Source organism: Micromonospora sp. DT47 (assembly GCF_049844475.1).
Taxonomy (GTDB): Bacteria; Actinomycetota; Actinomycetes; order Mycobacteriales; family Micromonosporaceae; genus Micromonospora.
In genome coordinates this window covers 247431-478116 of record NZ_JBNCLC010000002.1, presented here as the reverse complement: position 1 = coordinate 478116, position 230686 = coordinate 247431, and the positions used below count along the sequence as shown (strand labels likewise).

202 protein-coding genes, 4 pseudogenes and 1 riboswitch (2 of these 207 only partly in view) are annotated in these 230686 nt (G+C 73.7%); of the genes and pseudogenes, 142 read left to right on the top strand and 64 right to left on the bottom strand.

Features of this window, described 5'->3' with window-relative positions; genetic code table 11:
• From ACLQ2U_RS04790 to ACLQ2U_RS04755, 8 genes and pseudogenes are all read left to right on the top strand, one after another.
• Positions 1-2 (top strand): annotated as a pseudogene (locus ACLQ2U_RS04790) (hypothetical protein); it begins 947 nt to the left of the window's first position.
• Positions 3-236: 234 nt separating this feature from the next.
• Positions 237-1166, top strand: coding sequence for a 30S ribosomal protein S2 (gene rpsB / locus ACLQ2U_RS04785; RefSeq protein WP_425749287.1), 930 nt, complete (start codon positions 237-239; stop codon positions 1164-1166).
• 134 nt (positions 1167-1300) lie between these two features.
• On the top strand, positions 1301-2128 hold the full coding sequence (gene tsf, locus ACLQ2U_RS04780) for a translation elongation factor Ts (RefSeq protein WP_425749286.1): 828 nt from the start codon (positions 1301-1303) through the stop codon (positions 2126-2128).
• A 160-nt stretch (positions 2129-2288) separates the two neighbouring features.
• Positions 2289-3056 carry a UMP kinase gene (gene pyrH / locus ACLQ2U_RS04775; RefSeq protein ID WP_425749285.1) on the top strand — a complete coding sequence of 256 codons (768 nt, stop codon included), beginning with the start codon at positions 2289-2291 and terminating at the stop codon, positions 3054-3056.
• A 78-nt stretch (positions 3057-3134) separates the two neighbouring features.
• Positions 3135-3692, top strand: a complete 558-nt coding sequence (gene frr / locus ACLQ2U_RS04770; RefSeq protein WP_425749284.1) for a ribosome recycling factor — start codon at positions 3135-3137, stop codon at positions 3690-3692.
• A gap of 382 nt (positions 3693-4074) precedes the next feature.
• Positions 4075-5385 (top strand): phosphatidate cytidylyltransferase, encoded by a 1311-nt coding sequence (locus ACLQ2U_RS04765; protein WP_425749345.1) that lies wholly within the window; start codon positions 4075-4077, stop codon positions 5383-5385.
• Between the two features lie 104 nt (positions 5386-5489).
• Positions 5490-6641: a 23S rRNA (adenine(2503)-C(2))-methyltransferase RlmN gene (gene rlmN / locus ACLQ2U_RS04760; RefSeq protein WP_425749283.1), complete on the top strand. Its 1152-nt coding sequence runs from the start codon at positions 5490-5492 to the stop codon at positions 6639-6641.
• Positions 6642-6662: 21 nt separating this feature from the next.
• Positions 6663-7724, top strand: coding sequence for a DivIVA domain-containing protein (locus tag ACLQ2U_RS04755; protein WP_425749282.1), 1062 nt, complete (start codon positions 6663-6665; stop codon positions 7722-7724).
• 69 nt (positions 7725-7793) lie between these two features.
• Here the strand turns inward: ACLQ2U_RS04755 and ACLQ2U_RS04750 are convergent, their stop codons facing one another.
• A complete protein-coding gene (locus ACLQ2U_RS04750) occupies positions 7794-8015 on the bottom strand; it encodes a DUF2631 domain-containing protein (protein ID WP_130332955.1) in 222 nt (73 codons plus the stop codon).
• Positions 8016-8104: 89 nt separating this feature from the next.
• On the opposite strand from ACLQ2U_RS04750, the gene ACLQ2U_RS04745 reads away from it, so the two are divergent.
• The 3 genes from ACLQ2U_RS04745 (at position 8105) to ACLQ2U_RS04735 (ending at position 11509) form a co-directional block, all read left to right on the top strand.
• Positions 8105-8971: a tetratricopeptide repeat protein gene (locus ACLQ2U_RS04745; RefSeq protein WP_425749281.1), complete on the top strand. Its 867-nt coding sequence runs from the start codon at positions 8105-8107 to the stop codon at positions 8969-8971.
• A 128-nt stretch (positions 8972-9099) separates the two neighbouring features.
• Positions 9100-10680, top strand: coding sequence for a Rieske 2Fe-2S domain-containing protein (locus ACLQ2U_RS04740; protein ID WP_425749280.1), 1581 nt, complete (start codon positions 9100-9102; stop codon positions 10678-10680).
• Between the two features lie 202 nt (positions 10681-10882).
• A complete protein-coding gene (locus ACLQ2U_RS04735) occupies positions 10883-11509 on the top strand; it encodes a TMEM175 family protein (protein WP_425749344.1) in 627 nt (208 codons plus the stop codon).
• A gap of 90 nt (positions 11510-11599) precedes the next feature.
• Here the strand turns inward: ACLQ2U_RS04735 and ACLQ2U_RS04730 are convergent, their stop codons facing one another.
• The gene (locus ACLQ2U_RS04730) at positions 11600-13201 is read right to left on the bottom strand and encodes a phytoene desaturase family protein (protein ID WP_425749279.1); all 1602 of its coding nucleotides are present in this window, start codon (positions 13199-13201) and stop codon (positions 11600-11602) included.
• 199 nt (positions 13202-13400) lie between these two features.
• Between ACLQ2U_RS04730 and ACLQ2U_RS04725 the strand changes: the two genes are divergently transcribed.
• The 12 genes from ACLQ2U_RS04725 (at position 13401) to ACLQ2U_RS04670 (ending at position 29804) form a co-directional block, all read left to right on the top strand.
• Positions 13401-13946 (top strand): GNAT family N-acetyltransferase, encoded by a 546-nt coding sequence (locus tag ACLQ2U_RS04725; protein WP_425749278.1) that lies wholly within the window; start codon positions 13401-13403, stop codon positions 13944-13946.
• A gap of 630 nt (positions 13947-14576) precedes the next feature.
• Positions 14577-15335 carry a DeoR/GlpR family DNA-binding transcription regulator gene (locus ACLQ2U_RS04720; RefSeq protein WP_425749277.1) on the top strand — a complete coding sequence of 253 codons (759 nt, stop codon included), beginning with the start codon at positions 14577-14579 and terminating at the stop codon, positions 15333-15335.
• The gene (locus ACLQ2U_RS04715) at positions 15332-16390 is read left to right on the top strand and encodes a hypothetical protein (RefSeq protein WP_425749276.1); all 1059 of its coding nucleotides are present in this window, start codon (positions 15332-15334) and stop codon (positions 16388-16390) included. Before ACLQ2U_RS04720 ends, ACLQ2U_RS04715 begins: the two co-directional genes overlap by 4 nt.
• A gap of 80 nt (positions 16391-16470) precedes the next feature.
• Entirely contained in the window at positions 16471-17682 is a 1212-nt protein-coding gene (gene dxr, locus ACLQ2U_RS04710; protein ID WP_425749275.1) for a 1-deoxy-D-xylulose-5-phosphate reductoisomerase, read from the top strand.
• Positions 17682-18923: a M50 family metallopeptidase gene (locus tag ACLQ2U_RS04705; RefSeq protein ID WP_425749274.1), complete on the top strand. Its 1242-nt coding sequence runs from the start codon at positions 17682-17684 to the stop codon at positions 18921-18923. The genes dxr and ACLQ2U_RS04705 overlap by 1 nt, the downstream gene beginning before the upstream one ends.
• Positions 18924-18932: 9 nt before the next feature.
• Positions 18933-20105: a flavodoxin-dependent (E)-4-hydroxy-3-methylbut-2-enyl-diphosphate synthase gene (gene ispG, locus ACLQ2U_RS04700; protein WP_425749273.1), complete on the top strand. Its 1173-nt coding sequence runs from the start codon at positions 18933-18935 to the stop codon at positions 20103-20105.
• A gap of 209 nt (positions 20106-20314) precedes the next feature.
• The gene (locus ACLQ2U_RS04695) at positions 20315-21538 is read left to right on the top strand and encodes an MFS transporter (protein ID WP_425749272.1); all 1224 of its coding nucleotides are present in this window, start codon (positions 20315-20317) and stop codon (positions 21536-21538) included.
• 47 nt (positions 21539-21585) lie between these two features.
• Positions 21586-22425, top strand: coding sequence for a GNAT family N-acetyltransferase (locus tag ACLQ2U_RS04690; protein WP_425749271.1), 840 nt, complete (start codon positions 21586-21588; stop codon positions 22423-22425).
• A 122-nt stretch (positions 22426-22547) separates the two neighbouring features.
• Complete coding sequence (locus ACLQ2U_RS04685; RefSeq protein WP_425749270.1) at positions 22548-23321, top strand: ATP-binding cassette domain-containing protein; 774 nt, start codon at positions 22548-22550, stop codon at positions 23319-23321.
• Positions 23321-25471, top strand: coding sequence for a YhgE/Pip family protein (locus ACLQ2U_RS04680; RefSeq protein ID WP_425749269.1), 2151 nt, complete (start codon positions 23321-23323; stop codon positions 25469-25471). Before ACLQ2U_RS04685 ends, ACLQ2U_RS04680 begins: the two co-directional genes overlap by 1 nt.
• Positions 25472-25563: 92 nt before the next feature.
• A complete protein-coding gene (locus ACLQ2U_RS04675; protein ID WP_425749268.1) occupies positions 25564-26157 on the top strand; it encodes a TetR/AcrR family transcriptional regulator in 594 nt (197 codons plus the stop codon).
• A 146-nt stretch (positions 26158-26303) separates the two neighbouring features.
• Positions 26304-29804 carry an ATP-binding cassette domain-containing protein gene (locus ACLQ2U_RS04670; protein ID WP_425749267.1) on the top strand — a complete coding sequence of 1167 codons (3501 nt, stop codon included), beginning with the start codon at positions 26304-26306 and terminating at the stop codon, positions 29802-29804.
• 54 nt (positions 29805-29858) lie between these two features.
• On the opposite strand, the gene ACLQ2U_RS04665 is transcribed toward ACLQ2U_RS04670, so the two are convergent.
• From ACLQ2U_RS04665 to ACLQ2U_RS04645, 5 genes are all read right to left on the bottom strand, one after another.
• On the bottom strand, positions 29859-30926 hold the full coding sequence (locus tag ACLQ2U_RS04665) for an NADH:flavin oxidoreductase/NADH oxidase (protein WP_425749266.1): 1068 nt from the start codon (positions 30924-30926) through the stop codon (positions 29859-29861).
• A 65-nt stretch (positions 30927-30991) separates the two neighbouring features.
• A complete protein-coding gene (locus ACLQ2U_RS04660) occupies positions 30992-32290 on the bottom strand; it encodes a dicarboxylate/amino acid:cation symporter (protein ID WP_425749343.1) in 1299 nt (432 codons plus the stop codon).
• Between the two features lie 265 nt (positions 32291-32555).
• On the bottom strand, positions 32556-36914 hold the full coding sequence (locus tag ACLQ2U_RS04655) for an FG-GAP-like repeat-containing protein (RefSeq protein WP_425749265.1): 4359 nt from the start codon (positions 36912-36914) through the stop codon (positions 32556-32558).
• 196 nt (positions 36915-37110) lie between these two features.
• Positions 37111-37776 carry a DUF998 domain-containing protein gene (locus tag ACLQ2U_RS04650; RefSeq protein ID WP_425749264.1) on the bottom strand — a complete coding sequence of 222 codons (666 nt, stop codon included), beginning with the start codon at positions 37774-37776 and terminating at the stop codon, positions 37111-37113.
• Complete coding sequence (locus ACLQ2U_RS04645; RefSeq protein WP_425749263.1) at positions 37769-38734, bottom strand: glutathione S-transferase family protein; 966 nt, start codon at positions 38732-38734, stop codon at positions 37769-37771. Before ACLQ2U_RS04645 ends, ACLQ2U_RS04650 begins: the two co-directional genes overlap by 8 nt.
• A gap of 108 nt (positions 38735-38842) precedes the next feature.
• On the opposite strand from ACLQ2U_RS04645, the gene pcaF reads away from it, so the two are divergent.
• From pcaF to ACLQ2U_RS04585, 12 genes are all read left to right on the top strand, one after another.
• Positions 38843-40048: a 3-oxoadipyl-CoA thiolase gene (gene pcaF / locus ACLQ2U_RS04640; protein WP_425749262.1), complete on the top strand. Its 1206-nt coding sequence runs from the start codon at positions 38843-38845 to the stop codon at positions 40046-40048.
• Between the two features lie 187 nt (positions 40049-40235).
• Positions 40236-41054 carry an SAM-dependent methyltransferase gene (locus tag ACLQ2U_RS04635; protein WP_425749261.1) on the top strand — a complete coding sequence of 273 codons (819 nt, stop codon included), beginning with the start codon at positions 40236-40238 and terminating at the stop codon, positions 41052-41054.
• Between the two features lie 6 nt (positions 41055-41060).
• Entirely contained in the window at positions 41061-43226 is a 2166-nt protein-coding gene (locus ACLQ2U_RS04630) for a putative bifunctional diguanylate cyclase/phosphodiesterase (protein WP_425749260.1), read from the top strand.
• A 46-nt stretch (positions 43227-43272) separates the two neighbouring features.
• Positions 43273-43773 (top strand): DUF456 domain-containing protein, encoded by a 501-nt coding sequence (locus ACLQ2U_RS04625; protein WP_425749259.1) that lies wholly within the window; start codon positions 43273-43275, stop codon positions 43771-43773.
• 364 nt (positions 43774-44137) lie between these two features.
• Complete coding sequence (locus ACLQ2U_RS04620; protein WP_425749258.1) at positions 44138-45730, top strand: amino acid permease; 1593 nt, start codon at positions 44138-44140, stop codon at positions 45728-45730.
• A 131-nt stretch (positions 45731-45861) separates the two neighbouring features.
• Positions 45862-47229 (top strand): glutamine synthetase family protein, encoded by a 1368-nt coding sequence (locus tag ACLQ2U_RS04615; protein WP_425749257.1) that lies wholly within the window; start codon positions 45862-45864, stop codon positions 47227-47229.
• Between the two features lie 111 nt (positions 47230-47340).
• Positions 47341-48696 carry an aldehyde dehydrogenase family protein gene (locus ACLQ2U_RS04610; RefSeq protein WP_425749256.1) on the top strand — a complete coding sequence of 452 codons (1356 nt, stop codon included), beginning with the start codon at positions 47341-47343 and terminating at the stop codon, positions 48694-48696.
• A 5-nt stretch (positions 48697-48701) separates the two neighbouring features.
• Positions 48702-49469: a 3-oxoacyl-ACP reductase gene (locus ACLQ2U_RS04605; RefSeq protein WP_425749255.1), complete on the top strand. Its 768-nt coding sequence runs from the start codon at positions 48702-48704 to the stop codon at positions 49467-49469.
• Positions 49466-50158, top strand: a complete 693-nt coding sequence (locus tag ACLQ2U_RS04600) for a gamma-glutamyl-gamma-aminobutyrate hydrolase family protein (RefSeq protein ID WP_425749254.1) — start codon at positions 49466-49468, stop codon at positions 50156-50158. The genes ACLQ2U_RS04605 and ACLQ2U_RS04600 overlap by 4 nt, the downstream gene beginning before the upstream one ends.
• Positions 50159-50247: 89 nt before the next feature.
• Positions 50248-50370 carry a hypothetical protein gene (locus ACLQ2U_RS04595; RefSeq protein ID WP_425749253.1) on the top strand — a complete coding sequence of 41 codons (123 nt, stop codon included), beginning with the start codon at positions 50248-50250 and terminating at the stop codon, positions 50368-50370.
• A 54-nt stretch (positions 50371-50424) separates the two neighbouring features.
• The gene (locus tag ACLQ2U_RS04590) at positions 50425-50547 is read left to right on the top strand and encodes a hypothetical protein (protein WP_425749252.1); all 123 of its coding nucleotides are present in this window, start codon (positions 50425-50427) and stop codon (positions 50545-50547) included.
• 184 nt (positions 50548-50731) lie between these two features.
• Positions 50732-54391, top strand: a complete 3660-nt coding sequence (locus tag ACLQ2U_RS04585; RefSeq protein WP_425749251.1) for a SpoIIE family protein phosphatase — start codon at positions 50732-50734, stop codon at positions 54389-54391.
• A 36-nt stretch (positions 54392-54427) separates the two neighbouring features.
• Here ACLQ2U_RS04585 and ACLQ2U_RS04580 read toward each other — a convergent pair whose 3' ends face one another.
• The gene (locus ACLQ2U_RS04580) at positions 54428-54742 is read right to left on the bottom strand and encodes an STAS domain-containing protein (protein ID WP_425749250.1); all 315 of its coding nucleotides are present in this window, start codon (positions 54740-54742) and stop codon (positions 54428-54430) included.
• 94 nt (positions 54743-54836) lie between these two features.
• On the opposite strand from ACLQ2U_RS04580, the gene map reads away from it, so the two are divergent.
• Both map and ACLQ2U_RS04570 read left to right on the top strand, forming a co-directional pair.
• Positions 54837-55694 (top strand): type I methionyl aminopeptidase, encoded by an 858-nt coding sequence (gene map / locus ACLQ2U_RS04575; protein WP_425749249.1) that lies wholly within the window; start codon positions 54837-54839, stop codon positions 55692-55694.
• Positions 55691-56407: a VIT1/CCC1 transporter family protein gene (locus ACLQ2U_RS04570; protein ID WP_425749248.1), complete on the top strand. Its 717-nt coding sequence runs from the start codon at positions 55691-55693 to the stop codon at positions 56405-56407. The genes map and ACLQ2U_RS04570 overlap by 4 nt, the downstream gene beginning before the upstream one ends.
• A gap of 104 nt (positions 56408-56511) precedes the next feature.
• Here ACLQ2U_RS04570 and ACLQ2U_RS04565 read toward each other — a convergent pair whose 3' ends face one another.
• From ACLQ2U_RS04565 to ACLQ2U_RS04535, 7 genes are all read right to left on the bottom strand, one after another.
• Positions 56512-57249, bottom strand: coding sequence for a nucleotidyltransferase domain-containing protein (locus tag ACLQ2U_RS04565; protein WP_425749247.1), 738 nt, complete (start codon positions 57247-57249; stop codon positions 56512-56514).
• 162 nt (positions 57250-57411) lie between these two features.
• Positions 57412-57891: a nitroreductase/quinone reductase family protein gene (locus ACLQ2U_RS04560; protein ID WP_425749246.1), complete on the bottom strand. Its 480-nt coding sequence runs from the start codon at positions 57889-57891 to the stop codon at positions 57412-57414.
• A gap of 84 nt (positions 57892-57975) precedes the next feature.
• On the bottom strand, positions 57976-60870 hold the full coding sequence (locus ACLQ2U_RS04555) for an FtsX-like permease family protein (RefSeq protein WP_425749245.1): 2895 nt from the start codon (positions 60868-60870) through the stop codon (positions 57976-57978).
• Positions 60867-61601: an ABC transporter ATP-binding protein gene (locus ACLQ2U_RS04550; RefSeq protein WP_425749244.1), complete on the bottom strand. Its 735-nt coding sequence runs from the start codon at positions 61599-61601 to the stop codon at positions 60867-60869. The genes ACLQ2U_RS04555 and ACLQ2U_RS04550 overlap by 4 nt, the downstream gene beginning before the upstream one ends.
• Positions 61602-61674: 73 nt before the next feature.
• Entirely contained in the window at positions 61675-62259 is a 585-nt protein-coding gene (locus ACLQ2U_RS04545) for a PadR family transcriptional regulator (protein ID WP_425749243.1), read from the bottom strand.
• 58 nt (positions 62260-62317) lie between these two features.
• Positions 62318-62767, bottom strand: coding sequence for a ferritin-like domain-containing protein (locus tag ACLQ2U_RS04540; RefSeq protein ID WP_425749242.1), 450 nt, complete (start codon positions 62765-62767; stop codon positions 62318-62320).
• The gene (locus ACLQ2U_RS04535) at positions 62764-63213 is read right to left on the bottom strand and encodes a hypothetical protein (RefSeq protein ID WP_425749241.1); all 450 of its coding nucleotides are present in this window, start codon (positions 63211-63213) and stop codon (positions 62764-62766) included. The genes ACLQ2U_RS04540 and ACLQ2U_RS04535 overlap by 4 nt, the downstream gene beginning before the upstream one ends.
• 231 nt (positions 63214-63444) lie before the next feature.
• Between ACLQ2U_RS04535 and rimP the strand changes: the two genes are divergently transcribed.
• The 10 genes from rimP to ACLQ2U_RS04485 all read left to right on the top strand — a co-directional run bounded on the left by rimP (position 63445) and on the right by ACLQ2U_RS04485 (position 72381).
• On the top strand, positions 63445-64143 hold the full coding sequence (rimP, locus tag ACLQ2U_RS04530) for a ribosome maturation factor RimP (RefSeq protein ID WP_425749240.1): 699 nt from the start codon (positions 63445-63447) through the stop codon (positions 64141-64143).
• Positions 64140-65183, top strand: a complete 1044-nt coding sequence (gene nusA, locus ACLQ2U_RS04525) for a transcription termination factor NusA (protein WP_425749239.1) — start codon at positions 64140-64142, stop codon at positions 65181-65183. The genes rimP and nusA overlap by 4 nt, the downstream gene beginning before the upstream one ends.
• A 16-nt stretch (positions 65184-65199) precedes the next feature.
• Positions 65200-65532, top strand: coding sequence for a YlxR family protein (locus ACLQ2U_RS04520; protein ID WP_425749238.1), 333 nt, complete (start codon positions 65200-65202; stop codon positions 65530-65532).
• A 93-nt stretch (positions 65533-65625) separates the two neighbouring features.
• Entirely contained in the window at positions 65626-68640 is a 3015-nt protein-coding gene (gene infB / locus ACLQ2U_RS04515; protein WP_425749237.1) for a translation initiation factor IF-2, read from the top strand.
• A gap of 88 nt (positions 68641-68728) precedes the next feature.
• Complete coding sequence (locus ACLQ2U_RS04510) at positions 68729-69022, top strand: DUF503 domain-containing protein (protein ID WP_425749236.1); 294 nt, start codon at positions 68729-68731, stop codon at positions 69020-69022.
• 137 nt (positions 69023-69159) lie between these two features.
• The gene (gene rbfA, locus ACLQ2U_RS04505; protein WP_425749235.1) at positions 69160-69639 is read left to right on the top strand and encodes a 30S ribosome-binding factor RbfA; all 480 of its coding nucleotides are present in this window, start codon (positions 69160-69162) and stop codon (positions 69637-69639) included.
• A 26-nt stretch (positions 69640-69665) separates the two neighbouring features.
• Positions 69666-70697 (top strand): DHH family phosphoesterase, encoded by a 1032-nt coding sequence (locus tag ACLQ2U_RS04500; protein ID WP_425749342.1) that lies wholly within the window; start codon positions 69666-69668, stop codon positions 70695-70697.
• 69 nt (positions 70698-70766) lie between these two features.
• On the top strand, positions 70767-71174 hold the full coding sequence (locus ACLQ2U_RS04495) for a hypothetical protein (RefSeq protein WP_425749234.1): 408 nt from the start codon (positions 70767-70769) through the stop codon (positions 71172-71174).
• Positions 71174-71383 (top strand): DUF6186 family protein, encoded by a 210-nt coding sequence (locus tag ACLQ2U_RS04490; RefSeq protein ID WP_425749341.1) that lies wholly within the window; start codon positions 71174-71176, stop codon positions 71381-71383. The genes ACLQ2U_RS04495 and ACLQ2U_RS04490 overlap by 1 nt, the downstream gene beginning before the upstream one ends.
• 770 nt (positions 71384-72153) lie before the next feature.
• Positions 72154-72381, top strand: coding sequence for a hypothetical protein (locus tag ACLQ2U_RS04485; RefSeq protein ID WP_425749233.1), 228 nt, complete (start codon positions 72154-72156; stop codon positions 72379-72381).
• Between the two features lie 105 nt (positions 72382-72486).
• On the opposite strand, the gene ACLQ2U_RS04480 is transcribed toward ACLQ2U_RS04485, so the two are convergent.
• On the bottom strand, positions 72487-73101 hold the full coding sequence (locus ACLQ2U_RS04480) for an HAD family hydrolase (RefSeq protein ID WP_425749232.1): 615 nt from the start codon (positions 73099-73101) through the stop codon (positions 72487-72489).
• 98 nt (positions 73102-73199) lie between these two features.
• Between ACLQ2U_RS04480 and ACLQ2U_RS04475 the strand changes: the two genes are divergently transcribed.
• Positions 73200-74522 carry an MATE family efflux transporter gene (locus ACLQ2U_RS04475; protein ID WP_425749231.1) on the top strand — a complete coding sequence of 441 codons (1323 nt, stop codon included), beginning with the start codon at positions 73200-73202 and terminating at the stop codon, positions 74520-74522.
• Between the two features lie 111 nt (positions 74523-74633).
• Here ACLQ2U_RS04475 and ACLQ2U_RS04470 read toward each other — a convergent pair whose 3' ends face one another.
• Complete coding sequence (locus ACLQ2U_RS04470) at positions 74634-75611, bottom strand: hypothetical protein (RefSeq protein ID WP_425749230.1); 978 nt, start codon at positions 75609-75611, stop codon at positions 74634-74636.
• Between the two features lie 105 nt (positions 75612-75716).
• Complete coding sequence (locus ACLQ2U_RS04465) at positions 75717-76013, bottom strand: hypothetical protein (protein WP_425749229.1); 297 nt, start codon at positions 76011-76013, stop codon at positions 75717-75719.
• Between the two features lie 103 nt (positions 76014-76116).
• Here ACLQ2U_RS04465 and truB point away from each other — a divergent pair, with 103 nt between their 5' ends.
• The 8 genes from truB (at position 76117) to ACLQ2U_RS04425 (ending at position 84865) form a co-directional block, all read left to right on the top strand.
• Positions 76117-77001 carry a tRNA pseudouridine(55) synthase TruB gene (gene truB / locus ACLQ2U_RS04460; RefSeq protein WP_425749228.1) on the top strand — a complete coding sequence of 295 codons (885 nt, stop codon included), beginning with the start codon at positions 76117-76119 and terminating at the stop codon, positions 76999-77001.
• Positions 77002-77105: 104 nt separating this feature from the next.
• Positions 77106-78035 (top strand): bifunctional riboflavin kinase/FAD synthetase, encoded by a 930-nt coding sequence (locus tag ACLQ2U_RS04455; RefSeq protein WP_425749227.1) that lies wholly within the window; start codon positions 77106-77108, stop codon positions 78033-78035.
• Between the two features lie 192 nt (positions 78036-78227).
• The gene (gene rpsO / locus ACLQ2U_RS04450) at positions 78228-78497 is read left to right on the top strand and encodes a 30S ribosomal protein S15 (protein WP_425749226.1); all 270 of its coding nucleotides are present in this window, start codon (positions 78228-78230) and stop codon (positions 78495-78497) included.
• Positions 78498-78716: 219 nt separating this feature from the next.
• The gene (locus ACLQ2U_RS04445; RefSeq protein ID WP_425749225.1) at positions 78717-81107 is read left to right on the top strand and encodes a polyribonucleotide nucleotidyltransferase; all 2391 of its coding nucleotides are present in this window, start codon (positions 78717-78719) and stop codon (positions 81105-81107) included.
• Positions 81108-81244: 137 nt separating this feature from the next.
• Positions 81245-82618, top strand: coding sequence for a M16 family metallopeptidase (locus tag ACLQ2U_RS04440; RefSeq protein ID WP_425749224.1), 1374 nt, complete (start codon positions 81245-81247; stop codon positions 82616-82618).
• A 70-nt stretch (positions 82619-82688) separates the two neighbouring features.
• The gene (gene dapB, locus ACLQ2U_RS04435; protein WP_425749223.1) at positions 82689-83462 is read left to right on the top strand and encodes a 4-hydroxy-tetrahydrodipicolinate reductase; all 774 of its coding nucleotides are present in this window, start codon (positions 82689-82691) and stop codon (positions 83460-83462) included.
• A 96-nt stretch (positions 83463-83558) separates the two neighbouring features.
• Complete coding sequence (locus ACLQ2U_RS04430) at positions 83559-84311, top strand: hypothetical protein (protein WP_425749222.1); 753 nt, start codon at positions 83559-83561, stop codon at positions 84309-84311.
• 83 nt (positions 84312-84394) lie between these two features.
• On the top strand, positions 84395-84865 hold the full coding sequence (locus ACLQ2U_RS04425; protein WP_425749221.1) for a GNAT family N-acetyltransferase: 471 nt from the start codon (positions 84395-84397) through the stop codon (positions 84863-84865).
• Positions 84866-84950: 85 nt separating this feature from the next.
• On the opposite strand, the gene ACLQ2U_RS04420 is transcribed toward ACLQ2U_RS04425, so the two are convergent.
• A complete protein-coding gene (locus ACLQ2U_RS04420) occupies positions 84951-87065 on the bottom strand; it encodes a glycogen debranching N-terminal domain-containing protein (protein WP_425749220.1) in 2115 nt (704 codons plus the stop codon).
• Positions 87066-87207: 142 nt separating this feature from the next.
• On the opposite strand from ACLQ2U_RS04420, the gene ACLQ2U_RS04415 reads away from it, so the two are divergent.
• The 4 genes from ACLQ2U_RS04415 to ACLQ2U_RS04400 all read left to right on the top strand — a co-directional run bounded on the left by ACLQ2U_RS04415 (position 87208) and on the right by ACLQ2U_RS04400 (position 91559).
• Positions 87208-88200: a LacI family DNA-binding transcriptional regulator gene (locus ACLQ2U_RS04415; RefSeq protein WP_425749219.1), complete on the top strand. Its 993-nt coding sequence runs from the start codon at positions 87208-87210 to the stop codon at positions 88198-88200.
• A 25-nt stretch (positions 88201-88225) separates the two neighbouring features.
• A complete protein-coding gene (locus tag ACLQ2U_RS04410; RefSeq protein WP_425749218.1) occupies positions 88226-89473 on the top strand; it encodes a sugar ABC transporter substrate-binding protein in 1248 nt (415 codons plus the stop codon).
• A gap of 68 nt (positions 89474-89541) precedes the next feature.
• On the top strand, positions 89542-90669 hold the full coding sequence (locus tag ACLQ2U_RS04405) for a carbohydrate ABC transporter permease (RefSeq protein WP_425749217.1): 1128 nt from the start codon (positions 89542-89544) through the stop codon (positions 90667-90669).
• The gene (locus tag ACLQ2U_RS04400) at positions 90666-91559 is read left to right on the top strand and encodes a carbohydrate ABC transporter permease (RefSeq protein ID WP_425749216.1); all 894 of its coding nucleotides are present in this window, start codon (positions 90666-90668) and stop codon (positions 91557-91559) included. Before ACLQ2U_RS04405 ends, ACLQ2U_RS04400 begins: the two co-directional genes overlap by 4 nt.
• A 96-nt stretch (positions 91560-91655) precedes the next feature.
• On the opposite strand, the gene ACLQ2U_RS04395 is transcribed toward ACLQ2U_RS04400, so the two are convergent.
• Positions 91656-92237 (bottom strand): GNAT family N-acetyltransferase, encoded by a 582-nt coding sequence (locus ACLQ2U_RS04395; RefSeq protein ID WP_425749215.1) that lies wholly within the window; start codon positions 92235-92237, stop codon positions 91656-91658.
• A gap of 36 nt (positions 92238-92273) precedes the next feature.
• Here ACLQ2U_RS04395 and ACLQ2U_RS04390 point away from each other — a divergent pair, with 36 nt between their 5' ends.
• Positions 92274-93584: a glycosyltransferase 87 family protein gene (locus ACLQ2U_RS04390; protein WP_425749340.1), complete on the top strand. Its 1311-nt coding sequence runs from the start codon at positions 92274-92276 to the stop codon at positions 93582-93584.
• On the opposite strand, the gene ACLQ2U_RS04385 is transcribed toward ACLQ2U_RS04390, so the two are convergent.
• Positions 93483-94034: a GNAT family N-acetyltransferase gene (locus ACLQ2U_RS04385; protein ID WP_425749214.1), complete on the bottom strand. Its 552-nt coding sequence runs from the start codon at positions 94032-94034 to the stop codon at positions 93483-93485. The two genes, ACLQ2U_RS04390 and ACLQ2U_RS04385, sit on opposite strands and share 102 nt — an antisense overlap.
• A 78-nt stretch (positions 94035-94112) precedes the next feature.
• Here ACLQ2U_RS04385 and ACLQ2U_RS04380 point away from each other — a divergent pair, with 78 nt between their 5' ends.
• The 6 genes from ACLQ2U_RS04380 to ACLQ2U_RS04355 all read left to right on the top strand — a co-directional run bounded on the left by ACLQ2U_RS04380 (position 94113) and on the right by ACLQ2U_RS04355 (position 100940).
• Positions 94113-95342 carry a winged helix-turn-helix domain-containing protein gene (locus tag ACLQ2U_RS04380; RefSeq protein ID WP_425749213.1) on the top strand — a complete coding sequence of 410 codons (1230 nt, stop codon included), beginning with the start codon at positions 94113-94115 and terminating at the stop codon, positions 95340-95342.
• A gap of 4 nt (positions 95343-95346) precedes the next feature.
• Entirely contained in the window at positions 95347-96033 is a 687-nt protein-coding gene (locus ACLQ2U_RS04375; RefSeq protein WP_425749212.1) for a DUF2752 domain-containing protein, read from the top strand.
• A 147-nt stretch (positions 96034-96180) separates the two neighbouring features.
• Positions 96181-96924 (top strand): FAD-dependent thymidylate synthase, encoded by a 744-nt coding sequence (thyX, locus tag ACLQ2U_RS04370; RefSeq protein ID WP_425749339.1) that lies wholly within the window; start codon positions 96181-96183, stop codon positions 96922-96924.
• 46 nt (positions 96925-96970) lie between these two features.
• On the top strand, positions 96971-97897 hold the full coding sequence (dapA, locus tag ACLQ2U_RS04365; RefSeq protein ID WP_425749211.1) for a 4-hydroxy-tetrahydrodipicolinate synthase: 927 nt from the start codon (positions 96971-96973) through the stop codon (positions 97895-97897).
• Positions 97898-97985: 88 nt separating this feature from the next.
• On the top strand, positions 97986-99674 hold the full coding sequence (locus ACLQ2U_RS04360) for a ribonuclease J (RefSeq protein WP_425749210.1): 1689 nt from the start codon (positions 97986-97988) through the stop codon (positions 99672-99674).
• Positions 99675-99857: 183 nt separating this feature from the next.
• Complete coding sequence (locus tag ACLQ2U_RS04355) at positions 99858-100940, top strand: S1 family peptidase (protein ID WP_425749209.1); 1083 nt, start codon at positions 99858-99860, stop codon at positions 100938-100940.
• A 114-nt stretch (positions 100941-101054) separates the two neighbouring features.
• On the opposite strand, the gene ACLQ2U_RS04350 is transcribed toward ACLQ2U_RS04355, so the two are convergent.
• Together ACLQ2U_RS04350 and ACLQ2U_RS04345 are read right to left on the bottom strand one after the other, a co-directional pair.
• A complete protein-coding gene (locus tag ACLQ2U_RS04350; RefSeq protein WP_425749208.1) occupies positions 101055-102665 on the bottom strand; it encodes a YbjN domain-containing protein in 1611 nt (536 codons plus the stop codon).
• Entirely contained in the window at positions 102662-103138 is a 477-nt protein-coding gene (locus ACLQ2U_RS04345) for a YbjN domain-containing protein (RefSeq protein ID WP_425749207.1), read from the bottom strand. The genes ACLQ2U_RS04350 and ACLQ2U_RS04345 overlap by 4 nt, the downstream gene beginning before the upstream one ends.
• A gap of 114 nt (positions 103139-103252) precedes the next feature.
• On the opposite strand from ACLQ2U_RS04345, the gene ACLQ2U_RS04340 reads away from it, so the two are divergent.
• On the top strand, positions 103253-105715 hold the full coding sequence (locus tag ACLQ2U_RS04340) for a DNA translocase FtsK (RefSeq protein WP_425749206.1): 2463 nt from the start codon (positions 103253-103255) through the stop codon (positions 105713-105715).
• Positions 105716-105751: 36 nt separating this feature from the next.
• Here ACLQ2U_RS04340 and ACLQ2U_RS04335 read toward each other — a convergent pair whose 3' ends face one another.
• The gene (locus ACLQ2U_RS04335; protein WP_425749205.1) at positions 105752-106066 is read right to left on the bottom strand and encodes a DMT family transporter; all 315 of its coding nucleotides are present in this window, start codon (positions 106064-106066) and stop codon (positions 105752-105754) included.
• Between the two features lie 57 nt (positions 106067-106123).
• A riboswitch (guanidine-III (ykkC-III) riboswitch) is annotated at positions 106124-106190 on the bottom strand.
• 92 nt (positions 106191-106282) lie between these two features.
• On the opposite strand from ACLQ2U_RS04335, the gene ACLQ2U_RS04330 reads away from it, so the two are divergent.
• From ACLQ2U_RS04330 to pspM, 7 genes are all read left to right on the top strand, one after another.
• A complete protein-coding gene (locus ACLQ2U_RS04330) occupies positions 106283-107206 on the top strand; it encodes an ornithine cyclodeaminase family protein (RefSeq protein WP_425749338.1) in 924 nt (307 codons plus the stop codon).
• Between the two features lie 75 nt (positions 107207-107281).
• Positions 107282-108781, top strand: a complete 1500-nt coding sequence (rimO, locus tag ACLQ2U_RS04325; protein WP_425749204.1) for a 30S ribosomal protein S12 methylthiotransferase RimO — start codon at positions 107282-107284, stop codon at positions 108779-108781.
• Positions 108782-108858: 77 nt separating this feature from the next.
• Complete coding sequence (gene pgsA / locus ACLQ2U_RS04320) at positions 108859-109446, top strand: CDP-diacylglycerol--glycerol-3-phosphate 3-phosphatidyltransferase (protein ID WP_425749203.1); 588 nt, start codon at positions 108859-108861, stop codon at positions 109444-109446.
• Between the two features lie 137 nt (positions 109447-109583).
• Positions 109584-110150: a CinA family protein gene (locus ACLQ2U_RS04315; RefSeq protein ID WP_425749202.1), complete on the top strand. Its 567-nt coding sequence runs from the start codon at positions 109584-109586 to the stop codon at positions 110148-110150.
• A 143-nt stretch (positions 110151-110293) separates the two neighbouring features.
• Positions 110294-110746 (top strand): helix-turn-helix domain-containing protein, encoded by a 453-nt coding sequence (locus ACLQ2U_RS04310; protein WP_425749201.1) that lies wholly within the window; start codon positions 110294-110296, stop codon positions 110744-110746.
• A gap of 183 nt (positions 110747-110929) precedes the next feature.
• Positions 110930-111805 carry a PspA/IM30 family protein gene (locus tag ACLQ2U_RS04305; RefSeq protein ID WP_425749200.1) on the top strand — a complete coding sequence of 292 codons (876 nt, stop codon included), beginning with the start codon at positions 110930-110932 and terminating at the stop codon, positions 111803-111805.
• Positions 111806-111828: 23 nt separating this feature from the next.
• Positions 111829-112614 (top strand): phage shock envelope stress response protein PspM, encoded by a 786-nt coding sequence (pspM, locus tag ACLQ2U_RS04300; RefSeq protein ID WP_425749199.1) that lies wholly within the window; start codon positions 111829-111831, stop codon positions 112612-112614.
• Between the two features lie 13 nt (positions 112615-112627).
• On the opposite strand, the gene ACLQ2U_RS04295 is transcribed toward pspM, so the two are convergent.
• The 6 genes and pseudogenes from ACLQ2U_RS04295 to ACLQ2U_RS04270 form a co-directional block, all read right to left on the bottom strand.
• On the bottom strand, positions 112628-116227 hold the full coding sequence (locus ACLQ2U_RS04295; protein ID WP_425749198.1) for a hypothetical protein: 3600 nt from the start codon (positions 116225-116227) through the stop codon (positions 112628-112630).
• 170 nt (positions 116228-116397) lie between these two features.
• Positions 116398-116539, bottom strand: a pseudogene (locus ACLQ2U_RS04290) (Fpg/Nei family DNA glycosylase); the annotation flags it as partial.
• Between the two features lie 298 nt (positions 116540-116837).
• Positions 116838-117884: a DNA-formamidopyrimidine glycosylase family protein gene (locus ACLQ2U_RS04285; RefSeq protein ID WP_425749197.1), complete on the bottom strand. Its 1047-nt coding sequence runs from the start codon at positions 117882-117884 to the stop codon at positions 116838-116840.
• Between the two features lie 256 nt (positions 117885-118140).
• Entirely contained in the window at positions 118141-118383 is a 243-nt protein-coding gene (locus ACLQ2U_RS04280; RefSeq protein ID WP_425749196.1) for a CPCC family cysteine-rich protein, read from the bottom strand.
• 44 nt (positions 118384-118427) lie between these two features.
• On the bottom strand, positions 118428-119216 hold the full coding sequence (locus tag ACLQ2U_RS04275; RefSeq protein WP_425749195.1) for an SAM hydrolase/SAM-dependent halogenase family protein: 789 nt from the start codon (positions 119214-119216) through the stop codon (positions 118428-118430).
• Positions 119217-119516: 300 nt separating this feature from the next.
• Positions 119517-124133 carry an ATP-dependent helicase gene (locus ACLQ2U_RS04270; protein WP_425749337.1) on the bottom strand — a complete coding sequence of 1539 codons (4617 nt, stop codon included), beginning with the start codon at positions 124131-124133 and terminating at the stop codon, positions 119517-119519.
• Positions 124134-124354: 221 nt separating this feature from the next.
• Here ACLQ2U_RS04270 and ACLQ2U_RS04265 point away from each other — a divergent pair, with 221 nt between their 5' ends.
• From ACLQ2U_RS04265 to ACLQ2U_RS04220, 10 genes are all read left to right on the top strand, one after another.
• Entirely contained in the window at positions 124355-124741 is a 387-nt protein-coding gene (locus tag ACLQ2U_RS04265) for a hypothetical protein (RefSeq protein WP_425749194.1), read from the top strand.
• Positions 124742-124876: 135 nt separating this feature from the next.
• Positions 124877-127711, top strand: a complete 2835-nt coding sequence (locus ACLQ2U_RS04260; RefSeq protein ID WP_425749193.1) for a Na+/H+ antiporter subunit A — start codon at positions 124877-124879, stop codon at positions 127709-127711.
• Entirely contained in the window at positions 127708-128190 is a 483-nt protein-coding gene (locus tag ACLQ2U_RS04255; RefSeq protein ID WP_425749192.1) for a Na(+)/H(+) antiporter subunit C, read from the top strand. Before ACLQ2U_RS04260 ends, ACLQ2U_RS04255 begins: the two co-directional genes overlap by 4 nt.
• Positions 128187-129692, top strand: a complete 1506-nt coding sequence (locus tag ACLQ2U_RS04250) for a Na+/H+ antiporter subunit D (protein WP_425749191.1) — start codon at positions 128187-128189, stop codon at positions 129690-129692. Before ACLQ2U_RS04255 ends, ACLQ2U_RS04250 begins: the two co-directional genes overlap by 4 nt.
• Positions 129689-130252 (top strand): Na+/H+ antiporter subunit E, encoded by a 564-nt coding sequence (locus ACLQ2U_RS04245; RefSeq protein WP_425749190.1) that lies wholly within the window; start codon positions 129689-129691, stop codon positions 130250-130252. Before ACLQ2U_RS04250 ends, ACLQ2U_RS04245 begins: the two co-directional genes overlap by 4 nt.
• Positions 130253-130254: 2 nt before the next feature.
• A complete protein-coding gene (locus ACLQ2U_RS04240; RefSeq protein ID WP_425749189.1) occupies positions 130255-130518 on the top strand; it encodes a monovalent cation/H+ antiporter complex subunit F in 264 nt (87 codons plus the stop codon).
• Entirely contained in the window at positions 130515-130856 is a 342-nt protein-coding gene (mnhG, locus tag ACLQ2U_RS04235) for a monovalent cation/H(+) antiporter subunit G (protein WP_425749188.1), read from the top strand. Before ACLQ2U_RS04240 ends, mnhG begins: the two co-directional genes overlap by 4 nt.
• A gap of 160 nt (positions 130857-131016) precedes the next feature.
• The gene (locus ACLQ2U_RS04230) at positions 131017-132372 is read left to right on the top strand and encodes a hemolysin family protein (protein ID WP_425749187.1); all 1356 of its coding nucleotides are present in this window, start codon (positions 131017-131019) and stop codon (positions 132370-132372) included.
• Positions 132369-133433 carry a hemolysin family protein gene (locus ACLQ2U_RS04225; protein WP_425749186.1) on the top strand — a complete coding sequence of 355 codons (1065 nt, stop codon included), beginning with the start codon at positions 132369-132371 and terminating at the stop codon, positions 133431-133433. Before ACLQ2U_RS04230 ends, ACLQ2U_RS04225 begins: the two co-directional genes overlap by 4 nt.
• 263 nt (positions 133434-133696) lie before the next feature.
• The gene (locus ACLQ2U_RS04220; protein ID WP_425749185.1) at positions 133697-134620 is read left to right on the top strand and encodes a sporulation protein; all 924 of its coding nucleotides are present in this window, start codon (positions 133697-133699) and stop codon (positions 134618-134620) included.
• A gap of 31 nt (positions 134621-134651) precedes the next feature.
• Here ACLQ2U_RS04220 and leuE read toward each other — a convergent pair whose 3' ends face one another.
• Together leuE and ACLQ2U_RS04210 are read right to left on the bottom strand one after the other, a co-directional pair.
• Positions 134652-135317 (bottom strand): leucine efflux protein LeuE, encoded by a 666-nt coding sequence (leuE, locus tag ACLQ2U_RS04215; RefSeq protein WP_425749184.1) that lies wholly within the window; start codon positions 135315-135317, stop codon positions 134652-134654.
• A gap of 2 nt (positions 135318-135319) precedes the next feature.
• Positions 135320-136564 carry a bifunctional pyridoxamine 5'-phosphate oxidase family protein/GNAT family N-acetyltransferase gene (locus ACLQ2U_RS04210; RefSeq protein ID WP_425749183.1) on the bottom strand — a complete coding sequence of 415 codons (1245 nt, stop codon included), beginning with the start codon at positions 136562-136564 and terminating at the stop codon, positions 135320-135322.
• Positions 136565-136602: 38 nt separating this feature from the next.
• Between ACLQ2U_RS04210 and ACLQ2U_RS04205 the strand changes: the two genes are divergently transcribed.
• The 3 genes from ACLQ2U_RS04205 to ACLQ2U_RS04195 all read left to right on the top strand — a co-directional run bounded on the left by ACLQ2U_RS04205 (position 136603) and on the right by ACLQ2U_RS04195 (position 138948).
• Positions 136603-137943, top strand: a complete 1341-nt coding sequence (locus ACLQ2U_RS04205) for an aminotransferase class I/II-fold pyridoxal phosphate-dependent enzyme (RefSeq protein ID WP_425749182.1) — start codon at positions 136603-136605, stop codon at positions 137941-137943.
• Positions 137944-138009: 66 nt separating this feature from the next.
• A complete protein-coding gene (locus ACLQ2U_RS04200) occupies positions 138010-138132 on the top strand; it encodes a hypothetical protein (RefSeq protein ID WP_425749181.1) in 123 nt (40 codons plus the stop codon).
• A 114-nt stretch (positions 138133-138246) separates the two neighbouring features.
• The gene (locus tag ACLQ2U_RS04195; protein ID WP_425749180.1) at positions 138247-138948 is read left to right on the top strand and encodes a UdgX family uracil-DNA binding protein; all 702 of its coding nucleotides are present in this window, start codon (positions 138247-138249) and stop codon (positions 138946-138948) included.
• A gap of 68 nt (positions 138949-139016) precedes the next feature.
• On the opposite strand, the gene ACLQ2U_RS04190 is transcribed toward ACLQ2U_RS04195, so the two are convergent.
• A complete protein-coding gene (locus tag ACLQ2U_RS04190; RefSeq protein WP_425749179.1) occupies positions 139017-139373 on the bottom strand; it encodes a nuclear transport factor 2 family protein in 357 nt (118 codons plus the stop codon).
• Positions 139374-139474: 101 nt separating this feature from the next.
• On the opposite strand from ACLQ2U_RS04190, the gene ACLQ2U_RS04185 reads away from it, so the two are divergent.
• The 7 genes from ACLQ2U_RS04185 to rny all read left to right on the top strand — a co-directional run bounded on the left by ACLQ2U_RS04185 (position 139475) and on the right by rny (position 147441).
• The gene (locus ACLQ2U_RS04185) at positions 139475-140617 is read left to right on the top strand and encodes an acyl-CoA dehydrogenase family protein (RefSeq protein ID WP_425749178.1); all 1143 of its coding nucleotides are present in this window, start codon (positions 139475-139477) and stop codon (positions 140615-140617) included.
• 79 nt (positions 140618-140696) lie between these two features.
• Entirely contained in the window at positions 140697-142040 is a 1344-nt protein-coding gene (locus ACLQ2U_RS04180) for an MFS transporter (protein WP_425749177.1), read from the top strand.
• 4 nt (positions 142041-142044) lie between these two features.
• Positions 142045-142245 carry a DUF3046 domain-containing protein gene (locus ACLQ2U_RS04175; protein ID WP_425749176.1) on the top strand — a complete coding sequence of 67 codons (201 nt, stop codon included), beginning with the start codon at positions 142045-142047 and terminating at the stop codon, positions 142243-142245.
• 185 nt (positions 142246-142430) lie between these two features.
• The gene (gene recA, locus ACLQ2U_RS04170; protein ID WP_425749175.1) at positions 142431-143477 is read left to right on the top strand and encodes a recombinase RecA; all 1047 of its coding nucleotides are present in this window, start codon (positions 142431-142433) and stop codon (positions 143475-143477) included.
• A gap of 15 nt (positions 143478-143492) precedes the next feature.
• A complete protein-coding gene (locus ACLQ2U_RS04165) occupies positions 143493-144197 on the top strand; it encodes a regulatory protein RecX (RefSeq protein ID WP_425749174.1) in 705 nt (234 codons plus the stop codon).
• Positions 144198-144243: 46 nt separating this feature from the next.
• On the top strand, positions 144244-144957 hold the full coding sequence (locus tag ACLQ2U_RS04160) for a 3-keto-5-aminohexanoate cleavage protein (protein WP_425749173.1): 714 nt from the start codon (positions 144244-144246) through the stop codon (positions 144955-144957).
• 717 nt (positions 144958-145674) lie between these two features.
• Positions 145675-147441: a ribonuclease Y gene (rny, locus tag ACLQ2U_RS04155; RefSeq protein WP_425749172.1), complete on the top strand. Its 1767-nt coding sequence runs from the start codon at positions 145675-145677 to the stop codon at positions 147439-147441.
• A 57-nt stretch (positions 147442-147498) separates the two neighbouring features.
• Here rny and ACLQ2U_RS04150 read toward each other — a convergent pair whose 3' ends face one another.
• The 4 genes from ACLQ2U_RS04150 to ACLQ2U_RS04135 are packed head-to-tail and all read right to left on the bottom strand — an operon-like array spanning position 147499 to position 150902.
• On the bottom strand, positions 147499-148467 hold the full coding sequence (locus ACLQ2U_RS04150) for an amino acid ABC transporter permease (protein ID WP_425749171.1): 969 nt from the start codon (positions 148465-148467) through the stop codon (positions 147499-147501).
• On the bottom strand, positions 148464-149171 hold the full coding sequence (locus ACLQ2U_RS04145) for an amino acid ABC transporter permease (protein ID WP_089010536.1): 708 nt from the start codon (positions 149169-149171) through the stop codon (positions 148464-148466). Before ACLQ2U_RS04145 ends, ACLQ2U_RS04150 begins: the two co-directional genes overlap by 4 nt.
• A gap of 41 nt (positions 149172-149212) precedes the next feature.
• Complete coding sequence (locus ACLQ2U_RS04140; RefSeq protein ID WP_425749170.1) at positions 149213-150088, bottom strand: glutamate ABC transporter substrate-binding protein; 876 nt, start codon at positions 150086-150088, stop codon at positions 149213-149215.
• A 58-nt stretch (positions 150089-150146) separates the two neighbouring features.
• Positions 150147-150902 carry an amino acid ABC transporter ATP-binding protein gene (locus ACLQ2U_RS04135; RefSeq protein WP_425749169.1) on the bottom strand — a complete coding sequence of 252 codons (756 nt, stop codon included), beginning with the start codon at positions 150900-150902 and terminating at the stop codon, positions 150147-150149.
• A gap of 197 nt (positions 150903-151099) precedes the next feature.
• Here ACLQ2U_RS04135 and selD point away from each other — a divergent pair, with 197 nt between their 5' ends.
• Both selD and ACLQ2U_RS04125 read left to right on the top strand, forming a co-directional pair.
• On the top strand, positions 151100-152089 hold the full coding sequence (selD, locus tag ACLQ2U_RS04130; RefSeq protein ID WP_425749168.1) for a selenide, water dikinase SelD: 990 nt from the start codon (positions 151100-151102) through the stop codon (positions 152087-152089).
• Between the two features lie 214 nt (positions 152090-152303).
• A complete protein-coding gene (locus ACLQ2U_RS04125) occupies positions 152304-152783 on the top strand; it encodes a hypothetical protein (RefSeq protein ID WP_425749167.1) in 480 nt (159 codons plus the stop codon).
• Positions 152784-152852: 69 nt separating this feature from the next.
• Here ACLQ2U_RS04125 and ACLQ2U_RS04120 read toward each other — a convergent pair whose 3' ends face one another.
• Complete coding sequence (locus ACLQ2U_RS04120) at positions 152853-153095, bottom strand: DUF2277 family protein (RefSeq protein ID WP_425749166.1); 243 nt, start codon at positions 153093-153095, stop codon at positions 152853-152855.
• Positions 153096-153260: 165 nt separating this feature from the next.
• On the opposite strand from ACLQ2U_RS04120, the gene ACLQ2U_RS04115 reads away from it, so the two are divergent.
• The 6 genes from ACLQ2U_RS04115 to fxsT are packed head-to-tail and all read left to right on the top strand — an operon-like array spanning position 153261 to position 162482.
• On the top strand, positions 153261-153449 hold the full coding sequence (locus tag ACLQ2U_RS04115; RefSeq protein ID WP_425749165.1) for a hypothetical protein: 189 nt from the start codon (positions 153261-153263) through the stop codon (positions 153447-153449).
• A 3-nt stretch (positions 153450-153452) separates the two neighbouring features.
• Positions 153453-155813 (top strand): FxsB family cyclophane-forming radical SAM/SPASM peptide maturase, encoded by a 2361-nt coding sequence (locus ACLQ2U_RS04110; protein ID WP_425749164.1) that lies wholly within the window; start codon positions 153453-153455, stop codon positions 155811-155813.
• On the top strand, positions 155797-156621 hold the full coding sequence (locus ACLQ2U_RS04105; RefSeq protein WP_425749163.1) for an aminoglycoside N(3)-acetyltransferase: 825 nt from the start codon (positions 155797-155799) through the stop codon (positions 156619-156621). The genes ACLQ2U_RS04110 and ACLQ2U_RS04105 overlap by 17 nt, the downstream gene beginning before the upstream one ends.
• Before the next feature lie 52 nt (positions 156622-156673).
• Positions 156674-157333, top strand: a complete 660-nt coding sequence (locus tag ACLQ2U_RS04100; RefSeq protein ID WP_425749162.1) for a TIR-like protein FxsC — start codon at positions 156674-156676, stop codon at positions 157331-157333.
• Positions 157330-158619 carry a TIR-like protein FxsC gene (locus ACLQ2U_RS04095; protein WP_425749161.1) on the top strand — a complete coding sequence of 430 codons (1290 nt, stop codon included), beginning with the start codon at positions 157330-157332 and terminating at the stop codon, positions 158617-158619. Before ACLQ2U_RS04100 ends, ACLQ2U_RS04095 begins: the two co-directional genes overlap by 4 nt.
• Entirely contained in the window at positions 158616-162482 is a 3867-nt protein-coding gene (fxsT, locus tag ACLQ2U_RS04090; RefSeq protein ID WP_425749160.1) for an FxSxx-COOH system tetratricopeptide repeat protein, read from the top strand. Before ACLQ2U_RS04095 ends, fxsT begins: the two co-directional genes overlap by 4 nt.
• 94 nt (positions 162483-162576) lie before the next feature.
• On the opposite strand, the gene ACLQ2U_RS04085 is transcribed toward fxsT, so the two are convergent.
• Complete coding sequence (locus ACLQ2U_RS04085; protein WP_425749159.1) at positions 162577-163509, bottom strand: alpha/beta fold hydrolase; 933 nt, start codon at positions 163507-163509, stop codon at positions 162577-162579.
• A 195-nt stretch (positions 163510-163704) separates the two neighbouring features.
• On the opposite strand from ACLQ2U_RS04085, the gene miaB reads away from it, so the two are divergent.
• Positions 163705-165183: a tRNA (N6-isopentenyl adenosine(37)-C2)-methylthiotransferase MiaB gene (gene miaB / locus ACLQ2U_RS04080; RefSeq protein ID WP_425749158.1), complete on the top strand. Its 1479-nt coding sequence runs from the start codon at positions 163705-163707 to the stop codon at positions 165181-165183.
• A gap of 153 nt (positions 165184-165336) precedes the next feature.
• Here the strand turns inward: miaB and ACLQ2U_RS04075 are convergent, their stop codons facing one another.
• Positions 165337-166545, bottom strand: coding sequence for a DUF349 domain-containing protein (locus ACLQ2U_RS04075; protein WP_425749157.1), 1209 nt, complete (start codon positions 166543-166545; stop codon positions 165337-165339).
• A gap of 152 nt (positions 166546-166697) precedes the next feature.
• On the opposite strand from ACLQ2U_RS04075, the gene ACLQ2U_RS04070 reads away from it, so the two are divergent.
• Genes ACLQ2U_RS04070 through dapF form a run of 3 tightly spaced genes read left to right on the top strand, consistent with a single transcriptional unit; the run spans position 166698 to position 169229 of the window.
• A complete protein-coding gene (locus tag ACLQ2U_RS04070; RefSeq protein ID WP_425749156.1) occupies positions 166698-167468 on the top strand; it encodes a class III extradiol dioxygenase subunit B-like domain-containing protein in 771 nt (256 codons plus the stop codon).
• Entirely contained in the window at positions 167465-168376 is a 912-nt protein-coding gene (miaA, locus tag ACLQ2U_RS04065; RefSeq protein ID WP_425749155.1) for a tRNA (adenosine(37)-N6)-dimethylallyltransferase MiaA, read from the top strand. Before ACLQ2U_RS04070 ends, miaA begins: the two co-directional genes overlap by 4 nt.
• Before the next feature lie 7 nt (positions 168377-168383).
• Positions 168384-169229, top strand: a complete 846-nt coding sequence (gene dapF / locus ACLQ2U_RS04060) for a diaminopimelate epimerase (protein WP_425749154.1) — start codon at positions 168384-168386, stop codon at positions 169227-169229.
• A 22-nt stretch (positions 169230-169251) separates the two neighbouring features.
• Here dapF and ACLQ2U_RS04055 read toward each other — a convergent pair whose 3' ends face one another.
• A complete protein-coding gene (locus tag ACLQ2U_RS04055; protein ID WP_425749336.1) occupies positions 169252-170757 on the bottom strand; it encodes an NAD-dependent malic enzyme in 1506 nt (501 codons plus the stop codon).
• A gap of 111 nt (positions 170758-170868) precedes the next feature.
• On the opposite strand from ACLQ2U_RS04055, the gene hflX reads away from it, so the two are divergent.
• Both hflX and ACLQ2U_RS04045 read left to right on the top strand, forming a co-directional pair.
• Positions 170869-172347: a GTPase HflX gene (hflX, locus tag ACLQ2U_RS04050; protein WP_425749153.1), complete on the top strand. Its 1479-nt coding sequence runs from the start codon at positions 170869-170871 to the stop codon at positions 172345-172347.
• Positions 172348-172399: 52 nt separating this feature from the next.
• Positions 172400-174064, top strand: a complete 1665-nt coding sequence (locus tag ACLQ2U_RS04045) for a hypothetical protein (RefSeq protein ID WP_425749152.1) — start codon at positions 172400-172402, stop codon at positions 174062-174064.
• Positions 174065-174125: 61 nt separating this feature from the next.
• Here the strand turns inward: ACLQ2U_RS04045 and lexA are convergent, their stop codons facing one another.
• A complete protein-coding gene (gene lexA, locus ACLQ2U_RS04040; RefSeq protein ID WP_425749151.1) occupies positions 174126-174911 on the bottom strand; it encodes a transcriptional repressor LexA in 786 nt (261 codons plus the stop codon).
• A gap of 611 nt (positions 174912-175522) precedes the next feature.
• Between lexA and nrdR the strand changes: the two genes are divergently transcribed.
• From nrdR to ACLQ2U_RS03995, 9 genes are all read left to right on the top strand, one after another.
• Positions 175523-176023, top strand: coding sequence for a transcriptional regulator NrdR (nrdR, locus tag ACLQ2U_RS04035; RefSeq protein ID WP_425749150.1), 501 nt, complete (start codon positions 175523-175525; stop codon positions 176021-176023).
• Between the two features lie 65 nt (positions 176024-176088).
• Entirely contained in the window at positions 176089-178968 is a 2880-nt protein-coding gene (locus ACLQ2U_RS04030) for a vitamin B12-dependent ribonucleotide reductase (RefSeq protein ID WP_425749335.1), read from the top strand.
• Positions 178969-179108: 140 nt separating this feature from the next.
• Complete coding sequence (locus ACLQ2U_RS04025; protein WP_425749149.1) at positions 179109-179288, top strand: hypothetical protein; 180 nt, start codon at positions 179109-179111, stop codon at positions 179286-179288.
• Positions 179289-179391: 103 nt separating this feature from the next.
• Positions 179392-180147 (top strand): nucleotidyltransferase domain-containing protein, encoded by a 756-nt coding sequence (locus ACLQ2U_RS04020; RefSeq protein WP_425749148.1) that lies wholly within the window; start codon positions 179392-179394, stop codon positions 180145-180147.
• A gap of 3 nt (positions 180148-180150) precedes the next feature.
• Entirely contained in the window at positions 180151-181086 is a 936-nt protein-coding gene (locus ACLQ2U_RS04015; RefSeq protein WP_425749147.1) for a DUF2332 domain-containing protein, read from the top strand.
• Positions 181087-181544: 458 nt separating this feature from the next.
• Positions 181545-182534, top strand: coding sequence for an asparaginase (locus tag ACLQ2U_RS04010; RefSeq protein WP_425749146.1), 990 nt, complete (start codon positions 181545-181547; stop codon positions 182532-182534).
• 71 nt (positions 182535-182605) lie between these two features.
• On the top strand, positions 182606-182848 hold the full coding sequence (locus ACLQ2U_RS04005) for a DUF5522 domain-containing protein (protein WP_425749145.1): 243 nt from the start codon (positions 182606-182608) through the stop codon (positions 182846-182848).
• Between the two features lie 98 nt (positions 182849-182946).
• Positions 182947-184209, top strand: coding sequence for an MFS transporter (locus tag ACLQ2U_RS04000; protein WP_425749144.1), 1263 nt, complete (start codon positions 182947-182949; stop codon positions 184207-184209).
• 95 nt (positions 184210-184304) lie between these two features.
• Positions 184305-184856, top strand: coding sequence for a hypothetical protein (locus tag ACLQ2U_RS03995; protein WP_425749143.1), 552 nt, complete (start codon positions 184305-184307; stop codon positions 184854-184856).
• Between the two features lie 16 nt (positions 184857-184872).
• Here the strand turns inward: ACLQ2U_RS03995 and ACLQ2U_RS03990 are convergent, their stop codons facing one another.
• Positions 184873-185559, bottom strand: a complete 687-nt coding sequence (locus ACLQ2U_RS03990) for a metal-dependent transcriptional regulator (RefSeq protein WP_425749142.1) — start codon at positions 185557-185559, stop codon at positions 184873-184875.
• Between the two features lie 98 nt (positions 185560-185657).
• Between ACLQ2U_RS03990 and ACLQ2U_RS03985 the strand changes: the two genes are divergently transcribed.
• From ACLQ2U_RS03985 to ACLQ2U_RS03975, 3 genes are read left to right on the top strand one after another with little or no spacing between them, the layout of a single operon-like run.
• On the top strand, positions 185658-186515 hold the full coding sequence (locus ACLQ2U_RS03985) for a sulfurtransferase (RefSeq protein ID WP_425749141.1): 858 nt from the start codon (positions 185658-185660) through the stop codon (positions 186513-186515).
• A 50-nt stretch (positions 186516-186565) separates the two neighbouring features.
• Complete coding sequence (locus ACLQ2U_RS03980) at positions 186566-187747, top strand: acetoin utilization protein AcuC (RefSeq protein WP_425749140.1); 1182 nt, start codon at positions 186566-186568, stop codon at positions 187745-187747.
• A 29-nt stretch (positions 187748-187776) separates the two neighbouring features.
• Entirely contained in the window at positions 187777-190332 is a 2556-nt protein-coding gene (locus ACLQ2U_RS03975; RefSeq protein WP_425749139.1) for a GNAT family N-acetyltransferase, read from the top strand.
• A gap of 6 nt (positions 190333-190338) precedes the next feature.
• Here the strand turns inward: ACLQ2U_RS03975 and ACLQ2U_RS03970 are convergent, their stop codons facing one another.
• The 4 genes and pseudogenes from ACLQ2U_RS03970 to sigB form a co-directional block, all read right to left on the bottom strand.
• On the bottom strand, positions 190339-190746 hold the full coding sequence (locus ACLQ2U_RS03970) for a VOC family protein (RefSeq protein WP_425749334.1): 408 nt from the start codon (positions 190744-190746) through the stop codon (positions 190339-190341).
• Between the two features lie 27 nt (positions 190747-190773).
• Positions 190774-191244: pseudogene (locus tag ACLQ2U_RS03965) on the bottom strand (SRPBCC family protein); the annotation flags it as partial.
• Positions 191241-191597 (bottom strand): ArsR/SmtB family transcription factor, encoded by a 357-nt coding sequence (locus ACLQ2U_RS03960; protein WP_425749138.1) that lies wholly within the window; start codon positions 191595-191597, stop codon positions 191241-191243. The gene ACLQ2U_RS03960 and the pseudogene ACLQ2U_RS03965, both read right to left, overlap by 4 nt.
• 99 nt (positions 191598-191696) lie before the next feature.
• Positions 191697-192713 carry an RNA polymerase sigma factor SigB gene (sigB, locus tag ACLQ2U_RS03955; RefSeq protein ID WP_425749137.1) on the bottom strand — a complete coding sequence of 339 codons (1017 nt, stop codon included), beginning with the start codon at positions 192711-192713 and terminating at the stop codon, positions 191697-191699.
• Between the two features lie 216 nt (positions 192714-192929).
• On the opposite strand from sigB, the gene ACLQ2U_RS03950 reads away from it, so the two are divergent.
• Positions 192930-193718: a sporulation protein gene (locus ACLQ2U_RS03950; protein ID WP_425749136.1), complete on the top strand. Its 789-nt coding sequence runs from the start codon at positions 192930-192932 to the stop codon at positions 193716-193718.
• A 114-nt stretch (positions 193719-193832) separates the two neighbouring features.
• Here the strand turns inward: ACLQ2U_RS03950 and dtd are convergent, their stop codons facing one another.
• Both dtd and ACLQ2U_RS03940 read right to left on the bottom strand, forming a co-directional pair.
• The gene (dtd, locus tag ACLQ2U_RS03945; RefSeq protein WP_425749135.1) at positions 193833-194255 is read right to left on the bottom strand and encodes a D-aminoacyl-tRNA deacylase; all 423 of its coding nucleotides are present in this window, start codon (positions 194253-194255) and stop codon (positions 193833-193835) included.
• Positions 194256-194307: 52 nt separating this feature from the next.
• Complete coding sequence (locus ACLQ2U_RS03940; RefSeq protein ID WP_425749134.1) at positions 194308-195792, bottom strand: DUF7059 domain-containing protein; 1485 nt, start codon at positions 195790-195792, stop codon at positions 194308-194310.
• Positions 195793-195878: 86 nt separating this feature from the next.
• Between ACLQ2U_RS03940 and ACLQ2U_RS03935 the strand changes: the two are divergent.
• A pseudogene (locus ACLQ2U_RS03935) lies at positions 195879-195950 on the top strand (hypothetical protein); the annotation flags it as partial.
• A gap of 54 nt (positions 195951-196004) precedes the next feature.
• On the opposite strand, the gene ACLQ2U_RS03930 reads toward ACLQ2U_RS03935, so the two are convergent.
• The 3 genes from ACLQ2U_RS03930 to ACLQ2U_RS03920 form a co-directional block, all read right to left on the bottom strand.
• The gene (locus ACLQ2U_RS03930; RefSeq protein WP_425749133.1) at positions 196005-197093 is read right to left on the bottom strand and encodes an ABC transporter ATP-binding protein; all 1089 of its coding nucleotides are present in this window, start codon (positions 197091-197093) and stop codon (positions 196005-196007) included.
• Positions 197090-198622, bottom strand: a complete 1533-nt coding sequence (locus tag ACLQ2U_RS03925; RefSeq protein WP_425749132.1) for an ABC transporter permease — start codon at positions 198620-198622, stop codon at positions 197090-197092. Before ACLQ2U_RS03925 ends, ACLQ2U_RS03930 begins: the two co-directional genes overlap by 4 nt.
• A gap of 71 nt (positions 198623-198693) precedes the next feature.
• Entirely contained in the window at positions 198694-199752 is a 1059-nt protein-coding gene (locus ACLQ2U_RS03920; protein ID WP_425749131.1) for an iron ABC transporter substrate-binding protein, read from the bottom strand.
• 139 nt (positions 199753-199891) lie between these two features.
• Here ACLQ2U_RS03920 and ACLQ2U_RS03915 point away from each other — a divergent pair, with 139 nt between their 5' ends.
• Both ACLQ2U_RS03915 and ACLQ2U_RS03910 read left to right on the top strand, forming a co-directional pair.
• Positions 199892-200467 carry an HhH-GPD-type base excision DNA repair protein gene (locus ACLQ2U_RS03915; protein WP_425749130.1) on the top strand — a complete coding sequence of 192 codons (576 nt, stop codon included), beginning with the start codon at positions 199892-199894 and terminating at the stop codon, positions 200465-200467.
• Between the two features lie 57 nt (positions 200468-200524).
• Positions 200525-201727: a low temperature requirement protein A gene (locus ACLQ2U_RS03910; RefSeq protein WP_425749129.1), complete on the top strand. Its 1203-nt coding sequence runs from the start codon at positions 200525-200527 to the stop codon at positions 201725-201727.
• Positions 201728-201734: 7 nt separating this feature from the next.
• Here the strand turns inward: ACLQ2U_RS03910 and ACLQ2U_RS03905 are convergent, their stop codons facing one another.
• Positions 201735-202043: a hypothetical protein gene (locus ACLQ2U_RS03905; protein WP_425749128.1), complete on the bottom strand. Its 309-nt coding sequence runs from the start codon at positions 202041-202043 to the stop codon at positions 201735-201737.
• 13 nt (positions 202044-202056) lie between these two features.
• Complete coding sequence (locus ACLQ2U_RS03900) at positions 202057-202344, bottom strand: hypothetical protein (RefSeq protein ID WP_425749127.1); 288 nt, start codon at positions 202342-202344, stop codon at positions 202057-202059.
• A gap of 102 nt (positions 202345-202446) precedes the next feature.
• Here ACLQ2U_RS03900 and ACLQ2U_RS03895 point away from each other — a divergent pair, with 102 nt between their 5' ends.
• Complete coding sequence (locus ACLQ2U_RS03895; RefSeq protein ID WP_425749126.1) at positions 202447-202806, top strand: DUF3099 domain-containing protein; 360 nt, start codon at positions 202447-202449, stop codon at positions 202804-202806.
• Between the two features lie 21 nt (positions 202807-202827).
• On the opposite strand, the gene ACLQ2U_RS03890 is transcribed toward ACLQ2U_RS03895, so the two are convergent.
• Positions 202828-203727, bottom strand: coding sequence for a carbohydrate kinase family protein (locus ACLQ2U_RS03890; protein WP_425749125.1), 900 nt, complete (start codon positions 203725-203727; stop codon positions 202828-202830).
• Positions 203724-204656: a pseudouridine-5'-phosphate glycosidase gene (locus ACLQ2U_RS03885; protein WP_425749124.1), complete on the bottom strand. Its 933-nt coding sequence runs from the start codon at positions 204654-204656 to the stop codon at positions 203724-203726. The genes ACLQ2U_RS03890 and ACLQ2U_RS03885 overlap by 4 nt, the downstream gene beginning before the upstream one ends.
• Before the next feature lie 88 nt (positions 204657-204744).
• Between ACLQ2U_RS03885 and ACLQ2U_RS03880 the strand changes: the two genes are divergently transcribed.
• From ACLQ2U_RS03880 to ACLQ2U_RS03870, 3 genes are all read left to right on the top strand, one after another.
• Positions 204745-204963, top strand: coding sequence for a DUF3039 domain-containing protein (locus ACLQ2U_RS03880; RefSeq protein ID WP_425749123.1), 219 nt, complete (start codon positions 204745-204747; stop codon positions 204961-204963).
• A 42-nt stretch (positions 204964-205005) separates the two neighbouring features.
• A complete protein-coding gene (locus ACLQ2U_RS03875) occupies positions 205006-205656 on the top strand; it encodes a trimeric intracellular cation channel family protein (RefSeq protein WP_425749122.1) in 651 nt (216 codons plus the stop codon).
• Positions 205657-205908: 252 nt separating this feature from the next.
• Entirely contained in the window at positions 205909-207633 is a 1725-nt protein-coding gene (locus ACLQ2U_RS03870; RefSeq protein ID WP_425749121.1) for a DEAD/DEAH box helicase, read from the top strand.
• 182 nt (positions 207634-207815) lie between these two features.
• Here the strand turns inward: ACLQ2U_RS03870 and ACLQ2U_RS03865 are convergent, their stop codons facing one another.
• The gene (locus tag ACLQ2U_RS03865) at positions 207816-208049 is read right to left on the bottom strand and encodes a DUF7455 domain-containing protein (RefSeq protein ID WP_425749333.1); all 234 of its coding nucleotides are present in this window, start codon (positions 208047-208049) and stop codon (positions 207816-207818) included.
• 247 nt (positions 208050-208296) lie between these two features.
• Positions 208297-209904, bottom strand: coding sequence for an RNA polymerase sigma factor (locus ACLQ2U_RS03860; protein WP_425749120.1), 1608 nt, complete (start codon positions 209902-209904; stop codon positions 208297-208299).
• Positions 209905-210187: 283 nt separating this feature from the next.
• On the opposite strand from ACLQ2U_RS03860, the gene ACLQ2U_RS03855 reads away from it, so the two are divergent.
• Positions 210188-211006 (top strand): inositol monophosphatase family protein, encoded by an 819-nt coding sequence (locus ACLQ2U_RS03855; protein WP_425749119.1) that lies wholly within the window; start codon positions 210188-210190, stop codon positions 211004-211006.
• Positions 211007-211134: 128 nt separating this feature from the next.
• On the opposite strand, the gene ACLQ2U_RS03850 is transcribed toward ACLQ2U_RS03855, so the two are convergent.
• Positions 211135-211647, bottom strand: coding sequence for a LytR C-terminal domain-containing protein (locus ACLQ2U_RS03850; RefSeq protein WP_425749332.1), 513 nt, complete (start codon positions 211645-211647; stop codon positions 211135-211137).
• Between the two features lie 436 nt (positions 211648-212083).
• Between ACLQ2U_RS03850 and ACLQ2U_RS03845 the strand changes: the two genes are divergently transcribed.
• Positions 212084-212380, top strand: a complete 297-nt coding sequence (locus ACLQ2U_RS03845; protein WP_067315205.1) for a DUF4193 domain-containing protein — start codon at positions 212084-212086, stop codon at positions 212378-212380.
• A 348-nt stretch (positions 212381-212728) separates the two neighbouring features.
• Positions 212729-213496 (top strand): hypothetical protein, encoded by a 768-nt coding sequence (locus tag ACLQ2U_RS03840; protein WP_425749118.1) that lies wholly within the window; start codon positions 212729-212731, stop codon positions 213494-213496.
• An 18-nt stretch (positions 213497-213514) separates the two neighbouring features.
• On the opposite strand, the gene ACLQ2U_RS03835 is transcribed toward ACLQ2U_RS03840, so the two are convergent.
• A complete protein-coding gene (locus ACLQ2U_RS03835; protein WP_425749117.1) occupies positions 213515-214015 on the bottom strand; it encodes a DUF3093 domain-containing protein in 501 nt (166 codons plus the stop codon).
• Positions 214016-214099: 84 nt separating this feature from the next.
• Here ACLQ2U_RS03835 and dut point away from each other — a divergent pair, with 84 nt between their 5' ends.
• From dut to ACLQ2U_RS03815, 4 genes are all read left to right on the top strand, one after another.
• Complete coding sequence (dut, locus tag ACLQ2U_RS03830; protein WP_425749116.1) at positions 214100-214630, top strand: dUTP diphosphatase; 531 nt, start codon at positions 214100-214102, stop codon at positions 214628-214630.
• Positions 214631-214655: 25 nt separating this feature from the next.
• Positions 214656-215324 (top strand): DUF3710 domain-containing protein, encoded by a 669-nt coding sequence (locus ACLQ2U_RS03825; RefSeq protein WP_425749115.1) that lies wholly within the window; start codon positions 214656-214658, stop codon positions 215322-215324.
• 194 nt (positions 215325-215518) lie between these two features.
• On the top strand, positions 215519-215899 hold the full coding sequence (locus tag ACLQ2U_RS03820) for an OB-fold nucleic acid binding domain-containing protein (RefSeq protein ID WP_425749114.1): 381 nt from the start codon (positions 215519-215521) through the stop codon (positions 215897-215899).
• Complete coding sequence (locus ACLQ2U_RS03815; protein ID WP_425749113.1) at positions 215896-216579, top strand: DUF3159 domain-containing protein; 684 nt, start codon at positions 215896-215898, stop codon at positions 216577-216579. The genes ACLQ2U_RS03820 and ACLQ2U_RS03815 overlap by 4 nt, the downstream gene beginning before the upstream one ends.
• A gap of 23 nt (positions 216580-216602) precedes the next feature.
• Here the strand turns inward: ACLQ2U_RS03815 and ACLQ2U_RS03810 are convergent, their stop codons facing one another.
• Positions 216603-217292 (bottom strand): potassium channel family protein, encoded by a 690-nt coding sequence (locus ACLQ2U_RS03810; RefSeq protein WP_425749112.1) that lies wholly within the window; start codon positions 217290-217292, stop codon positions 216603-216605.
• A 3-nt stretch (positions 217293-217295) separates the two neighbouring features.
• Entirely contained in the window at positions 217296-217961 is a 666-nt protein-coding gene (locus tag ACLQ2U_RS03805; protein ID WP_425749111.1) for a potassium channel family protein, read from the bottom strand.
• A gap of 161 nt (positions 217962-218122) precedes the next feature.
• Between ACLQ2U_RS03805 and ACLQ2U_RS03800 the strand changes: the two genes are divergently transcribed.
• From ACLQ2U_RS03800 to dxs, 4 genes are all read left to right on the top strand, one after another.
• Positions 218123-220186 (top strand): APC family permease, encoded by a 2064-nt coding sequence (locus tag ACLQ2U_RS03800; protein WP_425749110.1) that lies wholly within the window; start codon positions 218123-218125, stop codon positions 220184-220186.
• Positions 220183-221433 (top strand): class I SAM-dependent RNA methyltransferase, encoded by a 1251-nt coding sequence (locus tag ACLQ2U_RS03795; RefSeq protein ID WP_425749109.1) that lies wholly within the window; start codon positions 220183-220185, stop codon positions 221431-221433. The genes ACLQ2U_RS03800 and ACLQ2U_RS03795 overlap by 4 nt, the downstream gene beginning before the upstream one ends.
• Before the next feature lie 9 nt (positions 221434-221442).
• On the top strand, positions 221443-222603 hold the full coding sequence (locus ACLQ2U_RS03790) for an anhydro-N-acetylmuramic acid kinase (protein WP_425749108.1): 1161 nt from the start codon (positions 221443-221445) through the stop codon (positions 222601-222603).
• Positions 222604-222673: 70 nt separating this feature from the next.
• A complete protein-coding gene (gene dxs / locus ACLQ2U_RS03785; RefSeq protein ID WP_425749107.1) occupies positions 222674-224623 on the top strand; it encodes a 1-deoxy-D-xylulose-5-phosphate synthase in 1950 nt (649 codons plus the stop codon).
• 105 nt (positions 224624-224728) lie between these two features.
• On the opposite strand, the gene ACLQ2U_RS03780 is transcribed toward dxs, so the two are convergent.
• Positions 224729-225925 (bottom strand): hypothetical protein, encoded by a 1197-nt coding sequence (locus ACLQ2U_RS03780; RefSeq protein ID WP_425749106.1) that lies wholly within the window; start codon positions 225923-225925, stop codon positions 224729-224731.
• A gap of 152 nt (positions 225926-226077) precedes the next feature.
• On the opposite strand from ACLQ2U_RS03780, the gene ACLQ2U_RS03775 reads away from it, so the two are divergent.
• Complete coding sequence (locus tag ACLQ2U_RS03775) at positions 226078-228036, top strand: hypothetical protein (RefSeq protein ID WP_425749105.1); 1959 nt, start codon at positions 226078-226080, stop codon at positions 228034-228036.
• A gap of 39 nt (positions 228037-228075) precedes the next feature.
• Here ACLQ2U_RS03775 and ACLQ2U_RS03770 read toward each other — a convergent pair whose 3' ends face one another.
• Positions 228076-229938, bottom strand: coding sequence for a hypothetical protein (locus ACLQ2U_RS03770; protein WP_425749331.1), 1863 nt, complete (start codon positions 229936-229938; stop codon positions 228076-228078).
• Positions 229939-230059: 121 nt separating this feature from the next.
• On the opposite strand from ACLQ2U_RS03770, the gene ACLQ2U_RS03765 reads away from it, so the two are divergent.
• Positions 230060-230686, top strand: partial view of a PQQ-binding-like beta-propeller repeat protein gene (locus ACLQ2U_RS03765; RefSeq protein ID WP_425749104.1) — the start only. 663 nt of this gene lie beyond the right edge of the window; 627 of the gene's 1290 nt are visible here — the first part of the coding sequence; the start codon lies at positions 230060-230062; the stop codon falls past the right edge of the window.

Below are 230686 nucleotides of genomic sequence, written 5' to 3'. Positions count from 1 at the left end.
GATCCGACGGGCGGGTCCGCGCACCCCAGGTCCACGTGGCGGGACGGGGGCGTACACTGGTCGACTGGCGACCGCCTCGCGCGGTCGACCTCGCGCGCCCTCTCCACGGTTCGTCGTGGGGCGACGGCCTCCCTGGTCCCGATCTTGGTCGGGCCCACCATGGCCGGCGACCAGGCGCCAGGACGCCCGGCCACCGGCCGGGCGTGAAAACCAGGGATCTTGAGGAGTACCCCACCATGGCCGTCGTGACCATGCGTCAGCTGCTGGAGAGCGGTGTCCACTTCGGGCACCAGACCCGGCGCTGGAACCCGAAGATGAAGCGCTTCATCATGACGGAGCGCAACGGCATCTACATCATCGACCTGCGCCAGACCCTCGACTACATCGAGAAGGCGTACGCGTTCGTGCGCGGGACCGTCGCCGAGGGTGGCAGCATCCTCTTCGTCGGCACCAAGAAGCAGGCCCAGGAGGCGATCTCCGAGCAGGCGACCCGGGTCGGCCAGCCGTACGTGAACCACCGCTGGCTCGGCGGCATGCTGACCAACTTCCAGACGGTCTACAAGCGGCTGCAGCGGATGAAGGAGCTGGAGGCCCTCGGTGACCTGAGCGGCACCGCCGCCGGGTACACCAAGAAGGAGACCCTGCAGCTCTCCCGCGAGAAGATCAAGCTGACCCGCACCCTGGGTGGCCTGCGGGACATGCAGAAGCTCCCGGCCGCGGTCTGGATCGTCGACACCAAGAAGGAGCACATCGCCGTCGACGAGGCCCGCAAGCTGGGCATCCCGGTGATCGCGGTGCTCGACACCAACTGCGACCCGGACGAGGTCGACTTCCCGATCCCGGGCAACGACGACGCGATCCGCTCGGCCGAGCTGCTGACCAGGGTCGTCGCCGCCGCGGTCGCCGACGGTCTGATCGCCCGCTCCGGCCGTCGCCGGGGCGCCGACGAGAAGCCCGAGCCGGGTGTCGGCACCGACGAGCCGCTGGCCGAGTGGGAGCGCGAGCTGCTCGAGGAGCCGGCCAAGAAGGCGGACGAGCAGCCGGCGCAGCCGACTGAGCAGCCGGCCCAGGAGCCGAAGGCCGAGCAGCCGGCCCAGGAGCCGAAGACCGAGCAGTCGGCCCAGGAGCAGAAGACCGAGCAGCCGGCGCCCGCCGCCGCGGAGTGACCGCACCGTCGCCTCCGCGCCGTCCGTTTTCACGGACGGCGCGGAGCGGCGGGTACGCCGGGCACATCCGGCCAGGATCCGGGTAACCGGCACCCAGACCAACCCACCGCAGTTCCGACATCGAAGAGAGAGCCATGTCCAACTTCACCGCCGCGGACGTCAAGAAGCTCCGCGACCTCACCGGCGCCGGCATGATGGACTGCAAGAAGGCGCTGACCGAGGCTGAGGGCGACTTCGACAAGGCCGTCGAGATCCTGCGCGTCAAGGGCGCCAAGGACGTCGGCAAGCGGGCCGGCCGCACCGCCGCCAACGGCCTCGTCGCCCACTCCGGCAGGGCGCTGCTGGAGCTCAACTGCGAGACCGACTTCGTCGCCAAGACCGAGGCCTTCGTCGCCCTGGCCCAGCAGTTGGTCGAGCACGGCGAGCGCAGCGGGGTCAGCACCGCCGAGGAACTGCTCGCCTCCGAGCTGGACGGCAAGACCGTCGCCGACCTGGTCCAGGAGCAGTCCGCCAAGATCGGTGAGAAGCTGGTGCTCAACCGCTTCGCCAAGCTCGACGGCACCACCGCCGTCTACCTGCACCGCAAGAGCCAGGACCTGCCGCCGGCCGTCGGCGTGCTCGTGGAGTACGCCGGCAAGACCGACGAGGCCGGCGACGCCGACGCCCGCGCCGCCGCGATGCAGATCGCCGCGATGCGGCCGAAGTACCTCACCCGGGACGAGGTGCCGGCCGAGGTCGTCGAGTCGGAGCGGCGCATCGCCGAGCAGACCGCCCGCGAGGAGAACAAGCCCGAGGCGGCGCTGCCGAAGATCGTCGAGGGCCGGGTCAACGCCTTCTTCAAGGACTACGTCCTGCTCGAGCAGGCGTCGGTCGCCGACAACAAGAAGACCGTGAAGCAGGTGCTGGCCGAGGCCGGCATCGAGGTGACCCGCTTCCTGCGGTTCGAGGTCGGTCAGGCCTGAGCCGCCGGATCGGGCGCCTGACGCGCCCGTGGGCACGCAACGTCGACGAGGAGGCCGCTGGTGTACGTAACAGGCACCGCGGCCTCCTCGTCACATAGGGTCGGCAACGGCAGGTACGTGGTACGCGGCACAGTTGACGTGCGCGGAGAGGGCGGGGCGGATGACGCAGGTTGTGAGTGACCGGAGCCTGGGAGCGGACGACCCGACGGCGCCGCCGCCGGGGCGTGCTCGCCGGGTGGTGCTGAAGCTCTCCGGTGAGGTCTTCGGCGGCGGCGCGATCGGCGTCGACCCGGACGTCGTGCAGGCCATCGCCCGGCAGATCGCCACCGTGGTCCGCCGCGGCGTGCAGGTCTCCGTGGTGGTCGGCGGCGGCAACTTTTTCCGAGGCGCCGAGCTGCAGAAGCGCGGCATGGACCGGGCCCGGGCCGACTACATGGGCATGCTCGGCACGGTGATGAACTGCCTGGCGCTGCAGGACTTCCTGGAGAAGGAGGGCGTCGAGACCCGCGTGCAGAGCGCGATCACGATGGCCCAGGTCGCCGAGCCGTACATCCCGCTGCGGGCGATCCGGCACCTGGAGAAGGGCCGCGTGGTGATCTTCGGCGCCGGCGCCGGGATGCCGTACTTCTCCACCGACACCGTGGCCGCCCAGCGCGCGCTCGAGATCCGCGCCGACGTGGTGCTGATGAGCAAGAACGGCGTGGACGGCGTCTACACCGCCGACCCGCGGATCGACCCCACCGCGAGCAAGTTCGACTCGATCACCTTCTCCGAGGTGCTGCAACGCAACCTGCGGGTGGCCGACGCCGCGGCGTTCAGCCTCTGCATGGAGAACGGCCTGCCGATGCTGGTCTTCGGTGCCCAGGGCGACGACACGATCATCCGGGCCGTCGTTGGCGACAAGATCGGTACCCTGATCACCGCCTGACCGCCCCGCCGACCACCGTAGCGGTCCTCCGACAGACAGCAGAGCCCACCACGAGCACAGAAGGAGGCGAGGAGACCGGTGATCGACGACACCCTCCTCGAGGCCGAGGAGAAGATGGAGCGTGCCATCGAGCACGCCAAGGAGGAGTTCGGCGCCATCCGCACCGGTCGCGCCAACGCCGCCATGTTCTCCAAGGTCGTCATCGACTACTACGGCAGCCCGACGCCGCTGCCCCAGATGGCGTCCATCGCGGTTCCCGAGCCGCGCATGGTGATCATCAAGCCGTACGACAACTCGCAGCTGAACGCCATGGAGAAGGCGATCCGCGACTCCGACCTCGGGGTCAACCCGAACAACGAGGGCAACCAGCTGCGCATCCTGCTCCCGCAGATGACCGAGGAGCGCCGCCGCGAGATGATCAAGGTCGCCCGGCACAAGGGTGAGGAGGCCAAGGTGGCCATCCGCAACATCCGCCGCAAGGGCAAGGAAGAGCTGGACCGCCTCGTCAAGGACGGGGAGGTCGGCGAGGACGACGGTCGCCGCGCGGAGAAGGAGCTCGACGACCTGACCCAGCGCTTCGTCGCCGGCGTCGACGACCTGGTCAAGCACAAGGAGACCGAGCTGCTCGAGGTCTGAGCGGCGGCCGGCCCCGAGTCGGACGCGATCCTGCCGTGGCACCGGTGTGCCACCGCCCGTGAGGCGGTGGGGCCCGGTGCCACTGTCGTGGGAGCGGGCCACCGGGAGGCGGGCCGCCGCGGGGGGGCCCGGTGCCACTGTCGTGGGAGCGGGCCACCGGGAGGCGGGCCGCCGCGGGCCGTCGGTCCCCGGTGCGCCATCGTCCGCCGTGCCGGGACGGCGGGTGCAGTAGGCTCGGCACGATTCCCGGCCACCAATCGGTGAACGGCGGGAATCGGCCGGCCGTCGGGCCGGGCAACCGGACGGAACAGTCACGCCTGTAGGGGATGGTCTTGGTCTTGCGTCATGTGGTGGAACTCGTACCGTTGCCGTTCGGTGCGTGATGTCCCACCTCGACCCCTACGGCGGCGCCGAGCCTCGCGGCTGGGACCGGCCGGACCGTCCGCCGGCACCGCCCTGGCCTGAGCGGGACGCCGAGCCGTGGACCCGGCAGTCCGGCCCCGACCTGTACGCCGGCCCGCAGGCCCGTCCGCACCCCCAGGCCCACCGCTACGACCAGCCGGACGTCGACCCGTACGACGCGCGCCGCGACGACCGGCTCGGTCCCGACCGCCCGATGCGCGACGACGAGCGCTACGACCGTGGCCGCCCGCCGCACGGCGACGACCGGTACGACCGCGGTCCCCGCCGGCCGGTGCGCGACGACGACGTCCCCACCTCGCAGTTCGCCCCGGTCCGCGACGACGACCAGCCGACCGCGCAGTTCCCCCTGGTGCGGGCCGACCGCGACCCCGAGCCGCAGCCGCCGGCCGGTCGCCGGCAGCGCGGGCGACGCCGGGCCAGCGCCGACCGGCCGGCGACCCAGCAGGCCCCGACCGGCCGGGCCGGCCGCAACCTGCCGGCCGCGATCGGGGTGGGCCTGGGCCTGGGCGCCGCGATCCTGGTGCCGCTCTTCTTCTACCTCCCGGCGTTCCTCGCCGTGCTGGCCGCCGCGGTCGGCGTCGGCATCTGGGAGATGGCCCGCGCCGTACGCCGCAGCGGCGCGCACCCGCCGCTGGTCCCGCTGATCGCCGGTGGCCTGCTCACCGTCGGGCTGGCCTGGTTCGCCGGGCCGGACGCGCTCAGCCTCGGCCTGCTGGTCACCGTGCTCGGCACGATGATCTGGCGGCTCGGCGACGGGCCGGCCGGCTTCCAGCGCGACGTCACCGCGGCCACCCTGATCGCGGTCTACGTGCCGTTCCTCGCCGGGTTCGCGGCGCTGCTCGCGGCGGTCCCCGGCGACGGGCACCTGCGGGTCCTGGTGACCGTGGTCGCGGTGGTGCTCTCCGACACCGGCGGGTACGCCGCCGGGGTGACCTTCGGCAAGCACCCGATGGCCCCGTCGATCAGCCCGAAGAAGTCCTGGGAGGGCTTCGCCGGCTCGGTCACCGCGGCGGCGGTCGGCAGCGCCCTGCTGATCTGGCTGCTCTTCGACGTGGCGCCCTGGTGGGGCGCGCTGTTCGGGCTGGCGGTCTCCGTCGCGGCCGTCCTCGGCGACCTCGCCGAGTCGATGATCAAGCGGGATCTCGGCGTGAAGGACATGAGCAATCTGCTGCCTGGGCACGGCGGCCTGATGGACCGGCTGGACTCGATCCTCTTCGCCGTTCCCACCGCCTACCTGTTGCTGGCGGTGTTCGTGCCGGTGGTGGGCTGAGGCATGAATCACGTCGGGCAGCCCGTGCGCTCCGCCTGCTGGCGGCCGATTCGGCACCTCCGGACAGGTGCGTCGGCCTTTCGGCGTGTCAGACTGGACGCGCCATGACGAGCCTGCCTGTGATCCCCGTAGACCCTGACGCCCCCGGACGTCGGCCCGCGATGCCGCCCCGCCACCTCGCCGACCTGGACCTGCCGGGCCGGCAGGCGCTCGTCACCGAGCTGGGGGAGCCGGCCTTCCGGGCAAAGCAGGTCTCCAACCACTACTTCGGCCGCCTGGTCCGGGATCCCGAGCGGATGACCGACCTGCCGGCGGCCACCCGGGAGCGGTTGGCCGCCGCCCTGCTGCCCGCCCTGCTCACCCCGGTCCGCGAGCTGGCCTGCGACGACGGCGCCACCCGCAAGGCGCTCTGGCGGCTGCACGACGGCTCGCTGGTGGAGAGCGTGCTGATGGGCTACCCGGACCGGGTCACCGTCTGCATCTCCAGTCAGGCCGGCTGCGGCATGGCCTGCCCGTTCTGTGCCACCGGCCAGGCCGGCCTGACCCGCAACCTCTCCACCGCGGAGATCGTCGACCAGGCGGTCTACCTCGCCGGGGTCGCCGCCTCCGGAGCGGTGGCCGGTTCGCCGCCACGCCTGTCGCACGTCGTCTTCATGGGCATGGGCGAGCCGCTGGCCAACTACTCGCGGGTGATCGCGGCGATCCGCCGGCTGGTCGCGCCGGCCCCGGAGGGGCTGGGCCTGTCGCAGCGGCACATCACCGTTTCCACGGTCGGCCTGGTTCCGGCCATCCGCCGACTGGCCAGCGAAGACCTCTCAGTGACCCTTGCGCTGTCGCTGCACGCGCCCGATGATGATCTGCGCGACGAACTCGTGCCGGTCAACCAGCGCTGGAAGGTAGCCGAGGTGCTGGACGCAGCGTGGGACTACGCGGCCCGGACGGGGCGCCGCGTGTCGATCGAGTACGCGATGATCAAGGACGTGAACGACCAGCCGTGGCGAGCCGACCTGCTCGGGCGGCTGCTGGCCGGCAAGTTGGTCCACGTGAACCTCATCCCGCTCAACCCGACACCCGGCAGCCGTTGGGACGCCAGTTCCAAGCCGGTCGAGCGGGAGTTCGTCCGGCGGCTGCGCGAGGCCGGGGTGTCCACCACGGTGCGGGACACCCGGGGCCGCGAGATCGACGGCGCGTGCGGGCAGTTGGCCGCCGCCGGGGACAGGGACACCGACGCGCCGCGCGGGCGTGACCGGGCGTAGCGAACGAGACCAGGAGACATAGTGGCGAGTCAGGGTCAGCGTTTCCGGCGTAAGGCGCTCCGCCGGGGATACAAGGTCGACGAGGTGGACGCCTTCCTGGACCGGGTCGAGGCGACGCTCGCCGGCCAGCCGGTCGGCGCGCCCGTGGCCTCCCAGGAGGTCCACGACGTCGTCTTCCGCGTCCGCTTCAACGGTTACGACGAGTGGCAGGTCGACCTGCACCTGGACCGGGTCGAGCGGCAGCTCGCCGAGCTTGAGGAGCGCGGCGGCCTCGGTGGCCGCGGCGGCGACCCGCGCGGCGCCGACCGGCTCGGCCCGCCGATGCGCGACGACCACCGGGGCCTGTCACCCGTGCCGCAGCCGATGCCGCCGCGCGCGATGCCGGCCCAGGCCGGTCCGCCGGACCACTACGGCAGCCGCTACGACGAGCCGACCGGTGCCTACGCCGGCGGGTACGACGCCCCCCGGGGTGGCTACGACGCGCCGCGCGGCCCGGGCGGGCCCGGCGCGGGCGGCCCGATGGGTCCGGGCGCCCCGATGGGGCACGGTGGCCCGCCGCAGCGCGGCCTGCCCGCCGGGCCGGGCGGGTACGGGCAGGAGGAGCCGCGGTTCGACGGTTTCGAGGCCGGCCGGCACGGCCGGGTTGACATGACCGCCGAGATCCGGATGCCGGAGCGGGACCCGCGCGACATGCGCGGCCGTGGCCCGGCCGGGCCGCCGCCGATGCCGCAGCAGGGGCTGGGCGGCCCGCCGATGGGTGGTCCGCCGCCGATGGCCGGCCCGCCGGTCGGTGGCCCGCCGATGGTGGGTCCGCCGATGGCCGGTCCGCCCGGCAGTGACCTGTACCGGGTCGACCAGATCCGCCGCAGGTTCCAGGTGCGCCGCTTCGGCAGCGGGTACGACCCGGACCAGGTCGACCGGTTCTTCGAGGCCCTGCTGGGCGGGATGCAGGGTCGCAGCCAGATGCCGGTGAACCCGAAGGACCTGGACACCCTGCGCTTCGGGCTGGTCCCCGGTGGCTACTTCGAGGCCGAGGTCGACGCCGCGCTCAAGGACGTGCAGGACATCCTCTTCGGCCGCTGACCGATGCGACGAGGGCCCGCCCCCACCCGGGGTCGGGCCCTCGTGCGTGACCTGGGTGCGTCGGCCGGGTCAGGACCGCAGGCCGTTGCGGCGCAGCACCGCGTCGCCGATGACGATGGCCAGCAGCAGCACGGCGATCCCGACCAGCCAGATGTCCTCGACCTTGCCCTCGTGGTTGCCGCACAGCATCGCCAGCAGCACCAGCGCGGTGAGCACCGCCCCGATCCGTCCGGACTTGCGGTGTCCGGGCTTGTGCTGATCTGGCGCGGTTACCGGCTCGCTTCCTGCCACTGTCGGTCCTTCCCTCGCAATCGGATCTCCGGTTAGTCTGGCACGCCCCGTGCCGGGACCGGCGCAGGGTCCGACCTGATGGGGGACGCATGACCCGCACGGACGACCGCGAGCTGTACGAGCGGGCGCAGCAGGCGTGGCACGCGGAGGACTGGCCGGTCGCCGGGGAGCTGTGGGAGCGCCTCGTGCGCCGGTATCCGGACATCCCGGCGGCCGAGGCGTGGTGGTACAACGCGGCGCTGGCCCACAAGTTCCTGCGCAACTGGGCGAAGGCGTACGAGCTGGGCCGGGAGGCGGCCGCGCGGGCGAAGCGGGGCACCGAGGATCCGGCGTTCTGGAACCTCGGCATCGCGGCCACGATCATGGAGGACTGGGCCACTGCCCGGGACGCCTGGCGGGGCTACGGGCTGACCGTGCCCGACGGCGAGGGGGAGATCGCGGCGGACTTCGGGGCCACCCCGGTCCGGCTGAACCCGGAGGCCGGCGGGGAGGTGGTCTGGGCGCAGCGGCTCTGCCCGACCCGGGCCCGGGTGCTGAACGTCCCCACCCCGGGGTCGGGCCGCCGGTTCGGCGAGGTGGTGGTGCACGACGGGGCGCCCAACGGCGAGCGGGAGGTCGACGGGCGGGCGTACCCGGTCTTCGACGAGCTGCTGCTGTTCCGGGCCTCCGAGCTGCCCACCACCACCGTCGAGGTCACCGCCGGCACGCCGGCGGACGTCCGGGCCCTGGCGGACCTCTTCGACGAGCACGGGTACGCGGCCGAGCCCGCCAGCGGCGTGCGGACGATCTGCGCGTGCTGCAGCGAGGGGAGCGTCAGCCAGGACCGGGACCACCAGGTCGCCGGCGGGCAGCGGGTGCACCTGGCCGCGCCGGTCGACGAGATCCCGGCGCTGCTGGCGAGCTGGCGTGCCGCCGCGCCGGAGCGGCGGAGCTGGACCGGTCCGGTCGAGGACTGACCGCGCCCGGGTCGTTGGACCCCTCTTCGGCCGGGCGCAACGGCACTACCGGCGTCGCGGGTTGGCGTCCAGACTGCCTCCGGTAGCGTTTGACGTACACCTTGATTGTCGTTTTGAGGGGGACTGCGGTGCGAGTGACCGGTACGGGACATGCCAGCATGCGGATCGACACGGCCGCGGGCAGCATCCTGTGCGACCCGTGGGTCAATCCGGCCTACTTCGCCTCCTGGTTCCCCTTCCCGGACAACTCCCTGCTCGACTGGGAGACGCTGGGCCAGGTCGACTACCTGTACGTGTCGCATCTGCACCGGGACCACTTCGACGCGGCGCACCTCAAGCGGTACGTGTCGAAGGAGGCCACCGTCCTGCTCCCCGAGTTCCCCACCTCGGAGATGGAGGACGAGCTGCGGGAGCTGGGCTTCACCAGGTTCCTCAAGGCGCCGAACGAGCAGGTCGTCGAGCTGGACGGCGGTCTGAAGATCATGATCCAGGCGCTGACCAGCCCGACCGACGGCCCGATCGGCGACTCCTCGCTCTGGGTGGAGTACGACGGCGTCCGGCTGCTCAATCAGAACGACGCCCGCCCGACCGACCTGAGCGTCTTCGCCGAGCTGGGTCACGTGCACGCGCACCTGCTCCAGTTCTCCGGCGCGATCTGGTACCCGATGGTCTACGAGCTGCCGCAGGCGGCGAAGACGGCGTTCGGCAAGCAGAAGCGGGACCGGCAGTTCGACCGCACCTGGCGCTACATCGACGACCTGAAGGCCGACCACGTCTTCCCGATCGCCGGCCCGCCGTGCTTCCTCGACGACGCCCTGTGGCAGTTCAACGACATCCACGGCGACGAGGGCAACATCTTCCCCGACCAGTCGGTCTTCCTCTCCGAGTACGCCAAGGTCGGCGGCACCAACGGGATCGTGCTGCTGCCGGGCAGCGTCAGTGAGATCACCACCGAGGGCGCCAGCACCACCCATCCGGTGCCGGTGGAGGAGTTCTTCGCCAACAAGACCGCCCACCTGGAGGAGATGCGGGAGCGCAAGCGCCCGGTCATCGAGGCGGAGAAGGCGTCCTGGCGGCACCCCGAGGTGGACGTGCTCGGCGAGATGAAGCGCCGGATCGAGCCGCTGCTGGACGAGTCGATCTACCTGGCCAAGGGAGTCGGCGGCCCGGTCCGCTTCGACCTGGTCGGCTACGACGGCGAGAGCGTCGAGTCGATCGTGGTGGACTTCCCGGGCAAGGAGGTTCGCCCGTACGCCGACGAGAAGGTCCGCTACCGGTTCCGTACCGAGCGGTCGCTGATCGAGCACCTGCTGCACATCGGCGAGGTGGACTGGGTCAACTCGCTCTTCCTCTCCTGCCGCTTCTCGGCGGCCCGGATCGGCCAGTACAACGAGTTCGTCTACGCGTTCTTCAAGTGCCTCTCCGAGGAGCGCCTGCAGTACGCCGAGGGCTGGTACGACGAGCACGAGCGGACCAGCGACTCGGAGGACATCACCCTCGGCGACTGGGTGGTGCAGCGGCGCTGCCCGCACCTGAAGGCCGACCTGACCCGGTTCGGCATCGTCGAGGGCGACCAGCTGACCTGCCAGCTGCACGGCTGGAAGTTCGACATGGCCAGCGGCCGCTGCCTGACGAGCGTCGGCCACAAGATCCGCGCCCACCGCGCCGACGAGCAGACCCCCGCCCCCGCCGACGAGGCGCTCAGCTGACGGCCCGGCCGGGGCCCGCCGACGCGGTGCCCCGGCCGGAACCCCCGATCCGCGCCCGCGCGGTCCCCTCGCTGGGCGACCATGCAGTGGTGGGCGGCGAAAGCCGCAGGCGGGCACCGACCGGACACCGGCGAGAGCGGGGCGGGGCGTGACGGGGGCAGACGCCAGGGAGCGGGAGTACCGGTACGGGCGCGACCGGGAGATGGCCCGGGACGCCTCCCGGGTGGAGGCGATCAGCGACGGGATCTTCGCGGTCGTGCTGACGGTGATGGCCGTCGAGCTGCTCCAGTACGGCCCCGCCCGGGCGAGCGGGAAGGCGCTTCCCGACGCCCTCGCCCAGGCCTGGCCGTCCTACCTGGCGTACGTGATCACCTTCGCGATCGTCGGCCACATCTGGCTCGCCCACCACAACATGTGGCGGTACGTGGTCCGGGTCGATCAGACGATGCTGGTGTTCAACCTGCTCCTGCTGCTCTTCGTCGCCGCGATCCCGTTCACCGCCGACCTGCTCTCGGACAACCTGCGCAGTGGCGTGACCGAGCAGCGGCTGACCGCTGTCCTCTACGTCGGCACCCTGCTGAGTGAGGCGCTCTTCTTCAACCTGAGCTGGTGGTGGGCGCGCCGGCGCCGGCTGCTCCACCCCGACCTGGATCCCCGGCTGGCCCGGGCGGTCGCGCGGCGGTTTCTGCTGCGCCCACTGCTCTACCTGATCGCCTTCGCCTTCGTCTTCGTCGACCCGATCCTCAGCCTTTTCCTCTACCTCGCATTCGTCGGCCTCTACCTCCTCCGCGGCCCCGGCAACCTCCCCGGCTCCTCCACCGCGGCATAGATCCCGCGATCTTGCATTTCCTGCCCGGACATAAGGCGCAAAAGCCGTGAAGGGCGGGCTCAAAGTGCAAGATCGCGGGGGGGGGGGGGGTCAGCGGCCGAGGTCGGTGAGGATGCGGCGGGCGGCGTTGTGGCCGGCGGCGCCGATCACGCTGCCGGCGGGGTGGCAGCCGGCGCTGCCCGCGTAGACGCCGTCGATCCCCGTGGCGTAGGGCATGCGGTCGGTGAAGGAGACCGTGTTGTCGACGTGGTGGATGTGCCCGCCGGTGATGCCGAAGTGCGCCTCGATGCCGGGCGGGGGCAGCGGCACCGCGTCGGCGATCAGGTCGCCGGCGCCGGGGGCGTACCGCTCGCAGATGGCGATCAGCTTGTCGACGTAGCCGGGCAGCGCTTCCTCCCAGGTGGTGCCGGCCAGCTCGTAGGGGACCGACTGCACGAAGAGCGCCGACGAGTGGTGCCCGGCCGGGTCGGACAGGGACGGGTCGACGGTGGTGTGCAGGTACCACTCGATGGTCGGCTCCTCGGGCAGCCGCCCGGCCTGTACGTCCGCCCACATGCCGCGCAGCGCCGCCATCGGCGGTTCACCCTTCCCGCCGACCAGCGAGGCGGAACCGGGCAGCAGGTGGATGGTGGAGCCGAACGGGCTGGGCGCGCCCTCGGGCAGGCAGGAGAAGCGGGGCAGCCCGGTCAGCGCGAGGTTGAGCTTGAGCGTGGTGCCGGTGCGGCGGACCGCCGCCATCCGCTCGCCGAGCGGCGCCGGCAGCGCACCGCCGGGCAGCAGGTCCATCAACCGGTACGGGTCGCAGGCGCCGAGGACCACCCCGGCGGCGACCTGGCGGCCGTCGGCCAGCACGACGCCGGACGCCGCGCCGCCGTCCAGGGTCACCCCCGCCACGGGCGTACCGGTGACGATCCGGGCCCCGGCGGCGCGGGCGGCCTCGGCGAAGGTCCGGGAGACGGTGCCCATCCCGCCCTCGGCGATCATCCAGGTGCCGCCGGCGCCGGGGAGCCGGCACATGTTGTGCGCCAGGAAGTTGTGCCCGGTGCCGGGGTCGTCCGGGCCGGCGTTGAGGCCGGAGAGGCCGTCGGTGACGGCGTACATGCTGACCAGCAGCTCGGAGCGGAACTCGAAGCGGGCCAGGTGGTCGGCGACCGAGCCGCGGACCAGGTCGACGAAGACCTGCCGCAGGGCCGGGCGGACGTACCGCTCGGCGGTCTCCTCCACCGGCAGCGGTTCGGCCAGCCAGGCCGGCGCCAGGTCCTCGCGCAGCTGGGCCAGCTCGGCCTGGAGCGCGTCGTCGGCGGCCACGTCGGCGGGGGAGAAGAACTCCGCGAGCTGCTGCCGGGTCGCCGCCTGGTCGCTGCCCATCAACAGGTACGGCGAGCCGAGGCCGCCCGGGGTGGGCAGGAAGTAGTGCGGGTCGCGGCGGAGCACCGGGATCCGGACGTCGAGGGTGGCGAGCAGCTCCGGCGGCATCAGCCCGAGCAGGTACGACCCGGTGGAGTGGCGCAGCTCGGGGACCTTCGGGAACGGGTTCTCGGTGCGCGTGGCCCCGCCGATCACCTCCGCCGCCTCCAGCACCAGCACGTCCAGCCCGGCCCGGGCCAGCAGGATCGCCGATACCAACCCGTTGTGGCCGGACCCGACGATCACGACGTCGGCTCGGGTCGGCAGGTCGCTCGCTTCGCTCATGGCCCGGCAGCATAGTGCGTTGGTGGCTCCGGTGGGAGGGAGGCGGCCGCCTCATGATCGGCACGGGTGGCCGCGCGGATGGCGCGCCAGCGGGACAGGGCGAGGGTGGCCGAGTAGCCGCTTCGCCCGCTGCCATGCGTCGCCCACCGCTATCTTCTTCCCCCGCACGAACCCCGGGCACGCATTACGATCCGGCGGCATGACCGTGCTCACCACCGGGCGCCTGGTGCTGCGGGACTGGACCGACGCGCCGGCGGACCTGGACCGGATCTTCGACATCTACTCCCGTACCGAGATCACCCGCTGGCTGGCGGCGTCCGGTCTGCCGCTGACCGCGCCGGCGCAGGCCGCCGAGCGGCTGCGGATCTGGCGGGACCGGCACGCCGGCCACGGCGGCCGGTACGGCACCTGGGCGATCCAGGTCCGGGACACCGGCACGGTGGCCGGCACGGTGATCCTCAAGCCGCTGCCCGGTGCGGACGGCGTGACCGAGACCGCCGACGTGGAGGTCGGCTGGCACCTGCACCCCGACTCGTGGGGCCACGGGTACGCCACCGAGGCGGCCCGGGCGGTGCTGGCCCGCGAGTTCGCCGTCGGCGCCCGGGAGGTGTACGCGGTGGTCTCGCCCGGCAACGAGCCGTCCATGGCGGTGGCCCGCCGGCTCGGCATGACCCACCTCGGCCGGCGCACCGACTGGTACGGGGGCGAGGTGCTGGAGACCTTCGTCCGCAGCACGGACGACTGACGGCCGGGGGCAGCGGGCGTGGCGCCCGGACCGTATCGTCTTCCGCCGTGATGATCCGTTTCGAGACCCAGCCGGACCGACGGCGGCTCACCGCCGCTCTGCGCCGGGCGTACCGCCGGACCCTGGTCCTCGCCTGGAGCTGCCCGCTCATGCTGCTCCTGCCGGCCCTCACCTGCGTGCTCACGGGCGATGCGCTGGAGGCCGTCCCCTGGGTTGCCGGCGCGGCGGTCCTGACGCCGCTGTCCCCGCTGATCCTCCGGACCATGGTCCGGGCCAACTGGACGATGTACGGCATCCCGATCACCTGGACCTTCACCGACGAGGGCGTGCACTCCGCGAACGCGCTCAGTGAGGGCCTGGTGCGGTGGGAGGCGCTGAGCGGGGTGCAACTGATCCCGGGCCACCTGCTGTTCCGGCTCGGCCGGCACCAGGTGTTCCCCGTCCCGATCGACGGGTTGGAGGCGGAGGAGCGCGCCGAGCTGTTCGCTTTCCTACGTGGCCGGGGCCTGCTCACCGCGGCACCGGACGAGTCCTCCTCCCTCCCGGACCGCCCCCCAGCCGTAGCCATCCCGCTGACCGTTCAGTCATGCCCACTGCGCGATCAATCACGGGCACCGGTAGCCTGGTCGTATGGAGACCGCTCAGCGACGTGCAGGCATCCTCCGGCTGCTCGAGCAGTCAGAGAGCATCACCGTGGCGGATCTCGTCGAGCAGCTCGGAGTGTCGGAGGCGACCGTCCGACGCGACCTCGTCCGACTCGACCAGGAGGGCGTGCTGCGCCGCACGCACGGCGGCGCGCGCAGGATCGCGTTGCGCGGGGTGGCGACACCGTTCTTCGCCCGGTCGGCAGTGAACCACGACGCGAAGGTCCGTATCGCCGCCGCCGCTGCCGACATGGTCACCAGCGGCGAGAGCGTCATCCTGGACAGCGGCACCACCTGCCTGGAGGTGGCGCGACAGCTCAGGGTGAGCGACGTGCGCGTCATGCCGCTGTCGCTGCGCTCGGCGGCCGTCCTCGGCGAGCTGCCCGACCTGCGGTTGACGATGTGCGGTGGTGACATCCGGCCACACGAACTGTCGTACAGCGGGGCGCTCGCCGTCAGCAGCATCGCCAGGATGCGGTTCGACACGGCGATCATGTCGTGCTGCGGATTCTCCTTCCGCGAGGGCCTCACCTCCTACGACGCCGAGGACGCCGCGGTGAAGGCCGCCGCCATCCGGTACTCGGCCAGGGCGATCCTGCTGTGCGACGAATCCAAATGGGGCAGGACCACCTTCGGGTGGGCGGCCGACGCGAGCCAGCTCACCACCATCATCACCGATCACACACCCACCGACGCCGAGCGCGCCGAGGCGCACCAGCACGGCGTGGAGGTCATCACCGTATGAGCCTGCCCGCCGCCCTCACCGACAGCGCGCTGATCGACGTCACGGCAGTCGAGAGCTGGGACGAAGCGCCCCTCTATCTCTTCGTCGGCATCAGCACCGCGGGGTCGAGCATCCACACCGCGTTCCCGCTCTGGGCGCCGACGTTCGCGCCCGGCGCCGTCCTCCGTGGCGTCGACCTGCCCGCGACCACCGACCCGGCCGAGTTCCGCCGGCTCGCGATCGCGATGCGAGACAACCCGCTCGTGCGCGGTGCGGTCGTCACCAGCCACAAACTCCGCATGTACGACGCGATCACGGAGCTCATCGACCACGCCGACCCGCTCTCGGCGATCACCCACGAACTCAACGCACTGGACACCCGTGACGGCATCCACGCATTCGCCCGCGACCCGCAGTCGCTCGACATCCTCCTCGGTGCGATGACCCCCGAATGGATCGGCCCCGACCGCTCCATGATCTGCATCGGCTCCGGCGGGGCCGCCACCGCGCTGATGCTCGCGATGGGGCTCGACATCCCCGCCACGATCGCGTCCGGGCACGCGACACCCCGCACCACACAGGGCCGCCGCGGGTCGCTCACCATTCTCGGCATCGAGCGGCAGGCGCTCGCGGCCATGCGCGTGGTGCGGCAGCGCGCCGGCATCCTCGACGCGGACGTCACCACCGCGATCGCCGCGACCCCGGACGTCACCGGCACGTACACCCGGCGCGCCGATCCGGGCACCGTCATCGTCAATGCCACCGGTCTCGGCAAGACCAGCCCCGGATCACCACTGGAACGGCCCGCGGACCTTCCACCCGGCGTTCTCGCCTGGGACTTCAACTACCGGGGAACACTCACCTTCCTGCAGCAGGCCCAGGAGGCCGGGACGGCCACGATGAACGGCTGGGACTACTTCCTCGCCGGCTGGACCGCCGCACTCGCCGCGATCACCAGCACCGAGGCCACCACCCACCTGTTCGACCAGATCAGGAGGCTCTCGACCGGACTGCGGCGCGAAGGCGCCACGAACGGACCGCACCGCCCCGGGTCCGATGGAGTCCTCAGACCGTGACCAGGGCTTTCTGTTCGGGCCGGTGGTCAGCGGAGGAGGCTCCCAGCGGGCGCACAGTGGCGTCGGGGCAGAATGGCCGCGTGACTTCTCCCCGAGATCTCGTCCTGCTCGGTTCCACCGGCTCGATCGGCACCCAGGCCATCGACATCGTGCGGCGCCACCCGGACCGGTTCCAGGTGGTGGCGCTCGGCGCTGGCGGCGGCAACGTCGAGCTGCTCGCCGCGCAGGCCCTCGAACTCGGCGTGGACGTGGTCGGCGTGGCCAAGGCCACCGCCGCGCAGGACCTCCAGCTCGCCTTCTACGCCGAGGCGAGCCGGCGCGGCTGGGCCACCGGGGACTTCAAGCTGCCGAAGATCGTCGCCGGCCCGGACGCGATGACCGAGCTGGCGCAGTGGCCCTGCGACGTCGTACTCAACGGGGTGGTCGGCTCGCTGGGGCTGGCGCCGACGCTGGCCGCGCTGCGCGCCGGTCGTACCCTCGCCCTGGCCAACAAGGAGTCGCTCGTCGCCGGCGGCCCGCTGGTGAGGGCCGCGGTGACGCGGCCGGGGCAGATCGTCCCGGTGGACTCGGAGCACTCGGCGCTGGCCCAGTGCCTGCGCGGCGGGACGCGCGGCGAGGTGCGCCGGCTGGTGGTCACCGCCAGCGGCGGGCCGTTCCGGGGCCGCCGCCGCGACGAGCTGACCGAGGTCACCCCCGAGCAGGCGCTGGCGCACCCGACGTGGAACATGGGTCCGGTCGTCACGATCAACTCGGCCACCATGGTCAACAAGGCGCTGGAGGTGATCGAGGCGCACGAGCTGTTCGACGTGCCGTACGCCGACATCACCGTGATGGTGCACCCGCAGTCGGTGATCCACTCGATGGTCGAGTTCGTCGACGGCTCCACTCTCGCCCAGGCCAGCCCGCCGGACATGCGGCTGCCGATCGCGCTCGGCCTGGGCTGGCCGGACCGGGTGCCCGAGGCCGCCGCCGCGGTGGACTGGACCACGGCACACACCTGGGAGTTCGCCCCGCTGGACGACGACGCGTTCCCGGCGGTCGCGCTGGCCAAGGCCGCCGGTGAGACGGGCCGCTGCCGCCCGGCGATCTACAACGCGGCGAACGAGGAGTGCGTCGAGGCGTTCGTCGCCGGCCGGCTGCCCTTCCTCGGCATCGTCGACACCCTCCAGCGGGTGTTGGAGGAGGCTCCCGATTTCGGCGAACCAGGTACCGTCGAGGACGTGCTCGCGGCGGAGTCGTGGGCGCGCGCGCACGCGCAGGAGATCATCTCGGGGACGGGGAAGGAAGCCTGATGCTCTATCTGCTCGGGGTGGTGGTGATCGCCCTGGGGATTCTCATCTCGGTGAGCCTGCACGAGGCGGGTCACATGCTGACCGCCAAGGCGTTCGGGATGAAGGTCACCCGCTACTTCGTCGGCTTCGGCCCGACCCTCTGGTCCTTCCGGCGCGGCGAGACGGAGTACGGCGTCAAGGCGATCCCGCTCGGCGGGTTCTGCAAGATCGTCGGGATGACGCCGCAGGACGACGACGTCGACCCGGCCGACGAGCACCGGGCGATGTGGCGCTACCCGGTCTGGAAGCGGACGATCGTGATGTCCGCCGGCTCGATCACCCACTTCGCGCTCGCGATCATCGCGATCTGGCTGGCCGCGATGTTCATGGGCATGCCGAACAAGGACATCCCCAACCCACTGCCGGCGTACGTCAAGGTCGTCGACTGCATCCTCCCCGACGGCGCGCAGCGCGAGTGCGCAGCGGGTGACCCGGTGAGTCCCGCCAAACAGGCCGGCCTCCGTGACGACGACAAGATCCTCGCGGTGAACGGCACCTCGGTGGTCGACTACAACGCCCTGATGAAGACGGTCCGGGCACTGCCCGCGGACAAGCCGGCCACGATCCGGTACGAGCGTGACGGCGTCCCGGGAAAGGTGCAGGTCACACCCGCCGGAGTGCATCGCAAGCCGCTCGACGACCCGGACGGTGCCCCGGTCATGGTCGGCGTCGTCGGCGTGGTCGGCCCGTCGCTGCCGCCGGGCGTTCCGGCCAACGTCACGTACGGCCCGGTCGAGGCGATCCCGGCCACCGCCGGCTACACCAAGGACCTGGCCGTCGGCACGTACGAGGCGATGAAGCGGATCCCCGAGAAGGTGCCCGCGCTCTGGACCGCCATCACCGGTGGTGAGCGGGACAAGGACACCCCGATCAGCGTGGTCGGCGCCAGCAAGCTGGGCGGCGAGGCGCTGGCGAACGGCTTCTGGCAGATGCTGCCCCTACTCTTCATCTCGCTGAACTTCTTCGTCGGGGTGTTCAACCTGCTGCCGCTGCTACCGCTGGACGGCGGTCACATCGCCATCGCCTGGTACGAACGGGCCCGTTCCTGGCTGTACGCCCGGATCGGCCGCCGGGACCCGGGCCGGGTGGACTACCTGAAGCTCATGCCCCTCACGTACGCGGTGATCCTGGTCGGTGGCGCGTTCACGCTGCTGACCGTCACCGCGGACATCGTCAATCCGATCACGCTCTTCACAAGGTGAGTGCCTGAAGTGACCGCTGTCAGCCTCGGTATGCCCGCCGTACCGCCCCCGCCGCTCGCCCCGCGCCGGGCCAGCCGCCAGATCATGGTCGGCTCGGTGCCGGTCGGTGGGGGTGCGCCGGTCTCGGTGCAGTCGATGACCACCACCCTCACCTCCGACATCAACGCCACCCTCCAGCAGATCGCCGAGTTGACCGCCTCCGGCTGCCAGATCGTCCGGGTCGCCGTGCCCAGCCAGGACGACGTGGAGTCGCTGCCGGCCATCGCGAAGAAGTCGCAGCTCCCGGTGATCGCCGACATCCACTTCCAGCCCAAGTACGTCTTCGCCGCGATCGACGCCGGCTGCGCCGCGGTCCGGGTCAACCCGGGCAACATCCGGCAGTTCGACGACAAGGTCAAGGAGATCGCCAAGGCGGCCGGCGACGCGGGCGTGCCGATCCGGATCGGCGTCAACGCCGGCTCGCTGGACAAGCGGCTGCTCGCCAAGTACGGCAAGGCCACCGCCGAGGCGCTGGTCGAGTCGGCGCTCTGGGAGTGCTCGCTCTTCGAGGAGCACGGCTTCCGGGACATCAAGATCTCGGTCAAGCACAACGACCCGGTGGTGATGATCCGGGCGTACCGGCAGCTGGCCGAGCAGTGCGACTACCCGCTGCACCTCGGCGTCACCGAGGCCGGGCCGGCGTTCCAGGGCACCATCAAGTCGGCGGTCGCCTTCGGCGCGCTGCTGGCCGAGGGGATCGGCGACACCATCCGGGTCTCGCTCTCCGCCCCGCCGGTCGAGGAGATCAAGGTCGGCAACCAGATCCTGGAGTCGCTCGGGCTGCGCGAGCGTGGCCTGGAGATCGTCTCCTGCCCGTCCTGCGGCCGCGCCCAGGTGGACGTCTACAAGCTCGCCGAGGAGGTCACCGCCGGCCTGGAGGGGCTGCCGGTGCCGCTGCGGGTGGCCGTGATGGGCTGCGTGGTGAACGGCCCAGGTGAGGCCCGCGAGGCGGACCTCGGCGTCGCCTCCGGCAACGGCAAGGGGCAGATCTTCGTCAAGGGCCAGGTCATCAAGACCGTCCCCGAGGGGCAGATCGTCGAGACGCTGATCGAGGAGGCGCTCCGCCTCGCCGACGAGATGGGCGCCGAGCTTCCCGAGGAGCTGCGCGGCATGATCACCGGCCCCACCGTCACCGTCCACTGACGCCTTCGCGGCGTCCGTCGAACGTCGCGAACGCGCTTTTGGAGAATGAGTGGCCATTCCGCGCGGAATGGCCACTCTTTCTCCATACGAGGCCCACCGTGCCCGGGGGGCGGTGTCACTCGGATTCGGCGAGGATGGCGTAGAGCTTGCGGCGGGTCCCGCCGACCGCAGGGCAGAAAACCGTACGTACGTCTTGCTAGGGTGTGGGAGTGCGCCTGCTTCCCGAACCGGGCCCGGCCCGGACCCTCGCCCTCTCCACCCTGGTGAACACCGTCGGCCGGGGCACCTGGCTGACCGTCAGCGCGCTCTTCCTGACCCGCTCGGTCGGCCTGTCGGTGGCCCAGGTCGGCCTCGGTCTCACCATCACCGCGCTGGTCAGCCTGGTCGCCAGCACCCCGATGGGCTACCTCGCCGACCGGCACGGCCCGCGTGGCATCCAGCTCGCGGCGCTGCTCGCCTCCGGCGTGTTCACCGCCGCCCTGGTGGCCGTCCGGTCGTTTCCGACGTTCCTGGTGGTCGGCGTGCTGATGGCGGTCGCGGACGCGGCCAGCCGGGGTGCCCGGGGCGCGCTGATCGCCGGGGCCGTCCCCGCGGACCAGCGGGTCCGCACCCGCGCCTACCTGCGCGCCGTCACCAACGTCGGGATCTCGGTCGGCGCCGTGGTCGCCGGCGTCGGTCTCGCGGCGGACACCCGGGCCGCCTACGTCGCGCTCATCCTGCTCGACTGCGTCACCTACCTGGTGGCGGCGGGGATCCTGCTCCGGTTGGCGCCGGTCCCGCCCGTCCCGGCGCCCGCGCACGGGCCGCGGTTGATCGCGCTGCGGGACCGTCCGTTCCTGGCCTTCACCGTCCTCGACGGGCTGATGTCGATGCACTTCGGGCTGCTCAACATCGCCCTGCCGCTCTGGATCGCGGACCACACCACGGCCCCGCACTGGCTCATCTCGGCCTGCATGCTGGTCAACACCGTGATGGTGGTGCTCTTCCAGGTCCGCGCTTCGCGCGGCACCGAGGACCTGTCCGGGGCGGGGCGGGCCGCCCGGCGGGCCGGCGTGGTCATCGCGGTCGCCTGCGCGCTCTTCGCCGCCAGCGGGGGCGTGTCGGCCCCGGCCGCCGTAGCGCTGCTGCTGGCCGGGGCGTTGGTGCACGTGGTCGGCGAGCTGTGGCACGCCGCGGCGGGGTGGGGGATCTCCTTCGGTCTCGCCCCGGCGCACGCGCAGGGCCAGTACCAGGGGGCGTACGGGATGGGCATGCAGCTCGGGGGAATGGTCGCTCCGGTGGTGGTGACCAGCCTCGCGGTCGGCTGGGGATGGCCCGGCTGGCTGCTGCTGGGCGGGCTGTTCCTGCTGCTCGGGGCGCTGCTCCCGCCGGTCGTCCGGTGGGCCGCCCGGACCCGGCCGGTCGAGGTCGCGCCGGAACCGGCCGCCGTCTGACCCGGTAGGCCGGCGCACCCCCGGCCCGATCTGGCAGGCTGATAGCCGTGCTGACGGTGCCGGTACGTCAACTGGGGGAGTCGGAGCGCCGCGCGGTCGAGCGGCTGCTCGACCTCGACCCGTTCGCGGGCGCGCAGGTCGCCGAGCGGGTCGAGGCCCGCGGCCTGGCCTGGTGGCGGGCCGAGGGCCGGATCCTCGGGTACGGCGCCCGCCGCAACCTGGAGTCGATCTGCTGGCTCGGCGGCAACCTCACCCCGGTCCTCGCCTCGGAGCCGGCCGTCGCCGCCTTCGCCGAGCAGCTCGCCGCCGAGGAGCGGGTCTGCTCCTCGATCGTCGGTCGGGCCGACGCGGTGCTCGGCCTCTGGGACCGGCTCGCCGGGCACTGGGGGCCGGCCCGGGACGTCCGCCCCAACCAGCCGCTGCTGGCCACCGACGCGCTCCCGCAGGTGGCCGACGACCCCGGGGTGCGCCCGGTACGCGCCGGCGAGGTCGACCGGCTCTTCCCGGCGGCCGTCGCCATGTACACCGAGGAGGTCGGCGTCTCGCCGCTGGCCGAGGACGGCGGCCGGGCCTACCGGCGCCGGGTGACCGACCTGGTCCGGACCGGTCGGGCGTACGCCCGGTTCATCGACGGCCGGGTGGTGTTCAAGGCCGAGCTGGCGGTGGTGACCCGGCGGACGGCCCAGGTCCAGGGGGTCTGGGTGGCTCCCGAGTGGCGGGGCCGGGGGATCGCCACGTCGGCGATGGCCGCGGTGGTGCGCGACGCGCTGCTCCGGGTGGCCCCGACGGTCAGCCTCTACGTCAACGACTTCAACCTGCCCGCCCGCCGCGTCTACGAACGCTGCGGCTTCCGCCCGGTCGGCACCCTGGCCACCGTGCTCTTCTGACCCGTCCCGCCCGCCGGCCATGGCGGGAATCACGTCTCCCGACCGACCCGAACCGGACGTCCGGCGCTACGCTGGGCATGTTTTTGTACTGACCGGTCAGTTTAAGCAAGTCGGGATGTCGCATGGTGATCGTGGAAGCCGCCGGGCTGGGTCTGCGGACCCGGCGGGGCTGGGTGTACCGGGACGTCGACCTGACCGCCGAGGCCGGTGAACTGCACGCGGTGACCGGCCCGCCCGGCAGCGGGCGTACCTCCCTGGTGCTCGCCCTGGCCGGGCGCTTCCCGCACAACACCGGCACGCTGCGGACCCGCGGGCCGGCGGCGCTCGGTCAGGTGGCCGGGGTGCACGAGCCTGACCCCGCGCTCACCGTCGCCGAACACCTCCAGGAGCGGCTGCTGCTGCTCGGCCCGGTGCCACGCCGCCGCCGCCAACTGGTGCCGGTTGCCGCCGTGCGGGCTCGCCGGGCTTACCGGCGGGACGCCTACGCCACCGCGATCTCCGGCGCCGGCCTCACCGGCGACGTACCCCTCGACCCGGACCTGCGCGGCCGGGACCTCACCCCGGTGCAGCGGCAGGTCCTCGGCCTGGTGCTGGCCACCCTGAGCGGCCCGAGCCTGATCGTCGCCGACGACGTCGACGCCGGCTCGGACGCCCCCGAGCGGGCCTGGCTCTGGGCCGCGCTGGCCCGCCTCGCCGACCAGGGGTACGCGGTGGTCGCCAGCGCCCGCGCGGTCGAACCGGGATCCCGGGCGATCGTGCACCGGCTCGACGACCCCACCCTGCCGGCCCGCACCGACCTGACCCTCCCGCCGACCGCGTCCGCCGCTCCGGCCGCCCCGGCGCCCGCGCCCGACGAAGAACCCACCCTCGACACCGTCAACGCAGAGGTGAACTGATGAGTGTCTTCCGCCTCGCCCGCTTCGAGCTGCGCCGGATGACCCGGGGCCGGCTGCCGCGCGCCGCGCTCGCCGTCCTCACCGTGATCCCGCTGCTCTACGGCGCCCTCTACCTGTACGCCTTCTGGGACCCGTACGGGAACATGAACCGCATCCCGGTGGCCCTGGTGAACGCCGACCGGCCGGCCACCGCCAGCGACGGCGGCGTCGTGCACGCCGGGCAGGACCTCACCGACGAACTGCTCGACCGCAAGGTCTTCGGCTGGACGGTGACCGACGCCGACGACGCCGACGCCGGCCTCCGCACCGGCCGCTACCACCTGGTCTTCGCCATCCCGGCCGACTTCTCCGCCACTCTGGTGGCCAGCCCCGAGCCGGACCGGCCGGCCCGTCGCGGCGAGCTGAAGGTGGTCAACGACGACGCCACCAACTACCTCTCCGGCCTGCTCGCCCGTTCCGCGTTCAGCGAGATCCGGGCCGCCGCGGCGGAGAGCGCCGCCAGCGGCTATTTCGACAAGATGCTGGTCGGCTTCACCGACGCCAAGGCCGAGACCGGCAAGGCGGCCGACGGGGCCGGGCAGCTCGCCGACGGGCTCGGCACCTCCCAGGACGGGGCCGGGAAGATCGCCGACGGCCTCGACCGGTCGGAGGCCGGCGCCGGGCAGCTCGCCGACGGGCTGGACAAGTCGGCCAGGGGCGCCGACGACCTCGCCAGCGGGCTCGACCAGCTGCGTACCGGCGCGGTCCAGCTCGCCGACGGCAGCGCCCGGGCCGCCTCCGCCACCCGGGCCGCCGCGAAGCAGGTCGACGCCGCCGCGGACAAGGTCGAACCGGTGCTGCGGGAGAACGCCGACACCATCGAGGAGGCCGCCACCGCCATCGCCGAGGGCGCCGACGCGCTCGCCACCGGCCTGGACGCGCTGCCGGCGAGGGCCGACCAGGCGGTCACCGAGGCGGAGCAGGTGCGCGACCGGCTCGACACCCTGGTGAAGGAGCACCCCGAGCTGGCCGATGACCCGAGCATGGTCGCCGCCCGCACGGCCGCCGACGAGGCGGTCACCGCCGCGAAGGCGGTGGTGTCCACCCTCGGCTCCACCGACCTGGACGCGCTGCGGGCGCGGATGGCGAAGGTCGCCGCCACCGCCCGCGAGGTGGCGGCCGCCGCGCCGCACCTGGCCGACGACGTCGCCGGCGCTCGGGCCAAGGTCGACCAGCTCGCGGACGCCCTGGACAGGATCGCCGACGGCAACGCCAGGCTGCGCGACGGGCTCGGCGGCGCCGCCACCGGCGCCGACCAGCTGCGCGGCGGGCTGTTCCGGCTCGCCACCGGCGCCCGCGACCTGGACGGCGGGCTCGCCCAGCTCAGCGGCGGCAGCGGCAAGCTCGCCGCCGGCCTCACCAGGCTGGAGGGCGGCGCCGGCCAGCTCGCCGACGGGCTCGCCGCCGGCGAGAAGAAACTCCCCGGGTACGACGACGCGGCCGACCGCGCCGGCATCCTCGGTGACCCGGTCTCCCTGGACCGGCAGTCCCACCACCCCGCCGGCTCGTACGGCGTGGGCTTCGCCCCGTACTTCCTCGGCCTGGCGCTCTGGGTCGGCGCGATGATCACGTACATGCTGCTGCGGCCGGTCAACCGGCGGCACGTCATGTCCGACGCCTCCGCCTGGCGGGTCGCGCTCGCCGGCTGGCTGCCCGCCGCGGCGATCGGACTGGCCCAGGCCGGGGTGCTCTTCACCGTGGTGACCCTGGTGCTCGGCCTCGACCCGGTGCGCCCCGGCACGACGCTCGGGCTGCTGGCGCTGACCTCGCTGGCCTTCACCGCCATCATGCAGTGGCTCGGGGCGCAGCTCGGGCCGGCCGGGCGGCTCGCCGCGCTGGCCCTGCTGATGCTCCAACTCACCTCCTCCGGCGGCACCTACCCGGTGCAGACCTCGCCCGGCTTCTTCCAGGCCATCCACCCCTGGCTGCCCATGTCGTACGTGGTGCAGGGGCTGCGGCACACCATCAACGGCGGACCGGTCGCCACGGTGGTCACCGGCGCGGTGGTGCTCGCCGGCTTCGGCGCCGGGGCGCTGCTGCTCACCGTCGGCGCGGCCCGCCGGTCCCGGCGGCTGACCCCGGCCAGACTCCACCCCGAACTGACCATGTGAGGATGCTGATGGGCCGGTCCACGGCGCGACAGCAGGCGGCCTCCGGCACGCGCCCCACCGGCGCGTGCCGGAGGGGCGAACGGGGAGGTCGAGTGACGGACGGACGGTCGCGGCGGCGGGAGGACACCCGGCAGCGCCTCTTCCTGGCGGCGGTGCAGCTCATCGCCGAGCAGGGCTTCTCCGCCACCACCGTGGACGACATCGCGGCCCGGGCGGGAGTGGCCAAGGGCACCGTCTACTACAACTTCGAATCCAAGACGGCACTCTTCGAGGAGCTGCTGCGGCACGGCATCGGCCTGCTCACCGCCGACTTCCGCGCCGCCGTGGCCGGCCTGCCCCCGCGCGAGGCCCTCGCCGCCCTGGTCCGAGCGGAGCTGGAGTACATCCGGCGCTACCGGGCCTTCGCCCAACTGCTGCTGTCCGAGATGTGGCGGACCAACCGCGAGTGGCAGCAGACCCTGCGGCTGCTGCGCGGCGAGGCGATCGAGGTGATCGCGGAGACCGTCCGGGCCGGGGTGGACAGCGGCGACCTGCCGCCCGACCTGGACGTGCGGACCGCCTCGTCGGCGCTCTTCGGCGTCGGCCTGGTGGTGGCCGTGGACTGGCTGGTCTTCCAACCCGACCGGCCGATCGAGGACGTCCAGGAGGCGCTGCTCGGCATCGTCCGCCGGGTCGCCCAGACCTGACCCCGCGGGGCGGGCGCGGCGGGGCCGCCACGCGTCCGGGGTGGGCCGCCACCGGCCGGAGCGCGGTAAATGCGTTGAGCGGTCGCCGCCGGACGACCAGGCTGGGGAGACCGCCCCCACCCACCCGAGTCCGGAGGGACCGTCCCATGCGCCTGCTCCGCGATCTCTGGGCCACCGCGCCACGCCGCATGACGGTCGTGGCCCTCCTGGTCATCCTCGCCGCCGCCGGCCAGGCGGCCGCCTCGGCCCTCGCCGGTCCCGTCCTGGTGCAGCGGTCGGCCGGCTGGTTCGTGGGGCTGGTCGTGGCGCTGGTCGCCGCCGTCGTCAGCGACCTCATCATCGGGCTGCTGATGGCCGGCCTGACCGCCGACTGGTCCGCCGACGTGCGCCGCCGGCTCTGCCGCGTGGCGCTCGGGCAGGACCTGCCCACCCTGGAGACCACCCCGGTCGGCGAGCTGCTCGACCGGATCGACAACGACGTCTACCAGGTCGCCGCCGAGATGCGGAACACCGGCGTACGGCTCGTCCAGGGGCTGGCCGTGTGCCTGCTCTCCACGGTCAGCGCCCTGTTCGTCTGGTGGCCGGCCGGCGTCGGCATGGCCCTGCTGACCGCCCTGCTCGGCGTGGTGCTGCGCCGCCCCACCGCGCGCATCGGCCCGGCCCGGATGGCCGAGGAGGAGGCCTGGTCGGACCTCGCCGCGGTGATGGAAGAGGCCGTGCACGGCCAGGACGACGTCCGGACCAGCCTGGCCCGGCCGTACGTGCTGCGGCTCTACGCCCGGCGCGCGGCCGAGGTGCTCGCCCGGGGCCGCCGGGTGTTCCTCATGTCGGCCCGGGTCACCACCATCGCCGCCGGCGGCATCCGGGCCGGCGTCGCCGCCGTGGTGCTCGGCGGGGCGTGGGCGCTGGCCACCGGCCGGGTCGACGGCGCCCGGCTGACCGCCATCTGGCTGCTCGCCATCGGGTTCGGGGCGACCGTCGAGCACATCGCGCGCTGGGTGCCGCACCTGCAGTACGCGCTCGGCGCGTGGGCCCGGGTGCAGCTGCTCCAGGACGCCCGACAGGAACCCGCCGGCGGGGCCGCCCCGGCCGAGGGCGACCTGACCGTACGCGGGCTGACCTTTCGCTACCCGTCCACCGGGGACGCCGAGCGGGGTCCCGCGCTGCGCGACGTCCGGCTCGCCTTCGCCCGCGGCCGGTCGTACGCCCTGGTCGGGCGGACCGGGTCGGGCAAGTCGACGCTGACCAAGGTGCTCACCCGGGCGGTGGAGGTGCCGCGCGGCACCGTCTACCTCGGCGACACCGACCTGGTCGACCTCGACGTCGAGCGGCTGCGCCAGTGGGTGGCCGTGGTGCCCCAGCGCACCGAGATCCTCGCCGGCACGCTCGCCGAGAACGTCGCGCTCTTCGATCCCGAGCTGCTCGACGACGCCACCCGGGCGCTGGAGGAGCTGGGACTGGCCGGCTGGATCGCCGAGCTGCCCGACGGCGTCCGGACCCGGCTGGGCGAGGGCGGGCACGTGCTCTCCGCCGGCCAGGAACAGCTGGTCGCGTTCGCCCGGATCCTGGTCCGCGACCCGCACGTGGTGATCCTCGACGAGGCCACCGCACGGCTCGACCCGGTCACCGAGAACCGGGTACGCCAGGCCACCGAACGGCTGCTGACCGACCGGATCGGCATCGTCATCGCGCACCGCCTCAGCTCGGTGCGCCGCTGCGACGAGGTGGTGGTGATGGCCGACGGCGCGGTGCTGGAGGCCGGACCGCTGCGTGAGTCGGAACGCTTCGCCGAGCTGCTGGCCACCAGCCGTGCCACCGCGTACGCCCCGGCGGGCGCGGGACGGGGCGGGGTGGACCTGCTGCCCGCGCCGGGCGGGGAATGGGACACCGGCCCGGAGGAGGCGGCCGCGCCGGCGGAGGCCGAGCGGGCGGTGGTCGTACCGAAGACAGACCCGCCGCCGCTGCCCCCGGCGCCGCCCGCGCGGACCATGCGGGAGATCCTGCGCCTGGCCCTGAACGACCCGCGGTACGGCCTGGTCTCGGTCGCCATGTTCGTCGTCATGTTGCTGCTCGGCCTGGACGGCGCGGTGCTGCCCTGGCTCTGGGCGGACGTGGTCGATGGTGGCAGCCCCTGGCTGCCGGCGCTCGGCATCGTCGCCGCGCTGCTGGTCGTCCTGCCGCTGCCCTTCTACACCAACCTCTGGTTCCCGCAGTGGTGGATCCGCCAGATGCTGCGGATCAGCCTGCGCCTGGTGCACGGACAGACCGGCCCGCGCCGGGTCAGCGGGCACACCCCGGCCGAAGTGGTGGCCCAGGGCGGCGACACCGAACGGGTGGTGCAGCTCGCCGACAACCTGGTGGACCAGCTCATCGCGCTGGTGCTCCTGGTGAGCATGACCGTGGTGACCGGCAGCCTCGTGCCGGGGCTGTTCTTCGTCGGCACGATGGTGGTGTCCGGGCTGGCCGCGACGCTCTTCGGCCCTCGGCTGGAACGCTCCGCCCGGGGCACGGTCAAGGCCCGGGCGGCCTTCGCCACCGCGCTGGTCTCCTCGCTCTCCGCGGCCCGGACGGTGAAGCTCGCCGGCGCCACCCGCCCGGTGCTCGACCACCTGTCCGGGCTGGACATCGTGCGCAGCGACCGGCAGCGCCGGGAGATCTCGATGCAGGTCTGGGCGCGCTCCACCCCGTCGGTGGTCAGCGGGCTGCTGCCGATCGGGGCCTGGGCGCTCTACCTGACCGGCGGGCTCTCCGCGGGCGCCACGCTGGTGGCGGTCTCCACCCTCGGCGCCGCACGATGGTTCGCCTGGACGACGGCGTCGCTGGTCTCCCACTACCCGTCGGCGCGGGTCTGGACCCGGCGCACGGTCGCGATGTCCGGGGTGGGGGCGTACTCGGCGGCGGTGCCGGGAGTGGACCTGGCTGCCGGCGCCGCGCCCGCGCCGGAGCCGCCGGCCCGGCACCCGCTGCGCCGGCTGGAGCTGGCCGGCTTCGGGGCGCTGCACACCGACGGTACGCTCGCCGTCCGGGACGTCGACCTGACCGTCGAGCGCGGTCAGCTGGTGCTGGTGGTCGGGCCGGTCGGTTCCGGCAAGTCGTCGCTGCTGCGCGCCCTGGCCGGGATCGTGCACCACACCGGTGCGCTGCTCTGGAACGGCGAACGGGTCACCGAGCCGGAGCTCTTCCTCCGCCCGCAGCAGGTCGGGTACGTCGGGCAGCTGCCCCGGGTGCTCTCCGGCACGGTGGTGGACAACATCGCCCTCGGGCACGACGTGGACGCCGTCGGGGCGGTGGCGACCGCCCAGCTGGAGCACGACCTGGCCACCGCCGGGGGCGGGCTCGGCCTGCTGATCGGGCACAAGGGGACCCGGCTCTCCGGCGGCCAGCTGCAGCGGCTGGCGCTGGCCCGGGCGCTCGCCCCGCGTACCGAGCTGCTGGTCGCCGACGACGTCTCCTCGGCGCTGGACGTCACCACCGAGCTGGCGCTCTGGGCGGCGCTGCGCGAGCACGGGGTGACCGTGGTCGGCTCGACGTCGAAGCGGGCGGCGCTGGTCCGGGCTGACCACGTGGTGGTGCTCCGCGACGGCGCGGTGGCGGCGCAGGGTCCCTGGCGCGACCTGGAGGACCGCTGGGGCCACCTGGCCGGCTGAGCCCGCCCCGGCCCCAGGGTCGGGGCCGTGCCCGGCGTGAGGCCGGGGGTCGGGTCAGAAGGCGCGGAGGTACTGGGCGGGCCAGTCGGGTTCGGCGCCGAGCTTGGCGGCGGCGCAGCGCGGCCAGTACGGGTCGCGCAGCAGTTCGCGGCCGAGCAGCACCAGGTCCGCCTCGCCGCCGGCGACGATCTCCTCGGCCTGCTCCGGCTCGACGATCAGGCCGACCGCGCCGGTGAGCACCCCGGCGTCGCGCCGGATCCGGGCGGCGAGGGGCACCTGGTAGCCGGGGCCGACCGGGATGGCCGCCCCGGCCGACGCGCCACCGGAGGAGGCGTCCACCAGGTCCACCCCGGCGGCGGCCAGCTCCGCGGCGAGCACCACGCTGTCCTCGACGGTCCAGCCGCCCTCGACCCAGTCGGTCGCCGAGATCCGGGTCAGCACCGGCACGTCCTCGCCGACCGCCGCGCGGACCGCCCGGGCCACCTCCAGGGCCAGCCGCATCCGGGCGTCCCGGTCGCCGCCGTACCCGTCGGTCCGGTGGTTGGTCAGCGGGGAGAGGAACTCGTGCAGCAGGTAGCCGTGCGCGGCGTGGATCTCCACCGCGGTGAAGCCGGCATCGATCGCCCGGCCGGCGGCGGTGGCGAACGCGGACACCACCCCGGCGATCCCGGCTTCGTCCAGCGCCGTCGGCTCCCGGTAGTCGGGGACGAACGGCTCGGCGCCCGGGCCGACCGGGGTCCAGCCCCCCTCGGTGTCCGGTACGCCGCCCCGCCGCGGCGCCCACGGCCGGTAGGTGGACGCCTTGAACCCGGCGTGCGCCAGCTGCACGGCCGGCACCGCGCCCTGGGCGGCGATGAAGCCGGTGACCGGCCGCCAGGCGTCCACGTGCGCGCCGGACCAGAGCCCGGTGTCCTGCGGGCTGATCCGCCCCTCGGGGACCACCGCGGTGGCCTCGGTGACGATCAGGCCGGCGCCGCCGACGGCGCGCGAGCCGAGGTGGACGCGGTGCCAGTCGGTGGGCAGCCCGTCCGGGCCGGCGCTGTACTGGCACATCGGCGCCATGGCGACCCGGTTGGGCAGGGTGACCGCGCGCAGGGCCAGCGGAGTGAACAGGGCACTCATGGGGTGATCCTCCTTCGGCGAAGAAGGAGGGCCCGGTCAGGGGCCCTCCTTCTTCAGCGGCGTTGTCAGGCGGGGACGGGAGCCAGCTCGTCAGAGCGGGCCGGCCGCTCGGTCTCCTCGGCGTCGACCAGCTCGCGCCGGCCGGCCTGGTCGTACGCGGCCCGGTCCAGGGTGCCCTCGCGGGCGGCGACGATGGTCGGCACCAGGGCCTGCCCGGCCACGTTGGTGGCGGTGCGGATCATGTCCAGGATCGGGTCGATCGCCAGCAGCAGGCCCACGCCGGCCAGCGGCAGGCCCAGCGTGCTCAGGGTCAGGGTGAGCATCACGATCGCGCCGGTCAGGCCGGCGGTGGCGGCCGAGCCGACCACCGAGACGAAGGCGATCAGCAGGTAGTCGGTGACTCCCAGGTCCACCCCGAAGACCTGCGCCACGAAGATCGCCGCCAGGGCCGGGTAGATCGCCGCGCAGCCGTCCATCTTCGTGGTGGCGCCGAAGGGCACCGCGAAGGAGGCGTACTCGCGGGGAACGCCGAGCCGCTCGACCGAGCGCTGGGTCACCGGCATGGTGCCCACCGAGGAACGGGACACGAAGGCCAGTTCGATGGCCGGCCAGGCACCGGCGAAGAAGCGCAGCGGGTTGAGCCGGCCGGCGGCCACCAGCAGCAGCGGGTAGACCACGAACAGCACGATCGCGCAGCCGACGTAGACGGCGGTGGTGAACTTGGCGAGCGGGGCGAGCAGGTCCCAGCCGTAGGAGGCGACGGCGTTGCCGATCAGGCCGAGGGTGCCGATCGGGGCGAGCCGGATCACCCACCAGAGCGCCTTCTGCACGATGCTCAGCACCGAGCGGTTGAACTCGACGAACGGCTCGGCGGCCTGGCCGACGAGCAGCGCGGCGGCGCCGACCACCAGGGCGAGGAAGACGATCTGGAGCACGCTGCCCTCGACGAACGCGCCGACCGGGTTGGTCGGCACGATGCCGGTGAGGAAGTCGGTCCACGAGCCGGCCTTCTTCGGCGCGCTCGCCGCGGCGGTGTCGAGCGAGACGCCGCGACCCGGATCGGTGAGCAGGCCGAGGCCGATGCCGATGCTCACCGCGATCAGCGCGGTGATGCCGAACCAGAGCAGCGTCTTCAGCGCCAGCCGGGCGGCGTTGGCCACGCCGCGCAGGCTGACCACGCTGACCACGATGGCGGTGAAGACCAGCGGCGGGACGGCCAGCTTGAGCAGCTGGACGAAGAGGCCGCCGACGGTGTCGAGGGTGCTGGTCAGCCAGCTCAGGTCGTTGGCGCGGGCCAGGAAGCCGAGCGCCACACCGAGTACGAGGCCGAGGAGGATCTGTACGGAAAAGGGGATCTTGCGCAGGGCGGAAGCCATGAGGATGTGTCCAAGGTCTGGTGGGTACGGGGCAGCGTCAGGAACGAGGCTGCGCCGGACAGACGCCGCTGGCCTGCAGTCGGAGGTCGACGTACAGGCGCACGGTGAGGTGCCAGACGTTGGTCATCACCTGCCGAGGCTACTTCCAGCCGGCATGCAGGTGGAAGGACCGATCGGCGTGAGGCTCCTTACATGGTGCGCCGGCCGCCCGGTGCCGGAGTCGTAGCTCCGGACCGGACGGCCGCCACCACTGCTAACCGATCGCCGCCGCGGCGGTCGTGGTCCAGCCGCTGGCGACCTGGACCCGGTTGTTGAATCCGAGGCTGCCGTTGTTGGCGTACAGCCAGACGTTGCCGCTCGAGTCGGCGGCCACGACGTCGGGACGTCCATCCCCGTTCAGATCCGTCACCATCACCCGGTAGGAGCTCCAACCGGTGCCGATCTGCTTACGGGTACCGAGCATTGCCAACCCCGACTGACCCGTGTTCGGGTAGAGCCAGAAGTCGCCCGCGCTGTCGATCCCCATGACGTCGTCGAGCCCGTCGCCATTGAAGTCGGCCGGGAAGATCCGGAAGTTACTCCATCCGCCGCTTCCGACGAGGACCTTGCAGCAGCCGTCGGGGTAGTAGAAGAGCTGCCCGGTCGATTTCTTGATGCCGAAGTGGTCCGGTCGGGTGTCTCCGTCGGCGTGCCCGGTGGCGTGGGTGTAGTCGCCCCACTGCACACCGATCTGCTGCCGCTGAGCGTAACTCGGCGCGCCGCTGACGTTGGGGTACACCCAGAGCGCGCCGCTGCTGTCGACGCCCACCATGTCCGCCAGGCCGTCCTGGGTCCAGTCCTGGACGTCCCACCGCCACGTCGACCAGCCGGTGCCGATCTTCACCGCGGTGCCAAAGGTGGACATGCCGCCGTTGCCGGTGTTGGGGTGCAGCCAGAGACCCCCGGAAGAGTCCGTCCTGACCACGTCCGCCCGTCCGTCCCCGTTGAAGTCGTGGGGGGCGTGCGCGGGCTTGAGGATGACCCGGTCCCACGTCTGGGTCAGGGAGAGCTGAGCCTTGAGGTAGTTACCGATGGTGCTGGTGCCGGTCTTCTGACCGCCCATGCGCAGGGCGCCGGTCGCGTTCCAGGTCGTGGTGTGCGACGCGGATCCCGCGCTGCGCTCGTTCACGTACAGGAACATCGTGCTCAGGTTGCCACCGCCGGGGCTGAAGACGGCGGTCAGCCGGGTCCACACGCCGAGCCGGACGCTGTTGGCTCCGGCGCTGGCCGTGTCCCAGACGGGGCTGGCGACATCACTGCGCGACATGGCGAATCGCCACGAGCTGTCGCTCGCCTCGGCCCAGACCCGGAATCCGGCGGTGTTGGTGCCGTCCTGCGACACGACCGTGCCGCCGGTGGCGGTGGGCTTCACCCAGACCGAGACGGAGAAGGCGGCCTGAGTGTTCACGGCCTGGCCTGCCGTGGCCATGCTCCCGGTGCCGCTCATCTCGATATCGGGGTCGAAGAGATCCCCGGTGTTCGGGGAGACCGTCCCGGTGGGGGTGGCGTGCAGCGTTCCCACGGCGTCATGCGCGGTCGTCGACGTGTCCGTCAGGTCGTTGAGGTACCACGCGTGGTTAGCGGTGACGACCGTCTGCGCGGGCTGGGCGGTGATCGAGCCCGTGCCACCGGTGAGGTTGGTGACGTACCAGGCCGTGCTGGCCGCCGCCGTGCCCACGGCCCACAGGTCGGGGGTGCCGTCGGTGTTGATGTCGGCGGCGCGCAGGGTGAGGTTGGCGCCGGTGTTCCAGGTGGGCAGGGCGTAGGCGGTGTAGGTGAGTTGGCCGGTGTCGGGGTTGACGGTGAGGTCGGTCCACAGGTGCAGGGCGCCGGTGGTGCGGTTCCACAGGAACATGGCGGTGCCGCCGGTCAGCTGGGCGGTGGTGATGGTCCAGTTGTTCCAGTCGGTGCCGCCGGTCGGGGTGAGGGCGGTGGTGTAGAAGGTGCCGATGTAGCCGCCGGTCATGCCGACGTTCGGGTAGTAGGTGAGGTAGTACCCGGTGGTGGCGTCGCCGCTGGTGCCGATGAGGTCGGGGTAGGGGGAGTCGAGGCGGCGGCTGTCACCGGCGTTGGCGAGCTGGATCGGCTGGGTGCCGTTCGGGTCGAGGAGCTGGTCGCGGAAGATGCTCTGCTGGTTGCCGCTGAGCTTGGCCTGGATGATGGAGCCGTCGCCGTTGGCGCGCAGGATGCCGGCGCCGCCCGGGTTGACCCCGCCGGGGTAGTAGACGAGGACGTCCTGGAGGCCGGTCCCGCCGAAGCGGCCGGTGATCGCCTGGCCGCCGTCGAAGTCGGCGGGTGAGTTGTCCTCGGTCACGCCGTTGCCGTTGCCGCCGATGTTGGACGCGACCGTGTCGATGCCGCCCCCGCCCGTGCCCGGAGCCAGCCAGAGTCCCGACGGCATGCCGTTGGTCGCACCCACGGTGAGCAGGTCGGCGGCGTCATCGCCGGTGAGGTCCGCGTCGACCGCGGTTGCCGCGGGGTCGGCATTGAAGGTCTTGCTGGCGCTGTCACCGATGTTGCCGCCGGCGGAGAGGCTGGTGACGGTGACGGTGTTGGTGAACCGGGTGGGCGACAGGGTGATCGAGGCGCTGCCGTCGGTTTGCGCGGTCACCTGGACCGGGGCACCGGCGTTCAGTTGGTACAGGTAGCCGCTGGGGGTGGTGATGTTGTTGCCCTTGGTGATGGTGAAGGTGGTGGGTTGGCCGATGGTGGCGCCGGTGGTGGGGTCGCTGACGGTGGGTTGGCCGGGTCGGGTGGGGTCGAAGGTGAATTTGCAGGGGTCGGACCAGTCGCTGGGGGTGCGGAAGTCGGTGGCTTGGACTTTCCAGGAGAAGCTGGTGATGGCGCCGGCGGCGGCGGTGCGGAGTTTGTCGACGCCGACGATGAGGACGCCGGTGCTGCCGGAGGAGTAGGTGAGCAGGTTGGGGTCGGAGGTGGCGATGGCGGTTTGGGTGGTGTCGCTGGTCTTCCAGACTTTGAAGGTGACGCCGAGGGTGCCGCCGTTGCGGTCGGAGACGGGGGCGTAGAGGGAGACGGCGGCGTCACCGACGGTGGTGCCGACGGCGCAGGTGGTTTTGGGGGAGGTGGTCAGGCCGGTGGGCTTGTTCGGTTTGTGGTTGTAGCGGATGGTCAGCGTGGGGCTGGTCTCCAGGAATTCCTTCCAGCTCTGGGGGTCGCTGGCCTCGTTGGCGGCGACCATCCACAGAGTGCGGGTCGGCTTCTTGGCCGCGACGTCGGCTTCGATCTGGTTGGTGATGTTGAAGGAGACGGCGTTGGCGTCGCAGCCGCTGTAGCCGTATGCGAAGCTCTTCGACGCGATCGCGCTGCCCTTGCTGACGCCCTCCCAGTAGTTCCAGGTGGCGTTGGACGACGACAGCGTGCTGCTGGGGCCGTAGATGTAGACGGTCTTGTCGGTGCAGCTCCACGACCGGGTGTTGGTGATCTTGAACATCGCGTCGTAGATCTCGGCGCCGGCCAGAGTGCTGTAGGGCACCGGGAAGTTGATCAGCGTGTTGGAGCGCTGCTCGCCGGAGTTGCCGACCTGCATCCGCCCGGCCGGGTCGGGGGTGTCCTTCCAGTAGTTGGAGGACTGGTGCTGGTAGGAGATGCTCGACCAGCCGGACATCTTCGGTCCGACCGGGGTCCAGGTGAAGGTGGGGTCGATGTAGACGGGGTAGGCCGTCTTCGCGTCGTGGAGCAGGGCCTGGTTCGGGGTGAGGCGCAGTTTGCCGGCGGCGACCTTCACCCCGATGGGGGCGGTGCGGGCGGCCCGGCCGGGCGCGGCGTTGCTGGACGCCGCCTCCCGCTGGGCCGGTCCGGCCTGCGCGGTGGCGGTGGAGTCCCACATGGTCGGTGCCGGGGCGGTGAGCACGGCCTGGCCGGCGCGGTCGCGGCCGGTGATGTTGCCGGTGGTGTCGGCGGTGAGGGTGATGCCCTTGGTGGTGGTGGCCAGGTCGAGGGCGTCGAGTTTCGGGTTGCCGGCGGCCTGCCGGTTCTTGACCACGAAGACGTGGGAGAAGGAGCCTTCACCGTTGACCCGGACGGTCAGGTCGACGCCGGGCAGGACTTCGGCGTAGGTGGCGGTCGGCCCGGACAGGGTGGGTGTCGGCAGTGCCAGCGGTGCGGTGACCGACAGTGCCCGGTCACCGCTGGTCATCTCCGCGAGGGGGCCGGTGCCGCCGGCGGAGAGGCGGACCTGGTTGGTGGTGACGGCGGCGGTGATGCTGCCGTCGGCGTGCCGGACCAGCGTCGGGTCGAGTGCCTTCCACTGACCGTTCACCCGGGTGCGGGTCGGTACGGCGGACTGGGTCAGCTCGACCGTGCCGTCCGGACGGGCGGTGTACGTCGACGTCGACGTGCCGGCGGCCGTCGCCTCGACCGGCTTACCGCCGCGCTTCGCCTGGACCATGGCCTGGTCCACGCTGAGGGAGGTGGCGGCCGGCTCCCCCTTCGGGGCGGGCGCCGCGGTGACGGGCGCGGAGGAGAGGGTGACCGCGGCGGTGCCGAGGAACAGGCCCGCCGCCGCCGTGCATGCGATCAGGCGTCGAGGATGCGGAGATCGTTTTCTGGGCATCACAAGGTGGCTCCCCCCGTGTGTGACCCGGATGCGCGGTCGCGCGTCCGGTGAGCGGCCACAGTGAAGCAGTTCCCGTCGACTTCGCGGAACGCCGACGGTCACCCGGGGTTGTCCGTTTCGAACTTACTGCGATGGATTTGCTCGGTCGGCACTGGCCCGTTGTTGCCGATTCGTTACCGGCGGGGCGCCTTCATCACCTTCGATCCCGTACCGAGGCGTCGACCGTCGCGTCGGTGTGCTGCCGGCCGGCCAGGGCAAGGCGGGTGGCGGTGGCGAGCCCCCACGCTGCGGCGAGCGCGAGCAGCAGCCGCTCCAGCATGCCGACCAGAGCGCCCCGGCCGACGACGAGCATCGCCAGGCCCACCGCCCCGGCCAGTGGCAGCGCCACCGCCACGCCGAGGCGGGCGAGGAGGCGCAGCCGGGGTGCCGCGGCGGGGAGGAACGCCAGCGCCAGCATCGCGAAGACCACCGCCGCAACCGCCGCGATGCTCGCCCCGCCGTGCACCAGGTCCGCCACCGTGGCCGCCTCGAAGGGCGGCAGCGGACAGCCGGCACTGCACGTCACCGCGCCGGAGAGCAGGGTGAACAGGCTGCCCGTGCCGAGCAGCGCCGCCGCGGCCCGCAGCGCCGGAGGCAGCGCCGTGGCGAGCAGCAGCAGCGCCGCGGCCAGGGCGAACACCCCGATCCGGTACGCCGGGGCGTAGCCGCTGCCGGCGATGCCGGCCTCGCTGACGTACCCGGTCAGACCCGGACCGGGACCGGCGACCACGGCGACGGTCACCGCGACCGTGCCGGCCAGCACGCAGCCGGCGGCGGCCGACGCGGCGGCGGCGCGGGCGGTCGTGGTGGTCTCAGGCACGCCCGTGCGGCGAGGTCCAGCCGCGCAGGTCCGGGCCGAGCGGCACGATGCCGCTCGGGTTGATCTGCCGGTGCGTGTAGTAGTAGTGCCGCTTGATGTGGTCGAAGTCCACCGTCTCCCCGAATCCGGACGTCTGGAACAGGTCCCGGGCGTACGCCCAGAGCACCGGCATCTCGGTGAGCTTCTGCCGGTTGCACTTGAAGTGCCCGTGGTACGCCACGTCGAAGCGGACCAGCGTGGTGAACAGCCGCACGTCCGCCTCGGTGATCGCGTCGCCCATCAGGTAGCGGCGCCCGGCCAGCCGCTCCGACAGCACGTCCAGCCGGGCGAAGAGCGCGGTGTACGCCTCGTCGTACGCCTCCTGCGAGGTGGCGAAGCCGCACCGGTAGACGCCGTTGTTGACGTCCCGGTGGATCTCCGCCATCAGCGCGTCCATCTCCGGGCGCAGCTCCACCGGGTAGAGGTCCGGCGCGTCCGGCTTGTGGAACCGGCGCCACTCGGTGGAGAAGTCCAGCGTGAGCCGCGGGTAGTCGTTGGTGACCACCCGCCCGGTCAGCGTGTCCACCAGCGCCGGCACGGTCACCCGCCCCATGTAGTCCTGGTCGGTGGCCAGGTACGCCTCCGAGAGGAAGCTGATGCCGAGCACCGGGTCGAAGCCGTCCGCGTCGAGCGCGAACCGCCAGCCCCGCTCGTCCCGGATCGGGTCGACCGTGCCGAGTGAGATGACGTCCTCCAGGCCGAGCAGCCCCCGGACGATCCGGGCCCGGTGCGCCCACGGGCAGGCCCGGCACCAGATCAGCCGGTAGCGGCCCGCCGCCAGCGGCCAGCGGTCCTGGTCGTCCGGGCCGCCGCCGGGCGGGGACGTCGAGTGCGGAGTGACCCGACCGGTGAATCGGTTGGGCTGGCGGACGAACTCGCCGCCGCCGGCGGTCTCTGCGCTGAACTGGGCCCGGGCCATGCCCCCAACCTAACCGCTCGCCGCGCGGATATCCTGGCGCCGGACGTCCCCGCGACCCGGGCGACGCCGCCACCCGAGCCCCTTCCCACCCCCCGAAGGACAGCGCTGATGACCGTGGCATACCTCGTGGCCGGAGTCCGCACCCCGATCGGCCGGTACGCCGGCGCCCTCGCCGGGGTACGCCCCGACGACCTCGCCGCCCACGTGATCCGGGAGCTGGTCGCCCGCCATCCCTCGGTGGACTGGGCCCGCACCGACGACGTCATCCTCGGCTGCGCCAACCAGGCCGGCGAGGACAACCGCAACGTGGCCCGGATGGCGGCGCTGCTCGCCGGCCTGCCCGAGGAGGTCTCCGGCAGCACGGTCAACCGGCTCTGCGGCAGCGGCCTGGACGCCCTCGCCACCGCCGCCCGCTCCATCGTGGCCGGGGAGGCCGACCTGATGGTCGCCGGCGGGGTGGAGAGCATGAGCCGCGCCCCGTTCGTGATGCCGAAGGCGACCACCGCGTTCTCCCGCGCCGCCGACGTGTACGACACCACCATCGGCTGGCGGCTGGTCAACCCGCTGATGGAGAAGGGCTGGGGCATCGACTCGATGCCGGAGACCGCGGAGAACGTGGCCGCCGAGTTCGGCGTGGACCGCGCCGCGCAGGACGAGTTCGCGCTCCGCTCCCAGCAGCGGGCCGCCAAGGCGCAGGCCGACGGCCGGCTCGCCGAGGAGATCGTGCCGGTGACCGTGCCGGCCGGGCGGCGGGAGACGAAGCTGATCGAGGTCGACGAGCACCCCCGGGAGACCTCCCTGGAGAAGCTCGCCGCGTTGCCCACCCCGTTCCGTGCGGGCGGCACGGTGACCGCCGGCAACTCCTCCGGCGTCAACGACGGCGCCGTCGCGCTGCTGGTCGCCTCCGAGGCCGCGGTGGCCCGGTACGGCCTCACCCCCCTCGCGCGGATCAGCGGCGCCGCCGCGGCCGGCGTACCGCCCCGGATCATGGGCATCGGCCCGGTGCCGGCCACCCGCAAGCTGCTCGACCGGCTCGGCGTCGGGCTCGGCGACGTCGACGTGATCGAGCTGAACGAGGCGTTCGCCGCGCAGGGCATCGCCGTGCTCCGCGAACTGGGCCTGCCGGAGGACGCCGAACACGTCAACCCCAACGGCGGCGCCATCGCGCTCGGCCACCCGCTCGGCGCCAGCGGCGCCCGGCTCGCGCTGACCGCCGCGCTGGAGCTGCGCCGCCGGGGCGGCCGGCGGGCGCTGGCCACCATGTGCGTCGGCGTGGGGCAGGGCATCTCGCTGCTGCTGGAGTCGGCGGCCTGAGCAGGCGCCGACCGGTTCCCCGCGCCGTCCGACAGCAGCGGAAAGTGGATCTCCCGTAACCGGGCGTGCGGGCCTAGAGTGGTCAACACCACACGATCGGCAGGGTCGGCCGGTGTGCCTCCGCGTGCTCACGCGCGCCCGGACACCGCTGCCGTCCCGCGCCGCAGCGACGAACTGGGGCGAAGCCATGCAGATGCCGGACGGAACTCCCGCCGAGATCGACCTGAGCCGACCGAGCGCGGCCCGGGTCTACGACTACTTCCTCGGCGGCGCGCACAACTTCGAGATCGACCGGCAGCTTGCCGAGCAGATCGCCAGCATGACGCCGAACCTGGCGGCAACCATGCGCTCCGGCCGGGAGTTCCTGCGCCGCGCCGTCCGGGCGCTGCTCGACGCGGGCATCGACCAGTTCCTCGACATCGGCTCCGGCATCCCGACCGTCGGCAACGTGCACGAGGTCGCCCAGGCGGCGAACCCGAAGGCGCGGATCGTCTACGTCGACATCGACCCGGTGGCCGTGGCACACAGCCGGGAACTCCTCGCCGGCAACGACCAGGCCACCGCGATCCGGGCCGACCTGCGGGAGCCGAAGCTGATCGTGGACGAGGCTCGGGCCAGCGGGATGATCGACTTCGACCGGCCGATGGGCATCCTGCTCGCCGGGGTGGTGCACTTCGTCCCGGACGCCGACCGGCCGGCCGACATCCTGGCCGCCCTGCGGGCCGCCGCCGCGCCCGGCAGCTTCCTGGTCATCTCGCACTCCACCTTCGAGGACCAGCCGCAGGAGATGCTCGACGCCCAGCGGCTGTCGGCGCGTACCGCCACCGAGATCACGCTGCGCTCGCGCGACGAGATCACCGGGTACTTCGGGGACTGGACGATCCTCGAGCCCGGGGTGGTGCACATGCCGCTGTGGCGGCCCGACTCGCCGTCCGACGTGGACGAGCACCCCGAGCGGTTCGGGGCGTTCGGCGGCGTCGCCCGGTACGACCACCCCGCCGGCTGAGCCGACATGTCCGCCGTCCCGGATCCCGGCGGGGGCGACTTCAGCCGCCCGGGGGCCCACGAGTACGCCGCCGAGTGGGCCCACGCCGTGCGCCGACTCGGTTTCGTGCCGCTCAGCGCGGACGAGACCGAGCGACTCCTGCTCGTGCACACCGTACGGCTCGCCCAGGCCGTGCTGGCCGAGGAGTTCTCCGCCGGTCCGGCGGAGGACGTGGGCCGGGCGCTGGTCGAGGCGCACCTGACCGAGCCCGGGGTGCTGGACTGGTCGGCGCACGCCCTCGGTGACCGCTTCCTGGCCCGGGTGCTGCCGGCCCGGGCCGACCTGCCCGAGGCGGCCGACCGGGTGGCCGCGCTGCAGGGCACCCTGGCGGCCGGGTTCGCCCGCGCCCTGCGGGACCGGACGTTCAGCCAACAGGAGCGGATCGCCCGGTCGGCCTGGCAGGCCCGGGACGCGGTGGAGCAGGCGCTGCGGGACAGCGAGGCCCGGTTCCGGGCGGTCTTCACCGGCGCGGCCATCGGGATCGGCATCGCCGGCATCGACGGGCAGATCATCGATGTCAACCAGTCCTTCGCCGACATGCTCGGGTTCACGATCGAGGAGCTGCGGCAGACCAACGTGGCGTCGCTGTTCCATGCCGACGACGCCGCCGGCATGTGGGAGTTCTACCAGGCGCTGATCGAGGGCAAGCACGACAGCGCCCGGGTGGAGAAGCGCTACCACCGCAAGGACGGCAGCATCGTCTGGACCGACCTGGCCGTCTCGCTGATCCGGCACGACGACGGTCGCCCCCGGTTCACCGTGGCGATGATCGAGGACATCACCGAACGGTACGAACTCCAGCAGCGGCTCCGGTTCCAGGCGCTGCACGACCCGCTCACCGGCCTGCCCAACCGGACGCTCTTCTTCGAGACGTTGGGGCAGCTCTTCGAGACCGCCGGGCCCGAGCAGCGGATCGGCGTCTGCTTCCTCGACCTGGACGGCTTCAAGGCGGTCAACGACAGCTTCGGGCACGACCTCGGCGACCGGCTGCTGGTCACCATCGCCCGCCGGTTGGCCGACTGCGTGGCCGGGCAGGGTCACCTGGTGGCCCGGATGGGCGGCGACGAGTTCGTCATCCTGGTGCACGGCGGGGAGGGGCTCGACGACGCCGTCGGCGTCGCCGAGCTGGCCCTCGCCGCGGTCTCCGCCCCGATGCTCGTCGGCGACCAGCAGCTCGCCGTCTCCGCCAGCGTCGGCGTGGTCGAGTGCCCGACCGCCGAGACCAGCGTCTCGGAGCTGATGAAGGCCGCCGACACCACCCTCTACTGGGCCAAGGCCGAGGGCCGTGGCCGGTGGGCGGTGTACGACCCGGAGCGCAGCGCCGCCGACATCGCCCGGTCCGCGCTCGCCGCCGGCCTGCCGGCCGCCCTGGACCGGGGCGAGTTCGTGGTCCACTACCAGCCGATCGTCTCGCTGCTGGACGGCTCGATGCTGGCCGTGGAGGCGCTGGTCCGCTGGCGCCACCCGGTGCTGGGCCTGATCGGGCCGGACCGGTTCATCGGGCTGGCCGAGGAGACCGGCCTGATCGTCCGGCTCGGCGAGTGGGTGCTCGGGCAGGCGTGCCGGGACGCGCAGGGCTGGCACCGCGAGTTCCCGCGCGCGGGGCTGGTGGTGAGCGTCAACCTGGCCGCCCGGCAGGCCGACGATCCGGCCATCGTGGACACCGTGGCCGCGGTGCTCGCCCGGACCGGTCTGCCCGCCGAGCTGTTGCAGCTGGAGCTGACCGAGAGCGCGGTGATGGGTACCGCCGGGGAGCCGCTGCGGTCGCTGCACCGCCTCGCCGGGCTGGGCGTACGGCTGGCCATCGACGACTTCGGCACCGGGTACTCGAACCTGGCGTACCTGCGCCGGCTGCCGATCCACTGCCTGAAGCTGGCCGGCCCGTTCGTGGAGGGGATCCGCGCCGACGACCGGGACGCCCCGGCCGATCACCGCGACGAGCGGATCGTGGACGCGCTGGTACGGCTGGCGCACGCGCTGGAGCTGTGGGTGACCGCGGAGGCGGTGGAGACCGGGGCGCAGGCCGAGCGGTTGCGGGCGCTGCGCTGCGACAACGGTCAGGGGCGCTGGTTCGGTCCGCCGGCCCGGGCGGAGGCGATCACCGCCCGGTTGCGCGGGGAGGCGGCGGCGTGAGTGGGCCGTACCCCGGTGGAGCCCGGCGGTGGCGGGGGAGGGCGACGTGGGCCTGACGGATTCGCAGGCGGCGGTGTCGGTGGTGGCCGCGCTCGCCATCCTGGCCGGGCTGGCCGGCGTGGTGGTGCCCGGGCTGCCGGCGCTGCCGCTGTGCTGGGGCGGAGTGCTGGTCTGGGCGCTCTTCGGCGGCGCCGGCCCCGGCCGGTGGGCGGTGCTCGCCGCGGCCACCGTGGTCGCCGCCGGCGGCGCGGTGGTCAAGTACGCCTGGCCGGGGCGCAACCTGAAGCGGACCGGGGTGCCGACGTCGTCGCTGCTCGCCGGCGGGGCGTTGGGGCTGGTCGGGTTCTTCGTCATCCCGGTGGTGGGGCTGGTGCTGGGGTTCGTCGGCGGGGTGTGGAGCGCCGAGCGGCTGCGGCTGGGCAGCAACCAGCTCGCCTGGCCGGCGACCGTGCAGGCGCTCAAGGCGGCCGGACTGTCGATGATGGTGGAGTTTTTCGCCGGCCTGACCATCGCCGCTCTCTGGGTCGCCGGCCTGCTGCTCACCTGACCGGTCGGGACCGGAGATCGACTCCGCGTCGCTGAGGTGGCGGCATCCCGGCTGGTCCGACACCGCCATATCGCCAAGCAGGATCACCTGCGGGGGGCGGCGGCGCGGGGCGCCCGTCGGGTACGGCGGATCGCCGTACGTGAGAGAGAGGTGGGCACCCCGCGCCGTCGCGGACCGGGCGTTGCCGAGCGCCCGGTGGAGGCCCGTCGCGATCGGGCCTGGTCACGAGGTCAAGGATGCGGCCCGACCGGCCCGCGTGGCAACGCAATTTGCGAGTTCTGCACAGGCGATGGATTGACCATTGTGATCGACGGGACGAGACTCGGGCGCACTCGTACCGGAGATCACCTCCAGGGGGTGTGCAGTGGCCACGACGCCCGCGCCGACCGCCGAGCAACCGATGGACGACGACGCCCGACGGCTCGCCGAACTCGGTTACCAGCAGGAGCTGCACCGCAAGTGGAGCGGCTTCTCCAACTTCGCCATCTCGTTCTCGATCATCTCGATCCTGGCCGGCTGCTTCACCACGTTCGGTCAGGCCTGGAACAACGGCGGCCCGGTCGCCATCTCCTGGGGCTGGCCGCTGATCTCGCTGTTCATCCTGATCATCGGCTTCTGCCTGGCCGAGCTGGTCTCGGCGTACCCGACCGCTGGCGGCATCTACTGGTGGGCGGCGAAGATGGGTCGGCCGGTGCACGGCTGGTTCACGGGCTGGCTCAACCTGATCGGGCTGGTCGCGGTCACCGCCTCGGTGGACTACGGCTGCGCCACCTTCCTCAACCTCACCCTGTCGGCGCTCTTCGACGGCTGGGAGGGGACGCTGCGCCAGGCGTTCCTGCTGTTCGTGGTCATCCTGGCGCTGCATGGGCTGATCAACATCTTCGGGCACCGGATCATCGACGTACTCCAGAACGTCTCGGTCTGGTGGCACGTGGCCGGCGCGGCCGCCGTGGTGGCCATCCTGCTGCTCGTCCCGGACGACCACCAGAGCTTCCGGTTCGTCTTCACCGAGCGGTTCAACAACTCCGGCTTCGGCGACGGCGACACCGGGGGACTGACCTTCTGGTTCTACGTGCTGCCGCTGGGCTTCCTGCTCACCCAGTACACGATCACCGGCTTCGACGCCTGCGCGCACGTCTCCGAGGAGACCCGGGGCGCCTCGCAGGCCGCCGCCCGCGGCCTCTGGCGGTCGATCTTCTATTCGGCGGTCGGTGGCTGGATCCTGCTGCTGGCCTTCCTCTTCGCCGCCACCGACGTGGACGCGATCAACAAAGCCGACGGCTTCTCCGGCGCCATTTTCGAGTCCGCGCTGACCCCGTTCTTCTTCAAGACGGTCATCATCATCTCCACCATCGGCCAGTTCTTCTGCGGGATGAGCTGCGTGACGTCAATGTCCCGGATGGCGTACGCGTTCAGCCGGGACCGGGCGGTGCCCGGCTGGCGGCTCTGGTCCCGGGTGGACCGCAACGGCACCCCGGTCAACGCGATCATCGCTGCGACGGTGGCCGGCATGGTGCTCACCCTGCCGGCGCTCTACGAGAGCCCGTCCGGCATCCCGGTGGCCTTCTACGCGGTGGTCTCGGTGGCGGTGATCGGGCTCTATCTGTCCTTCGTCATCCCGATCGCGCTGCGGCTGCGGATGGGTGACCGGTTCCAGCCCGGGCCATGGACGCTCGGCCCGAAGTACAAGCTGCTCGGCTGGATCGCGGTGATCGAGATCGCCGTCATCTCGGTCTACTTCGTGCTGCCGATCGTGCCCGCCGGGGTGCCCGGCCACGCCGACTTCAGCTGGTCGGCGGTGAACTACGCACCGATCGCGGTCGGCGGGGTGCTGCTCGGCGTGGCCGTCTGGTGGTACGCCTCGGCGCGGAAGTGGTTCACCGGCCCCCGCCGTACCGTCGACGTGCCGGCACCGCGGGCGGCGGCGGACGGCGCGCCGGCCGACGAGCCGGCCTGACCGGCCGTGACGCGGATCCGGCGCCGGCCCGGCGCCGGATCCGACCAGCCGATCCCGTTTGCCGGACCGGTCGACCGGGGCATTGACGATGATCAGGTCAACGAGTAGACCTTGGTGATGGAGGCGAGCCGATGAGGAAAGCTCCGCTCACGCTGGAACAGCTCCGGGTCGCCGTCGCCGAGCGCGAGATCGACACCGTGGTGCTCGCCCTGGTCGACATGCAGGGCCGCTTGCAGGGCAAGCGGTTCCACGCCCCCTACTTCCTCGACCAGGTGGTCGCCCACGGCAGCGAGGGTTGCAACTACCTGCTCGCCGTGGACGTCGACATGAACACCGTCGACGGGTACGCGATGTCGAGCTGGGAACGCGGCTACGGCGACTTCGCCATGGTGCCGGACTTCGACACCCTGCGCCGGGTGCCCTGGCAGCCGGGGAGCGCGCTGGTCATCGCCGACCTGGCCTGGCTGGACGGCTCCGGCCCGGTGGTCGCCTCGCCCCGGCAGATCCTGCGCCGGCAGTTGGAGCGGCTGGCCGCCCACGGGCTGACCGCGTACGCGGGCACCGAGCTGGAGTTCGTGCTCTTCCGCGACTCGTACGAGGAGGCGTGGCGGCGCGGATACCGCGAGCTGACCCCGGCGAACCAGTACAACGTGGACTACTCGCTGCTCGGCACCGCCCGGGTGGAGCCGCTGCTGCGCCGGATCCGCACCGAGATGGCCGGCGCGGGGCTGACCCCGGAGAGCGCCAAGGGGGAGTGCAACCTCGGCCAGCACGAGATCGCCTTCCGCTACGACGAGGCGGTGGCCTGCGCCGACCACCACGTGATCTACAAGAACGGGGCGAAGGAGATCGCCGCCCAGGAGGGCATGGCGATCACCTTCATGGCCAAGCCGAACGCCCGGGAGGGCAACTCCTGCCACATCCACTTCTCGCTGCGCGACGCCGACGGCCGGTCCGCCATGCTCGGCGACGGGCCGGCGCACCTCTCCGTCACGGGGCAGCGGGTGCTCGCCGGGCTGCTCGACACGATGCGCGAGTTCAGCCTCTTCTTCGCGCCGAACGTCAACTCCTACAAGCGCTACCAGCCCGGCTCGTTCGCGCCGACCGCGCTGCGCTGGGGCACCGACAACCGCACCTGCGCCTTGCGGCTGGTCGGGCACGGGCAGGGGATGCGGGTGGAGAACCGGGTGCCCGGCGCCGACGTCAACCCGTACCTGGCGATCGCCGCACTGGTGGCGGGCGCGGTGCACGGCATCGAGCGGAAGCTGGTGGAGCTGGGCGAGGAGTGCACCGGCAACGCGTACGACGACCGGCGCGCGGGGCGCGTCCCCGGCACCCTGCGCGACGCCCTCGCCCTCTGGGAAGCCTCCGACCTGGCGAGAGACGCCTTCGGCGACGAGGTCACCGCCCACTACGCCAACCAGGCAAGGGTCGAACTCACCGCCTTCGACGCCGCCGTAACCGACTGGGAACTAACCCGTGGCTTCGAACGCCTCTGAACCCGCCGGCTCCCCGCGATCTTGCACTTTCGGCCCCCGGTTCATGGTGACAAGTGGCATTTGTCGGGGCGGTATCTGCAAGATCGCGGGGGAGAGGGCAGGGTGGGGCGCGTGACTGAGGTGCGGAATCCGGCGACGGGGGAGGTCGTGGCGAGCGTGGCCGGCACGTCGCTGGCGGAGGTCGACTTGGCGATCGGGCGGGCGGCCGCCGCCTATGAGAGGTGGCGGGGGGTGAGCCCCGGGGATCGGGGGCGGCTGTTGCGGCGGTTCGCGGGCGTGGTCGACGCGCATCTGGAGGAGCTGGCGCTGCTGGAGGTGCGCAACGCGGGGCACACCATCGGCAACGCCCGTTGGGAGGCGGGCAACGTGCGGGACGTGCTCGACTACTACGCCGGCGCGCCGGAGCGGCTGACCGGCCGGCAGATCCCGGTGCCGGGCGGGCTGGACGTGACCTTCCACGAGCCGCTCGGTGTGGTCGGGGTGATCGTGCCGTGGAACTTCCCGATGCCGATCGCCGGCTGGGGCTTCGCCCCGGCCCTCGCGGCCGGCAACACCGTCGTGCTCAAGCCCGCCGAACTGACCCCGCTCACCGCGCTGCGCCTGGCCGAACTGGCCGGCGAGGCGGGGATCCCGGAGGGCGTGTTCACCGTGCTGCCCGGGCAGGGCAGCGTGGTGGGCGAGCGGTTCGTCACCCACCCGGCCGTCCGCAAGGTCTGCTTCACCGGCTCCACCGAGGTCGGCACCCGGATCATGGCCGGCTGCGCCGGGCAGGTGAAACGGGTGACCCTGGAGCTGGGCGGCAAGAGCGCCAACCTGGTCTTCGCCGACGCCGACCTGGAGAAGGCCGCCGCCAGCGCCCCGTACGCGGTCTTCGACAACGCCGGCCAGGACTGCTGCGCCCGCTCTCGGATCCTGGTCCAGCGCCCGGCGTACGACCGCTTCCTGGAGCTGCTCGAACCGGCCGTGCGCGCTTTCCGGGTGGAGGACCCGGCGCGGGAGACCGCCGAGATGGGGCCGCTGATCTCGTCCGGTCACCGGGACCGGGTCGGCGGGTACGTCGACGGCGCGAAGGTGGCCTTCACCGGCTCCCGCCCCGACGGCCCCGGCTTCTGGTACGCCCCGACGGTGCTGCTCGCCGACTCACCGGACGACCGGCACTGGCGGGAGGAGATCTTCGGCCCGGTGGTCTCGGTGCTCCCGTTCGACGACGAGGCCGAGGCGGTCCGGCTCGCCAACGACACCGAGTACGGCCTCTCCGGCTCGATCTGGACCCGGGACGTGGGCCGGGCGATCCGGGTGGCCCGGGCGGTGGAGTCGGGCAACCTCAGCGTCAACTCGCACTCCTCGGTGCGGTACTGGACGCCCTTCGGCGGTATGAAGCGCTCCGGGCTGGGCCGCGAGCTGGGCCCGGACGCGCTGCACGCCTTCACCGACGTCAAGAACGTGTTCATCGCGACAGAGGAGTGAGCAGCGTGCAGGGTCGTCTTTCCGAGCGGGTCGCCGTGGTGACCGGGGCGGGCAGCGGGATCGGGTTGGCCACCGTGCGGCGGTTCGCCGCCGAGGGTGCCCGGGTGGTCTGCGTCGACATCGACACCGAGGCCGGCAAGCGGGCCGCCGACGAGGTGGGCGGGGAGTTCGTCGCCGCGGACGTGGCCGACGAGACGGCCGTCCGGGAACTCTTCGACGGGGTGGTCGAGCGGCACGGCCGGGTCGACGTGGCCTTCAACAACGCCGGCATCTCCCCGCCGGACGACGACTCGATCCTGGAGACCGGGCTGGACGCCTGGGAGCGGGTGCTGCGGGTCAACACCACCAGCGTCTACCTCTGCTGCAAGCACGTCATTCCGCACATGCGCCGGCAGGGCAAGGGGTCGATCATCAACACCGCGTCGTTCGTGGCGCTGATGGGCGCGGCCACCTCGCAGATCGCGTACACCGCGAGCAAGGGCGGGGTGCTGGCGATGACCCGGGAGCTGGGCGTGCAGTTCGCCCGGGAGGGCATCCGGGTCAACGCGCTCTGCCCCGGCCCGGTGGCCACCCCGCTGCTGCTGGAGCTCTTCGCCGCCGACCCCGAGCGGGCCGCCCGCCGGCTGGTGCACGTGCCGATGGGCCGGTTCGGGAAGCCGGAGGAGATCGCCGCCGCGGTGGCCTTCCTGGCCAGCGACGACTCCTCGTTCATGACCGCCGCGCAGTTCGTGGTGGACGGCGGGATCACCGGCGCGTACGTCACCCCGCTGTGAGCCGTCCGCTGATCGGGGTCACCGCGTACGTCGAGCCGGCCGGCTGGGCGGTGTGGCGGGACGTCCCGGCGACGCTGGTGCCCCAGGCGTACGTCCGGGCGGTGACCGCGGCCGGTGGCCGGGCCGTGGTGCTGCCCCCCGACGACGTGGACGCCGACGTGGTCGGGGTGCTCGACGGGCTGCTGCTGGCCGGCGGCGCCGACATCGGCCCGGAGCGGTACGACCGGCCCCCCGACCCGCGCACCGAGGCCCGGCCGGACCGGGACGCCGGCGAGCTGACCCTGCTGGCCGCCGCGCTCGCCGCCGACCTGCCGGTGCTCGGGGTCTGCCGGGGGATGCAGCTGCTCGCGGTGGCGTACGGCGGTGCGCTGCACCAGCACCTGCCCGACGTGGTCGGCCACGACGGGCACCGCCCCGCGCCGGGCGTGTACGGGGCGCATCCCGTCCGGTTCGCGCCGGAGAGCCTGGCCGGCGCGGTGATGGCCGGGGTGGACCGGGTCAACTCGTACCACCACCAGGCGGTGGCCGACCCGGGGCGGCTCGCCGTGTCCGGCTGGGCCGACGACGGGGTGGTCGAGGCGGTCGAGGACCGGACCCGGCGGTTCCTGCTCGGCGTGCAGTGGCACCCGGAGAACGAGGCGGACCCGCGCCCGGTCACCGCCCTGGTCCGGGCCGCGCGTTCCGGCTGACCGAACCGGGGCTGACCGGACGGCGCGCCCCGTTCCGGCTGGCGGAACGGGGCACCCCGGGACGCGGCGGACGGTGCGAGGATGCCCGCATGGGGAAGGTGTATCCGGAGATCGACGGGCGGCTGCGCGACTTCATCGAGGCCCAGTCGGTCTTCTTCGTGGCCACCGCGCCGTCCGGGGCGGACGGGCACGTCAACCGGTCCGGGCCGTGATCGGCGTCGACGTCGAACGGGTCAGCGACTCCTGCGGATACGCGGTGCCCCCTGATGGACTACCAGGGCGACCGCGAGCTGTTACTCACATCACACTCCCGGCGCACCGCCGAGGACCTGATCACCTACCGCGCGACCAGGAACGCCGTGAGCATCGACGGTCTGCCGGCCTTCTGAGCTGCCCCGACGGTCCCGTCCCGCCTCGACGAGCGCGCTCCGGCAGATGACGGCAGGATGAGACGCGGCTAAGCAGCGCCCGACGTGGCACATGCGTTACGTTGCTGACCCGTTGGGGTACAAAGCGGGTGCGGCCGGCGATCGCCGAGGCGTCGGGGACAACACGGCCGGAGCGGGAGGGTGCATGAGCTCGGCCCAGGTGGGTGAGGACGGACGGGATCAGTCCTCGCGGTCCGGTGACCGGGCCCTCCCGCCGCTGCTGGCCGGGGCCTTCGCCGCCGGCGGCGAGATGGGTCGACGGCTGCGCGAGTTGGAGTGGTCCACCACCTCGATCGGCACCCCCGACACCTGGCCGACGGCGCTCTGCCACGCGGTCAGCATGATGCTCGCCTCCCGCTCCCAGATGGTGATGTTCTGGGGCGAGGACCAGCTCGCCCTCTACAACGACGCCTACCGGCCCACCATCGGTGACAAGCATCCCGCGGTGATCGGCCAGCCGGCCCGCGAGCACTGGGTGGAGACCTGGCAGGTGCTGCGCCCGCTGCTCGACGGGGTGCGGCTGACCGGCGAGCCGTACCGAGGGGAGAACCATCCCTTCCTGATCAACCGGCACGGCTTCCTCGAGCAGGTCTACTTCGACGTCTCGTACGACCCCATCCGGGACGCCGACGGCACGGTCGCCGGGGTCTTCTGCTTCGTCAACGAGACGACCGGCCGGGTGATCGGTGAGCGGCGGCTCCGGGCCTTGGCCGAACTGGGCGGCCGGCTCGCCGAGGCGGGCAGCATGCCGGAGCTGGGGCGTACCACGGCGGCGGTGCTGGACGGGCACAGCGCCGACGTCCCGTTCGCCCTGATCCACCTCTACGACGAGGACGGGCGGCTCACCCTCGCCGGAGTCAGCGGCATCGACCCCGCCGCCGTTCCCGCCGGCCCGCCGGCCGTCCTCACCCGGGTGGCCGCCGACGGCGTCGCCGCCGAGATCGACGTGACCGACCTGCTCGGCTGGATGCCGCCGGAGGTCGCCGAGCGGGCCCTGGTGCTGCCGCTCACCGCGACCAACGAGCCCGCCGGGGTGCTGGTGGTCGGCGTCTCCCGGCTGCTGCCGCTCGGTGACGACTACCGCAACTTCCTCGACCTGGTCGCGGCGCAGATCTCCCGGGCGGCCGGCCAGCAGCAGGCGTACGAGCAGGAACGGGCCCGCGCCGCCGAGCTGGCCGCCCTGGACCGGGCGAAGACCAACTTCTTCGCGAACGTCAGCCACGAGTTCCGCACGCCGCTGACGCTGGTCCTCGGCCCGCTGGAGGACATGCTCGCCGACCCGCAGCTGCCCCCGTCCTACACCGACCGACTGACCGTGATGCACCGCAACGCGCTGCGCCTGCTCAAGCTGGTCAACACCGTGCTCGACTTCTCCCGGCTGGAGTCCGGCCGGCTGGCCGCCCACTACCAGCCCACCGACGTGGCCGACTACGCCTCCCGGCTGGCCAGCACCTTCCGCTCGGCGACGGAGCGGGCCGGGCTGCGCCTGGTGGTCGACTGCCCGCCGCTGCCCGCGCCGGTCTTCATCGACCGGGACATGTGGGAGAAGATCGTCCTCAATTTGGTGTCGAACGCGCTGAAGTTCACCTTCGACGGCGAGATCCGGGTCCGGGTGCGCGCGGTGGACGGCATGGCCCGGCTCGAGGTCACCGACACCGGCGTGGGCATCGTCCCCGACGAGCTGCCGCACGTCTTCGAGCGGTTCCACCGGGTGCCGGGGGTGCGCTCGCGTACCCACGAGGGCACCGGGATCGGGCTGGCGCTGGTCCGCGAGCTGGTCGAGATGCACGGCGGCCGGGTGGAGGTCCGCAGCCGGATCGACGAGGGCAGCACCTTCACGGTCGACGTCCCGTTCGGCTCCGCGCACCTGCCGCCCGACCGGGTGGCCGCCGCCGGGTTGCCGCCGGCCCGGTCGCAGCAGGCGCCGCTCTACGTGGCCGAGACCGCGATCTGGAACGGCGACGGCGATCCCGGCGCCCCGGCGGAGGCCGAGGGCGCGGCCGAGGGGGCGGGCCGGATCCTGCTCGCCGACGACAACGCCGACCTGCGCGAGCACGTCACCCGGCTGCTCGGTCCGTCGTACGAGGTGGTGGCCGTGCCGGACGGCGTGGCCGCCCTGGAGCAGGCCGTCGACTCCCCGTTCGACCTGGTGCTGACCGACGTGATGATGCCCCGGCTGGACGGTTTCGGCCTGGTCACCGCGCTGCGGGCCAACCCGCGCACCCGGCACGTGCCGATCGTGCTGCTCTCCGGCCGGGCCGGCTCCGCCGAGGCGGTCGCCGGGCTCTCGGTGGGCGCCGACGATTACCTCACCAAGCCCTTCTCCGGGCAGGAGCTGATCGCCCGGGTCCGGGCCAACGTCGAGCTGGGCCAGCTGCGCGGGCAGATCATCCGCCGGCTGCGGGCGCTGGCCGACGCGGCGGTGGCGGTCAACACCGCCCGGTCCACCGCCGACGTGGTGCAGGTCGCCGCGCGGCACGCGCTCACCCTCGCCGAGGCGGCCCGGGTGGTGGTCAGCACCACCGGCGCACGCTACGAGGCGGACGGCGGCGGTACGGCCGCGGCCGCGCCGTCGCACCTGCTGCCGCTGACCGGCACCACCGGGGCGCAGCTCGGCGAGCTGCGGGTCTGGCGCCACGACGGCGACGGCACCGAGCAGGCCGCGCTGACCGAGCTGGCCCGCCTGATCGGCGTACGGCTGGAGAACGCCCAGCTCTACGAGGCCGAGCACCGGATCGCCACCACCCTGCAGCACAGCCTGCTGCCGCGCTCCCTGCCCCAGCTGCCCGGCGCGGTGGTGGCCAGCCGCTACCTGCCCAGCAGCACCGACGTCGAGGTCGGCGGCGACTGGTACGACGTGATCGGCGTGGCCGACGACGAGGTGGTGCTCGTCATCGGCGACGTGGTCGGCAAGGGTGTCCGGGCGGCGGCGGCCATGGGTCAGCTGCGCAACGGGCTGCGGGCGTACCTGCTGGAGGGCTTCGACCCCGGGCAGTCGCTGACCCGGTTGAACCGGCTGGTCGGCTCCACCGAGCGGCAGTCGTTCGCCACCGTGATCTGTCTTTCCTTCTCCCCGCGGTCCGGCCGGCTGCGGTACGCCAGTGCCGGTCACCCGTCCCCCCTGCTGATCCGAGGAGACGACGTGGCGTTCCTGCACGAGCGGGCCCTTGGCCCACCCATCGGCGCCATCGCCGGCAGCAGCTACCGCACCGTCGAGGGTGAACTCGCCCCCGGCGGCCGGCTGCTGCTCTACACCGACGGGCTGATCGAGGACCGGCAGGCCGGTATCGACGCGGCGCTCGCGCAGCTGCGCGCCGACGCGGGCACCGGCGGGGAGCACGTGGCCGACCTGATCGACGCGGTGGTCGAGCGGGTCGTCGAGCGGACCCGGCACGACGACGTCGCGGTGCTGGCGCTGGAGGCCGCCGAGCTGAACCGGTTCGCGCTGCGGCTGCCCGCCGACCCGACCCGGCTCAGCGTGCTGCGCAAGCGGCTGGAGGACTTCCTCGTCGCCCACGCCGTCGGCGAGAACGACCTGTTCGACCTCACCGTCGCGGTCTCCGAGGCCGCCGCGAACGCCATCGAGCACCCGGTGTCCCCGGCCGACCCGACCATCAGCGTCGAGGTGACCATCGAGGACCGTACGGTGGTGGTGACGGTGCGCGACAGCGGGCAGTGGCGCGAGTCGACCGGGGCCGGCTTCCGCGGCCGCGGCCTGACGCTGATCAAGGCGCTCGGCGACCTGTCGGTCACCCGTACCGGATCGGGCACGGAAGTGACGCTGCGCCGGCGGCTGCGCGACTGAGCCCGGCCGCCGCGGGCCCGCCGGCGCCGGCGGCGTTCAGTCCCGGCGGAGCCAGTTCTGCTCGGCCAGGCCGGAGATCTCCAGCACCCGGGTCACCTGACGCGACGGGAGAACGGTCAGCCCCGCCGGGAAGCGCTGGGCCAACCGGACCAGCGCGTGGATGGCGGCCGAGTCGAAGAAGGTGACCGCGCGCAGGTCGAGCGTGACCCGGTCGGCCGGCTCGCGGAGGGCGGTCGAGAGCATCGTGTCGGCGGTGGCCATGTCGACCTCGCCGGTCACCACGACGCGGAGGTGGTCTCCGTCGAGCTCCGCGCTCGCGGAGAAGACGGGAGGTGCGCCCCCTTGATCCACGAAGTCACAATGGCACAGCCCGGTTGCCACGGCAACAACCCGTCCGGACCGGCCGTGGCGGGGGTCACCGGGGCCTCGGCGATAGGCTGTGGCCATGACCGTCCGTGCGCCGCTGACCCCAGGCACGCTCTCCCCGTGGCGAGCGGTCCCCGCCCACATCGCCCGCCCGGAGTACGTGGGCAAGAAGCGTCCCCAGGAGTGGCGCGGCTCGCACGTGCAGACCCCGGAGACCATCGAGAAGATGCGGGTCGCCGGCCGGCTGGCCGCCCGGGCGACCCAGTTGGCGGGCGAGCACAGCAAGCCCGGCGTGACCACCGACGAGATCGACCGGGTGGTGCACGAGTTCCTGGTCGACCACGGCGCCTACCCGTCGACGCTGGGCTACAAGGGCTTCCCCAAGTCCTGCTGCACCAGCCTCAACGAGGTGATCTGCCACGGCATCCCCGACTCCACCGTGCTGAAGGACGGCGACATCATCAACGTCGACGTCACCGCGTACATCGACGGGGTGCACGGCGACACCGACGCCACCTTCTGCGTGGGCGAGGTGAGCGAGGAGGCCCGCCTGCTCGTCGAGCGCACCCACGAGGCGATGATGCGCGGCATCAAGGTGGTCGCCCCGGGCCGCCAGATCAACGTGATCGGCCGGGTCATCGAGTCGTACGCCAAGCGGTTCGGCTACGGCGTGGTCCGCGACTTCACCGGCCACGGCATCGGCGAGTCCTTCCACAGCGGCCTCTACGTGCCGCACTACGACAGCCCGCGCCCCACCGACGTGATGGAGCCCGGCATGACCTTCACCATCGAGCCGATGATCACCCTCGGCACCTACCAGTACGACATGTGGGACGACGGCTGGACCGTGGTGACCAAGGACCGGAAGTGGACGGCCCAGTTCGAGCACACCATCGTCGTGACCGACGACGGCCACGAGATCCTGACGCTGCCGTGACCGAGACCCCGGCGGCGCTGCGCGAGGCGCACCACGCGGACGTCTCCGGCGGCTGGCTGCGGCCGGCCGTGTTCGGCGCGATGGACGGACTGGTCACCAACATCGCCCTGATCGCCGGTGTCGGCGGCGGCGGCGTGTCGCCACGCAGCATCGTGCTCACCGGCACCGCCGGCCTGGTCGCCGGCGCGATCTCGATGGGACTGGGGGAGTACACCAGCGTCCGCTCGGCCAACGAGCAGGTCGCCGCCGAGGTCGCCAAGGAGCGGCGGGAGCTGGAACGGCACCCCGAGGCCGAGGCCCGGGAGCTGGCCGACGCGTGGGTGGCCCGGGGCCTGCCCCGCGACCTGGCCATGCAGGTCGCCGAGGCGGTCCGGCGTAACCCGGAGGAGGCGCTGCGGATGCATGTGAAGGAGGAGCTCGGCATCGACCCCGACGAGCAGCCCAGCCCGTGGACGGCGGCGGTCTCGTCGTTCCTCTGCTTCTCCGTCGGCGCCCTGGTGCCGCTGCTGACCTACCTGCTGGGCTTCACCAGCCTCTGGCTGGCGCTCGGCGTCGGTGGGGTGGGGCTCGTCGTGGCCGGCGCGATCGTCGCCCGGTTCACCTACCGCCCCTGGTGGACCAGCGGCCTGCGGCAGCTCCTGCTCGGCGCGGCCGCGGCCGCCGCCACGTACCTGGTCGGCGCCCTGATCGGCGTCCAGGGCGGCGTGGGCTGACCCGACCCGCCCACGCAGTTTCACGAAAGAGTGGCCATTCCACGCCGGATGGCCACTCTTTCCGTGAAAGAGGGGTGATGGTGGTGGGCGGTGGTGGGCGATGGTCAGGCGGTGAGCAGGTCGTCTACGGTGCCGTCGACCGGGCGGCCGCGGGCGGCCAGCTCGTCGGCCTGCCGGGCCAGCACCGCGCCCACCTCGGTCATGTCCGCCCCGGCCAGCCCGGTGCGCCGGACCGCGTCCCCCGGGTCCCGGAAATAGGTGCGGGTGAGCAGCCCGGTCACCGTGGCTGCCGCCAGTCGGGCCTCGCCGAGCATCAACAGCGCCTGGTCGGTCTCGTACCACTCGGCCAGCCGGGCAGCCCGGGCCTGCGCCGCGGAGCCGCGGTACCAGGCCTGCCGGGCGGCGGTGCTGAACTCCGCCGGGCGGGCCCGGGCCAGCCGGCCGAGGTGCTCGTCGCGCAGGGTGCGCAGCCAGCCGGTCGGGTCGTACAGGGGTGTGGTGGTGACGTACCGGTCGGCGGTCAGCGGCCAGAGTGCGGTGAGCGCGCGGGCCTGCCGCAGGTAGTCGTCGGCGCCGGCCACGGTCAGGTCGACCAGCACCCCGTCCACCCGGCGGGTGGACGGCGTCGGCCCGCTCCCCGGACGGTAGGTGACCAGCAGCAGCCCGATCTCGCCGTCGCCACCGCCGTCGTCGTCGCCGTGCGCCAGCGGGCCGTGCACCGCGACCGCGAGGATGTCCGCCGGGAACCGCCGCCGGGCCGCCTCGGCGACCCGCTCGGCGACCCTCCACCGGGGATCGTCGAGGTGCGGGTCGGTGCTCAGGTCCGTGCCGCTCCGGTCCACCGGGTACCACCCCTGTCCCGCGATCGCGTCGCCCGCCGGGTCGGCCCGCCCGCGGGGCGTCACCGCCCGGCGCCGGCCGTACCGCCGGACTCCACCCTATCCACGGTCACCCGCCGGGCCGGCTCGCCGCGCCCGACCGGCGGCGGCGTCCACCCGCCCAGGTCAGGAGCGGTCGGCGCCGGTCGGGACCAGCCAGAAGATCCGGATCTCCCGGCCACCGGCCCGCTCGACGTACGTCCGGTACGCCGGCCACTCGGTGACCAGCAGCCGCCACAGCCGTTCCCGTTCGGCGCCGGTGGCCACCTCGGCGTGGACCGGGACCCGCCGGCCGTGGACGCCCACCTCCGCCGCCGGCTCCGCCAGCAGGTTCATCGCCCAGCCGGGCTGGTGCTGCTGCCCCCAGTTCGAGCCGATCACCACGTACGCGTCACCGTCCGGCACGTAGAGCAGCGGGGTGCTGCGCGGCTGGCCGGAGCGGCGGCCGGTGGTGGTGATGACCAGGGAGGGGATCAGCCCGAGCGCGACCACGCGGCCCCGGGTGAGCCGGCCGACCGCCCGGTCGGCGGGGACGAGCAGTCGCATGGTGGCGCCGAACCAGGCGTGGTGACCGAGTCGGCGCGTGAGGGTTCCCAGAACGGGCACGTCGCCAGTCTGCCGGTTCGCCGGTCCGGACGGCACCCCTGGATCAGCTCCGGTCGATCCCGGGCGGCGCGGCGGTGGCCGCGCTCAGTCGAGCCGCCGCTCCGCCGCCAGCCGGGAGCGGGTGAACAGGCCGGCGCCGAGCATCGCCACCAGCGGCACCACCACCAGCACGCCGAGGGTCGGCCAGGGCACCACCACCGGGTACGGCGGCTCGACCGGCCAGGTCCGGGCGTACTGGCGGTTGACCGAGGTCAGGATGATCACCGCCGAGCCCAGGCCGGCCACGATGCCCAGCAGTGAGCCGAGCACCGCGATCACCCCGGCCTGACAGAGCGAGAGCACCCGGCGCAGCCGGGGACTGGCGCCGACCGCGGCGAGCGTGGAGAGGTCCCGGCGGCCCTCGGCCGCGGCGAGGCCGGTGGCCACCCCGGCGGCCCCGACGGTGATCAGGCCGGATCCGATCGCGAGCAGGAGCAGCAGCGGATTCCGGCCGGACTCCGGAGCGTCCGGCGTCACCTCGACCACGAGCGGGGCGAGTGGTCGCAGCGCGGCCGCCAGCCGCGCCTGCCGGGCCGCGCCGGGCGCGGCGGTGGTGTCGACGACGTACCCCATCTGCTCGCCGATCAGGCCGAGCCGCGCCGCGGCGGCCGGGGAGAGCACCAGCCGGTCGACCATCAGTCCGCCGCGCAGCGGGCGGCCGGGGACGGTGACGACGGTCGGTGGGTCCGGCGCCGACTGGCCGTTGGACCGCTCGGCGGAGAGGGTGATCCGGCCGTCGACGACGTACCGGGGATCGGTCACCACCGCCCCACCGGCCTTCAGCACGGCGGCGGCCGACGCCACCTCCTCCGGCGGCGCGCCGGTGAGCCCGGGCAGGGCGGACCCGTCGTCGACCACCGTCGTCGGGTACAGCCCGTCGGGGTCGTGGGTGGACCGGAGGCAGCGCGGGTCGGCCAGGGCCCGTCGCCGCGTGGCCGCCGACTGGAACGCCATCGCCTGGTACGGGCAGGCCCGCTCCGGCGGAAGCACCGGGGCGACGGTGCAGAAGTCGTCGTCCCGCCGGGGCGCGGCGCAGACCGGGTCGTCGACCCGGACGATGCTCTCCGCGGACAGTTCGGCGTGCACCCGCTCGGCGATCACCGACACCGGGGGCAGCGCGTCGACGCGGGACGGGTCGGCCCGCAGCAGCACGTGACCGGGCGGAAGGTCGGGCTGCCACTGCGCCCGGTTCCGGGCGTCGTCGCTGGCGACGTAGACCCCGACGGCGACGCTGCCGGCCACCGCGGCCATCACCGCCGAGATGGCCGGGGCGGCGGAGGAGCGGTTGCGGCTGGCGTCGCGCACCGCGATCCGCGGCGCCAGCGGCAGCACCCGCCCGGCCCGGGCGAGCAGCCCGATCAGGGTCGGGGTGACGAACACCAGCCCCAGCTCGCCGAGGACCAGCCCGGTGAGGACCACCACGGCCACCGTGCGCTGTGCCCCGGCCGCGGCGGTCGCGGCGCCCAGCACGGTCAGCGCCACACCGGCGACCAGCCAGCGGCGGCGGTGCGGGGGTACGGTCCGCCGGCCGCCGAGCCCGGCGACCACGTCCTGCCGGGCGGCCGTCCAGGCCGGGGCGAGCGCGGCCAGCACCCCGGCCAGCACCGCGACCCCCGCGATCGCCACCAGCGCCGTGGGGAAGACCCGGTACCCGCCGACGCGGGCGCCCAGGACGTACTGCTCGACCAGCGGCCGGCCGGCGAAGGCGGTGGCGATGCCGAGCAGCAGGCCGAGCGCCGCGCCGCCGAGACCCAGCACCAGCCCGTCGGCGAGCACGATCCGGCGCAGGTGGACGGCGTCGCCGCCGGCCACCGCGACCAGCGCGAGGTCCCGGCGGCGCCGGCGTACGCCGACCGCGAAGGCGGGCCCGACCAGCAGCACCACCTCCAGCAGGCCGAGCCCGCCGACCAGCACCGCGGTGCTGGTCTCCTCCGCGTCCGGGAGGGGGGTGCGACCGGCGTCGACGCCGAGGTCGGCCGCGCCGGGGACCGGGGTGCGGCCGACCACCAGGATCCCGTGCGCGTTGAGCCGCGCGGCCAGCGCCGCGTCGAGCGGCCCCGGCAGGTCGACCAGCCAGCTCTGGTCGGACTCGGTGCTGGTCGGGGGCGCCGCGTCCGGGTGCAGCGCGACCACGTCACGCAGGTCGTCCGGGAACTCCACCACCCCGACCACGGTGTACGTGCGGGAACCGCCCGCGGTGGTGACCGTGCCGCCGACCCGGGCGCCCAGCCGGTCGAGCGCGTGCCCGCTCAGCCCGATCTCGGCCGGACCGGTCGGGGGTCGGCCGGCGCGCAGCCGCGCCAGCGTACGGGGGACCGGTTCGGTGAGGTCCAGCACCCGGCCGTCGAAGGACTCGAACCGGTCGCCGACCCGCAGGTCGACGGGGAGCCACCGGCGCACCGCGCTGACCCGGCTGCCCGGCGGCAGCAGCGCGGTCAGCTCCGCGGGGGTCACCTGCCGGGTCCGCCCGACCAGCTCATCCCGGCGGGGGACGACGGTGTCCCCCCAGGGGTCCTGGACGACCGGGTTCTGCGCCACCCAGTGCAGCTCGGCATCGGCGTCGCCGAGCCGTTGGTCGAGGCGTTCGGCCCGGGTGAGCGTGGACATGTCGTAGCTGACCGCGACGAAGGTCAGCGCCAGCACCGGCAGTGTGATCATCGCCAGCACCAGCGCGGTACGCCCTCGCGCCCGGCGCGCCTCCCGGCGGGCGATCCGCAGCGCGGCCCGCCACGAGCCGAGGGCCGCGGCGAGCCGGCCGCCCCGGCCCGGTCCGACCGACCCCTGCCGCTCCGAGCGTGCCCGCTCCGACCGTTGCCGACCCGGCGCCTGCCGTTCCGGCACCTCCCGCTCCGACCCGTGCGGCTCCGGCGCCGGGGACTCCGACCGCTGGGGTGCCGGCGGGTGCTGCTCCGGCGGCTGCGGCTCCGGCCGCGGTCTCACCGGCCGCTGCCGGAGAGCAGCTGCTCGACGCCGGCCAGCGGAGCGGTCGAGTCCACCATCACCCCGTCGCGCAGGAAGACGACCCGGTCGGCCCAGCCAGCGTGCCGCGCCTCGTGGGTGACCAGCACGCCGGCGGCGCCCGCGTCGACCCGGCGGCGCAGCAGGTGCAGCACCGCCTCCCCGGTCTGCGAGTCCAGCGCCCCGGTCGGCTCGTCGGCCAGCACCAGCCGCCGCTCGCCGACCAGCGCCCGGGCGATCGCCACCCGCTGCTGCTGCCCGCCGGACATCTGGTCCGGGAAGCGGCCGCCCAGCCCGGTCAGGCCCACCTCGTCCAAGGCGGCGAGCGCGGCCCGGCGGGCCGGGCGTACGCCGACGCCGTCGAGTTCGAGCGGGAGCGCGACGTTCTCCGCCGCGGTGAGGCTGCCCAGCAGGTTGAGGTCCTGGAACACGTAGCCGATCCGGCGGCGGCGCAGCCGGGCCAGCCCGCGGCGGTCGAGCGAACCGAGCGGCTCTCCCTCGACCAGCACCTCGCCGCCGGTCGGGCGGTCCAGCCCGCCGGCCAGGGTGAGCAGGGTGGACTTCCCGGAGCCGGAGGGGCCCATCACGGCGACCAGTTCCCCGGGGTGGACGGTGAGGCTCACCCCGCGCAAGGCGTGCACGGCGGCCGGGCCGGTGCCGTGGGTGCGGTGGACGTCGCGCAGGTCGAGCACCGCGTCGCCCGCTCCGCTCACCGCAGGCCCTCCCCGGTCGGGTGACCCGGCCTCCGGTTCCGCCCGGTCCGTCGGACCGACCCGCTCCCCGTCGTCACCGCCGCGCCTCCTCGTCGGTCCGCCGTACCGCGTCCGGTCGGGCGGCGGGACCGGGCGGGCCGGCCGGCCGGTGCCGGACCAGGGTCGTCTCGCAGTGGTCCAGCCAGCGGATCTCCGCCTCGGTCTGGAAGAGCATCGCGTCCAGGACCAGCTGCCACGGCAGGTCCTCCGGCCGGTCGCTGGCGTACTTCAACCGGGTCAACTCCTGCAACGTCCGCATGGTCGCGCTGCGCTGGGTCTGCACCACCGCCCGGACGTCGACGCCGGGGGTGGTCAGCGCCAGGGCGAGCTTGATCGACAGCTCGTCGCGGGGGCGGTCGTTGCGGCTGATCGGGGTGGCGAACCAGAGCGCCAGGTCCGCCCGCCCGGCGTCGGTGATCTCGTACGGCCGCTGCCCGCCCTCGTTTTCCGGCAGCGGCCGGACCAGGCCGTCGCGCTCGAGGCGGTTGAGGGTGGTGTACACCTGCCCGATGTTCAGCGGCCAGGTCGAGCCGGTCGACTCCTCGAAGGCGGCCCGCAGTTGGTAGCCGTACATCTGGCCACGCTCGAGCAGGGCGAGCAGGCCGTGACGGATGGACATGGAACCGGAGTATGCATACCTGGTATGCGGACCGCAACCGGAGAGCCGACCGCCGCGCTCAGGTCGGGCGGCCGGGGAAGGGCACGGTGACCGGTGTGTCCCCCGCGGTGCGCCGCCACCGGGTGGCCCGGACGGCGCAGTCGGTCAGCGCGTTGAGCGCCCGGGTCCGGTCGGCGCCGGTGGTGACCGCCAGCGCGGCCCGCCAGTACGCCGCCGTCCGTTCCTCGATCTGCACCGCCAGCCGCAGCGCGCTGGCCCGGTCGGTGACCGGGAACGGCAGCGCGTACCCGGCCTTGTCGGCGGGGACCTGACCGCCGCCGGCGCTGAGCTGGAGCACCAGCGCGTCCCGTCGGGCCCGGTGGGCGGCCTCGGCCGCCCGGGCGGCCTGCCGGGCGGAGTCGGTCAGCCGTACCCCGATCGGTCCGTAGGCGAAGATCGCCGCGTACTCGGCGGTCAGCGCCGCCGCCAGGGCCTCGGCGGGCCCGGAGGGTGCCGCGTGCCGGGTCATTTCAGTGCCTCCAGGTGGCTGGCCCGGGCGGCGGCGATCGAGCCGAGCAGGGCGGCCCGCTCGCCCGGCGCGGCGGCGCACGCCTTCGCCGCGGTCTCCCGGCCGCGCTGTTCCGCGTCGCGGAGCCCGGCGAGCAGGGAGTCCGGGTCGGTGCCGGCGGCGCCGGTGGTCGGCGCGGCCGACCCGGACGGGACTGGGCGGCCGATCACCCGCCACAGCTCGTCGGCGTGCGCGGCGTGGGCGTCGGCGATCGGGGTGAGCCGGTCGGCCAGGCCCGGGTCGGCGGCGATCGCCGCCCGGTGTCGGGCGGCCAGCTCCCGCGACTCCCCGGCGAGGGGCTCCAGCGGGTCGGGCGGCGGGGCGGGCTCGTCGCCGTCGAAAAGATCACAGCCGGTCAGCGGTACGGCCGTGCCACCGATCGCCAGGAGCGCTCCCGCGCGCAGCACCGTTCGCCGGGATCGTCCCGTTCCGCCGCCGTGCCTCGTCGTTCTGCCCGTCGCCACCCGACAAGTCAACACCATCCACCCCGGTACGTGGGCGACGACGTCGGTGCGCCGCCCGGGCCGGTGCCCGAGCGGCGCGTTACGCTCTGCGCAGCCTCCGGCGCGTCCGCCCCGGTGGCATACCGGCGTGGCAGGCCGACCAGGCCGTCGCCGATCAGGAGAAGGGTGCGCCAGATGACGCAGCGTGGTCGTGCCACCAGGCCGACGGGGCCGGCGGGTCGACCCCGTCGTTCCGACGGCCCGCGGGGCGGGGACCGTGCGGGCGCACCCCGGGGCGGTGACCTCGCGGCGCGGCGGGCCCGACTGCGCGAGGTGATCGAGCCGGTGATCACGCAGGCCGGGTACGACCTGGAGGACCTTTCCGTCTCCCGGGCCGGCCGGCGGCACGTCGTACGCGTGATCGTCGACGCCGACGGCGGGATCAACCTGGACGGCGTCGCAGACGTCTCCCGGGCGGTTTCCGCGGCGCTGGACGCGGCCGAGGAGTCCGGCGGCGACATCGTGGCGGGGGAGTACCAGCTCGAGGTCAGCTCCCCGGGCGTGGACCGCCCCCTGACCCTGCCCCGGCACTGGCGGCGCAACGTCGGCCGGCTGGTCAAGGTGACCGTGCGGGCCGGTGCGGCCCTGCCGGAGCAGCGCGACGGGCAGCCCACGGGGGACCGCCAGGTCACCGGCCGGGTGATCGAGGCCGACGACGAGCGCGTGGTGCTGGAGACCGACTCCGGCCGTGCGGAACACACTTACGCCGAACTGGGCCCCGGACGGGTGCAGGTCGAGTTCAGCCGCCTCGACGAGGTGGCTGACGACGAGTTCGGCGACGACACCGACGACACCGACGACGACGAAGATGATGTGGAGGACGAGGAGAGGTGAACATCGACCTCGCGGCGCTGCGCGCACTCGAGCGCGAGCGGGAGATCCCGTTCGACACGATTCTCGCGGCGATCGAGACCGCGCTGCTGACCGCCTACCGGCACACCGACGGCGCAGAGCTGCACGCCCGGGTGGAGATCGACCGTAAGACGGGCGCCGCCCTGGTCTACGCCCAGGAGTTGGACGACGACGGCACCGTGGTGCGGGAGTGGGACGACACACCGCACGACTTCGGCCGGATCGCGGCGATGACCGCCAAGCAGGTGATCCTCCAGCGGCTGCGGGAGGCCACCGACGAGGTGCACTTCGGCGAGTACGTCGGCCGCGACGGCGACCTGGTCACCGGCGTGGTGCAGGCGCACGAGGCGCGGGCCGAGAAGGGCATCGTCAGCGTCGACCTCGGCAAGGTGGAGGGCGTGCTGCCGCAGTCCGAGCAGGTGCCCGGCGAGCGGTACGCGCACGGCGAGCGGATCCGCTGCGTCGTGGTGCACGTGGCCAAGGGAATGCGCGGGCCGCAGATCACGTTGTCCCGGTCGCACCCGGCGCTGGTGAAGAAGCTCTTCGCGCTGGAGGTGCCGGAGATCGCCGACGGCGCCGTGGAGATCGGTGCAATCGCCCGTGAGGCGGGTCACCGCACCAAGATCGCGGTGCGCTCCACCATCCAGGGCGTGAACGCCAAGGGCGCCTGCATCGGCCCGATGGGCCAGCGGGTCCGCGCGGTGATGAGCGAGCTGCACGGTGAGAAGATCGACATCATCGACTGGTCGGACGACCCGGCTACCTTCGTCGGCAACGCCCTGTCGCCGGCCAAGGCGCTGCGGGTCGAGGTGGTCGACCTGGCCAGCCGGACCGCCCGGGTGACCGTACCGGACTTCCAGCTCTCGCTCGCCATCGGCCGCGAAGGGCAGAATGCCCGACTTGCTGCCCGGCTGACCGGTTGGCGGATCGACATCCGCTCCGACGCGGAGCAGACCAGCGCGGCCGGTCGGAGCGAAGCTGATCACGTCCCGGAGCCGGGCGGCGCGATCTCCGGCAGCTAGGGGTAGACTTACTCCAGTGGTACGACGCGCGCAGCCGGAGCGCACCTGTGTGGGTTGCCGGCGACGTGCGCCGGCCAGCGAATTGCTGCGGATCGTCGCGATCGGCGACGGGGCTGGTCACAGACTCCGACCCGATCCGACTCGCAGCCTGCCGGGTCGGGGAGCGAACATGCACCCGGATCCGGCCTGCTTCGCGCTGGCGGTGCGGCGTCGCGCCTTCGGGCGTGCGCTGCGCATCACCGGGGTCCCCGACCACGGCGCCGTCGCGGAGTACGTCGACGCGCCAACCACGACGTCCGGTCAAACCGACCGGGCGAGGGTCGCTAGCAAGGTAGGACGACCGACATGAGCACACGATGAAGTCCCTGAAATGACCAGGCTTCAAGTGCAGGAGTGAGGTCGCTGCGGGTACTGCCCGCACGACCTCGGAGTGAGGAGTGCAGTGGCAGGTAAGGCCCGCGTACACGAGCTTGCTAAGGAGCTCGGGGTCGAGAGCAAGACAGTGCTCGCCAAGCTGAAGGAAATGGGCGAGTTCGTGAAGTCCGCGTCCAGCACAGTCGAGGCGCCCGTCGCCCGACGGCTGCGTGGCGCTTTCGTCGCGTCCGCCGGTGGTTCCTCGGCGCCGACCGCCCCGGCGGCGGCCGCCCCGAGCCCGGCACCGACCCCGACGCCGTCCCCGACCCCGGATGCCCCCCGGGTCTCGGCCAGGCCGATGCCGCCCCGGCGGCCGGCCGCGCCGACCCCTGGACCGAAGCCCAAGGGCCCGGTCCCCGGCCCGCCGCAGCCGGTGACCCCGGTCGCCAAGCCGGCGAGCGCGCACGACATCGAGGTGGCCGCCGCCGAGGCGCGCGCCTCGGCGCTGAAGGCTGAGCAGGAGGCCGCGGTCAAGGCCGCGCAGGCCGCCCGCCAGCAGCAGCGTGAGAACGTTCGACGGGAGCCCCCGACCGAGGGTGGTCCCCGTCCGGGTCCGCGTCCGAGCCCGAACGCCGTGCCGTCGCGTCCGGGTACCCCGGCCGCCGGTCGTCCCGGTGGCCCGACCCCGGGTGCCCGGCCGGGCGGTCGTCCGCCGGCGCGCGGCGCCGGTAACAACCCGTTCGGCATCCAGGGCGGTCAGCAGCAGCGGCCGCCGGCCGCCGGTGCTGGCGGTCCCCGGCCCGGCCCGGCGGGCATGCCGCCGCGGCCCAGCCCGGCCTCCATGCCGCCGCGGCCCAGCCCGGCGTCCATGCCGAGCCAGCGTCCCGCCACGGGTCGCCCCGGCCCCGGTGGCGCCGGTCGCGGCCCCGGTGGCGGCGCGGGTCGTCCCGGTGGCGGTGGCGGCGCCGGTGGCGGTGGCTTCCGCGGCGGTCCCGGTGGCGGCGGCGGTGGCGGTGGCTTCCGCGGCGGTCCCGGTGGCGGTCCCGGTGGCGGTGGCGGTGGCTACCGCGGTGGCCCCGGTGGCGGCGGTGGTGCTCCGGGCGGCGGTTTCCGTCCGGGTGCTCCGGCCGGCGGCGGCGGTCGTCCCGGTGGCGGTGGCCGTGGCCGTGGCGGCGGTGCCGCGGGTGCCTTCGGGCGTCCGGGTGGCCGGCCGACCCGTGGTCGCAAGTCCAAGAAGCAGCGCAGACAGGAGTTCGACAACCTGTCGGCTCCGGCCATGAGCTCGGGCGCCCCCCGGGGTCAGGGTCAGGTCGTCCGGCTCTCCCGTGGCGCGTCGCTGTCGGACTTCGCCGACAGGATCAACGCCAACCCGGGTTCGCTGGTCCAGGAGATGTTCAACCTGGGCGAGATGGTCACCGCGACCCAGTCCTGCTCCGACGACACCCTGCACCTGCTGGGTGAGCACCTCGGCTTCGACGTGCAGATCGTCAGCCCGGAGGACGAGGACCGCGAGCTGCTCGCGCAGTTCAACATCGACCTCGACGCGGAGGTGGCCGAGGAGCGCCTGGTCAGCCGTGCGCCGGTGGTGACCGTCATGGGTCACGTCGACCACGGTAAGACCAAGCTGCTCGACGCGATCCGCAAGGCGAACGTCGTGGCCGGCGAGGCCGGTGGCATCACCCAGCACATCGGTGCCTACCAGGTCCACGTCCCGCACGAGGGCGAGGACCGCGCGGTGACCTTCATCGACACCCCGGGTCACGAGGCGTTCACCGCCATGCGTGCCCGTGGTGCCCAGGTCACGGACATCGTGATCCTGGTGGTCGCGGCCGACGACGGCGTCATGCCGCAGACCATCGAGGCGTTGAACCACGCCAAGGCGGCCGACGTGCCGATCGTGGTCGCGGTCAACAAGGTCGACAAGCCGGAGGCCAACCCGGACAAGGTCCGCCAGCAGCTGACCGAGTACGGCCTGGTCGCCGAGGAGTACGGCGGCGAGACCATGTTCGTCAACGTGGCTGCCAAGCAGGGCACCGGCATCGAGGCTCTCCTCGAGGCCGTCCTGCTCACCGCCGACGCGTCGCTGGAGCTGACCGCTCCGATCGACGGGCCGGCGCAGGGTGTCGCCATCGAGGCGCACCTGGACAAGGGCCGCGGTGCGGTGGCGACGGTGCTGGTGCAGAAGGGCACCCTACGGGCGGGCGACTCGATCGTCGCCGGTGGGGCGCACGGCCGGGTCCGGGCGATGCTCGACGAGAACGGCAACCAGGTCCCCGAGGCCGGTCCGGCCCGTCCGGTCATGGTGCTGGGTCTCACCGCGCCGCCGAGCGCGGGCGACACCTTCCTGGCCGCGGCGGACGACCGTACGGTTCGGCAGATCGCCGAGCAGCGGCAGGCGCGACGGCGGGCGGCGGCGTTCGCCAACTCCCGTGGCCGGGCCACCCTCGAGACGCTCATGGAGCAGCTCAAGGAGGGCGAGAAGACGTCGCTCAACCTCATCCTCAAGGGCGATGTCTCCGGTTCCGTGGAGGCGCTCGAGGACGCGCTGTTCAACCTCGACATCCCCGAGGAGGTCCAGCTCAAGGTCCTCGACCGGGGCGTCGGCGCGATCACCGAGAGCAACGTCATGCTCGCGAGCGCGTCGTCCGAGCCGGTCACGATCATCGGCTTCAACGTGCGGGCCTCCAACAAGGTCCGTGAGATGGCCGACCGCGAGGGCGTGGAGATCCGGTACTACACCGTCATCTACCAGGCCATCGAGGAGATCGAGGCGGCGCTCAAGGGCCTGCTCAAGCCGGAGTACGAGGAGGTCGAGCTGGGCTCCGCGGAGATCCGCGACGTGTTCCGCTCGTCCAAGATCGGCAACATCTCCGGCTGTATCGTCCGGTCCGGCATCCTCCGCCGCAACGCCAAGGCGCGGCTGCTGCGGGACGGGGCGGTCGTGGCGGACAACCTCACGATCACCTCGCTCAAGCGGTTCAAGGACGACGCCACGGAGGTCCGCGAGGGCTTCGAGTGTGGTCTGACTCTGGGCGGTTACAACAACGTCCAGGTCGGCGACATCATCGAGACCTTCGAGATGCGGGAGAAGGCTCGCGCCTGATCCGGCGGTGACACGCTGATCAAGGGGTTTACGCCGAACGGCGTAAACCCCTTGATCGTGTCCGGGGGTGTCCGTAACGTCCGGGGTGATGTTCACCGGAACCGCGGTCTTCGACCTGCTGCTGCCGGGCGACTCCCGGTCGCTCAAGGCCAAGAGATCATATGTACGGCCGATCGTGGCGGCGCTGCGCCGCTTCGAGGTCTCGGCTGCCGAGGTGGGAGCGCTCGACCTGCACGGTCGGGCCGAGATCGGGGTGGCCGTGGTGGCCGCCGAGGCGGCGCACGTCCGCGAGGTGCTAGACGCCTGCGAGCGCCTGGTGGCCGGGCGCCCCGAGGCCGAGCTGCTCTCCGTCCGCCGCAAGCTGTACGGCGAGGACGACTGAGGGTGACCCTCGCCACCGCCGGGGACGCGCGACCGGCCCGGCCGCGCGGGTAGTGTGCGAGGTGTTGGGCGGTCGGACCCGGCGGCGCCCCGCGCCGTCGCTCCGGCCGGGAGCAGGATGCCCTGGAGGTGGGGGAGATGACGGATCCGGCCAAGGTACGCCGGCACGCGGAGCGCATTCGCGAACTGGTCGCGTCGGTGGTGCGGAGCCAGATCAAGGACCCCCGGCTCGGGATGATCACCATCACCGACGCCCGGATCACCGCCGACCTGCGCGACGCCACGGTCTTCTACACCGTGCTCGGTGACGCGGCCGCCCAGTCCAGCACCGCCGCCGCGTTGGAGAGCGCGAAGGGCATGCTGCGCAGCACCGTCGGCAAGGCGCTCGGCCTGCGCCACTCGCCGACCCTGACCTTCGTCCTCGACGACGTGCAGGATCAGGTCAAGCACATCGACGACCTGCTCGTCCAGGCCCGCACCGCCGACGCGGAGGTGCAGCGGCTGGCCGCCCAGGCGAAGTACGCGGGCGAGGCCCAGCCGTACCGGCTGGACGAGGACGAGGACGCCGACACCGAGGACGACGAGGACGACACCCCGCCCGCCACGGACCGGCGGTGACCGGCTCCCCGGGCGCGGTCGGTGGCCTGCTCACCGAGTCGGTGCCGACCGGCCCGACTGAGGCTGACTGGGCCGCCGCGGTCGCGGCGGTACGCGCGCTGCCGGCCGACGCCCGGGTGTTGCTGATCTGTCACGTCAACCCGGACGGTGACGCGCTGGGCAGCATGCTCGGCTTCGCGCTGGGCCTGCGCCGGCTCGGCGCACGCCAGCTTCAGGCGACCTTCCCCGGCCCGCCCGAGGTGCCCGAACCGTTCCGCTGGCTGCCCGGTCTCGACCTGCTGGTGCCGGCGACCGGGGCGTACCCGGATCCGGACCTGGTGGTCTGCTTCGACGCGGCCAGCGAGTCGCGGCTGGGTGAGCTGGTCGACCGGCTGGACATCGACGGGCCGGTGCTGGTGCTGGACCACCACGCCTCCAACACCGGCTTCGGCGACGTCCACCTGGTGGACCCGACGGCCGCGGCCACCTCGGTGGTCGCCGAGGAACTCCTGGCCCGGCTCGACGTGCCGCTGGACGCGGAGATCGCCGCCTGCCTCTACGTCGCGCTGACCACGGACACCGGCTCGTTCCGGTTCGAGGCCACCACCCCCGCGGTGCACCAGCTCGCCGCGCGGCTGCTGGCCACCGGCATCCGGCCGGGCGACATCTCCCGCCGGGTCTTCGACAGCCGGCCGTTCGGGGCGGTCCGGCTCTTCGGCGAGGTGCTGGGCCGGGCCCGGCTGGAGCCGGCGGCCGCCGCCGGCCACGGCCTGGTCTGGACGTACGCGACCCTGGACGACCTGGCCCGGCACGACCAGCGGCCGTACGTGCTGGAGGCGCTGATCGACTCGGTCCGGTGCACCGCCGAGGCCGACGTGGCGGTCGTGCTGAAGCAGGTCGCCGCCGACGAGTGGGCGGTCTCCATGCGCAGCAAGGGCGCGGTCGACGTCAGCCGGGTCGCGGTGGCGCTCGGCGGTGGCGGGCACCGCTTCGCCGCCGGCTTCACCGGGCGCGGCGGCGCGGACGACGTCGCCGGGCGCATCCGGGCCGAGCTCGACGGCGCGCTGATCACGTCCTGACCCCACCCCGGATCGACTGCGGTGGGTGTCGGTCTTCCCGCGCTGGGTGGGCGCGGGGAGAATCGGAGGATGGAGCAGCCGCACGAGCTCACCGTCGAGGCCCCGCGCGCGTGGGACCGACCGGTCGTCACAGCGCCGGTGCTGGCCTGCCTTTCGCTGGTCGGCGGGCAGTTCCCCTCCTTCTCGGCGCAGGCCAACCTCTGGACGTTGAGCACCGGCGGGGCGCTGATCTGGCTCGGCCTCGGCAACCGGGTGCCCCGGCGGCCGCCACCGCGCCGGCTGAGCCCGGGCGCGATCTGGTGGGTGCTCCCGGTCGCGGTCTTCGGCGTCCTCGAGGGCGCCACGTTCGTGATGTCGGTGGGCGACGAGTTCCCCACCTTCTCCCGGCTGGCGGATCCGCTGCTGGAGGACGAGCTGGTCCGCTCGGCCGCCTGGTTCGCCTGGCTGGCCGCGTTCTGGGGGCTGGTGCGCCGATGATGCGCGTCCTCGCCGTCGCCGGCTTCCTCGCCGCGCTGGCGCTCTTCGCCGTGGTCGAATGGGTGTCCCGCCGCCCAGGCTCCCGGGTGCCGTCGCTCGGCGATGTCTGCGCGTACGTGATGCGCTACGAGGTCGGCCCGGTGCCGGTCGGCCGGATCGGGGTGTTCGGCTTCTGGTGGTGGCTGGGCTGGCACCTCCTCGCCCGCTGAGCATTCGGTTGTCCAAATCTTGGGAACAGTGGACAGCATGTGGAAAGTGAACGTTAACTTGGGAACGACCGGTGCCGCCGCGCGGCGCAGGTCGTGGGCGGTGGTGCCGCACCCGGTGCCGCCTCCCTCCAGGGTCAGACCGACCCGGGCTCACGCTGCCAGGCGAGCCGCTCCGGTGATCCCGGACCGCCCTCCGGCGCTCAGCAGGACCGCCCGTAGGGCCACCTTCCCGGTGGTCCGCACCCTGGAAAGGGAACTCCCATGGCGACCAAGCCCAAGTCCGAGAGCACCGACGAGGCGCGCGAGCAGATGCGCCGCGCCCTGCAGACCTCGATGGACACCCGTCAGTGACGCTGGCCGACCGGCGGTGACGCCGCCGACGTCCCGCGTCTTCGACGTCACCGCCCCTCGGAGCACACCTCGCGCCGTGACCACTCCGGCCGGTCCCGGCCCGTCCCGCCGGCCTGAGACGCCTCCAACGGACAACTCCGACGAGCCGGATGATCGTCCGTCATGAACAAGACGGAGCGTCATGCCGCTCCCCGGGACATCTCCCGCCGCGGACGCGACCGGCCGCGACCGGTGGGCTGACGACGCGGCCGTCGGTACCGTCACCCGGGTGCGCAGGATCCTCATCGCCGGCTGCGCCGGCGCCGGCAAGAGCACCCTGGCCCGTTCCGTCGCGCGCCGGCTCGATCTCCCGCTGATCCATCTCGACCGGCACTTCTGGCGTCCCGGCTGGGTCGCCCCGGCCGCTCTGCCTCGCCCGGGTGGTCCACCGTCGCCGGGACCCCCGCTCCGCCGGCCGGCCGGACCTGGCCGCCGGTTGCCCCGAGCGGCTCGACCTGGACTTCCTGCGCTCCGTCCGGCAGTATCCCCGCCGCTCCCGGCCGCGGGTCCTCGCCGCCGTCGCCACGCACGCGCCGCGGCTGCCGGTGGTCCGGTTGCGCAGCCGTGGCCAGGTCCGTCGGTGGCTGGACACGCTGCCGGAGCGCTGAGCCCCTCCCCGCTGCGCCGCCCGGGCAGCTGGCGCGGTGCGAACCGGGCGGCCCGGCGCCGGTGGACGTCGTCGCATCCCGTCCGGTCGGCCACCCGACTGACGCCTACGCCGGCCGGTGGCCGGTCGTGCGTCGCCGCCAGGGCGGCGGGACGCGTACCGAGGCCATCCCGGCGGCGGTCGCGGCCTGGATGCCGAGGTCGGTGTCCTCGAAGACCAGGCAGGACCGCGCCGGGACATCGAGGAGTCGGGCCGCGAGCAGGTACGACTCCGGGTCCGGCTTGGCCCGCGCGTAGTCGCCGGCGCACACCAGCACGTCGAACCGGTCGAGCAGGTCGAGCGCGGTGAGCGAGGCGGTGACGGATTCCCGGGTGCTGCCGGAGACCACCCCGAAGGGGAGCCGCCCGTGGGCCTCGTGGATGTGCGCCAGGACCTCGGGGACGGCGGCGACCTGCGGCAGGAGTTCCTGGAAGAGGTCCTCCCGGAGGCGGGCGACGGCCTCCGTCGGCATGGCCAGTCCGTGCCGTTCGTTGAGGGTGGCGACGATGTCGGCGACGGGCCGGCCGCCCCAGGCGTAGAAGAGCTCCTCGGGGAGCTCGCAGCCCCACTCGCCCAGGGCCCGCTGCCAGGCGACGTGGTGCAGCGGCATCGAGTCGGCGATGGTGCCGTCGCAGTCGAAGAGGTAGGCCTGGAACTCGCCGTCGGGCAGGGGCAGGGTCACCGGCCCAGGGTACGGCCCACCGGCGCGGCCACGCAGTTCAGGAGTAAGTGGTCAAAGGTATTGCGATCCTTACCGCCCGCGTGCCAGGATCGGCGGCGATGAGCCAGTTCGCCACCGCCACCGCGATCACGCCGCCGCGCCGGATCGCCGCCCTCGCCCTGCCCGCCCTGGTGGTGCTCGCCGCCGAGCCGCTCTACGTGCTGGTCGACACCGCCGTGGTGGGGCACCTCGGCCGGGTGCCGCTCGCCGCGCTGGCCGTCGGCGGCACCGTGATGACCCTGACCGCCTGGCTCGGCACCGTGCTCGCGTACGGGATCACCGGCCGGGTCGCCCGGCGCTTCGGCTCCGGCGATCGGGCCGCGGCGGTGGCCGAGGGCGTCCAGGCCTCCTGGCTCGCCCTCGGGGCCGGGGTGGTGGTGGCGCTCGGCATGCAGCTCGGCGGCGGGGCGTTGGCGCGTACCCTCGTCGGCGGTGGGGACGACGTGGCCGGCGCGGCCGCGCAGTGGTTGCGGATCGCGGCGCTCGGCGCGCCCGGCCTGCTGCTGGCCGCGGCCGGTAACGGCTGGCTGCGCGGTATCCAGGACACCCGTCGCCCGCTGCTCTTCGTGCTCGTGCCCAACCTGCTCTCCGCGCTGCTCTGCCCGCTGCTGGTCTATCCCGCCGGGCTCGGGCTGGTCGGCTCGGCGGTGGCCAACGCGGTGGCGCAGACGCTCTCCGGCGGGCTCTTCGCCGCGGCGCTGGTCCGCGAGCGGGTCTCCCTGCGGCCCCGGCCGCGACTGATCCGGCAGCAGTTGGCGCTCAGCCGGGATCTGCTGGTCCGCGGCCTGGCCTTCCAGGCCAGCTTCCTCTCGGCCACCGCGGTCGCCGCCCGGTTCGGCGCCGCCGCCGTGGGCGCCCACCAGATCGCGCTGCAGCTGTGGTTCTTCACCGCCCTGGTGCTCGACGCCCTCGCCATCGCCGCGCAGGCGCTGATCGGCTCGGCGCTCGGCGCCGGCGACGACGCCGGCGCGCGGGCCCTGGCCCGCCGGTTCGCCCTGCTCGGCGGCGTCTGCGGCGTCGCGTTCGGGGTGCTGATAGCGGCCGGCGCGGGCGTGCTGCCGGCCCTGTTCAGCTCCGACCCACAGGTACGCGACCAGGCCATGGTGGCCTGGCCGTGGTTCGTGGCGATGCAGCCGCTGGCCGGGGTGGTCTTCGCCCTCGACGGGGTGCTGATCGGCGCCGGCGACGTGCGCTACCTGCGCAACCTCACCATCGTCGCGGCGCTCGGCGGCTTCCTGCCGGCGATCTGGCTCGCCTACGGGCTGGACCTCGGGCTCGGCGGGATCTGGGCCGGGCTCACCCTGTTCATCGTGATCCGGCTGGCCGCGCTGCTGCTGCGGCTGCGCTCCGGCGGGTGGGCGGTGGTCGGCGCGGTCCGCTGACGGCCCCGGCGAGCCGTCCGACCCGGAAGCCCGGGTGGTCCAGGTGGGCGGTTCCGGAGCCGGGCGGTCCAGGAGCCGCCCGGCCGGTGTCGGCCGGGTGGTCGCCGGTGCTCAGCAGGACTCGGTGGCCCGGCTGGGCCGCTCCGGGTCGAAGACGTCCTGCGGGTCCGCCGTACCGCGCCGGCCGCCGCCGGGAAACGAGGGCTCCAGGTCGACGAAGCCGTTCCTGATCTTGGAGCAGTCGGCGTTCCAGACGGTGGCCTCCGCCGTCTCCAGCCACAGGCCGCGCGCCGACGCCGGGACGTCGTCGGGATGGGGCATGGTCCAGACCTGCGTGTCCCGGATGACCACCAGGTGGGCCCCCGGCGGGACGTTCTTGCCGAGGTACATGTCGAAGGCGTACACCCAGGCGAAGCGGGTGGTCACCTCGAGCACCCGGACGCCGTCCGCGTCCTCGGTGGCGCGGTAGGTCATCTTCCCGGAGACGCGGGGGTCGGGTGCCCAGTCGGTGCGCGAGTCCATCCGGGTGGCGTAGTTCAGGAAGGTGCTGTCGGCGAACTGCGGCACCAGGGGCTCCCGGGCGTCCTCCGCCAGCAGGGCGAGGAACGGCTCGTTGTCGCCGACCAGCATCGAGGTGTCCAGCCGGGCCGCGATCAGCGCCTGCCGCACCCTGGCCAACGTGCTGCGCACCTGCGCCGCGCCGAACGGGCCGGTGGCCCGGGCCGGCGGCAACACGATGCCCTTCTCCCCGACCCGGAAGTCGGCCGCGGGGGTGCCGGCGAAATGGTCCCGCGGTTCGCCGATGGTGCTGGTGGGCACGGGCGAGGGCGACGGTGGCGTGGCGGTGCGGACGACCTCCACGACGGCGTACCCGTAGAGACCCACCGCCGCGACCAGGACGACGGCCACCGCCGCGACGATGCCGACCAGCAGCTTGCCGCGGTGCCGCGCCCAGGTGAGCCGCCGCCGTTCGGAGGGGGTCACCTCCTGCGGTGTGTCGGACTCCCGCATCCAGGACGGCAGGCGCACCGGCTCGGCGGTGGCCACCGCCGGCCGTTCGGAAGTGGTGGACGGCTGGTCGTCGGTCATGCGTCGTCCCAGAGGTGGGCGAAATGGGGCGCATGATCGTCGCACCCGGGTCGGCCGGCGCGCTGCCCGGTTTCCGGTGACCGTCGTCGCCCGCACCCGGGGCGGTCAGAGATCGCCGGCCATCATCCGGCCGAACAGGTACAGGGCGCCGCCGACCAGCAGCGTGGCCACCACGGCGACGACGACGAACGACACGATCGCCGAGACCACCGGGTGCTTATCGCTGAACCGGGCGCGGTCCCGCCACCGCCACACCGCGCGCCGCGCGTCCCGGAGCGCCGGGACGGCCTCCACCAGCCGGGAGAGGAGCCGGCCGGGGGTGCGGCGGGGCGGCTCGGGGTTGCGCATCCAGTCGGGCAGGTCGACCCGGGCGCGGTGCTCGTGCGAGGGCGGGGTGCTCATCGGGGCTCCCGGGAACGAGGAGGAACGGGTGGCACCGCCACCGCACGGGCATTGTGCCGTGCGGTGACGGCCGGCGCGACCCCGTCTGGCAGGCTTGGCGGTCGTGAGCACCGAGGGTCTGATCGTGGTGGACAAGCCCGGCGGCATGACGTCGCACGACGTGGTGGCGCGGATCCGTCGACTGGCGAAGACCCGCCGGGTCGGGCACGGCGGCACTCTCGACCCGATGGCCACCGGCGTGCTGGTGATCGGGGTGGGCCGGGCCACCCGGCTGCTGACGTACGTGATCGGGGCCGGCAAGAGCTACACCGCCACCGTCCGGCTCGGCCAGGCCACCGTCACCGACGACGCAGAGGGTGACGTGATCGCGACCACCCCGGCCGGCAAGCTCACCGACGACGCGGTGCGGGCGGCGTTCGCCGCGCTCACCGGCGAGATCGACCAGGTCCCGAGCGCGGTCAGCGCCATCAAGATCAACGGTCAGCGGGCGTACAAGCGGGTGCGCGAGGGGGAGAGCGTCGAGCTGCCCGCCCGGCGGGTCACCGTCTCCCGCCTGGACGTCCTCGCCATCCGCCGGGACACCCCGGACGTGGTGGACGTGGACGTCGACGTGACCTGCTCGTCCGGGACGTACATCCGTGCCCTCGCCCGGGACGCGGGCCTGGCCCTCGGGGTGGGCGGGCACCTGACCGCGCTGCGGCGTACCGCGGTCGGCGGGTTCACCCTCGCCGAGGCGGCCACCCTCGAACAGCTGGAACAGCGCGCGCCCGAGGTGGTCAACCTGCCGCTCGACGCGGCCGCCGACCGGTACTTCCCGCGCCGGGACGCGACCGCCGACGAGGCGAAGGCGCTCTCCCACGGCGGTCCGCTCGACCCGGTCGGCATCGCCGGGCCGTACGCCGTCTTCGGTCCGGGCGGCGGCCTGATCGCTATCGTCAGCGAGCGGGACGGCCGGGCCCGCGCGGAGATCGTGCTCGCCCCGGCCTGACGGGCGGGGCGTGGGGCCGCCGGCCGCCGGGCCGGCGGAGGTCGGCCCGGCGGCCCGGGCGCAGCAGCCCGCGGTCGGCGCGGGGAGAGCAGGGGAGGAACGGCATGCAGCGGTGGCGGGGGTACGACGCGGCGCCCGGTGGCTGGGGGCGGTCGGTCGTCACCATCGGCGTCTTCGACGGCCTGCACAAGGGACACCAGGAGACCATCGGGCACGCCGTGGCCCGGGCCCGGGAGCTGGGCGTGAAGTCGGTGGTGGTCACCTTCGACCCGCACCCGGCCGAGGTGGTCCGCCCCGGTTCGCACCCCGCCGTGCTCACCGAGCCGGCCCGCAAGGCCGAGCTGATCGAGGCGCTCGGCGTGGACGTGCTCTGCGTGGTGCCGTTCACCCCGGAGTTCTGCCGGCTGCCCGCCGAGGCGTTCGTGCACGACATCCTGGTCGAGCACCTGCACGCCGCGCTGGTCGTGGTGGGGGCCAACTTCCGGTTCGGGCACAAGGCGGCCGGCGACGTCGCCCTGCTCGAACGGCTCGGCCGCACCTTCGGCTTCGGGGTGGAGGGCGCCCCGCTGGTCGCCGAGGCCGGCACCGTCTTCTCCTCGACGTACATCCGCTCCTGCGTTGACGCCGGGGACGTGGGCGCCGCGGCGGCCGCGCTGGGCCGCCCGCACCGGGTGGAGGGCGTGGTGGTCCGGGGCGACCAGCGCGGGCGTGAGCTGGGTTACCCCACCGCCAACCTGCTCTGCCACCGGTACGCCGCGGTCCCGGCCGACGGTGTCTACGCCGCCCGGCTGGTCCGTCGGGGGCACCGGGAGCCGCTGGCCGCCGCCGTGTCGGTCGGCACCAACCCGACCTTCTCCGGCCGGGAGCGCCGGGTGGAGGCGTACGCCCTGGACTTCACCGGTGACCTGTACGGCGAGCGGCTGGCCCTGGACTTCGTCGCCCACCTGCGCGAGCAGCGCCGCTACGACGCGGTCGAGCCGCTGATCGCGCAGATGGCCGAGGACGTCGAGCGGACCCGGCGGGCGGTCGGCTGAGCGCGTCGGAGGCCGTGTCGCGGCCCTTCGCCGGGCGGGGCCGGGGTGAGCTGGTAGTCTGGCGGGGACGTCGGCTGACCGACGTGGGGCCTCGCGTGCCTGCACGACGCCGCGGGTGCGAGGTTCGTCCGTCTCCCGTCCTCCGGACCCGACGACGGACATCAGTGATCAACCCACCGAAACAGGGAGAACATGGCGCTCGACCAGGAAGCCAAGGGCAAGATCCGCGCGGAGTACGCGACCGCCGAGGGCGACACCGGTTCGCCGGAGGTGCAGGTCGCGGTCCTCACCAAGCGGATCGCCGAGCTCACCGAGCACCTGAAGGTGCACAAGCACGACCACCACAGCCGCCGTGGGCTGCTGCTGCTGGTCGGCCGTCGCCGTCGGCTGCTCAACTACGTCCAGAAGAAGGACATCAACCGCTACCGGTCGCTCATCGAGCGGCTCGGTCTGCGCCGATGACGTGACGGGGGAGTGGCCTGCGGCCGCTCCCCCGTTCCGGTACCACTGAAGAACAGGGCCGCGCGACCACCCGAGAGGGAGCCGGTCAGCGTACGGTCTCCGGTAGTGGCCTCCGGGCACCCCGGCATCACGCCGGCCACCCGGGCGCTTCGATCGAAGACCGGCCGTCTGAGCAGCTCCGGTGTCGTGGGCCCACGACGCGAAGGAGCACGACAGCACATGACCGAGACCAGACTCGGCACCGAATCCCGCACCGCCGTGATCGACAACGGGTCCTTCGGCACCCGTGAGATCACCTTCTCCACCGGCCGGCTGGCCCGCCAGGCCGCCGGCTCCGTTGTCGCCCAGCTGGGCGAGACGGTGGTCCTCTCCGCCACCACCGCCGGCAAGCAGCCGAAGGAGCAGTTCGACTTCTTCCCGCTGACCGTCGACGTCGAGGAGCGGATGTACGCCGCGGGCCGGATCCCCGGCTCGTTCTTCCGCCGCGAGGGCCGGCCCAGCGAGGACGCCATCCTCACCTGCCGGCTGATCGACCGGCCGCTGCGCCCGTCGTTCGTCAAGGGCCTGCGCAACGAGGTCCAGGTCGTCGAGACCATCCTCGCGCTCGACCCGCAGCACCCGTACGACGTGGTGGCGATCAACGCCGCCTCGATGTCGACCAAGCTCTCCGGCCTGCCGTTCTCCGGCCCGATCGGGGCGACCCGGGTCGCGCACATCGACGGCCAGTGGGTGGCCTTCCCGACCCTGGAGGAGCTGGCCCGCGCCACCTTCGACATGGTCGTGGCCGGCCGGTCGCTGCCGGACGGCGAAGTCGCGATCATGATGGTCGAGGCGGAGGCGACGCCGAACGCGGTGGCGCTGATCGCCGGTGGCGCGACCGCGCCGACCGAGGAGATCGTGGCCAGCGGCCTGGAGGCCGCGAAGCCGGCGATCCGCGAGCTGTGCCGCGCGCAGAGCGAGCTGGCCGAGGTCTCCGCGAAGCCGGTCACCGAGTTCCCGGTCTTCCTCGACTACCAGGACGACGTCTACGAGGCGGTCGCCCAGACGGCCCGCGCCGAGGTCGCCGAGGCCCTCCAGATCGCCGGCAAGGCGGACCGCGAGGAGGCCCTGGACCGGGTCAAGGCCCGGGTGCAGGAGGAGATCAACCCGCGCTTCGAGGGGCGCGAGAAGGAGGTCAGCGCTGCGTTCCGGTCGCTGACCAAGTCCGAGGTCCGGGGTCGGGTCCTGCGCGAGCAGGTCCGGATCGACGGCCGCGGCCCGCGCGACATCCGGCCGCTGACCGCCGAGGTCGGCGTGCTGCCCCGGGTGCACGGCTCGGCGCTGTTCGAGCGGGGCGAGACCCAGATCCTCGGCGTCACCACGCTGAACATGCTGCGCATGGAGCAGATGGTGGACACCCTCTCCCCGGAGAACCGCAAGCGCTACATGCACAACTACAACTTCCCGCCGTACTCGACCGGTGAGACCGGCCGGGTCGGCTCGCCGAAGCGGCGCGAGATCGGCCACGGGTTGCTCGCCGAGCGGGCGCTGATCCCGGTGCTGCCGGCGCGCGAAGAGTTCCCCTACGCGATCCGTCAGGTCTCCGAGGCGCTCGGCTCGAACGGCTCGACCTCGATGGGTTCGGTCTGTGCCTCGACGCTGGCCCTGCTCTCCGCGGGTGTCCCGCTGAAGGCGCCGGTCGCCGGCATCGCCATGGGGCTCATCTCCGACGAGGTGGACGGCAAGACCCAGTACGTGACGCTGACCGACATCCTCGGTGCCGAGGACGCGTTCGGTGACATGGACTTCAAGGTCGCCGGTACCCCGGAGTTCGTCACCGCGCTGCAGCTCGACACCAAGCTGAACGGCATCCCGTCGGACGTGCTCGCCGCCGCGCTGCAGCAGGCGAACGAGGCCCGGCAGATCATCCTCGGCGTGATGCGGGCGGCGATCGAGGCTCCGGCCGAGATGTCGGACTACGCGCCGCGGGTCACCACCGTGAAGATCCCGGTCGACAAGATCGGTATGGTGATCGGCCCGAAGGGCCAGACCATCAACGCCATCCAGGACGAGACCGGCGCCGAGATCTCCATCGAGGACGACGGCACGATCTACGTCGGCGCGACCAACGGCCCGTCGGCCCAGGCGGCGGTGGACCGGATCAACGGGATCGCCAACCCGACCCTGCCGAAGGCCGGCGAAAGGTTCCTCGGCACGGTGGTCAAGACCGCCGCGTTCGGCGCGTTCATCTCGCTGCTGCCGGGCCGCGACGGCCTGCTGCACATCTCCAAGGTGGGCGACGGCAAGCGGGTCGAGCGGGTCGAGGACTTCCTCAACGTCGGTGACAAGGTCGAGGTGGAGATCGCGGACATCGACGCCCGCGGCAAGATCTACCTGGACAAGGTCCGTCCGGAGGGCGCCGAGGCGCCGGCCGCCGACGAGGCCGCCGGTGGCGAGCGTCCGGGTGGCCGGGACCGGGGTGACCGGGGTCCGCGCGACCGTGGTGACCGCGGCGGCGACCGGGGCGGTCGTGGCCCGGAGCGCGGCGACCGTGGCGAGGGCGGCGGCGAGGGTGGCGGCGAGGGTGGCGAGGGCGGCGAGCGTCCGCGCCGCCGTACCCGGCACAGCTGAGCCAGTACCCGGCCGGGTGGCGACGTCGTCGCCGCCCGGCCGGTTCGTGACACCGCACCACCCACCCCTCGTCGAAGTGAGAGCAGGTTTCCGTGAGTCCGGCCCAGCGTTCGTCTTTCCCTGCGGGCCGACGGGGGGTGGCGCCGTCCGGCGCCGGCCGGCACGCGGCCGGGACCACCCGGACCGCCGGTGGCGCGGCCCGGGCGGTCACCCGCACGCTGAGTGACGACCCGTTGGGCGGCACGGTACGTCGTACGGTGCTGCCCAGCGGGTTGCGCGTGCTCACCGAGGCCATCCCGGCGATGCGCAGCGTGTCGTTCGGCATCTGGGTGGCGGTCGGCTCCCGGGACGAGACCGGCCCGCAGGCCGGGGCCGCGCACTTCCTGGAGCACCTGCTCTTCAAGGGCACCCACAAGCGCAGCGCGCTGGAGATCTCCTCAGAGATCGAGGCGGTGGGCGGCGAGACCAACGCCTTCACCACCAAGGAATACACCTGCTACTACGCGCGGGTGCTGGACGAGGACCTGCCGCTGGCCATCGACGTGATGTGCGACGCGGTGGCCGACTCGGTGCTCAAACCGGCCGACGTGGAGACCGAGCGCGGGGTCATCCTCGAAGAGATCGCCATGCACGACGACGAGCCCGGCGACGAGGTGCACGACCTCTTCGCCCGCGCCGTCTACGGCGACCATCCGCTGGGCCGGCTGATCTCCGGCACCGAGGACACGGTCACCCCGATGACCCGGCGGCAGATCCAGAGCTTCTACCGCCGTCGTTACACCCCGCCGCAGATCGTCATCGCCGCCGCCGGCAACCTCGACCACGCCGACGTGGTCAAGCTGGTCCGGCAGGCGCTGCGTGGCACGCCAATGGACACCGACCCGGCCACGCCGGGCACGCACCGGTCGGCCACCCCGGCGGTACGCACGAAGCCGGCCAGCGTCCTGGTCGAGCCGAAGGAGACCGAGCAGGCGCACGTCATCCTCGGCTGCCCCGGCATCGACCGCATCGACGAGCGGCGCTTCGCCCTCGGCGTGCTCAACAACGTCCTCGGCGGCGGCATGTCCAGCCGGCTGTTCCAGGAAATCCGGGAGCGGCGCGGCCTGGCCTACTCGGTCTACTCCTACGCCAGCCAGTACGCCGACAGCGGCCTCTTCGCCGTCTACGCCGGCTGCGCGCCCGGCAAGGTGGACGAGGTGCTGGACCTGACCCGGACCGAGCTGGCCCGGGTGGCCGCGGACGGACTCACCGAGGCCGAGGTGGCCCGGGGCAAGGGCATGAGCAAGGGCTCGTTCGTGCTGGGCCTGGAGGACACCGGCTCGCGGATGAGTCGGCTGGCCAAGGGCGAGCTGCTCTACGGCGACCTGATGCCGGTGGACGAGCTGCTCACCCGGGTTGACGCGGTCACCGTAGCGGACGTGAACACCCTCGCCGCCGAGCTGCTCAGCCGGCCGATGTCCCTCGCCGTGGTCGGCCCGTTCGACCAGACTGCCTTCTCCGTTTCCCGCTGATTCGCCTGTTGCTGGGACGGACGACGGTCCGGCCGGGTGACCGCGTCCCGATTGGGATAGGTTGTGCCCCGTGACTGACGAGCAGGAGAAGGGCCTGGACGAGCCGATCCGGGTCGGCGTGCTGGGTGCCCGGGGTCGGATGGGCGTTGAGGTGTGCAAGGCGGTCGACGCGGCCCTCGACATGGACCTGGTGGCGATGGTCGACCAGGGTGACTGGCTGTTCAACGCCTCCGACGCGGGCGCCGAGGTGGTCGTCGACTTCACCACGCCGGACGTCGTCATGGACAACCTGCACTGGTGCATCGACCAGGGCATCAACGCGGTGGTCGGCACCACCGGCTTCACCGAGCAGCGGCTCGACCGGGTGCGCGGCTGGCTGGAGCGTAAGCCGGGCGTCGGGGTGGTCATCGCCCCCAACTTCGGCATCGGCGCGGTGCTGATGATGCAGTTCGCCGCCCGGGCCGCCCGGCACTTCGAGTCCGTGGAGATCATCGAGCAGCACCACCCGCGCAAGCTCGACGCCCCCAGCGGCACCGCGACGCACACCGCCCGACGGATCGCCGCCGCGCGGGCCGAGGCCGGCATGGGCCCGGTGCCGGACGCGACCAAGGACGAGGTCGCGGGCGCGCGCGGCGCCGACATCGACGGGGTACGCGTGCACGCCGTGCGGGTCACCGGTCTGGTCGCCCACCAGGAGGTGCTCTTCGGCACCACAGGCGAGACGCTGACCATCCGGCACGACTCGTACGACCGGGCCTCGTTCATGCCCGGCGTGCTGCTCGCCGTCCGCGCGGTGCGCAACCGCTCCGGCCTGACCATCGGCCTGGACTCGCTGCTCGACTGACCGCCCGCCGGCCGGCCCGCCGCGTGGGCCGGCCGGTGTGGCAGGTGCGCAACGGCGGTCAAGCGCGGCCGTGCCCGTCGGGTGCAGGCTGTTTCCATGACGACGACGGACGGCTTGGCCAACATCCTGCACTGGGTGCAGACCGGGCTGGACGACCCGTCCGTGAGCCCGGCCGAGCTCGCGGCCCGGGCGCACCTGTCCCGCTTCCACTTCGACCGGCTGGTCGCGGCGGCCACCGGGGAACCCCCGGGTGCGCTCCGCCGCCGGCTGCTCACCTTCCGCGAGCTGGAGCTGCCCTGTCCCAGCGGCGTCCACTTCCAGCCGCCCGGTGGCCTCCGGCTGCCGGCCGTACGCGAGGAGATCGCGATGAACGTGCTACAGCACCTGGTCGACCACCACGTCCACACCCTGACCGCTGTCATCGACCGGGCCGCCACCCTCGACGAGGAGGTGCTCGACCGACCGGTCACCGTTTCGGTGGAGACGATCGACGAGCGGCCGACCCTCCGTTCACTGATCAACGCGATGGTGACCCAGGAGGAGCACTGGCTGTCGGCGCTGCGCGGCGGCGACTGGCCCGACGAGAGCGACCGGTCGATTCCCGGTCTCGCCGCCCGCCACGAGGTGGCCGGCCGGGACTGGCGCGCCTTCGTCGCGCAGACCCTGGCCGCCGGCACGCTGGCCGACACGTTCGTCGACACCACCTGTTCGCCGCCGGCCACCCACACCCTGGGTGGGACCATCGGCCACGTGATCACCTTCGCCGCGGTGCGCCGCACCCTCGCCGTCGGTGCCCTGCACACGGCGGGAATCACGGACCTGGGTGCCGGGGATCCCGCCCCTACCTAGACGCGCAGGCCGGCTGAGCCGCGCCGCCCCGGGTGCGCGGAAAGCGGTCGCTCGCGAGGGGCGCACGGCTTAGGCTCGCCTTCATGATCGATTCTGGGCTGCGGGACCGGGCTGGCCGTCACGTCACGTTGCGCCCGGTCGACGACGACAACTGGCGGGCCGTCGCCGATGTGGCACCCCGCGACGACCAGCGCGCCTGGGTGCCCGCGTTGGCGGCCCGCTACCTGGTGCTGACCATGCGCTCCGATGTCTGGATCTCGCTGGCCGTGTACGCCGACGAGACCGTCGTGGGGCACGTCATGTGGGGCGTGGACGACGACGGCTCCCGCTGGATCGGCGGCATGGTGATCGACGCCGCCGAACAGGACCGGGGCGTCGGCCGGGCCGCCGTGCGCATCCTCGCCGACCGGCTCGCCACGCAGGACGGCGGAGGTGTCGTCCGGCTCTCGTACCACCCGGACAACACCCCCGCCGCGCGCCTCTACACCTCGCTGGGCTTCACCCCCACCGGCGCCCTGGAGGACGACGAACTGGTCGCCGAACTCCGCCCCTGACCGGTCGATCATGAAGGTCGCGGCACTGTTCGCGATCGACTTCGCCGCCAACGTCATGATCGACCGGAAGGGAATGGGAGGGCGGTCAGCGGGGGAGCGGGGCGTCCTGGGCGGGGCGCTGGGTGGGGATGGTGGGGGTGAGGGTCAGGCCGGCGGGGAGGCCGGTGACCGTCGGGTGGCCCTGGTGGTCGACGTGCACGTCGACCGGGGCGCCGGCGATGCGGAAGCCGCGGACGCTCAGCGCGCCCAGCTCGGCGCCGGCGAGCGGCCGGAGCGTCACGGTGCCGTTCGGCACGTCGGGATGCAGGCCGGCACCGGCCTGGAGCAGCAGTACCGCGGCCGCCGCCGACCAGGCCTGCGGCCGGCAGGCCGCCGGGTACGGCACCGGCCGGCCGAGCAGGCCGCGGTCGTCGCCGCCGTACAGCTCGGGGAGCCGGTAGTCGAACGCCTCGGCGGCTCCGAGCAGCCCCTCGGCGAGGCCGAGCGCCGCCTCCCGGAAGCCGGCCCGGGCCAGCCCGGCGAGGACGATCGCGGTGTCGTGCGCCCAGATCGACCCGCAGTGGTACGACAGGGGGCTGAACCCGGCGTCGTCGGTGGACATGGTGCGCAGCCCGAAGCCGTCGGCCAGCGCCCCGCCGGTGAGCAGCGCGGCCACCCGGGCCTCCTCCTCGCCGGTGAGCAGGCCGGTACCGAGCAGGTGGCCGATGTTGCTGGTCAGCGAGTCGACCGGCCGCTTGTCCCGGTCCAGCGCCAGCGCCGGGCGCGGGCCGTCCGGGCCGCCGTCGACCCAGAACCGGGCCCGGAAGGTTTCCGCCAACCGGGCGGCGTACCCGCGCCAGCGGTCGGCCCCGGGCCGGCCGAACGCGTCCAGCAGGTCGGCGCCGTGCACCGCCGCCTGGTACGCGTACCCCTGCACCTCGGCCAGCACGATCGGCGGCGTGGCGAGCCGGCCGTCGCGGAACCGGACCGCGTCGCCGGAGTCCTTCCAGCCCTGGTTGGCCAGGCCGTGCCCGGTCGTGTCGACGTACTCGACCAGGCCGTCGCCGTCGGCGTCGGCGTGCTCGCCGAGCCAGCCCAGCGCCGCCTCCAGGTGCGGCAGCAGCGGCTCGACCTGGTCGGCGGCGAGGCCCCAGCGCCAGGCGTCGTGCAGCAGCGCGACCCAGAGCATGGTGGCGTCGACGGTGCCGTAGTAGGCCGGCGGCAGCCGCAGCCCCTCGTCGAGGATGGCGAACTCGTGCCGGCGCAGCTCGTGCAGGATCTTGCCGGGCGCCTCGCCGGTGGACGGGTCGACCCGGGTGCCCTGCCGGCGGGCGAGCACGCGCAGTGTCCCGGCGGCCAGCTCGGTGCCGAGTGGCAGCATCATCCGGGCGGCCCAGAGGCTGTCCCGCCCGAACAGGGTGAGGAACCAGGGCACCCCGGCACCGAGGAAGACGTCCCCGGGCGCGGCGGCGTCGGTGAGCCGCAGCCCGCGCAGGTCGTCCAGGGAGCGGTCGACCAGCCGGACCAGCCGCCGGTCGTCGGCCCGGACCTCGGGCCGGGACCAGTTTGGCTCGCCGGCCGGGGCGGCCACCACCGCGCGCGGGTCGTCCACCCGCAGCCGCCAGCGCAGCGTCACCTCACCGCCCGGCGCGAGTTCGACCGGCCAGGTGAGCCGGGGCGCGGCGGCCCGGTCGCCCTCGGCGTGCACCCGCGCGCCGTCGCCGGTGACGGTCACCGTGACACCCTCGGCGGCCCAGCTCAGCTGCCCGGGCTGCCCGGCCTTGGCCTCGATCGGCACCGCCGCGCCGCCGGACTTCACCACCTCGATCGGCGCCAGGTCGCAGCCGAGGTCGACGCCGACCGTGGCGCGGACCGGTTCGGCGGCGGTCGACACGACGCGGACCTCCTCGTCGAGCCCGCGCGGGCCGGCCCGGCGGGTCCGCTCGACCCGGACGGTGGGGTCGGGCCCGGGGTCGCCGAGCCAGCGGGCCAGGCCGACGAAGCGGGCCCCGTGCGGGCCGTCCGCGCCGTGGCTCAGCGCCTCCGGCTCCCGATCGTCGATCCGCAGCTCGGCCCGGGAGAGCACCCGGGCGTCGGCGTGGAAGACGCCCTGGACGCCGGCCGGGCGGATCTGCCCGGCCCGGTCACCCAGCGCGCTGGTGGGAGCGAGGACCACCCCGACCAGGTCGTGCAGCAGGGGTTGCAGGTGGCGTTCGATCACGGCTGCGGCTCCAGATCCTGAGGGTGGACGACGTCTTGACAAGCCGTCCGGGGCGGTGCAAAGTGCGAAACATTCCAGAAACTTGAACGATCCAATCCTGCCCCATCCGAATTGGATCGTTCAAGATGGCGAGAGGTGCCAAGTGGCCGCAAAGGTGACCATCGCGACGGTGGCCCGGCACGCCCAGGTCAGCCGGCAGACGGTGTCCAACGTGATCAACGCCCCGCACATCGTGCGGGAGGAGACCCGCCGCCGCGTGCAGGACGCCATCGTCGCCCTCGGTTACCGGGCCAACCAGGCCGCCCGGCAGATGCGCACCGGGCGCTCCCGGTTGATCGCCGTGCGGATCGAGCCGACCCGCGACGGCATCAACGGCTCGGTGCTGGACCGCTTCCTGCACGGCCTCACCGAGACCGCCGAGGTGGCCGGCTACCGCACCATGCTCTACACCGCCGCCGACGCCGACCGGGAGATCGCCACCTACGACGACCTGCTCGGCGCGTACGACCTGGACGGGTTCGTGCTGACCGGCACCGACCACGGCGACCCGCGGACCGCCTGGCTCGCCGATCGGGGCGTGCCGTTCGTGACCTTCGGCCGGCCGTGGGACGACCTCGACGCGCACTGCTGGGTCGACGTGGACGGCGCGGCCGGGACGGCCCAGGCCACCCGGCACCTTGTGTCGGCCGGCCACCGGCGGATCGGCTGGATCGGCTGGCCGGCCGGCTCGGGCGTCGGCGACGACCGGCGCGCCGGCTGGCGGGAGACCCTGCGCGAGGTCGCCGTCGACCCGACCGGGCTGGACCGGGAGACGGTCGACGGCATCGCCGAGGGGGAGCGGGCCGCCCGCGACCTGCTCGCCGCCGGGGCGCCGCCGACCGCCCTGGTCTGCGCCAGCGACTCCCTCGCGCTGGGCGCCCTCCAGGCCGCCCGCGCCGCCGACCCGGCCGTGCCGGTGATCGGCTTCGACGACACCCCGGTCGCCGCGGTGGTCGGCCTGACCAGCGTCAGCCAACCCCTCGGCGAGGCCGCCGCCCGCTGCGTCGACCTGCTCACCGCGGTGCTCGACGGCCCGCGGAGCACCCCTGCCCCCGTGCTGCTCCAGCCCTCGCTGGTGCGGCGACACACCGCGTGACACCTTCCCCCACCCAGGAGAACAGATGACACCTCGATCCCTCACCCGCGCGGCGGTGGCCGGCCTCGCCGCCGTCGCGCTGCTCGGCTCCGCGGCCTGCGGCAGCGGCTTCGACGACTCGGCGAAGGACACCAAGCAGTCCAGCGGCCCGGCCAACCTGCAGATCCTGATCGGTTCCTCGGGTGACGCCGAGACCAAGGCGGTGCAGGACGCCGCGGCCAAGTGGGCGAGCAGTTCCGGCAACCAGGCCACCGTGACCCCGGCCCAGGACCTCACCCAGCAGCTCGGTCAGGCCCTCGCCGGCGGCACCCCGCCGGACGTCTTCTACGTCGACGCCAGCCGGTTCGCCGACTACGCCAGCGTCGGTGCGCTGGAGCCGTACGGCGACAAGATCAGCAAGCCGGAGGACTTCTACGAGAGCCTGCGCACCACGTTCACCCACGACGGCAAGTTCTACTGCGCGCCGAAGGACTTCTCCACCCTCGCCCTGCAGATCAACACCGACCTCTGGACCAAGGCCGGCCTGACCGACGCCGACGTCCCCACCACCTGGGAGCAGCTCACCGCCACCGCCCAGAAGATCAAGGCCAAGGGGCAGGTGCCGCTGGCGCTCGGTGACACCCGGGACCGGATCGGCGCCTTCATGGTGCAGTCCGGCGGCTGGCTGGTCAGCAAGGACGGCAAGCAGGCCACCGCGGACACCCCGGAGAACCTCAAGGCCCTGGAGTACGTCAAGGGCCTGCTCACCAACGGCTACGCGCGGTACCCGAAGCAGCTCGACGCCGGCTGGTCCGGTGAGGCGTTCGGCAAGGGCAAGGCCGTGATGACCATCGAGGGCAACTGGATCAAGGGCGCCCTGCAGAACGACTTCCCGAACGTGAAGTACAAGGTCGTCGCGCTGCCGGCCGGGCCGAAGGGCCAGGGCACGCTCTCGTTCACCAACTGCTGGGGGATCGCGGCGAAGAGCAAGTTCAAGGACCAGGCGATCAAGTTCGTCGAGGCGATGACCGCCGGCGACCAGCAGATGACCTTCGCCAAGGCGTTCGGCGTGATGCCGTCCCGGCAGTCGGTCCGCGACCAGTACAGCAGCGAGTTCCCGGCGGACAAGCCGTTCATCGACGGCGCCGAGTACGCCCAGGGCCCGGTGAACGCCCCGAAGATGGACAGCGTCCTCGGTGACCTGGACACCGGCCTGCAGGGGCTGTCCAACGGCAACCCGAAGACCATCCTCGAGAACTTCGACAAGAACGCCAAGGCGGCGCTCGGCGGCTGACGCGGACCACGGGGGCGCTGCCGACCGGCGGCGCCCCCACCGGCCACCCGCGAGTCGAAGGAGGGGAGATGGCAACCGACGCACTGGCGGCGCCGGCCACCGCGACCGGCGGCCCAGCGCGCCGCCCCGGACGCGGCATCCGGGGCAACGAGAATGTCGCGGGCTGGCTCTTCGTGGCCCCGGTGATCGTGATCCTCGGGCTCTTCCTGCTGCTGCCGATCCTGATGGCGCTCTGGGTGAGCCTGACCGACTGGAACGGCCAGGGCAGCCCGTTCACCGGCAAGGTGCCCTTCGTCGGCGCCGACAACTACACCCGGCTGTTCACCGAGGACGGGCTGGCCCGCCGGGACTTCATGACCAGCATCCGCAACAACGTCTACTACGTGGCGATCGTCGTACCGGCGCAGACCGCGCTCTCGCTCGGGCTCGCGCTGGTGGTCAACAACCGGATGCTCAAGGGGAAGGCGTTCTTCCGCAGCGCCTTCTACTTCCCGTCGGTGACCAGCTCGGTGGCGATCAGCGTGGTCTTCCTGTTCCTGTTCGCCAACTCCGGCGCGGTCAACGCGCTGCTCGGCGTCTTCGGCATCGACGGGCCGCAGTGGTTCGCCGACTCCCGCGGCGTGCTGCACCTGCTGCTCGGCGCGGTCGGGGTGGAGACCGCGCCGGCCGCGCTCGCCGACGGCGGGCCGTTCGGGCTGAGCTGGTGGGGCTGGCTCTCCGGGCCGAGCGTCGCGATGGTCTCGATCATCACGCTGGTCGTCTGGACCACCTCCGGCACGTTCATGCTGATGTTCCTCGCCGCCCTGCAGAGCGTCCCGGTGGCGCTGGACGAGGCGAGCACCCTGGACGGCGCGACCCGCTGGCAGCGGTTCCGGTACGTCACCCTGCCGATGATCAAGCCGACCATGTTCCTGGTGCTCACCCTCGGCCTGATCGGTTCCTGGCAGGTCTTCGACCAGGTGTACGTGATGAGCCAGGGCGAGCCGGCCAAGACCACGCTCACCCCGGCCTACCTGTCGTACCGGACGGCGTTCCGGGACTTCGACTACGGCTCCGGCGCGGCCATCTCGTTCGTGCTGTTCCTGATCATCATCGTGTTCACGCTGGTCCAACGGCGGGTGATGGCCGACCGGGACACCGGGTCGCCACGACGCGGCTGGTGGCGTCGGCGCGTACCGGAAGGGTCCCAGCGATGACCGCGCTCACCGACCGCCCGCCGGTGGCGGCGGCGCCCGCCCGGCGCGCCGGCCGCGGCGCCCGCGCCCTGGTCAACCGTTTCGTCGGGTACGCCGTCCTGATCTTCTTCGGGCTGGTCTTCCTCTACCCGTTCGTCATCCAGCTCGGCAACTCGTTCAAGACCGAGCCGGACGCGGCAGCCAACCCGCTTTCCCCGGTGCCCGACCCGGTGACCTTCGACGGCTTCGAGCGGATCTTCGCGGGCACCAACTTCCCGCTCTGGCTGGGCAACTCGCTGCTGGTCACCGTTCTGGTCACGCTCGGCCGGGTCTTCTTCGACTCGCTCGCCGGGTACGCCCTGGCCCGGCTGCGGTTCCGGGGCCGCGCCGGCCTGTTCGCCGCGGTCATCGCGGTCATGGCGGTGCCCGGCGTGGTGCTGCTGATCCCGAAGTTCCTGGTGCTCAACCAGCTCGGCATCTACAACAGCTACGCCGGGCTGGTCGTGCCGCTGCTCGCCGACGCGGCCGGGGTGTTCATCATGAAGCAGTTCTTCGAGTCGATCCCGGTCAGCGTGGAGGAGGCGGCCCGGATCGACGGCGCCAGCGTCTTCCGCACGTTCTGGTCGGTGGTGCTGCCGATGGCGAAGCCGGCGCTGATCACCCTGACCATCCTGTCGTTCCAGGGCTCCTGGAACGAGTTCCCGCACAGCCTGGTCGCGGTGCAGGACCCGGGCCTGTTCACCCTGCCCCGTGGCCTGGCCGACCTGGTCAGCGGCTCGCTCGGCAAGGGCACCCAGTATCCGCTCAAGCTCGGCGCGGCGCTGCTGGCGACCATCCCGGTGGCGGTGCTCTTCGTGATCTTCCAGCGCTACTTCGTCCGGGGCGCCAACGAGGGCGCGGACAAGGGCTGACCCGTCGGCGGTTCCCGGCCCGGCAGCCGGGAACCGCCGACGGCTCACTTCTGTTCGAGCACCGACAGCACGTTGCAACCGCGCGGCCGGGCGTACTCAGCTCTCGGCGACCGGCTCGGTGGGGACCGCGACGTGCAGGCGGAGCTGGGGGACCAGCATGTCGTCGACGTCCAGGGCGCGGGCCGCGCCGTCGGGCTCCCAGCCGGTGCTGGTCAGGAACTTGCGGGTCGCCTCGTCACCCTCGAACGCCCAGGCCACCGCCCGGTCGAAGCCGTCGGTGCGCCACAGGTCCACGGTGGCGGCGAGCAGCCGGCTGCCGTGCCCGCGCCGGCCCCAGCGTGGCTCGACCAGCAGGTCGGTCACCGCGACGACCCCGGCGCCGAGCGCCTCGGCCGGCTCCTCCGGGGCGAGCGCCTCAGCGTCCGCCGGTCCGGAAGCGGCGAACCCCACCAGATAGGATTGCTCGGCCTGTTCGACGGCGACCAGCACCCGGTGCGCGCCGGAGGGCGGCGCCTGCACCGCCGCGCTCCACCGCCGGGCCAGCCAGGCCTCGTCCAGGTTGTCGAGCACGTGCCGGGGCAGGATCCGGCGGTAGGCGACCCGCCAGGTCGCGAGTTGAATGCGTGCGATCTCGGCGGCGTCCTCGGGACGCGCCGGGCGGACGTACCCGAGAGCCATGGCACGAGAGCCTAGGGCACGGTGAGGGAGGCGACGGTGGCGCAGGGTGCCAAGCGGACGGCCGGGCAGGTCGTCGGGGTGGTTGCGCTCGCCGTCGCGGTGACCGCCTTCCTCGCGGTGGCGGCCGTCCGGCACGGCTTCTTCGACCTCAAGGTCTACTACGGCGCGTTGACCTTCTGGGTGCACGACGGTGGCGAGATCTACGACTACCTCAAGTTCGGCACCCAGTACGGCTTCACCTACCCGCCGTTCGCCGCCCTGGTCATGCTGCCGATGGCGTACCTGCCGTGGCCGGCGGCGATCACCGTCAGCGTGGCCGCCAGCGTGGTGGTGGGCACCGTGCTGATCTGGTGGCTGCTCGACCCGGTCTCCCGCCGGGCCGGCTGGACCCGCTGGTTCGCCCTCGCGGTGGCGCTCTGCCTGGCCGCCGCGTTCGAGCCGATGCGCGAGACGATCAACTTCGGCCAGGTCAACATGCTGCTGCTCTTCCTGGTGGCGGTGGACCTGCTCCGGCTGCTGCCGGCCGGCAACCGGTGGGCCGGGGTGGGCATCGGCCTCGCCACCGCGATCAAGCTGACCCCGGGCGTCTTCATCATCTACCTGCTGATCACCCGCCGGTGGCGGGCCGCGGTGACCTCGATGGCCGCCGCGGCCGCCGCGACGCTGCTCGCCGCCGCGCTCTTCCCGGACTCCTCCCGGGAGTTCTGGACCTCGGCGCTGTGGAACACCGGCCGGGTCGGCGAGCTGGCGTTCGTCTCCAACCAGTCGCTGCGCGGGGTGGTCGCCCGGCTGCACCCGGATCACCCGAGCACCCTGGCCTGGCTGGCGCTGGTCCTGGCCACCCTGGCCGTCTGGGCCTGGCGGTCCCGGGCCGCGGTGGCGGCCGGCGACGAGGCGACCGGGCTGGCGCTGACCGGCGTGGTGATGTGCCTGGTCAGCCCGGTCACCTGGGTGCACCACCTGGTCTGGTTGATCCCGGCGCTGATCCTGCTGGTCGACAACGCGGTCGCCGCACCCGCCCGCAGCCGGCGGCGCCGCGCGCTGGTCGCGTTCGTGGTGGTCGCGTACGGGCTGCTGATCAGCCGGATCGTCTGGGCCTGGGAGCGGGACTTCAGCGGGGTGGACGGCTTCCTGGGCAGCAACACCTACGTCTGGATCAGCCTCGCGCTGCTGGTGCTGCTGCCGATCCGGGGGCACGCCACGCGGGCCGGCGCCGGGTCGGGCGGTCCCGCCGGACCGGCCGCGTCAGCCACCGAGCCGACCGGCGTACCGCAGCTCGTCGAGGTGGACCGGGGGGCGGCCACCGGCGAGCGGCACCGGGTAGGTGCACCGCTCACCGTCGGGTGACAGCCCGGCCCGCTCGTAGAAGCGGCGGGCCCGGGCGTTCTCCGCGAGCACCCAGAGCCGGTAGTCCCGCCAGCCCCGTACGGCCAGGCCGTCCCGGGCGGCGGCCAGCAGCGCGCGCGCGGTGCCGTCGCCCCAGTGCGCCGGCTCCACGTAGATCGCCACCACCTCGCCCCGGGTCTGGTCCAGGTCGCCCCGGTCCTGGTTGTTCCGGTACGGCCCGAAGGTGGTGAAGCCGGCGAGGCCGCCGTCGATCTCGGCGAGCAGCGTGGTGAACGGGTGCTCAAGGTCGGCGGTGCCGAGGTCCCGCCGCCGCTGCGCCCAGGCCACCGGGTTGAGCCGGCGCAGCACCTCGTCGGGCATGATCCCGGCGTAGCCGGCCTGCCAGCCGTGGATGTGCACCCGGGCGATCGCCTCGGCGTCGTCGGACTCCTCGCGGCGGATGGTGAGCATGTGTCCGTTCTATGCCGCGGCGGGCGGTCGGTCCAGCGTCCGCTCCCGTGTCGCAGGCGTGGATTAGGGTGCCCGACGATGGCCGTATCGGAATCGCTCTCCCTCGCCCAGGCCCGGCGGGTGGCGCTGGCCGCCCAGGGCTTCGCCGACCCGGCGCCCGCCGGCGTGCCCACCCGCCGGCACCTGCGCCGGGTGCTCGACCGGGTCGGCCTGATCCAGATGGACTCGGTCAACGTCCTGCAACGGGCGCACTACCTGCCGCTCTACAGCCGGCTCGGGCCCTACCCGACGGCCATGCTCGACGCCGCCGCCTACCGCCGCCCCCGCGAGCTCTTCGAATACTGGGGCCACGAGGCGTCGCTGGTGCCGGTGGGGCTGCACGCGGCGCTGCGCTGGCGGATGGCCAAGGCCCGCTCCGACGCCTGGGGCGGCATGCGCCGGATCGCGCAGGAGCAGCCCGAGCTGGTCGCCTGGGTCCGCGACGAGGTGGCCGTCCGGGGCCCGCTCACCGCCGCCGAGATCGAGCACGACGCGCCCCGGGAGACCGGCAACTGGGGGTGGAACTGGTCGGCGGTGAAGCGGGCGCTGGAGTTCCTCTTCTGGTCCGGCGAGGTCACGGCGGCCGAGCGGACCACCTCCTTCGCCCGCCGCTACGACCTGCCCGAGCGGGTGCTGCCGCCGGCCGCCCTGGACGCGCCCACGCCGACCGGCGCCGAGGCGTACCGCACCCTGGTCGCGGTGGCCGCCCGGTCGCTCGGGGTGGCCGCCGAGCCGGAGCTGCGCGACTACTTCCGGCTGCCGCTGGCTGGCGCCCGGCAGGCGATCGCCGAGCTGGTCGAGGCCGGTGAGCTGCTGCCGGTCGCCGTCCAGGGCTGGCGGCAGCCGGCCTGGCTGCACGCCGGCGCCCGGCTGCCCCGCTGGGTGCGCGGCAACACCCTGGTCAGCCCCTTCGACCCGCTGGTCTGGGAGCGGGCCCGCACCGAGCGGCTCTTCGACTTCAGCTACCGGATCGAGATCTACGTGCCGGCGCCGCAGCGGGTGCACGGCTACTACGTGCTGCCGTTCCTCCAAGGGGAACGGTTCACCGCCCGGGTCGACCTGAAGGCCGACCGGAAGGCCGGGGTGCTGCTGGTGCCGGCGGCCTGGCGGGAACCGGCCGCCGACCCGGGGGAGACCGCCGTGGCGCTCGCCGCGGAGCTGCACCGGCTCGCCGGCTGGCTCGGCCTGGACGCGGTCGCCCCGCCCGCCGCGGGGGACCTCGCCGGTCCGCTGGCCGCCGCGCTGCGGAGCCTGGCCGGTGTACCGTGAGCGCGTGACGAGCGTTGACGGGCCGGCCGGGCCGGGTCGGCAGGTGCAGGAGGCCGACGTGCCACAGGCCGCCACCGGCGCCCCGCCACACCCCGACGGCGTGCCGCAGGCCGCCCCGCCGCACACCGACGGCGGGTCGCAGACCGCCCCCGGTGCCACGCCGCACAGCGACGGCGCGCCCGGCGGCTGGCCGCACGACGCCACCACCGGCGCCTGGCCGCCGGCCGCCTACCAGCCCGTCGAGCCGGACCGGCTCACCCGCCTCGTGCTCCGCCTCCACGAGCGCTCCCCGCGCTGGGCGGCGCCGCTCGCCGCGGTCGGCTGCGTCGGGCTCGGCATGGCGTACGCGCTGGTCAGCAACCCCACCACCAGCGACCCGGACGCCGCGCCGAGCTGCCTGCTGAAGCTCACCACCGGCCTGGACTGCCCGGGCTGCGGCGGCACCCGCGCGCTCTGGTACGTGCTGCACGGCGACCTGCCCGCCGCCGCCCGGCACCACTTCCTCTTCGTGTTCGCGCTGCCCTTCCTGGCGTACCTCTTCGTCGCCTGGGCCGGGAAGCAGGCCTTCGGTTGGCGCCTGCCGGAGCTGCGGATCAGCTCACCGGTGATCGCCGGCTTCCTCGCCCTCTGGCTGGCCTTCTCGGTGGCCCGCAACCTGCCCTGGGCCCCGTTCACGTCGCTGTACGTCTGACCGGCCGGTCGCCGGGAGATCTTGGACACTTGGCGTTCACCCGGAACGGTGACTGTCCAAGATTCGCAGCTGGTGGGTCGTCTCGGCCCCGCGAGCCCAACTTTCCCCGCCGCCCGTCCGGCCACTACAGTCCCAGGAATGCCGGAGATGGTGCAGCCCCAGGTCAAGCTGATCGCGTGGACCCAGTTCCAGGCCCCGGAGGACGTGCCGTGGTCGACCGACGCCGAGGGCGGCCAGGCCCTCGCGGAGTTCGCCGGCCGGGCCTGCTACCAGAGCTGGAAGAAGCCGAACCCGGCCACCGCCACCAACGCCGGCTACCTGGCGCACATCCTGGAGGTCGGGCATCTCTCGGTGCTGGAGCACGGCTCGGTGACCTTCTACTTCACCGGCGTGTCCCGCTCCTTCACCCACGAGCTGATCCGGCACCGGCACTTCTCGTACTCCCAGCTCTCCCAGCGGTACGTCCCGGAGCGGGACGCGGCCATGGTCGAGCCCGCGGTGATCGCCGAGGACCCGGAGCTGCACAAGAAGTTCGTCGAGGCCGCCGAGGCGAGCGTCCGGGCCTACACCGAGCTGCTGGAGGGGCTGGAGCAGCGCTTCTCCGACGAGCCGAACCCGACGCTGCGCCGCAAGCAGGCCCGGCAGGCGGCCCGGGCCGTGCTGCCCAACGCCACCGAGACCCGGATCGTGGTCACCGGCAACTACCGGGCGTGGCGGCACTTCATCGGCATGCGCGCCACCGAGCACGCCGACGTGGAGATCCGCGAGCTGGCCGTGGAGTGCCTGCGCCAGCTCCAGCAGGTGGCGCCGAACGTCTTCGCGGACTTCGTCATCTCCACCCTGCCGGACGGCACCGAGGTGGCGAGGAGCCCGCACGCCGAGCTGTCCTGAGCCCTTCCCCACCGGAGCTCCGGTGGTCGTCCGCTAGGTTGTGAACATGACGCACGACCATCCTGCCGCCCCCGACCGGGGCGCTTCCCGCCCGTTCGGGCGGCTGCTCACGGCCATGGTGACCCCGTTCACCGCCGACGGCTCCCTCGACCTGGACGGCGCCGTACGGCTGGCGAACCACCTCGTCGACGAGCAGGGCAACGACGGCCTGGTGGTCAACGGCACCACCGGCGAGTCGCCGACCACCAGCGACGCGGAGAAGGAACGCCTGATCCGCGCGGTGGTGGAGGCGGTCGGCGACCGGGCCCGGGTGGTGGCGGGGGTCGGCACCAACGACACCCGGCACACCATCGAGCTGGCCGCGTCGGCCGAGAAGGCCGGCGCGCACGGCCTGCTCGTGGTCACCCCCTACTACAACAAGCCGCCGCAGAGCGGCCTGCTGCGCCACTTCACCGCGGTCGCGGACTCCACCGGCCTCCCGGTGATGCTCTACGACATCCCGGGCCGGTCCGGCGTGCCGATCGCCACCGAGACGATGGTGAAGCTCGCCGAGCACGGCCGGATCGTCGCGGTGAAGGACGCCAAGGGCGACCTGACCGCCACCTCCTGGGTGACCAGCCGCAGCGACCTGGCCGTCTACAGCGGCGAGGACGCGCTCACCCTGCCGCTGCTCGCCGTCGGCGGGGTCGGTGTGGTGGGCACCTCGACGCACTTCACCGGCGTGCGGACCAAGCAGATGATCGAGGCGTACGACAGCGGCGACAGCACGACCGCGCTGACCCTGCACCGGCGGCTGCTGCCGCTGTTCACCGGGATCTTCCGGACCCAGGGCGTGATCCTGGTGAAGGCGGGGCTGGCGGCCCAGGGGCTGCCGGCCGGCCCGGTGCGCCCCCCGCTGGTGGACGCCACCGGAGACGAGATCGCCCAGCTGCGCGCGGACTGCGCGGCAGCGGGCCTGGAGCTGCCCGAATGATCGAACGACACGACGGACGCCGGGTTACGGCGTCGATCGAACGACACGACGGACGCCGGGTTACGGCGTCGCAGAATGAGGTGGACGCGTGACCCAGGCGCACTTCGAGGGTGAACTGCCCCCGCCGCTGCCGAGGGGTGGCCTGCGGATCATCCCACTCGGCGGGCTCGGCGCCATCGGTCGGAACATGACCGTCTTCGAGTACGACGGCAAGCTGCTGATCGTCGACTGCGGGGTGCTCTTCCCCGACGTCGAGCAGCCCGGCGTGGACCTGATCCTGCCCGACTTCGGGCCGATCCTGGACCGGCTGGCCGACGTCCAGGCGATCGTGCTCACCCACGGTCACGAGGACCACATCGGCGCGGTGCCGTACCTGTTGGCCCACAAGCCGGACATCCCGCTGGTCGGCTCCCAGTTCACCCTGGCCCTGGTCGAGGCGAAGCTGGCCGAGCGGCGGATCCAGCCGTACACGCTGACCGTGCGGGAGGGCGGCCGGGAGCGGCTCGGCCCGTTCGAGTGCGAGTTCTTCGCGGTCAACCACTCGATCCCGGACGCCCTGGCGGTGGCCATCCGCACCCCGGCCGGCCTGGTGCTGCACACAGGCGACTTCAAGATGGACCAGCTGCCGCTGGACGGCCGGATCACCGACCTGGCCGGTTTCGCCCGGCTCGGCGCGGAGGGCGTGGACCTGCTGCTGTCGGACTCCACCAACGCGGAGATCCCCGGCTTCGTCACCCCGGAGCGGGAGATCGGGCCGGTGCTCGACTCGATCTTCGCGAAGGCGAAGGGGCGGATCATCGTCGCCTCGTTCGCCTCGCACGTGCACCGGGTGCAGCAGGTCTTCGACTCGGCGGCCGAGCACGGCCGCAAGGTCGCGCTGATCGGCCGGTCGATGGTCCGCAACATGGGCATCGCCCGGGACCTCGGCCTGCTCAACATCCCGGCCGGCCTGGTGGTCGGGATCGAGGAGGCGACCACGCTTCCGCCCGAGCAGATCGTGCTGATGTCCACCGGCTCGCAGGGCGAGCCGATGAGCGCGCTGGGTCGGATGGCCAGCGGCGACCACCGGCACATCACCATCGCCCCCGGCGACACCGTGGTGCTGGCCAGCTCGCTGGTGCCGGGCAACGAGACCTCGGTCTACCGGGTGATCAACCGACTGGCGCGGGCCGGCGCGGTGGTCGTGCACAAGGACGTCGCCAAGGTGCACGTCTCCGGCCACGCCCCCGCCGGTGAGCTGCTCTACCTGCTCAACGTCACCCGCCCGAGCAACCTGATGCCGGTGCACGGCGAGTGGCGGCACCTGCGCGCGCACGCCCGGCTCGGCATCGAGTCCGGGGTCGCCCCGGACCGGGTGGTGATCTGCGAGGACGGCGACGTGGTCGACCTGGTGGAGGGCCGGGCCAGCCTGGTCGGGCACGTGAAGAGCAGGTACGTCTACGTCGACGGCCTCGCCGTCGGCGACGTCAGCGAGTCGCTGCTCACCGAGCGGCGGATCCTCGGCGACGGCGGCTTCATCGCCACCACCGTGGTGGTCGACTCGGTCACCGGCAAGGTCGTCGCCGGCCCGACCCTGTCGGCGAAGGGCTTCTCCGAGGACCCGGAGGCGTTCAACCCGGTCGTCCCGCTGGTCACCGAGGCGCTCAACCGGGCCGCGGCGGACGGCATCACCGACCCGCACCAGCTCCAGCAGATCGTCCGGCGCACCGTCGGGCGCTGGGTCAACGACAAGTACCGGCGCCGTCCGATGATCGTCCCGACGGTCGTCGAGGTCTGACCCACCGGCTCCGCACGCCGGTCCACCGTCCGCGGTGGACCGGCGTCGTCGTCCCCGGGGTACGCCCCGACACCGGTGACCGGCCGACCACGGTCAGCTGATCGTCCGGATTCACTTCAACCGATCGGCGGTCGTCTCCGTACTCCGTTCCGGCAGGCGTACCCCGCGCCGGCCGGGAGGAGCATGGCGGATGGACCGCAGGCGGATGACAGCCATCGGCGTAGTGGTGGCGGCGGCGGGCTTGACGGCGGCGGTGACCCTGCCGTCGTTCGCCGGGGAGAACGCCGCACCACGGGCCGGTGGACCGGCCGGAGCGACGGGCACGGCAAGCCCGCCCCCGACCGGGGCGTCGCCGAGCTGGACGCGGTGAAGAGCCGGCTCGACTCGGCCGGCCGGCAGGCCACCCCGGACATCGCCGGCTGGTACGTCGACGTCGCCGCGCAGGGCACCTTCGCCGCGTCCTCCTTCCCCGGCGACGACTGGGCGTTCGTCGAGGTCAACGACCAGTGGACGCCGCAGGGCGTGGTGAACGACTTCAACGGCGGCACGGTGCCGGTCAACGGCTCCACGGAGGCCACGGTCGACGCCTCGATCTGCCGGTCCGGCTCCACCACCGGCACCCGCTGCGGGGTGATCCAGGCCAGGAACGCCACGGTGAACTATCCGGAGGGGACGGTCACCGGGCTGACCCGGACGAACGTCTGCGCCGAGCCGGGCGACTCGGTTGGGGCGTGGCTCTCCGGCGACCAGGCGCAGGGGGTCACCTCCGGCGGCTCCGGCGACTGCACCCGGGGCGGGGTGACCTTCTTCCAGCCGATCAACGAGATCCTCCAGCGCAACAACCTGACCCTGGTCGCCGCGAACAGCCAGTCGGCCCCGGCCGACCCGCCGGCCGGCGGTGGGTCCACCGCCCCGCCGGCCACCGCCGCCCCGACCGCCCCGCCGGCCGGCGGCGACGCGGTGTGCACCGGTGACGTCAGCCGCTCCGGGGAGATCGCCGCCGGCCGGTCGCAGGCCCAGCCCGACGGCCGCTGGTTCGTCGCCGGGGCCGGCGCGCAGAGCGCCTGCCTGGACGCCCCGGACGGGGCGCAGCTGGTGCTGGAGCTGCAGCGCTGGACCGGAAGCGGCTTCCGGACCGTCGCCCGGGCCGGCACCGCCGACGGCCTGGCCCGGCTCGCGGCCGGCGGCGACGCCGGCGCCTACCGGTACCGGGTCACCGCGCTGAGCGGGTCCGGCGGGTACACGCTGGCCTTCTCCGCGAACTGACCGCCGGCACCATTCATCACGATCGGGTAGCGAATTCCGACACGACACGCCGTCGGATCTGTCGGAAACCGCTACCCGATCATGGGCGGCAGCCAGGGTCCGGCGCGGCCACGGTCAGGGCAGCGCGGCGACCGCCTCGGCGTACGCCACGCCGGTGGCCACCGCCGCGTCGACCAGGACGCCGAGCTGGGCCGGGGCCACCCCGTGCTCCAGGTCGGTGGTGACGTCACCGGCCAGCACCAGCTCACCCTCGCCCAGCTCGTGCACGTAGGCCTTGGGCAGCAGCCGGTCGTGGTTCCAGGCGTTGCAGAACTCGTACGCCTCGGCGAGCCGGTCCGCCGGCAGCCGCCGCGCGGCCACCACCCGGGCGTGCAGGATTTCCCCGTGCTGGCCGATCTGCCGGAACTGGATGACCGCCTCGTCCCAGCGTCCGATCACGACGCCGGCGGCGTCCACCGCGTACACGTCGCCCCGCCGGTCGAGCACAGCGCTGATCATCGACAGGCTGAGCGGCGCCAGCTCGTCCGCCGCCGGCCGGAAGGGCTCGTCCGCCGGGCTTTCCCCGGCCTCGTCGTCGGGCAGCGGCACGGGGGTGTCCACGGGCCGCTCGGCCAGCCAGGAGGCGATCCGGCCGGACTGGTGCCCGGTGCCGTTGCGGGCGTCGAAGCTGCCGGCCAGCCGGGTGGCGAGGGTGAGCAGGTCGGTGCCGAGCGTCTCGACGTCCGGGTCGGCGGCGGGCCGATCGCCGTACGCCGGGCGGCGCACCCGCCGCCCGACCAGCCCCGCCTCGGCGGCGAGGGCGCAGACCAGCGCCCCGGCGGCGGCGAACTCCATCGCGGACAGGTCGTCGTACGGGTGGTCCAGCCGGGGCAGCTGCTCGGCGAGGATGTCCAGGCCCCGCTCCGGGTGCCCGGCCAGCGCGCAGAAGCGCAGGTGCGCGGCGAGGTACGGGAAGGCGCCCCGCTCCCGCCGGTGCCGCCGGTACGCCCGCACGTGCGCCTGCCCGGCCCGGTCCGCCTGCCCGGCGCGCAACCAGGGCAGCAGCGCCACGGCGAAGGCCCGCTCCGGTTGGTCGGTGCAGTCCACCGCGCCGTCCAGCACCGGGCGCAGCGTCTCCAGCGCCGCCGCGTCGTCACCCCACCCGGTCAGCAGCTCGGCCCGGCGGGCCGGCAGGCAGCCCGGGCAGCCGGCCGCCGGATCAGGCTCGGCGGCGGCCCAGTACTCGTGCCAGTGCCGGGCGATCGGCTCGTCCCCGAGGTGGTCGGCGAGGCGGCAGCGCAGCTGGGCCACGATCCCGGCGTCCTCGCCGGCCCGGCGGGCCAGGTCGTCGAGAAGCGCGCGGGCCGGGTCGAGGCCGATCCGGGGGGTGCCGATCGCGGCCTCGACCGCGTACCGCTGGTGGCGGCGGAGCAGGCCGGCGTCGCCGGGCCGCTCGTCGAGCAGGCCGGGGGTCCGGTCGACGGCGGCGAGGCAGCGGCGTACCGGCTCGACCACCCGCCACCGCTCCCCGTGCAGCAGATACGCCTCGACCAGCGCGAACCGGGCGTCCCGTGCGGACCGTACGTCGCCCACCGCGTCGGCGCGGGCAGCGATCCGTTCCAGCTCGGTGACGCGGGGCTCGCCGTCCGGCAGGTCCCGGGCGTCGGCCAGCGCCGCGACCAGGTCCGGGTCCCGGTGCCCGGTCGCCCCGACGCGCCGGCCCGCGTCCTCGCCCCGGCCGGTCACGCGGTCGCCCCGCCGGGGAGCCGGCCGACCGCACCGGCCAGCTGGCAGCCGGTCGAGATGGCGCAGTCGAGCAGCTGGTCCAGCTGGTGCGGGGTGACGCCGCGTTCCAGGTCGGTGATCACCTCGCCGCAGACCCGGGCCCGCCCGTCGTCGTCGACGTGCACGAACGCCTTCGGCCAGAGCCGGTCGTGGTTCCAGGAGTTGCAGAACGCGTAGAGCGCCGGGACGTACTCGATGCCGAAGGTGGGGGCGGCCAGGGTGCGGACCTGGAGCAGCTCGCCGGCGGTTCCGGGGCGGAGGAACCAGATCAGGCTGTCGTCCCAGCGGCCAACCAGGTCGCCGTCGCCGTCCGTGGAGTAGGCGTAGCCCCGGTTGGCCAGCACGGCGGCGATCAGCTCGCCGGTCAACGGCCGCAGGGCCTGCGGGTGCCCGGCCAGGGGGTCCGGACCGTCCTCGTGCGCAGGCGACGCCATCGGGCATCCCTTCCTGAGGCGAATAACACGTCTGAAGGCGTGGTCCGCGTTGCGACGCGCGGACACGACCCGGAAAAGCGGCGATCTCCCGGGTCACGCCGTTACGGTGACTGTATGGCGGGCCGTACCTCTCAGGCGAGCCGGCGGCGCGGCGCGTCGCCGCGCGGCAGCACGAACAGCCGTGCCCGCCAGCCGGCGAAGAAGTCCACCCGAGCGTCGGCGCGGCGGCGATCCGCGGCCCGGCCCGGGCCGGCGGTCTACGTCGGCCGGGCGGTCGGTGCACTGTGGATGGGGCTGGCGCACGGGGTGGGCTGGGCCGTCCGGGCGGCCGGCCGGCAGGCCGCCTCCGCCCGTGACCTCGACCCGGAGCACCGCCGCGACGGCGGGGGCCTGCTGCTGTTCGGGCTGGCCATCCTGACCGGGGTGGCGATCTGGTTCTCCGGCGCCGGCCCGCTCGGTGCCCGGCTGGCCGACACGGTGCGGCTCTTCCTCGGCGCGATCGCGATCGTGGTGCCGGTGCTGCTGATGATCGGCGCCTGGCGGTTGATGCGTACCCCGGCCGACCCGGCGCACCGCGGCCGCGGCCTGGTGGGCTGGGGTTCCCTGCTGATCGCCACCGCGGCGATGCTGCACATCGGACAGGACCCGGTCGACCCGGTGCAGCGCGACTACGCCGGCGGCCTGATCGGCGCCGGGATCGGCGACCTGCTCGAGGCCGGGGTCACCGCCTGGGTGGCGGTGCCGCTGCTGATCCTGCTGCTGGTCTTCGGCCTGCTGGTGGTCACCGCCACCCCGATCAACAAGATCCCCGAGCGGCTGGGGCTGCTCGCCGGCACGCTGGTCGCGCCGCCCGGCGTCGGCGACGCCGAGGCGGTGGAGGTGGCCGAGAAGACCAACCGCCGCCACCCGGCCAAGCGCACCGCGCCGCCGCCGATGGACCCGGACGACCTCGACGACGACTACGACGCCGAGGAGATCCGGGACACCGTCGTGCTCCCCCGGAAGGCACGGGGCAAGGTGCCAGCCAGCCGCAAGCCGGTCGAGCCGCCGGGGCACTCGCCCGCGCCGACCCGCGCCGAGCAGCTCGCGCTCACCGGGCTGGCCGGCGACTACACCCTGCCGCCGGCCAACATGCTCAGCAGCGGCGCCGCGCCGAAGACCCGGAGCAAGGCCAACGACGAGGTGATCGCCGCGCTGACCGGCGTCTTCGACCAGTTCGACGTGGACGCCGCGGTCACCGGCTTCACCCGCGGCCCGACGGTCACCCGCTACGAGGTCGAGCTCGGCCACGGCGTGAAGGTCGAGCGGATCACCCAGCTCTCCCGCAACATCGCGTACTCGGTGAAGTCGCCCGACGTGCGGATCATCAGCCCGATCCCGGGCAAGAGCGCGGTCGGGGTGGAGATCCCGAACACCGACCCGGAGAACGTCGCGCTCGGCGACGTGCTGCGCTCGCGGGCCGCCACCAGCGACCACCACCCGATGGTGGTGGCGCTCGGCAAGGACATCGAGGGCGGCTACGTGGTGGCCAACCTCGCCAAGATGCCGCACATCCTGATCGCCGGGGCCACCGGCGCCGGCAAATCGAGCTGCCTCAATACCTTGCTGGTGTCGATCCTCACCCGGGCCACCCCGGACGAGGTACGGCTGCTGCTGATCGACCCGAAGCGGGTCGAGATGACCGGCTACGAGGGCATCCCGCACCTGGTCACCCCGATCGTGACCAACGCGAAGAAGGCGGCCGACTCGCTGGAGTGGGTCGTCCGCGAGATGGACATGCGCTACGACGATCTCGCCGCCAACGGGGTCCGGCACATCGACGACTTCAACCGCAAGGTACGCAACGGCGAGATCAAGGCCCCGCCGGGCAGCGAGCGGGAGATGCGCCCGTACCCGTACCTGCTGGTGATCGTGGACGAGCTGGCGGACCTGATGATGGTCGCCCCGCGCGACGTGGAGGACTCGGTCGTCCGGATCACCCAGCTGGCCCGGGCCGCCGGCATCCACCTGGTGCTGGCCACCCAGCGCCCCTCGGTCGACGTGGTCACCGGCCTGATCAAGGCGAACGTGCCGTCCCGGCTGGCGTTCGCCACCTCCTCGCTCGCGGACTCCCGGGTCATCCTGGACCAGCCGGGCGCGGAGAAGCTGCTCGGCCGCGGTGACGGGTTGTTCCTGCCGATGGGTGCCTCGAAGCCGGTCCGGATCCAGGGCGCCTGGGTGACCGAGCGCGAGATCGCCGACGTGGTCAAGTTCTGCAAGGACCAGCGCGAGCCGGAGTTCCGCCCGGACGTGCTGGCCCCCGCGCAGGACAGCAAGAAGAAGATCGACGAGGACATCGGCGACGACCTGGGCCTGCTGGTGCAGGCGGTGGAGCTGGTGGTCACCTCGCAGTTCGGCTCGACCTCGATGCTCCAGCGCAAGCTGCGGGTCGGCTTCGCCAAGGCGGGCCGGCTGATGGACCTGATGGAGACCCGGGGCGTGGTCGGCCCCTCCGAGGGTTCCAAGGCCCGCGACGTGCTGGTCAAGCCGGACGAGCTGGAAGAGGTCCTGGTCGGCCTACACGGCGGCGACGAGTAGCGCCACCGCCGATGGTCGGTCCGGACCCGGCGGCGGTCAGTGGAAGACTTTGAGGCCGATCACGCCGGCGACCACCAGCAGCAGGCAGAGGATCCGGGGCAGGCTGGCCGACTCACCCAGCGCCAGCATGCCGACCAGCGTGGTGCCGACCGCGCCGATGCCGACCCAGACCGCGTAGCCGGTGCCGACCGGGATCTCGCGCAGCGCGTACGCCAGGCCGGCCATGCTCAGCACCAGGGTCACCGCGAAGACGGCGGAGGGGACGGGGCGGCTGAAGCCGGCACTGCGGTCGAGGGCGATCGCCCACGCCGTCTCCAGCAGTCCGGAGAGCACCAGCACGATCCAGGCCATGACAGTCACCTCTGCGGGGTGGGCCCGGCCGCCGGGGCCGGGACGAGTCGGTCATCGTCCGGGGCGTCTTGACCTGACCGGGTACGCCCACCGCTCGTCCGGGGCGGCCACGCCGGGCCACCATGGTCGACGCTAACACCGCCCCGGAACGGCGGGCGGTGATCTGCCCCACCATCCGTTGAGCTGAAGTCAACTTGAGGTTGAAGGATGGGGAGCATGACCGTGCTCTTCACCGACCGGGAGGTCGCCGCCGCGCTGGACGCCGCCACCACCGTCGAGGCGATGCGGGACGCGCTGCTGGCCGCCCACGCCGGCCGTCTCGTCGCCCCGCCGCGGGCGTCCGCCGCGCTCGGCGGCGGCCGGATGGTGCTCACCGCCGGCCACCTCACCGGCGAGTGGTACGGCTACCGCTCCTACGACACCTTCGGGCACCCGGAGAGCGAGCAGCTGGTGGTGCTGCACGACGGGCGGACCGGGGTGGTGCGAGCGGTCGCGGTGGGGGAGGAGCTGGGCTCCCGGCGTACCGGGGGTTTGGGCGGGGTGGCGGTCGACGTCCTCGCCCGGCCGGACGCGGCCACCCTCGGGGTGATCGGCTCCGGCGGGCAGGCGTGGACCCAGGTCTGGGCCGCCGCGGCGGTCCGTCCGCTGCGCGAGGTGACCGTGCACAGCCGCTCGGCCGCCCGCCGTGCGGCGTTCGCCGCCCGGGTCCGCGCCGAGTTGGGCGTCCCGGCCCGCGCGGTGGACACCGCCGCGGCCGCGGCGGCCGGCCGCGACATCGTGGTGCTCGCCACCGCCAGCCCGACGCCGGTGCTCGCCGCCGCCGACCTCGCCCCGGGCACCCACGTCAACGCCGTCGGCTTCAAGCAGGCCGACCGGCACGAGTTCGGCATCGACCTGCTCGACGTCGCCGACCTGCTGGTCACCGACTCGCCGGCCCAGGCGGCCGCGTACTCCCCGCCGATGCTCGCCGCGCTCCCGCCGTACGCCGGGCGGTTGCGTGACCTGGGCGCGGTGCTGGCCGGGGCGGTCCCCGGCCGGACCGGCGCGGACCAGATCTCGGTCTTCTGCTCCACCGGCCTGGCCGGCACCGAGGTCGCCCTGCTCGACCGCCTGGTCCGGGTCGGCGCGGCGACGGTCTGACCGGCCGCGGATGTGAGCCGGCCGATGCCGCGGCCCGCCGTTGCCGGCCTCCGCCGCGCGGCCCGGTACCCTCGGATGGTGTCTGCCACCTCCCCTTCCGCCGCCGACGGCCGCCGCGTCGCCCTGCTGACCCTGGGCTGCGCCCGCAACGAGGTCGACTCGGAGGAGCTGGCCGCCCGGCTGCACGCCGACGGCTGGCAGGTCACCACCGACGGCGAGGGCGCCGACGTGGTGGTCGTCAACACCTGCGGCTTCGTGGAGAAGGCCAAGCAGGAATCCATCCAGACGCTGCTCGCCGCCGCCGACACCGGCGCCAAGGTGGTCGCGGCCGGCTGCATGGCCGAGCGGTACGGGCGTGAGCTGGCCAACAGCCTCCCCGAGGCGCAGGCGGTGCTCAGCTTCGACGACTACCCGGAGATCTCCGCCCGGCTGAACGCGGTCGTCGCCGGCGAGGCGGTCGACGCGCACACCCCGCGCGACCGGCGCGAGCTGCTGCCGCTCACCCCGGTCTCCCGCCGGGACAAGGCGGTCTCGCTCCCCGGCCACGGCACCCCGGCGCGGGGCGTCGTGGAGACCGACGAGCACACCCCGGCCCACCTGCGCCAGGTGCTGCGCCGCCGGCTCGACACCGGGCCGGTCGCCTCGCTGAAGCTGGCCAGCGGCTGCGACCGCCGCTGCGCGTTCTGCGCCATCCCCGCCTTCCGCGGCGCCTTCGTCTCCCGTACGCCGGACGAGCTGCTCGCCGAGGCGGAGTGGCTGGCCAAGACCGGCGTCCGGGAGCTGGTGCTGGTCAGCGAGAACTCCACCTCCTACGGCAAGGACCTGGGCGACCCCCGCGCGCTGGAGAAGCTGCTGCCGCAGCTCGCTGCGGTCGACGGCATCGTCCGGGTCCGGGCCAGCTACCTCCAGCCGGCCGAGACCCGGCCCGGCCTGGTCGAGGCGATCGCCACCACGCCCGGCGTGGCCCCCTACTTCGACCTGTCGTTCCAGCACTCCAGCGAGCCGGTGCTGCGCCGGATGCGTCGTTTCGGCTCCACCGACCGGTTCCTGGAGCTGCTGGCCGGTGCCCGCGCCCTGGCCCCGGAGGCCGGCGCCCGGAGCAACTTCATCGTCGGCTTCCCCGGCGAGACCCGGGCCGACGTGGACGAGCTGGTCCGGTTCCTGACCGAGGCGCGCCTCGACGCGATCGGGATGTTCGACTACAGCGACGAGGACGGCACCGAGGCCGCCGGGCTGACCGGCAAGGTCTCCGCCGCCACCATCAAGCGCCGGTACGACAAGCTCAGCGCGCTCGCCGACGAGCTCTGCTCGCAGCGGGCCGAGGAGCGGCTCGGGTCGACCGTCGAGGTGCTGGTCGACTCGGTCGACGACGGCGTGGTCGAGGGGCGGGCGGCCCACCAGGCCCCCGAGGTCGACGGCTCGACCACCCTGGTCGCGCCGGTGGGCGGCGGGGTCGACCTGGCCGCGCTGCGTCCCGGCGATCTGGTCCGCGCCACGGTCACCACGACCGAGGGTGTCGACCTGGTCGCCGTGCCGGATGAGATGATCTCGGCGGCGCCCGGCGCGGAACGGTGACGGCGGGCCGGGACGGAGCGGGGGAGCCACGTGGTGCGGTGCCAGGTACGCCACGGCGGCCGCGGCGGGGTGCGGCGGTGACCGGCGCGACGGAGTCGACGCCGGTGGTCCCCCGGGTGCCGGTGCTCAACGCGGCCAACGCGCTGACCCTGCTGCGGCTGGTGCTGGTGCCGGTCTTCATGGCGATGGTGGTCGTCTCGGCGATGACGCACGCCAGCTGGCGGATCGTGGCCTGCCTGGTCTTCGTCTTCGCCTCGGTGACCGACCTGGTCGACGGCTGGATCGCCCGCCGGTTCGGGCTGGTCACCTCGGTCGGCAAGGTGGCCGACCCGATCGCCGACAAGGCGCTCACCGGCGCCGCCCTGGTGCTGCTCTCCTGGTACGACTGGCTGCCCTGGTGGGTGACCGCGGTGATCCTCGCCCGGGAGCTGGGCATCACCGCGCTGCGGTTCTGGGTGATCCGGCACGGGGTGATCGCGGCCAGCCGCGGCGGCAAGATCAAGACTGCCCTGCAGATCCTGGCGATCACCTGGTACCTCTGGCCGATGCCGGCCGCGTTGTCCGCCGTCGGCCCCTGGATCATGGCCGCCGCCGTGATCGTCACGGTGGTCACCGGCTTCGACTACGTCGCCCAGGCCCTCCGCCTCCGCCGCCCCCACCCCTGACCACCCCCCGAAAGGCCCACTCCGTCGATCATGAAGTTGACGGCAGTGAAGGAGATCCACCCGCCGCTAACCTCAGGATCACGCGAGGACGGCTGGGAGGATGAGTAGGGCGAGCCGGCGGGGAAGGGTGTGACGGCATGGGGACGGATGCGAACCATGAACGGCCGGTCGGGAGCCCGGCGGCGGCGGTGGTGCACAGGCTGCACGAGCGCGGCCAGACGCTGGCCACCGTCGAGTCGCTCACCGGCGGGCTGCTCTCCGCCTCGATCGTGGAGATCGCCGGGGTCACCGGGATCTTCCGGGGCGGTCTGGTCACGTACGCCACCGAGCTGAAGTCGGCGCTGGCCGGCGTACCGGAGGGACTGCTCGCCGAGCGCGGGCCGGTCGACCCGGACGTGGCGGTGGCGCTCGCCGAGGGCGGGCGGCGGCGCTGCGGGGCCGACTGGGGGCTGGCCACCACCGGCGTGGCCGGGCCGGAGCCGCAGGACGGCAAGCCGGTCGGGCTGGTCTACGTCGCGGCGGCCGGGCCGCACGGCGCGGTGGTCCGCCAGCTCGACCTCGACGGCGGCCGGGACCACATCCGGGCCGCCGCGGTGATCGAGGCGCTGCGCCTGCTCGCCGAGTGGATCCACGCCGCCGACGCCGCCCAGGACGTCGACGACGGGGCGCCGACCGGTCCGGCTGCCCCGGTGGGCCGGCGGTGACCGCGGTGACCGGATCCGGCGGGCGGGGTGGGATGTCGCCGGGCCGGGCAACGGGTACGGTTGCGGGAAGGCTCCGGCGCGCGACGCCGGCGCCGGCGCCGGCGACCGCCCGCCGGCAGAGGATCCCGTCAGGGGGAGGTGCGATGGTCCTGCTACGCCGGGTGATCGGTGACGCACTACGGGCGCGCCGCCAGGGGCAGCACCGCACCCTGCGCGAGGTCTCCACCGCCGCCAACGTCAGCCTGGGCTACCTGTCCGAGATCGAGCGCGGCCAGAAGGAGCCCTCCAGCGAGCTGCTGGCCGCCATCTGCGACGCGCTCGGCGCCCGCCTCTCCGAGCTGCTGCGCGAGGTGAGCGACACCGTCGCCCTCGCCGAGCAGATGCCGGGCGTGCTGGTGCCGATGCAGGACGAGCCGGCCGAGCCCACCCCGGTGGCATCCGCCGCGGCGGTGCGCAAGGCGACCAACCGAGGCGTCCGCCAGGTGACCTCCGATGGCAAGGTCGCCGTCTCGGTCCGCCACGACTCGCCGCTCAAGGCCACCCTGCGCAGCACCCGGGTCCGCCCCAGCGAGCGGGACGTGGTCTGCGCCGCCTGACGGCCGGCCCCTCCCGGCGCATGGCCGGGCTCGCCCGCGCCGCGTAGGGTTGATCGCAGGCTGCGCGGAGCACTCCCGCGGTCCGGCTCGCCGCCCTGGCGTCCGGCTGCGACGATGGAGGCACGCTCCGCGCCGCCCGGTCGGGCCGAGGCGTAGCGATGCTACTGAGGGGATACCGCGGAGATGGCGAACCCGTTCGTCAAGGGCTGGCACTACCTGATGGCGCTCTTCGGTGCCAAGATCGACGAGCACGCCGATCCCAAGGTGCAGATCCAGCAGGCCATCGAGGAAGCGCAGCGCCAGCACCAGGCGCTGGTCCAGCAGGCGGCCGCGGTGATCGGCAACCAGCGCCAGCTGGAGATGAAGCTCTCCCGGCAGATGTCCGAGGTCGAGCGGTTGCAGGCCAACGCCCGGCAGGCGCTGGTCCTCGCCGACCAGGCCCGGGCCAAGGGGGACGAGGCCGAGGCCGGTCGCTACGAGCAGTCCGCCCAGGTGCTCGCCACCCAACTGGTCTCCGCCGAGCAGGCCACCGAGGACCTGAAGACCCTGCACGACCAGGCGCTCGGCGCCGCCGCCCAGGCCCGCCGCGCCGTCGAGAACAACTCGATGATCCTCCAGCAGAAGCTGGCCGAGCGGACCAAGCTGCTCAGCCAGCTGGAGCAGGCCAAGATGCAGGAGAGCGTGGCCCGCTCGCTGGAGTCGATGTCCAGCCTCGCCGCCCCCGGCGACACCCCCTCGCTGGACGAGGTCCGCGACCGCATCGAGCGCCGCTACGCCAACGCGATGGGCCGTGCCGAGCTGGCCGGCAACTCGGTCGAGGGGCGGATGCTGGAAATCCAGAAGTCGACGCTGGACAGCGCCGGGTCGTCCCGGCTGGAGCAGATCCGGGCCAGCATGGCCGGTGAGCAGCTCGCCGGCCAGCAGGAACGGCCGGCCGTGCAGCAGCAGGCCCAGCCGGCCGCGTCGGCGGCCGACCCGGCCGCCACAGCCCGGCTCGACGAGATCCGGGCCAGCATGACCCGGGACCGCGGCACGGGGGACACCACCGCCGCCGGCTGAGCGGACGCTTCGAGGAGGTACGGGTGGCGGACGAGCGAGCGAGACACTTCCGTCGACTGCGCCGGTTGCGGCGTTCCGCCCGACGGTGGAGCGTCCTGGCCGGCGGGCTGGGCGGTGCGGCCGCCGTGCTGACCCCGTACGCCGGGCTGGGGCTACCGGACGCGGCCTGGGCGGGCGCCGCGGGCAGCGCGGTGGCGCTGGCCGTCTGGCGCTGGATCGACCTGCGGGCCCTCGCGGGCCGGCCCGCCCCACCGGCCCTCGACCCGGCCGAGGCCGCCGCCCGCTCCCGGGCCCGGCTGGTGGCGGCGGTCGAGCGGCTCCCGGTCGGCCCGGGCGTGCTCGCCGAGGCGCGCCGGCTCCGGTCCCGGCTGGCCCTGCGAGGCACCACCGCCGCCGCGGCCTGGGCCCGGCTGGACCAGGCGGCGCTCACCCTGGCCGGGATGGCCGGGCGGTTGACCGGGCTGGCCGAGCCAGCGGTGCTGGCGGCCGCCGCGGCCGACCGTTCGCTGCGCGACCTGGCCGGGCGGGTGGCCAGTGTGGAACGCACCCTCAAGCTGGCCCCGGCCGAGGCCCGGCCCCGGCTCGCCGAGGCGCACCGCGTCCTGCTCGACCAGCTGGAGACCGGGGTGACCGCCTACGAGGGGCTGGTCGTCGCGGCGGCCGGCTACGTCGCCGTGGACGCCCACCCGGGCACCGGCGACCCGGCCGCCTCCCGGCTGCTGGAGGCGACCGACCTGCTGCACGGTGTCGCCTCGGCGCTGGCCGAGCTGCGCGCCGTCGGCGACCCGCTGCGCAGCCCGGCCCGCTGACCGGCCGCCCCGGTCAGCGGGTGGTGACCGGCAACGGGCCGGTCCACGGCGAGCTGCCGACCACGTTGAACGAGCGGATCCGGTAGTGGTATGTCACGCCCCGGGCAAGGCCGGTGTTGGTGAAGGCCCGGCCGGTGACCGTGAAGGTGGCCGGCTGCCGGCTGAACGACGGGTCCAGGGCGCGCTGCACGACGAACCCGGCACCCGGCCCCGCGGGCGTGCCCGCCGCCCAGCTCAGCACCACCGTCGCGGTGTCCGGGCCCGGCGCGCTCACCGCGGCGGCCAGCGAGGTCGGCGTCCGCGGCACCGGCGGCGTGGTCACCGTGGCCACCGTCGACCAGGGTGACGCGGCGCCGAGGTACGTGGTGCGCGCCCGGTAGTAGTACGTGGTGTCCGGGGCGACCGCCGGGTCCAGGTGGTTGTCCGCCACGCCGATCGCGGTGGTGCCCGGGCCGCTGGTGAACGTCGGGTTCGTGGCCCGCTGCACGTCGATCCCGGTGGCGAAGGAGCGGTTGACCCAGCGCAGCGCGATCCGCAGCGGCGCGGCCGGCGGGACCGCCGCGACGAGCCCGCTCGGCGCGATGAGCCGGACCGACGCCGGGACGCTGTTCGACCAGGCCGAGCAGCTCACCGTGTTCTCCGCCCGGATCCGGTAGTGGTAGGTGACACCGGGGGTCACCGTCGCGTCGGTGTACCGGGTCGCGGTCGCCGCCACGGTGATCGCGGTGACCCCCTCGGTGAACCAGGCGTCGGTGGCCCGCTGGAGCAGGTGGCTGGTGGCCGGCGGGCGGCTGCCGTTGCCGGTCCAGGCCAGCGCGATCGCCGGCAGGGCGGTCGCCGAACCCGGCACCGGCGTGGCGGTCAGCCCGGTCGGCGCCTTGGGGGAGACCCGGACCACCAGCGGCCGGCTCATCCCCAGGTCGCGCAGGGCGGCCGCCGCGCTGGACCAGCGGTACTCCCAACCGAGGTTGACCAGGTGGTTCACCACCGTGGCCGGGCGCCCGTCGAGCGGACTGACCGGGGTGGAACCGACCCGGGTCCCGGCCGGGCGGGTCGGGTCGAGCAGCCGCAGACTGTCGCCGATCTTGAAGGGCAGCGGCGGGACCACCGGACGCAGCGCCACCACCACGTCCTCGGCCGGGTTGACCCGGACGGTGTCCTTCCAGCCCAGCTCGCCGCCGTCCGGCGGCCGGACCGTGCCGTCCCAGCCGACCCGGTTCACCAGCTGCACGTCGCAGCCGTCGATCCGCACCGGGTGGGTCTGCCGGCCGGTCCCGCTGATCCGCCACAGCCGGGTGCCGTCCGCTGGCGCGCCGACCGGGACCGCCGGGTCGGTCGCGAAGAGGATCTCGGTCGCCGGGTCGGCCGGACCGAGCGGCAGGGAGGACGGGCCGAGCGGGCCCGCGTACGGGTGGGCGACGCCGAGCCGCCCGGCGAGCCGCCCGTGCTCCGGCTCGAAGACAGGCCCGACGGTCTTCACCTCGATCGGCAGGGTCACCGGGGCGGCCGCGCCGGTCGGGGTGAAGCTGACCGAGGTGGCGTGCACCGGAACCAGGGTGCGTCGGGCGGTGCGGGTGCCGAACGCCTCGTCGTACTCCGGCTGCGGCACGATCGGCGGCCGCTGGCTGGCCGCGTACGCGCCGGGGAGGCGCTCGGCCAGCCGGGCCAGGTCGAACGGCGGGGCCGGCGTGCCGGCCACCCGGAACTGGAGGATGGTTCGGATGTTCGGGCCGTACCCGGGGCGGGTGCCGGCGAGGCCACCCTCGGCGGTGCGGTCCGGCGCGTCGGTGTGGTGGTCGTACCGGGGGTCGAAGCGGGGCAGCGGCGCCGGACAGTCGTTGTAGAGGATCAGGACCGCGCCGGGCGGGACGGTGGAGAAGTCGACGACCACGTCGGCCCGCTCGCCCGGGGCGAGCAGCAGGGCGTGTCCGTCCACGTTGAGCACCGAGGGGTCCCGCCGGTCGTACCGGTAGCCGACCGGGCGGTTCGGCACCACCACCGGCGCGGGGAGCAGCCCGCCCTCGTTGCCGATCTGGATCATGCGTGGGCCGGCGGCCCGGGGGTCGGGCACCCCGCCCTCGCGGCCGTCGATGGGCCAGTCGGCCGGGCGGCCCGAGGCGTGGACCGCCTCGACCATCCGCACCTCCCCGGCGTCGGCATCGGCCAGTCCGCCGTCGGCCCGCCACATCGGACCGTCCGAGCGGGCCCGGTAGAGCTGGAGGTTGAGGCTGCGGTCCGCGCAGGCGTTCAGGATCCGGAACCGGTACGCCTTCGGCGCCACCGTCAGGTACGGGTACGCGGTGCCGTTGACCAGCGGGGTGTCCCCGTACGCGTCGGGCGTGGCGCAGGGGTGCGGCACGCCGGGCGCCCGGGGCGGCTCCTCCGGCGCGGCCACCGGGTCGTGGTGCGGGTTCTCCACCGGGCCGGCCCCGTCCCCGGCGTCCCGCCCCGGCATCCACGGGCCGTAGTCCCAGCGGCCGGTGGGGTTGCGCCCCGAGTCGCGGTACGGGTTCTGCCGGGGCTGGTAGACGTGCGGGTGCCAGAGGTTGCCCCGGGCGCCCCACCGGTCCCGGTCCCAGGTCGGGTCCTGCGCGGCGAGTTGGGCGTCGTCCGGTACGAACGTCCGGTCCTGGATCACCAGCGGGAACTGCTCGGCGGGGAGCACCCCGTCGGCGACCAGCAGCTCCTCGGCCGGGTCGGTGAGCAGGTAGAGCGCGAGCTGCCCGGAGTAGACGGTCAGCCGGGACAGGCCGAGGGTGTTGTCGTGCAGCCACATCAGCCGGCCGCTCTGCTCGTTCGGGTAGTAGAGCGTGGTGGCCCCGGCGCCGGGGTGCGGCATGTCGGGCACGTGGTGCAGCCCCACCCCGGTCGGGTACGGCGTGATCTCCCCGGCCGGGGTGACCCACTGCCACGGGTTGCCGGCGCTGATCCAGCCGGTCTGCGCCCCCGCCAGGTGCGGCACCGCGCGATTCTGCGGGTACGGCGCCGGCCCGTCCAGCGGACCGGTGCCGGCCCCGGCGAGGCTGGCGTCAGCCGGCAGGAAGAGGTCGCCGGCCCGGCCGGTGGGGAGCTGGTTGATGAACTTGATCCGGACCGGACGGCCCCGGCGCGCCATGATCATCGGCCCGAGGTGGTAGGGCCGCTCCGGCGGGGCGACGGTGTTGTGCCCGTCCGGGTCGGTGCCGAGGTTGAGCTGCCGGTAGCCGCGCAGCCGGGTGTTCGGCAGGTCCCGGTGCAGCCGCTGGCTGTACTCGCGCAGCCCGATCTCGTAGTAGTCGCAGCCCGGGTAGCTGATCGTGTCGGGGACCGCGACCGGCAGGTGGCTGCCCAGCTCGTTGCGGCCCAGCGGGCTGGGCAGCGGCAGCGCGTCGACGAACTTGCGCAGGCCGGTGCCGAGGACCACCCGTCCGGTGATGTCGAGCACCGGCAGTGGGCTGGCGGCGAAGTTCGGCACCGGGCCGAAGCAGCGCGGCACGGCTTCCGGGTCCAGGCTCGCCGGGGCCGGGCCGGCCGCCTCGGCGGTCCGCGCCGCCGGCACCGTCGGTCCCTCGACGCGGTCGGTGCGGACCGGGCGGTCCGCCCAGCGGGGGCGCAGTCGGCGGAACAGGGCCATGGCTCTCCCCGGGGGACGGGGCACGACGACCACCACCCCGACGTGGCGGGTGGTCGTGCCCGGTGACGAACGGTGAGCACTCAACCGCAGCATGCGACCTGGGCCGCCGGATAGGAATTACCCAATCGTCCGTATCTCCGGTGTCGTCCCGGCAATGGGGAGGCGACGGGTCAGGCCGGCGTCGTGCCTGGTGAGGACTGCTCCGGTTGGCACACCGGGCACCAGTACGTGACCCGCTCGCTCAGCTCCTTGCAGCGAACCGGTGGTGCTCTGCGTCCACCGACCCCGGTTCGCGGCGAGCAGCTGACCAGCATGGAACCCGAAAGTACGACGCCCAGCTGGGATCGGTTGATGGCGCGGCTTGAGTTGATCAGATGAACACCGCTGCCTACGAATCCGACCGGCTCTCCGTGCGAGAGTCCGAGGAGGGCGCTGGACCCGCGCCGGGCTGCGGCAGGTACTCACCCGCCCCCGCAACGCGGGCTTCATCGTCTACAAGGAACAGCGCGCCGAGCACCCGGATGAGGCGGAGCGCCCGCGCCGAGCTGGAAGAGGTGTACGAGTCCGGCCGCGCGTTTGGGGAGTGGACGATCCGCCGACCCGGCGAAGATCACCCCGGCTCGCTCGGCGGCTGACATGAGGCGCACCAGTAGGCCAGTCGGGCAAACGCCTCTGAGCCGTGCAGGCCCTGCATGATCAGCGTCCCGCATCGGCGGCACGGCCGCCCTTGGCGTCCGTAGACCCAAAGGCTGCGACCTCGACGTGTGTCGCCGGTTGTCACCTGAGCGGGTCGCCCTCGGTTCGCCCATAGGAGTCGCCGGGCGAGCCGAACCATTCTGCGGAGGTCCCCGACCTGACCCACGGCGGTGAGCGGGCTGACCCCGGCCAGGAAGAGCACCTCGGCCGTATAGATGGTCCCCAGACCGGCCAAGTTCCGTTGATCGAGGAGGGCCTCTCCGATCAGCCGGTCGGGCTGCCTCGCGAGTCGGCGGACTGCTTCGCCCTCAACCCAGAACCCGCGCTGCACAAGATCGGAGTTAGCACCGCACTCTGTGACTAATTTGCTGCCCACCCCGGACAGGTTGCGCTGGTCCAGCAGCGCCTCGCCGATGGCGGCGTCGGGGTGCGCGGCGAGCCCGCGGACCGCCTCGGCCGGGTCCCAGTCGGCGCCGAGCAGGTCCGGGCCGAGGTGGCCGACCAGGGACTCCTCCTCGGCGGTCGGGATCAGGGCCAGCTCGTGCAGGTGGTAGCCGACGGCGAACGCGCCGGCGCTGCGCAGCACCACCCGGATCAGGTGCGCCGGCCGGGCCGTCCAGCGTTCACCCGGGGCGTACGTCCGCCAGGCGCCGTCCATCCGCAGGTGCGAGTGCAGCGTCCAGTGCCGCCCTTCCTCCCCGGTGGCGCGGGCACCGTCGGTGGGGGTGCCGGTGACGGGGGTGCGGTCGGCGGGGGTGCCGGTGGCGGGGGTGCCGGTGGCGGGCGCGGTCAGCCGCAGCAGCAGGTGCTTGCCGCGGCTGGCCGACTCGCGCACGGTCCAGCCGGTCAGGTCGGTGGTGGCGAGCTCCGGCACCCGGAAGTCACTGCCGGTGAGCCGGGCGCCGGCCAGCGCACGGTGCAGGACGCGGGCGGTGTTCCAGACGGTGTCGCCTTCGGGCACCTCTCCATCCTCCCTCCTCGCCGGCGTGCCGACCGCAACCCTCGCCGCGACCCTGGTCCCCCCGCCGCGCCCGCGCCCGCCGCGGCGCGGACCGCACCCACCGCCCGACCCGCCACCGCCGACGGCGCCCAGCGCTGGTCCGTCGGCCTCGCCGTCGCCGGTGGCGACGACGTCAACGTCCGCTGGGCCGGCGGCCGGCTCCGGCCAGCCGTGCCACTCTGCTGACCACGCCGGAGTCACCGCCCCGGCGAGCGCCTCAGGGCTGCTCGTCGGGGCGGGGCGGGCGGACCATGTCCTGGTAGCGGGGGTGGCTGGCGCCATAGACGGCGAAGTTCAGCCGGGCGTCGGTGAGGCTCAGCTCGCCGTTCGAGCCGCCGCGCACCACCTCGGCGTCGGTGTCATTCTGGCCGTCGTTGGTCCAGAAGCAGACCGGGCAGGTGCCGCCACCAATCCGGGAGGCGCAGCAGGGACAGGCGACGGGAACCCAGACTTCACCCACCGCAGCAGCATTCCACACTCGACGCGCTCCGGCAGCGGTGGCGCTCACCCTGCGCGCCGGATCGTGACGAGGTCGCCCGGGGCGACCCCGAGCAGGTCCACCGCCCGCCCGCAGTTGACCGCCGCCGCGACCCGGCCGGCGGAGTCGACGAACAGGACCAGCGCCCCAGCCGGCGCGTCGCCGAAGGTCCGCCCGCGCACGGCGGGGTGGCCGGCGACCGTGGGCGGGTCGGGCAGATCGTCCAGCAGATCGGCGCCGGCGGCGAGCTGCACGTTGCCGAAGTGGTCCACGGTGAGCACCTCGGCGGTGAACCCGTCGGTCTCCCGGCGCAGCACCGGCGGGGGGAGCTCGACCAGGGCGGCCGGATCGACCGGTGGCCCCGCCTCGGCCGGCGGGGCGCCGACGGCCAGCCGGGCGGCGGCCGGGGCGAAGACGTCCCGGCCGTGGAAAGTGCGGGACACCTCCGGCGCCCGCCACTCCGGATTGGTCAGTTCGACCGCGGCGGTCACCCCGCCCAGGGCGGCCGCGGCGGGCAGCAGCAGACCGTTGTCCGGCCCGACCAGCAGCCCGCCCGGGGTGACCAGGGCGATCCCGCGCCGGGTGGTGCCGACTCCCGGATCGACCACGGCGACGTGCACCCCGTTCGGCAGGTGCGGCACCGTCTGGGCGAGCACCGCCGCGCCCCGCCGGACGTCCGCGGCCGGTACCAGGTGGCTCACGTCGATCACCCGTACCGCCGGGGCGATCCGGGCGATCACCCCGTGGCAGGCGGCCACGAAACCGTCGGCCAGGCCGTAGTCGGTGGTCAGCGAGATCCAGGCGGCTGGGGTCATGCCGGGAGGCTAGCCGGGCGCCGGCGCCGCTGACCGGGGAACCCGGTCGGCCGACCGGCCGGTGCCGCCATCGGATCGCGTTCGGGCCGACCGCTGAGCCACCCGCCGTCGGCCCGCGCTCGCGGCGCGAGTTGGTACGCGCCTCCCGCGGGGGACGATGGGTTCCGTGAGCGATATGCCTGTGCGTCATATTCATGACTGCCAGTCATGACGCTCTCGGTGACATCCGGTTCCCGCGACCACCACGCCGGCGAGCCCGACCCGCGACACCGGGCAGGTCGGGGCCGCGTCGGCGGGCGGTCAGCCGCGCAGCCGCAGCCCGCGCGGGGTGGCCCGGAAGCCGGCGGCGGTCAGCGCGTCGCGCAGCGGCGAGGAGTGCACCGCCTCGCCGTCGGCCCGCTCCACCGAGATCGCCCCCAGCGCGCCCGAGTGCACCGCGTCGGCCAGCGCCTTGCCCGCCGCGGCGAGCGCGTCGCCGTCGTCGATGAAGGAGAGGATGGTCCGGCCGCCCCGCTCGACATAGAGCACCAGGTCACCGCCGACCAGTACGACCAGTGCGCCGGCCTTGCGCCCGGCCCGGTGCCCGGTCGCCGGGGCGGCGCCGTCCCCGGAGTCGACGACCCGTTCCGGCCAGGGCAGGGCGGCGCCGTACGGGTTGGCCGGGTCGGTGGCGGCGAGCACCAGCGTGGGCCCGCCCCGGCCCCGCGTGCCGTCGGCGGGGTCGGCCAGCGCCCGGATCCGGTCCACCGCGCCGGGCACGGCGAACTGGGCGGCGCCCAACCCCTCCACGAAGTAGCCGCGTCGGGCGGCGCCGCGTTCCTCCAGCGCGGAGAGCACCGGGTAGACCGCGGCGAAGCCGCCCACCACCTGCTCGCCCATCACCGCGCCCCGGGTCACCACCCCGTGCCGTTCCAGCAGCAGGTCGGCCAGGGCGGCGGCCCGCCGGGTCGGGTCGGTGTCCCGCTCCGGCAGCCGGGACCAGCGCCCCGCGACGGTGGGCGGGCCGCCGCGGGCGGGCAGTGCCACCCGGCCCGGCCGGCGGTAGCGGGTGCGCGGGGCGTTCGGTCGGGACCGGTGCGCCCCGCCGCCGCCGAGCACCGCCCGCAGCGGGGCGAGCGTGTCGTTGGTGAGGTGCCCGGCCCAGACCAGGTCCCAGATCGCCGCGGTCAGTGCCGCGTCGTCGGTGGAGCCGACCCGGTCCGCCAGGGACCGGAAGAACAGCGCCTGCCCGTCGGCGAGCGCCGCCAGGACCGACTCGTGCAGCGGGGTGAGGCTGAGCGCCTCGTCCGGCGGGGGCAGCAGCAGCGGCGCGGCGTCCGCGTACGCCAGGGTGACCCAGCCGTCCCCGCCGGAGATCGCCCCCGATCCGGCCCAGAGCACCTCGCCGCTGGCGCAGAGCTCGTCGAGCTGGGCGGGGGAGTAGTCGGCCACCCGGGCGGGCAGCACCAGCCGTTCCAGCGCGGACGCCGGCACCGCCGCGCCCTGCAACTGCTCGACCGTGGCGGCCAGCGCCTCCACGCCCCGGGCCGACGAGCCGACCTGCTGCCAGCGGGGCAGGAACGCGGCCAGCGCCCGGGGCGGCACCGGTTCGATCTCCCGGCGCAGCGCGGCCAGGGAGCGGCGGCGCAGCAGCCGCAGCACCTCCGCGTCGCACCACTGGGTGCCGACGGTGTCCGGCGTGAACTCGCCGGAGACCACCCGCCCGGTGGCGGCGAGCCGGCGCAGCGCCTGCTCCACCACGAACACGCCGAGCCCGAAGCGGGCGGCGCAGGCCGCCGCGGCGAACGGGCCGTGGGTGCGGCCGTACCGGGCGACAAGGTCGCCGAGCGGGTCGGCCACCGGCGCCAGGTACGCCTCGGCGACCCCGACCGGCAGCGCCACGCCGAGCGCGTCGCGCAACCGGCCCGCGTCCTCGACGCCGACCCAACGCTCCTCGCCGGCGATCCGGACCCGCAGCACCCGGCGGGCCGCCGCCAGCTCGGTCAGCCACGCGACCGGCGCGTCCCGCTCGGCCAGTTCCGCCTCGGTGAGGTCACCCACCACCCGGAGCAGCTCGACCACGTCCTCCGCGTCGCGGGGGCGGCGCTGGTCGGTGTGCCAGCGCAGCTGCCGCTCGGTCTCGGCCAGCACCGCCGGGTCCAGCAGCTCGCGCAGGTCGACCCGGCCGAGCAGCTCACCGAGCAGGGCCGAGTCCAGGGCGAGGGCGGCCGCCCGGCGCTCGGCCAGCGGGGCGTCCCCCTCGTAGAGGAACGCGCTGACGTAGCCGAAGAGCAGGGACCGGGCGAACGGTGAGGGCCGCTCGGTCTCCACCTCGACCAGGCGTACCTTCCGGCTGCCCAGGTCGCGCATCAGCTCGGCCAGCGCCGGCTGGTCGAAGACGTCCTGGAGGCACTCCCGGGCCGCCTCGAGGGTGACCGGGAAGTCGGCGTACTCGCGGGCGACGTCGAGCAGTTGGGCGGCGCGCTGCCGCTGCTGCCAGAGCGGCTGGCGGCGGCGCGGGTCGCGGCGGGGCAGCAGCAGCGACCGGGCGGCGCACTCCCGGAACCGGGACGCGAAGAGCGCGGAGGTACCGACCGACTCCTCGACCAGCTGGGCGATCTCGTCGGGCTCGAAGACCACCACGTCGGCGCCGGGCGGTTCCTCGGCGGTGTCGGGAAGCCGGACCACGATGCCGTCGTCGGAGGGCATCACCTGGGCGTCCACGCCGTACCGCTCGGCGAGCCGGCGACCGATGGCCAGCGCCCACGGCCCGTTGACCCGGGCGCCGAGGACGCTGTGCACGGCGAGCCGCCAGTCGCCCAGCTCGTCGCGGAACCGTTCGACCAGCACCGTCCGGTCGTCCGGTAGGAACCGGGTGGCGGCCTGCTGGTCGCGCAGGTACGCCATCAGGTTGCCGGCGGCCCAGTCGTCCAGCCCGCCGGCGCGCAGCGCGGCCAGCGCCGCCTCGTCGCCCTGCCGGAGCAGGGCCCGCACCCGGGCGCCGATGGCCCGGCCCAGCTCGACCGGCCGGCCCAGCTGGTCGCCCTTCCAGAACGGCATCCGGGCGGCCTGGCCGGGGGCGGGGGAGACCAGCACCCGGTCGGGGGTGATCTCCTCGATCCGCCAGGAGGAGGAGCCGAGCAGGAAGACGTCGCCCACCCGGGACTCGTAGACCATCTCCTCGTCCAGTTCGCCGACCCGGGCGGCCCGTTCCGCGCCGGCCAGGAAGACCCCGAACAACCCCCGGTCGGGGATGGTGCCGCCGCTGGTCACCGCGAGGCGTTGGGCGCCGGGCCGGCCGGTGAGCACGTCGGTGGCGCGGTCCCAGACCAGCCGGGGGCGCAGCTCGGCGAAGGCGGTGGAGGGGTAGCGGCCGGAGAGCATGTCGAGCACGGCGTGCAGCGCGGAGTCGGGCAGCTCGGCGAAGGGCGCCGCGCGGCGGACCAGCACGGCCAGGTCGCCGACCCGCCACGGTTCGAGCGCGACCATCGCGACGACCTGCTGGGCCAGCACGTCGAGCGGATTGCGCGGGTAGTGCAGTTCCTCGATGGCGCCGTCGGCCATCCGCTCGGCCACCACGGTGCAGGAGAGCAGGTCGCCGCGGTGCTTCGGGAAGACCACGCCCCGGGAGACCGCGCCGACCTGATGCCCGGCCCGGCCGACTCGTTGCAGGCCGGCGGCGACGCTGGGCGGCGCCTCGATCTGCACCACCAGATCGACCGCGCCCATGTCGATGCCGAGCTCCAGGCTGGAGGTGGCCACCACGGCAGGGAGCTGGCCGGACTTGAGCGCCTCCTCGATGTGCTTGCGCTCCTCCCGGGAGACGCTGCCGTGGTGGGCCCGGGCGATCACCGGCGGCGCCCCGCCGGCCGCACCCGACTGGGCCATCACCTCGGCCGGCGGCCGGGGAGCGCGGATCGGGTTGACCGGCCCGCCCCACGCGTCGGGTAGGCCCACCGGCCCGCCGCCGTGCGCGATCCGCCCGTCCGGCGGGGTGCCGTCCGGGCCGCCGGCGGCGGCCTCCTCGGCGGCCAGCTCGTTGAGGCGGGCGCAGAGCCGTTCGGCGCTGCGCCGGGAGTTGGTGAAGACGATCGTCGACCGGTGCGTCCGGATCAACGACAAGACCCGCTCCTCGACGGCCGGCCAGATGGACGCCCGGCGGGGGCCGGGGCCACCGAGGTCGTCCTCCGGGACCTGCTCCTGCTCGTCCAGGCGGGTCATGTCCTCCACCGGGACCTGGACGCTGACCTCGATCGTCTTGGGGGTCGCCGGCTGAACCACGTCGACCGGGCGGGCGCCGCCGAGGAAGCGCGCGCAGGCGTCGATCGGCCGCACCGTGGCGGAGAGGCCGATCCGCTGGGCGGGTTTCTCCAGCAGCTCGTCGAGCCGCTCCAGGGAGAGCATCAGATGGGCGCCGCGCTTCGTGCCGGCCACCGCGTGCACCTCGTCGACGATCACCGTCTCGACGCCGCGCAGCGAATCCCGGGCCGCGGAGGTGAGCAGCAGGAACAGCGATTCCGGGGTGGTGATGAGGATGTCCGGCGGGGTGCGGGCGAAGGCCCGCCGCTCGGCGGCGGGGGTATCGCCGGTGCGCATCCCGACGGTGATGTCCGGCGGCGCGACGCCGAGCCGGGTGGCCGCCTGCCGGATGCCCGCCAGGGGGGTGCGCAGGTTGCGTTCGACGTCGACCGCGAGGGCCTTGAGCGGGCTGACGTAGAGCACCCGGCAGCGCTGCCGGGCCTCGGCCGGCGGCGGCTCCTTGGCCAGCCGGTCCAGCGACCAGAGGAACGCGGCGAGCGTCTTGCCGGAGCCGGTCGGCGCCACGACCAGCGCATTGCGCCCGGCGGCGACCGAGTGCCAGGCGCCGGTCTGGGCCGCGGTCGGGGCGGCGAAGGCGGCGGTGAACCACTCCCGGGTGGCCGCGCCGAAGCCGGCCATCACCCGCGCCGCTTCCGGCCCGCCCACCTGTTTCGTCACGCCTTCCATCCTGCCCCGCCGGTGTGACATCCGGTCGGGGCCGGGGCGCTGTTCTGTCCGGCTGCGGGCTCTTACGGGATGGAAGTGGCACTTGACGTGTTAAGTCTTACTTAACTGCTTGCATGTGGCGCGCAACATAAAGTAACTTCACCTGCAACGCAGCGTCGGGTGGAGGGGATCGGATGACCGTCGAGGAGCACGGCTTCGCGCCCGGCACCGACGTGCTCATCCGTAAGGTCGACAGTCACCTCGCCGCCGTCCGGGCCAGTCTGCGCGGCCCCGAGCTGGAGCTCGCCGAGCGGCTCGCCGGCTGCCTGCGCGAGCTGGTGGTCTCCACCGCGCAGGCCAGCGCCGCCGACCGGGGCCAGGTGCGGGCCGCGGTGCACTACTTCGTGCTCCGCCGGGAGAGCCGGGGCAACCTGCTCTCGGTCCGCTCACTCGCCGCCGCCCAGCGGGTGGTCAACAAGGTCGCCGTCCAGCTCGGCCGCCCGGACCTGCTGGTCGAGACCCGCCGGGACCGTCCGGCCCGCGGGCCCGCGGTCCCCGCCGGCGACGTCGCGCTCCGCTGACCCCGGCCACCGCCGCCTGCCCCGCCCCCGGCGATTTCCGGAAAACCGCCCGTCGGCGGCTGATCTGGCGTCTGATCGGTGCTGGCCGGGACATTCCGAACCGGCGCGCGCCGCCAGCTCGACGGGGGAGGACGCGTGCTCCTACTGCTGCTCCTCCACCTGGCGGCGGCGCTCGTCGCGCCGCTGCTGGTGCGGTGGTGGGGCCCGCGCGCCTGCTACCCGCTCGCACTGGTGCCGGCCGCCGCGGTCGGCTGGGCGCTGGCCCGTACCCCGGCGGTCCGCGACGGCGGCGCGGTCGTTGAGACGTACGGCTGGATCGGTCAGCTGGACCTCGACGTGGCGCTGCGGATGACGACGCTGTCCTGGCTGATGACCCTGCTGGTCGGCGGCGTCGGCGCGCTGGTGCTGGTCTACTGCGGCCGGTACTTCGACCGCGGCTCGATCGGCCTGGCCCGGTTCGTGGCGGTGCTGGTCGCCTTCGCCGGGGCGATGCTCGGCCTGGTCCTCGCCGACGACCTGCTGCTGCTCTACGTCTTCTGGGAACTCACCACGGTCTTCTCCTACCTGCTGATCGGGCACAGCACCGAGCGGCGGTCCAGCCGCTGGGCGGCCGCCCAGGCGCTGACCGTCACCACCATCGGTGGACTGGCCATGCTGGTCGGTTTCCTGATCCTCGGCGGGCATGCCGGCACCTACCGCTGGTCCGAGATCGCCGGCGGGCCGCTGCCGGGCGGCGGGACGCTGGTCGCCGCGGTGCTGCTGATCCTGACCGGCGCGCTGGCCAAGTCGGCGATCGTGCCGTTCAACTCCTGGCTGCCGGTGGCGATGGCCGCGCCCACCCCGGTCAGCGCCTACCTGCACGCGGCGGCGATGGTGAAGGCGGGCGTCTACCTGATCGGGCTGCTCGCCCCGGTGCTCGCCGACGCCGGGCCGTGGCGACCTGTCGTGCTCACCCTCGGCCTGGTCACGATGATCGCCGGGGGCTGGGCGGCGCTGCGGCAGTGCGACCTGAAGCTGCTGCTGGCGTACGGGACGGTGAGCCAGCTCGGCCTGCTCGCGGTGGTGATCGGGGTCGGTACCGCCGACGCCGCGCTGGCCGGGGTGGTGATGTTGCTCGCGCACGCCCTGTTCAAGGCGGCGCTCTTCCTGGTCGTCGGCATCATCGACCATGACGTCGGCACCCGCGACCTGCGGGAACTGTGCGGAGTGGGGCGGCGCGCGCCGGTGCTGGCCGGGGTCGCGACGCTCGCCGCGGCGTCCATGGCGGGCGTGCCGCCGCTGCTCGGCTTCGTGGCCAAGGAGGCGGTCTTCGCCGCGCTGGCCGAGCGGCCACTGGTCCTGGCCGGGCTGGTCGTCGGCACCGCGCTCACTGTCGCGTACAGCATCCGGTTCCTCTGGGGCGCCTTCGCCACCCGGCCCGGGATCACGCCGACCGACGTGGCGCCGGCCCCCGTACCGATGCTCCTGCCGCCGACCCTGCTCGCCCTCGGCGGCCTGGTCGCCGCCCCCGCCGCGGCCGGATTGGACGGCCTGCTGCGGCCGTACGCTGAGCTCTTCGGGCCGCCGCACGAGCAGCTGGCACTCTGGCACGGCCTCACGCCCGCCCTCGGCCTGTCGGCGCTCGCGCTGACGGCCGGCGGCGTGCTGCACGCGGTGCGCGGCCCGCTCGCCCCGACGCTGGCCCGGCTCCGCTCGCCGGTCGGCGGCAACCAGGGTTACGAATGGGCGACCCACGAGTTCGACCGGATCGCGATCGAGGTCACCGGCGCCACCCAGCGCGGCTCCCTCCCGCAGTACCTCGGCGCCGTCCTGCTGGTCCTGGTGCTGGTGCCCGGAAGCGTGCTGCTGACCACCCACCCCTGGCGGGCGCGGATCGCCCTCTGGGACACCCCGTTGCAACTGGTGGTCGGCCTGGTGATCACCGTGGCGGCGGTGTTCGCGGTCGCCGCCCGGCGGCGGCTGACCGCGATGCTGCTGGTCGGGGTGACCGGCTACGGCAGCGCCATGCTCTTCGTGCTGCACGGCGCGCCGGACCTGGCGTTGACCCAGTTCCTGGTGGAGACCGTGACCATCGTGGTCTTCGTGCTGGTGCTGCGCCGGCTCCCGGAACGCTTCTCGGCCCGCCCGCTGCGCCGCAGTCGGTGGGTGCGCCGGTTCATCGGCCTCGGCGTGGGGACCGTCCTCGCCGGCCTCGCCCTGGTCGCGGCCGGTTCCCGGACCGCCGCGCCGATCTCCACGGCCTTCGCGGACCTCGCGGTCGTCCAAGGGTACGGCCGCAACGTGGTCAACGTGACCCTGGTGGACATCCGGGCCTGGGACACGATGGGTGAGATCTCGGTGCTGGTGGTGGCCGCGACCGGGGTGGCCAGCCTGATCTTCGAGCGGTCCCGGACCGGCCCCCGGCCCCGGCGCGCCGAACCGTCTCCGCCGCACCGGGACGTCCGGACGGTCTGGCTGCGCGGCGGGGCGACCCTGCAGGAGCGGCGTCGGTCGATCGTCTTCGAGGTGGTCACCCGGCTGATCTTCCACACCGTCGTGCTCTTCTCCCTCTTCCTGCTCTTCTCCGGCCACAACGCCCCCGGCGGCGGGTTCTCCGGCGGCCTGGTGGCCAGCCTGGCGCTGGCCGTGCGCTACCTCGCCGGCGGCCGGTACGAGCTGGCCGAGTCCGCCCCGGTCGGCGCCGGCACGGTGCTCGGCACCGGGCTGGCCATCTCCGTCGGCTCCGGCGCGGTGGCCCTGCTGACCACCGGGACGGTGCTGGAGAGCACGAAGGTCGGCCTGCCGTTGCCCGGACTCGGCGGGCCGTACCTGGTGACGTCGCTCTTCTTCGACATCGGCGTCTACCTGATCGTGGTCGGGCTGGTGCTGGACATCCTGCGCAGTCTCGGCGCGGAGGTGGACCGGCACATCGAGGCGGCCGGCAAGTCCGAGCGGGGGCTGGTCGTCGACCGCGAGGGGGACCGGCGGTGACGGCGGACGGGGCAGGGCCGTCCGTGGTGCTGGTGCTCGCCATCGGCGTGCTCGCCGCCAGCGGGGTGACCCTGCTGCTGGAGCGGAGCCTCACCCGGATCCTGCTCGGCGTCATCCTGCTCGGCAACGGGGTGAACCTGCTCATCCTGCTCGGCGGCCGGTCGGGCAGCGCGCCGGTGGTGGGCACCGGAGCGGTCGAGGACTTCAGCGACCCGCTGCCGCAGGCGATGGTGCTCACCGCCATCGTGATCACCTTCGGGCTCACCGCGTTCCTGGCCGCCGTCGCGTACCGCAGCTGGTACCTCACGGGGGACGACGAGGTGCAGGACGACCTGGAGGACCGGCAGGTCATCCGGCTGGCCGAGCGGAACGAGGTGGCCAGCCGGGACCTCGGCGGGGAGGGCCCGAACGACGACCCGGAGCAGGTGGACCCGGGGCCGGCGCGTCGTCGGCTGCGCCGGCCGGGCGGTGAGCAGTGACGCAGCTCGTGCCGCTGCCGGTGGTGGTGCCGCTGCTCGGCGCCGCGCTGACCCTGATCCTGGCCAACTGGCCCCGGGCGCAGCGGACGGTCAGCGTGGTCTGCCTCGCCACCAACCTGGTCATGTCGGTGCTGCTGCTGGTCGAGGCGTACCGGCACGGGCCGGTGGTGGTGCAGGTGGGCGGCTGGCCGGCGCCGGTGGGGATCGTGCTGGTCGCCGACCAGCTGGCCGCGCTGATGCTGGTGGTCTCCTCGGCGGTGACGCTCTGCGTGCTGCTCTACTCCATCGGCCAGGGGCGGGCGGAGACCAGCGAGTCCGCCCCGGTGAGCATCTTCCACCCCACCTACCTGGTGCTGGCCGCGGGAATCACCAACGCCTTCCTGGCCGGGGACCTGTTCAACCTCTTCGTCGGCTTCGAGATCCTGCTCGCGGCGAGCTTCGTGCTGATCACCCTCGGCGGCACCGAGACGCGGATCCGCACCGGCTCGACGTACGTGGTGGTCAGCCTCCTCTCCTCGATGATCTTCCTGACCGCGGTGGGCCTGGTGTACGCGGCCACCGGCACCCTCAACCTGGCCCAGCTCGCCGCCCGGCTCGACGCGCTGCCCGACGGCGTACGGCTGGGGTTGCAGCTGATGCTGCTGCTCGCCTTCGGCATCAAGGCGGCGGTCTTCCCGGTCTCCGCCTGGCTGCCGGACAGCTACCCGACGGCGCCGGCCCCGGTGACCGCGGTCTTCGCCGGCCTGCTCACCAAGGTCGGCGTCTACGCGATCATCCGGACCGAGACGCTGCTCTTCCCCGGCGGGCAGGTCTCCGGCCTGCTGATGGTGGTGGCCGGGCTGACCATGCTGGTCGGCGTCCTCGGCGCGGTGGCCCAGTCGGACATGAAGCGGCTCTTCTCGTTCACCCTGGTCAGCCACATCGGCTACATGATCTTCGGAGTGGCGCTGAGCACCGCCGCCGGACTCTCCGGGGCGATCTTCTACGTGGTGCACCACATCACCATCCAGACCACGCTCTTCCTGGTCGCCGGGCTGGTCGAGGAGCGGGCCGGCAGCACCGACCTGCGCCGGCTCGGCGGGCTGGCCCGGGTCGCCCCGCTGCTGGCGGTGCTCTTCTTCGTCCCGGCGATGAACCTCGCCGGGGTCCCGCCCTTCTCCGGCTTCCTCGGCAAGCTCGGCCTGCTCCAGGCCGGGGTGGCCAGCGGCGGCGCGCTGCCCTGGGTGCTGGTCGCCGCCGGCACGGTGACCAGCCTGCTCACCCTCTACGCCGCCTCCCGGGTGTGGAACATCGCGTTCTGGCGGGCCCCCCGGCTGGCCACCACCGAGCCGCTGGTCCGGCTGCCCGCCCTGATGGTGGGCGCCACCGCCGCGCTGGTGGTGCTCGGCCTGGCGCTCACCCTCGCTGCCGGCCCGCTGTTTCGGGTCACCGCCGACGCGGCGGCCGACCTGCGCCAACGCACCCCGTACGTCCGGGCCGTCTTCCCGGACGGCGCGCCGTGAGCGGGCCGTCCCCGACGGGCCGGCACGGGCGCTGGCGGGACCAGCTGATCGCCCTCGGCTGGCTGGTCGTCGTCTGGAACCTGCTCTGGGGTGACTTCTCCTGGGGCAATCTGGTCGGCGGGGTGCTGGTGGGCTCGGCGGTGCTGCTCTTCTTCCCGCTGCCGCCGGTCTCCTTCGGTGGGCGACTGCGGCCCCGGGCGCTGCTGGTGCTGGCGGTCACCTTCGTCACCGAGCTGGTCAGCGCCAGCATCCACGTCGCCGCGATCGCGGTACGACCCGGCTACCGCCCGCGCGGCGCGATCATCGCGGTGCGGATGCGGATCCGCACCGACCTCAACCTGGCGCTCACCGCCGAACTGCTCTCCCTGGTCCCGGGCACCCTGATCATCGAGGTGGACCGGGACAACGGCGTGCTCTACGTGCACGTGCTCGACGTGCGCCGCCCTGAGGACCTGACCGACAGCCGGGAGCGGATCCTCGCCGTCGAGGAGCGGATCGTCCGGGCGGTCGGCTCCGCCGCCGAGCTGCGCCAACTCAGTCCATCCGTCGACCGGAGGTAGCCGTGACCATCGTCCTCACCGTCGTGCTGACCGTGCTGCTCTCGGTCGCCGCGCTGCTCGCCCTGGCCCGGATCTACCGCGGTCCGTCGCTGCTCGACCGGGTGATCGCCGCCGACCTGCTGCTCGCCACCATGCTCGGCGCGGTGGGGGCGGAGGCCGCGGTCACCCGGCACGCCACCACGTTGCCCGTGCTGGTGGTGCTCTCCCTGCTCGGCTTCGTCAGCTCGGTGGCGCTGGTCCGCTTCGCCGTCCGGGAGGAGTCGTGAGCGCGGGTACGGTCGCCGACTGGCTGGGGGCGGTCGCCCTGGTCGCCGGGGCCCTGCTCAGCCTCGCCGCCGGGATCGGGGTGCTGCGCTTCCCGGACGTGCTGGACCGGATGCACGCAGCCACCAAGCCGCAGGTCCTCGGGGTGCTGCTCCTGCTGCTCGGGCTGGCGCTGCGGCTGCGTAGCCCGGCCGACCTGGGCATGATCGCGCTGGTCGGGGTGTTCCAACTGGCCACGGCCCCGGTGGCCGCGCAGATGATCGGCCGGGCCGCGTACCGGTCCGGGCGGGTGGACCGGAGCCTGCTCGACACCGACGAGCTGGCCGAGGAGCGGCGATAGGGGACGAGCAGCGGCTTTGTCCCCACCTTCAGCGGACGTCCAGCGAGCACCGATAGAATTGCCGCATGATCGACTCCTCTGCCCAGGAGGGCAGCAGTAGCCAGCCGGGTTGTGCCCGGCATCCCTTCGGCCCGACGTCCCCGGGAGCCCTGAGCGACCCGTGTTGATCGTCGTAGGCCTTCTCCTCATCATCGTCCTCACCGCCGCCACCGGCTACTTCGTGGCCCAGGAGTTCGGCTACGTCGCCGTGGACCGCGGCAAGCTCAAGCAGCAGGCCGACGGCGGCGACCAGGCGGCCGCCCGGGCCCTGGAGGTCACCGGCCGGCTTTCCTTCATGCTCTCCGGTGCCCAGCTCGGCATCACCGTGACCGCCCTGCTGGTCGGTTACGTCGCCGAGCCGTACCTGGGCGCCGGGCTGGCCGAGCTGCTCGGCGGCGCCGGCGTCTCCACCGCGGTCAGCCTGCCGCTCTCGGTCGTACTGGCCCTGGTCATCGCCACCGTCGTGCAGATGGTCCTCGGCGAGCTCGCGCCGAAGAACCTGGCCATCGCCCGCGCCGAACCCATCGCCCGGGCGCTGAGCCGCTCCACCCTGATCTACCTCAAGCTCGCCGGCCCGCTGATCACCCTCTTCGACCGGTCCGCCGTGAAGCTGCTGCGCCGAATCGGCATCGAGCCGATCGAGGAGCTGCCCAGCGGCGCCACCCCGGCGGACCTGGAACAGATCATCGCCGAGTCCCGCGAGGAGGGAAGCCTCGACGCCGAGATGTCCGACCTGCTCGACCGGGGGCTCGACTTCCGGGAGTTGACCGCCGGCGAGGCCATGGTGCCCCGGGTCGACGTGCACACCATACGGGCGCACGACCCGGTGAGCCGGGTCGTCGAGCTGCTCGACACCGGCCACTCCCGCTTCCCGGTGCGCGGCGCCGAGGGCGTCGACGACCTGGTCGGCGTGATCGGCATCGCCGACGTGCTCGGCGTACCCCCGGCGGAGCGCGCCACCACCCCGGTCAGCGCGGTGGCCGTACCCCCGTTGCTGGTGCCGGAGACGCTGCCGCTGCCGACGGTGCTGGACCGGCTGCGGTCCGGGCACCGGCAGCTGGCCTGCGTGGTCGACGAGTACGGCGGCTTCGCCGGCGTGATCACGCTGGAGGACATCGCCGAGGAACTGGTCGGGCCGATCCGTGACGAGGACGACCCGCCGGAGCGGGCCGCGGCCCGGCAGGAGGACGGCTCCTGGGTGGTGCCGGCCCGCTGGCGGATCGACGAGGTGGCCGACAGCACCGGCATCGAACTGCCCGAGGCCCCCGAGTACGACACCCTCTCCGGGCTGGTCATGCGGGAGCTGGGCCGGGTGCCCGAGGTCGGCGACCGGCTGGAGATCAGCCTGTCGGCCGACGGCGAGGAGGCGGACGAGCGGCCGAAGGCCCTGGTCGAGGTGCTCGCCGTGGACCGGCACGTCGCCGACTCGGTACGGCTGCGGATGGCCGGCACGGGTGGCGGGGAGGAGGCCGCATGAGTCCGCTCGTCGCGCTGTTGGTCTCGGTGCTCCTGCTCGCGCTCAACGGCTTCTTCGTCGCCGCCGAGTTCGCCCTGTTGGCGTCCAAGCGCTACCGCCTGGAGCAGGCGGCGGCCGGCGGCGGCCGGGCCGCGCGGGCGGCGCTGGACGGCGTACGGGAACTCTCCCTGATGCTGGCCGGCGCGCAGCTCGGCATCACCCTGTGCACCCTGGGCCTCGGTGCGCTCGCCGAGCCGGCGATCGAGCACCTGCTCAGCCCCCTGCTGCACGCGGTGGGGCTGCCCGACGCGGCCAGCCACGCGATCGCGCTGGTCTTCGCCCTCGGGTTGGTGACCTTCCTGCACCTGGTGGTCGGCGAGATGGCCCCGAAGTCGTGGGCGATCACCGACGCCGAGCGCTCGGCGATGCTGCTGGCCCTGCCGTTCCGGGCCTTCGCCCGGGTCGCCCGGCCAGTGCTGTCGGCGCTGAACGCGCTGGCGACCGTCATGCTGCGGCTGGTCGGGGTGCAGCAGCAGGACCAGCTCGCCCAGGTGCACGGCCCGGACGAGCTGCGGATCCTGCTCGAGCAGTCCCGCGAGCACGGCCTGCTCGGCGCGGAGCAGCACGAGCTGCTGACCAGCATGCTGGAGCTGCAGGGCACCACGGTGGCCGACGTGATGGAGCCGTTCGACCGGATCGTCACGGTCCGCCGGGACGACACCGCCGAGCGGATCGAGCAGGTCAGCCGGGACAGCGGCCGGTCCCGGCTGGCCGTGGTCGACGCAGGCGGTGAGGTCTGCGGCCTGGTGCACGTCCGCGAGGCGGTCCGTGCCGTCACCACCGGACGACCGGCGACCGCCGGCGAGCTGATGACCCGGTCGTTCACCCTGCCGGGGACCGCTTCGGTCACCGAGGCGGTGGCCGCGATGCGCGCCGACCAGTCCCAGCTGGCGTTGGTCCGCAACGGCGGCGGTCCGACCCGGCCGATCGGTTTCGTGGCGCTCGAGGACCTCCTCGAGGAGGTCATCGGCGAGTTCGACGACGAGACCGACCCGGTGCCGCGCGGGCGGCGCTTGCGCTGACCGCCCCGCCCTGATCGGCCGGCCGCCGGGTCCCCGTGACCCGGCGGCCGGCCGCGTTCCGCCCCGCCCCGCCGCCCCGCGGGCCGTGGGTCGGCTCGTCGGCTCGTCGGCTCCGGATCGGCGATGTGGCGGTGTCGAACGTCGCCGGATGCGGCCACATCCGCGAAACGGAGTGGATCAACCCGGCCTGCCGGGGGGAGGACTGTCCGGGCGGTGGCCGGGAAAGTGCGTCCCGTCGGCGCCGAGGGGGATGGGAGCGGCGGATGCGGCTGACCGGGGTGTCCCGGGAGTCCGGCTGGACCGGGTTGTCGGTGAGCACCACCCTGACCAACCCGAGCACCCGCCCGGGACTGCGCCTGCCGGGCCGGGTGACGCTCACCGCCGGTCCGGACGACGTACCGGTCCGGCACGTCCGGCTCGGGCTGGTCGCCACCGCCGAAGCGGATGACCCGGGCGCGCCCCGCCGCCTGGTGCAGTACCACCAGGTGCCGATCGGTGGCCGGTTCGTCGTACCGGCCGGCCGGCGGCGGGCGATCGACTTCGCCCTGCCGCTGCCCTGGGAGACACCGGTGACGATCTTCGGCGGGGCGCCGCTGATGAGCCTGCGTACCGGGCTGCGGACCGAGGTCTCGGTCGACCCGGACCTGGACCAGGGGGCGATGGTGCCGGTCTTCGTCCATCCGCTCCCCACCCAGCAGCACATCCTGGCCGCGCTGGACACCCTTGGCTTCCTGATGCGGCAGGCGGGCCTGGCGCAGGGCCGGCTGCCCGGCGTCGAGCAGGCCCTGCCGCTGCACCAGCGGCTCGGCTACTGGGTGGCGCCGCTCTACGCCGGCCCGATCACCGAGCTGGAGGTGATCTTCGTGGCCAACTCGGCCGGCCTGGAGGTGCTCCTCTGGCTGGACCATCGGCTCTCGCTGACCGGGATCAGCCACCAGAGCATCAGCCGGTTCCGGATCTGGCACGCCGGCGCCGACCAGCGGGACTGGGTCGCCCTCGTGGACGGCTGGCTGCGGGTGGCGATCAACCGGCACGCGACCGCCGCCTCGAACGCCCACTGGTCGGCCCGGGTCACCGAGTCCGCGCACGTCAGCCGCCATCCCGACGAGCCCGTCGCGCCCGGCTACGGGCTGGGCGGCACCGCCGGCAGCGGAGGCATCGGCGGCGGGGGCGGCGACGGCACCTGACCGCCCGCCGCGCCGCCGGCCTGGGGACGGGTCAGACCGAGGCGGTGGCGAGCTTGAGGCTGAAGCCGAGGAAGAGCACCGCGACGCCGGTGGTGGCGCCGGCGGCCAGCCGTCGCCGGCGGCGGAACTGGGCGGCCAGGAAGGTGCCGGCGAAGATCAGCGCGGTCAGGTAGAGCGCGCTGGTGATCTGGGCGATCAGCCCGAGCAGCAGGAACGACAGCGCCGGCCAGGCGTAGCCCGGGTCGACGAACTGGATGAAGAACGAGATGAAGAAGAGGATCGCCTTGGGGTTCAGCAGGCTGATCACCAGCGCCTTGCGGAACGGGCTGCGCATCGCCGCCGGCTCCGCGGCGTCGATCAGCCGCGGCGCCTCCGGGTCGTTGCGGTCGCGCCAGCGCCGCCAGGCGCCACGCAGCATCGTCACCCCGACGTACCCGAGGTACGCCGCGCCGGCGTACTTGATCACCAGGAAGAGCGGCGGGTACGCCTCGAGCAGCGACGCCACCCCGGCGGCGGAGAGCAGCATCAGCACCCCGTCGCCGACGAACACCCCGCCGGCGGCCCGGTAGCCCGCGCCCACGCCGCGCTTGGCGGCGGTGGAGAGCACGAAGAGCGAATTGGGCCCGGGCAGCAGGATGATCGCCACGGTGCCCAGCACGTACGTCCAGATGTCGGTGATGCCCAGCACGCCCGCCATCCTCACCCCACCGGTGCCGTACGGCGAAGTCTTTCCCGCAGTCTGGCCTGTGCGTTCGGCCACTCATCGACGGTCATCGCGTACTGCACGGTGTCCCGCCAGGAGCCGTCGGCGCGTTGCCGGTGCATCCGCAGCACGCCCTCGCGGGTGGCGCCGAGCCGCGCGATCGCCTCCTGCGAGCGGGTGTTGCGGATGTCGGTGTGCCAGACCACCCGGACCGCGCCGAGTTCGTCGAACGCCCGGCCGAGCAGGAGGAGTTTCGCCTCGGTGTTGATCCCGCTGCGCCACCACGGGCGGCCGAGCCAGGTGTGCCCGATGGCGACCGCGCGCCGATCGGGGTCGATCTCGTAGAACGAGGTGGCGCCGACCACGGCGCCGGTCCGGGCGCAGCGCTGCACCCAGGGCACCCGTTGGCCCCGGTGGTGGGCGGCCAGGGCGGTGGCGACGATCGCCGACATGCCGGCCGGGTCGGTCGGCAGCGCGTCGCCCAGGTGCGCCCAGACCGCCGGCTCGGCGGTGGCGGTGAACAGTTCGTCGGCGTGCGCGAGGTCGAGCGGCTCCAGCAGCACGTGGTCGCCGCGCAGGGTCACCGGCTCCCGCCACGGCGAACCGGTCGGCCGCAGGTACGCCGGCACCGGCGCGGTCACCCCGGCGTCCGGCTCGGGCGGCCCGGCGGTGAGCCGCAGCGGCACCACCCCCGCCCAGTACGGCAGGTCGAGGTCGGCCGGCTCGTCGCGGACCCCGCCGGTGCGGGAGCGCACCGACACCTCGCGCAGCGGCAGCGCCAGCACGGCGGTCTCGGCCAGCTCCCGGCGGCTCGGCGGCCGGCTGTCCGCGCTGCGGCCGGCGCCGACCTTCTCCACCAGGGCGGTGAGCACGGCGGCCTTCTCGGCGTCGTCGGTGACCAGGTGCGCGGTGCCGTGGGCGACCACCGAGCGGTAGTTGGCGCTGTGGTCGAACTGGGAGCGGCTGTAGATCAGCCCGTCGAGCAGGGTGACGGTGACGCAGACGGGCAGGCCGGCGTCGCCCCGCGCGGTGAGCAGCGGCCGGCTGCCGGTGGAGCCGTGCAGGTAGAGGGTGTCGTCGACGCGGACGTGCAGGGTGGGCAGCAGCCGCGGCTCACCGTCCACGGTGAACCCGAGCACGCAGTGGTAGGCCTCGTCGAGCACCGCGTGCGCGGCGGTCCGGTCGTAGCTCATCCGCTCCCGGGAGCGGGTGGCGGTGGTCCGTGCGGTCGGGGGGTACATGCGACATCCCGCCTTTGTTCTAGTACAATCCCGAAACTGTGGCAGCACATTATCAGATCAGCGGAACGACGTCGGCCGCCATTTCGGGGAGTGTGGAAACCGGCATCCGCACCGGCGCGCTGGCGGCCGGCGCCGCGCTGCCCGCGGTCCGGGCGCTCGCCGCCGAGCTGGCGGTCAGCCCGGCCACCGTCGCCCGCGCCTACCAGGAGCTGCGCCAGCGCGGCCTGGTCGCCACCGCGGGCCGGCACGGCACCCGGGTCCGACCCCGGCCGCCGGTCGCCGCCCACCGTTCCGCGCTGCACCCGCCGCCCGCCCCCGGCACCTGCGATCTCTCCCAGGGCCAACCCGACCCCCGGCTGCTGCCGCCGCTCGGCCCGCACCTGGCCGCGCTCGCCGCCGAGATCGGCCCACCCACCGGGTACGCCACGGCCGCCGTGCACCCGGCGCTCGCCGCGGCGGCGAGGGAACGGCTCGCCGCCGACGGCGTGCCGGCCACCGAGATCACCGTGACCGGGGGAGCGCTGGACGGCATCGAGCGACTGCTCGCCGCGCACCTGCGCCCCGGCGACGCGGTCGCGGTGGAGGACCCGGGCTGGGCCAACCTGCTCGACCTGGTCGCCGCCCTGGGGCTGCGCCCGATCGGGGTGCCGGTCGACGACGAGGGGCCCACCGAGGCCGGGGTGCGCGACGCCCTGGCCCTGGGTGCCAGGGCGCTGGTGGTGACCAGCCGCGCCCAGAACCCCACCGGCGCCGCCGTCACCGCCGACCGGGCCGGGGCGCTGCGGGCACTGCTCGCCGGCCGCCCCGACCTGCTGCTGATCGAGGACGACCACGCTGCCGAGCTGGCCCGGGTGCCGCTGCACCCGCTCGCCGGGGCGACCCCGGCGTGGGCCTTCGTCCGCTCGGTGAGCAAGCCCTACGGGCCCGACCTGCGGCTGGCGGTGCTGGCCGGCGACGAGGCGACGGTGGCCCGGGTCGCCGGCCGGGCCCGGGTCGGCGCCGGCTGGGTCTCCACCGTGCTGCAACGCCTCGTCCTGGCGCTCTGGCAGGACCCGGCCACCGCGGAGCTGGTGCAGCGGGCGGGGGAGAGCTACGAGCGGCGCCGGGACGAGCTGCTGGCCGCCCTGGCCGCCGGCGGCGTGCCCGCCCACGGCCGCACCGGGATCAACGTCTGGGTCCCGGTGCCGGGCGAGACCGTGGCGGTCACCGCGCTGCGCGACGCCGGCTGGTCGGTCGCCCCCGGCGCGCTCTACCGGATCGGCGCCGGCCCCGGCGTGCGGATCACCGTCAGCGCGCTCGACGAGGCGGACGTCGTACCGCTCGCCGACGCGGTGGCCCGGGCGCTGCGGCCCGCCACGCCGAGCGGGTTCACCGCCTGACCCCGCCGCTTGTGGAGGCGCATGGCCGCCCGCCGCGCGGGTAAGCGCGGCCCGGAGGTGGAGGCCATGGCGGCACCCGGATCGAAAAAAGGACTGTGGATAGCCATCGCGGTCGCGGTGATCGTGGTCGTGATCGTGCTGATCGTGCTCGCCGGCGGTGGCGGTGACGGCGGCGGGGGCGGCTACTGACGACGCCGGCCCGAGCAGTAGCGGCCGTGCCAACCCGGCACGGACGAGGCCGCGCCGCACCCGGCGCCGCCAGCGAATCCGGTATATAACAGTCGCCGGTATATAACAGTCGCCATGGCCGAGACCGACGACGCCCCCGGCGCCCAGCAGTTCATCCCGCCGCAGGCCGACACCCTGGACGCGCTGCGCGCCGCGGCCACCGGCTGCCAGGGGTGCGAGCTCTACCGTGACGCCTCGCAGACGGTCTTCGGCCGGGGCGACGAGACCGCCCGGGTGGTCCTCGTCGGTGAGCAGCCCGGCGACATGGAAGACCAGAAAGGCCTGCCCTTCGTCGGTCCGGCTGGCCGGCTGCTCCGCAAGGCGGTCGACGACGCCGGCATCGACCCGGGCCACATCTATCTGACAAATGCCGTAAAGCACTTCAGATTCGAGCTGCGCGGCAAGCGGCGCATCCACCAGAGCCCGGACCGGGTGCACATCACCGCCTGCCGGCCCTGGCTGGTCGCCGAGTTCGCCCAGCTCCGCCCCGAGGTGGTGGTGGTGCTCGGCGCGACCGCCGCCAAGGCGCTGCTCGGCCCGGCGTTCCGGGTCACCCGGCAGCGGGGCGAGCTGCTGCCCTGGCCGGCGTCCGCCCAGCACCCGGAGGATTTCGCCCGGGTGCCGGTGGACAGCGCGGGCAAGGTCGCCGACGCGCCCGCGGCCCAGCTGCTGGCCACCATCCACCCGTCCGCGGTGCTGCGCGCCGACGACCAGGACAAGGCGTACGGGGGACTGGTCGCCGACCTCACCGTCGCCGCCCGGGCCCTGGCCGCCTGACGGCCGCCCGTCCGGGCCGGAGCCGCGGACCGCGCGGGCGGCCGTCGACCCGGGTGCCGCCGGTGCGCTCAGGCCGGAGCGGTGATCTTCCCGTACACGTCCTTGGCGACGATCAGGCCGTCGCGGACCCGGTAGACGTCCAGCCCGCGCAGCACCGTGCCGTCCCCGGCCGGCGGCCACTGCCACTCGCAGAGCGCCCGCTCGCCGTCCGCCCACACCGCGCCGAGCACCGGCCCCTCACCGGGGCCGAGCTGGTCGGCGAAGGCGGCGGTCACCGCAGCCCGCCCCCGGACGGTGGCGGCCGGCCCGTCCCAGGCGTTCGGGCAGTACGTCACGTCCTCGGCCAGGCAGGCCGACACCTCGGCCAGGTCGCCGCGTTCCCAGGCGGCGTTGAACCGCTCGATCGATCCCCGTGCGTCCGTCACGCCCGGCACCGTAGCGGCCCGACCGCGCCCCTGTCGCCCCGACGCCGGCTGGAACGCCTGACCCCTGGGCAGGGCGGGTGAGCGGTGCCACACTGGCCGCCATGGAGCAGCATCTCTACGAACCCGTCCACGAGGAGTTCCGCGACCTGTGCCGGGCGTTCCTGACCCGCGAGGCCGTCCCGCACCACGAGCGCTGGGAGGCCGACGGGATCGTCGACCGGGAGGTCTGGCGCAAGGCCGGCGCGGCCGGGCTGCTCGGCATGGACGTCGACACCGAGTACGGCGGCGGCGGCCAGCGGGACTTCCGGTTCAACGCGGTGCTGGTGGAGGAGGTCGTCGCGTCCGGTTGCTCCGGGCTCGGCTTCGGCCTGCACAACGACGTGGTGGCGCCGTACCTCACCGAGCTGACCACCGACGACCAGCGCAAGCGCTGGCTGCCGGGCTTCTGCTCCGGGGACCTGGTCACCGCGATCGCGATGAGCGAGCCCGGCGCCGGCAGCGACCTGGCCGGGATCCGCACCAGCGCGGTCCGCGACGGTGACACGTACGTGCTCAACGGCCAGAAGACGTTCATCACCAACGGCGAGATGGCCGACCTGGTGGTGCTGGTCGTCCGGACCGCCCCGGACCAGGGCGCGCACGGGGTGAGCCTGGTCGCGGTGGAGACCGGCACCCCGGGGTTCACCCGGGGCCGGCGGCTGGCCAAGGTCGGGCTGAAGGCCAACGACACCGCCGAGCTCTTCTTCGACGACTGCCGGGTGTCGGCGGAGAACCTGATCGGCACCGAGAACCACGGCTTCTACCACCTGATGGCCAACCTGCCCCGGGAACGGCTCGGCATCGCGGTCGCCGCGGTGGCCGCGGCGGAGAAGCTGCTCGCGGTCACCCTCGACTACGCCCGCTCCCGGGAGGCGTTCGGCCGGCCGATCGGGAAGTTCCAGCACAACCGGTTCCTCCTGGCCGAGCTGGACACCGAGGTCACCATCGCACGGACGTTCGTCAACCACTGCGTCGCCGAGTTCAACGCCGGCCGGCTGTCGGTGACCGACGCGGCCAAGGCCAAGTGGTGGACCACCGAGCTGCAGAACAAGGTCGCCGACCGCTGCGTGCAGCTGCACGGCGGCTACGGCTTCATGCTGGAGTACCCGGTGGCGAAGGCCTGGCTGGACGGGCGGGTGCAGACCATCTACGGCGGCACCACCGAGATCATGAAGGAGATCATCGGGCGGGGGCTCGGCCTGTAGCAGAACCACGGTGTGGCCGGCGGGCCCGGTACGCAAGGATGGGACGGCGTCCCACCCCTTACCGCCGCAGGAGTCGCCGATGGCCACCGACCTCACCACCCCGGTCGCCGCCCCGCCCGACGTCGCGCGGATCCAGCGGCGGACGCTGCGGCTGCTCTTCACCACGCAGATCATCGGCGGGATCGGCGTCACCATCGGCATCGCCGTCGGGGCGCTGCTGGCCGCACGGATCGCCGGCACCGCGATGGCCGGGCTCGCGCAGAGCTGCGGCGTGGTCGGCGCGGCGTTGCTCGCCGTCCCGATCACCCGGATCATGACCGGGTACGGTCGCCGGCCGGGGCTCGCCGTCGCGTACGTGGTCGGGGCCCTCGGCGGGGTGCTCGTGGTGCTCGCCGCGGTGACCCGGTTCGTGCCGCTGCTCTTCCTCGGCATGCTGCTGTTCGGCGGGGGCACCGCGGCGAACCTGCAGGCCCGCTACACCGCGGTGGACCTTGCCGAGCCGGCCCGCCGGGGGCGGCAGCTTTCGCTGATCGTCTGGGCGACCACCATCGGCGCGGTGTCCGCGCCGAACTTCGCCGCGCTCGCCGACCGCACCACCCGAGGCTGGGGGCTGCCCCCGCTGGCCGGCCCGTTCGCGTTCAGCGCCGCCGCCTTCGTGCTCGCCGCCGGCGTACTCCTGGCGCTGTTGCGGCCCGACCCGCTGCTCACCGCGCGCCGGCTGGCGGCGGCCGGGGCGCCGACCGCCGCCGCCGGGCCGGACCTCACCCCACCGGCGGAGGCCGTCGTCCCGCCGGCGCCGCCGGCCCGGCGCGCCGCGGGGATGCGGGCGGCCCGCCAGGTGGTACGCGAGCGGCCGGGTGCCCGGCTCGGCATCGCGGCGGTGGCGGTGGGCCACCTGGTGATGGTCGCGGTGATGTCGATGACCCCGGTACGCCTCGGCGAGTCGCACTCCGACGCCGACGTGCTGCGGGTGGTCGGCGTGGTGCTCAGCCTGCACATCGCCGGCATGTACGCGCTCTCCCCGGTGGTGGGCTGGCTCACCGACCGGCTGGGGCGGCGCGCGGTGATCCTGGGCGGGGTCGGGCTGCTGCTGGCCGCGTGCGCGGTCGCCGGCACCGCCGGGCACCACACGCCCCGGCTCTCGGTCGGCCTGGTCCTGCTCGGGCTGGGCTGGTCGGGCACCATGGTGGCCGGCTCCACGTTGCTGTCGGAGTCGGTGCCGGCGGCCGTCCGGCCGAACGTCCAGGGCCTGTCCGACCTGGTCATGGGGCTGGCCGGGGCGGGGGCCGCCGCGGCCAGCGGGTTTGTCATGCGGGCGGTGGGTTATCCGACCCTGACCCTGCTGGCGGCGATCGCGGTGGCGCCCCTGGTGGCGCTAGCGTTGCGTCCGGTGCCGCCGACGGCACCCGACGAGGAGGACTGATCACGTGCGGCTGACCGACTTCTGGGCCCGGTTGGAGGAGGTGTTCGGCCCCGGCTACGCGGCCAGCATCGCCAGCGACCAGGTGCTCTCCCAGCTCGGCGGTCGGACCATCGAGCAGGCGCTGCGCTCGGGTGAGCAGACCCACGTGGTCTGGCGGGCGGTCTGCGCCGCCTACCCCGACCGGGTGCCCGCGCGACTGCGCTGAGCGGCCCGTTCGCCGGTTCCGCGTGTCGCTTGCCCGGTCGTACACCTGTTCGGCTATTGTCCACAGCGGGGCGCTCGTCCACAGCTCACGGCCCGTCGGCTGGTTTTCTGTCGGACCCAGCGCCTAGCGTGTCCCGCGTGACGCGAAGCTCAGGAAAGACGCCGGCGAAGGCAGGGGTGGCAAACATGGCCGCAGGGCCCGATCGGGAGAAGGCACTCGACCTTGCTCTCGCTCAGATCGACAAGCAGTTCGGCAAGGGCTCGGTGATGCGGCTGGGGGACCGGCCGGTCGTCCAGACCGCGGTCATCCCGACCGGCTCCATCGCGCTCGACGTGGCACTCGGCATTGGCGGCCTGCCTCGCGGCCGGGTGGTCGAGATCTACGGTCCCGAGTCCAGCGGTAAGACCACGGTCGCGCTGCACGCGGTCGCCAACGCCCAGCGAGCCGGGGGCATCGCCGCGTTCATCGACGCCGAGCACGCGCTCGACCCGGAGTACGCGAAGGCCCTCGGCGTCGACACCGACGCGATGCTGGTCTCCCAGCCGGACACCGGCGAGCAGGCGCTGGAGATCGCGGACATGCTGATCCGCTCCGGCGCGCTGGACGTCGTCGTGATCGACTCGGTTGCCGCGCTGGTCCCCCGGGCCGAGATCGAGGGCGAGATGGGCGACAGCCACGTGGGCCTCCAGGCCCGGCTGATGAGCCAGGCGCTGCGGAAGATCACCGGTGTGCTCAGCAACACCGGCACCACGGCGATCTTCATCAACCAGCTCCGCGAGAAGATCGGCGTGATGTTCGGCAGCCCCGAGACCACCACCGGTGGCCGGGCGCTGAAGTTCTACGCCTCCGTCCGGCTGGACGTCCGGCGGATCGAGAGCCTCAAGGACGGCACCGACGTGGTCGGTAACCGGACCCGGGTCAAGGTCGTGAAGAACAAGGTCGCCGCGCCGTTCAAGCAGGCCGAGTTCGACATCATGTACGGCAAGGGCATCTCCCGCGAGGGCTCGCTGATCGACGTCGGCGTGGAGCAGGCGATCATCCGCAAGTCCGGCGCCTGGTACACCTACGACGGCGACCAGCTGGGGCAGGGCAAGGAGAAGGCCCGGGAGTTCCTCAAGGAGAACCCGGACGTGGCCGCCGAGATCGAGAAGAAGATCCTGGAGAAGCTCGGCGTCGGGGTTGGCGCGGGCGACGCCGCCGGTGGCCCGGAGCTGCCGCCGGTCGACTTCTGACCGGTCGCCGGCTAAGTGGCAGGACGACGAGCCCGCACGGGGCGCGGCTGGGACGCCAGCCCACCCCGTGCGGGCGATGACGGCACCACCGCGCCCCGACCCCGGCGAGGAGGTCGCCGCGGCGGTTCCGACGAGCCCGATCCCGAGGCGGCCCCAACACCCCCACGCGACGAGGCCGAGCTGGCCCGGGAGATCTGCCTGCGGCAGCTGGCGGTCCGCCCGCGGACCCGGGCCGAGCTGGCCGGCGCGCTGGCCAAGAAGGGCATCTCCGACGAGGTGTCGGCCGAGGTGCTCGACCGGTACGACGAGGTCGGCATCATCGATGACGCCGCCTTCGCCCGCGCCTGGGTCTCCAGTCGGCACGCCGGTCGAGGGCTGGCCCGCCGGGCGCTCGCCAACGAGCTGCGCCAGCGCGGCGTCGACGGCGAGGTGGCCAGCGAGGCGCTCGGCGAGCTGGACGAGGAGACCGAGGCGGAGACCGCGCGTGCCCTGGTGGAGCGGAAGCTGCGTACCACCCGGGGTGAGCCGGACGCCGTGTTCCGTCGGCTGGTCGGGATGCTGGCCCGCAAGGGCTACCCGCCGGGGGTGGCGATCCGTGCGGTGAAGGACGCGCTCGCCGCGCAGAGCGCCGAGGCGGCAGAGTTCGCCGACCAGATCGACGCCGACGCCCTTGCCGACGCCGAGGGCGAGCTCGACCGCGACAACCGGGGGGTCGGGTGAGCCGCCGTCGTGGCGGTCCCCGGTCCGTCCCGGTGATGATGACCCGGTGCTGAAGGCCTGTCTCAACGGTGGTCCCCGCCGGGACGAGCACCCCGCCGTCCCGGTCACCCCGGCGGAACTGGCTGCCGACACGGCCCGCTGCGCCGACCTCGGCGTGGCGGCGGTGCACCTGCATCCCCGGGACGCGGCCGGCGTCGAGTCGCTGGACCCGGCGGTGATCGCCGACGCGGTGACGGCGCTACGGGCCGCCCGGTCGGGGCTGCCGGTCGGGGTGAGCACCGGGGCCTGGATCGAGCCGGACCCGGGCGCCCGGGTCGCGGCCGTACGCGCCTGGTCGGTGCTGCCCGACTTCGCCTCGGTCAACGCGCACGAGGAGGGCGCCGAGGCGGTCGCCGCAGCGGTGCACGAGCGGGGCGTCCTGGTCGAGGCCGGCCTCTGGACGGTGGACGCGGTCCAGACCTGGCGACGCTGGCGGGTGCCGGTCGGGCGGATCCTGGTCGAGTGCACCCCCGACGACCCGGCGGCGGCGCTGGCGGACGCGCTGGCGATGCTCGCCGCCCTCGCCGCCTTCGCCCCGGACGGCCCGCCGGTGCTGCTGCACGGCGAGGGTCGGGCGGCCTGGCCGGTGCTCACCGAGGCGGTACGCCGTGGCCTGGACACCCGGATCGGCCTGGAGGACACCCGGCACCTCCCGGACGCCGGCTTGGCCCCGGACAACGCCGCTCTCGTCGCCTCCGCCGTCGCCCTCGGCGCCGCCTGACCCGTCGCCCGCCCTTCCTTGATCGACATGGTGACCGCGAGCGCCGCCCCGCACGCGTCCCACAGGACGTGGTCGTCTCCTGGATGGTCGTGGGTTCGTCCCGTGTCGGAGGCCACTGCGTCCCGAGGCCGGGGGGTGACCTCGGCACGGCGGCGGTGCTGAGCAGGTCCGGAAGGCGGCTCACCACCCGGTGGCTCGGACTGTTTGTCCGTTCCTGTCCGGCATGCCGTCACCAACGGGTGACGACCCAACTTCTCTCCGTTCGGGGGGTTTGATCATGAGTTCTTGACCGAACGGCCCCCGGCGACCTAGCCTCGCCATACAGGCTCAATTTGCCCGACCAGCGCAGGCTAAGCGCACAACATAGATCGCGTAACAGAACAGCATCACTTTGGCCAGCTCCACCGGCCTTTGACGGCAGCTCCGGACAGCCGGTCCGGAGCCGGTCCGACAACTGCACCCGGCTGTCGGCGATGCCCCGCGGAGGGCACCGCCGACGGAGAGCTACCCCCAAAATGGCCAGCCGCTCGGTCGGGCATCCAGAGCCGCAGAGGTTCGTGCCCGCGGCACGGTCCCTTGCGGCGTCGACGTTCAGGGGGAGGCGGCCATGGCGGGGCGGCACAGGGACCGAGGGTCCGCAGGGAGTGTCGGCAGGCGCGGGTCCGCCGCCAGCGCGCGGCAGCCCGCGCCCGCCGGCCGGCGCACTGGAGCGTCGGCATGAGCGCCTTCGACGTGGTGCTGCTGGTGGCGGTGCTGCTCCTCGCCGTGGTCGTCGTGGGCGCCGTGCTGTTCGGCGTCCGGGCGCTGCGCCGCTTCGGTACGGCTCCGGCTCCGGCGGACCCGGCCTTCATCGCCGAGAAGGACCGCCAGGAGCAGTCCCTGGCCGCGCTGCGTACCGCCGCCGACGAGGCGAACAGCACCATCGACGTGGCGAAGTCCGCCGCGTCGGCGGCCCGGGCCGAGGCGGCCGCCGCCAAGGCCGAGGCGAAGGCGGCCCGCGCCGAGGCCCGCCGGGTGCTCGACGACACCCGCGCCGAGGCCGACACCGTCCTGGAGCGTGCCCACAAGCAGGCCGAGGCCGACGCCGAGCAGCTGCGGGCGACCGCCCGGCGCAGCGGTGAGCGGGAGGTCGCGGTGCTCGCCGCGACGACCCGGGAACAGGCCGCCGAGGTGGAACGCCGGGCCGCCCGGATGGACGAGCGGGAGCGGCTGCACACCGAGGAGGTCGAGCGCCTCGCCGAACGCGACCGGCAGCTGACCGCGGCCCGCGCGGCGCTGTCCGAGCGGGAGGCGGCGCTGTCCGAGCGGGAGGCCGCGCTGACCCTCGCCGAGGAGCAGCGCCGCCGCGAGCTGGAGCGGGTCGCCGGGCTCACCGCCGAGACCGCCCGGGCCGAGCTGATCGAGGCGATCGAGACCCAGGCGAAGCGGGAGGCGGCGCTGCTGGTGCGGGACATCGAGTCCGACGCCCGCAACACCGCCGACCAGCGCGCCCGGCACATCGTGGTGGACGCCATCCAGCGGGTGGCCAGCGAGCAGACCGCGGAGAGCGTGGTCAGCGTCCTGCACCTGCCCGGGGACGAGATGAAGGGGCGGATCATCGGCCGGGAGGGGCGCAACATCCGCGCCTTCGAGTCGGTGACCGGGGTGAACCTGATCATCGACGACACGCCGGAGGCGGTGCTGCTCTCCTGCTTCGACCCGGTCCGCCGGGAGGTCGGCCGGCTCACCCTGGAGAAGCTGGTCCTCGACGGCCGGATCCATCCGCACCGGATCGAGGAGGTGTACGACCTGGCCCGCGAGGAGGTGGCGGAGCTCTGTCACCGGGCCGCCGAGGACGCTCTGGTCGAGGTCGGCATCACCGAGATCCACCCCGAGCTGGTCACCCTGCTCGGCCGGCTGCGCTACCGGACGTCGTACGGGCAGAACGTGCTCAAGCACCTGGTGGAGACCGCGCACATCGCCGGGATCATGGCCGCCGAGCTGCGGCTGGACGTGCCCACCATCAAGCGGTCGGCGTTCCTGCACGACATCGGCAAGGCGCTCACCCACGAGGTGGAGGGCAGCCACGCGATCATCGGCGCCGACCTGGCCCGCAAGTACGGCGAGAGCGAGGACGTGGTGCACGCCATCGAGGCGCACCACAACGAGGTGCCGCCGCAGACCATCGAGGCGGTGCTCACCCAGGCCTCCGACGCCTGCTCGGGCGGCCGGCCGGGGGCCCGGCGGGAGAGCCTCGAGGCGTACGTCAAGCGGCTGGAGCGGATCGAGGAGATCGCCGCCGGCAAGCTCGGCGTGGAGAAGGTCTTCGCCATGCAGGCGGGCCGGGAGATCCGGGTGATGGTCAAGCCCGACGACGTCGACGATATCGGCGCGGCGGTGCTGGCCCGGGACGTGGCCAAGCAGATCGAGGAGGAGCTGACCTACCCGGGTCAGATCCGGGTGACCGTGGTCCGCGAGTCCCGGGTCACCGAGATCGCCCGCTGATCGCGACACGGAAAGGGCCGGCCCGCCTGGGCCGGCCCTTTCGTCGTACGTCAGGGGTCAGATGCCGCCGGTGCCCTCGGCCTGCGACATGAGGGCCGCCGGCGGCGGGTTCTGCGCCGGGGTGCCGGCGGTCTTGCGACCGCGGGCGAGCCGGCGCTGGATGTACTGCGCCAGCTTCGACAGCGAGTAGTTCACCGCGATGAACAGCACCGCGATCACGACGTAGACCTGGATCGGGTTGCCCAGTACGCCGATGATCTGCTTGCCGATGTTCAGGGTCTCCTCGTAGCTGATGATGAAGCCCAGCGAGGTGTCCTTGAGCACCACGACCAGCTGGCTGATCAGCGCCGGCAGCATGATCCGGAAGGCCTGCGGCAGCAGGATCATCCGGGTGGTCTGCGCGGGGGAGAGCCCGATGGCGGCGGCGGCCTCCGCCTGCCCGCCGGGCAGGCCTTCCATGCCGGAGCGGAGGATCTCGGCGATGACCACGGAGTTGTAGACGGTCAGGCCGATCACCAGGTACCAGAGGTTGTCGAACGAGACGCCGAACTCGGGGAAGCCGCGGGCCACGAAGAAGATGGTGATCACGACGGGCAGGCCGCGGAACACCTCGACGCAGACCCGGGTGACCGCCGACAGCAGCACGCTCAGCCCGCGCAGCAGGTACGCCAGCGGCGTCGCCAGCCCGGTGAACCGACGCCGGGCCAGGCTCTTGAGCTGGATCCGCAGCACGGCCAGCAGGGTGCCGACCACCAGCGAGGCGACGATGGCCAGCGCGGCGGCGGTGAGCGTGTTCTTGAAGCCGAGGCCGATCCGGTCCCACACCAGGGAGAAGTTCTCGTTGGAGGGGTCGACCAGCGGCCCCCAGAGCTCCATCGAGAACTGGCCCTTGTCGTCCAGCGGCTGGTAGATCAGGAAGTACGCCCCGAGGAGCAGGACCACCCCGGCGACCAGGCTGCTGATCAGGGTGATCCGCCGCTGGCGGGGGCCGGGGACGTCGTAGAGGACGCTGGTCTGCTGACTCATCGGGCCACCGCCTGTCGCTTCTCGATCCGGTCCAGCAGGGCGCCGAGCGGCACGGTCATGATCAGGTAGCCGATCGAGATGCCGATGGCGACCGGGATGAAGGCGTAGCCCTCGGCTCCGGTGAGCTGGTCGGCCGTGGCCGACAGATCGCCGACGACCCCGAAGAAGCCGGCCAGCGCCGAGTTCTTGATCATCGCGATGATGACCGAGCCGAGCGGCACCACCGAGGCCTTCCAGGACTGCGGCAGGACCACGTAGCGCAGGTTCTGGCCGAAGGTGAGACCGATGGAGCGCGCGGCCTCGGCCTGCCCGGCCGGCACCGCGTTCACGCCGGAGCGCAGCGCCTCACAGACGAACGCCGCGGTGTAGAGCACCAGGGCGATCAGCGCGAAGCGGAAGTACGGCAGGTCGGTGCCGAGCCGGGTGAAGAGCGCGTCCACGCCGGGGATGCGCAGGAAGTCGGCGTTGGAGCCGAGCGCCGGCAGGCCGAAGGCGGCGAAGAACATCACCACGGTCAGCGGCATGTTGCGGAAGACGTTCACGTAGCCGGTGCCAACGGCGCGCAGCGGCGGCACCGGGGAGATCCGGAGCACCGCCACGACGGCGCCCAGGATCAGGGCGCCGATCGCGGCGAGCACGCAGATCTGGAGGGTGAGCCAGAAACCGCCCGCAAAGACGTCGAACTTGTCGATGAGCACATTCACGGGTCGGTGTTCCTCCCCACCCTCCAGATCGAAGGATCAGATCAGTAGCGGTTGATGGTCGGGGCGCTGCCCAGCTCCGCGCCGAACTTGCCGGCGGTGTCGTCCCAGGCCTTCTTCCAGCTGCCGTCGGCGATCGCCTTCTCCAGCGTGTCGTTGATGAAGGTGCGGAACGCGGTGTCGTCCTTCTTCACCCCGATGCCGTACGGCTCCTTGGTGAAGTTGTCGCCGGCGAGCTTGAACGAGGCCTCGTCCTTGGCGATGTAGCCGAGCAGGATCACGTTGTCCGTGGTGACGGCGTTGACCTGGCCGCTCTTGAGGGCGTCACGGCACTTGTCGTAGGTGTCGAAGAGCACCAGCTGGGAGCCGACGTCCTTGACGTACTCCTTGATCTTCTCGGCCGGGGTCGAGCCGGTGACCGAGCAGACCTTCTTGGTGCCGTCCTTGAACGAGTCCGGGCCGGTGATGGTGGTGTCGTCCTTCTTCACCAGGATGTTCTGGCCGGCCTCGTAGTACGGCCCGGCGAAGGCGATCCGCTCCTTGCGCTTGTCGTTGATCGTGTAGGTCGCGGCGACCAGGTCGACGCTGCCGTCGATGATCTTGTCCTCACGGACCTTCGACGGGGTCTCCACGAACTCGATCTTGTCCTCGGGGATGCCGAGTTCCTTGACGAGGATCTTCGCGATCTCGACGTCGAAGCCCTCCGGCTTACCCGACAGGCCCTTCTGGCCGAAGCCCGGCTGGTCGAACTTCGTGCCGATCTTGATCTTCTGGGCCTTGTTGAGCTTCTCCATCGTGCTGCCGGCGGCGAAGGACTTGCTGCCGGCGCCGGTGCCCTCCTCGGCGTCGCCGCCACAGGCGGCCAGGCCGAGCGCCAGGGTGGCGGCCGCCGCGAGGGCCGCTACACGCTTCATACGCATACTGATCTCCTTCTTGGACGGAGCCCGCCGGGACGCGGCGCGCTCCACGTACGGACGCCTAGTGCGTGAGGATCTTGGAGAGGAAGTCCTTGGCCCGCTCGCTGCGGGGGTTCGCGAAAAACTCGGTCGGCGGCGCGTCCTCGACGAGCTGCCCGTCGGCCATGAAGATGACCCGGTTGGCGGCGTGCCGGGCGAAGCCCATCTCGTGGGTCACCACGACCATGGTCATGCCCTCCCGGGCCAGCGACGTCATCACGTCCAGCACCTCGCCGACCATCTCCGGGTCGAGCGCGCTGGTCGGCTCGTCGAAGAGCATCGCCTTGGGCTGCATGGCCAGCGCGCGGGCGATCGCCGCCCGCTGCTGCTGGCCGCCGGAGAGCTGGGCCGGGTACTTGTCGGCCTGGTTGGCGATGCCGACCCGGTCGAGCAGGGCCAGGCCGCGCTCGCGGGCGGCGGCCGGCTTCTCCTTGCGGACCTTCACCGGCCCGAGGGTGACGTTCTCCAGGATGGTCTTGTGCGCGAAGAGGTTGAACGACTGGAAGACCATGCCGACTTCGCTGCGCAGCTTGGCCAGCGCCTTCCCCTCGGCCGGCAGCGGCTGGCCGTCGAAGGTGATGGTGCCGGAGTTGATCGGCTCGAGGCGGTTGATCGCCCGGCAGAGCGTCGACTTGCCGGAGCCCGAGGGGCCGATCACCACGACGACCTCGCCCTTGCCGACGGAGAGTGACACGTCGTCGAGCACGTGCAGGGGGCCGAACCACTTGTTGACCCCGTCCAGCACGATGAGCGGTTCGCCCGTCGTCACGTCGTCCACCGTCCCTGTCGTCGGTCCCGGAAGCGGGGTCGGTCGACCCCCGGTTGGGCAACTGTAGGCGGGGCGACGTGGCGGAACGCAACTCGGTTGGTCACGGAGCGGTAACACCGGTCCCGAACGTCGTCGGGAGTCCGAATTCCGGCACATCCCGGGCGCTCCGAGTAGCGGCGGCGACGTTTCGTGGAGATCATATGGGGATGACCGACCGGGTCCGGCTGACCGATCACGCCCGTGGTGGCGGCTGCGCCTGCAAGATTCCGCCGGGCGAGTTGGAGGCGATGGTCGCCGGGCTGGGCCCGGCCACCGGCACCGTCGACCTGCTGGTCGGGCTGGAGAACGGCGACGACGCCGCGGTGGTCCGGCTGGACGAGCGGACCGGGCTGGTGACCACCGCGGACTTCTTCACCCCGGTGGTCGACGACGCGTACGACTGGGGCCGGATCGCCGCCGCCAACGCGCTCTCCGACATCTACGCGATGGGCGGCACCCCGCTGGTCGCGCTCAACCTGCTCTGCTGGCCGCGCGAGACGCTACCGCTGGAGCTGGCCCGCGAGGTGCTGCGCGGCGGCCAGGACGTCGCCCGGGGGGCCGGCTGCCACCTCGCCGGCGGACACAGCGTCGACGACGACGGCCCGAAGTACGGCCTGGCGGTCACCGGGGTGGTCCGCCCCGAGGAGCTGATCACCCTGGACGCCGGGCGCGCCGGGTTGCCGCTGTCGCTGACCAAGCCGCTCGGTGTCGGGGTGCTGAACACCCGGCACAAGGCCACCGGCGAGGTCTTCGCCGAGGCGGTCGCCTCGATGGCCGCGCTGAACCGGGACGCCGCCCGGGCGGCGGTCGCCGCCGGCATCCGCTGCGGCACCGACGTCACCGGCTTCGGGCTGCTCGGGCACGCCAGCAAGCTGGCCCGGGCCAGCCGGCTCACGGTCGCCCTCGACCCGGCCCGGGTGCCGTACCTGGCGGGCGCGCGGGAGGCGGTCGGCGACGGGTACGTCAGCGGCGGCACCCGCCGTAACCTGGACTGGGTGACGCCGTGGACGGACTTCGGATCGACCGGGGAGGCGGACCGGCTGCTGCTGGCCGACGCCCAGACCTCCGGCGGGCTGCTGGTGGCCGGCGAGGTGCCCGGCGGCACGGTGATCGGTGAGCTGCTGCCCCGGGGCGAGCACCTGGTCGTGGCGCGCTGACAGGCGCCACGCGACCGGCCCAGCTCTCGCCGAATCGGCACCATACCCGATAAACTGTCATCTTCCCGCTACTCGGAGCAACGGTGCCCGAGTATTTATGCCCGGAATTGGTCACAGACCGGTAACTTGCCCCCGGCTGAGGTCATATGCACCCCACCATCGTCAGTAAGGCCCGATCCGGAGGCCGGTGGGACGAACGCAGCGAGGAGGCGGCGTGACCGAGCTGTGGAACTGGAGAATCGACCGGGTGGCCCCCGTGGAGGTCTACCCGGCGCTGGCCGAGGCGCTCGGCCGGGTGGTGATGCCCCTCGCCGTCGCCGATCCGGCCCGGCTGCCCACGTACGCGGTGATCTGCGACGTCTGGGAGGCGCCGGGGGAGTTCGGCACGATGGTCGACTGCTACGGGGTGCCCGAGCGGCTCAACGAGCGGCGCAGCATCGCGGCGCTGGCCCGGCTGCTCGACCGCAACTGCCTGCTGACCGACGACACCCTCGACGCCGGCCGGCACCTGCTGGTCGCCCCGGACGGCACCATCCGTCCGGTGCACTTCGACGTCACCGAGACCGACGACGGTGAGGTGCTCGGCAACCAGCGGCTCTGCACCCAGGCGCACCCCGGCTGCCGGGGCTGGTCCCGGTGCCACCGCTCCCGGTGGGCCCCCGACTCGGTGAACCCGGCGCTGGCCGCGGCCTGACCGACCCACGCACGGCCGCGCCGGCCGGGTCGTGCCCCGGCCGGGCCGCCCCGCCGGTCCGGTCGACGGTCAGGCTCCCGTCGCGGCCCGGCCCCCGCCCGGCTGACCGCCGCGGACCACCAACTGGTCGAGCAGGGTCGCGGTGGCGGCGGCGACCGCCGCCACCGCCGCGTCGAAGGCGGCCGCGTTGTGCGCGGCCGGCGCCCGGAACCCCGAGATCTTCCGGACGTACTGCAAGGCGGCGGCGTCGATGTCCGCCGGGGTCACCTCGGGGACGTACGGCTCACGCAGCGTCTTGATGCTCCGGCACATCTGGTCTCCTCCTTGTCTGCCGGCGGCGCGATGCCCACCGGCGGTGCCCGATGTCGCACCGACAGTGACACTGGGTCGAGAGTTGTCTATTCTGGTCACGGACCAGAGACCTTCGAGCCATTGTGCCGCTCGCGCTCCCGCGCCCCGGGCCCCCGGAGACTCATTGTGGACCAGACCACCACCCGTCCTGCCCGACCCGCCCTCGACGATCTGACGCGCAGCCTGCACACCCCGCTGGGGCGGGTCGCCGCCGAGCACGCCGACCTGGTGGAGCAGCTGCGGCGGCGCCTTGTCCCCAGCGAGTCGACGCCGCCGGTCGCCGTTCCCGTCGCCGCCTTCAACTCGTCCATCTGAGGAATGGCCTGCCGGTGCGGTCCGCCCGGGACGGGCGGATCCTGCCGGCGGATCACCCAGTTCGTCCTCAAGGTGCACAGCCGGTGCGACCTGAGCTGCGACCACTGCTACGTCTACCAGCACGCCGACCAGACCTGGCGGGGCCGGCCGCGGGAGATGGCGCCCGAGGTCGTCCGGGCCGCCGCCGGACGGATCGCCGAACACGCGGCGGCGCACGGGCTGCCGGTGGTCCACGTCGTCCTGCACGGAGGCGAGCCGCTGCTGCTCGGCGTCGCGCGGATGCGTGAGCTGCTGACCGACCTCCGTGCCGCACTCGACCCGCTGGTCACGCTCGACCTCCGGATGCAGACCAACGGCGTGCTGCTCGACCCCGCGTTCTGCGATCTCTTCGTGGAGTTCGGCGTCAAGGTCGGGGTGTCGCTGGACGGCGACCGGGCGGCCAACGACCGGCACCGCCGCTTCGCCAACGGCGCGAGCAGTCACCACCTGGTCCGGCGGGCGCTGGCCCTGCTCCGGCGCCCCGGATACCGGAGCAGTTACGCCGGAATCCTCTGCACCGTCGACGTGCGCAACGACCCGGACGCCGTCTACCCGGCCCTGCTCGCCGAGCGACCGCCCCGGATCGACCTGCTGCTGCCCCATGCCACCTGGGATTCCCCACCGCCGCGTCCCGGCGGTGCGGCGACGCCGTACGGGGACTGGCTGGGCCGGATCTACCGGCGCTGGGTCGACGACGGCCGGCCGGTGCCGATCCGCCTCTTCGACGCGCTGCTGCCCGGTGGGACGGTCGGCGGCACCGAGGCGGTCGGCACCGCGCCGGCGGATCTGGTGGTGATCGAGACGGACGGGACCTGGGAGCAGGCGGACTCGCTGAAGGTCGCCTACCACGGCGCCGCCGGTACCGGTCTGGACGTCTTCGGGCACTCGGTGGACGAGGCGGCCGGGCATCCGGGGATCGTCGCCCGTCAGGGTGGCGTCGGCACGCTCTGCGCCACCTGCCGGGCCTGCCCGGTGGTCGACCGGTGCGGAGGCGGCCTGTACGCACACCGCCACCGGGCCGGGACCGGCTTCGACAATCCGTCGGTCTACTGCGCCGACCTGCGAAAACTGATCGACACCGTGGACGCGTACCCGGCGCGGCGCCACGGGTCCCGCTCCGCGCGGCCGGACGCGGACGGGGCGCCCTCGGCGGAGCTGCTGGCCGAGCTCGCCACCGGCCACGGGGGAAGCGAAGCCCTCCGCCTGCTCGCCGCGACCCAGCTCTCCATCACCCGGGCGCTGCTGGCGGCCTGGCGGGACGCCGCCGGCCGCACCGACGCCTGGGACCTGCTCGCCGACCTCGACGCCAGGGCGCCGGGCGCGGTCCGGGCGGTGCTGAGGCACCCCTTCGTCCGCCCGTGGCTGGTGCGCCACCTCGACCCGTCCGCCCGCGGCGGACCAGCCGGGGGCGGCGACCTGGTGCCGGCGCTCGCCGCCGCGGCCGCCGTCCGGGCGAGGGTCGAGACCGAGGTGGCCGTGCCGGTGCGGGCGGGCGCGATCATGCTGCCCACGCTCGGCCGCCTGTCGCTACCGGTCTCCGCCGGGGAGACCGCCGTGCTGCGTACCTCCCGGGACGGGTTCCGGGTCCGCGTCGGGACCCTGGACCGCGCCGTGTCGCTGGATCCCGCCGTGCCGCCGCCGGCCGGGTGGCGGCCGACCCACGTGGTGCCGGTCGGCGGTCCGGAGGTGGTCATCGAGGACGCCGACCCGGAACGGGACTGCTACGGCCAGCCGGTGGCGCCCCGGCTGGACGAGCCGGCGGCCGGCTCGTGGGGCCGTACCCTCGCCCGGGCCTGGCGGGTCGTGCACCGCGACGTGCCCGCGCACGGCGCGGCGCTCGACGCCGGGCTGCGCGCGGTGGTGCCGCTGGCGTCCGACCCGGCGTCGCCGCTGCGCAGCGCCACCGCGCGGCACGCCTTCGGGGCGGTCGCCGTCACCGGAGTCCCCGACCCCGAGACGGTGGCGGTGCTGCTCGTGCACGAGTGGCAGCACGCCAAGCTCGGCGCCCTGCTCGACCTGCACGACCTCGTCGATCCGGCACCGTCCACCCGGATCCCGGTGGCGTGGCGGCCCGACCCGCGGCCACCCGAGGGGGTGTTGCAGGGGGCGTACGCCCATCTCGCGGTGACCGAGGTCTGGCGGTCCCGGGCGGACGCCGACGGGCCGGGCGCCCCGGCCGCGCGCGAGCACGCGGAGCGCTACCTGGCCTGGACCCGGGACGCCATCGACGCGCTGCTGGCCAGCGGGGCGCTGACCGACCCGGGGGAGCGCTTCGTCGGGCGGATGCGGCAGGCGCTGGAGGAACCTCATGTCGTCCGGGGCTGACCGGTACCCGGCTCCGCTGCGCCGGGCCCGCCTCGTCGCGGACCTCCGGGCGCTCGGCCTCCGCGCCGGTGGGGACCTGCTGGTGCACTGCGCGCTGCGCCAGCTGGGCCCGCTGGAGCAGGGGCCCGCCACGCTCGCCGCGGCGCTGCGGGAGGTCCTCGGCCCGGCCGGCACGCTGCTGGTGCCCACCGAGACCGCCGGCAACTCGACCACCTCCCGGGCCTTCCGGTCGGCCATCCGCGGCATGGATCCGGCCCGGATCGCCCGCTACGAGGCCGCCCTGCCGGGCTGGGACCGGCACGCCACCCCGTCGCAGGAGATGGGCGTGTTCGCCGAGCACGTACGGCGTACCCCCGGCGCGGTGCGCAGCGACCACCCGCAGACCTCCTTCGCCGCGCTCGGCCCCCGGGCGCGGGAGCTGACTGACGGCCACGACCTGGACTGCCACCTGGGGGAGCGGTCACCGGTGGGTCGGCTCCACGCCGCCGCCGGACAGATCCTGCTGCTCGGCGTCGGCTACGAGGCGTGCAGCGCGCTGCACCTGGCCGAGTACCGGCTGCCGGTGCCGCCGCCGCACCGCGACTACCGGTGCTACCGGCTCGTCGGCGGGCGGCGGGTCCGCCTCGACTTCCGCGCCCTCGACCTGGACGACGGCGACTTTCCCGCGTTGGGGTCCGACCTCGACGGCGCGCCGTTCGTCCGGCACGGTCGGGTCGGCAACGCGGCCGCCCGGCTGCTCCCGGTTCGCGCCACTGTGGACTTCGCGGTCGACTGGTTCGCCGCGAGCCGTTGCGGGCTGCGGCATTGACGCGGAGACTACGCTGATGGTCCGGCCGCGTGGGGAGGGCGGAGGCGTATCGGTGAGCACAGTGGAGACACGCGCCGGGACGCGGGCCCCGCTGTTCTTCCTCAGCTACTCCCGCTCTCCGGCCCGGCGGGCCACCGGCAACCCCGCCGAGTACGTCTCCCGTTTCTACGATGACCTCTCCGTCCATGTCAGCGAGCTGGTCGGCCCGGTGACCGGGGTCGACCCCGGCTTCATGGACAGCACCATCGCCGGCGGGGAGCGCTGGACGCCGGAGCTGCTGCAGGCCGCCGGCACCTGCCAGGTGTTCGTCCCGCTGCTGTCCAGCGCCCTCCTCCGCAGCGCCTGGTGCGGCAGGGAGTGGGACGCCTTCTCCCGCCGGCGGATCGCGCCCCGGCACGGCGCCGCGTCGGCGCACGAGACGGCGATCGTGCCGGTCACCTGGTCGCCGACGGACGGTGCGCCGCTGCCCCGGGTGGTACGCGACATCCAACGGTTCTCGCCCGCCGCGATGCCGGATCCCGACATCGCGGTGCAGTACCAGCGGGAAGGAGTCTACGGATTGCTGACCATGCAGATGGAGAACGCGTACCGGGCGGTGGTCTGGCGGCTCGCCCAGCGGATCGTCGCGATCCATCGGTCGTACCTGGTCGAACCCCTGGTGCCGACGGGCGTGGACGAGCTGTGCAACCGCTTCACCGAGGAACCCGGATGACCCGGCCGGCCGGACGGCGGAAGGCGTCGAAGCGGGGGACGTACTTCTTCCTCAGCTACGCCCACTCCGCGCCGCCGCAGGGCGCCCGGACCGACGCCGACGTCTGGGTCGCCCAGTTCTTCGCCGACCTGTCGGCGGAGGTGACCCGGCAGGCGCGGCCGAAGGCCGGGATGCGGGTCGGCTTCTTCGACCAGCACATCCCGCTGGGCGCCGACTGGAAGGCGGCCCTCGCGGAGGCGCTCGGTGACGCCGAGGTCTTCGTGCCGCTCTACTCCCCGGGCTACTTCAGTCGGCCGTGGGCGCTGGGGGAGCAGCAGTCCTTCCGGACCCGGCTGGCCGCCGCCGGAGCCACCCGGGCCGGCACCGGCCACCTGACGCCGGTGCTCTGGATCCCGTTCCCCTCCTGGGAGACCCACCCCGAACTCGACGAGGCGCTGGACCTCGGCCGGGACGTCCCCGAGTACGCGGAGAACGGCCTGCGCGCGCTCTGCATGCTGGCCTCCTACCGGGACCAGTACCGGTTCCTGCTCGACCGGCTGGCCGCCCGGATCGTGGACACCGCCGAAAGGCAACCGCTGGGGCCGTCCCGGGCACCCGGGCTGGACGAGGTGACCAGGCCGGCGCCGACGGATCCGGACTTCGTCGTCGCCGTCCTGGCACCCACCCGGGACCGGCTCCCGCCCGACCGCGATCCCGGCGGGTACGCCGCCAACGGTCGGCTGTGGCGGCCGTTCGGCGCCCGCCAGGAACTGCCGGTGGCCGAGTACGCCGCGAGCACCGCCGAGCGGCTCGGCCTGTCGGCCCGTACCGCGAACTTCGAGGACGCCGGCGAGCTGCTCGACCGCCGGCCCGCGGTGCTGCTGATCGATCCGTGGATCGTCGCGGCGCCGGGCGCGGTGGCGTCCCTCGCCGCCCTGGTCCGCGGGCTCCGGCAGTGGGTCGTTCCGCTGGTGGTCACCGACGCCGACGACCCGCAGGACGCCCGGCGGCTGGCCGGGGACGTGACCGACCTGCTGCACGACGCGGGCGTGCCCCAGGTCAAGCAGGCATGCAGCATGCGCGAGTTCGTCGACCTCATGCCGGCGTTGGTGACCGAGGCCCGCCGCCAGTACCTCAAGCACGGCCCGGTGGTCGCCTTCCCGGAGCGGCCCGAGCCGCCCCCCAGCCTCCGGCACGGCCCGACCGGGTCGGTGCCGGAGGTCCGGTCCCGACCCGGCGCCCACCTCGACCTCCCGTCCGCCGCCGACGATCCGGCGTCACCGCGTCCCCACGGAGAGAACCGATGAGCAACGATCGCGAAGGTCAGGTCGTCACGTTCTACTCGTTCAAGGGTGGGACGGGACGGACGATGGCACTGGCAAACGTCGCCTGGATCCTCGCCGCCAGCGGCCGGCGGGTGCTGGTCGCGGACTGGGACCTGGAATCCCCCGGCCTGCACCGCTTCTTCCATCCCTTCCTCGACGCCGAGGCGATCCAGGGCACCAGCGGGGTCATCGACCTGATCCGCGACTACGAGTGGGAGACCACCCGGGCCGGCGAGCGGCCGGACCGGTGGATGGAGCAGTACGCCCGGGTCGGCCGGCACGCGTTCTCCCTGCGGTGGAACTTCCCGGACGGCGGCAGCCTGGACTTTCTCTCCGCCGGCCGGCAGAACAGCGACTACGCGGTCTCGGTGAGCGGGCTGGACTGGGACAACTTCTACAACCGGCTGGGCGGCGCGCAGTTCTTCGAGGCGCTGCGGGCGGACATGAAACGCCAGTACGACTACACCCTGATCGACAGCCGGACCGGCCTCAGCGACGTCGCCGACATCTGCACCCTGCACCTGCCGGACACCCTGGTCGACTGCTTCACCCTCAGCGACCAGGGCATCGACGGGGCTGCCCGGGTCGCCCACTCGGTGCGGGACCGGTACCGGCGGCGGGACATCCGGATCCTGCCGGTGCCGATGCGGGTCGACCAGGCCGAGAAGGAGAAGGCGGAGGCGGGCCGCACCCTGGCCATGCGCAGGTTCGCCGGGCTGCCGACCGGCATGACGGAGGCCGAGCGGCGCCGCTACTGGGCGGCGGTGGAGGTCCCGTACCGGCCGTTCTACGCGTACGAGGAGACCCTGGCGACCTTCGGTGACCCGCCGGGTTCGCCGACGTCCCTGCTGGCCGCGTTCGAGACCCTGACCGGGATCCTCACCGACGGTGCGGTGACCGCGCTGCCGGTGATGGACGAGTCGGTACGCGAGCGGGGCAAGGCCCGCTTCCGCCGGCGCACCGAGGCGGTCGACGACCAGATCGTGCTCCGCTGCGCCCCGGAGGACGCCGTCTGGGCCGAGTGGTTGGAGCGGGTCCTCAGCTCGGCCGGGATGCGGGTGGTCGACGGGGCGTCCGCCGTCGGGTCGGCGGGCACGCCCGCCCCGCGTACCCTGACCGTCGTCTCACCGGCCTATGTGGCGACGCCCTCCGCCGGCCTGCCGGACCGCGATCCGAGCACCGGCTCCACCGCGCTGGCGGTGTACGTCTCCGATCTGCGGCCACTGGCCGAGTTCCCGGTCCAGACCTCGACCCACCTGATCAACGTCAGCGCGCAGACGGCCGTGGAGCGGGTGCTGCGCCTGGTGGGCCGGCCCGTGCCGGCGTCCGCCGACGGCCCGGCCGGGGGAGCCCGCTATCCCGGCGCCGAGCCGTTGGTCTTCAACGCGCCCAACCGCAACGCCCGGTTCACCGGCCGCGAGGACGACCTCGCGCAGCTGCGCGCGCAACTGCAGAGCGGGGGCAGCGCGGTGGTGCTGCCGGTCGCCCTGCAGGGCATGGGCGGCGTCGGTAAGACCCAGGTCGCCCTCGAGTACGTGCACCGGTTCAAGTCGGCGTACGACGTGGTCTGGTGGATCGTCGCGGACCCGCCGCAGTTCGTCGACGCCGCCCTGGCCGACCTCGCCGGCCGGCTCGAGATCACCGGTGGGCCGACGCTGCCGGACACCGTCCGGTCGGTGCTGCAGGCGTTGGGCCGGGGCGAGCCGTACGAGCGGTGGCTCGTCGTGTTCGACAACGCCGAGGAACTCGATCAGATCGAGCAGTTCCTCCCGCAGGGCCCCGGCCACGTCCTGCTGACCTCCCGCAACCGGGCGTGGGGAGACCGGGCCAACCCGATCCAGGTGGACGTCTTCGACCGGACGGAGAGCGTCGCCCACCTCGCCCAGCGGGTGCCCGCGATCAGCGCGGAGGAGGCGGACCGGGTCGCCGAGGCGCTCGGCGACCTGCCCATCGCGGTGGCCGCCGCCGGTGCGTGGCTCGCCGACACCGGCACCTCGGTCGCCGACTACCTGCGGCAGATCGAGCGGCACGGGCCCAGCGCGCTGTCGGTCGAGGCCACCTGGGACCTGTCGTTGAACCGGCTGCGCGACCAGGCGCCCGCCGCCTACCGGCTGTTGCAGCTCTGCTCGGTGCTGGCCCCGGAGATCGCCCTGGAGCTGATCTACAGCGACGAGATGGCGGCCGCCCTCGTGCCGTTCGACCCGTCGGTGTCGGAGCGGCTGGTGCGGGGTGCCCTGGTCCAGCAGATCAACCGTTTGGCGCTGCTCAAGCTCGACGTGCAGGGTGGACGGATCCAGGTGCACCGGCTGTTGCAGGCGGTGGTCCGGGACCGGATGACCGACGAGGAGATCGCCGCCGCCCGGCACCAGGTGCACGTGGTGCTGGCCGCGTCCCGGCCGCGGGGCGACGTCGACGACCCGGCCACCTGGGCCCGGCTGCGCATGCTCTGGCCGCACCTGGAGGTCTCCGAGGCGCTGACCTGCCCCGAGGAATCGGTTCGCCAGCTGCTCATCGACCGGGTCCGCTACCTGTGGCAGCGCGGCGGCCTCGAGCAGGCGGACGGGTTCAGCCGGCGGGTGGACGACATCTGGTCCGCCCGGCTGGCCGAACTGGACGACCCCGCCGAGGTCGCGGGCCTGCGACGGCAGCTGCTGCACCTGCGGTTCAACCGGGCGAACATCCTGCGCAGCCTGGGCGGATTCGACGAGGCACTGGCCCTGGACGAGGCCGTCCTGGCCGAGCAACGGCAGCTGCTCGGCGGGCTGCACCCGCACAGCCTGATGACCGCCGGCAGCCTCGCCGGTGACCTGCGGGCGCTCGGTCGCTACGCCGAGGCGCTCGAACGCGACCGGTCCACCTACGCCTCCTGGCTGCAGGTGTTCGGCGAGGACCACCCGAGGACGCTGAGCGCGGCCAACAACCTCGCCGTGTCGTACCGGCTGGTCGGCGACTACCGGTCGGCGCGCCGGTGGGACGACGAGGTGCACCAGCGGCGGCGGCTGGTGCTCGGCCCGACCAACCCGTACACCCTGATCTCCGCCGTCCGCCTCGGCAGCGATCTGCGGGAGGCCGGCGAGTACGAGAAGTCCGCCGCGCTGCTGCGCACCGTGTACGACGCGCTCGGCGAGGTGCTGGGGGCCGACGACGGGATCAGCCTCGGCGCCCAGGTCAACCTGGCGGTGTCGCTGCGCAGCGCCGGCCGGTCCGGCGAGGCGGCACCGATGTTCGAGGCGGCCTACCGGAAGCTGGACGAGCGCTTCGGGCCGGACAATCCGGACACGGTGGCGTGCCGGTCGAGCCGGGCGGCGAACCTGCTGGCCGTCGGCGAGGCGGTCCGGGCGCTGACCGAGATGACCGCGGTCGCCCGGGCGTACGAGGAGGTGCTCCGGCTCGGTCCGGCCCACCCGCACACGCTGGCCACCCTCAGCAACATCTCCGCCGCCGAACGGGCCGCCGGCCGTCGGTCCGCGGCCCGCTCGTCGGCCGCCCGCGCGGCCGGTGAGCTGCGCAAGGCACTCGGTCCCGACCATCCGCACACCCTGGCGGCCGAGGTGAACCACGCGGTCTGCGTCGCCGAGGAGGGCGAGTGGGGGCCGGCGCGGGACCAGCTGCGGGACACCGCCGACCGGCTGGCCGAGGTCATCGGCGCCGGACACCCGGACACCCTGCGCTGCCTCGGCGACCTCGCCCTGGTGTCCCGGCAGGCCGGCGGCTCCGGCCCGGACGCCGACGACGCGGCGGCGGCCGACCGGCTGGCCGAGGTGATCGGCCAGGACCATCCGAGCGTGCAGACGCTGCGCGAGCGGCGCCTGGTGGTCCGGGTGATCGACCCGCACCCGTTCTAGGCGGCGGGCGCGGGGTGCGCCGGCGCGGCGGCCAGGGGGCGGCGGCCGTGCCGGCCCGGAGACCGGCGCTGACGCGGCCGGTCCGGTGCCCGGTTCAATACAGCGGGGTCGCCGCCAGCTCGGGCGTGGTCAACCAGGCCAGGGTCTGCGGGAGGATCTCCACCGCGCCGAAGTGCGCGGCCCCGGGCTGCACCTGGACCTGGGCGCGGGGGATCCGCGAGGCCAGCCACCGCGAGTGGCCGACCGGGGTGAAGCGGTCCTGCTCGCCGTGCCAGAGCCGGACCGGCGCGCGGATCGCCCCAAGGTCGAAACCCCAGCCGCGGCGCATGGCGAGCACGTCGTCGATCCAGCCCTCCGGGCCGTGCCGCAGCGCCTCGGCGTACATGTCGGTCAGCAGCCGACGGATCGCGACGTCGTCGACCACCCGGATGTCCGGCTCGGGCAGTTGGGGGCGGAGGAACTCCAGCAGCGTCCTCGGGTCCCGGCGAGCGTCGGCCGCCCGCATGGTCAGCTCGAGCGTGAGCTCAGCGGGGTCCTCGTCGGCCAGCCCGAAGTCCCCCACGTTCGCCTCGGCCATGCCGGCGTACCAGTCCAGGTCGGGTGCGCCGGCCGGGGCGAGCCCCACCAGGACGGCGGCCCGGGTCACCCGGTCCGGCAGCAGCGCGGCGCAGGCGAGGGCGTGCGGCCCGCCACCGGAGCGGCCGACCACGGCGAACCGGTCGATGCCCAGGTCGTCGGCGATCGCCGCCACGTCGGCCGCGGCGTCGGCCACCCGACGCCCCTCGTGGCGGTCGGAGTCGCCGTACCCCGGCCGGTCGTAGCAGACCAGGTGCACGCCGAGGCGGTACAGGACGATGCCCCGGGGCCGGGGGCCGCTGCGGCTACCGGGGGTGCCGTGCAGCAGGAAGACGGCCTCGCCGTCCGGCGCTCCCGAGGTCTCCACCGCGAGTCGCCGCCCGTCTGGTGTGACGGCGGAGCGCTGTGCCGCGTTGGGTAGCGTCACGTTGGCCTCCCGCGGGTTCGTCATGTGCTCCCCCGAGCGCGGAGACGCGCATCGGCGGCGCTGAGTGCAAAGCCCCCGAAATCGCCCAGAACACAGTCTTGATGAGCAGCGTACTGCCCGCCATGGGACCCCGCCATGGGCCGCCGGGTCAATGCCGGGCAATCGGGTCGACCGGCCGGACCGCTACCCTGGTAGCCCAAGGAAAGGGGCGCCAAGAGGGTGGCTAGGACCTACAACGTCGTGACGTACGGCTGCCAGATGAACGTGCACGACTCCGAGCGCATCTCCGGCCTGTTGGAGCAGGCGGGCTACGTGCGCGCCGCCGGCATCGACGACGACCCGGACGTGGTGGTGTTCAACACCTGCGCCGTGCGGGAGAACGCCGACAACCGGCTCTACGGCAACCTCGGCCGGCTGCGCCCGGTGAAGAACCAGCGCCCCGGGATGCAGATCGCGGTCGGCGGCTGCCTTGCCCAGAAGGACCGCGGCGACATCGTCCGCAGGGCCCCCTGGGTGGACGTGGTCTTCGGCACCCACAACATCGGCTCGCTGCCGGTGCTGCTGGAGCGGGCCCGGCACAACGCCGCCGCCGAGGTGGAGATCCTCGAATCCCTCGACGTCTTCCCCTCCACGCTGCCGACCCGGCGCGAGTCGACCTACGCGGGCTGGGTGTCGATCTCGGTCGGCTGCAACAACACCTGCACCTTCTGCATCGTGCCCTCGCTGCGCGGCAAGGAGAAGGACCGCCGCCCCGGCGACATCCTCTCCGAGGTGCGCGCCCTGGTCGACGAGGGCGTGCTGGAGGTGACCCTGCTCGGGCAGAACGTCAACTCCTACGGCGTCGAGTTCGGCGACCGGTACGCCTTCGGCAAGCTGCTGCGCGCCTGCGGTGACATCGACGGGCTGGAGCGGGTCCGGTTCACCAGCCCGCACCCGAAGGACTTCACCGACGACGTGATCGCCGCGATGGCCGAGACGCCGAACGTCTGCCACTCGCTGCACATGCCGCTGCAGTCCGGCTCGGACGACGTGCTGCGGGCGATGCGCCGGTCGTACCGGTCGGAGCGCTACCTGGGGATCATCGAGAAGGTCCGGGCGGCGATGCCGGACGCGGCGATCACCACCGACATCATCGTCGGCTTCCCCGGCGAGACCGAGGCCGACTTCCAGCGCACCCTGGACGTGGTCCGCGAGGCCCGGTTCTCCTCGGCGTTCACCTTCCAGTACTCCAAGCGCCCCGGTACTCCGGCCGCGACCATGGACGACCAACTGCCCAAGCAGGTCGTGCAGGAGCGCTACGACCGGCTCATCGCCACGGTGGAGGAGATCACCTGGGCGGAGAACAAGCGCCTGGTGGGGGCGACCGTCGAGGTGCTGGTCGCCGTCGGCGAGGGGCGCAAGGACGAGCGGACCGGCCGGCTGTCCGGCCGGGCCCGGGACGGCCGCCTGGTGCACTTCGACGCCGGGTCCCTCGCGGGGCAGATCCGCCCGGGCGACATCGTGCACACCACGGTCACCTACGCCGCCCCGCACCACCTCAACGCCGACGGCGAGCCGCTGTCGCACCGGCGTACCCGGGCCGGCGACGCCGCCGAGGCGGGGCGCTCCCCGCGTACCCCCGGGGTGCTGCTCGGGCTGCCCACCATCGGCGCGCCGGCCGCGGCGCCCGCGCCGACGGGCGGCTGCGCCGCGCACTGACCCCGACGCCCGACGGCCGGGACCTCCGCACGGAGGTCCCGGCCGGGGCCGTCGCTGCGGGGCCCCTCGGCGGGGATGGGTGGCGCGGGCGGAACCCGGTACACGCGGAAGCCCCGGTCCCGAGGCGGGACCGGGGCTCCGGGGTCGATCAGCTCACCCGGCCTGCTCGGCGAGCTGGAGGAACTGCCGCTTGGAGGCGAGCGCCTGCTCGGCCTCCTTGATCCGGCGGGCGTCCCCGGCGGCCTGCGCCCGGGCCAGCCGCTCCTCGGCCTCCGCCACCTGCGTCCGCATCTGGGCGAGCAGCGGGTTGTCCTGCGGAGCGGTACGCCGCCAGGCGGATTCCATCACCTCGCGGACCTTGTCGTCGACGACCCGCAGCCGCCGCTCCAGACCAGCGGCGGCCTCCCGCGGCACCCGACCCGCCTCGTGCCACTGCGCCTGGATCTCCCGCAGCTTGGCCTGCGTGCCCTTCGGGTCGCCGTCGATGTCCAGCGCCTCGGCCTGGGCCAGCAGCGCCTGCTTGCGCTCCAGGTTGGCCCGCTGCTCGTTGTCCCGGGCCGAGAAGACCTCGCTGCGCCGGCTGAAGAAGGCGTCCTGGGCGGCGCGGAACCGTTCCCAGAGCTTCTGCTCCGCCTCCTTCGAGGCGCGCGGCGCGGCCTTCCACTGGTTCATCAGTTCCTTGAGCTGGTTGGCGGTGGCCGCCCAGTCGGTGGAGTCCTTCAGCTTCTCGGCCTCGGCGACCAGCTCATCCTTGACCGACTGCGCCTGCTTGCGCTGCTGGTCAAGGGAGGCGAAGTGGGCGCCCCGGCGCCGGGTGAACCCGTCCCGCGCGGCGGCGAACCGCTTCCACAGCTCACCGTCGGCCTTCTTGTCGACGCCGCGGATGGTCTTCCACTCGTCGAGGATCTCCTTGAGGCGGTCGCCGGCGGTCTTCCAGCCGGTGGACTCGGCGGCCAGCTTCTCGGCCTCCTCGACGAGGGCGGTCTTGCGGGCCAGCGCCTCGACCCGGGCGGCGTCCTTGGCGGCGCGCGCCTCGCCGGCCTTCTCCTCGGCGACCGCGGCGAGCTTGTCCAGCCGCGCGGCCAGCGCGTCGATGTCGCCGACGACGTGCGCCTCAGCCAGCGAGGCGCGGATCCGGCGGATCGTGGTCAGTGAGTGGCCGGCGTCCGCCGCGCCCGAGTTGAGCCGGGCCTCGGTCAGGTCCACCTCGGTCACCAGGTCGGCGAAGCGGCGGGCGAAGTGGGCCAGCCCCTCCTCGGGGGCCCCCGCCTGCCAGGATCCGACCACCCGCTCGCCCTCGACGGTCTTGACGTAAACGGTGCCGTCCGCGTCCACCCGTCCGAAGGCAGTCCAGTCGCTCATGTGCCCATCCTCGTTCTCCCGGCGTCAAGGGGACAGCCCCCTCGATCGCCGCCACGGCGCAGCAAAGTTACTCCCGGCATTGTCACAGGTCCGCCCCCGTCCCCGTCGAGCGCCTGTCGCCGACCGTGACCATACGGTGTCCTACCGCCCGAATGGTCGGATCGGCGCGGAGACGCACCGGCGCGTCCGGCTACCGTGAACGCGTGCCTCTGGTCGCCGCCGCCATCTGCCCCCACCCGCCGCTGATCGTCCCCGAGCTGGCCGGCGCCGCCGCGCCGGAGCTGGACGAGCTCCGCGCCGCCTGCGATTCGGCCGTCGCCGGGCTGCTTGCCGCCGAGCCGGACGAGATCCACCTGGTCGGGAGCGGGCCGGAGACCACCGCATTCGGTCCGGCCGACTTCGGTTCGCTGCGCGGGTACGGCCTCGACCGGGACGTCCCGCTGTGGAAAGCCAGCTGTGCCGGCGGGGAGCGCCTCCCGTTGAGCCTCACGATCGGCGCCTGGCTGGCCGGCCGCTCGGGTACCGACCTGCCCCGGCTGGCCCGCTCGGTCGCCGCCGACGAGACGCCGCAGCGCTGCGCGCGGCTCGGGGCGGAGCTGGTCGGTGGGGCGGACCGGCGGGTCGCGCTGCTGGTGGCGGGGGACGGGTCGGCCTGCCGGGGGCTGCAGGCGCCCGGCTACGACGATCCGCGCGCCGAGCCGTACGACGACGGGGTGGCCCGGGCCCTGGCCGGCGCGGACGCCGAGGCCCTGCTCGGCCTCGACCCGGCCCTCTCGGCGCAGCTGCGGGTCGCCGGGCGGGCCCCCTGGCAGGTGCTGGCCGGCGCGGTCCGCGCGGCCGGCGGTGACTGGCGCGGGGAACTGCGCCACTACTCGGCGCCCTACGGCGTTGCCTACTTCGTGGCGTCCTGGGAACCGGCATGAGCGGCATCGTGGTGGCCGTGGTCGGGCCGACCGCGGCCGGCAAGTCCGCGCTGAGCATCGCCCTGGCGCACGCCCTCGACGGCGAGGTGGTCAACGCCGACTCGATGCAGCTCTACCGGGGCATGGACATCGGCACCGCCAAGCTCACCCCGGGCGAGCGGGAGGGGGTGCCGCACCACCTGCTGGACATCTGGGAGGTGACCGAGCCGGCCAGCGTCGCGGAGTACCAGCGGCTGGCCCGGGCGGAGGTCGACGACATCCTGGCCCGGGGCAGGGTGCCGCTGCTGGTCGGCGGCTCCGGGCTGTACGTGCGGGCGGTGCTGGAGCAGTTCGACTTCCCCGGCACCGATCCGGCGGTGCGGGAGCGGCTGGAGGGGGAGCTGGCCGAGGTCGGCCCGGCCCCGCTCCACGCCCGGCTGCGCGAGGCCGATCCGGCCGCCGCGGCGAGCATCCTGCCGGGCAACGGCCGGCGGATCGTCCGGGCCCTCGAAGTGATCGAGCTGACCGGCGCGCCGTTCACCGCCGCGCTGCCCGAGCCGACGCCGTACTACCCGTCGGTGCAGCTCGGCGTCGACCTGGACACCGCCCTGCTGGACGAGCGGATCGCGCTGCGGGTGGACCGGATGTGGGCCGACGGCCTGGTCGCCGAGACCCGCGAGCTGGTCGGCCGTGGCCTGCCCGAGGGGCGTACAGCCAGCCGGGCGCTCGGCTATCAGCAGGTGCTGCGCTTCCTGGCCGGGGAGCTGACCGAGACCGAGGCGTACGAGGAGACGATCAGGGCCACCCGGCGCTTCGTCCGCCGGCAGCGCTCCTGGTTCCGCCGCGACCCGCGGGTCCACTGGCTGGACTCGGCGGCGCCGGAGTTCGTGCCGACTGCGCTGCGGATGGCCGCCGACCATCGGGGATGATGGGGGCGTGGAGTTCACCAAGGGCCACGGCACCGGCAACGACTTCGTCATCCTGCCCGATCCGGACGGCGCGCTCGACCTGACGCCCGGGCTGGTCGCCGCGATCTGCGACCGGCGGCGTGGCATCGGCGGGGACGGCGTGCTGCGGGTGGTGCGCGCGGCCAAACACCCGGAGGGGGCCGCCCTCGCCGGCGAGGCCGAGTGGTTCATGGACTACTGGAACTCCGACGGTTCGTTCGCCGAGATGTGCGGCAACGGCGCCCGGGTCTTCGTCCGCTACCTGCTGGCCCACGGGCTGGCCGCGCCGGCCGGCGCGGCGCTGCCGGTCGCGACCCGCGCCGGCCTGGTGCGGGCGCGGGTCGAGGGGGACGCCATCGCCGTCGAGATGCGTCGCCCCCGGGTGTACGACGCCTCCGTCGCCACCCTCGGCGGGCTGACCCTGCCGGGCGCGGCGGTGGACGTCGGCAACCCCCACCTGGTGTGCGCGCTGCCGGCCGGGCTGGACCTGGCCGGCCTGGACCTGACCCGGGCGCCGGAGTACGACGCCGCCGTCTTCCCAGCCGGGGTGAACGTGGAGTTCACCGCGCCGGGCGAGCCGGTCGAGGGCACCGACGGGCACGTGCTGATGCGGGTCTACGAGCGCGGTTCGGCCGAGACGCTCTCCTGCGGCACCGGCGCCTGCGCGGTCGGCGCGGCGGCCCTGCGCGATGCGGGCCTCGACACCGGGACGGTCGCGGTCGACGTGCCCGGCGGCCGCCTCACGGTGACCGTGACCGAGGAGTCGTGCTGGCTCTCCGGCCCGGCCGTCCTGGTGGCCACGGGTGAACTCACCCCCGCCGCGCCCCTGCCCTGACCCGCCCGACACCCGTCCCCGGTCAGGGGGTGGCGGAGGCGTTGGCGGCGATCTCGGGGAGGTCGGCCGGGCCGGGGTCGGCGGCCGGGCGCGGGGTCGGGTTGGTGGCGGCGGCGCGGACGGCGGCGGCCACGGCCGGGGCGACCCGGGAGTCGAAGACGCTCGGCACGATCACCGTCGGGTTGATCTTGTCCCCGCCGACCACGTCCGCGATGGCCCGGGCCGCGGCGAGCGCCATCTCCTCGGTGAACTCCTCGGCGTGCGCGTCGAGCATGCCGCGGAACACGCCGGGGAAGGCGAGCACGTTGTTGATCTGGTTCGGCTGGTCCGAGCGGCCGGTGGCGACCACCGCGGCGTGCTTGCGCGCCTCCCGCGGGTCGACCTCCGGGTCGGGGTTGGCGAGCGCGAAGACGATCGCGTCCTTGGCCATCGTGGCGATGTCGTCCCCGGTGAGCAGGTTCGGCGCGCTCACCCCGATGAAGACGTCCGCGCCCCGGACCGCGCCGGGCAGGTCCCCGGAGTAGTTCTCCCGGTTGGTGTTCTCGGCCAGCCACTGCCAGGCCGGGTTGAGCCCGGTGAGGCCGCGGTGCAGGGCGCCCTGCCGGTCGTACGCGATGATGTCGCCCACGCCCTGGCGCAGCAGCAGCTTCATGATCGCGGTGCCGGCCGCGCCGGCGCCGGAGACCACGACCCGGACCTCCGGAAGCTGCTTGCCCACGACGCGCAGCGCGTTGGTCAGCGCGGCCAGCACGCAGATCGCGGTGCCGTGCTGGTCGTCGTGGAAGACCGGGATGTCCAGCGCCTCGCGCAGCCGGGCCTCGATCTCGAAGCAGCGCGGCGCGGCGATGTCCTCCAGGTTGATCCCGCCGTACGCGGGCGCGATCGCCTTGACGATCTGCACGATCTCGTCGGTGTCCTGGGTGTCGAGCACCACCGGCCAGGCGTCCACCCCGCCGAAGCGCTTGAACAGCGCCGCCTTGCCCTCCATCACCGGCAGCGCCGCCGCCGGCCCGAGGTTGCCCAGGCCCAGCACGGCCGAGCCGTCGCTGACCACCGCGACGGTGTTGCGCTTGATGGTCAGCCGCCGGGCGTCCGCCGGGTTCTCCGCGATCGCCATGCAGACCCGGGCCACCCCCGGGGTGTAGGCCCGGGACAGCTCGTCCCGGGTGCGCAGCGCCACCTTCGAGTTGACCTCGATCTTGCCGCCCAGGTGCAGCAGGAACGTCCGGTCGGAGACCTTGCGGACGTCCACGCCGTCCAGCGCGGTCAGCGCGTCGACCACCTGGTCGGCGTGGCCGGCGTCAGCGGTGTCGCAGGTCAGGTCGACGATCACGCTGGTCGGGTCGGAGTCGACCACGTCGAGCGCGGTGACGATCGCGCCGGCCTCGCCGGCCGCGGTGGTCAGCCGGCCGATCGAGGAGGCGTCCGCGGGCACCGCGATCCGGATCGTGATCGAGAATCCGGCACTCGGAAGTCGGGTGATGGCCACGGAAGTCCCTCCGTCATGGCTGAGCAGCTCGCCCCGCATTTCTACTCGCCCGCCGAGGTCGGCCGGCATCCGGCCCCGCATTTGGCGACGTTCACCACGGGCATATAGCAGGTGCGTCCCGCGTTGACACATGTCAGGATTGCTCAGTACATGCACAGAACGGACAGGAGACGCAGCTTGCGAGACCAGGAGACCTACGTTCCCTACGAGAACGACGAGCTCGACGCCACCACCGGCGAGTACGAGCTGTCGGAGCGGAAGGCGTTGCGGCGGGTCCCCGGCCTCTCCACCGAGCTCACCGACATCACCGAGGTCGAATACCGCCAGCTCCGGCTGGAGCGGGTCGTCCTGGTCGGCGTCTGGACCGAGGGCAGCCAGGACGACGCCGACAACTCCCTCACCGAGCTGGCGGCGCTGGCCGAGACGGCCGGCTCGCAGGTGCTCGAGGGGCTGATCCAGCGGCGCAACCGCCCCGACCCGGCCACCTACATCGGCCGGGGCAAGGTCGACGACCTCGGCGCGGTGGTGCTCTCCACCGGCGCCGACACGGTGATCTGCGACGGTGAGCTCTCCCCGTCCCAGCTGCGCAACCTGGAGCAGCGCACCAAGGTCAAGGTGGTCGACCGGACGGCGCTGATCCTCGACATCTTCGCCCAGCACGCCAAGAGCAAGGAAGGTAAGGCGCAGGTCGAGCTGGCCCAGCTCGAGTACCTGCTGCCGCGGCTTCGTGGTTGGGGTGAGACGCTCTCCCGGCAGACCGGTGGTTCCGGCCGCGGCGGCGGTGCCGGCGGCGGTGTGGGTCTGCGTGGTCCCGGTGAGACCAAGCTGGAGACCGACCGGCGCCGGATCCGCACCCGGATCGCGCGGCTGCGCCGCGAGATCAAGGGCATGAAGGTGGTACGCCAGACCAAGCGCGCCCGCCGTTCCCGCAACGCCGTCCCGGCGGTGGCGATCGCCGGCTACACCAACGCTGGCAAGTCCAGCCTGCTCAACCGGCTCACCGGGGCGGGCGTGCTGGTGGAGAATGCGCTCTTCGCCACCCTGGACCCGACCACCCGCAAGGCCACCACCTCCGACGGCCGGCTCTACACGCTCTCCGACACCGTCGGGTTCGTCCGGCACCTGCCGCACCAGATCGTCGAGGCGTTCCGCTCGACGCTGGAGGAGGTCGCCGAGTCCGACGTGGTGGTGCACGTGGTCGACGGCACCCACCCGGATCCGGAGGGGCAGGTCCGCGCGGTCCGCGAGGTGCTCTCCGAGGTGGGCGCCGACCGGCTGCCCGAGCTGCTGGTGGTCAACAAGACCGACGCGGCCGACGAGGAGACGCTGCTGCGGCTCAAGCGGCTCTGGCCGGACGCCGTCTTCGTCTCCGCGCACAAGGGGCGGGGCCTCGACGGGTTGCGGCAGGCGATCGAGGAGCGGCTGCCCCGCCCGGCGGTGGAGGTCCGCGCCGTGCTGCCGTACGACCGGGGCGACCTGGTCGCCCGGGTGCACCAGCAGGGCGAGGTGCTCGACACCTCCCACCTGCCGGAGGGGACCCTGCTGCACGTCCGGGTGGGGGAGGCGCTCGCCGCCGAGCTGGCGCCGTTCACCGCGTACGAGGGCCAGGCGGTGGCCGCCGCCCGGTGAGCGCGCTCCCTGGGTCACCATGCCGCTCCCAGCGGCATGCGACACTGGCGAAATGCGCCGCGCTGTTTCCTCGGTCACGGTTGCCCTCGGCCTGCTCGGGGCGACCGTGGCGCCCGCCGCTGTCGCCGTGGCGGCACCCACGTCGTCCGCCCCGGTGACCCCGGGCAAGAAGCGCTGCACCATCGAGGACCCGCGGCTGCGCGAGGTCTCCGGGCTGGTGGCCACGAAGACCGGCTACATCGTGGTCAACGACGGCACCCTCCAGGAGAGCCGCAAGCGGGTCTTCTTCCTGAACGGCAAGTGCGGGATCGCCAAGGATCCGGTCCGCTACTCCGGTGCCGGCCCGTTCGACACCGAGGACCTCGCGCTCTCCCCGAACGGCCAGACGCTCTGGATCGCCGATACCGGCGACAACCTGACCAGCAAGGAGCGGCGCAGCCGGGTCGCGGTGTGGAGCATGCCGGTCAGCGGCGCCAAGCAGCCGGTGCTGCACCGGCTGTCGTACCCGGAGCGCAAGCCGCACGACGCGGAGGCGTTGCTGATCGGCGCCGACGGCCTGCCGCTGGTGATCACCAAGGTGCCCAGCGGCAAGGCGGAGATCTACGCCCCGACGGGGAAGCTCAACAGCGGTGACACCGAGCCGGTGCCGATGAAGAAGGTCGGCGAGGTCAGCCTGCCGAAGACCACCACCGAGAACCCGTTGAACATCATCGGCCGGGTGGCGGTCACCGGCGCGGCCCGCTCACCGGACGGCACCAGGGTGGTGCTGCGCACCTACGCGGACGCCTTCGAGTACGACGTGTCCAACGGCGACGTCCTCGCCGCGCTGACCACCGGCAAGCCCCGGGTCACCCCGCTGGCCGACCCGTTCGGGGAGGCGATCTCCTACACCGCCGACGGGAAGTCGTTCGTCACCGTCTCCGACGGCGGCGAGCTCGCCCCGGACGAGCCGGTCGACATCCTCGGCTACACCCCCTCCAGCAAGGGCGCCGAGGCGCTCGACGGGGCCGCGGCCGCAGCGAAGCCGGTGGCGCAGAAGTCCTGGTACGACGGCCTCAGCCTGGATCAGATCACGTACCTGATCGGGGCGGTCGGCGTGCTGGGCGCGTTGCTGGTTGGCGCCGGCATCTTCGGGATCATGCGGGCGCGACGCAACCCCGCGCCCGCCGACGAGGGCCGCGCCCTCGACCGCGGCCCGGAGGACGGCTTCGGGCCCGGCGGCGGCCGGCCCGGTGGCGGCAACGCCGGCGGGGAACGGCCGCGCGGTGGCGTCTACGGCGGCGCACCCTCGGGCAGCGGGGTCTACGGTGCCCCGGCCGGCGCCGGTGGCGCGCCAGGTCGGGCGGCGGCCGGTAGCGCCTACGGTGGCGGCGGCCGCCCGCCCGCGGGTGGGCCCGCGGGTGGCGGTGGTCGTCCGGCCGGTGGTGGTGTCTACGGCGGTGGTCGCCCGGCCGGTGACGGGGCCTACGGCGGCGGTCCTTCGAGCGGTGGCCGGGGCGGCGCCCCGAACGGCCCCGCTCCGAACGGCGGTGGCCCGAACGGCGGCGGCCAGCGCGGTGGCGGCGGCGTCTACGGCGGCGGCCGGGCCGAGGCCCCGCGCCGAGAGCCCGGGCCCCGGGATCCGCGGTCCGGCCCGCGTCGCGACGCCGGCCCCGACGACCGGCACGGCGGCCAGTACGGCTACGGCCCGCCGCCCGGCCGGGGCGAACGCTACTGATCCGACGAACGACGAGGGGGTGGCCGCCACCCGGGCGGCCACCCCCCTCGTCGTCGGATGCTCAGATCCGGCGCAGCACCGCCACGACGCGACCCATGATGGTGGCGTCGTCGCCGGGGATCGGGTCGAAGGCCGGGTTCTGCGGCATCAGCCAGACGTGCCCGTCCCGCCGCCGGTAGGTCTTGACGGTCGCCTCGCCGTCGAGCATGGCCGCGACGATCGCGCCGGAGTCGGCGGTCGGCTGCTGCCGGACCACGACCCAGTCGCCGTCGCAGATCGCCGCGTCGAGCATCGAGTCGCCCTTGACCTGGAGCATGAAGACCTCGCCCTCACCCACCAGCTCGCGGGGGAGGGGGAAGATGTCCTCCACCGCCTGCTCGGCCAGGATCGGCCCACCGGCGGCGATCCGGCCCAGCATCGGCACGTATGCCGGGGCGGGACGCTGGGCCCGGCTCAGCTCGTCGTCGACGGCGTCGCTCGAGGCGCGGACGTCGACCGCGCGGGGCCGGTTCGGGTCGCGCCGCAGGAAGCCCTTCTTCTCCAGCTCCTTGAGCTGGTAGGCGACGCTCGACGGGGAGACCAGGCCGACCGCCTCGCCGATCTCGCGCACGCTCGGCGGGTAACCGTGCCGCTCGACCCAGGTGCGGATGAACTCCAGGATGCGGCGCTGCCGGGCGGTGAGGTCGACCGTGGCCGGGTCGGGGAAGCTGCTGACCACCGGGGTCACCGCGCGTACGGCCGGTTGGCCGGTCCGGCTGCGGGCGGCGCGGGGGCGCCGAGTGGCCGGCGGACCCGCCTCGGCGATCTGCTGCGGGTTCTTCTGCCGGCTGGCCCGGTCCTCGGTCACGTCCGTCCTCCCTGGTCGGCGCTGGGTGCCTTGGCGGCTCGTGGTGCGTGCGGGGGTGTCGCGGCGCCCGGTCCGACGTGGTACGCCGCGCCCGGTCGTTCATGACCGTATAGGTGAGATCGGTCATTTTCAAACATCTGTACGACCTGCCGTCGGCGTGTCGGGCGGAAATCCTGGAATCTCGAACGCGCGTTCTGATAAATGGTACGTCGTCGTCGAACTCCTGTTCGACCGGTAGGCGGTTTCGCGGTGGCCGTCCGTTTCCCGGGTGCTGGCCGGACGGGCGGTAACCTCCCGCCGGCCCGGCCGGTTGGGGATGTCGGCGGAGGGCGCTCCGGCCGGCGTCGATCTTTCCCGGGAGGGGGTTCGCCGGTGGCTTCCGAGGTGACGCGCCGGACACGCCGGCCAACTTGACCACACCCGGCCGGCGGCATACGGTCAACCCCTAGATGTAGTAGTCACACCGGCGTAAGTTGCCTACAGGTTGGGTTCAACTACCGACCGCACTCCCGTACCGTCGACGACGGCGAGGGCCATCGACACGGGCCTCGCCGGGTCTACGCGTGCCCGGGTGCAGGCGGCGTGCCACGGTCGATCAAGGAGGTCAGGCGATGCGGTGTCCGTACTGCCGGTACGCCGACTCCCGGGTGGTCGACTCGCGGGAGGCCGACGACGGCCAGCTGATCCGTCGCCGCCGTTCCTGCCCGGAGTGCGGCAAGCGGTTCACCACGGTGGAGGAGGCGGTCCTCGCGGTGGTCAAGCGCAGCGGGGTGACCGAGCCGTTCAGCCGGACGAAGATCATCGGCGGGGTGCGCAAGGCGTGCCAGGGGCGCCCGGTCGACGAGGACTCGATCGCGCTGCTCGCGCAGAAGGTCGAGGAGACCGTGCGGGCCAAGGGGGCCGCCGAGATCCCGAGCCACGAGGTGGGGCTGGCGATCCTGGGCCCACTGCGGGACCTGGACGAGGTGGCCTACCTCCGCTTCGCCAGCGTCTACCGGTCCTTCGACTCGCTTGCCGACTTCGAGCGGGAGATCGAGACGTTGCGGGCCGCGGCCCGCGCCCGAGAGGGCGCCGGGGCCGACGCGGTCGAGACCGCCGGCCGTACCAGTTGAGTTTTTCGGATTTCTGACAGTGACGACGCGCGGTGGGTGACCGCGCAGACGAGGGGGCGGATGAGATGGCGGGGGACGGCGTGACAACCAGCCGCTCGCGGGCGAAGGCCGGCGCGGTGTCGGGTCTGAAGGTCCAGCGGGTCTGGACGACCGAGGGCGTGCACCCCTACGACGAGGTGGCGTGGGAGCGCCGCGACGTCGTGATGACGAACTGGCGGGACGGCTCGATCAACTTTGAGCAGCGCGGGGTGGAGTTCCCCGAGTCCTGGAGCGTCAACGCGGCCAACATCGTGACCACCAAGTACTTCCGGGGCGCGGTGGGGACCCCGGAGCGGGAGTGGTCGCTCAAGCAGCTGATCGACCGGGTGGTCACCACCTACCGCAAGGCCGGTGAGGAGTTCGGCTACTTCGCCAGTCCGGCGGACGCCGAGATCTTCGCGCACGAGCTGACCTGGATGCTGCTGCGCCAGGTGTTCAGCTTCAACTCGCCGGTCTGGTTCAACGTCGGCACGCCGTCGCCGCAGCAGGTGAGCGCCTGCTTCATCCTCGCGGTGGACGACTCGATGGACTCGATCCTGGACTGGTACAAGGAGGAGGGGCTGATCTTCAAGGGCGGCTCCGGCTCCGGCGTCAACCTCTCCCGGATCCGCTCCTCCCGGGAGCTGCTCTCCTCCGGTGGCAACGCCTCCGGCCCGGTGAGCTTCATGCGCGGCGCGGACGCCTCCGCCGGCACCATCAAGTCCGGCGGCGCCACCCGGCGCGCGGCGAAGATGGTCATCCTCGACGTGGACCACCCGGACATCCAGGAGTTCGTGGTCACCAAGGCGCGCGAGGAGGACAAGATCCGCGCGCTGCGCGACGCCGGGTTCGACATGGACCTGGGCGGCGCCGACATCGTCAGCGTGCAGTACCAGAACGCCAACAACTCGGTCCGGGTCTCCGACGAGTTCATGTCGGCGGTGGAGAACGGCGGCGGCTTCGACCTGCGCGGCCGGCTCGACGGGCAGACCATCGAGACGATCGACGCCAAGAAGCTGTTCCGCAGCATCTCCCAGGCCGCCTGGGAGTGCGCCGACCCCGGTCTGCAGTACGACGACACCATCAACGACTGGCACACCTGCCCGGAGACCGGGCGGATCACCGCGTCGAACCCGTGCTCGGAGTACCTGCACCTGGACAACTCCTCGTGCAACCTGGCCTCGCTCAACCTGATGAAGTTCCTCCGCGCCGACGGTGGCTTCGAGGTGGAGAAGTTCGTCAGGTCGATCGAGTTCGTCATCACCGCGATGGACATCTCGATCTGCTTCGCCGACTTCCCGACCGAGAAGATCGGTGAGACCACCCGCGCCTACCGGCAGCTCGGCATCGGCTACGCCAACCTCGGCGCGCTGCTGATGGCCTCCGGCCTGCCGTACGACTCGGAGCAGGGCCGCTCCGTCGCCGCGGCGATCACCTCGCTGATGAACGGCACCGCGTACCGCCGCTCGGCGGAGCTGGCCGGCATCGTCGGCCCGTACGAGGGCTACGCCCGCAACGCCGAGCCGCACAAGCGGGTCATGCGCAAGCACGCCGCCGCCAACGACGAGATCAAGCCCACCAGCACCGTGGCGACCGCGATCGTGCGGGAGGCCACCAGGCAGTGGACCGAGGGCAACAAGGTCGGTGACAAGTTCGGCTGGCGCAACTCGCAGGCCAGCGTGCTCGCCCCGACCGGCACCATCGGCCTGATGATGGACTGCGACACCACCGGCGTCGAGCCGGACCTGGCGCTGGTCAAGTTCAAGAAGCTGGTCGGCGGCGGCTCGATGCAGATCGTCAACCAGACCGTGCCGCGCGCCCTGCGCAGCCTCGGCTACCCCGAGGAGCAGGTCGAGGCGATCGTCGAGCACATCGCCGACCACGGCCACGTGGTGGACGCCCCCGGCCTCAAGCCGGAGCACTACCCGGTCTTCGACTGCGCGATGGGCGAGCGGTCCATCGCCCCGATGGGCCACGTGCGGATGATGGCGGCCGTCCAGCCGTTCATCTCCGGCGCCATCTCCAAGACGGTCAACATGCCGGAGCAGGCCACCGTCGAGGACGTCGAGAAGATCTACTTCGAGGGCTGGAAGCTGGGCCTCAAGGCGCTGGCGATCTACCGCGACAACTGCAAGGTCGGCCAGCCGCTCTCCGTGGCCAAGCCGAACAAGGCCGTGGCGGAGAAGGTCGTCGAGAAGGTCGTCGAGAAGGTCGTCGAGTACCGCCCGGTGCGCAAGCGGCTGCCGAAGAAGCGCCCGTCGCAGACGGTCAGCTTCTCCGTCGGCGGCGCCGAGGGCTACCTCACCGCGTCGTCCTACCCGGACGACGGCCTCGGCGAGGTCTTCCTCAAGATGTCGAAGCAGGGCTCGACCCTGGCCGGTGTGATGGACGCCTTCTCGGTGGCCATCTCCATCGGTCTGCAGTACGGCGTCCCGCTGGAGACGTTCGTCAGCAAGTTCACCAACATGCGCTTCGAGCCGGCCGGCATGACCGACGACCCGGACGTGCGGATGGCCGCCTCGGTGATGGACTACATCTTCCGTCGCCTGGCGCTGGACTTCCTGCCGTACGAGCGCCGCGCCGAACTGGGCATCTTCACCGCCCAGGAGCGGGCCGCCCAGCTGCGGGCCGAGGCCGAGGCGGAGACGGCGGCCATCAGCGGTGCGGAGCTCACCGCGATGGCGTCCTCGGCCCCGGTCGAGGCCCCGACGGAACCCAAGTCGGCGGTCGCCCAGCCGGCCCAGGAAATGGCGGACGTCGCCGCCGTCAAGCCGGCCCCGGCGGTGGGCTCCAGCACCGAGCTGCTGGAGGCCGTGCTCGGCAAGGCCGCCGACGCGCCGCTCTGCTTCACCTGCGGCACCAAGATGCGGCCGGCCGGTAGCTGCTACGTCTGCGAGGGCTGCGGCTCCACCAGCGGCTGCAGCTGACATATACGAGGCGTCTGCGGAAACTGCGATAGGCAAAGCTGCCCCGATCCCTGAGCGGGGGTCGGGGCAGCTCATTAAAGCCAGGTTGCCAGGCAGTAGGACGCAGTCGGCAGCGCTGGGCACTGCAAGAGCAAGCAGGCGTGACCGAGCATCAGGTCCAGCAGATCCTGTCGGTGCACCTGCCCGGCGTCGACGGCCTCTGTGCCGGCTGCCGGTGGTGGTGGGCGCGGCTGGCTCCGTACCCCTGTTATCAGGCGGAATGGGCCTCCCGCTGGCATGCTCGCGCTGCCACCCGGCGCTTCCTGGACGGCCTGGCGTGACGACGCACGGTCCGGTCCTGCCGCTGTGGAGCTGCGGCGGCTGCAGCACCTGGAGGAGATCTCCCGTCGGCGGAAGCCGCGGAACAGTTCATAGACTGACCTCATGGTGACCCCACCGGCTGTCGTCGACGAGTTCGCCAGGGACGTCGCGGCGCTCGGCTGGGTCACCGATTTGCTGGTCGCGGGGTCGTTGGCCACCGGCGACTACCTTCCCGGCGTCAGCGATCTCGACCTGGTCGCGTTGACCGATGGGCCGGTCGACGCCGCCCGCCAGGCCGCGCTCGCCACCGTGCATCGTCGCCTCGACGACGGAGCCGGCTCCGGCGCCAACCTGGGCTGCGTCTACGTGGACGCCGCGACGATCCCCGACGTCCAGGTTCCGCATCCGACCTGGACCCACGGGCAGCTCGTCCAGCGCATCCTGTCCGGGGTCACCCGGGCGGAACTGGTGCGGCACGGGTACGCGCTCTTCGGCCGCCCACCCCGGGACGTCCTCCCGCCGATGAGTGACGACGATGTCCGAGCGGCTGCCCGCGCCGAGCTTACCGGCTACTGGGCCTGGGCCGCCCGGCGTCCGTGGCTGTGGCTGGACCCCGCCCTCGCGGACCTCGGGCTCACGTCGATGGCCCGGGGTCGCTACGCACTCCGCAACGGCGCACTGCTCAGCAAGACCGAAGCCATCAGGAAGGCCGACGCGCCTGACTGGCTGATCGACCAGGTGAGCGCCAGACGCCGAGGGGAGAGTGTCCGCTCCCCCCGGATACAAACAACCCTGATCGCGTGGCGTGACGCCCGCCGAACCGTCGCCCGCGCACAGCGGTTGGATGTCGGTACGACCGCGACCGACGGAGATCATTGACCGATGACGACCGCTGCGACCTACGCCGAGTTCGCCGCCCGTGAGGCGCGCGGGGTGTCGCCTGCGTACGAGCGCCTGTCGCTTGCGGTGTCCCGCGACGACGAGCTGCTCGCCCTGATCGATGCGCTCCCGCCGGCCAAGCGGCAGCCGAACCTGCTCTTCGCCGTGGTCCGGCTCCTCGGCGGTCCGGTCGAGGATTCGACCGCCTTCCACGACTACACCATGGCGAACTGGCCGGCGATCGAGGCGGAGATCCTCGCCCGGGCGACCCAGACGAACGAGGCCGGCCGGTGCGCCGTACTGCTCCCGGTGCTCGCCGCGCTGCCGCAGCCGCTCGCGCTGCTGGAGGTCGGCGCGTCCGCTGGCCTCTGCCTCTACCCGGACCGGTACGCGTACCGCTACGGTGACCGCCTGCTCGGCGAGGGTGCCCCAGTCCTCGACTGTGCGATCACCGGCAGTGCGCCACCGGCCAGGCTGCCCGAGGTGGTGTGGCGAGCCGGGCTGGACCTGAACCCGCTCGACGTGACCGACCCGGCTGACGTCGCGTGGCTGTACGCCCTCATCTGGCCGGAGCACACGCACCGCCGCGAACGGTTGCGAGCGGCGGTGAGCGTCGTCGCCGCCGATCCTCCGCTGCTCGTCCGGGGCGATCTGGTGGAGGACCTGCCGGCGCTGGCAGCGCTGGCACCGCCCGGCGCGACCCTGGTGGTGTTCCACACCTCGGTGCTGTACCAGGTGCCCGAACCCCGACGGGACGCGTTCGTCGAGCTGGTCCGCACGATGCCCGGGCACTGGGTCGCGAACGAGGACCCGGACGTGCTGTCCCACGCCGCATTGCCGGAGCAGCCGGGCGGGGCGTTTCACAACGTGCTCGCGCTGGACGGGATGCCGCTCGCCTGGACCCGGGGACACGGCCAGGCGATCACCTGGTTCGCGTGACCCCTGTTCTGCGGCCCCGGGCGGTCGGGTTCAATGCATGACCATGTCGCTGATGATCGGACCCGCGTTCACCATTCCCGGCTACACGACCGTGGGTCCGCCCGACTTCGAGACCGAGTTCGACGCGCTGGTCCACACTGCGGACAGCCTGGTGGGACACCCGGCTTAGGCGCCCCGCAAGGAGCACGTCGTGCTCGACGGGGCCGGCCACCGCTCGCTCTACGAGCGGCCCGGCCCCTTCGTCGACCTGCTGACCCGGGTCCGCGCCGAGACCGGTGGCCCCGGCGTGTGACCCGACCAACATCGTCTGACCTGGAGCCGTCGCTGCGGCGGCGGTGTCGAGTCGCCACGGATCAGACGATCATGGGGGTCCGGGGGCACGTCCGGCCAGGCGGTGATGGCACAGCGGGCCGCCCGGTAGGGTTCATGATCGACAGCCCCGATGGAAGGAACGGCCGGTGAGCATCGCTCTCTTCACGCTCGGCGGGACGATCGCGATGGCCGGGGTGGGCCCCGGGGAGCGGCCGGTGGTGACCCGGCTGACCGGGGCGGACCTGGTGGCCGCCGTGCCGGGACTGGCCGGGCTGGGCGCGCCGCTGGACGTCCGCGACGCGCTCGCCGTGCCCAGCGCCGACCTGTCGTACCGTCGGCTGATCGACGTGGTCGCCGCCGCCGCGCAGGCGGTGACCGACGGCGCGACCGGCGTGGTGGTCACCCAGGGCACCGACACCCTGGAGGAGACGGCCTTCCTGGCCGACCTGATCTGGCCGCACGCCGCGCCGCTGGTCTTCACCGGCGCCATGCGCAATCCGACCCTGGCGGGTGCGGACGGGCCGGCCAACCTGCTGGCCGCCGCTCGGGTCGCCGCGTCGCCCGACGCCCGCGACCTGGGCGTGCTGGTCGCTGTCAACGACCAGATTCATGCCGCGCGCTGGGTCCGCAAGACCCACAGCACCAGTACGGCCACCTTCGCCTCGCCCAACGCCGGTCCGCTCGGCCACCTGGTCGAGGGGCGGGTTCGCCTGCTCACCCGGCCGCCCCGCCGTCCGGCGCTGCCGCCGGTCGACCCGGCGCGGCTGGACGCCACCCGGGTGGCCCTGCACACCGTCACCCTGGACGACGACGGCTGGCAGCTCGACGGGCTGGCCGAGCGCCGGCACGGGTTGGTGGTGGCCGGCTTCGGGGTGGGGCACGTGCCGTCCGCGCTGGCCCCCGTGCTCAGCGCACTGGCCGAGGGCATCCCGGTGGTGCTGACGTCGCGCACCGGCGCCGGAGCGGTGCTGCGGCACACCTACGGCGCGGTCGGCTCGGAGACCGACCTGCAACGGCGCGGCCTGCTCAACGGCGGGCTGCTCGACCCCTACAAGGCGCTGGTGCTGCTGCGGCTGCTGCTGGCCGCCGGGGCCGACCGGGACGCGATCGCCGAGGCCTTCGCCCGGCACGGCTGACCGGCCCCGGCGGCCGGGCCGGGCCGGCCGGGCCATCGGGGCTGGCGGACCGCTTTCCGTAGACTGCCGGCGTGGCAGGGGAGCGGCGACCGTTGGCGGACCGGCCGCTCACCGAGCCGCATCCGTCCCGGCTGTCGCCGGAGCATCCCGACCGGGAGCGGATCCTCGCCCGGCACGCCGCCGCGCTGGCCGCCGGCGAGGCCGGCTACCCCGACCCGGGGACGGGGCTGTTCGTGCTGACCGCCGGCTTCCTGGCCCGCCGCGGCACCTGCTGCGGACGCGGCTGCCGGCACTGCCCCTACGTGGCCGACTGAACGGTAAACGAATGTCCCCGCGCCGCCGCCGCACCTAGGTTGGGTCGGCCGGGGCGGCCGCTCCGGCGAACCGTTCCGCACCAGGCAGGTGGCCGACCGTGACCCAGCAGCTCGACGCGCCGCGCGTCGGCGCAGCGCGCCCGCTGTGGCGCAACCGGGACTTCGCCCTGCTCTGGGGCGGCCAGACGGTCAGCGAGCTGGGCACCCGCATCTCCGGGGTGGCGGTGCCGCTGCTCGCCGCCGACACCCTCGACGCGGGCGTCTTCCAGGTCTCGCTGCTGAGCGCCCTGGCCTGGTTGCCGTACCTGCTCTTCTCGCTGCCGGCCGGGCTGCTCGCCGACCGGGTCGACCAGCGGCGGCTGATGGTCGCCTGCGACCTGGGCCGGGCCGCGCTGATGCTGTCAGTGCCGGTGGCCGCCCTGGTCGACCGGCTCTCGCTGGCCTTCCTCTACGTCGTGGTGGGGCTCTCCGGCGTGCTGACCGTGCTGTTCACCGTGTCGTACAAGACCACCCTGCCCCGGCTGGTGCCGGCCGACCGGCTCGTCGAGGGCAACGCCCGGCTCACCGTCAGCCAGGACGCCGCGCAGCTGGTCGGGCCGACGGTGGGCGGTGCGCTGACCGGCCTCGTGGGCGCCGCGAAGACCTTCCTCGGCACCACGCTCGCCTTCGTGGTCAGCGCGGTGACGTTGCTGCTGATCCGGCCGCCGGCCCGCAACCGGACCACGGACCCCGTCCGGCTCCCGCCGCGCGCCGCCCTCACCGAGGGGTTCGGCTTCATCCGCCGCCAGCCCATCCTGGTCCGCATCCTCGCCTGCACCGCCACGTCGAACTTCTTCGCGATCGGCACCAGTTCGCTGGAGGTGAGCTTCCTCGTCCGCGAGCTGCACGCCGCCCCGGCGACGGTCGGGCTGGTGTTCTCCCTCGGCGCGGTCGGCGGCCTGGTCACCGGCGCGCTGGCCGCCCGGCTGTCGCGGTGGATCGGCTCGGCCCGGGTGATCTGGGTGGCGATGGCCGCCCCCGGCCCGCTCTACCTGCTCGTGCCCTTGGCCCGGCCCGGCTGGGGGCTGGCGCTCTACGTCGTCGGGCTCGCCGCGTTCTCCGCGAACGTGGTGCTCTACAACGTCGCCATCCTGTCGTACCGGCAGCGGATCACCCCGCCGGAGCTGCTGGGGCGGGTGACCGCCACGTTCCTCTGGGTCTGCTTCGGGGTGGTCCCGCTGGGCGCGCTCTTCGGCGGGACGCTCGGCAGCCAGTGGGGGATGCGGCCGGCGCTCGTGGTGTGCGCGCTGGGCACCTGGAGCGCGGCGCTCTTCGTCGTCCTCTCTCCACTGCGGAGGATGCGCGACCTCCCGGCGACCTGAGGGCCGACCGGGGGTTCCGTCCGGCCGGGGCAGCCCGTACGGTGTCCGACGGACATCCGGCGGGCACCCCCCGCCGACGACTGCGGAGGTTCCACGTGCGCGCGCGGATCTGGCTCGCTGGCCTGGGCGTACTGCTGAGCGCCGGTTGCGGCGCGGAGCAGGACCGGCAGGTGGCGGTGCCCGAGGTGGAGCCGGTGACCGTCGAGGTGGCGGCGGCCTCGTCGGGCGGCGCCTGCAAGCTGCTCGACTTCGCGGCCATCGCGAAGCACACCGGCGGCCGTTTCGACGTGGCGGCGGCCAGCGACCAGGGCGACACCCACACCTGCGTGGTACGCGCCGAGGGCGCCACGTGGCCGGAGCTGATGCTGACGGTCACCGACACCTCGATCGACGTGCCGACCTTCAACACCGACCTGCGACCCGACGGTGCGGTCACGGTGTCGAAGCTGGGCCAGGTCGCCTACCGCCGGACCTCGGCGAAGACCGCCAAGCACGGGCCGGTCGCCGAGGTGGGCTGGCTCGCCACCGAGGACCGACTGGCGACCCTGCGCTGGACCAGCCGCCCGAACGCCGCGCGGGCCGAGGCGGACGCGCAGGCCACCAAGCTGATCGCCCTGGCCAGGACGCTGAACACCCGCGCCATGTGAGGCGCCGCGGGGGCGGTCAGTGGGCGGCGACGAAGACCCGGGAGGCGACCTCGCGGGGCAGCCGGATCCGCTCGCCCGAGCGGTCGATGAACACCCCGTCGCGCTCCTGGGCCACCGTGACGGTGGCGCCCGGGTCGACCCCGGCGGCGTGCAACTGGCGCAGCACGTCCGAGTCGGTCTGCACGCTCTCGCAGATCCGCCGGACCACCACCGGACCGGAGAGGCCGGGGAAGGCCAGGTTGCGCTCACCCTCGGCGGTGTCGGTGGCCTCCGGCTCCAGCGAGCCCAGCTCCTCCAGCCCGGGGATCGGGTTCCCGTACGGCGAGCGGGTCGGCCGGTTGAGCAGGTCGTAGACCCGCTTCTCGACCGCGTCGCTCATCACGTGCTCCCACCGGCAGGCCTCCTCGTGGGCCTCCTCGTAGGGCATTCCGATCACGTTGACCAGCAGCAGCTCGGCCAGCCGGTGCTTGCGCATGACCGAGACGGCGGCGTTGCGGCCCAGCGCGGTCAGCGCCAGGTGCCGGTCGCCCTCGACGGTGAGCAGGCCGTCGCGCTCCATCCGGGCGACGGTCTGGCTGACGGTGGGCCCGCTCTGCCGCAGCCGCTCGGCGATCCGGGCGCGCAGCGGCGGCACACCCTCCTCCTCGAGCTCGAGGATGGTGCGCAGGTACATTTCGGTCGTATCGACCAGGTCATGCTTCACGTCAGCGGCCTCCCGAAGGTCGATGCTACCCCGCGGGTGGGACGATCCACCGCCCGCGAACCGTGAGGTCGGTACCCGGATGGTGTTGACTGGACCGCATGTCCGGAACCCAGGAGCTGCTGGTCGAGCCTGACCGGCTCGCCGCCGAGCTGCACCGCGCCGACCCGCCCACCCTGCTCGACGTCCGCTGGCGCCTGGTCGGCCCGCCCGGGCGCGACGACTACGCGGTCGCTCACCTGCCCGGCGCGGTCTTCGTCGACCTGGACACCGCGCTCTGCGGCGCGCCGGGCGCCGCCGGCCGGCACCCGCTGCCCGACCCGGCCGCCCTGCAGGCGACGCTGCGGGCCGCCGGCGTCCGCGCCGGTCACCCCGTCGTGGTGTACGACGGCGGCGACGGCATGGCCGCCGCCCGCGCCTGGTGGACGCTGCGCTGGGCCGGGCACCGGGAGGTACGCCTGCTGCACGGCGGCTGGCCGGCCTGGACGGCGGCCGGCCTGCCCAGCTCCACCGAGGTGCCCACCCCGCCGCCCGGGGACGTGAGGGTCCGCCCCGGGGCGCTGCCGGTGCTGGACGCGAACGACGCCGCCCGGCTCGCCGCGGCCGACGCGGGCACGCTGCTCGACGTCCGGGCCGCACCCCGCTACCGGGGCGAGACCGAGCCGATCGACCCGGTCGCCGGGCACCTGCCGGGCGCGGTCAACCTCCCCGCCCCGGAGTACGTCACCGAGGGCCGCTTCCTGTCCGCCGAGGCGCTGCGCGAGCGGTTCGCCGCGGCCGGGGTGACCGACGGCGCGCCGGTCGGGGCGTACTGCGGGTCGGGGGTGACCGCCGCGCAGGCGGTGCTCGCCCTGCACCTGGCCGGCCGGTCGGACGCCGCGCTCTACGTCGGGTCGTGGAGCAACTGGGTGGCCGACCCGTCCCGCCCGGTCGCCACCGGGGAGACACCGCGGCGCTGAGCAGTGCGTGCGTGGTGGGCGGCCGGCCGCCCCCGTGCGACGATAACCCCATGTCGGACGACACGGTGGTGGTGTGGGACGAGTCCCTGCTCGCCTACGACATGGGGGAGCACCCCCTCAACCCGGTACGGGTCGAGCTGACCATCGCGCTGGCCCGCGAGCTGGGCGTCCTCGACCGGCCCGGGGTCCGGCTGGTCAAGCCGGAGCCGGCGGACGATGCGCTGCTCACCCGGGTGCACCGGCCCGACTACCTGGAGGCGGTCCGCGCCGCGCCACAGGACCCGCTCTTCGCCGGGTACGGGCTGGGCACGTCGGACAACCCGGTCTTCGACGGGATACACGAGTCCAGCGCGCTGATCGCCGGGGCCAGCGTGGCCGCCGCCGAGGCGGTCTGGCGGGGCGAGGCCCGGCGTGCGGTCAACGTGGCCGGCGGGCTGCACCACGCCATGCCCGCCCGGGCCGCCGGGTTCTGCGTCTACAACGACCCGGCGGTCGCCATCGCCCGCCTGCTCGACCTGGGCGCGGAGCGGATCGCGTACGTGGACGTGGACGTGCACCACGGCGACGGCGTGCAGGAGATCTTCTACGCCGACCCGCGGGTGCTCACGATCAGCCTGCACGAGACGCCGCTCGCCCTCTTCCCGGGCACCGGCTTCCCCGACGAGACCGGTGGCCCCGGCGCCGAGGGGAGCGCGGTCAACGTGCCGCTGCCGCCCGGCACCGGCGACGCCGGCTGGCAGCGGGCCTTCCACGCGATCGTGCCGTCGGTGCTGCGGGCGTTCCGGCCGCAGATCCTGGTCACCCAGTGCGGTGCCGACGGGCACCGGGTCGACCCCCTGGCCGACCTGCACCTCTCCGTCGACGGGCAGCGGGCCACCTACCTCGCCCTGCGGGCGCTAGCCGACGAGCTCTGCGACGGCCGCTGGGTGGCCACCGGCGGCGGCGGGTACGCGCTGGTCGAGGTGGTGCCCCGGGCCTGGACCCACCTGCTGGCCGTGGCCACCGGCGACCCGCTCGACCCGGCCACCCTCACCCCGCCCGCCTGGCGGGAACTGGCCGACCGGCGACTGCCCGGGCGGCAGATCCCGCTGCGGATGACCGATGACATCGACCCGGCCTACCAGCCGTGGCAGCCGGCCGGCGAGCCGAACTCGGTGGACCGGGCCATCGCCGCCGTCCGCAAGGCGGTCTTCCCGCTGCACGGACTCGACCCACACGACCCGCGCGACTGAGCCGGCGGCCTGGGGGAGGGGACCGACCGGTGACCACAGTCGACCAACCGGTGGACGTGCTGCTCAGCGACGGCAGCACCGTCCAGCTGCGGCCGATCCGGCCAGAGGACGCAGCGGAGATCGTGGCGATGCACTCGCGCTTCTCCGAGCGCACCCGCTACCTGCGCTACTTCTCGCCGTACCCGCGCATCCCGGAACGGGACCTGCAACGCTTCGTCAACGTCGACCACCGCGACCGGGAGGCGTTCGTGGTGCTCGCCGGCACCCGGATGGTCGCCGTCGGCCGGTACGAGCGGCTCGGCCCGGAGGCGCCGGAGGCCGAGGTGGCGTTCGTGGTGGAGGACGACTACCAGGGCCGGGGGATCGGCCCGGTGCTGCTGGAGCACCTGGCCGATTCGGCCCGGCGGTTCGGCATCGTGCACTTCGTCGCCGAGGTTCTCCCCACCAACAGCACCATGCTGCGGGTCTTCTCCGACTTCGGCTACCAGGTCCAGCGCCAGTACGCCGACGGTGTGGTGCACCTGAACTTCCCGATCGCCCCCACCGAGGCGACCCTGGAGGTGCAGCGCGGCCGGGAGCACCGCACCGAGGCGCGCTCGATCGCCCGGCTGCTCGCCCCGCGCGGCATCGCCGTCTACGGGGCCAGCGCCACCGGGCAGGGCGTCGGCGCGGCGGTCCTCGGTCACCTGCGCGACGGCGGCTACCCGGGGGCGATCGTCCCGGTGCACCCGAGCGCGACGACGGTGGCCGGGCTGCCCGCGTACCCCTCGGCGGCCGACGCCGGCGCGGAGGTCGACCTGGCGGTCGTCGCGGTGGCGCCGGAGGCGGCGCCCGCGGTGGTGGCCGACGCGGCCGCCGCCGGCGCGCACGGCCTGGTGGTCATCTCCGCCGGCTTCGCCGAGGCGGGGCCCGAGGGCGCCGCCGCGCAGCGCGCGCTGGTCCGGGCCGCGCACGCCGCCGGCATGCGGGTGGTCGGCCCGAACTGCCTCGGCGTGGCGAACACCGAGGAGAAGGTACGCCTCAACGCCACCCTCGCCCCGGTCCTGCCCGCCCCCGGCCGGGTCGGCTTCTTCAGCCAGTCCGGCGCGTTCGGGGTGGCGCTGCTGGCCGAGGCGCAGCGGCGTGGCCTGGGCCTGTCCAGCTTCGTCTCGGCCGGCAATCGGGCCGACGTCTCTGGCAACGACCTGTTGCAGTACTGGCAGGACGATCCGGGAACCGAAGTGATCCTGCTCTACCTGGAGACCTTCGGTAACCCGCGCAAGTTCGCCCGGCTGGCCCGCCGGATCGGCCGGGACAAGCCGGTGGTGGCGCTCGCCTCGCTGGCCCGGCCGGTCGGCCTCGGCGAGGGGCCCGTGCTCGACGAGGCCGCGGTCAGCGCGCTCTTCGCCCAGTCCGGGGTGATCCGGGTGGACACCGTCGCCGAGCTGCTCGACGTCGGCGTGCTGCTGGCCAACCAGCCGCTGCCCGCCGGGTCCCGGGTCGGCGTGGTGGGCAACTCCTCCGCGCTGACCGGCCTCGCCGCCACCGCCTGCGCCGCCCAGGGACTCACCCTCGCCGACGGCTATCCGCGCGATGTCGGACCGCACGCCGGCGCCGCCGCGTTCACCGCCGCGCTGGCCGGTGCCGCCGCCGACGACGGAGTGGACGCCCTGGTCGCCGTCTTCGCCCCGCCGCTGCCCGGCCAGCTGACCGTCGAGGAGGCGGACTTCACCGCCGCCCTGCCGGCCGCGCTGGGCGCCGGCAAGCCGACCGTGGTGACCTTCCTCGCCGGGCGGGTGCCGGCCGGGCTGCCCGCCTACCCGAGCGTGGAGGAAGCGGTCCGGGCCCTGGCCCGGGTCACCAGGTACGCGGCCTGGCTGCGCCGCGACCCGGGGGCGCTGCCCGAGCTGCCCCGGGTGGACCGGCTGGCCGGCCAGGCGGCGATCCGCGCCGACGCCTCGGACCCGGCGGGGCTGCTCGGGGCGTACGGGATCGACCTGGTGAAGTCGGCGCCCGCCGGCAGCGCCGACGAGGCGGTCGCCGCCGCCGAGCGGCTCGGCTGGCCGGTGGCGCTCAAGGCGGCCGCCCCCGGCCTGCGGCACCGCCTCGACCTCGGCGCGGTACGCCTCGACCTCGCCGACCCGGTCGCGCTGCGCCGGGCGTACGCCGAGATGACGGCGGTCTTCGGCGCGGACGTCCTGGTCCAGCCGATGGTCCCGCCCGGGGTGGCCTGCGTGGTGGAGCTGATGGAGGATCCGGCGTTCGGGCCGGTGGTCGGCTTCGGTCTGGGCGGCGTCGCCACCGAGCTGCTCGGCGACCGGGCCTGGCGGGCGGTGCCGCTGACCGACCGGGACGCCGCCGAGCTGGTCGACGAGCCGCGGGCCGCGCCGCTGCTGCGCGGGCACCGGGGCGCCGCGCCGGTGGACCGGTCCGCCCTGGTCGACCTGCTGCTGCGGGTCGGCCGGCTCGCCGACGAGCAGCCCCGGGTCCGGTCGCTCACCCTGAATCCGGTGCTGGCCCGGCCGGACGGCATCTCCGTGCTGCACGCCACGGTCGGGGTCGGCTCGGCCGGCGCCCGCCCGGACACCGGCCCCCGCCGTCTCTGACCGGCCTCAGCCGCGCTCGGAGATCTGCTGGACGCCCCAGGCGTTGCCGTCCGGGTCGGTGAAGAAGACGAACCCCACGTTGTCCAGCGGGTCGGGCACCGGGCGGGGGTTGCGCCCCAGCACCTGGATCTCGCTGACCTCGACGCCCCGCCCGACCAGCTCCGCCCGGGCCTTTTCCAGGTCGGGTACGACCAGCTGGAGGCCCTTGAGCGAACCCGGCGGCATGTCCGGCACGGCCCCGCGGCCGATCACGATCGAGCAGCCGGAGCCCGGGGGAGTGAGCTGCACGATCCGTACGTCGTCGCCGATCCGGGTGTCGTGGTCGACGTGGAAGCCGAGCTGGTCGGCGTAGAAGGCCTTGGCCCGGTCGATGTCGGAGACCGGCACGACGACCACTTCCAGAGTCCAGTTCACGGTGTCTCTCCCTGTGTCGTTGTTCTGCAGCATCGCGGCGAGCCGGTCGAAGGATTCGCCGACCCCCCGTGCCATCGGATAGCGGATAACGGTGTCGCGGCCCGCGCGGGTGGAATAGCGGAGGGTGCTGGTCACGGTGGTGTGCCCGTCCGCCTCGACGAACTCGTGGCTGACCAGCGTCTCGCCCGGGTAGGACTGGTCGTCGAAGAGCTCGGTGTAGACCAGCCGGCCGGGCGGGTCGATCACCCGGTAGACCCCGCCCTGGCCCATCCGCTGGCCGTCAGGCCCCGCCGAGACGAACCGCCAGCGTCCGCCCACCCGCAGGTCCACCTCGCACCCGACCAGGTGCCAGCCCCGGGCCCCGTACCACCGGGTGAGCAGGTCCGGACGGGTGAACGCGGCGAACACCAGGTGGCGGGGCGCGGCGAAGGCCCGGGTCAGCACGATGTCCCGTTCCGTGGGCGTGGTGACCGTCAGGCCCCCTGCCGTGGCGGTCATCGCCGCTCCTCTGTCGACAATTCGGCGAGCAACGCGTCGAGGCGCTGGTAGCTCTCCGCCCAGTAGTCGCGGTAGTTCGCCAGCCACTCGACGGCCTCCCGCAACGGACGCGCGTCGAGTCGACAGGGACGTCGTTGCGCGTCCCGGCTCCGGGTGACGAGGCCGGCGCGTTCCAGCACCCGCAGGTGCTTGGAGACGGCTGGCTGGCTCATGTGGAACGGGGCGGCCAGCTCGGTGACCGTGGCCTCTCCGGCCGCGAGCCGGGCCAGGATGGCCCGACGGGTGGGGTCGGCCAACGCGGCGAAGGTCGCGTCGAGCAGGTCGGACGTCACCTTATAACCTCCTGGTTTCATAACCAATAGGTTTATAGCCCGGGTGACGGTCCGGGGTCAAGGACCCACGCCGTGAAAGGGCCCCGGCGAACCGCCGGGGCCCTTTCACCGTCGCGCCGCTCAGCAGGCGTACGCCTCCAGGCGCTGCGCCCGCTCCGGGGCGCGCAGCTTGAGCAGCGTCACCTTCTCGATCTGCCGGATCCGCTCCCGGGACAGGCCGAACTCCTTGCCGACCTCGTCCAGGGTGCGCTGCCGGCCGTCGTCCAGCCCGAACCGGAGCCGGATCACCGCCTGCTCCCGCTGGGAGAGGGTGGAGAGCACGATCCGCACCTCGTTGCGCAGCTCGCCGTCGGCGGCGGCGTCGCCCGGCTGCTGGCGCGGGTCCACCGCGGCGACGAAGTCGCCGAGCGCGCTCTCGCCGTCCTCGCCGACGGCCTGGTCCAGGCTGACCGGCTCCCGGTCGTACGAGATCAGTTCGATGACCTGGAACTCGGGGATCTCCAGCGCGGTGGCCACCTCGCCGACGGTGGGCTCCCGACCCAGGGTGACCGACAGCTCCCGGCGGACCCGGACCATCCGGTTGACCTGCTCGACCATGTGCACCGGGATGCGGATGGTGCGGGCCTGGTCGGCCATCGCCCGGGTGATCGCCTGCCGGATCCACCAGGTGGCGTACGTGGAGAACTTGTAGCCCTTGGCGTAGTCGAATTTCTCCACCGCGCGGATCAGGCCCAGGTTGCCCTCCTGGATCAGGTCGAGGAAGGCCATCCCGCGGCCGGTGTAGCGCTTGGCGATGCTCACCACCAGCCGCAGATTCGCCTCCAGCAGGTGGTCCTTGGCGGCGCGGCCCTGCGCCACCACCAGTTCCAGGTCGGCCCGCAGCTCGGCGGAGACCGGGGTGCAGGTGGAGAGCTTCTCCTCGGCGAACAGTCCCGCCTCGATCCGCTTCGCCAGCTCCACCTCCTGCGCGGCGGTCAGCAGCTTCGTCCGGCCGATCCCGTTGAGGTACGCCCGGACCAGGTCGGTGGAGATCCCGCGCTCGTCGGTGGCGTCCAGATCGACCAGGATCCCGGCGCCGGGCTCGGCGTCGGTGGTGGCGGCCGGGCGCGTCTGGTGTTCGATCATCTGCAGGGCCATCTCAGTCTCTCCCCGTGTCCGCTTCTGTGCCGCGTACCGGCCCCAGTGGCGCCGGTGATGCACAGCTTCCCAACCGGGGCGTGAAACGGGAGTGAGGCGATCGGGGACCCGACAGGAATCCGATCGCGCCATCGTCCCGCCGTCGCTTGCCGAACCCGGTTACCGTGCCAGCGGTCGGCCACCGGGGCCGGCACCGGACAGGCAACGGAGGACGTGGTGGTCTTCAAGCGGCTCATGCAGGCGATGGGTGTCGGCGGTCCGTCGGTGGAAACCGTGCTGGCCAACCCGCACTGCCGTCCGGGCGGTCAGCTGGAGGGGCGGATCCAGGTGGCCGGCGGGGAACACCCGGTGGACATCTCCTATGTGGCGCTGGGTCTGGTCACCCGGGTCGAGGTGGAGAGCGCCGACTCCGAGTACGACACCAACCAGGAGTTCGGCCGCGGGCAGGTGACCGGCCCGTTCCGGCTGGAGCCGGGGCAGCGGTACGACGTCCCGTTCCGCTTCGACGTGCCCTGGGAGACCCCGCTGACCGACCTGTACGGGCAGCACCTGCACGGCATGACCATGGGGCTGCGTACCGAGCTGGAGGTGGCGCGGGCGGTCGACAAGGGCGACCTGGACGCGGTGGCGGTGCACCCGTTGCCGGCCCAGGAGCGGCTGCTGGAGGCGTTGCTGCGACTGGGCTTCCGGTTCGCCCGCGCCGACGTCGAGCGGGGCCACATCTACGGCGTACGGCAGAGCCTGCCGTTCTACCAGGAGATCGAGTTCCTCCCGGCGCCGCAGTACGCCCGGGCGATCAACCAGCTGGAGGTCACCTTCGTGACCGACCCGCAGCAGGTGCAGGTGGTGCTGGAGGTCGACAAGCGCGGCGGGCTCTTCACCGAGGGCCGGGACGCCTTCGGCCGCTTCACCGTGGACCACGCCACCGCCGACCGCACCGACTGGACCGCCCAGCTCGACGCCTGGCTCAACCAGTCCCTCCGCCGCCGCGGCCTCTTCTCCTGACCCACCCCCCACCCACCCACGGGGCCCCGCGTGGCCCGCGTCGATCATGAAGTTGGCGGCGAGTTCGATCTGCTTGAGTGTCGCCAACTTCATGATCAACGGGGAGGGGAGGGGTCAGAGGTCGAGGAGGATGGTGCGGGGGCCGGTGTTGACGCTCTCGACCAGCATGTGGGCGCGGAAGCGGCCGGTCTCGACCTTGGCGCCGCGCTCGCGGAGCGCCTCGACCACGGAGGTCACCAGGGGTTCGGCGACCTCGGCGGGGGCGGCGGCCGTCCAGCTGGGGCGTCTGCCCTTTCTCGCGTCGCCGTAGAGGGTGAACTGGCTGACCACCAGGACGGGGGCCCCGGTGTCGGCGGCGCTGCGCTCGTCGTCGAGGATCCGCAGTTCGTGGATCTTGCGGGCCATCGTCCGTGCCACCTCGGTGGTGTCGGCGTGGGTGACGCCGAGCAGCACCAGCAGGCCGTCGGCGATCTCGCCGACCACCTCGCCGTCGACCGTGACGCTGGCCCGGCCGACGGTCTGCACCACCGCCCGCATCAGCCGGCCACCTCCGCCCGGAACGTGACCGGCACGGGCCCCGCCGGCCCCATCACGCCTCCACCGGTTCGATGATGCCCCGCTCGACCAGGTGCGCCACGATCGGGCCGGCCGCGTCGGCCAGCTCGTCCGGGGTCACGTCGTGCGCGGCGCCGAGCAGGGCGAGCTGGTCGCGCAGCGGCAGCCGGCCGTCGGCGCCGCCGACCAGCGCCAGCACCAGCGGGTCGATCTCCTCGCTCCAGCGCAGCCCGTGCGGCATGGCGAGCACCTGCCGGTCCACCGCCCAGCCCTCCTCGCCCATGGTGGCCTCCTGCCGGAGCTGCAGGCCCGGAGCGGCCCGGTAGCGCTCGGCGAGCAGCACGTCGGTGTCGCGTACCCGGAGGAAGTCCTGGCGGTCGAACCAGGTGGCGACCCGGTCGCCCATCGGCGGCTCCACCCGCTGGCGCAGGTCCTCCACCCGGACCACCGGGTCGTCGTGGCCGGTCCGGCGCAGCGAGACGATGCCGAAGCCGATCGCCTCCACCTTGTGCGCGTCGAACCAGTCCAGCCAGGCGGCCATCCGCTGCGGGTCGGCCGCCTCTCCGACGTCGGTCAGCCACAGGTTCACGTACGCCATCGGGTCGGCGACCTCGCGCTGGATCACCCAGGCGTCGAGCCCGGTGCCGGCGAACCAGCCAGCCACCCGCTCGTCCCACTCCTCACCGGTGACGTGCACCCAGTTCGCCAGGTACTGCATGGTGCCGCCCTCGGTGAGCAGGCCCGGCGCGGCGGCGGCCAGCTCGGCGCCGATCGCGTCGCCGACCCGGCCGGAGTCCCGGTACACGTGCGTGGTGGTTCCCGGGCCGACCACGAACGGCGGGTTGCTCACCACCAGGTCGAAGCGGCGTCCGGCAACCGGCGCGACCATGTCGCCGCGCAGCAGCTCCCAGTCCTGGCCGTTGAGCGCCGCGGTGGTGGCCGCGAAGCGCAGCGCCCGCTCGGAGACGTCGGTGGCGGTGACCGAGCGAGCGTGGGTGGCCAGGTGCAGGGCCTGGACGCCGGAGCCGGTGCCCAGGTCCAGCGCGGTTTCCACCGGCCGGCGGACGGTCGCGCCGATCAGCGTCTGGGTGGCCCCGCCGATGCCGAGCACATGCTCGCTGTGCAGCGGCCGGCCGGGCCGGGCGCTGGCCGGGACGTCGGCGAGCACCCACCAGTCGTCCCCGTACGGCTCCAGGTCGACTCCGGCGCGCAGCCCGTCGCCGTGCCGTTCCACCAGCCCGCCCGCGAGGGCCTCCTCGACGCCGAGCGGGGCGAGCGCGGCGGCCACCGCCGCCTCGGACTCGGTCTGGTCGCAGATGAACACCCGGATCAGCGTGGCCAGCGGGTCGCGGTCCTCGGTGGCGCGTAGCGCGGCCCGGAAGTCGTTGCGGGCGGCCCCGCCGGTCGCCTGCGGGCCGAGCCGGCCGGCGATGCCGTTCGAGGTGAACCACGCCCTGGTCAGCGCGGTACGCAGCGCCTCGACGCCGGCGGGGGAGAGCAGCATGTCGTGTCGTTCCACGTCGCCATCCTGCCTCGCGCGCGTCGTGGTTCGGCCGCCACCCGCGACATCCATACCGCGAACTCAATTAATCCACTGCGCCGCACGTGGCGGGCGCGGCCGCGCTCGTGCTCTCGGCCAACCCGTCGTACTCGCCGTCCCAGGTGGCCAGCTACCTGACTGACGGCACGCTCCGGGCACGGACCGGTGTGGATCACGGGGGGCGGGGCGGGTCAGGCGACCGGGTGGACCGACCGGGGCGCCGGGTCGGCGATCGGGGACGGGGCCGGCTGGGCGGGCCAGGCGCGGGCCGGGCCGTCGACGCGTACCGCGACCTCGGCGCCGACCGGGGCGGGCTCGGACTCGTCCCAGACCCGGGCGGTGACCCGGGTGCCGTCGGCCAGCCGGAGGGCGACCAGCGCGTCGTGGCCGTGGAAGTCGTGCCGTAGCACCGTGGCGGTCACCGCGTCGGCACCCGAGGCGGGGGCCAGGCGCAGCTGCTCGGGCCGGACCAGCACGGTCACCGAGCCGTCGGCCGTGGCACCGGCGATCGGCAGGGTGCCGAGGGGCGTGCGTGCCGTCCCGGCCGAGGCGACCGCCGGCAGCAGCACCGCGTCACCGACGAACCCGGCCACCCACTGGTCGGCCGGCTCCCGGTAGAGCGTGGCCGGCGCGGCGCTCTGCACCACCCGGCCGGAGCGCAGCACCACCACCCGGTCCGCCACCGACAGCGCCTCGCCCTGGTCGTGGGTGACCAGCACGGCGGTCGCCCCGTCGGCCCGTAGCGCCTCCCGGATGTCGTGCCGCAGCCCGGCCCGCAGCCCGGCGTCGAGGGCGCTGAACGGCTCGTCCAGCAGCACCAGCGAGGGCCGCGGGGCCAGCGCCCGGGCGACCGCTACCCGCTGCTGCTGGCCGCCGGAGAGCTGGTGCGGCATCCGGTCGCCGTACCCGGCCAGCCCGACCAGGGTCAGCACCTCGTCGACCCGGTCGCCCCGGCGGTCGGCGCGGTCCAGGCCGTACCCGATGTTGGCGGCGACGGTGAGGTGCGGGAAGAGCGCGCCCTCCTGCGGCACCACGGCGATCCGGCGGCGGTGCGGAGGCAGGTGGCGGCCCGGGCCGGCCACCTCGCGCCCGTCCACCCGGATCGCGCCGGCGTCGAGCCGCTCGAACCCGGCCAGGCAGCGCAGCAGGGTGGTCTTGCCGCAGCCGGACGGGCCGAGCACGGCGGTCAGCGCGCCGGCCGGAACGGTCAGGTCCACCCCGTCCAGCGCGGTCACCGGGCCGTACCGCTTGACGACTCCGGTCAGCACGACCTCGCTCATCGGTCCTCCTTGTCGAGCAGGCCGCCCCGGGCGACCAGCCACCAGGTGGGCAGCGCCGAGATGACCACCAGCAGCGCGGCGTACGGGGCCGCGGCCGCGTACGCCCCGACCGAGGTCGCCGTCCACAACTCGGTGGCCAGGGTGTCGGTGCCGGTGGGGCGCAGCAGCAGGGTGGCCGGGAGTTCCTTCATGGCGGTGAGGAAGACCAGGGCTGCGCCCGCGCCGATGCCGGGCAGGGTGAGCGGCAGGGTGACCGTGCGCAGCACGGCCAGCGGCCCGCGACCCAGCGAGCGGGCCACCTCCTCCAGACCGGGCGGGGCCTGGGCGGCGGCCCCGGCCACCGCGCCGACGGCCAGCGGCAGGAAGAGCGTGGCGTAGGCGAGCGCCAGCAGCCAGGTGCTCTGGTAGAGCGGGTACGCCACGGTGATCCCGAAGAAGATCAGCGACAGCCCAATCACCACGCCGGGCAGGGCGTGCGCCAGATAGGCGAGCCGGTCCAGCAGGGTGGCCAGCGGCCCGGGGGCGCGGGCGGTGAGCAGCCCCAGCGGCAGGGCCAGCAGCATGGTCAGCGCGGCGCCGGCGAGCGACAGCCAGAGCGAGTTGCCGGCGGCGGTGGCCACCTCGGCCAGCGCGCCGGGACGGGACACCCCGCTGGCCAGCCGGCGGGCCAGGCTGACCGCCGGCACGCCGAGGGCCAGCGCGGCGAGGCCGAGCAGCGCCGTGAGGGCAGGCCAGCGGGCCGGGCCGAGCCGCACCCGGGCGGCCGGGCGGCGGGCGCCGCCGAGCCGGGCGTACCGGGCGCCGCGCCGGCGGGTGGCGGTCTCTCCGGCCAGCAGCAGCACGGTCAGCGCCACCAGCACACTGGAGAGGACCAGCGCACCGGTGCGGTCGAAGCCCAGGTCGAAGGCGACGAAGATGGCCCGGGTGAAGGTGTCCGCGCGCAGGATCGACACGGCGCCGAAGTCGGCCAGCACGTAGAGCGCGACGAGCAGCGCCCCGGCGGCGGTCGCCGGCCGGATCTGGCGCAGCGTCACGTCGGTGAAGGTGCGCCAGCCGCCCCGCCCCAACGACCGGGAGACCTCCTCCTGCGCCGGGTCCGCGCCGCGCAGCGCCGCCGCGACCGGCAGGAATACGTACGGGTACGAGCAGAGCGTCAGCACCAGCGCCGCTGGCCAGAAGCCCTCCAGCCGCTCGACGGTGGACACCCAGGCGAAGGCGGCGATGTAGGTGGGCACGGCCAGCGGCAGCGCGGCCAGCACCGCGAAGACCCGCCGGCCGGGCAGGTCGGTGCGGGTGACCAGCCACGCCGCGCCAACGCCGAGCACCACGCAGGCGGCGGTGACCACGGCGGCCAGCCCGAGGCTGCGCAGCGCCAGCAGCCCTACCCGCTCGGTCCAGAGTTCCGCCGCGATCCGGTCGGCGCCCGCCTCGGCGGTGCGTACCGCGAGGTAGACCAGCGGGATCAGGGCGACGGCGACCGCGGCGGTCGAGGCCGCGAGCAGCGCCGGGCGCGGCGCCAGCCGGCGCACCGATCCGGGTACGCCGAAACGGGCCGGCCCGGATCGGGCCGGCCCTGCGCCGGTGGTGGTGGTCGGGGCGGTCAGGGTACGAGCCCCGAGTCCTTGATCAGGGTGATCGTGGCGTCCAGGGTGTCCAGGTCGTTCAGGTCGATGTCCGGGGTGTCCAGCTCGGCCAGCGGCGGCACCCCGGCCGGCGCGGCGACCCCGGCCACCACCGGGTACTCGAAGGTCTGCTCGGCGAAGTACTTCTGCGACTCCGGGTTGAGCAGGAAGTCCACGAAGGCCGTGGTGTCCGGGTCCGCGGCGGAGCGCTTGAGCACGCCGACACCGGCGACGTTGACCAGGGCGCCGGTGTCGCCGCCGGGGAAGAAGTGCAGCTTGGCCTTGAGCGCGTCCGGGGTGGTGCCCTTCTCCTTGGCCACCTCGCCCAGGTAGTAGTGGTTGACCAGGCCGACCTGGATCTCGCCCTTGTCGACCTCCTCCACGATCTTGACGTTGTTGTCCCGGATCTGCGGCTCGTTGGCCTTGAGCCCGGCCAGGAAGTCCTTGGCCTTCTGGTCGCCGTGCTGCACCCGGATCGCGGTGACGAACGCCTGGAAGGAGGCGTTGGTCGGGGCGACGCCGATCTTGCCCTTCCACTTCGGGTCGGTCAGCGTGAAGACCGACGTCGGCAGCTCGGCGGCGGGCACGCTGTCGGCGTTGTACGCGAGCACCCGGGACCGGGCGCTGACCCCGACCCACTGGCCGTTGCCGGCCCGGTACCTCTGCGGCACCTTGTCCAGCGCGGCGGCGGGCAGCGGGGCGAACATGTCCCGCTTGGCGACCGCGCCGAGGGCGCCGGCGTCCTGGGCGAAGAACGCGTCCGCCGGGGACTTGCCGCCCTCCTCGACCAGCTGGGCGGCGAGCTGGGCGGTGGTGGCGTACCGGGTCTTGACGGTGATGCCGGTCTGCTGGCTGAACCTGTCGATCAGCGGCTTGACCAGGGCCTCGTTCCGGCCGCTGTAGACGGTGATGGTCTTGTCGCCGGGCTTGCCCGGGTCCGCGGCGTCACCCTCGCCGGAGCCGCACGCGACCAGGCCGAACGAGAGCAGGCCGGCGGCGGCGAGGGCCGCGAGGGATCTGCGGGCGGGAACGGGCACGGCGGCACTCCTTGTCGTCGGTCGACGGGCCGTCCGCCGATGAGGGTGAAGTTAGCACAGCCTAACCTCAGTGCGAACGCGAGGCTTGTGCCGGGGAGTCGGCACCGCCGGGCGCGGGCCGCCGGGGCAGGATGGTGGCATGACGCTGTCGCTGCCCATCGACCCCGAGGCCAACCGGCTGCTGGAGCGCAACCCGCTGGCCCTGCTGATCGGCATGGTGCTGGACCAGCAGATCCCGATGGAGAAGGCGTTCTCCTCGCCGTACGTGCTGACCCAGCGGCTGGGACACGAGCCGGACGCCCGGGAGCTGGCGGAGCACGACCCGGAGGCGCTGGTCGAGATCTTCGCCCGCCCGCCGGCCCTGCACCGGTTCCCGAAGGCGATGGCGGCCCGGGTCCAGGAGGTGTGCCGGGCGCTGGTCGACCGGTACGACGGTGACGCCGCGCGGCTCTGGTCCGACGCCACCGACGGCCGGGAACTGCTGCGCCGCGTCGCCGACCTGCCGGGCTTCGGCAAGCAGAAGGCCCAGATCTTCGTCGCCCTGCTCGGCAAGCGGTACGACGTGCGTCCGGAGGGCTGGCGGGAGGCGGCCGGCGGGTACGGCGAGGCGGACGCGTACCGGTCGGTGGCCGACATCACCGACCCGGAGTCGCTGCGTCGGGTCCGTGAGTACAAGCAGCAGATGAAGGCGGCGGCCAAGGCGGCGAAAGCCTGACGCCACCGCTCTCCTTGCGCGATCGTGAGTTCCTGAGGAGACGACGGCGGGCGGGGGATGGCGGACCAGCCGGGGGAGCAGTTCCTCCGCGGCGAGAAGACCTCGCCGCGGGCCACCTTCCTGGAACTCTTCTTCGACGTCGCCTTCGTCTTCGCGCTCACCCGGCTGTCGAACCGGCTGGTCGACGACTTCACGGTCCAGCGGAGGCTCTTCCTGCCCGAGGCGGGGCAGACGCTGCTGCTCCTGCTCGCTCTCTGGATGGTCTGGTCGCTGACCACCTGGACGACGAGCCGGTACGACCCCGATCAGCCGGCGCTCCAGCTGGTCGTGGCCGGCTCGATGTTCGGCAGCATGGTGATGGCGGTGTCGCTGCCGGAGGCGTTCGACACCCGGGGTCTCTCCTTCGCGATCGGCTTCGTCGCCGTCCAGGTGGGGCGTCCGCTCGTCCTCACCGTGGTGATGCGGCACCACCCGGAGCGGCACATCGCCGGCCGGATCCTCGCCTGGTCGCTGGTGTCGGCGGTGCCGTGGATCGCCGGAGGGCTTGCGGAGAACGACGCCCGAGGGGTGCTCTGGACCCTGGCGGTGCTCCTCGACTACGGCGCGGGCCGGCTGGGCTGGCCGTTGCCCGGACGCGGCCGATCACCCGCCTCCTCCTGGACGGTCACCCAAGAGCACCTGGCCGAGCGCTACCAGCAGTTCATCATCATCGCGCTGGGCGAGATGATCCTCATCAGCGGCTTCACCTTCAGCGGAAGCGAGTTCGCCGGCGCCCAGTGGGTGGCCTTCGCCATCACGTTCGCCACCACGGCGTTGCTCTGGCGCATCTACTTCTACCGGGCCGGCACGGTGCTGGGGGAGGCGGTGGCCGGGTCCGCGCAGCCCGGCCGGCTCGCCGAGTCGGCGACGTACACCCACCTGGTCATGGTGGCCGGCATCGTCGCCTCCGCCGTCGGCTACGAAATCGTCATCGCCCACCCCGGCGGGCACACCGACCCCGCCTGGCTCACCGTGATCATCGGCGGCCCCGCGCTCTTCGTGCTCGGTCGGGCGCGCTTCGAGTACGAGGTGTTCGGGCGGGTGTCCCGGTCCCGGCTGGTCGGCCTGGGTGTGCTGGTGGCGATGGCGCCGTTGATGACGCGGCTGCCCCCGCTCGCGGTCGCCGGGGCCACCTCGACGGTGGTGGCCGGAATCGCGCTGGCGGACGCGCGGCGGGCGCGGGGCCGGCCGCCGGAGCGGCCCTCGCCGCCGTCGCTGTGACGGGTGCTCAGGCGGCGGTCGGCCGGGAGAGCGACGCGAGGGCCCGCCGCACGTCGGCGAGGGAGACGGTGGCCGAGTCGTCCAGGTCGGCCAGGCCGGCCTCGATCCACTGCCGCATCAGCGTGGTGACGCCGATGCCGCGCGCCTCGGCCGCCGCCCGGACCCGCTCGTACGTCTCCAGCGGCAGGCGTACCGAGCGGCTGACCATGGGCACGTCGGTGTCGGGGGTGGGCAGCTCCAGCGGCTGACTCTCGTCGATCAGCTCGGCGAGCGCGTCGTCGCCGTGGAACCGCTTGGTGGCCTCGTTACGGTTCATCGCCGTCGCCTCCTCATCGGCGCGATCTCCGCACGGCCTCGTCGTAGCGCTTGGCCTCGACGTCGCTCAGCTCGCGGGCGGAGAGGATGTCCCAGTCGTTGTCGGTGCCGTCGGCCTCGGCGAGCAGCACGGCCAGCCGTCGGCCGCGGCGGTTCACCGCGTAGACGACCATCACGTCGTCGCCCAGGTGCCGGATCACCCGGCGGGTGCTGTGCAGGGCCTCCCAGACTTCCCCGGGCGTGACGTCGTAGACCCGCAGGTTGGCCAACGCCTCGTCGGTGAAGCTGAACCGGCTGCCCACGCCGGCAGCGTACCACGGATGTAACACGTCACCGGCGCGCGCGATTTTCACTGATCACGAACGGGGAGTGACAGGATGGGGGTAATCCCCTCGAGGAGGTCCATGGTGAAGCATCAGGCGTACCAGCCGATCCTGATCACCGACGCCTCGCGCAGCCAGGACGACCAACTCAGCAGCCGGCAGAAGCGCTACGTGCTGATGATGGGCATCCGGGTGGCGTGCGTGATCGTCGGTGCCGTCCTGGTCGGCACGAAGGCCCCCCTGCTCTGGCTCTGGCTGCCGCTGGTCGGGCTCGGCATGATCCTCATCCCCTGGCTGGCCGTGCTGCTGGCCAACGACCGCCCGCCGAAGGAGCAGCACCGGCTGGCCGGCAGGTTCCAGCCCCAGCACCGGGACGAGACCCCGCCGATGAGCCTCACCGCCGAGGAGCGGCCGCACAAGGTCATCGACGTCGAGCCCTGACCGACGTCCCCGTCGCCGGGGTCAGGCGGCGGGCCGGGCGCCGACCGTGGAGACGGCCAGGGCGCCCAGGTCGCCGGCCCGGGCCAGCGCCGCCCGTGGATCGGCGCCGCCGAGCCAGGCACTCAACAGCCCGGCCGCGAAGGCGTCCCCGGCGCCGGTGACGTCCACCACCGCGACCCGCCGGGCCGGGGCGACCCCGACCGTCGCGCTCCGGTCCACCCAGACCGCGCCCGCCTCGCCCCGCTTCACCACCACCCGCCGGGCCGAGGCCGACAGCGCCCGCGCCTGCGCCGCCGGGTCCAGCCCTCCGGCGAGCACCGCCGCCTCGTCCGCGTTGACCAGCAGCAGGTCGACGTCGCGTACCCAGGACAGGAACGCCGCCGCGCCGATCCGCCGCAGCGGCGCCGCGGAGGCCGCGTCGACGCTGGTGGTGAGCCCGCGCTCGCGGGCGACGGCCAACCCCCGCAGCCCGGCCGGTCGCGACGCGGCGTCCAGCAGGGGGTACGCGGACAGGTGCAGATGCGCCGCGTCGGGCGCCGCCGCCACGGCCCGCTCGACGTGCGCCGCGGTCAGCCGCAGGTTCGCGCCCCGTTCGGTGACCATCGTCCGCTCCGCGCCGGTGGCCAGCACGATCACCGTGCCGCTGGCGGCGTCCCCGTGCACCTCGACCGCGCAGTCCACCCCGGCGCGTTCCAGCTCGGCCACCCGGTCCCGGCCCGCGCCGTCGTCGCCGACCGCGCCGACCAGCGTCACCGGCACGTCCTGCGCGGCGAGCCAGGCCGCCGTGTTGGCCGCCTGGCCGCCGCCGCTCACCCGGATCGTCGCCGGGGTGTCCGAGCCGGGGGCAAGCGGTCCGGCCAGCATCGCCACCACGTCGGTGATCAGGTCGCCGACGACGACCACCCGGGACGGTCCGGTCATGCCGGTCGGTCGGCGGACCGGGCGGCGGCGACCGCGATCCGGGCGGCCAGGTCGGCGTTGCGCAGGATGATCCGCACGTTCACCGCCAGGCTGGCGCCCTCGGTGGCCGAGTGGAAGTGGGCCAGCAGGAACGGCGTCACCGCCTTGCCGGTCACCCCGTCCCGCTCCAGCAGCGCCAGGCCCTCGGCGAGGGTGCGGTCGTGCAGCGCCGGGTCGAGCTGCTCGTCGACCGGGAGCGGGTGGGCGACGATCAGCCCGCCCTGGTGCACGCCCTGCTGCTGCCGGGCGGCCAGCACGTCCGCCACCTGCTCCGGGGAGTCCACCGACCAGTCCAGGTCGAAGCCGGCGTCGCTGAGGTAGAAGCCGGGGAAGCGCCGGGTGCGGTAGCCGACCACGCCGACCCCGAGGGTCTCCAGCCGTTCGAGGGTGGCGCCCACGTCGAGGATCGACTTGACCCCGGCGCAGACCACCGCGATCGGCGTCCGGGCCAGGGTGACCAGGTCCGCCGACTCGTCGAAGGTCTGCGCGGCCTCCCGGTGCACCCCGCCCAGCCCGCCGGTGGCGAAGACGCCGATCCCGGCCGCGGTGGCGACCGCGCTGGTCGCGGCGACCGTGGTGGCGCCGTCCGCGCCGGTGGCGGCGGCGACGGCGAGGTCGCGTACGGAGAGCTTGGTCACTCCGTCGACGGTGGCCAGCCGGGTCAGCTCGGCATCGTCCAGGCCCACCACCAGCTCGCCGCCGACCACCCCGATCGTGGCGGGGACGGCGCCGGCGTCCCGTACCGCCCGCTCGATCTCGCGGGCCACCCGGAGGTTGTCCGGCCGGGGCAGGCCGTGCGAGACGATGGTGCTCTCCAGGGCGACGACGGGTCGGCCGTCGCGCAGGGCGTCGGCGACCTCGGCGCCGTGACGGATGTGAAAGTTGGTCACCTCCGTTACCGTACGGGCCGCCGTCGGGTGGGCTGCGGTGGACTGGCCCCCACCGACCTGCCAAACTGGAAAGTTGGAGGTGTATGCAGTGAACACAGAGGTTCTCGAGCGTCCGGAGCTGAAGGACGCCGACACCGGTCCCGAGATGTTCCACTACGTCCGCAAGGAGAAGATCGCCGAGAGTGCCGTCATGGGCACCTTCGTCGTGGCGCTCTGCGGCGAGACGTTCCCGGTGACCAAGGCGGCCAAGCCCGGCTCGCCGGTCTGCCCGAAGTGCAAGGAGATCTACGACGCGTACCGCGAGTGATCCGGGGCGGCCACCCCGGCCGCCCACGTAACCTTCGGCGGTGTGACCACCTCCACCGCCCTGCTCTTCGCCGATCTGACCGGAGTGGCCGTCTTCGCCGCCTCCGGGGCCTCCGCGGCGGTGGCCAAACGGCTCGACATCTTCGGCGTCGTCTTCGTCGGCTTCGTGGCCGCGCTGGGCGGCGGGATCTTCCGGGACCTGGTGATCGACGAGGTGCCGCCGCTGGCCTTCGCCGACTGGCGGTACGCCAGCACCGCCGCGGTCACCGCCGCCGCCTGCTTCTGGCTGCATCCCCAGCTCGCCCGGCTGCGCACCACCGTGCTGGTGCTGGACGCGGCCGGCCTGGGCCTGTTCACCGTCACCGGCACGCTCAAGGCGCTCGACGCCCGGGTGCCGCCGGTCGGCGCGATCGTGATCGGCATGCTCACCGCGATCGGTGGCGGGCTCGGCCGGGACCTGCTCACCGCCGAGATCCCGGTGGTGCTGCGCCGAGAGATCTACGCGGTGGCCGCGCTCGTCGGGGCGGTCGGCGTGACCCTGCTGGACGCCGTCGGGTACGCCCGGGCGCTGCCGCTGACCGGCGCGGCGCTGCTGGTCTTCGTACTCCGGCTGGTGGCGTTGCGACGGCGCTGGTCGGCCCCCGTGGCGACGCTGCGGCCCCCGACGACCGGGGTCCGCGGCCCCCAGGGCTGACCGGTCCCGCCCGCCGGCCGCTGGCCGTGCCCGTCCGCCGGTGGTGCCGCGACACGGCGCAAAACGCGCGACGGGGTGGGCGGGCGGGGGTGGCGGATGTGACCAGCGTGGCGTCGAGTGGGGAGACCGGCCCCCGCTGGTTATGCTGAGCCGGCCTTCGCGGCATCTTCTGCGCGGAGGCGTTTTCATGGGCGGCGGTACCCGTGGCCCTCGGCCCGGTTCCGCCATCGTGCAGTCGGAGAGGAGCTTCGCGTGGCAGCCCGGACGCCGACGCTCGAGACGTTCCCGCCCCTGCGGGCCTGGCAACGCAAGGCGCTGGTGGAGTACCTGCGCCGCCGGACCGACGACTTCACCGCGGTCGCCACGCCGGGCGCGGGCAAGACGACCTTCGCGCTGCGGATCGCCGCCGAACTGCTGGCCGACGGCACCGTCGAGGCCGTCACCGTGGTGGCGCCGACCGAGCACCTGAAGACCCAGTGGGCGGGCGCCGCGGCCCGGGTCGGCATCCAGCTGGACGCCGCGTTCCGCAACGCCGACCTGCACTCCTCCGCCGACTTCCACGGCGCGGTCGTCACCTACGCGCAGGTCGGCATGGCGCCGCAGGTGCACCGGCGGCGCACCATGACCCGGCGCACCCTGGTCATCCTCGACGAGATCCACCACGCCGGCGACTCCCGCACCTGGGGCGACGGGGTCAAGGCGGCCTTCGAGCCCGCGGTACGCCGGCTGATGCTCACCGGTACGCCGTTCCGCTCCGACGACAACCCGATCCCGTTCGTCAGCTACGAGCGGGGCGGCGACGGCCTGCTGCGGTCCCGCGCCGACTCGGTCTACGGCTACTCCGAAGCGCTGCGTGAAGGCGTCGTCCGGCCGGTGCTCTTCCTGGCGTACTCCGGGGAGACCCGGTGGCGGACCAACGCCGGCGACGAGCTGGCGGCACGGCTGGGCGAGCCGATGACCCAGGACCTGATCGCGCAGGCCTGGCGTACCGCCCTGGACCCGGCCGGCGACTGGATGCCGCAGGTGCTGCGGGCCGCCGACGCCCGGCTGACCGTGCTGCGCAACGCCGGGATGGCCGACGCCGGCGGGCTGGTGATCGCCAGCGACCAGCAGAGCGCCCGCTCGTACGCCAGGCTGATCGAGCAGGTGACCGGGGAGAAGGCCGGGGTGGTGCTCTCCGACGACGTGGGCGCCTCCGCCCGGATCGCGACGTTCGCGGCGTCCGAGCAGCGGTGGCTGGTCGCGGTGCGGATGGTCTCCGAGGGCGTCGACATCCCCCGGCTGGCCGTCGGGGTCTACGCCACCAGCGCCAGCACCCCGCTCTACTTCGCCCAGGCGATCGGGCGGTTCGTCCGGGCCCGCCGCCCGGGGGAGACCGCCTCGGTCTTCCTGCCCAGCGTGCCGCACCTGCTCGGGCTGGCCAGCGAGATGGAGGCCGAGCGGGACCACGTGCTCGGCAAGCCCAAGGACAAAGAGGGCTTCGACGACGACCTGCTGGAGCGTGCCCAGCGCGACGACCAGGCCTGCGGCGAGCTGGAGAAGCGCTTCACGGCGCTCTCCGCCACCGCCGAGCTGGACCAGCTCATCTTCGACGGCACCTCCTTCGGCACCGCCGCCCAGTCCGGCACCCCGGAGGAGGAGGAATACCTCGGTCTGCCCGGTCTGCTCACCGCGGACCAGGTCTCCCTGCTGCTCACCAGGCGGCAGGCCGAACAGCTCGCCACCCAGCGCCGCCGAGCGGCCACCCGGGCCGCTGAGCCGGCCGCTGAGGCCCCGGCGGCGCCGATGAACGCGGGCCAGCGGCGGGTGGCGCTGCGCCGCCAGCTGAACGCCCTGGTGGCCGCCCGGCACCACCGCACCGGCCAACCGCACGGCAAGATCCACGCCGAGCTGCGCCGGCTCTGCGGCGGCCCGCCGAGCGCCCAGGCCACCATCGAGCAGCTCGAAGAGCGCATCGCCACCGTCCAGACCCTCTGACCAGGCCGCCCCACCGGCCCCAGCCCTGACGGAGGCGTCGCCCTGGATGGGCGAGGTCGTGCTCGATCCAGGATGTTGTGTGGCCTCGGTGCCGAGTGCGGGTGTCGGGGATGCGGAAAGCCGACCGGAGGCACCCATCGGGTGCCTCCGGTCGGCTATGTCGTCCGTTTGCGGTTACGGATTCAGTTCGCCATCAGATCGGCGCCACGCCAGCTGAACTCCGGGTCCGTCGCGTACTTCACGGTGATCTTCACGAGATCCTCCGCGTACTTGTTCGCGTGGTGCCCACAGAACACCAGCTCGCTCCCACCCGCCAGAGTGATCCGGAGCCTACCGGCAGCATTGCAGCGGTCGCACCGTTCATCGGCGGCCGGGGGGGCCACCGTCTCGGGCGGCGGCGTGAGGGTCGGAGTCATCGCCTTCCTCCTCTGGTCGTCACCGATGAACACTCTCTCTCGGTCCTTGCTCACCCATCGTGCAACACCCTCGTCGGGCCATGCCTTCCCTGTGTGCCCGCGGGCGACCGAGGTCACACATGACAGGGGGACAGTGTGCCGTGCACCAAGGGTGCCACGTCAACGATCACAAACGGGCAACCGACCGATCACCTTTGAGTGTTCTACGGCTGGTGGTCAAACCGACACGGTTGGTTGACGGTAAAGGTCAGTCCAGGTAGTCGCGGAGCACCTGCGAGCGGGACGGGTGACGCAGCTTGGACATCGTCTTGGATTCGATCTGCCGGATCCGCTCCCGGGTCACCCCGTACACCTGGCCGATCTCGTCCAGGGTACGCGGCTGGCCGTCGGTCAGGCCGAAGCGCAGGCGTACCACGCCCGCCTCACGCTCGGAGAGCGTCTGCAGCACCTGCTGGAGCTGGTCCTGCAGCAGCGAGAAGGAGACCGCATCGACCGCGACCACGGCCTCCGAGTCCTCGATGAAGTCACCGAGCTGGCTGTCGCCCTCGTCACCGATGGTCTGGTCCAGCGAGATGGGCTCCCGGGCGTACTGCTGGATCTCCAGCACCTTCTCCGGTGTGATGTCCATCTCCTTGGCCAGCTCCTCCGGGGTGGGCTCGCGGCCCAGGTCCTGGAGCAGCTCGCGCTGGATCCGGCCGAGCTTGTTGATCACCTCGACCATGTGCACCGGGATGCGGATGGTGCGGGCCTGGTCGGCCATCGCCCGGGTGATCGCCTGCCGGATCCACCAGGTGGCGTACGTGGAGAACTTGTAGCCCTTGGTGTAGTCGAACTTCTCGACGGCGCGGATCAGACCGAGGTTGCCCTCCTGGATCAGGTCGAGGAAGGCCATGCCGCGGCCGGTGTACCGCTTGGCCAGCGAGACCACCAGCCGGAGGTTGGCCTCGAGGAGGTGGTTCTTGGCGCGCTCGCCGTCCCGGGAGATCCAGCCCAGGTCGCGGACCATGTCCCGGGTGAGCTTCTCCTCGCCCTCGTCGGCGGCGCGCAGCCGCTCGGCGGCGTAGAGCCCGGCCTCGATCCGCTTGGCCAGCTCCACCTCCTGCTCCGCGTTGAGCAGCGGGACCTTGCCGATCTGCTTGAGGTACGCCCGGACCGAGTCCGCGGAGGCGGTCAGCTCGGCGTCCCGGCGCGCCTGCTTGAGCGCCTCGGACTCCTCGTCGTCCCACTCGAAGTCGTTGTCGGTCGCCGAGTTGGCGGCGTCGGTCTCGGCGGCCTTGGTCAGCGCGGCCGGCTCCTCGACCACCACGTCCTCGACCTCGGCGGCGAGCGCCTCGGGGTCGATGTCGCCCTCGGCGCCCTCGCCCTTGGCCTTGCCGGCGGCCTTGGTCGCACCGGCGGCGGCCACGGTCGCCTTGGTGGCCCGGGTCGACTTCGTCGCCTTGGCGGCCGGCGCGGCGGCCTTGGCGGCCACCCCGGCCGTCGTGGTGGCGGCTTTGCGGGGGGTCGCCTTGCGCGGGGCGGGTGCCGGGGCCTCCTCGGCGGCGGGGGCCTGCTTCGGCGCCGGGGCGGCGGCCTTCTTGGTGGTCTTGGCGGTGGTGGCCCGGGACGCCGGCGTGGCGGAGCGGGCGGCGGCCACCCGGCGACGGGTGCTGGCCGAGCCGTCCACGACCACGGTCACCCCCGCCTCGGAGAGCGCCCGCAGGATCTTTTTGGCCTGGGCCGGGGTCACCTCAGCGGACTCGACGGTGCGCGCGAGCTGGGCCGACGTCAACTGACCGCCGGCGCTCTGCGCGTGCGCGATCAGGGTGTCGGTGAGCGAGCGAACGTCGGCGCCGGTCTGGCGGGGTTCTGTCACGAATGACCTTCCGGAGGCGAAGAGCGAGCACGGCCGGGGCGCCCGGCGCAGCGCGGGGCACCGTGCCAGGCGATGTCTGAGGGACCCCCGTGTCCCGGGCCGGCCGGTGCGGCGGTCCGTGGCGCGTGGGCAGGGTGAATTGTAACGCCGTCTGCGGCGATCATCCTGCAGCGCACGGCATACCGGCGTCGGGGACCGCCGATTGGGCGCAGTTGTGGACTTTGTAAGGATGATACCCGCGCGCGATCCCGGAGGTTCCAGTCGTGCGGGAAGGGGACGAACCATGACTCGTTCGGCGCCTGTGCCGGGGGAACTGCTGGAGATCGCCGTCGAGGTGGCCCGGGACGCGGCGGCCACCGCATACCGGATGCGGGCCGAGGGCGTGTCGGTCGCCGCGACCAAGAGCACAGTCACCGACGTGGTCACCGCCGCCGACCGGGCGGTCGAGCGGCAGGTCCTGGACGCGCTGGCCAAGCTCCGGCCGGACGACGCGGTGCTCGGCGAGGAGTACGGCGCCGGGGAGCCCTCTGCGGCGGCCAGCGGGGTCCGCTGGATCGTCGACCCGATCGACGGCACCGTCAACTACCTCTACGGGCTGCCGCACTGCGCGGTCTCGCTGGCCGCCGAGGTCGACGGCGAGGTGGTCGCGGGCGTGGTGCGCAACCTCTTCACCGGCGAGGAGTGGACCGCCACCGCGGGCGGCGGGGCCTGGCGCGACGGGCGGCGGCTGGGCTGCTCCACCGAGACCGATCTGGGGCAGGCGCTCGTCGCCACCGGGTTCGGCTATGACCCGGCGCGCCGGTCGCACCAGGCCGGGGTGATCGCCGAGCTGATCTCGCAGGTACGGGACATCCGCCGGTTCGGCGCCGCCGCGCTGGACCTCTGCCTGGCCGCCGAGGGGCGGGTGGACGCGTACTACGAGAAGGGGCTGGCCGCCTGGGACCTGGCGGCCGGTGGACTGGTCGCCGCCGAGGCGGGCCTGCGGGTCACCGGGCTGCGCGGCCTGCCGGCCGGCCCGGATCTGGTGATCGCCGCCCCGCCGGCCCTGTTCGGGCCGCTGCACGCCCGGCTCGCCGACCTCGACGCCTCCGGCGGCCCGTGACCGACCCGGCCGGGCGGGGGGATCGAACCCGGAGTGCGGAATGGGCGGTGTCCCCGGGTCCGGGGACACCGCCCATTCGGCGACGAGATCTGGCCCTTCGTCCGCCCGGGCCGGTCGGACGGGGAGAGTTACTTCACCGGCATCGGGCAGGAGCCCTCCGGGGCGGCGGGCGCGCCCAGGTCGCCGAGGGACTGGTTGACCTCGGTGGTGGTGGCCAGCTGCTGGAAGCCGCTGCCCAGCACCACATCGACGGTGTCGTCCTTGCGCTTCGGGTCGTAGTCCCAGTCGGCGTTGTCGAGGAAGTACGCCCGCAGCAGGTGGGCGGAGCCGACGCCCTTGGGGCCGTAGCGCAGCACGGCCACCTCGTCGACGGCCTTGGGGGCGTTGCCCACCTTCTTCACCTGGAACTTGCGGTTGCGGAAGTCGTCCGCGACGTCGGCGGCCCGGCCGGGCTGGTTGGTGGCGTTGTAGACGTTGATCTTCACGTCCTTTTGCTCGCGCAGCCTGACGTCGGCGAGTGGCCAGCCCTCCGGGCAGCCCCCGGCGATGCCGCCCTTGCCCTGGGTGTCCTTCACCAGCGCGACGACGACGAAGACCAGGGCGACGACCGCCAGCAGACCGACGACAACGAGTGCTCGCACTCGCGCAAAACTCATCTGGGCGCTCCCCGGACAGTGGTGGTGGCGGCGGCCGTCGGCGGTCAGGCCGCCCCGCCGGCCGTCGAGTACGCCGCTGAGGTTAACGGTTGTCCGGCGGTCGCGTGGAAACAGTCCGACATGCCGGCGCGCCATCCGGGAACCGGGTAGTACTACCCCTATCTTCGTGTCGCCTGAGTCACATTGGGAACAACTCGGGGGGCAGGGGCGTACATCTCTGCCGCGAGGGCGGTATACATGCCTCGCCCGTGAGGGGGGTAAGGTTCCGCGCTCGCTGGGGAAAGTTCTCCTGGCGGCCTCGGCCCGCACGGCTGTCACGTCGGGTGACCGACACAAATGGTGGCCGGCCAGCGGGAACCGAAACAGCGTCGTCCGGCGTTACAACCGGAAGCGACAATATCGATATTGGAGAGTGAAACCGATGGCCACCGACTACGACGCCCCGCGTCGCGACGAGGTCGACCTCGGCGAGGACAGCCTGGAAGAGCTCAAGGCCCGGCGGGTCGACTCACAGTCGGGCGCCGTGGACGTCGACGAGGCCGAGGTGGCCGAGAGCTTCGAGCTGCCCGGTGCCGATCTGGCCGACGAAGAGCTGACCGTGAAGGTCCTCCCGATGCAGCAGGACGAGTTCCGGTGCGGCCGCTGCTTCCTGGTCCACCACCGCAGCCAGCTGGCGGTCGAGCGCAACGGCGACCTGATCTGCCGCGAGTGCGTCTGACCCGTCATCCACACACCGGCGGCGGCCTCCCTGGCGGGGCCGCCGCTGCTCGAGCTGCCGTGCGGGGGCGGCGCGGAGCTGCTTGACTCGTAGCGGGCAGACATCACGCCGACGGAGTCTCGGGAGGTCGGGCGCATGAGCGAGCACGGCGAACGGAGCGAGGGACCCGTCGCGGCCGGTCCGCGGGCCGGTGCCGGGCCGCACTCCGGGACCGGCGCGTCCCCGCGGGCGGAGGCCCCGGCGCGTCCGGGCGCAGAGCCCGGCACCCCGGAGCCCGGGCCGGGTTCCGTCGGGTCGCCCGCCGGCCCGGAGCCGGACGCACCGGGCGGGGGGACCGGCCTCGCGTCAGTGGATCCGGCGGACCGGGCCGGCGACGAGCTGGGTGCCACCGTGGCGGCGCTGACTGCCGACGACATCGAGCCGGCCCGCCGCCGGCAGCTGCTCACCCGGCTGGTCGGCCAGGCGCGCGCCCGCGGGCTGGCCGACCTGTTCAAGCCGAAGGCCGCGCTGCACTGGATGACCGACACGGTCGCCGACGTCGCGCCGCACATACCGATCCGTGACCTGGCCACCCTGCGCCGGCACTTCCCCGGGCTGGACGACGAGGCGCTCGCCGAGCGGCTGGTCCGCAACGCCGCCCGGGCCACCGCCGGGGTCGGCGCGGCCGGCGGCGGGGTCGCCGCGGTGGAGTGGACGGTCGCCCCGACACTGCTCTCCGCCCCCGTGCTGCTGGCCGTCGAGACGGTCTCCGTGGTGGCGATCGAGCTGAAGCTGATCGGCGAGCTGCACGAGGTCTACCGCGTACCGCTGCCCACCGCCGGCACCCAGCGGTCGATCGCCCTGGTGCAGTCCTGGGCCAGCCAGCGGGGGATCAACCCGATGATGCCCGGGGTGGGGGTCAGCGCGGTGCTCGGCACCGCCGCCCGCAAGGAGCTGCGGGACACCCTGCTCAAGCGGTTCGGCCGGAACCTGACCACGCTCGGCCCGTTCCTCACCGGTGCCGCGGTGGCCAGCTACCTCAACCGGCGGGCGACGAAGACCCTGGCCGACCAGCTCCGGCGTGACCTGCGCAAGCAGCATGGCGCGCTGCCCGGTGGTCGCCCGGCGCTGCCCTGAACCCGACGCGGCCCGCGCTCAGGCCGCGTGCCGGGCCGCCATGATCGCGCCGGCCAGCTCGACCGGGTGCCGGCTGCTGACCACCCAGAACGGGGTCGGGTCGGCGGGGTCGTCCAGGACCACCTGCACCGCGCCGCCGATCCAGGGCCGCTGCACCACGAACGCGAGCGGGTCAGACCCCACGCCGAGCACCTCACGCCGCCCGGCGGCGTCCAGCGGCACCGCGTCGGCGACGTACCGCACCGGGAGGTGGGCGTCGTCCACCGACAACTCGCCGTCGCGGACCGCCACCCGGATCCGGCCCAGCCGCCACAGGCCCGCCGCCGTCGCCGGGACCAGCAGCACGAAGGGGAGCCAGGCCCGCACCCCGGAGGCGCCCATCCAGATCTCGGCGGCGGCCAGTGCGGCCAGCGCCAGCCCGGACAGCCAGAACCACCAGGGCAGGCCGAGCCGCTCGGAGTGCTCCGCGGCCACCGCGGAGCGCGCAGCCGGCGACGACGGGGAAGGCGACGGGCTCACTCGTGCCAGGGTACGGCGCACGACGGCCGCTCGACCCGGCAGGATGGCAGGGTCACCCCGCGAACCGGACGGAAGAGGGAGATCGTGACCCACGTCGTACCCGTGCCCGTACGGCAGCTCGATTCGGAGCTGCCGCTGCCCGCGTACGCCCATCCCGGCGACGCCGGCGCCGACCTGGTGGCCGCCGCGGACGTCGAACTGCCCCCCGGCGGCCGGGCCCTGGTCCCGACCGGGGTGGCGCTGGCCCTGCCGGAGGGGTACGTCGGCCTGGTCCATCCGCGCTCCGGCCTGGCCGCCAGGCTCGGCGTGACGGTGCTCAACGCGCCCGGTACGGTCGACGCCGGCTACCGGGGTGAGATCATGGTCAACCTGATCAACCATGATCGGGACGTACCGGCGAAAATCTCCCGTGGCGATCGGATCGCGCAGCTCGTTGTGCAGCGGGTGGAGCGGGTCGATTTCCAGCCGGTGGCCGAGCTGCCCGAATCCCGGCGCGGGGCCGGTGGGCACGGGTCCACCGGCGGGCACGCCGGGCTCGTGCCGGCGCCCGGGGGCCCGGCCGGAGACGGTGACCGGGACTGGGTCCGCAGGCGGACAGAAGAGGTGGCAGGGTGAGTGGGAACAGCGGAGGGTGGACGCAGTGATCTTCAGCCGTAAGCGGGCCGGTGACGGGCGGCACGCCCGTGACGTGCGGGCCGCCGAGGTCCTCGACTCCGACGACGCCGGGGAGGCCCCGACGGGTCTGGTGCGCGGCCCCTACGACATCTCCGAGGCGCCGGACGGCGTCCAGCGGCTCGACCTGGGCAGCCTGCACATCCCGGCGGTGCCCGAGGTCGAGGTGCGGGTGCAGGCCGACCCGGAGGGCGTGATCCAGCAGGTCGTGCTGGTGCACGGGGACAGCGCGCTCCAGCTCGGCGTTTTCGCCGCGCCCCGCTCGGAGGGCATCTGGGACGAGGTGCGCGAGGAGATCCGGCAGTCCCTGTTCGCCGACGGCGCCACCGCCCAGGAGGCCGAGGGGGAGTACGGCACCGAGCTGCACGCCCGGGTCCGCACCCCGGACGGCCTGACCGACCTGCGCTTCGTCGGCGTCGACGGGCCGCGCTGGATGGTCCGCGGGGTCTTCCAGGGCGTCGCTGCGACCAACCCGGCCGCGGCCGGTCTGCTGGCGCAGTGCCTGGACGGCCTCGTGGTCGACCGGGGGCACGAGGCGAAGCCGGTGCGCGAGCCGCTGCCGCTGCGCCTGCCCCGTGAGGTCGCCGAGCAGGCCGGCGACGACGCCGCCCCGGCCCCTGCCCCGCGCGAGGCCTGATCCGCCGTCCACCGGGCCCGGCACCGACGTCAGCGCGTCGGTACCGGGCCCGGTGCATGTCCGCCCCGGGTCCGCCCGGACGCCGGACCCGCCCCGACGCCGGCTCGGCGTACGCTGGCGGGACGGTCCCGGCATCCCGGGGCCGGGCCACTGCCGGCGCGGGCCGGCCAGCGTGGAGAGGTGACGCGGAGGTCATGTCGACCGACCAGGGCCGGGTGTCGCTACGGCGCATCCTGCAACGGCTCACCGCGAGCGAGGCCGAGATCGAGGCCCAGGAGCTGCAACGGGAGAGCGCCGAGTCCGGCGGCGTGCCGGCCCGGCAGTGCATGCGGGGCCAGGTGGTCTCGGTCGCCGGGCGGCTGCGCACCGTGGTCTACACCCCGCGAACCAACCTGCCGACGCTGGAGGCCGACCTCTACGACGGCAGCGACGTGGTGACGCTGGTGTGGCTGGGCCGGCGGCACATCGCCGGCATCGAGCCCGGGCGGCACCTGACCGCGCGCGGCCGGGTGTCGGTCCGGGACGATCGCAAGGTCATCTACAACCCGTACTACGAGCTGGAGTCGCCGAAGTGACGACGGGACAGCACCGGACGACCGGGCCGGCGACCGGTCCCCAGGACGACGAGCGGCTGCCCAGCATCGCCGAGCAGATGGCCGACCAGCTCGGCGGTTGGCGGGGGCTGGTCGAGTCCAGCATCCCGGTGGTGGTCTTCGTGCTCGCCAACGTCGTCGGCGAGCTGCGGCCCGCGGTGATCGCCTCGGTCGCGGTGGCGCTGCTGATCGCCGTGGTCCGGTTGGTCCAGCGCCGTCCGGTGCGGCACGCGGTCAACGGGCTCTTCGGCATCGCCGTCGGCGCGGCCATCGCCTGGCGGACCGGCGACGAGCGGGACTTCTACCTCCCCGGCATCCTCTACGGCATCGGCTACGGGCTGGCCCTGCTGGCCTCGGCGGCCCTCCGCCAGCCCCTGGTGGGCTGGATCTGGTCGGTGCTGGTCGCCAAGGGGCGCTCCGAGTGGCGTGACGACCCGCGCCTGGTGCGCACCTTCACCCAGCTCACCGTGCTCTGGGGGGTGGTCTGGCTGGCCAAGGTCGGCGTGCAGGCGGCCCTCTATCTGGCCCACCAGGACACCGCGCTGGGCGTGGCCCGACTGGCGCTGGGCTACCCGCCGTACGCGCTGCTGCTGCTGATCACCGTCTGGACCGTGCGCCGGGTGACCCGGGAGACGGCACCGCAGCCCCTGCCGGGGGCCTGAGCCCCTGCCGGGCGGCCCCGGGCTCAGCCCTTGCGACGGGTCCGCTCGACGCTGTCCGCGCCCAGGATCACCGTGCGGACCTCGTCCTCCACCTCGGCGGTGCAGACGAAGATCAGCTCGTCGCCGGCCTCGATCGGGTCGTCCGGGCTGGGCACCAGCACCCGCTTGCCGCGCAGGATCGCCACCAGCGCGGCGTCCCGTGGGATCGGCACCGCGTGGATCGGCTGGCCGACGTACGGCGCGGTCGGCGGCAGGGTGATCTCGACCAGGTTCGCCTCGCCCTGCCGGAAGGTCATCAGCCGGACCAGGTCGCCGACGGTGACCGCCTCCTCGACCAGTGCGGCCATCACCCGCGGCTTGCTGACCGCCACGTCGACGCCCCACTGCTCGGTGAAGAGCCACTCGTTCTCGGCCCGGTTGACCCGGGCCACCACCCGGGGCACCGCGAACTCGGTCTTGGCCAGCAGCGACACCACCAGGTTGACCTTGTCGTCACCGGTGGCCGCGACCACCACGTCGCAGCCGGCGATGTTCGCCTCCTCCAGGCTGGCCAGCTCGCAGGCGTCGGCCAGCACCCAGTCGGCGGTGGGGACCCGGTCCGGCCGGAGCATCTTGGGCTGGCGCTCGATCAGCATCACCTGGTGGCCGTTGTCGATCAGCTCCTGAGCGATCGAGCGGCCCACGTTGCCGGCGCCGGCGATGGCGATCCGCATGGCTCAGTGCCCTCCTTCGGGCGGCGTCGCGGCCACCGCGGTGACCGAGGCGACGATGTCGTCGGTGACCAGCACGTAGAGCTGGTCACCCTCCTGCACGACGGTGGACGCGGTGGGCAGCGTGCCGATGCCGAACCGGGTCAGGTACGCCACCCGGGCGCCGGCGGCCTCCTCCAGCTGGCGCAGCGGCCGGCCGATCCAGTCCTTGTGCACCGGCACCTCCATGATCGAGACGGTGCTCGTCGGGTCCCGGAAGATCTCCACGTTGCCCTCGGGGACGAGGTGCCGCAACATCCGGTCGGCCGTCCAGCGGACGGTGGCCACGGTGGGGATGCCGAGCCGCTCGTAGACCTGGGCGCGGCGCTGGTCGTAGATCCGGGCCGCGACCCGGGAGACGCCGAACGTCTCGCGGGCCAGCCGGGCCGAGATGATGTTGGAGTTGTCGCCGCTGGACACCGCGGCGAAGGCGTCCGCGCGCTCGATGCCGGCCTGCCGCAGCACCTCGCCGTCGAAACCGGCGCCGGTGACGGTGATGCCGGCGAAGTCGGGGCCGAGGCGGCGGAACGCGTCGGCATCCTGGTCGATCACGGCCACCGAGTGACCCCGGGACTCCAGGCTGTGGGCCAGGGTCGAGCCGACCCGACCACAACCCATGATCACGACATGCACGGTGCCCCTCCCAAGGTGCCGCCCGTCACCGGCGGGCCTGTTCTCTGCGAGCCTGCCACGTCCGGTGCGCCGGCGGGGGACCGACCGTACCGCGCGGGCGGGAGCGGGGGTGATCAGGCACCCCCACCAACCGGGGCGGGTTGGTCGTACCCTTAGCGCTTGTGGCCAGTCCCACCTCGCTGCTGAAGCGACTCCTCCTCGGTCGACCGTTCCGGTCCGACCGGCTCCAACACACCCTCCTCCCCAAGCGCATCGCGCTGCCGGTCTTCGCCTCCGACGCCCTCTCCAGCGTCGCGTACGCGCCCGACGAGATCCTGCTGACGCTCTCCATCGCGGGCGCGTCGGCGTTCCTGTTCTCGCCGTGGATCGCCCTGGCGGTCGTCGTGGTGATGCTCACCGTGGTGGCCAGCTACCGGCAGAACGTGCACGCGTACCCCTCGGGGGGTGGCGACTACGAGGTGGCGACGGTCAACCTCGGGCCCCGGGCGGGGCTCGCGGTGGCCAGCGCGCTGCTGGTCGACTACGTGCTCACGGTCGCGGTGTCGGTCTCCTCCGGGGTGGCGAACCTCGGCTCGGTGGTGCCGTTCGTGGCCACCCACAAGGTGCTGATCGCGGTCACCGCGGTGGTGCTGCTCACCGCGATGAACCTGCGCGGCCTGCGTGAGTCCGGCACCGCGTTCGCCATCCCTACCTACGGCTTCATCATCGTGATGGTCGGGATGATCCTCACCGGCCTGGTCCGGTTCTTCGTGCTCGGCGACGACCTGCACGCGCCCAGCGCCGGGCTGGAGATCCAGGCGGAGCACAGCGTGACCGGCTTCGCGCTGGTCTTCCTGCTGCTGCGTACCTTCTCCTCGGGCTGCGCCGCGCTCACCGGTGTGGAGGCGATCTCCAACGGGGTGCCGGCGTTCAAGGCGCCGAAGAGCCGCAACGCGGCGACCACCCTGCTGCTGCTCGGCACGATCTCGGTGGCCATGCTGGTCGGCATCATCTGGCTGGCCCGGCTGACCGGCCTGCAGTTCGTCGAGGACCCGTCGCAGATCATCTCCGGCCCGGACGGGTACGTGCAGAAGACCGTCACCGCCCAGCTCGGCGAGACGGTCTTCGGCTCCGGCTCGGTGCTGCTCTACGTGGTCGCCGGGATGACCGCGCTGATCCTCTTCCTGGCCGCCAACACCGCCTTCAACGGCTTCCCGGTGCTCGGCTCGATCCTGGCGCAGGACCGCTACCTGCCCCGGCAGCTGCACACCCGGGGCGACCGGCTGGCCTTCTCCAACGGCATCGTCTTCCTCGCCGTCTTCGCGATCGTGCTGATCGTCGGCTTCCAGGCCGAGGTGACCCGGCTGATCCAGCTCTACATCGTCGGGGTGTTCGTCTCCTTCACGCTCTCCCAGGCCGGCATGATCCGGCACTGGAACCGGCACCTGCGCCGCGAGCGGGACCCGGAGGCGCGCCGCCGGATGATCCGCTCCCGGGCGATCAACAGCTTCGGCATGGTGATGACCGGCACCGTGCTGGTCATCGTGCTGATCACCAAGTTCCTGCTCGGCGCCTGGATCGCCATCGCCGCGATGGCGGTGATCTACGGGCTGATGCTGGCCATCCGGCGGCACTACGACCGGGTCGCCGCCGAGCTGGAACCGACCGAGGTCCGGGGCGTGCTGCCCGCCCGCAACCACGCCATCGTGCTGGTCAGCAAGCTGCACCAGCCGACCCTGCGGGCCATCGCGTACGCCCGGGCCACCCGGCCGGACACGCTCACCGCGGTGACCGTGAACGTCGACGAGAAGGACACCCGGCAGCTCCAGGAGGAGTGGGATCGGCGCGAGCTGCCCGTCCCGCTGACCGTCGTCGACTCGCCGTACCGGGAGATCACCCGACCGATCCTGAACTTCGTCGCCTCCACCCGCCGGGCCTCGCCCCGGGACGTGGTCACCGTCTTCATCCCCGAGTACGTGGTCGGCCGCTGGTGGGAGAACCTGCTGCACAACCAGAGCGCGCTGCGGCTCAAGGGCCGGCTGCTCTTCGAGCCGGGTGTCATGGTGACCAGCGTGCCGTGGCAGCTCGCCTCGACCGCCAGCAAGAACCTGGACCGCATGGACGCCACCCTGAGCCGTACCCCCGCCCGAGGGCCGCGGGTGGCGCCGCTCAGCACCCTGCCGCCGAGCGTCCCGCCGGTGGTCACCTCCCCGTCCGGCGAGAACGGCCCGGGGGAGCGGCCGTGACCGGCGACGCGGTGCCGACCGGCGAGCGGCCGGGGCTGGAGGAGGCCGAGCGGGTCGAGCTGACCGTCGGCGCGGTCGCCCCGGGCGGGCACTGCGTGGCCCGGGTCGACGGCCAGGTGGTCTTCGTCCGGCACGCGCTGCCCGGCGAGCGGGTGCTGGCCGAGGTCACCGAGCTGCACAAGGGTTTCGCCCGCGCCGACGCCGTCGAGATCCTCGACCCCTCCCCGGACCGGGTGCAGGCCCCCTGCCCGTACGCGAGGCCGGGCCGCTGCGGCGGCTGCGACGTGCAGCACGTCGCGCCCGCCGCCCAGCTGACCTGGAAGGCCGCGGTGGTCCGGGAGCAGCTCACCCGGCTCGGCGGGCTCACCGACGCCGAGCTGGAAGCGCTCGGCGTCACCGTCGAGGCACTGCCCGGCGGGCCGCTCGGCTGGCGGTCCCGGGTCCGCTACGCGGTCGACGCGACCGGCCGCGCCGGGCTGCTCAAGCACCGCTCGCACGAGGTGGTCCCGATCGACCGCTGCCTGATCGCCCACCCGGCGATCCAGGAGCTGCCGGTGCTCACCCCGACCCGCTGGCCGGACGCCGAGGCGGTCGAGACGATCGCCTCCACCGGCGGCGACGTCAGCGTCGCCGCCGTCGTCGACGGGGTGGCCAGCCCGGTCAGCGGGCCGGAGACGGTCCGCGAGCGCGCCGCCGGCCGGGACTGGGCGCTGCCCGCCGCCGGCTTCTGGCAGGTCCATCCGGCCGCCGCCGACGCGCTGGTCGGGGCCGTGCTGGACCTGCTCGACCCGCGTCCCGGCGAGTCCGCCTGGGACCTGTACGGCGGCGCCGGGCTCTTCGCCGCCGCGCTCGCCGGCCGGGTCGGGCCGGACGCCCGGATCACCCTGGTCGAGTCCTCCGCGCAGGGGGTCGCCGCCGCCCGGGAGAACCTGGCCGACCTGCCCCGGGTGGAGGTGGTGGCCGCCCGGGTGGAGGCCGCGCTGGCCCGCCGCCGGGTGACCGGCCCGGTCGACCTGGTGGTGCTCGACCCTCCCCGCTCCGGCGCGGGCGCGCCGGTGGTGCGGGACGTGGTCGCCGCCGGTCCGCGCGCGGTCGCGTACGTGGCGTGCGACCCGGCCGCGTTCGCCCGGGACGTGCGCACCTTCACCGGGCTCGGCTGGCGGCTGGCCGCGCTGCGCGGGTTCGACCTGTTCCCGATGACCCAGCACATGGAGCTGGTCGGGCTGCTCCTGCCGCCGGCTGGTTAGCCTGGCCCGATGAAGATCGTCGGGTTGATGTCCGGCACCTCGTACGACGGGGTGGACGTGGTCGCGGCCGAGTTCACCGCCGACGGGGAGACGCTGCGGCTGCGCCCGCTGGGCCACCGCGGGCTGGACTACGACGACGTGCTGCGCGAGCGGATCGGCGCGCTGCTGCCCCCGGCGGCCACCACCATCGAGGCGGTCTGCCGGCTCGACAACGCCCTCGGCGCGGTCTTCGCCGACGCCGCCGCGCTCGGCGTGGAGCTGGCCGGCGGGCGGGTCGACGCCGTCGTCTCGCCCGGCCAGACCGTCTTCCACTGGGTGGACGGCGGCGTCATCCGGGGGACCCTCCAGCTGGGCGCCCCGGCGCGGGTGGCCGAGCGGGTGGGCGTACCGGTGCTGTCGGACCTGCGGTCGGCGGACGTCGCCGCGGGCGGGCAGGGCGCGCCGCTGGTGCCGGCCTTCGACGCGCTGCTGCTCGACCCGGCCGCCGGGCCGCGGGCGGCGCTCAACCTGGGCGGCATCGCCAACCTCACCGTGGTCGCGCCGGGCGCCCCGGTCCTCGGGTACGACGTGGGCCCGGCCAACGCGCTGCTCGACGCGGCGGCCCGGCGGCTGCTGGGCCGCCCCTGCGACCTGGACGGCGCCCGGGCCGCGGCCGGCCGGGTGCACCCCGCCCTGCTGGACGCGCTGCTCGCCGAGCCCTACTACGCCGCGCCGTCGCCCAAGTCCACCGGCAAGGAGCTCTTCCACGCCGGCTACCTGGACGACCGGCTGGCCGCGCTGGGCGAGCCGGTCGCCCCGGACGACGTGCTGGCCACGCTGACCGAGTTGACCGCCCGGACGGTGGCCGCGGAGTGCGACCGGCACCGGGTGACCGAGGTGGTCGCCGCCGGTGGCGGAGTGCGCAATCCCACACTGCTCGGCCGGCTGGCCGCCCTCGGCGCGGGGCGGTGGCGGCTGCGCACCACCGACGAGCTGGGCGTCCCGGCCCAGGCCAAGGAGGCGTACGCGTTCGCCCTGCTCGGCTGGCTCTCCTGGCACGGCCTGCCGGGCGCGGTCCCCTCGGTGACCGGCGCCCGGCGGGCCGCCGTGCTGGGCTCCTGGACCCCGGCCGGCCCGCCGTACGGCGGCACCCCGCCCACGCCGCCGCGCCGGCTGGTCGTCGACCGGTGATCCTGGGAGCCACCTGGGATGATCCACGGCCGAGCTGCGGTGCTGCGGGCGGCCGATAGACTCTCTCGTCATGAGTGTTGAAGAGGACACGGCCAACCACGGCCGGCTGCTGGCCACGGTGCGCGGTCCGCAGGACGTCAAGCGGATGTCCGCCGAGGAACTGGATGTCCTCGCCGCCGAGATCCGTGACTTCCTGATCGCCAAGGTCTCCCGCACCGGCGGGCACGTCGGACCCAACCTCGGGGTGGTGGAGCTGACGCTCGCCATGCACCGGGTGTTCGACTCTCCCCGGGACCGGCTCCTGTTCGACACCGGCCATCAGTCGTACGTACACAAGATCCTCACCGGCCGGCAGGAGGGCTTCGACAAGCTCCGCCAGCGCGGCGGGCTCTCCGGCTACCCCAGCCAGGCGGAGAGCGAGCACGACCTGATCGAGAACTCGCACGCCTCCACCGCCCTCTCCTACGCCGACGGCCTGGCCAAGGCGTACGCCCTGCGCGGCGAGCAGCGCAGCGTGGTCGCGGTCGTCGGCGACGGCGCGCTGACCGGCGGCATGTGCTGGGAGGCGCTGAACAACATCGCGGCCGCCGGCAACCCGCTGGTGATCGTGGTCAACGACAACGGCCGGTCGTACGCGCCGACCATCGGCGGCCTGGCCGACCACCTCTCCTCGCTGCGGCTCAACCCGGGCTACGAGAAGGTCCTGGACGCGGTCAAGGACGCCCTCGGCTCCACCCCGCTGGTCGGCAAGCCGATGTACGAGGTGCTGCACGCGGTCAAGAGGGGCATCAAGGACGCGGTCGCGCCGCAGGCGATGTTCGAGGACCTCGGCATCAAGTACGTCGGCCCGGTCGACGGGCACGACATCGCCGCGGTCGAGTCGTCGCTGCGCGCCGCGAAGAATTTCGGCGGCCCGGTGATCGTGCACGCGGTCACCCGCAAGGGCTACGGCTACCGCCCGGCCGAGGAGGACGAGGCGGACTGCCTGCACGGCCCGGGCGCCTTCGACGCCGAGACCGGCCGGCTGCTCGCCGCCCCGTCGGTGAAGTGGACCCAGGTCTTCGCCGAGGAGCTGGTGGCGATCGCCGACGAGCGGCCCGACGTGGTGGGGATCACCGCCGCGATGGCCGAGCCGACCGGCATCGCCGCGCTGGCCCGCAAGCACCCCGACCGGGTGTACGACGTCGGCATCGCCGAGCAGCACGCCGCCACCTCGGCGGCCGGCCTGGCGATGGGCGGGCTGCACCCGGTGGTGGCGGTCTACGCGACGTTCCTCAACCGCGCCTTCGACCAGGTCCTGCTGGACGTGGCGATGCACAAGCTGCCGGTGACCTTCGTGCTGGACCGGGCCGGCATCACCGGCCCGGACGGGCCGAGCCACTACGGCATCTGGGACATGTCCGTCTTCGGGGTGGTGCCCGGCCTGCGGATCGCCGCGCCCCGGGACGCCGGCAGCCTCCGCGAGGAGCTGCGCGAGGCGGTGGCGGTCGACGACGGACCGACCATCGTCCGCTTCCCGACCGGCACCGTCGCCGCCGACCTGCCGGCGGTCCGCCGGGTCGGCACGGTCGACGTGCTGGCCGAGTCGGCCCGTACCGACGTGCTGCTGGTGGCGGTCGGCTCCTTCGGCCAGCTCGGCATGGAGGTCGCCGCCCGCCTCGCCGAGCAGGGCTACGGGGTCACCGTGGTCGACCCGCGCTGGGTCCGCCCGGTCCCGGCCGAGCTGGTCGAGCTGGCCGCCGGGCACCGGCTCGTGGTCACCGTCGAGGACGGTGTGCGGGTCGGCGGCGTCGGCGACGCGCTGGCCCAGGCGATGCGGGACGCCGACGTCCGGGTCCCGCTGCGCGACCTCGGCGTGCCGGCCGAGTGGCACCCGCACGGCACCCGGGCGCAGATCCTCACCGACCTGCGGCTGACCGCCCAGGACGTGGCCCGGGACGTCATCGGCTGGATCTCCGGGCTGGACGCCCATCCGGTGGAGCCGGTCCGGCTGCCGGCCGGCGAGGCCAGCGCCAACTGATTCCGCGTCCCCGACGGGCGGTCCCGGTGTTCCGGGGCCGCCCGTCGCCGTCCTCCGGCGGCGGCGCCATGGAGTCGATCGAGGGCGGCCCCGGCGGGGCCGGGGTCAGCGGCCGCCGACGGAGCGGTAGTAGGTCCTCTCCGCGGTGGCCAGGCTGAACGCCTGCTTCGCGCCGGGCATCGGCACCACCGCCAGGCCGGGGCGGTCCACCAGCCGGGGCGTGCCCGGGGGCACCGAGAGCGAGGCGTCCCGGGCGGCGCGCCAGGTCAGCACCACCAGCGGCTGCCCCGGCACCGGCAGCACGTACGTCTGCAGCGGGTTGGAGCGGTCGGCCGGCGAGACCACCGGGGCGCCACCGCCGGCCGGGCGGTAGACCACCGCGGTCATCGTGCCCGCCCCGGTCTCCCAGGTGAGCTGCTCCAGGTCGCCCGGGTCGTCCCCGCCGCCCAGGGCCATCTCACCGACCGCCCGGACCGCCACCTTCTCCATCGGCCACGACTCCGGCGCCGAGCGGGGCGCGTCCCGGTCGCCGATCCGGCGCGGGATGCTGCCGAACGGCCCCTGGTCGCCGGCGAGCACGCAGGTGTCCAGCCCGTCGAGGGCCCGCCGGCCGGAGCCGGTCTCGTCCCGGACCAGCGGGTAGCGGGGGTCGGTGGTGGCGGTGCCGAGGTCGAGCAGCCGGTCCGCGGCCCGGCCGCGGGGCAGCGACTCGGTGGCCCGCAGCGTCGCGGTCACCGGCACCGCCGCGCAGGCCGGCACGCCGACCCGGCCGGTGAGCCCGTCGGTCACCACCAGCGCGCGGCCGTTCGGGCCGAGCAGCCGCTCCACCCGGCCCGAGGTGAGGTAGTGCCGGCCGTCGGCCAGCTGCACCGGGAGCACGTCGGCGTAGGCGAGGTAGCCGGGGTCGGTGTACTCGGTGGCCCGGGTGACCGCGTACCGGCCGCCGGAGCCGGTGACCTGGAGCAGCCAGGAGGCGCCCTCGCCGGGCACGTCGGCGGCGACCAGGGCCAGCGGAGCCCCGACGACCTCCCCCGACCAGAGGATGCCGGAGGAGGGCAGGTGCGCCCGGTCGTCGATCGGCGACCGCCAGGCGCGGACCGCCTCGGTCACCGCCGCCGTCGCGGCGGGGTCACCGGCGAGCGAGCCGCGTGGCGGCCAGACCGCGAGCGTGCCGTCCAGGCTGTCGTAGCCGACCCGCAGCTCCCGGGCCTGGCGCTCGGTGACCGGGCCGCAGGCCGTCGCGGCCAGCGCCACCGCGAGCAGCGCGGCGGCGATCCCGCCGCGGCGGCACGCTGATGCCACCTGTACGCCCCCGATCGCTCGCCCGTCGTTGTCGGAAGCTGACATAGTACGCAACGCCGGGCGTCGGCCCGCAGCCGTGCCCCGAGGGCCACAAGGGACACCAGTGTGAATTTCGGACCATTCTCCGGCTCGGGTAGACTCCGCCGACTGTGATGTCTGCCCAGCCACGTGGCGAATCCGCGCCGGAATCCGACGCCTACCCGGGCGCCGCCCGCGGCGCCACGGCGACCGTGACGGCACCCCCGCCCGCCCCGGCCACACCCGCCCCCGCGGTGACGCCGCCCGGCGTACCGGAGCGGCCGGACGGCGTACCCGGGAAGCGCCCGGCGGTGGCCGACGGCGCGGCGGCGCCCGCGCGGACCCGGCGGTGGGGGTGGACCTCGCGGCGCAAGGACCTGGCGGCGTACGGGACCTTCCTGCTCGTCGCCCTCTGGGTGACCAGCCAGCTCTGGGTCGACCCGGCCGGTCGGGTCGCCGCGCTCTACAGCGGCGACCCGGCGCAGGTGCAGTTCTTCCTCGCCCACTCGGCGCGGGTGGTGCTGCACGGCGAGTTCCCGTTCTACACCGACCAGTTCAACTACCCCGACGGCGTCAACCTGATGGCCAACACGGCCGTGCTGGCGCTGGGCATCCCGATGGTGCCGGTCACCCTGCTCTTCGGACCGGCGGTGTCGTTCGTGGCGCTGGTCACCCTGGGGCTCGCCGGCACCGCCGCGGCCTGGTACCACGTGTTCTCCCGGCACCTCGTCGGGCGCCGGCTGGCGGCCGCGGTCGGCGCCTGGTTCTGCGGGTTCTCGCCGGCGATGCTCTCGCACGCCAACTGGCACCCCAACATCATCTCCCAGTTCCTGCTGCCGTTCATCGTCTGGCGGGTGCTGGTGCTCACCCGGTCGGCCCGCCCGCTGCGCGACGGCGTGCTGCTCGCCCTGCTGGTCACCGCGCAGGCGTTCATCAACGAGGAGATCCTGCTCTTCACCGCGCTGGCCTGCGGCGTCCTCCTGACCGCGATAGTGGTGCAGCGGCCGGCGCTCTGGGCCCGGGCCTGGCGGCCGCTGGCGACCGGGCTGTCCGTGTGCGCGGTGCTGGCCGGGGCGCTGCTGGCGTACCCGCTCTACATCCAGTTCGCCGGGCCGATGGCGTACCACGGGCTCAGCGACGCGGTCCGCGACTACGGCAACGACATCGCCGCCTTCTTCGCCCCCGGCTCGCCGACCTTCGGCGGCAACGAGCGGGCCAACGTCAACCTGGCCCCGAACTACTCGGAGGAGAACGCCTTCTTCGGGTGGAGCCTGTCCCTGATCGCGGTCGGTATCGTGGTCTGGCTGCGCCGGGAGGTGATGGTCCGGGCGCTCGCCGCGACCGGGCTCTTCTTCGCCGTGCTCTCCCTCGGCGAGCGGGTGTCCTGGTGGGACCGGGACCTGTTCACCGGCCCGTGGGATCTGCTGGTCCGGCTGCCGCTGCTGGACGCGGTGGTGCCGACCCGGTTCGCCCTGATCACCTCCGTGGTGATCGGCGTGCTGCTGGCGCTGGCCGTGCAGCGGGCCTGGACGCTGCGCGGCGCCGAGTGGCGGCACGCCCGGACGGTCGCCGTCGCCGCCCTGGTGCTGGCGCTGCTGCCGATCGTGCCGATGCCGCTGAAGGTGACCTCGCGGCCGCCGGTGCCGGACTTCATCACCGCCGACCGCTGGCGGGAGTACGTCGGTGCGGACCAGACCCTGGTGCCGGTGCCGGTGCCCGGCATGGGCAACACGCACGCGATGCGCTGGGCCGCGTCCACCAACCTCGAATTCAAGATCCCGGGCGGCTATTTCCTGGCCCCACGCAACGGCAACACCGGCGACCCGGGTCGCTTCGGCGGCCGCCCCAGCGACCTCGGCGAGCTGCTCGACGAGGTCGCCACCACCGGCCGTACCCCCAAGCTGAACGACCGGCAGCGCCGGCGCTGCCTGGACGAGCTGCGCCACTGGAACGCCGCGCTCCTGGTGCTGCCCGTCGGCCAGCACCAGGCCGAGCCGCTGCGCCGCACCGTCGAGCAGCTGGTCGGCCCCGGCAGGCGGGAGCTGGACGTCTGGGTGTGGGACGTCCGCCCACTGAGCGCCCGCTCCGACTGACCGGCTCCGGTCAGCGCGACGCGGGACGCGCGTGACCGGTCAGGGCACCAGCGGCCGGACGTCCCAGAGCCACACGTCGTCGACCCGCCGTGCCGGGCCGAGCAGACCGGTCATCAGCTCGCGCAGCACCGCCTCGCGGGGGTGGGCGCCGAGCACCACCACCGACGCCTTCCAGTAGCGCAGGTCCGCCACCGCCTGGCGGCGGTTCTCCTCGGTCAGCGCCGGCACGGTGCCGGAGTCCATGGTGGAGTACATCAGCGTGCTGGTCGGCCGGTTCGGCGCGCCGAAGCCCCCCTCGCCGTCGCCGTTGGGCCCGATGAAGTAGCCGCCCGGCACCGGGAACGCGTGCCCGGTCAACGCGCTCCAGCGCAGCGTGGGCAGGCCGTGCACGTTGCTCGGGATCGGCACCGGTACCAGGGTGCGGCCCGCCGGGACGTACGGGCGCCAGCCGCCGGCGGTGACGAAGTGCGGCGGCGGGTCGATGTGCTGCGCCGGCAGCGGGCGCGGGACGAGCGGCAGCACGGCGAGCGTGAGCGCCGCGTACCCGACCGGCCGGACCCACCGCCGTCGGGCCGGGCCGGCCGGCGCCGGTCCGTCGTCGGCCGCCGCACGCGGGGCGGGCGCGACGGTACGGCCGTACCCGGCCACCGCGTCCCAGGCCAGCGCGAGCAGGACACCCACCGCGGCCGTCACCACCAGGGTGAGCCGGGTCGGCATCATCATCTCCACCAGCGGCAGGTCGTCCGGGACGTACGCCCACGGGCCGTCGATCCCGGTCTCCACGCCGTCGAAGCGCACCTTCGGGCCGATCGCCGCGACGGTGAAGACCAGCACCAGCACGCCCACGATCCGGGCGGCCAGCGAGCGGCGCCAGAGCAGCACCAGGGCGGCCAGCGAGACCAGCACCAGCGGCCAGCCGAACCAGGTGTTCTGCTCGGTCAGGCCGATGGTCCGCTCCACCGCCTCGTCGCCGGCCACGGTGTCCCGGGCGAAGGTGACGAAGGCCACCAGGTCCTCGCCCCAGCTGTGGAACACCCCGCCCTGCAGGCCACGGTAGGACTGCGGGCCGTTGAACTGGTACCAGATCGGGTAGGCGGTGAGCAGCAGCGCCAACCCGCCGCCGAGGCCGAGCGCGGCCAGGAAGCCGCCGGCCCGCTCGCGCGCGGCGCGCGGACGCTGCGCCACGTACGCGAACACCGCCACCAGGCAGGCCAGCGCGGTGAGCAGCAACATCTCCTCGTTGATGAAGATCTGGTACGCCACCAGCAGGCCCAGCACGACGCCGTCGCGCCGCCACCGGCCCGGCCGGCCGAGCCGGAGCACCCGGGCCACGATCACCGGCAGCAGGAAGTTGGAGACGAAGTTGGGCTGCCCGTTGGCGTGGTGCACGATGCCCGGCGCGAAGCCGAGGAAGGCGCCGCCGACGAACGCCCCCGCGCGGGAACGCACCAGGTGCCGGGAGAGCATCCAGTACGACGTACCGGCGGTGGCCGTGAGCGCCCCGCCCAGGTAGAGCGCGTACGTCACCTGCGGGCCGAACAGGAGGGTGACCGGGGCCAGCGGCAGGGTCATGCCCAGCAGCGAGGTGTTGGCCATCATGTTCACCCCGTCCGGGGCGTTCTGCCGCGCGCTGAACAGCGGGTTCTCCAGGTGGCGCACCGAGTACGCGCCGTGCGAGAAGAGCCACTCGAACCAGCTGTGGTCGGTCGGCAGGTGCGAGGAGACCCGGTGCGGCACGTCCGCCCAGTAGTTCAGGCACACGAAAACGCCGAGCAGCACATAGGCTCCGATGACCAGGACGTCGGCCCGGCTCGGCCGCCGGCGGGGCCGTCGGGTCGGGTCGGCCGCGACGGGCTCGACCTCGTCGGGCGCGGACGTCTGGTTCAACGAGGGATCTACCACCGGCACAGCCACGACGGGCCATCGTACAGGCGGCGACGCGTCGGACCGGCCGGGCCGGCGGGCGTCCCGCGGGCCGCGCCGGGTGCCGGGTGCCGGGTCGCGACGGTCGGGGAGGTCGGGCGTGACGATCATCGATCTGGGTGAGCTGCGGGACGACGCCGGACCGGAACCACCGGGCCGGCTACCCCGGACGGTCGGCCGGCCGACCCGGGTCGCACTCGTCCTCGTCCTCACGCTGGTGGCGCTCGCCGGGTCCGCCCCGCCGGCGCGTCGGGAACCGTTCACCGTGCCGGCCCGGCCCGGTTCGGCCGCGTACCTCACCGCCGACCGGCTCTTCGTGACGGAGCCGGTGGACGCGCCGTCCGGCCGCCCCGGCCAGCTCTCCGCGTACGCCGTCCCGCCGGCCGGGAGCGGGCCGCTCACGCCGCTGTGGCGGGCTCCGCTGCCGTCCACCGGCGTCTTCGGCGGCCTCGCCGTCCGCGACGACCTCGTGCTCTTCGTCGGCGGGCCGTCGCAGGACGGGCCGTTCCGGACCCACGCCTTCGACCTGGCCACCGGCCGGTCGCGCTGGGAGCAGCAGGGCGCCGGCATCGAGGCCGGGGACGGCCTGCTCATCGAGAGCGAGGAGGGCGACGGGCCGGGCACCGTCCGCTCCGTCGACCTGGCCACCGGCCGGGTCCGCTGGACGCTGCCCGCACCGGAGGCGGCGACCACCTTCCGGTTCCGCCGGGACGGCGCCGACCGGATC

Bases quoted from the DNA above. Each gene is read 5' to 3' on its own strand.
- rpsB (WP_425749287.1), top strand. From the start codon at position 237: ATGGCCGTCGTGACCATGCGTCAGCTGCTGGAGAGCGGTGTCCACTTC.
- tsf (WP_425749286.1), top strand. From the start codon at position 1,301: ATGTCCAACTTCACCGCCGCGGACGTCAAGAAGCTCCGCGACCTCACC.
- pyrH (WP_425749285.1), top strand. From the start codon at position 2,289: ATGACGCAGGTTGTGAGTGACCGGAGCCTGGGAGCGGACGACCCGACG.
- ACLQ2U_RS04765 (WP_425749345.1), top strand. From the start codon at position 4,075: ATGTCCCACCTCGACCCCTACGGCGGCGCCGAGCCTCGCGGCTGGGAC.
- rlmN (WP_425749283.1), top strand. From the start codon at position 5,490: ATGACGAGCCTGCCTGTGATCCCCGTAGACCCTGACGCCCCCGGACGT.
- ACLQ2U_RS04745 (WP_425749281.1), top strand. From the start codon at position 8,105: ATGACCCGCACGGACGACCGCGAGCTGTACGAGCGGGCGCAGCAGGCG.
- ACLQ2U_RS04735 (WP_425749344.1), top strand. From the start codon at position 10,883: ATGGCCCGGGACGCCTCCCGGGTGGAGGCGATCAGCGACGGGATCTTC.
- ACLQ2U_RS04730 (WP_425749279.1), bottom strand. From the start codon at position 13,201: ATGAGCGAAGCGAGCGACCTGCCGACCCGAGCCGACGTCGTGATCGTC.
- ACLQ2U_RS04725 (WP_425749278.1), top strand. From the start codon at position 13,401: ATGACCGTGCTCACCACCGGGCGCCTGGTGCTGCGGGACTGGACCGAC.
- ACLQ2U_RS04720 (WP_425749277.1), top strand. From the start codon at position 14,577: ATGGAGACCGCTCAGCGACGTGCAGGCATCCTCCGGCTGCTCGAGCAG.
- ACLQ2U_RS04715 (WP_425749276.1), top strand. From the start codon at position 15,332: ATGAGCCTGCCCGCCGCCCTCACCGACAGCGCGCTGATCGACGTCACG.
- ACLQ2U_RS04705 (WP_425749274.1), top strand. From the start codon at position 17,682: ATGCTCTATCTGCTCGGGGTGGTGGTGATCGCCCTGGGGATTCTCATC.
- ACLQ2U_RS04685 (WP_425749270.1), top strand. From the start codon at position 22,548: ATGGTGATCGTGGAAGCCGCCGGGCTGGGTCTGCGGACCCGGCGGGGC.
- ACLQ2U_RS04680 (WP_425749269.1), top strand. From the start codon at position 23,321: ATGAGTGTCTTCCGCCTCGCCCGCTTCGAGCTGCGCCGGATGACCCGG.
- ACLQ2U_RS04670 (WP_425749267.1), top strand. From the start codon at position 26,304: ATGCGCCTGCTCCGCGATCTCTGGGCCACCGCGCCACGCCGCATGACG.
- ACLQ2U_RS04665 (WP_425749266.1), bottom strand. From the start codon at position 30,926: ATGAGTGCCCTGTTCACTCCGCTGGCCCTGCGCGCGGTCACCCTGCCC.
- ACLQ2U_RS04655 (WP_425749265.1), bottom strand. From the start codon at position 36,914: ATGCCCAGAAAACGATCTCCGCATCCTCGACGCCTGATCGCATGCACG.
- ACLQ2U_RS04645 (WP_425749263.1), bottom strand. From the start codon at position 38,734: ATGGCCCGGGCCCAGTTCAGCGCAGAGACCGCCGGCGGCGGCGAGTTC.
- pcaF (WP_425749262.1), top strand. From the start codon at position 38,843: ATGACCGTGGCATACCTCGTGGCCGGAGTCCGCACCCCGATCGGCCGG.
- ACLQ2U_RS04635 (WP_425749261.1), top strand. From the start codon at position 40,236: ATGCAGATGCCGGACGGAACTCCCGCCGAGATCGACCTGAGCCGACCG.
- ACLQ2U_RS04630 (WP_425749260.1), top strand. From the start codon at position 41,061: ATGTCCGCCGTCCCGGATCCCGGCGGGGGCGACTTCAGCCGCCCGGGG.
- ACLQ2U_RS04615 (WP_425749257.1), top strand. From the start codon at position 45,862: ATGAGGAAAGCTCCGCTCACGCTGGAACAGCTCCGGGTCGCCGTCGCC.
- ACLQ2U_RS04595 (WP_425749253.1), top strand. From the start codon at position 50,248: ATGGGGAAGGTGTATCCGGAGATCGACGGGCGGCTGCGCGACTTCATC.
- ACLQ2U_RS04590 (WP_425749252.1), top strand. From the start codon at position 50,425: ATGGACTACCAGGGCGACCGCGAGCTGTTACTCACATCACACTCCCGG.
- ACLQ2U_RS04585 (WP_425749251.1), top strand. From the start codon at position 50,732: ATGAGCTCGGCCCAGGTGGGTGAGGACGGACGGGATCAGTCCTCGCGG.
- map (WP_425749249.1), top strand. From the start codon at position 54,837: ATGACCGTCCGTGCGCCGCTGACCCCAGGCACGCTCTCCCCGTGGCGA.
- ACLQ2U_RS04545 (WP_425749243.1), bottom strand. From the start codon at position 62,259: ATGTCCATCCGTCACGGCCTGCTCGCCCTGCTCGAGCGTGGCCAGATG.
- ACLQ2U_RS04540 (WP_425749242.1), bottom strand. From the start codon at position 62,767: ATGACCCGGCACGCGGCACCCTCCGGGCCCGCCGAGGCCCTGGCGGCG.
- rimP (WP_425749240.1), top strand. From the start codon at position 63,445: ATGACGCAGCGTGGTCGTGCCACCAGGCCGACGGGGCCGGCGGGTCGA.
- ACLQ2U_RS04510 (WP_425749236.1), top strand. From the start codon at position 68,729: ATGTTCACCGGAACCGCGGTCTTCGACCTGCTGCTGCCGGGCGACTCC.
- rbfA (WP_425749235.1), top strand. From the start codon at position 69,160: ATGACGGATCCGGCCAAGGTACGCCGGCACGCGGAGCGCATTCGCGAA.
- ACLQ2U_RS04495 (WP_425749234.1), top strand. From the start codon at position 70,767: ATGGAGCAGCCGCACGAGCTCACCGTCGAGGCCCCGCGCGCGTGGGAC.
- ACLQ2U_RS04490 (WP_425749341.1), top strand. From the start codon at position 71,174: ATGCGCGTCCTCGCCGTCGCCGGCTTCCTCGCCGCGCTGGCGCTCTTC.
- ACLQ2U_RS04475 (WP_425749231.1), top strand. From the start codon at position 73,200: ATGAGCCAGTTCGCCACCGCCACCGCGATCACGCCGCCGCGCCGGATC.
- ACLQ2U_RS04470 (WP_425749230.1), bottom strand. From the start codon at position 75,611: ATGACCGACGACCAGCCGTCCACCACTTCCGAACGGCCGGCGGTGGCC.
- ACLQ2U_RS04465 (WP_425749229.1), bottom strand. From the start codon at position 76,013: ATGAGCACCCCGCCCTCGCACGAGCACCGCGCCCGGGTCGACCTGCCC.
- ACLQ2U_RS04455 (WP_425749227.1), top strand. From the start codon at position 77,106: ATGCAGCGGTGGCGGGGGTACGACGCGGCGCCCGGTGGCTGGGGGCGG.
- rpsO (WP_425749226.1), top strand. From the start codon at position 78,228: ATGGCGCTCGACCAGGAAGCCAAGGGCAAGATCCGCGCGGAGTACGCG.
- ACLQ2U_RS04445 (WP_425749225.1), top strand. From the start codon at position 78,717: ATGACCGAGACCAGACTCGGCACCGAATCCCGCACCGCCGTGATCGAC.
- ACLQ2U_RS04430 (WP_425749222.1), top strand. From the start codon at position 83,559: ATGACGACGACGGACGGCTTGGCCAACATCCTGCACTGGGTGCAGACC.
- ACLQ2U_RS04425 (WP_425749221.1), top strand. From the start codon at position 84,395: ATGATCGATTCTGGGCTGCGGGACCGGGCTGGCCGTCACGTCACGTTG.
- ACLQ2U_RS04410 (WP_425749218.1), top strand. From the start codon at position 88,226: ATGACACCTCGATCCCTCACCCGCGCGGCGGTGGCCGGCCTCGCCGCC.
- ACLQ2U_RS04405 (WP_425749217.1), top strand. From the start codon at position 89,542: ATGGCAACCGACGCACTGGCGGCGCCGGCCACCGCGACCGGCGGCCCA.
- ACLQ2U_RS04400 (WP_425749216.1), top strand. From the start codon at position 90,666: ATGACCGCGCTCACCGACCGCCCGCCGGTGGCGGCGGCGCCCGCCCGG.
- ACLQ2U_RS04395 (WP_425749215.1), bottom strand. From the start codon at position 92,237: ATGGCTCTCGGGTACGTCCGCCCGGCGCGTCCCGAGGACGCCGCCGAG.
- ACLQ2U_RS04385 (WP_425749214.1), bottom strand. From the start codon at position 94,034: ATGCTCACCATCCGCCGCGAGGAGTCCGACGACGCCGAGGCGATCGCC.
- ACLQ2U_RS04380 (WP_425749213.1), top strand. From the start codon at position 94,113: ATGGCCGTATCGGAATCGCTCTCCCTCGCCCAGGCCCGGCGGGTGGCG.
- thyX (WP_425749339.1), top strand. From the start codon at position 96,181: ATGGTGCAGCCCCAGGTCAAGCTGATCGCGTGGACCCAGTTCCAGGCC.
- dapA (WP_425749211.1), top strand. From the start codon at position 96,971: ATGACGCACGACCATCCTGCCGCCCCCGACCGGGGCGCTTCCCGCCCG.
- ACLQ2U_RS04355 (WP_425749209.1), top strand. From the start codon at position 99,858: ATGGCGGATGGACCGCAGGCGGATGACAGCCATCGGCGTAGTGGTGGC.
- ACLQ2U_RS04345 (WP_425749207.1), bottom strand. From the start codon at position 103,138: ATGGCGTCGCCTGCGCACGAGGACGGTCCGGACCCCCTGGCCGGGCAC.
- ACLQ2U_RS04340 (WP_425749206.1), top strand. From the start codon at position 103,253: ATGGCGGGCCGTACCTCTCAGGCGAGCCGGCGGCGCGGCGCGTCGCCG.
- ACLQ2U_RS04335 (WP_425749205.1), bottom strand. From the start codon at position 106,066: ATGGCCTGGATCGTGCTGGTGCTCTCCGGACTGCTGGAGACGGCGTGG.
- ACLQ2U_RS04330 (WP_425749338.1), top strand. From the start codon at position 106,283: ATGACCGTGCTCTTCACCGACCGGGAGGTCGCCGCCGCGCTGGACGCC.
- rimO (WP_425749204.1), top strand. From the start codon at position 107,282: ATGGTGTCTGCCACCTCCCCTTCCGCCGCCGACGGCCGCCGCGTCGCC.
- ACLQ2U_RS04315 (WP_425749202.1), top strand. From the start codon at position 109,584: ATGGGGACGGATGCGAACCATGAACGGCCGGTCGGGAGCCCGGCGGCG.
- ACLQ2U_RS04310 (WP_425749201.1), top strand. From the start codon at position 110,294: ATGGTCCTGCTACGCCGGGTGATCGGTGACGCACTACGGGCGCGCCGC.
- ACLQ2U_RS04305 (WP_425749200.1), top strand. From the start codon at position 110,930: ATGGCGAACCCGTTCGTCAAGGGCTGGCACTACCTGATGGCGCTCTTC.
- ACLQ2U_RS04295 (WP_425749198.1), bottom strand. From the start codon at position 116,227: ATGGCCCTGTTCCGCCGACTGCGCCCCCGCTGGGCGGACCGCCCGGTC.
- ACLQ2U_RS04275 (WP_425749195.1), bottom strand. From the start codon at position 119,216: ATGACCCCAGCCGCCTGGATCTCGCTGACCACCGACTACGGCCTGGCC.
- ACLQ2U_RS04270 (WP_425749337.1), bottom strand. From the start codon at position 124,133: ATGGCCGGCTTCGGCGCGGCCACCCGGGAGTGGTTCACCGCCGCCTTC.
- ACLQ2U_RS04265 (WP_425749194.1), top strand. From the start codon at position 124,355: ATGACCGTCGAGGAGCACGGCTTCGCGCCCGGCACCGACGTGCTCATC.
- ACLQ2U_RS04225 (WP_425749186.1), top strand. From the start codon at position 132,369: ATGAGTCCGCTCGTCGCGCTGTTGGTCTCGGTGCTCCTGCTCGCGCTC.
- ACLQ2U_RS04220 (WP_425749185.1), top strand. From the start codon at position 133,697: ATGCGGCTGACCGGGGTGTCCCGGGAGTCCGGCTGGACCGGGTTGTCG.
- leuE (WP_425749184.1), bottom strand. From the start codon at position 135,317: ATGGCGGGCGTGCTGGGCATCACCGACATCTGGACGTACGTGCTGGGC.
- ACLQ2U_RS04210 (WP_425749183.1), bottom strand. From the start codon at position 136,564: ATGTACCCCCCGACCGCACGGACCACCGCCACCCGCTCCCGGGAGCGG.
- ACLQ2U_RS04200 (WP_425749181.1), top strand. From the start codon at position 138,010: ATGGCGGCACCCGGATCGAAAAAAGGACTGTGGATAGCCATCGCGGTC.
- ACLQ2U_RS04195 (WP_425749180.1), top strand. From the start codon at position 138,247: ATGGCCGAGACCGACGACGCCCCCGGCGCCCAGCAGTTCATCCCGCCG.
- ACLQ2U_RS04185 (WP_425749178.1), top strand. From the start codon at position 139,475: ATGGAGCAGCATCTCTACGAACCCGTCCACGAGGAGTTCCGCGACCTG.
- ACLQ2U_RS04180 (WP_425749177.1), top strand. From the start codon at position 140,697: ATGGCCACCGACCTCACCACCCCGGTCGCCGCCCCGCCCGACGTCGCG.
- recA (WP_425749175.1), top strand. From the start codon at position 142,431: ATGGCCGCAGGGCCCGATCGGGAGAAGGCACTCGACCTTGCTCTCGCT.
- rny (WP_425749172.1), top strand. From the start codon at position 145,675: ATGAGCGCCTTCGACGTGGTGCTGCTGGTGGCGGTGCTGCTCCTCGCC.
- ACLQ2U_RS04150 (WP_425749171.1), bottom strand. From the start codon at position 148,467: ATGAGTCAGCAGACCAGCGTCCTCTACGACGTCCCCGGCCCCCGCCAG.
- ACLQ2U_RS04140 (WP_425749170.1), bottom strand. From the start codon at position 150,088: ATGCGTATGAAGCGTGTAGCGGCCCTCGCGGCGGCCGCCACCCTGGCG.
- selD (WP_425749168.1), top strand. From the start codon at position 151,100: ATGACCGACCGGGTCCGGCTGACCGATCACGCCCGTGGTGGCGGCTGC.
- ACLQ2U_RS04120 (WP_425749166.1), bottom strand. From the start codon at position 153,095: ATGTGCCGGAGCATCAAGACGCTGCGTGAGCCGTACGTCCCCGAGGTG.
- ACLQ2U_RS04110 (WP_425749164.1), top strand. From the start codon at position 153,453: ATGGCCTGCCGGTGCGGTCCGCCCGGGACGGGCGGATCCTGCCGGCGG.
- ACLQ2U_RS04105 (WP_425749163.1), top strand. From the start codon at position 155,797: ATGTCGTCCGGGGCTGACCGGTACCCGGCTCCGCTGCGCCGGGCCCGC.
- ACLQ2U_RS04095 (WP_425749161.1), top strand. From the start codon at position 157,330: ATGACCCGGCCGGCCGGACGGCGGAAGGCGTCGAAGCGGGGGACGTAC.
- fxsT (WP_425749160.1), top strand. From the start codon at position 158,616: ATGAGCAACGATCGCGAAGGTCAGGTCGTCACGTTCTACTCGTTCAAG.
- ACLQ2U_RS04085 (WP_425749159.1), bottom strand. From the start codon at position 163,509: ATGACGAACCCGCGGGAGGCCAACGTGACGCTACCCAACGCGGCACAG.
- ACLQ2U_RS04075 (WP_425749157.1), bottom strand. From the start codon at position 166,545: ATGAGCGACTGGACTGCCTTCGGACGGGTGGACGCGGACGGCACCGTT.
- ACLQ2U_RS04070 (WP_425749156.1), top strand. From the start codon at position 166,698: ATGGTCGGATCGGCGCGGAGACGCACCGGCGCGTCCGGCTACCGTGAA.
- miaA (WP_425749155.1), top strand. From the start codon at position 167,465: ATGAGCGGCATCGTGGTGGCCGTGGTCGGGCCGACCGCGGCCGGCAAG.
- ACLQ2U_RS04055 (WP_425749336.1), bottom strand. From the start codon at position 170,757: ATGCGGGGCGAGCTGCTCAGCCATGACGGAGGGACTTCCGTGGCCATC.
- hflX (WP_425749153.1), top strand. From the start codon at position 170,869: ATGCACAGAACGGACAGGAGACGCAGCTTGCGAGACCAGGAGACCTAC.
- ACLQ2U_RS04045 (WP_425749152.1), top strand. From the start codon at position 172,400: ATGCGCCGCGCTGTTTCCTCGGTCACGGTTGCCCTCGGCCTGCTCGGG.
- nrdR (WP_425749150.1), top strand. From the start codon at position 175,523: ATGCGGTGTCCGTACTGCCGGTACGCCGACTCCCGGGTGGTCGACTCG.
- ACLQ2U_RS04030 (WP_425749335.1), top strand. From the start codon at position 176,089: ATGGCGGGGGACGGCGTGACAACCAGCCGCTCGCGGGCGAAGGCCGGC.
- ACLQ2U_RS04020 (WP_425749148.1), top strand. From the start codon at position 179,392: ATGGTGACCCCACCGGCTGTCGTCGACGAGTTCGCCAGGGACGTCGCG.
- ACLQ2U_RS04015 (WP_425749147.1), top strand. From the start codon at position 180,151: ATGACGACCGCTGCGACCTACGCCGAGTTCGCCGCCCGTGAGGCGCGC.
- ACLQ2U_RS03985 (WP_425749141.1), top strand. From the start codon at position 185,658: ATGTCCGGAACCCAGGAGCTGCTGGTCGAGCCTGACCGGCTCGCCGCC.
- ACLQ2U_RS03980 (WP_425749140.1), top strand. From the start codon at position 186,566: ATGTCGGACGACACGGTGGTGGTGTGGGACGAGTCCCTGCTCGCCTAC.
- ACLQ2U_RS03960 (WP_425749138.1), bottom strand. From the start codon at position 191,597: ATGAAACCAGGAGGTTATAAGGTGACGTCCGACCTGCTCGACGCGACC.
- sigB (WP_425749137.1), bottom strand. From the start codon at position 192,713: ATGGCCCTGCAGATGATCGAACACCAGACGCGCCCGGCCGCCACCACC.
- dtd (WP_425749135.1), bottom strand. From the start codon at position 194,255: ATGCGGGCGGTGGTGCAGACCGTCGGCCGGGCCAGCGTCACGGTCGAC.
- ACLQ2U_RS03930 (WP_425749133.1), bottom strand. From the start codon at position 197,093: ATGAGCGAGGTCGTGCTGACCGGAGTCGTCAAGCGGTACGGCCCGGTG.
- ACLQ2U_RS03915 (WP_425749130.1), top strand. From the start codon at position 199,892: ATGACGCTGTCGCTGCCCATCGACCCCGAGGCCAACCGGCTGCTGGAG.
- ACLQ2U_RS03910 (WP_425749129.1), top strand. From the start codon at position 200,525: ATGGCGGACCAGCCGGGGGAGCAGTTCCTCCGCGGCGAGAAGACCTCG.
- ACLQ2U_RS03905 (WP_425749128.1), bottom strand. From the start codon at position 202,043: ATGAACCGTAACGAGGCCACCAAGCGGTTCCACGGCGACGACGCGCTC.
- ACLQ2U_RS03895 (WP_425749126.1), top strand. From the start codon at position 202,447: ATGGTGAAGCATCAGGCGTACCAGCCGATCCTGATCACCGACGCCTCG.
- ACLQ2U_RS03890 (WP_425749125.1), bottom strand. From the start codon at position 203,727: ATGACCGGACCGTCCCGGGTGGTCGTCGTCGGCGACCTGATCACCGAC.
- ACLQ2U_RS03865 (WP_425749333.1), bottom strand. From the start codon at position 208,049: ATGACTCCGACCCTCACGCCGCCGCCCGAGACGGTGGCCCCCCCGGCC.
- ACLQ2U_RS03855 (WP_425749119.1), top strand. From the start codon at position 210,188: ATGACTCGTTCGGCGCCTGTGCCGGGGGAACTGCTGGAGATCGCCGTC.
- ACLQ2U_RS03845 (WP_067315205.1), top strand. From the start codon at position 212,084: ATGGCCACCGACTACGACGCCCCGCGTCGCGACGAGGTCGACCTCGGC.
- ACLQ2U_RS03820 (WP_425749114.1), top strand. From the start codon at position 215,519: ATGTCGACCGACCAGGGCCGGGTGTCGCTACGGCGCATCCTGCAACGG.
- ACLQ2U_RS03810 (WP_425749112.1), bottom strand. From the start codon at position 217,292: ATGCGGATCGCCATCGCCGGCGCCGGCAACGTGGGCCGCTCGATCGCT.
- ACLQ2U_RS03790 (WP_425749108.1), top strand. From the start codon at position 221,443: ATGAAGATCGTCGGGTTGATGTCCGGCACCTCGTACGACGGGGTGGAC.
- dxs (WP_425749107.1), top strand. From the start codon at position 222,674: ATGAGTGTTGAAGAGGACACGGCCAACCACGGCCGGCTGCTGGCCACG.
- ACLQ2U_RS03775 (WP_425749105.1), top strand. From the start codon at position 226,078: ATGTCTGCCCAGCCACGTGGCGAATCCGCGCCGGAATCCGACGCCTAC.